Origin of the sequence: Phenylobacterium immobile (ATCC 35973) (assembly GCF_001375595.1) — a bacterium.
Taxonomy (GTDB): Bacteria; Pseudomonadota; Alphaproteobacteria; order Caulobacterales; family Caulobacteraceae; genus Phenylobacterium; species Phenylobacterium immobile.
Map to the genome: position 1 here is coordinate 2,470,267 of NZ_CVJQ01000001.1, position 224,392 is coordinate 2,694,658.

Annotated in this window: 217 protein-coding genes, 2 tRNA genes and 5 pseudogenes (2 of these 224 running past the window's edge); 115 read left to right on the forward strand and 109 right to left on the reverse strand. The window is 66.9% G+C overall.

Going from position 1 to position 224,392, the window contains the following annotated elements:
* Window positions 1-222: the 5' end (the start) of a TonB-dependent receptor gene (locus tag BN1313_RS12070; protein ID WP_141653135.1), read on the reverse strand. It extends 2,493 nt beyond the left edge of the window; 222 of the gene's 2,715 nt are visible here — the first part of the coding sequence; it begins with the start codon at window positions 220-222; its stop codon lies beyond the left edge, outside the window.
* Window positions 223-628: 406 nt separating this feature from the next.
* Here BN1313_RS12070 and BN1313_RS12075 point away from each other — a divergent pair, with 406 nt between their 5' ends.
* Window positions 629-1,525, forward strand: coding sequence for an MFS transporter (locus tag BN1313_RS12075; protein ID WP_176695991.1), 897 nt, complete (start codon window positions 629-631; stop codon window positions 1,523-1,525).
* Window positions 1,522-1,953: an MFS transporter gene (locus tag BN1313_RS12080; protein WP_091740943.1), complete on the forward strand. Its 432-nt coding sequence runs from the start codon at window positions 1,522-1,524 to the stop codon at window positions 1,951-1,953. The genes BN1313_RS12075 and BN1313_RS12080 overlap by 4 nt, the downstream gene beginning before the upstream one ends.
* 80 nt (window positions 1,954-2,033) lie before the next feature.
* Here BN1313_RS12080 and rsgA read toward each other — a convergent pair whose 3' ends face one another.
* The 6 genes from rsgA to BN1313_RS16605 form a co-directional block, all read right to left on the reverse strand.
* Entirely contained in the window at window positions 2,034-3,104 is a 1,071-nt protein-coding gene (gene rsgA, locus BN1313_RS12085; RefSeq protein ID WP_091740945.1) for a ribosome small subunit-dependent GTPase A, read from the reverse strand.
* Window positions 3,105-3,108: 4 nt separating this feature from the next.
* Window positions 3,109-3,438, reverse strand: coding sequence for a hypothetical protein (locus tag BN1313_RS12090; RefSeq protein ID WP_091740948.1), 330 nt, complete (start codon window positions 3,436-3,438; stop codon window positions 3,109-3,111).
* Window positions 3,439-3,447: 9 nt separating this feature from the next.
* The gene (locus tag BN1313_RS12095; protein ID WP_091740951.1) at window positions 3,448-3,696 is read right to left on the reverse strand and encodes a hypothetical protein; all 249 of its coding nucleotides are present in this window, start codon (window positions 3,694-3,696) and stop codon (window positions 3,448-3,450) included.
* A 219-nt stretch (window positions 3,697-3,915) separates the two neighbouring features.
* Complete coding sequence (locus tag BN1313_RS16340) at window positions 3,916-4,215, reverse strand: hypothetical protein (protein ID WP_176695992.1); 300 nt, start codon at window positions 4,213-4,215, stop codon at window positions 3,916-3,918.
* A 24-nt stretch (window positions 4,216-4,239) separates the two neighbouring features.
* Complete coding sequence (locus BN1313_RS16345; RefSeq protein ID WP_176695993.1) at window positions 4,240-6,900, reverse strand: type ISP restriction/modification enzyme; 2,661 nt, start codon at window positions 6,898-6,900, stop codon at window positions 4,240-4,242.
* A 13-nt stretch (window positions 6,901-6,913) separates the two neighbouring features.
* Window positions 6,914-7,573, reverse strand: a complete 660-nt coding sequence (locus BN1313_RS16605; protein WP_176695994.1) for a hypothetical protein — start codon at window positions 7,571-7,573, stop codon at window positions 6,914-6,916.
* A 130-nt stretch (window positions 7,574-7,703) separates the two neighbouring features.
* Here BN1313_RS16605 and BN1313_RS12105 point away from each other — a divergent pair, with 130 nt between their 5' ends.
* The gene (locus BN1313_RS12105) at window positions 7,704-8,267 is read left to right on the forward strand and encodes a hypothetical protein (RefSeq protein ID WP_091740954.1); all 564 of its coding nucleotides are present in this window, start codon (window positions 7,704-7,706) and stop codon (window positions 8,265-8,267) included.
* Window positions 8,268-8,475: 208 nt separating this feature from the next.
* Window positions 8,476-10,464, forward strand: a complete 1,989-nt coding sequence (locus tag BN1313_RS12110) for a S9 family peptidase (protein WP_091740957.1) — start codon at window positions 8,476-8,478, stop codon at window positions 10,462-10,464.
* Window positions 10,465-10,471: 7 nt separating this feature from the next.
* Here the strand turns inward: BN1313_RS12110 and BN1313_RS12115 are convergent, their stop codons facing one another.
* From BN1313_RS12115 to BN1313_RS12125, 3 genes are all read right to left on the reverse strand, one after another.
* Window positions 10,472-10,756, reverse strand: a complete 285-nt coding sequence (locus tag BN1313_RS12115; RefSeq protein ID WP_091740960.1) for a DUF1330 domain-containing protein — start codon at window positions 10,754-10,756, stop codon at window positions 10,472-10,474.
* A gap of 56 nt (window positions 10,757-10,812) precedes the next feature.
* Window positions 10,813-12,075: an MFS transporter gene (locus tag BN1313_RS12120; protein WP_091740963.1), complete on the reverse strand. Its 1,263-nt coding sequence runs from the start codon at window positions 12,073-12,075 to the stop codon at window positions 10,813-10,815.
* A gap of 127 nt (window positions 12,076-12,202) precedes the next feature.
* Window positions 12,203-12,278, reverse strand: a tRNA-Ile gene (locus tag BN1313_RS12125).
* Between the two features lie 101 nt (window positions 12,279-12,379).
* On the opposite strand from BN1313_RS12125, the gene BN1313_RS12130 reads away from it, so the two are divergent.
* Window positions 12,380-13,120: an SIMPL domain-containing protein gene (locus BN1313_RS12130; protein ID WP_176695995.1), complete on the forward strand. Its 741-nt coding sequence runs from the start codon at window positions 12,380-12,382 to the stop codon at window positions 13,118-13,120.
* Here BN1313_RS12130 and BN1313_RS12135 read toward each other — a convergent pair.
* The 5 genes from BN1313_RS12135 to BN1313_RS12155 are packed head-to-tail and all read right to left on the reverse strand — an operon-like array spanning window position 13,117 to window position 17,155.
* Window positions 13,117-13,566 (reverse strand): hypothetical protein, encoded by a 450-nt coding sequence (locus BN1313_RS12135; RefSeq protein ID WP_091740969.1) that lies wholly within the window; start codon window positions 13,564-13,566, stop codon window positions 13,117-13,119. The two genes, BN1313_RS12130 and BN1313_RS12135, sit on opposite strands and share 4 nt — an antisense overlap.
* Window positions 13,566-13,925, reverse strand: a complete 360-nt coding sequence (gene panD / locus BN1313_RS12140) for an aspartate 1-decarboxylase (RefSeq protein ID WP_091740972.1) — start codon at window positions 13,923-13,925, stop codon at window positions 13,566-13,568. The genes BN1313_RS12135 and panD overlap by 1 nt, the downstream gene beginning before the upstream one ends.
* Before the next feature lie 35 nt (window positions 13,926-13,960).
* On the reverse strand, window positions 13,961-14,830 hold the full coding sequence (locus BN1313_RS12145) for an alpha/beta hydrolase (protein ID WP_245620184.1): 870 nt from the start codon (window positions 14,828-14,830) through the stop codon (window positions 13,961-13,963).
* Between the two features lie 8 nt (window positions 14,831-14,838).
* A complete protein-coding gene (locus tag BN1313_RS12150; RefSeq protein WP_176695996.1) occupies window positions 14,839-15,768 on the reverse strand; it encodes a lysophospholipid acyltransferase family protein in 930 nt (309 codons plus the stop codon).
* A gap of 28 nt (window positions 15,769-15,796) precedes the next feature.
* The gene (locus BN1313_RS12155; RefSeq protein WP_218054362.1) at window positions 15,797-17,155 is read right to left on the reverse strand and encodes a cytochrome P450; all 1,359 of its coding nucleotides are present in this window, start codon (window positions 17,153-17,155) and stop codon (window positions 15,797-15,799) included.
* A 188-nt stretch (window positions 17,156-17,343) separates the two neighbouring features.
* Here BN1313_RS12155 and BN1313_RS12160 point away from each other — a divergent pair, with 188 nt between their 5' ends.
* Window positions 17,344-17,964, forward strand: a complete 621-nt coding sequence (locus BN1313_RS12160) for a TIGR02466 family protein (RefSeq protein WP_091740983.1) — start codon at window positions 17,344-17,346, stop codon at window positions 17,962-17,964.
* Between the two features lie 39 nt (window positions 17,965-18,003).
* Here the strand turns inward: BN1313_RS12160 and BN1313_RS12165 are convergent.
* A pseudogene (locus BN1313_RS12165) lies at window positions 18,004-20,541 on the reverse strand (TonB-dependent receptor); the annotation flags it as partial.
* A gap of 193 nt (window positions 20,542-20,734) precedes the next feature.
* Between BN1313_RS12165 and BN1313_RS12170 the strand changes: the two are divergent.
* Entirely contained in the window at window positions 20,735-21,544 is an 810-nt protein-coding gene (locus BN1313_RS12170; protein ID WP_091742668.1) for a Kelch repeat-containing protein, read from the forward strand.
* A gap of 50 nt (window positions 21,545-21,594) precedes the next feature.
* Here the strand turns inward: BN1313_RS12170 and rpoD are convergent, their stop codons facing one another.
* The 3 genes from rpoD to BN1313_RS12185 form a co-directional block, all read right to left on the reverse strand.
* Window positions 21,595-23,529 (reverse strand): RNA polymerase sigma factor RpoD, encoded by a 1,935-nt coding sequence (gene rpoD, locus BN1313_RS12175; RefSeq protein WP_091740988.1) that lies wholly within the window; start codon window positions 23,527-23,529, stop codon window positions 21,595-21,597.
* Window positions 23,530-23,950: 421 nt separating this feature from the next.
* On the reverse strand, window positions 23,951-25,864 hold the full coding sequence (gene dnaG / locus BN1313_RS12180; protein WP_091740991.1) for a DNA primase: 1,914 nt from the start codon (window positions 25,862-25,864) through the stop codon (window positions 23,951-23,953).
* Between the two features lie 173 nt (window positions 25,865-26,037).
* Window positions 26,038-26,370 (reverse strand): RcnB family protein, encoded by a 333-nt coding sequence (locus tag BN1313_RS12185; protein ID WP_091740994.1) that lies wholly within the window; start codon window positions 26,368-26,370, stop codon window positions 26,038-26,040.
* 172 nt (window positions 26,371-26,542) lie between these two features.
* Between BN1313_RS12185 and BN1313_RS12190 the strand changes: the two genes are divergently transcribed.
* The 4 genes from BN1313_RS12190 to BN1313_RS12205 all read left to right on the forward strand — a co-directional run bounded on the left by BN1313_RS12190 (window position 26,543) and on the right by BN1313_RS12205 (window position 29,632).
* Window positions 26,543-27,328, forward strand: a complete 786-nt coding sequence (locus tag BN1313_RS12190) for a 2-phosphosulfolactate phosphatase (RefSeq protein ID WP_176695997.1) — start codon at window positions 26,543-26,545, stop codon at window positions 27,326-27,328.
* Window positions 27,329-27,354: 26 nt separating this feature from the next.
* Window positions 27,355-27,759 (forward strand): GFA family protein, encoded by a 405-nt coding sequence (locus tag BN1313_RS12195; protein ID WP_091741000.1) that lies wholly within the window; start codon window positions 27,355-27,357, stop codon window positions 27,757-27,759.
* 107 nt (window positions 27,760-27,866) lie between these two features.
* Window positions 27,867-28,730, forward strand: coding sequence for a dienelactone hydrolase family protein (locus tag BN1313_RS12200; protein WP_091741002.1), 864 nt, complete (start codon window positions 27,867-27,869; stop codon window positions 28,728-28,730).
* 32 nt (window positions 28,731-28,762) lie between these two features.
* Entirely contained in the window at window positions 28,763-29,632 is an 870-nt protein-coding gene (locus BN1313_RS12205) for a dienelactone hydrolase family protein (RefSeq protein WP_091741005.1), read from the forward strand.
* 65 nt (window positions 29,633-29,697) lie between these two features.
* On the opposite strand, the gene BN1313_RS12210 is transcribed toward BN1313_RS12205, so the two are convergent.
* On the reverse strand, window positions 29,698-29,991 hold the full coding sequence (locus BN1313_RS12210; protein WP_091741008.1) for a GIY-YIG nuclease family protein: 294 nt from the start codon (window positions 29,989-29,991) through the stop codon (window positions 29,698-29,700).
* Between the two features lie 128 nt (window positions 29,992-30,119).
* Window positions 30,120-30,815, reverse strand: coding sequence for an HAD family hydrolase (locus BN1313_RS12215; protein ID WP_091741011.1), 696 nt, complete (start codon window positions 30,813-30,815; stop codon window positions 30,120-30,122).
* A gap of 146 nt (window positions 30,816-30,961) precedes the next feature.
* Here BN1313_RS12215 and carA point away from each other — a divergent pair, with 146 nt between their 5' ends.
* The 3 genes from carA to rpiB are packed head-to-tail and all read left to right on the forward strand — an operon-like array spanning window position 30,962 to window position 32,927.
* Complete coding sequence (gene carA / locus BN1313_RS12220; protein ID WP_091741013.1) at window positions 30,962-32,134, forward strand: glutamine-hydrolyzing carbamoyl-phosphate synthase small subunit; 1,173 nt, start codon at window positions 30,962-30,964, stop codon at window positions 32,132-32,134.
* 12 nt (window positions 32,135-32,146) lie between these two features.
* Window positions 32,147-32,485 carry a YciI family protein gene (locus BN1313_RS12225; protein WP_091741016.1) on the forward strand — a complete coding sequence of 113 codons (339 nt, stop codon included), beginning with the start codon at window positions 32,147-32,149 and terminating at the stop codon, window positions 32,483-32,485.
* 13 nt (window positions 32,486-32,498) lie between these two features.
* Window positions 32,499-32,927: a ribose 5-phosphate isomerase B gene (gene rpiB / locus BN1313_RS12230; protein WP_091741020.1), complete on the forward strand. Its 429-nt coding sequence runs from the start codon at window positions 32,499-32,501 to the stop codon at window positions 32,925-32,927.
* A gap of 12 nt (window positions 32,928-32,939) precedes the next feature.
* Here rpiB and BN1313_RS12235 read toward each other — a convergent pair whose 3' ends face one another.
* The gene (locus tag BN1313_RS12235; protein WP_091741040.1) at window positions 32,940-33,899 is read right to left on the reverse strand and encodes a phosphoribosylaminoimidazolesuccinocarboxamide synthase; all 960 of its coding nucleotides are present in this window, start codon (window positions 33,897-33,899) and stop codon (window positions 32,940-32,942) included.
* Window positions 33,900-33,936: 37 nt separating this feature from the next.
* Complete coding sequence (nhaA, locus tag BN1313_RS12240) at window positions 33,937-35,106, reverse strand: Na+/H+ antiporter NhaA (protein WP_091741043.1); 1,170 nt, start codon at window positions 35,104-35,106, stop codon at window positions 33,937-33,939.
* Between the two features lie 219 nt (window positions 35,107-35,325).
* Between nhaA and BN1313_RS12245 the strand changes: the two genes are divergently transcribed.
* Complete coding sequence (locus BN1313_RS12245) at window positions 35,326-35,934, forward strand: hemerythrin domain-containing protein (RefSeq protein ID WP_091741046.1); 609 nt, start codon at window positions 35,326-35,328, stop codon at window positions 35,932-35,934.
* A 52-nt stretch (window positions 35,935-35,986) separates the two neighbouring features.
* Here the strand turns inward: BN1313_RS12245 and BN1313_RS12250 are convergent.
* The 5 genes and pseudogenes from BN1313_RS12250 to BN1313_RS12270 all read right to left on the reverse strand — a co-directional run.
* Window positions 35,987-36,190: pseudogene (locus BN1313_RS12250) on the reverse strand (transposase); the annotation flags it as partial.
* A 387-nt stretch (window positions 36,191-36,577) separates the two neighbouring features.
* A complete protein-coding gene (locus BN1313_RS12255) occupies window positions 36,578-37,312 on the reverse strand; it encodes an anti-sigma factor (RefSeq protein ID WP_091741049.1) in 735 nt (244 codons plus the stop codon).
* The gene (locus BN1313_RS12260) at window positions 37,309-37,824 is read right to left on the reverse strand and encodes a sigma-70 family RNA polymerase sigma factor (protein ID WP_091741052.1); all 516 of its coding nucleotides are present in this window, start codon (window positions 37,822-37,824) and stop codon (window positions 37,309-37,311) included. The genes BN1313_RS12255 and BN1313_RS12260 overlap by 4 nt, the downstream gene beginning before the upstream one ends.
* Window positions 37,825-37,856: 32 nt before the next feature.
* The gene (locus tag BN1313_RS12265; protein ID WP_141653138.1) at window positions 37,857-38,315 is read right to left on the reverse strand and encodes a cupin domain-containing protein; all 459 of its coding nucleotides are present in this window, start codon (window positions 38,313-38,315) and stop codon (window positions 37,857-37,859) included.
* A 46-nt stretch (window positions 38,316-38,361) separates the two neighbouring features.
* The gene (locus tag BN1313_RS12270; protein ID WP_091741058.1) at window positions 38,362-38,598 is read right to left on the reverse strand and encodes a hypothetical protein; all 237 of its coding nucleotides are present in this window, start codon (window positions 38,596-38,598) and stop codon (window positions 38,362-38,364) included.
* A 219-nt stretch (window positions 38,599-38,817) separates the two neighbouring features.
* On the opposite strand from BN1313_RS12270, the gene carB reads away from it, so the two are divergent.
* The 3 genes from carB (at window position 38,818) to BN1313_RS12280 (ending at window position 43,167) form a co-directional block, all read left to right on the forward strand.
* Window positions 38,818-42,114, forward strand: coding sequence for a carbamoyl-phosphate synthase large subunit (carB, locus tag BN1313_RS12275; protein WP_091742670.1), 3,297 nt, complete (start codon window positions 38,818-38,820; stop codon window positions 42,112-42,114).
* Between the two features lie 269 nt (window positions 42,115-42,383).
* Window positions 42,384-42,554 (forward strand): hypothetical protein, encoded by a 171-nt coding sequence (locus BN1313_RS16610; protein WP_176695998.1) that lies wholly within the window; start codon window positions 42,384-42,386, stop codon window positions 42,552-42,554.
* 100 nt (window positions 42,555-42,654) lie between these two features.
* A complete protein-coding gene (locus BN1313_RS12280; protein ID WP_091741061.1) occupies window positions 42,655-43,167 on the forward strand; it encodes a P-loop nucleotide/nucleoside kinase family protein in 513 nt (170 codons plus the stop codon).
* A 244-nt stretch (window positions 43,168-43,411) separates the two neighbouring features.
* On the opposite strand, the gene BN1313_RS12285 is transcribed toward BN1313_RS12280, so the two are convergent.
* A complete protein-coding gene (locus BN1313_RS12285; RefSeq protein ID WP_091741064.1) occupies window positions 43,412-44,995 on the reverse strand; it encodes a cation:proton antiporter in 1,584 nt (527 codons plus the stop codon).
* A 221-nt stretch (window positions 44,996-45,216) separates the two neighbouring features.
* Entirely contained in the window at window positions 45,217-45,483 is a 267-nt protein-coding gene (locus tag BN1313_RS12290; RefSeq protein WP_091741067.1) for a DUF2171 domain-containing protein, read from the reverse strand.
* Between the two features lie 96 nt (window positions 45,484-45,579).
* Here BN1313_RS12290 and BN1313_RS12295 point away from each other — a divergent pair, with 96 nt between their 5' ends.
* Genes BN1313_RS12295 through greA (BN1313_RS12305) form a run of 3 tightly spaced genes read left to right on the forward strand, consistent with a single transcriptional unit; the run spans window position 45,580 to window position 47,364 of the window.
* Window positions 45,580-46,089: a hypothetical protein gene (locus tag BN1313_RS12295; protein ID WP_091741070.1), complete on the forward strand. Its 510-nt coding sequence runs from the start codon at window positions 45,580-45,582 to the stop codon at window positions 46,087-46,089.
* Between the two features lie 52 nt (window positions 46,090-46,141).
* A complete protein-coding gene (locus tag BN1313_RS12300; protein WP_091741073.1) occupies window positions 46,142-46,846 on the forward strand; it encodes an SOS response-associated peptidase in 705 nt (234 codons plus the stop codon).
* Window positions 46,847-46,890: 44 nt separating this feature from the next.
* Window positions 46,891-47,364, forward strand: a complete 474-nt coding sequence (gene greA, locus BN1313_RS12305) for a transcription elongation factor GreA (protein WP_091741076.1) — start codon at window positions 46,891-46,893, stop codon at window positions 47,362-47,364.
* A gap of 162 nt (window positions 47,365-47,526) precedes the next feature.
* Here the strand turns inward: greA (BN1313_RS12305) and BN1313_RS12310 are convergent, their stop codons facing one another.
* Window positions 47,527-50,046 carry a S8 family peptidase gene (locus BN1313_RS12310; protein ID WP_091741079.1) on the reverse strand — a complete coding sequence of 840 codons (2,520 nt, stop codon included), beginning with the start codon at window positions 50,044-50,046 and terminating at the stop codon, window positions 47,527-47,529.
* 9 nt (window positions 50,047-50,055) lie between these two features.
* On the reverse strand, window positions 50,056-51,021 hold the full coding sequence (locus tag BN1313_RS12315; protein WP_245620185.1) for an AAA family ATPase: 966 nt from the start codon (window positions 51,019-51,021) through the stop codon (window positions 50,056-50,058).
* Between the two features lie 441 nt (window positions 51,022-51,462).
* Between BN1313_RS12315 and BN1313_RS12325 the strand changes: the two genes are divergently transcribed.
* The 5 genes from BN1313_RS12325 to pseG all read left to right on the forward strand — a co-directional run bounded on the left by BN1313_RS12325 (window position 51,463) and on the right by pseG (window position 55,184).
* Window positions 51,463-51,969, forward strand: a complete 507-nt coding sequence (locus tag BN1313_RS12325) for a hypothetical protein (protein ID WP_091741088.1) — start codon at window positions 51,463-51,465, stop codon at window positions 51,967-51,969.
* Between the two features lie 48 nt (window positions 51,970-52,017).
* A complete protein-coding gene (locus BN1313_RS12330; RefSeq protein WP_091741091.1) occupies window positions 52,018-52,452 on the forward strand; it encodes an ion channel in 435 nt (144 codons plus the stop codon).
* A gap of 166 nt (window positions 52,453-52,618) precedes the next feature.
* On the forward strand, window positions 52,619-53,092 hold the full coding sequence (gene greA / locus BN1313_RS12335; protein ID WP_091741093.1) for a transcription elongation factor GreA: 474 nt from the start codon (window positions 52,619-52,621) through the stop codon (window positions 53,090-53,092).
* A complete protein-coding gene (locus BN1313_RS12340; protein ID WP_245620186.1) occupies window positions 53,083-54,153 on the forward strand; it encodes a mitochondrial fission ELM1 family protein in 1,071 nt (356 codons plus the stop codon). The genes greA (BN1313_RS12335) and BN1313_RS12340 overlap by 10 nt, the downstream gene beginning before the upstream one ends.
* Window positions 54,150-55,184: a UDP-2,4-diacetamido-2,4,6-trideoxy-beta-L-altropyranose hydrolase gene (gene pseG / locus BN1313_RS12345; protein ID WP_091741096.1), complete on the forward strand. Its 1,035-nt coding sequence runs from the start codon at window positions 54,150-54,152 to the stop codon at window positions 55,182-55,184. The genes BN1313_RS12340 and pseG overlap by 4 nt, the downstream gene beginning before the upstream one ends.
* Here the strand turns inward: pseG and BN1313_RS16355 are convergent.
* Window positions 55,181-55,375, reverse strand: coding sequence for a hypothetical protein (locus tag BN1313_RS16355; RefSeq protein ID WP_141653139.1), 195 nt, complete (start codon window positions 55,373-55,375; stop codon window positions 55,181-55,183). The two genes, pseG and BN1313_RS16355, sit on opposite strands and share 4 nt — an antisense overlap.
* Window positions 55,376-55,409: 34 nt before the next feature.
* On the opposite strand from BN1313_RS16355, the gene trxB reads away from it, so the two are divergent.
* Window positions 55,410-56,423: a thioredoxin-disulfide reductase gene (trxB, locus tag BN1313_RS12350; protein WP_091742678.1), complete on the forward strand. Its 1,014-nt coding sequence runs from the start codon at window positions 55,410-55,412 to the stop codon at window positions 56,421-56,423.
* Window positions 56,420-56,899: a GNAT family N-acetyltransferase gene (locus BN1313_RS12355; RefSeq protein WP_218054363.1), complete on the forward strand. Its 480-nt coding sequence runs from the start codon at window positions 56,420-56,422 to the stop codon at window positions 56,897-56,899. The genes trxB and BN1313_RS12355 overlap by 4 nt, the downstream gene beginning before the upstream one ends.
* Here BN1313_RS12355 and uvrB read toward each other — a convergent pair.
* On the reverse strand, window positions 56,877-59,135 hold the full coding sequence (gene uvrB, locus BN1313_RS12360; RefSeq protein WP_091742680.1) for an excinuclease ABC subunit UvrB: 2,259 nt from the start codon (window positions 59,133-59,135) through the stop codon (window positions 56,877-56,879). The genes BN1313_RS12355 and uvrB overlap by 23 nt on opposite strands.
* A gap of 253 nt (window positions 59,136-59,388) precedes the next feature.
* On the opposite strand from uvrB, the gene BN1313_RS12365 reads away from it, so the two are divergent.
* Complete coding sequence (locus BN1313_RS12365; protein ID WP_245620187.1) at window positions 59,389-60,204, forward strand: cell wall hydrolase; 816 nt, start codon at window positions 59,389-59,391, stop codon at window positions 60,202-60,204.
* Here the strand turns inward: BN1313_RS12365 and BN1313_RS12370 are convergent.
* The 4 genes from BN1313_RS12370 to nadA are packed head-to-tail and all read right to left on the reverse strand — an operon-like array spanning window position 60,201 to window position 63,914.
* Complete coding sequence (locus BN1313_RS12370; protein ID WP_091741103.1) at window positions 60,201-60,404, reverse strand: hypothetical protein; 204 nt, start codon at window positions 60,402-60,404, stop codon at window positions 60,201-60,203. The genes BN1313_RS12365 and BN1313_RS12370 overlap by 4 nt on opposite strands.
* Before the next feature lie 57 nt (window positions 60,405-60,461).
* Window positions 60,462-61,307 (reverse strand): carboxylating nicotinate-nucleotide diphosphorylase, encoded by an 846-nt coding sequence (gene nadC / locus BN1313_RS12375; RefSeq protein WP_091741106.1) that lies wholly within the window; start codon window positions 61,305-61,307, stop codon window positions 60,462-60,464.
* Window positions 61,304-62,827, reverse strand: coding sequence for an L-aspartate oxidase (locus BN1313_RS12380; protein ID WP_091741109.1), 1,524 nt, complete (start codon window positions 62,825-62,827; stop codon window positions 61,304-61,306). The genes nadC and BN1313_RS12380 overlap by 4 nt, the downstream gene beginning before the upstream one ends.
* A 1-nt stretch (window position 62,828) precedes the next feature.
* Window positions 62,829-63,914 carry a quinolinate synthase NadA gene (nadA, locus tag BN1313_RS12385; protein WP_091741112.1) on the reverse strand — a complete coding sequence of 362 codons (1,086 nt, stop codon included), beginning with the start codon at window positions 63,912-63,914 and terminating at the stop codon, window positions 62,829-62,831.
* A 252-nt stretch (window positions 63,915-64,166) separates the two neighbouring features.
* Here nadA and BN1313_RS12390 point away from each other — a divergent pair, with 252 nt between their 5' ends.
* Window positions 64,167-65,276 (forward strand): cell wall hydrolase, encoded by a 1,110-nt coding sequence (locus BN1313_RS12390; RefSeq protein ID WP_176696001.1) that lies wholly within the window; start codon window positions 64,167-64,169, stop codon window positions 65,274-65,276.
* 40 nt (window positions 65,277-65,316) lie between these two features.
* Here BN1313_RS12390 and BN1313_RS12395 read toward each other — a convergent pair whose 3' ends face one another.
* Window positions 65,317-65,583, reverse strand: coding sequence for a GNAT family N-acetyltransferase (locus tag BN1313_RS12395; RefSeq protein ID WP_091741118.1), 267 nt, complete (start codon window positions 65,581-65,583; stop codon window positions 65,317-65,319).
* 97 nt (window positions 65,584-65,680) lie between these two features.
* On the opposite strand from BN1313_RS12395, the gene BN1313_RS12400 reads away from it, so the two are divergent.
* The 5 genes from BN1313_RS12400 to BN1313_RS16990 all read left to right on the forward strand — a co-directional run bounded on the left by BN1313_RS12400 (window position 65,681) and on the right by BN1313_RS16990 (window position 68,113).
* Window positions 65,681-66,187, forward strand: coding sequence for a DUF3617 domain-containing protein (locus BN1313_RS12400; RefSeq protein WP_091741121.1), 507 nt, complete (start codon window positions 65,681-65,683; stop codon window positions 66,185-66,187).
* Between the two features lie 87 nt (window positions 66,188-66,274).
* Entirely contained in the window at window positions 66,275-66,781 is a 507-nt protein-coding gene (locus BN1313_RS12405; RefSeq protein ID WP_218054364.1) for an SRPBCC domain-containing protein, read from the forward strand.
* A 47-nt stretch (window positions 66,782-66,828) separates the two neighbouring features.
* Window positions 66,829-67,578: a hypothetical protein gene (locus BN1313_RS12410; protein ID WP_091741124.1), complete on the forward strand. Its 750-nt coding sequence runs from the start codon at window positions 66,829-66,831 to the stop codon at window positions 67,576-67,578.
* A 2-nt stretch (window positions 67,579-67,580) separates the two neighbouring features.
* Complete coding sequence (locus BN1313_RS16765) at window positions 67,581-67,769, forward strand: DUF899 family protein (protein WP_218054365.1); 189 nt, start codon at window positions 67,581-67,583, stop codon at window positions 67,767-67,769.
* A gap of 212 nt (window positions 67,770-67,981) precedes the next feature.
* Window positions 67,982-68,113 (forward strand): hypothetical protein, encoded by a 132-nt coding sequence (locus tag BN1313_RS16990; protein ID WP_281176480.1) that lies wholly within the window; start codon window positions 67,982-67,984, stop codon window positions 68,111-68,113.
* Here the strand turns inward: BN1313_RS16990 and BN1313_RS12420 are convergent.
* Window positions 68,110-69,270: a thiolase family protein gene (locus tag BN1313_RS12420; RefSeq protein ID WP_091741127.1), complete on the reverse strand. Its 1,161-nt coding sequence runs from the start codon at window positions 69,268-69,270 to the stop codon at window positions 68,110-68,112. The genes BN1313_RS16990 and BN1313_RS12420 overlap by 4 nt on opposite strands.
* Window positions 69,260-70,441 carry a tRNA 2-thiouridine(34) synthase MnmA gene (mnmA, locus tag BN1313_RS12425; protein WP_176696002.1) on the reverse strand — a complete coding sequence of 394 codons (1,182 nt, stop codon included), beginning with the start codon at window positions 70,439-70,441 and terminating at the stop codon, window positions 69,260-69,262. The genes BN1313_RS12420 and mnmA overlap by 11 nt, the downstream gene beginning before the upstream one ends.
* A 124-nt stretch (window positions 70,442-70,565) precedes the next feature.
* On the opposite strand from mnmA, the gene sciP reads away from it, so the two are divergent.
* Window positions 70,566-70,859, forward strand: a complete 294-nt coding sequence (gene sciP, locus BN1313_RS12430; protein ID WP_091741130.1) for a CtrA inhibitor SciP — start codon at window positions 70,566-70,568, stop codon at window positions 70,857-70,859.
* Between the two features lie 57 nt (window positions 70,860-70,916).
* On the opposite strand, the gene BN1313_RS12435 is transcribed toward sciP, so the two are convergent.
* Window positions 70,917-71,294, reverse strand: a complete 378-nt coding sequence (locus tag BN1313_RS12435) for a RusA family crossover junction endodeoxyribonuclease (RefSeq protein ID WP_091741133.1) — start codon at window positions 71,292-71,294, stop codon at window positions 70,917-70,919.
* 73 nt (window positions 71,295-71,367) lie between these two features.
* On the opposite strand from BN1313_RS12435, the gene fumC reads away from it, so the two are divergent.
* Window positions 71,368-72,759 carry a class II fumarate hydratase gene (fumC, locus tag BN1313_RS12440; protein ID WP_091741136.1) on the forward strand — a complete coding sequence of 464 codons (1,392 nt, stop codon included), beginning with the start codon at window positions 71,368-71,370 and terminating at the stop codon, window positions 72,757-72,759.
* A gap of 60 nt (window positions 72,760-72,819) precedes the next feature.
* Here fumC and BN1313_RS12445 read toward each other — a convergent pair whose 3' ends face one another.
* The 3 genes from BN1313_RS12445 to BN1313_RS12455 form a co-directional block, all read right to left on the reverse strand.
* Entirely contained in the window at window positions 72,820-73,752 is a 933-nt protein-coding gene (locus BN1313_RS12445; RefSeq protein ID WP_091741139.1) for an iron-containing redox enzyme family protein, read from the reverse strand.
* A 72-nt stretch (window positions 73,753-73,824) separates the two neighbouring features.
* Window positions 73,825-74,634, reverse strand: coding sequence for an aminoglycoside 3'-phosphotransferase (locus BN1313_RS12450; RefSeq protein WP_091741142.1), 810 nt, complete (start codon window positions 74,632-74,634; stop codon window positions 73,825-73,827).
* Window positions 74,635-74,636: 2 nt separating this feature from the next.
* Entirely contained in the window at window positions 74,637-75,572 is a 936-nt protein-coding gene (locus BN1313_RS12455) for a polyprenyl synthetase family protein (RefSeq protein WP_091742688.1), read from the reverse strand.
* 175 nt (window positions 75,573-75,747) lie between these two features.
* On the opposite strand from BN1313_RS12455, the gene BN1313_RS12460 reads away from it, so the two are divergent.
* Both BN1313_RS12460 and BN1313_RS12465 read left to right on the forward strand, forming a co-directional pair.
* Entirely contained in the window at window positions 75,748-76,491 is a 744-nt protein-coding gene (locus BN1313_RS12460) for a tRNA1(Val) (adenine(37)-N6)-methyltransferase (RefSeq protein ID WP_091741145.1), read from the forward strand.
* Between the two features lie 7 nt (window positions 76,492-76,498).
* Entirely contained in the window at window positions 76,499-76,687 is a 189-nt protein-coding gene (locus BN1313_RS12465) for a hypothetical protein (RefSeq protein ID WP_091741148.1), read from the forward strand.
* A 31-nt stretch (window positions 76,688-76,718) separates the two neighbouring features.
* Here BN1313_RS12465 and BN1313_RS12470 read toward each other — a convergent pair whose 3' ends face one another.
* Together BN1313_RS12470 and ilvC are read right to left on the reverse strand one after the other, a co-directional pair.
* Window positions 76,719-76,997, reverse strand: coding sequence for a GNAT family N-acetyltransferase (locus BN1313_RS12470; protein ID WP_091741151.1), 279 nt, complete (start codon window positions 76,995-76,997; stop codon window positions 76,719-76,721).
* Between the two features lie 72 nt (window positions 76,998-77,069).
* The gene (gene ilvC, locus BN1313_RS12475) at window positions 77,070-78,089 is read right to left on the reverse strand and encodes a ketol-acid reductoisomerase (protein ID WP_091741153.1); all 1,020 of its coding nucleotides are present in this window, start codon (window positions 78,087-78,089) and stop codon (window positions 77,070-77,072) included.
* 139 nt (window positions 78,090-78,228) lie between these two features.
* On the opposite strand from ilvC, the gene arfB reads away from it, so the two are divergent.
* The 6 genes from arfB to BN1313_RS12505 all read left to right on the forward strand — a co-directional run bounded on the left by arfB (window position 78,229) and on the right by BN1313_RS12505 (window position 81,166).
* On the forward strand, window positions 78,229-78,654 hold the full coding sequence (gene arfB, locus BN1313_RS12480) for an alternative ribosome rescue aminoacyl-tRNA hydrolase ArfB (protein ID WP_091741156.1): 426 nt from the start codon (window positions 78,229-78,231) through the stop codon (window positions 78,652-78,654).
* Window positions 78,655-78,665: 11 nt separating this feature from the next.
* Entirely contained in the window at window positions 78,666-79,115 is a 450-nt protein-coding gene (locus BN1313_RS12485) for a GNAT family N-acetyltransferase (RefSeq protein WP_091741159.1), read from the forward strand.
* Window positions 79,102-79,716, forward strand: a complete 615-nt coding sequence (locus BN1313_RS12490) for an FMN-binding negative transcriptional regulator (protein WP_091741162.1) — start codon at window positions 79,102-79,104, stop codon at window positions 79,714-79,716. Before BN1313_RS12485 ends, BN1313_RS12490 begins: the two co-directional genes overlap by 14 nt.
* 101 nt (window positions 79,717-79,817) lie before the next feature.
* Window positions 79,818-80,330, forward strand: a complete 513-nt coding sequence (locus tag BN1313_RS12495; protein ID WP_245620189.1) for a hypothetical protein — start codon at window positions 79,818-79,820, stop codon at window positions 80,328-80,330.
* A 91-nt stretch (window positions 80,331-80,421) separates the two neighbouring features.
* Window positions 80,422-80,679: a hypothetical protein gene (locus BN1313_RS12500; RefSeq protein WP_091741167.1), complete on the forward strand. Its 258-nt coding sequence runs from the start codon at window positions 80,422-80,424 to the stop codon at window positions 80,677-80,679.
* An 85-nt stretch (window positions 80,680-80,764) separates the two neighbouring features.
* Complete coding sequence (locus tag BN1313_RS12505; RefSeq protein ID WP_091741170.1) at window positions 80,765-81,166, forward strand: hypothetical protein; 402 nt, start codon at window positions 80,765-80,767, stop codon at window positions 81,164-81,166.
* 42 nt (window positions 81,167-81,208) lie between these two features.
* Here the strand turns inward: BN1313_RS12505 and clpB are convergent, their stop codons facing one another.
* The 7 genes from clpB to BN1313_RS12540 all read right to left on the reverse strand — a co-directional run bounded on the left by clpB (window position 81,209) and on the right by BN1313_RS12540 (window position 89,742).
* Window positions 81,209-83,791, reverse strand: coding sequence for an ATP-dependent chaperone ClpB (gene clpB, locus BN1313_RS12510; protein ID WP_091741173.1), 2,583 nt, complete (start codon window positions 83,789-83,791; stop codon window positions 81,209-81,211).
* 104 nt (window positions 83,792-83,895) lie between these two features.
* Complete coding sequence (locus BN1313_RS12515; RefSeq protein ID WP_245620190.1) at window positions 83,896-85,308, reverse strand: M20/M25/M40 family metallo-hydrolase; 1,413 nt, start codon at window positions 85,306-85,308, stop codon at window positions 83,896-83,898.
* Window positions 85,309-85,408: 100 nt separating this feature from the next.
* Window positions 85,409-87,319 carry an alpha/beta hydrolase family protein gene (locus BN1313_RS12520; protein WP_245620191.1) on the reverse strand — a complete coding sequence of 637 codons (1,911 nt, stop codon included), beginning with the start codon at window positions 87,317-87,319 and terminating at the stop codon, window positions 85,409-85,411.
* Between the two features lie 62 nt (window positions 87,320-87,381).
* Window positions 87,382-87,816, reverse strand: a complete 435-nt coding sequence (locus BN1313_RS12525) for a DUF1178 family protein (protein ID WP_091741176.1) — start codon at window positions 87,814-87,816, stop codon at window positions 87,382-87,384.
* Entirely contained in the window at window positions 87,813-88,640 is an 828-nt protein-coding gene (locus BN1313_RS12530) for a carbon-nitrogen hydrolase family protein (protein ID WP_091741179.1), read from the reverse strand. Before BN1313_RS12530 ends, BN1313_RS12525 begins: the two co-directional genes overlap by 4 nt.
* Window positions 88,641-88,657: 17 nt before the next feature.
* Window positions 88,658-88,918 (reverse strand): glutaredoxin 3, encoded by a 261-nt coding sequence (gene grxC / locus BN1313_RS12535; RefSeq protein WP_091741182.1) that lies wholly within the window; start codon window positions 88,916-88,918, stop codon window positions 88,658-88,660.
* Between the two features lie 47 nt (window positions 88,919-88,965).
* A complete protein-coding gene (locus BN1313_RS12540; protein WP_091741185.1) occupies window positions 88,966-89,742 on the reverse strand; it encodes a ComF family protein in 777 nt (258 codons plus the stop codon).
* Here BN1313_RS12540 and BN1313_RS12545 point away from each other — a divergent pair.
* Window positions 89,741-90,559, forward strand: coding sequence for a methyltransferase domain-containing protein (locus BN1313_RS12545; protein WP_091741188.1), 819 nt, complete (start codon window positions 89,741-89,743; stop codon window positions 90,557-90,559). The two genes, BN1313_RS12540 and BN1313_RS12545, sit on opposite strands and share 2 nt — an antisense overlap.
* Before the next feature lie 8 nt (window positions 90,560-90,567).
* Here the strand turns inward: BN1313_RS12545 and BN1313_RS12550 are convergent, their stop codons facing one another.
* Both BN1313_RS12550 and BN1313_RS12555 read right to left on the reverse strand, forming a co-directional pair.
* Window positions 90,568-91,350: a 3-hydroxybutyrate dehydrogenase gene (locus BN1313_RS12550; protein WP_091741191.1), complete on the reverse strand. Its 783-nt coding sequence runs from the start codon at window positions 91,348-91,350 to the stop codon at window positions 90,568-90,570.
* 2 nt (window positions 91,351-91,352) lie between these two features.
* Window positions 91,353-92,555 carry a patatin-like phospholipase family protein gene (locus tag BN1313_RS12555; protein WP_091741194.1) on the reverse strand — a complete coding sequence of 401 codons (1,203 nt, stop codon included), beginning with the start codon at window positions 92,553-92,555 and terminating at the stop codon, window positions 91,353-91,355.
* 164 nt (window positions 92,556-92,719) lie between these two features.
* Between BN1313_RS12555 and BN1313_RS12560 the strand changes: the two genes are divergently transcribed.
* Complete coding sequence (locus BN1313_RS12560; protein WP_091741197.1) at window positions 92,720-93,646, forward strand: alpha/beta fold hydrolase; 927 nt, start codon at window positions 92,720-92,722, stop codon at window positions 93,644-93,646.
* Window positions 93,647-93,714: 68 nt separating this feature from the next.
* Window positions 93,715-95,313 (forward strand): amidohydrolase, encoded by a 1,599-nt coding sequence (locus tag BN1313_RS12565; RefSeq protein ID WP_245620192.1) that lies wholly within the window; start codon window positions 93,715-93,717, stop codon window positions 95,311-95,313.
* Between the two features lie 3 nt (window positions 95,314-95,316).
* Here the strand turns inward: BN1313_RS12565 and mutT are convergent, their stop codons facing one another.
* Window positions 95,317-95,724 carry an 8-oxo-dGTP diphosphatase MutT gene (gene mutT, locus BN1313_RS12570; protein ID WP_176696003.1) on the reverse strand — a complete coding sequence of 136 codons (408 nt, stop codon included), beginning with the start codon at window positions 95,722-95,724 and terminating at the stop codon, window positions 95,317-95,319.
* A 270-nt stretch (window positions 95,725-95,994) separates the two neighbouring features.
* Here mutT and BN1313_RS12575 point away from each other — a divergent pair, with 270 nt between their 5' ends.
* Window positions 95,995-97,452: a DEAD/DEAH box helicase gene (locus tag BN1313_RS12575; protein ID WP_091741200.1), complete on the forward strand. Its 1,458-nt coding sequence runs from the start codon at window positions 95,995-95,997 to the stop codon at window positions 97,450-97,452.
* Between the two features lie 209 nt (window positions 97,453-97,661).
* Here BN1313_RS12575 and argJ read toward each other — a convergent pair whose 3' ends face one another.
* Window positions 97,662-99,107, reverse strand: coding sequence for a bifunctional glutamate N-acetyltransferase/amino-acid acetyltransferase ArgJ (gene argJ / locus BN1313_RS12580; protein WP_176696004.1), 1,446 nt, complete (start codon window positions 99,105-99,107; stop codon window positions 97,662-97,664).
* Entirely contained in the window at window positions 99,104-100,021 is a 918-nt protein-coding gene (locus tag BN1313_RS12585) for a peptidylprolyl isomerase (RefSeq protein ID WP_091741203.1), read from the reverse strand. Before BN1313_RS12585 ends, argJ begins: the two co-directional genes overlap by 4 nt.
* Before the next feature lie 258 nt (window positions 100,022-100,279).
* Between BN1313_RS12585 and secA the strand changes: the two genes are divergently transcribed.
* The 3 genes from secA to BN1313_RS12600 all read left to right on the forward strand — a co-directional run bounded on the left by secA (window position 100,280) and on the right by BN1313_RS12600 (window position 104,848).
* On the forward strand, window positions 100,280-103,033 hold the full coding sequence (secA, locus tag BN1313_RS12590) for a preprotein translocase subunit SecA (RefSeq protein WP_091741205.1): 2,754 nt from the start codon (window positions 100,280-100,282) through the stop codon (window positions 103,031-103,033).
* A 150-nt stretch (window positions 103,034-103,183) separates the two neighbouring features.
* The gene (locus BN1313_RS12595; RefSeq protein ID WP_091741208.1) at window positions 103,184-103,825 is read left to right on the forward strand and encodes a YceI family protein; all 642 of its coding nucleotides are present in this window, start codon (window positions 103,184-103,186) and stop codon (window positions 103,823-103,825) included.
* A gap of 15 nt (window positions 103,826-103,840) precedes the next feature.
* Window positions 103,841-104,848, forward strand: coding sequence for a threonine aldolase family protein (locus tag BN1313_RS12600; protein ID WP_091741211.1), 1,008 nt, complete (start codon window positions 103,841-103,843; stop codon window positions 104,846-104,848).
* Between the two features lie 75 nt (window positions 104,849-104,923).
* Here the strand turns inward: BN1313_RS12600 and BN1313_RS12605 are convergent, their stop codons facing one another.
* The gene (locus BN1313_RS12605) at window positions 104,924-105,886 is read right to left on the reverse strand and encodes an acetyl-CoA carboxylase carboxyltransferase subunit alpha (RefSeq protein ID WP_091741214.1); all 963 of its coding nucleotides are present in this window, start codon (window positions 105,884-105,886) and stop codon (window positions 104,924-104,926) included.
* A gap of 192 nt (window positions 105,887-106,078) precedes the next feature.
* Here BN1313_RS12605 and BN1313_RS12610 point away from each other — a divergent pair, with 192 nt between their 5' ends.
* Window positions 106,079-107,041 carry a glycine zipper domain-containing protein gene (locus BN1313_RS12610; RefSeq protein ID WP_091741217.1) on the forward strand — a complete coding sequence of 321 codons (963 nt, stop codon included), beginning with the start codon at window positions 106,079-106,081 and terminating at the stop codon, window positions 107,039-107,041.
* A 63-nt stretch (window positions 107,042-107,104) separates the two neighbouring features.
* On the opposite strand, the gene BN1313_RS12615 is transcribed toward BN1313_RS12610, so the two are convergent.
* Both BN1313_RS12615 and BN1313_RS12620 read right to left on the reverse strand, forming a co-directional pair.
* Window positions 107,105-107,581, reverse strand: a complete 477-nt coding sequence (locus BN1313_RS12615) for an SRPBCC family protein (protein ID WP_091741219.1) — start codon at window positions 107,579-107,581, stop codon at window positions 107,105-107,107.
* A complete protein-coding gene (locus BN1313_RS12620; protein WP_091741221.1) occupies window positions 107,565-107,918 on the reverse strand; it encodes an ArsR/SmtB family transcription factor in 354 nt (117 codons plus the stop codon). Before BN1313_RS12620 ends, BN1313_RS12615 begins: the two co-directional genes overlap by 17 nt.
* 172 nt (window positions 107,919-108,090) lie before the next feature.
* On the opposite strand from BN1313_RS12620, the gene BN1313_RS12625 reads away from it, so the two are divergent.
* The 6 genes from BN1313_RS12625 to BN1313_RS12650 all read left to right on the forward strand — a co-directional run bounded on the left by BN1313_RS12625 (window position 108,091) and on the right by BN1313_RS12650 (window position 114,965).
* Complete coding sequence (locus tag BN1313_RS12625) at window positions 108,091-108,417, forward strand: hypothetical protein (protein ID WP_091741223.1); 327 nt, start codon at window positions 108,091-108,093, stop codon at window positions 108,415-108,417.
* A gap of 56 nt (window positions 108,418-108,473) precedes the next feature.
* Complete coding sequence (locus BN1313_RS12630; RefSeq protein ID WP_091741225.1) at window positions 108,474-109,715, forward strand: TolC family protein; 1,242 nt, start codon at window positions 108,474-108,476, stop codon at window positions 109,713-109,715.
* 1 nt (window position 109,716) lies between these two features.
* The gene (locus BN1313_RS12635) at window positions 109,717-110,865 is read left to right on the forward strand and encodes an efflux RND transporter periplasmic adaptor subunit (protein ID WP_091741228.1); all 1,149 of its coding nucleotides are present in this window, start codon (window positions 109,717-109,719) and stop codon (window positions 110,863-110,865) included.
* A 4-nt stretch (window positions 110,866-110,869) separates the two neighbouring features.
* Entirely contained in the window at window positions 110,870-114,073 is a 3,204-nt protein-coding gene (locus tag BN1313_RS12640) for an efflux RND transporter permease subunit (RefSeq protein WP_091741231.1), read from the forward strand.
* Window positions 114,074-114,107: 34 nt separating this feature from the next.
* A complete protein-coding gene (locus BN1313_RS12645; protein WP_091741233.1) occupies window positions 114,108-114,458 on the forward strand; it encodes a DOPA 4,5-dioxygenase family protein in 351 nt (116 codons plus the stop codon).
* A 156-nt stretch (window positions 114,459-114,614) separates the two neighbouring features.
* A complete protein-coding gene (locus BN1313_RS12650) occupies window positions 114,615-114,965 on the forward strand; it encodes a DUF2322 family protein (RefSeq protein WP_245620194.1) in 351 nt (116 codons plus the stop codon).
* 75 nt (window positions 114,966-115,040) lie between these two features.
* Here the strand turns inward: BN1313_RS12650 and BN1313_RS12655 are convergent, their stop codons facing one another.
* The 3 genes from BN1313_RS12655 to BN1313_RS12665 form a co-directional block, all read right to left on the reverse strand.
* Window positions 115,041-115,751, reverse strand: coding sequence for a sensor histidine kinase (locus tag BN1313_RS12655; protein WP_091741236.1), 711 nt, complete (start codon window positions 115,749-115,751; stop codon window positions 115,041-115,043).
* A 113-nt stretch (window positions 115,752-115,864) separates the two neighbouring features.
* Window positions 115,865-116,773, reverse strand: coding sequence for a site-specific tyrosine recombinase XerD (locus tag BN1313_RS12660; RefSeq protein ID WP_091742702.1), 909 nt, complete (start codon window positions 116,771-116,773; stop codon window positions 115,865-115,867).
* Between the two features lie 13 nt (window positions 116,774-116,786).
* A complete protein-coding gene (locus BN1313_RS12665; RefSeq protein WP_091741239.1) occupies window positions 116,787-118,082 on the reverse strand; it encodes a hypothetical protein in 1,296 nt (431 codons plus the stop codon).
* A gap of 39 nt (window positions 118,083-118,121) precedes the next feature.
* On the opposite strand from BN1313_RS12665, the gene BN1313_RS12670 reads away from it, so the two are divergent.
* From BN1313_RS12670 to BN1313_RS12680, 3 genes are all read left to right on the forward strand, one after another.
* The gene (locus tag BN1313_RS12670; protein WP_091741242.1) at window positions 118,122-118,700 is read left to right on the forward strand and encodes a shikimate kinase; all 579 of its coding nucleotides are present in this window, start codon (window positions 118,122-118,124) and stop codon (window positions 118,698-118,700) included.
* A complete protein-coding gene (aroB, locus tag BN1313_RS12675) occupies window positions 118,697-119,806 on the forward strand; it encodes a 3-dehydroquinate synthase (RefSeq protein WP_091741245.1) in 1,110 nt (369 codons plus the stop codon). The genes BN1313_RS12670 and aroB overlap by 4 nt, the downstream gene beginning before the upstream one ends.
* Before the next feature lie 85 nt (window positions 119,807-119,891).
* Complete coding sequence (locus BN1313_RS12680) at window positions 119,892-120,272, forward strand: response regulator (RefSeq protein ID WP_091741248.1); 381 nt, start codon at window positions 119,892-119,894, stop codon at window positions 120,270-120,272.
* A 19-nt stretch (window positions 120,273-120,291) separates the two neighbouring features.
* On the opposite strand, the gene BN1313_RS12685 is transcribed toward BN1313_RS12680, so the two are convergent.
* Genes BN1313_RS12685 through BN1313_RS12695 form a run of 3 tightly spaced genes read right to left on the reverse strand, consistent with a single transcriptional unit; the run spans window position 120,292 to window position 123,982 of the window.
* Window positions 120,292-122,544 (reverse strand): xanthine dehydrogenase family protein molybdopterin-binding subunit, encoded by a 2,253-nt coding sequence (locus BN1313_RS12685; protein WP_091741250.1) that lies wholly within the window; start codon window positions 122,542-122,544, stop codon window positions 120,292-120,294.
* Window positions 122,541-123,488, reverse strand: coding sequence for an FAD binding domain-containing protein (locus BN1313_RS12690; RefSeq protein WP_091741253.1), 948 nt, complete (start codon window positions 123,486-123,488; stop codon window positions 122,541-122,543). The genes BN1313_RS12685 and BN1313_RS12690 overlap by 4 nt, the downstream gene beginning before the upstream one ends.
* Window positions 123,485-123,982, reverse strand: coding sequence for a 2Fe-2S iron-sulfur cluster-binding protein (locus BN1313_RS12695; RefSeq protein ID WP_245620237.1), 498 nt, complete (start codon window positions 123,980-123,982; stop codon window positions 123,485-123,487). Before BN1313_RS12695 ends, BN1313_RS12690 begins: the two co-directional genes overlap by 4 nt.
* A 257-nt stretch (window positions 123,983-124,239) precedes the next feature.
* Between BN1313_RS12695 and BN1313_RS12700 the strand changes: the two genes are divergently transcribed.
* Complete coding sequence (locus tag BN1313_RS12700) at window positions 124,240-124,890, forward strand: hypothetical protein (RefSeq protein ID WP_091741259.1); 651 nt, start codon at window positions 124,240-124,242, stop codon at window positions 124,888-124,890.
* Window positions 124,891-124,970: 80 nt separating this feature from the next.
* Here BN1313_RS12700 and BN1313_RS12705 read toward each other — a convergent pair whose 3' ends face one another.
* Window positions 124,971-125,240: a hypothetical protein gene (locus BN1313_RS12705; protein ID WP_091741262.1), complete on the reverse strand. Its 270-nt coding sequence runs from the start codon at window positions 125,238-125,240 to the stop codon at window positions 124,971-124,973.
* Between the two features lie 199 nt (window positions 125,241-125,439).
* On the opposite strand from BN1313_RS12705, the gene BN1313_RS12710 reads away from it, so the two are divergent.
* Both BN1313_RS12710 and BN1313_RS12715 read left to right on the forward strand, forming a co-directional pair.
* Window positions 125,440-125,661 carry a helix-turn-helix domain-containing protein gene (locus BN1313_RS12710; protein ID WP_091741265.1) on the forward strand — a complete coding sequence of 74 codons (222 nt, stop codon included), beginning with the start codon at window positions 125,440-125,442 and terminating at the stop codon, window positions 125,659-125,661.
* Window positions 125,662-125,902: 241 nt separating this feature from the next.
* Window positions 125,903-127,426: a phospholipase D-like domain-containing protein gene (locus BN1313_RS12715; protein ID WP_091741268.1), complete on the forward strand. Its 1,524-nt coding sequence runs from the start codon at window positions 125,903-125,905 to the stop codon at window positions 127,424-127,426.
* A 15-nt stretch (window positions 127,427-127,441) separates the two neighbouring features.
* On the opposite strand, the gene BN1313_RS12720 is transcribed toward BN1313_RS12715, so the two are convergent.
* Window positions 127,442-127,717, reverse strand: a complete 276-nt coding sequence (locus BN1313_RS12720; RefSeq protein ID WP_091742704.1) for a BolA family protein — start codon at window positions 127,715-127,717, stop codon at window positions 127,442-127,444.
* Between the two features lie 52 nt (window positions 127,718-127,769).
* Here BN1313_RS12720 and BN1313_RS12725 point away from each other — a divergent pair, with 52 nt between their 5' ends.
* The 4 genes from BN1313_RS12725 (at window position 127,770) to BN1313_RS12740 (ending at window position 132,674) form a co-directional block, all read left to right on the forward strand.
* A complete protein-coding gene (locus BN1313_RS12725; RefSeq protein WP_091741271.1) occupies window positions 127,770-128,426 on the forward strand; it encodes a J domain-containing protein in 657 nt (218 codons plus the stop codon).
* Window positions 128,427-128,491: 65 nt separating this feature from the next.
* Window positions 128,492-129,493 (forward strand): cobaltochelatase subunit CobS, encoded by a 1,002-nt coding sequence (gene cobS, locus BN1313_RS12730; RefSeq protein ID WP_091741274.1) that lies wholly within the window; start codon window positions 128,492-128,494, stop codon window positions 129,491-129,493.
* Between the two features lie 26 nt (window positions 129,494-129,519).
* Window positions 129,520-131,943, forward strand: a complete 2,424-nt coding sequence (locus BN1313_RS12735; protein ID WP_091741277.1) for a tetratricopeptide repeat protein — start codon at window positions 129,520-129,522, stop codon at window positions 131,941-131,943.
* A gap of 29 nt (window positions 131,944-131,972) precedes the next feature.
* Window positions 131,973-132,674 (forward strand): glutathione S-transferase, encoded by a 702-nt coding sequence (locus BN1313_RS12740; protein ID WP_091741280.1) that lies wholly within the window; start codon window positions 131,973-131,975, stop codon window positions 132,672-132,674.
* A 57-nt stretch (window positions 132,675-132,731) separates the two neighbouring features.
* Here BN1313_RS12740 and BN1313_RS12745 read toward each other — a convergent pair whose 3' ends face one another.
* A complete protein-coding gene (locus BN1313_RS12745) occupies window positions 132,732-132,911 on the reverse strand; it encodes a DUF1328 family protein (RefSeq protein WP_091741284.1) in 180 nt (59 codons plus the stop codon).
* Window positions 132,912-133,058: 147 nt separating this feature from the next.
* Between BN1313_RS12745 and cobT the strand changes: the two genes are divergently transcribed.
* Genes cobT through BN1313_RS12760 form a run of 3 tightly spaced genes read left to right on the forward strand, consistent with a single transcriptional unit; the run spans window position 133,059 to window position 137,844 of the window.
* On the forward strand, window positions 133,059-134,978 hold the full coding sequence (gene cobT, locus BN1313_RS12750; RefSeq protein WP_091741287.1) for a cobaltochelatase subunit CobT: 1,920 nt from the start codon (window positions 133,059-133,061) through the stop codon (window positions 134,976-134,978).
* Window positions 134,978-135,961, forward strand: a complete 984-nt coding sequence (locus BN1313_RS12755) for an esterase-like activity of phytase family protein (protein WP_091741290.1) — start codon at window positions 134,978-134,980, stop codon at window positions 135,959-135,961. Before cobT ends, BN1313_RS12755 begins: the two co-directional genes overlap by 1 nt.
* Before the next feature lie 17 nt (window positions 135,962-135,978).
* Window positions 135,979-137,844 (forward strand): alpha/beta hydrolase domain-containing protein, encoded by a 1,866-nt coding sequence (locus BN1313_RS12760; RefSeq protein WP_091741293.1) that lies wholly within the window; start codon window positions 135,979-135,981, stop codon window positions 137,842-137,844.
* Between the two features lie 55 nt (window positions 137,845-137,899).
* Here BN1313_RS12760 and rpmB read toward each other — a convergent pair whose 3' ends face one another.
* Window positions 137,900-138,196, reverse strand: coding sequence for a 50S ribosomal protein L28 (gene rpmB, locus BN1313_RS12765; protein ID WP_091742706.1), 297 nt, complete (start codon window positions 138,194-138,196; stop codon window positions 137,900-137,902).
* A gap of 226 nt (window positions 138,197-138,422) precedes the next feature.
* Here rpmB and cdd point away from each other — a divergent pair, with 226 nt between their 5' ends.
* The 7 genes from cdd (at window position 138,423) to BN1313_RS12800 (ending at window position 146,066) form a co-directional block, all read left to right on the forward strand.
* Complete coding sequence (cdd, locus tag BN1313_RS12770) at window positions 138,423-138,815, forward strand: cytidine deaminase (RefSeq protein ID WP_091741296.1); 393 nt, start codon at window positions 138,423-138,425, stop codon at window positions 138,813-138,815.
* Entirely contained in the window at window positions 138,812-139,555 is a 744-nt protein-coding gene (mtnN, locus tag BN1313_RS12775; RefSeq protein WP_176696005.1) for a 5'-methylthioadenosine/S-adenosylhomocysteine nucleosidase, read from the forward strand. The genes cdd and mtnN overlap by 4 nt, the downstream gene beginning before the upstream one ends.
* A 52-nt stretch (window positions 139,556-139,607) precedes the next feature.
* Window positions 139,608-142,166 carry a helicase-related protein gene (locus BN1313_RS12780; protein ID WP_091741302.1) on the forward strand — a complete coding sequence of 853 codons (2,559 nt, stop codon included), beginning with the start codon at window positions 139,608-139,610 and terminating at the stop codon, window positions 142,164-142,166.
* Entirely contained in the window at window positions 142,163-142,441 is a 279-nt protein-coding gene (locus tag BN1313_RS12785; protein ID WP_091741306.1) for an RNA-binding S4 domain-containing protein, read from the forward strand. The genes BN1313_RS12780 and BN1313_RS12785 overlap by 4 nt, the downstream gene beginning before the upstream one ends.
* Window positions 142,442-142,563: 122 nt before the next feature.
* On the forward strand, window positions 142,564-142,905 hold the full coding sequence (gene fdxA, locus BN1313_RS12790; protein ID WP_091741309.1) for a ferredoxin FdxA: 342 nt from the start codon (window positions 142,564-142,566) through the stop codon (window positions 142,903-142,905).
* 356 nt (window positions 142,906-143,261) lie between these two features.
* Window positions 143,262-143,771 (forward strand): CarD family transcriptional regulator, encoded by a 510-nt coding sequence (locus tag BN1313_RS12795; RefSeq protein WP_091741312.1) that lies wholly within the window; start codon window positions 143,262-143,264, stop codon window positions 143,769-143,771.
* A gap of 198 nt (window positions 143,772-143,969) precedes the next feature.
* A complete protein-coding gene (locus BN1313_RS12800; RefSeq protein ID WP_141653140.1) occupies window positions 143,970-146,066 on the forward strand; it encodes an ATP-binding protein in 2,097 nt (698 codons plus the stop codon).
* Here BN1313_RS12800 and BN1313_RS12805 read toward each other — a convergent pair whose 3' ends face one another.
* Entirely contained in the window at window positions 146,067-147,368 is a 1,302-nt protein-coding gene (locus BN1313_RS12805) for a dicarboxylate/amino acid:cation symporter (RefSeq protein WP_091741319.1), read from the reverse strand. It abuts the gene before it with no gap.
* Window positions 147,369-147,591: 223 nt separating this feature from the next.
* Between BN1313_RS12805 and BN1313_RS12810 the strand changes: the two genes are divergently transcribed.
* Together BN1313_RS12810 and BN1313_RS12815 are read left to right on the forward strand one after the other, a co-directional pair.
* On the forward strand, window positions 147,592-149,064 hold the full coding sequence (locus tag BN1313_RS12810) for an MFS transporter (RefSeq protein ID WP_176696006.1): 1,473 nt from the start codon (window positions 147,592-147,594) through the stop codon (window positions 149,062-149,064).
* A gap of 112 nt (window positions 149,065-149,176) precedes the next feature.
* Window positions 149,177-149,253, forward strand: a tRNA-Arg gene (locus BN1313_RS12815).
* Between the two features lie 396 nt (window positions 149,254-149,649).
* Here BN1313_RS12815 and BN1313_RS12820 read toward each other — a convergent pair.
* The gene (locus tag BN1313_RS12820; protein ID WP_176696007.1) at window positions 149,650-150,255 is read right to left on the reverse strand and encodes a hypothetical protein; all 606 of its coding nucleotides are present in this window, start codon (window positions 150,253-150,255) and stop codon (window positions 149,650-149,652) included.
* A 143-nt stretch (window positions 150,256-150,398) separates the two neighbouring features.
* On the opposite strand from BN1313_RS12820, the gene BN1313_RS12825 reads away from it, so the two are divergent.
* The 3 genes from BN1313_RS12825 to BN1313_RS12835 all read left to right on the forward strand — a co-directional run bounded on the left by BN1313_RS12825 (window position 150,399) and on the right by BN1313_RS12835 (window position 152,154).
* Entirely contained in the window at window positions 150,399-151,106 is a 708-nt protein-coding gene (locus BN1313_RS12825; protein WP_091741329.1) for an IS6 family transposase, read from the forward strand.
* 127 nt (window positions 151,107-151,233) lie between these two features.
* Window positions 151,234-151,689 (forward strand): HAD family hydrolase, encoded by a 456-nt coding sequence (locus tag BN1313_RS12830; RefSeq protein ID WP_091741332.1) that lies wholly within the window; start codon window positions 151,234-151,236, stop codon window positions 151,687-151,689.
* A gap of 87 nt (window positions 151,690-151,776) precedes the next feature.
* Window positions 151,777-152,154 carry a carbon-nitrogen hydrolase family protein gene (locus tag BN1313_RS12835; RefSeq protein WP_091741336.1) on the forward strand — a complete coding sequence of 126 codons (378 nt, stop codon included), beginning with the start codon at window positions 151,777-151,779 and terminating at the stop codon, window positions 152,152-152,154.
* Here the strand turns inward: BN1313_RS12835 and BN1313_RS12840 are convergent.
* From BN1313_RS12840 to BN1313_RS12860, 5 genes are all read right to left on the reverse strand, one after another.
* Entirely contained in the window at window positions 152,151-153,140 is a 990-nt protein-coding gene (locus BN1313_RS12840; protein WP_091741339.1) for an aldo/keto reductase, read from the reverse strand. The two genes, BN1313_RS12835 and BN1313_RS12840, sit on opposite strands and share 4 nt — an antisense overlap.
* Window positions 153,141-153,398: 258 nt before the next feature.
* Complete coding sequence (locus tag BN1313_RS12845) at window positions 153,399-154,490, reverse strand: NADH:flavin oxidoreductase (RefSeq protein ID WP_245620195.1); 1,092 nt, start codon at window positions 154,488-154,490, stop codon at window positions 153,399-153,401.
* A 368-nt stretch (window positions 154,491-154,858) separates the two neighbouring features.
* Window positions 154,859-155,698 (reverse strand): alpha/beta fold hydrolase, encoded by an 840-nt coding sequence (locus tag BN1313_RS12850; RefSeq protein WP_218054366.1) that lies wholly within the window; start codon window positions 155,696-155,698, stop codon window positions 154,859-154,861.
* A gap of 279 nt (window positions 155,699-155,977) precedes the next feature.
* Window positions 155,978-156,886 (reverse strand): SRPBCC family protein, encoded by a 909-nt coding sequence (locus BN1313_RS12855; RefSeq protein WP_091741348.1) that lies wholly within the window; start codon window positions 156,884-156,886, stop codon window positions 155,978-155,980.
* A 78-nt stretch (window positions 156,887-156,964) separates the two neighbouring features.
* Window positions 156,965-157,657, reverse strand: coding sequence for an IS6 family transposase (locus tag BN1313_RS12860; protein WP_091741351.1), 693 nt, complete (start codon window positions 157,655-157,657; stop codon window positions 156,965-156,967).
* 79 nt (window positions 157,658-157,736) lie between these two features.
* On the opposite strand from BN1313_RS12860, the pseudogene BN1313_RS16995 reads away from it, so the two are divergent.
* From BN1313_RS16995 to BN1313_RS12875, 4 genes and pseudogenes are all read left to right on the forward strand, one after another.
* Window positions 157,737-158,591: pseudogene (locus BN1313_RS16995) on the forward strand (SulP family inorganic anion transporter); the annotation flags it as partial.
* A 99-nt stretch (window positions 158,592-158,690) separates the two neighbouring features.
* Window positions 158,691-159,128, forward strand: a complete 438-nt coding sequence (locus tag BN1313_RS17000) for an STAS domain-containing protein (RefSeq protein ID WP_281176488.1) — start codon at window positions 158,691-158,693, stop codon at window positions 159,126-159,128.
* Window positions 159,125-159,757 carry a class I SAM-dependent methyltransferase gene (locus tag BN1313_RS12870; RefSeq protein ID WP_091741358.1) on the forward strand — a complete coding sequence of 211 codons (633 nt, stop codon included), beginning with the start codon at window positions 159,125-159,127 and terminating at the stop codon, window positions 159,755-159,757. Before BN1313_RS17000 ends, BN1313_RS12870 begins: the two co-directional genes overlap by 4 nt.
* Window positions 159,758-159,962: 205 nt before the next feature.
* Window positions 159,963-160,175, forward strand: coding sequence for a DDE-type integrase/transposase/recombinase (locus BN1313_RS12875; protein ID WP_218054367.1), 213 nt, complete (start codon window positions 159,963-159,965; stop codon window positions 160,173-160,175).
* 3 nt (window positions 160,176-160,178) lie between these two features.
* On the opposite strand, the gene BN1313_RS12880 is transcribed toward BN1313_RS12875, so the two are convergent.
* The 8 genes and pseudogenes from BN1313_RS12880 to BN1313_RS12910 form a co-directional block, all read right to left on the reverse strand.
* Window positions 160,179-161,204 carry a mechanosensitive ion channel family protein gene (locus tag BN1313_RS12880; protein WP_091742708.1) on the reverse strand — a complete coding sequence of 342 codons (1,026 nt, stop codon included), beginning with the start codon at window positions 161,202-161,204 and terminating at the stop codon, window positions 160,179-160,181.
* Between the two features lie 371 nt (window positions 161,205-161,575).
* Window positions 161,576-162,481, reverse strand: coding sequence for an SUMF1/EgtB/PvdO family nonheme iron enzyme (locus tag BN1313_RS12885; protein ID WP_218054368.1), 906 nt, complete (start codon window positions 162,479-162,481; stop codon window positions 161,576-161,578).
* A gap of 3 nt (window positions 162,482-162,484) precedes the next feature.
* Window positions 162,485-164,149: an arylsulfatase gene (locus BN1313_RS12890; protein WP_091741361.1), complete on the reverse strand. Its 1,665-nt coding sequence runs from the start codon at window positions 164,147-164,149 to the stop codon at window positions 162,485-162,487.
* Window positions 164,150-164,157: 8 nt separating this feature from the next.
* Window positions 164,158-166,488, reverse strand: a complete 2,331-nt coding sequence (locus tag BN1313_RS12895; RefSeq protein WP_176696008.1) for a TonB-dependent receptor — start codon at window positions 166,486-166,488, stop codon at window positions 164,158-164,160.
* A 57-nt stretch (window positions 166,489-166,545) separates the two neighbouring features.
* Window positions 166,546-166,863: pseudogene (locus BN1313_RS17125) on the reverse strand (STN domain-containing protein); the annotation flags it as partial.
* Window positions 166,864-166,958: 95 nt separating this feature from the next.
* The gene (locus BN1313_RS12900) at window positions 166,959-167,879 is read right to left on the reverse strand and encodes a FecR family protein (RefSeq protein ID WP_176696009.1); all 921 of its coding nucleotides are present in this window, start codon (window positions 167,877-167,879) and stop codon (window positions 166,959-166,961) included.
* Between the two features lie 11 nt (window positions 167,880-167,890).
* Complete coding sequence (locus BN1313_RS12905) at window positions 167,891-168,367, reverse strand: RNA polymerase sigma factor (protein WP_245620196.1); 477 nt, start codon at window positions 168,365-168,367, stop codon at window positions 167,891-167,893.
* Between the two features lie 331 nt (window positions 168,368-168,698).
* The gene (locus BN1313_RS12910; RefSeq protein WP_218054369.1) at window positions 168,699-169,304 is read right to left on the reverse strand and encodes a hypothetical protein; all 606 of its coding nucleotides are present in this window, start codon (window positions 169,302-169,304) and stop codon (window positions 168,699-168,701) included.
* A gap of 827 nt (window positions 169,305-170,131) precedes the next feature.
* On the opposite strand from BN1313_RS12910, the gene BN1313_RS12920 reads away from it, so the two are divergent.
* Complete coding sequence (locus tag BN1313_RS12920; RefSeq protein WP_091741377.1) at window positions 170,132-170,869, forward strand: hypothetical protein; 738 nt, start codon at window positions 170,132-170,134, stop codon at window positions 170,867-170,869.
* A 547-nt stretch (window positions 170,870-171,416) separates the two neighbouring features.
* Window positions 171,417-171,839 (forward strand): nucleoside diphosphate kinase regulator, encoded by a 423-nt coding sequence (gene rnk, locus BN1313_RS12925; protein ID WP_091741380.1) that lies wholly within the window; start codon window positions 171,417-171,419, stop codon window positions 171,837-171,839.
* Between the two features lie 307 nt (window positions 171,840-172,146).
* Here the strand turns inward: rnk and BN1313_RS12930 are convergent, their stop codons facing one another.
* From BN1313_RS12930 to BN1313_RS17130, 4 genes and pseudogenes are all read right to left on the reverse strand, one after another.
* The gene (locus BN1313_RS12930) at window positions 172,147-172,440 is read right to left on the reverse strand and encodes a TehB family protein (protein WP_091742714.1); all 294 of its coding nucleotides are present in this window, start codon (window positions 172,438-172,440) and stop codon (window positions 172,147-172,149) included.
* 109 nt (window positions 172,441-172,549) lie between these two features.
* Entirely contained in the window at window positions 172,550-172,993 is a 444-nt protein-coding gene (locus tag BN1313_RS12935) for a group III truncated hemoglobin (RefSeq protein WP_091741383.1), read from the reverse strand.
* Between the two features lie 438 nt (window positions 172,994-173,431).
* Window positions 173,432-175,879 (reverse strand): MHYT domain-containing protein, encoded by a 2,448-nt coding sequence (locus BN1313_RS12940; RefSeq protein WP_091741386.1) that lies wholly within the window; start codon window positions 175,877-175,879, stop codon window positions 173,432-173,434.
* Window positions 175,880-175,998: 119 nt separating this feature from the next.
* A pseudogene (locus BN1313_RS17130) lies at window positions 175,999-176,147 on the reverse strand (DDE-type integrase/transposase/recombinase); the annotation flags it as partial.
* Between the two features lie 378 nt (window positions 176,148-176,525).
* On the opposite strand from BN1313_RS17130, the gene BN1313_RS12950 reads away from it, so the two are divergent.
* The 6 genes from BN1313_RS12950 to BN1313_RS12980 all read left to right on the forward strand — a co-directional run bounded on the left by BN1313_RS12950 (window position 176,526) and on the right by BN1313_RS12980 (window position 185,585).
* Window positions 176,526-178,193: a ShlB/FhaC/HecB family hemolysin secretion/activation protein gene (locus BN1313_RS12950; RefSeq protein ID WP_091741410.1), complete on the forward strand. Its 1,668-nt coding sequence runs from the start codon at window positions 176,526-176,528 to the stop codon at window positions 178,191-178,193.
* A 52-nt stretch (window positions 178,194-178,245) separates the two neighbouring features.
* A complete protein-coding gene (locus BN1313_RS12955) occupies window positions 178,246-180,735 on the forward strand; it encodes a two-partner secretion domain-containing protein (RefSeq protein ID WP_091741413.1) in 2,490 nt (829 codons plus the stop codon).
* 53 nt (window positions 180,736-180,788) lie between these two features.
* Window positions 180,789-181,412, forward strand: a complete 624-nt coding sequence (locus BN1313_RS12960; RefSeq protein ID WP_245620197.1) for a L,D-transpeptidase — start codon at window positions 180,789-180,791, stop codon at window positions 181,410-181,412.
* 434 nt (window positions 181,413-181,846) lie between these two features.
* The gene (locus BN1313_RS12965; RefSeq protein WP_176696011.1) at window positions 181,847-183,157 is read left to right on the forward strand and encodes a hypothetical protein; all 1,311 of its coding nucleotides are present in this window, start codon (window positions 181,847-181,849) and stop codon (window positions 183,155-183,157) included.
* A 370-nt stretch (window positions 183,158-183,527) separates the two neighbouring features.
* The gene (locus BN1313_RS17135) at window positions 183,528-183,929 is read left to right on the forward strand and encodes a DDE-type integrase/transposase/recombinase (RefSeq protein ID WP_091741424.1); all 402 of its coding nucleotides are present in this window, start codon (window positions 183,528-183,530) and stop codon (window positions 183,927-183,929) included.
* 87 nt (window positions 183,930-184,016) lie between these two features.
* Window positions 184,017-185,585, forward strand: coding sequence for a putative bifunctional diguanylate cyclase/phosphodiesterase (locus BN1313_RS12980; RefSeq protein ID WP_176696012.1), 1,569 nt, complete (start codon window positions 184,017-184,019; stop codon window positions 185,583-185,585).
* 25 nt (window positions 185,586-185,610) lie between these two features.
* On the opposite strand, the gene BN1313_RS12985 is transcribed toward BN1313_RS12980, so the two are convergent.
* Window positions 185,611-186,057: a hypothetical protein gene (locus tag BN1313_RS12985; protein WP_091741429.1), complete on the reverse strand. Its 447-nt coding sequence runs from the start codon at window positions 186,055-186,057 to the stop codon at window positions 185,611-185,613.
* 754 nt (window positions 186,058-186,811) lie between these two features.
* On the opposite strand from BN1313_RS12985, the gene BN1313_RS12995 reads away from it, so the two are divergent.
* The 6 genes from BN1313_RS12995 (at window position 186,812) to BN1313_RS13025 (ending at window position 192,985) form a co-directional block, all read left to right on the forward strand.
* Entirely contained in the window at window positions 186,812-187,459 is a 648-nt protein-coding gene (locus BN1313_RS12995; RefSeq protein ID WP_091741434.1) for a BON domain-containing protein, read from the forward strand.
* A gap of 636 nt (window positions 187,460-188,095) precedes the next feature.
* A complete protein-coding gene (locus tag BN1313_RS13000) occupies window positions 188,096-188,671 on the forward strand; it encodes an NAD(P)H-dependent oxidoreductase (RefSeq protein WP_091741437.1) in 576 nt (191 codons plus the stop codon).
* On the forward strand, window positions 188,668-189,306 hold the full coding sequence (locus BN1313_RS13005; RefSeq protein ID WP_141653143.1) for a hypothetical protein: 639 nt from the start codon (window positions 188,668-188,670) through the stop codon (window positions 189,304-189,306). The genes BN1313_RS13000 and BN1313_RS13005 overlap by 4 nt, the downstream gene beginning before the upstream one ends.
* A gap of 656 nt (window positions 189,307-189,962) precedes the next feature.
* Entirely contained in the window at window positions 189,963-190,955 is a 993-nt protein-coding gene (locus BN1313_RS13015; protein WP_091741446.1) for a zinc-binding alcohol dehydrogenase family protein, read from the forward strand.
* 133 nt (window positions 190,956-191,088) lie between these two features.
* Window positions 191,089-192,474 (forward strand): L,D-transpeptidase family protein, encoded by a 1,386-nt coding sequence (locus BN1313_RS13020; RefSeq protein ID WP_091741449.1) that lies wholly within the window; start codon window positions 191,089-191,091, stop codon window positions 192,472-192,474.
* Window positions 192,475-192,532: 58 nt separating this feature from the next.
* Window positions 192,533-192,985, forward strand: a complete 453-nt coding sequence (locus BN1313_RS13025) for an Hsp20/alpha crystallin family protein (RefSeq protein WP_091741452.1) — start codon at window positions 192,533-192,535, stop codon at window positions 192,983-192,985.
* A gap of 18 nt (window positions 192,986-193,003) precedes the next feature.
* Here the strand turns inward: BN1313_RS13025 and BN1313_RS13030 are convergent, their stop codons facing one another.
* From BN1313_RS13030 to BN1313_RS13055, 6 genes are all read right to left on the reverse strand, one after another.
* Window positions 193,004-193,594 carry an NAD(P)H-dependent oxidoreductase gene (locus tag BN1313_RS13030; RefSeq protein WP_091741455.1) on the reverse strand — a complete coding sequence of 197 codons (591 nt, stop codon included), beginning with the start codon at window positions 193,592-193,594 and terminating at the stop codon, window positions 193,004-193,006.
* Between the two features lie 11 nt (window positions 193,595-193,605).
* Entirely contained in the window at window positions 193,606-194,157 is a 552-nt protein-coding gene (locus BN1313_RS13035) for a hypothetical protein (protein ID WP_091741458.1), read from the reverse strand.
* Window positions 194,157-195,182 carry an AI-2E family transporter gene (locus BN1313_RS13040; RefSeq protein ID WP_245620198.1) on the reverse strand — a complete coding sequence of 342 codons (1,026 nt, stop codon included), beginning with the start codon at window positions 195,180-195,182 and terminating at the stop codon, window positions 194,157-194,159. The genes BN1313_RS13035 and BN1313_RS13040 overlap by 1 nt, the downstream gene beginning before the upstream one ends.
* Window positions 195,183-195,217: 35 nt before the next feature.
* A complete protein-coding gene (locus BN1313_RS13045; RefSeq protein WP_091741464.1) occupies window positions 195,218-196,063 on the reverse strand; it encodes a universal stress protein in 846 nt (281 codons plus the stop codon).
* A gap of 31 nt (window positions 196,064-196,094) precedes the next feature.
* Window positions 196,095-196,961, reverse strand: a complete 867-nt coding sequence (locus BN1313_RS13050) for a universal stress protein (RefSeq protein ID WP_218054370.1) — start codon at window positions 196,959-196,961, stop codon at window positions 196,095-196,097.
* A 210-nt stretch (window positions 196,962-197,171) separates the two neighbouring features.
* On the reverse strand, window positions 197,172-198,446 hold the full coding sequence (locus BN1313_RS13055; RefSeq protein WP_091741470.1) for an MgtC/SapB family protein: 1,275 nt from the start codon (window positions 198,444-198,446) through the stop codon (window positions 197,172-197,174).
* A 174-nt stretch (window positions 198,447-198,620) separates the two neighbouring features.
* Between BN1313_RS13055 and BN1313_RS13060 the strand changes: the two genes are divergently transcribed.
* Window positions 198,621-199,259 (forward strand): c-type cytochrome, encoded by a 639-nt coding sequence (locus tag BN1313_RS13060; protein ID WP_091741473.1) that lies wholly within the window; start codon window positions 198,621-198,623, stop codon window positions 199,257-199,259.
* A 158-nt stretch (window positions 199,260-199,417) separates the two neighbouring features.
* Here the strand turns inward: BN1313_RS13060 and BN1313_RS13065 are convergent, their stop codons facing one another.
* From BN1313_RS13065 to BN1313_RS13080, 4 genes are all read right to left on the reverse strand, one after another.
* Window positions 199,418-200,233, reverse strand: a complete 816-nt coding sequence (locus tag BN1313_RS13065) for a CHAD domain-containing protein (RefSeq protein WP_176696013.1) — start codon at window positions 200,231-200,233, stop codon at window positions 199,418-199,420.
* 183 nt (window positions 200,234-200,416) lie between these two features.
* The gene (locus BN1313_RS13070; RefSeq protein ID WP_176696014.1) at window positions 200,417-201,283 is read right to left on the reverse strand and encodes a universal stress protein; all 867 of its coding nucleotides are present in this window, start codon (window positions 201,281-201,283) and stop codon (window positions 200,417-200,419) included.
* Window positions 201,284-201,941: 658 nt separating this feature from the next.
* On the reverse strand, window positions 201,942-204,410 hold the full coding sequence (locus tag BN1313_RS13075; RefSeq protein ID WP_091741482.1) for a TonB-dependent receptor: 2,469 nt from the start codon (window positions 204,408-204,410) through the stop codon (window positions 201,942-201,944).
* Between the two features lie 387 nt (window positions 204,411-204,797).
* The gene (locus BN1313_RS13080; RefSeq protein WP_091741505.1) at window positions 204,798-206,375 is read right to left on the reverse strand and encodes a 4-hydroxyphenylacetate 3-hydroxylase family protein; all 1,578 of its coding nucleotides are present in this window, start codon (window positions 206,373-206,375) and stop codon (window positions 204,798-204,800) included.
* A gap of 502 nt (window positions 206,376-206,877) precedes the next feature.
* On the opposite strand from BN1313_RS13080, the gene ribB reads away from it, so the two are divergent.
* A complete protein-coding gene (ribB, locus tag BN1313_RS13085; protein WP_091741508.1) occupies window positions 206,878-208,044 on the forward strand; it encodes a 3,4-dihydroxy-2-butanone-4-phosphate synthase in 1,167 nt (388 codons plus the stop codon).
* Here the strand turns inward: ribB and BN1313_RS13090 are convergent.
* Window positions 208,041-209,021 (reverse strand): quinone oxidoreductase family protein, encoded by a 981-nt coding sequence (locus BN1313_RS13090; RefSeq protein WP_091741511.1) that lies wholly within the window; start codon window positions 209,019-209,021, stop codon window positions 208,041-208,043. The two genes, ribB and BN1313_RS13090, sit on opposite strands and share 4 nt — an antisense overlap.
* A gap of 257 nt (window positions 209,022-209,278) precedes the next feature.
* On the opposite strand from BN1313_RS13090, the gene BN1313_RS13095 reads away from it, so the two are divergent.
* The 3 genes from BN1313_RS13095 (at window position 209,279) to BN1313_RS13105 (ending at window position 212,773) form a co-directional block, all read left to right on the forward strand.
* Entirely contained in the window at window positions 209,279-210,868 is a 1,590-nt protein-coding gene (locus BN1313_RS13095; RefSeq protein ID WP_091741514.1) for a 4-hydroxyphenylacetate 3-hydroxylase family protein, read from the forward strand.
* An 11-nt stretch (window positions 210,869-210,879) separates the two neighbouring features.
* Window positions 210,880-211,362 carry a flavin reductase family protein gene (locus BN1313_RS13100; RefSeq protein ID WP_091741517.1) on the forward strand — a complete coding sequence of 161 codons (483 nt, stop codon included), beginning with the start codon at window positions 210,880-210,882 and terminating at the stop codon, window positions 211,360-211,362.
* A 97-nt stretch (window positions 211,363-211,459) separates the two neighbouring features.
* On the forward strand, window positions 211,460-212,773 hold the full coding sequence (locus tag BN1313_RS13105) for a spinster family MFS transporter (RefSeq protein WP_091741520.1): 1,314 nt from the start codon (window positions 211,460-211,462) through the stop codon (window positions 212,771-212,773).
* A 4-nt stretch (window positions 212,774-212,777) separates the two neighbouring features.
* Here the strand turns inward: BN1313_RS13105 and BN1313_RS13110 are convergent, their stop codons facing one another.
* The 4 genes from BN1313_RS13110 to BN1313_RS13125 form a co-directional block, all read right to left on the reverse strand.
* Window positions 212,778-213,359 (reverse strand): TetR/AcrR family transcriptional regulator, encoded by a 582-nt coding sequence (locus BN1313_RS13110; RefSeq protein ID WP_091741522.1) that lies wholly within the window; start codon window positions 213,357-213,359, stop codon window positions 212,778-212,780.
* 148 nt (window positions 213,360-213,507) lie between these two features.
* Complete coding sequence (locus tag BN1313_RS13115; RefSeq protein ID WP_091741525.1) at window positions 213,508-213,720, reverse strand: dodecin; 213 nt, start codon at window positions 213,718-213,720, stop codon at window positions 213,508-213,510.
* A 192-nt stretch (window positions 213,721-213,912) separates the two neighbouring features.
* Window positions 213,913-214,116, reverse strand: a complete 204-nt coding sequence (locus tag BN1313_RS13120; protein WP_091741527.1) for a hypothetical protein — start codon at window positions 214,114-214,116, stop codon at window positions 213,913-213,915.
* 103 nt (window positions 214,117-214,219) lie between these two features.
* The gene (locus BN1313_RS13125) at window positions 214,220-215,386 is read right to left on the reverse strand and encodes a DUF819 family protein (RefSeq protein WP_091741530.1); all 1,167 of its coding nucleotides are present in this window, start codon (window positions 215,384-215,386) and stop codon (window positions 214,220-214,222) included.
* 65 nt (window positions 215,387-215,451) lie between these two features.
* Between BN1313_RS13125 and BN1313_RS16615 the strand changes: the two genes are divergently transcribed.
* From BN1313_RS16615 to BN1313_RS13135, 3 genes are all read left to right on the forward strand, one after another.
* The gene (locus BN1313_RS16615; RefSeq protein ID WP_176696016.1) at window positions 215,452-215,616 is read left to right on the forward strand and encodes a hypothetical protein; all 165 of its coding nucleotides are present in this window, start codon (window positions 215,452-215,454) and stop codon (window positions 215,614-215,616) included.
* 4 nt (window positions 215,617-215,620) lie between these two features.
* A complete protein-coding gene (locus BN1313_RS13130) occupies window positions 215,621-216,007 on the forward strand; it encodes a hypothetical protein (protein WP_091741533.1) in 387 nt (128 codons plus the stop codon).
* Between the two features lie 218 nt (window positions 216,008-216,225).
* Window positions 216,226-217,173 carry an aldo/keto reductase family protein gene (locus BN1313_RS13135; protein ID WP_091741536.1) on the forward strand — a complete coding sequence of 316 codons (948 nt, stop codon included), beginning with the start codon at window positions 216,226-216,228 and terminating at the stop codon, window positions 217,171-217,173.
* Between the two features lie 7 nt (window positions 217,174-217,180).
* Here the strand turns inward: BN1313_RS13135 and BN1313_RS13140 are convergent, their stop codons facing one another.
* Together BN1313_RS13140 and BN1313_RS13145 are read right to left on the reverse strand one after the other, a co-directional pair.
* Entirely contained in the window at window positions 217,181-218,185 is a 1,005-nt protein-coding gene (locus BN1313_RS13140; protein ID WP_091741539.1) for an MBL fold metallo-hydrolase, read from the reverse strand.
* Between the two features lie 75 nt (window positions 218,186-218,260).
* Window positions 218,261-219,268 carry an MBL fold metallo-hydrolase gene (locus BN1313_RS13145; protein WP_176696017.1) on the reverse strand — a complete coding sequence of 336 codons (1,008 nt, stop codon included), beginning with the start codon at window positions 219,266-219,268 and terminating at the stop codon, window positions 218,261-218,263.
* Between the two features lie 130 nt (window positions 219,269-219,398).
* On the opposite strand from BN1313_RS13145, the gene BN1313_RS13150 reads away from it, so the two are divergent.
* From BN1313_RS13150 to BN1313_RS13170, 5 genes are all read left to right on the forward strand, one after another.
* Window positions 219,399-220,154 (forward strand): FadR/GntR family transcriptional regulator, encoded by a 756-nt coding sequence (locus BN1313_RS13150; RefSeq protein ID WP_218054371.1) that lies wholly within the window; start codon window positions 219,399-219,401, stop codon window positions 220,152-220,154.
* A 96-nt stretch (window positions 220,155-220,250) separates the two neighbouring features.
* Window positions 220,251-221,732: an FAD-linked oxidase C-terminal domain-containing protein gene (locus tag BN1313_RS13155; protein ID WP_218054372.1), complete on the forward strand. Its 1,482-nt coding sequence runs from the start codon at window positions 220,251-220,253 to the stop codon at window positions 221,730-221,732.
* A complete protein-coding gene (locus BN1313_RS13160; protein ID WP_091741551.1) occupies window positions 221,733-222,896 on the forward strand; it encodes an FAD-binding protein in 1,164 nt (387 codons plus the stop codon). It begins immediately after the preceding gene.
* A 2-nt stretch (window positions 222,897-222,898) separates the two neighbouring features.
* Window positions 222,899-224,239, forward strand: a complete 1,341-nt coding sequence (gene glcF / locus BN1313_RS13165) for a glycolate oxidase subunit GlcF (RefSeq protein WP_091741554.1) — start codon at window positions 222,899-222,901, stop codon at window positions 224,237-224,239.
* Window positions 224,220-224,392: the 5' end (the start) of a GlcG/HbpS family heme-binding protein gene (locus BN1313_RS13170; protein ID WP_091741556.1), read on the forward strand. Its footprint extends 256 nt past the window's final position; only the first 173 of its 429 coding nucleotides appear in the window; it begins with the start codon at window positions 224,220-224,222; the stop codon falls past the right edge of the window. The genes glcF and BN1313_RS13170 overlap by 20 nt, the downstream gene beginning before the upstream one ends.

Consider the following 224,392-nt stretch of genomic DNA (forward strand, 5'->3'; position numbering starts at 1 on the left):
CGCGATATCGCCGACCACGGCGCCCCGCGGCTGGGCCCCCGTGACGACAAGGGCGTCGACCTCGAAGTCGTCCTCCAGCATGCCGCCGGCGCCCGTCGCGGGGCCCGATTGCGGCGGGGCGCTTTGCGCCAACGCCGGCGCGGCCGCGGACAACAGAAGCAGAACCACGGCCGATCGGGCGGCGGTGTCAAACAGGCGAACGGCGGCGCGGGATCGGGACATCATGCTCTCAAACTTTTGCGGCGGGGAGGCCGGCAGGCCTTAAGACAAGGCTCCGCTTGCAGGAAAATTGCAGGCCCCCTTCGGTTCCTTGCGGCGCTGAAAGATTCCGGCGGCCCGGCGCCGCGGCTGCAACATGTCTGCGACAAACCCATCGGCGCCTCTTGCCTGGGCGGCCATGAACCCAACCTGAAGCCGCCCGCCGCCGCATCTGACGCTTGCGCAGAAAATCACCAGTGTTTTCAACGTACAGTGTAAGTCAAAGATTTGGCCCGTCCGCACCCTCGCTTGCGTATTTGGGCCATCGACGAACGCCAAACCCTTGGTTAAATGGCGCCGCGCGGGCTGGGGTCCGCACATATGCGTCGGCCGCAGCCCTGCTGTGAGAACCGGCGTACCAGGGGGTATGATGTCTTCAGCAGCCGCGCCGGGTAAACCGACGTCACAGGCCTACGCCTATTACGTTCTGATCATTCTCACGCTCACCAATGTGTTGAGCGTCGCCGACCGCACCGTCATGGGCCTGCTTCTCCAGCCCATCAAGGAAGAGCTCGGCGCCAGCGACACCTCGATGAGCCTGCTCACGGGTCTCGCCTTCGTCCTGCTCTATGGCCTCCTGGGCGTGCCGATCGCGCGCTGGGCCGACCGGGGCAACCGCCGCAACATCCTGGCCATCGGCGTCGGGCTCTGGTCGCTGATGACCTCGCTCTGCGGTTTCGCCACCAATTTCGCGACGATGGCGCTCGCCCGCGCCGGCGTCGGCATCGGCGAGGCCACCGGCACGCCGACCTCGATGTCGCTGATCTCGGACTACTTCGACAGGAAAGCCCGGCCGAAGATGATCGCCATCTTCAACATGGGCCAACCCTTCAGCGCCGTCATGCTGACGCCGCTGATCGGCTTCGTCGCGGCGGAATACGGCTGGCGGATGTCGTTCATCCTGCTGGGCCTGCCCGGCATCGTCATCGGCCTGCTGACGTGGCTGACCATTCGCGAACCGGCCCGTGGCGGCAAGGACGACGCGCCCGTCGGCGGCGCGGCGGCCGCGCCCCTGCAGGCTGCGACCCTCGGCCAGGCCGTCAAGCTGATGGGCCGGTCGCGGCCCTTCATGCTGATCTTCATCGGCACCGCCATCACCGCGCTCGGCGGCTCGACGCTGGGCGCCTGGGGCCCGGCGCTCGCCATGCGCGCCTATGACCTGACCGCGGCCGACATCGCGCCACCCAGGCGCCGATCAGCGCGCTGGCCGGCATCCTCGGCGGCATCGGCGGCGGCTTCATCACCGGCTGGCTCGCCCGCAAGTTGAAGGATGAACGCTGGATCCTGCTCCTGCCGGCGCTGGTCAACATCATCACCATCCCGGCCGGCGTGCTCTACGCCCTCGCCCCGACCTTCCCCCTGATGATCCTCGGCGGCATCGGCGGCAGCTTCACCATCGCCTTCCGGGTCGCGCCATACCTCGCCCTGACGCTGGAGATGGTCCCGGCCAACTACCGCGGCATGGCGGCGGCGGCCACCGTCATCGCCTCCACCGTCGTCGGTCAGGCCCTCGGCCCGCTCGCCGTCGGCATGATCAGCGACTACTTCACCCCCAGCGTCGGACCGGTCCTGGCGCTGCGCTACGGCATGCTGTTCGCCCCGATCACACTCGCCCTGGGGATCATCCCCTTCTTCATGGCGATGCGCGACTTCGACAAGAACGGCCTCAAGGCCAGCTCGGCCGTCCACCCCTAGGCGAGACGGCGCCTGCCCCATGCGATGGCCGTCGACAGCCATGTCGGCGGCCATTTGCGTTCAAGCCGTGGCGTCCGCGATCAGGCCCCGCCGCGGTCGTTGCGCTTGGTCGTCCGGTAGGCCCGCTGCAGGGCGGCGGCGCGGCGGCGCTCGGCCTCGCGGCTGGCCCGGTCGGTCTTGGCCTCCACCGACGCCACCTCGACCCCCAGCTTCTGGAAACTCGCCCAGCGCGCCGCATCCAGCGTCCCGTCCGCCAGGGCCGCCTGCACCGCGCAGCCCGGCTCGCTCGCGTGCCCGCAATCGCTGAACCGGCAGCCTTCCGCCAGCCGCTCGATATCGTCGAACACGGCGCTGACGCCCTCTTCGGCGTCGATCAGCCCCACCTCGCGCACCCCGGGCGTATCCAGGATCAGCCGCCCGCCCGGCAGCAGGATCAGCTCTCGGTGGCTGGTGGTGTGCCGCCCCCGGTCGTCGCCGGCGCGAATGGCGTCGGTCGCCATCCGCTCGGTTCCGGCCAGCGCGTTCACCAGCGTCGACTTGCCCACCCCGGACGAGCCGATCAGCACGCAGGTCTCGCCCACCGCCACCTGGTCCAGCAGCCCGTCCAGCCCCACGCCCGCCCGCGCCGAGACCACCAGCACCGGGCAGCCGGCCGCCACCTCGGCGATCGCCGCGGCCTGGCCTTGCGGATCCTCTGAAAGGTCGGCCTTGGTCAGCACCACCACCGGCCGCGCCCCGCTCTGCCAGGCCGCCGCCAGGAACCGCTCGATCCGCCGCGGATTGAGGTCGGCGTTCAGCGAGGTCACCACGAAGGCCACGTCGATGTTGGCGGCGATCACCTGGGTGCGCTGCGTGCTGTCGGCCGCGCGGCGCACAAAGGCCGTGCGCCGCGGCAGGACCTCCTGGATCACCGCCGCGCCCTCGCCGCCCTCGAGCGACAGCGCCACCCAGTCGCCCACCGCCGGATAGCCGGCCTCCGCCGCGCCTTCGCGCAGCCGGCCGGAGATCTTCGCCCGCACCTCGCCGTGCTCGGTGACCACGTCATAGCTCTCGCGATGCTGGACGACGACGCGGCCGGGCGCATAGCCCGCCTGGGCGAAGGCCGCGAAGGCCTCGGCCAGGCTCGCGGACCATCCGTATGCGGTGATCAAAGGCTCAAGCGCCGGTCTCGTCGACGCTGAAGGTCACCGTCTTGCCCCGCGAGAACGGCGCCCAGCCCGCGGCGATGGCCGAGGCGATCGCCCGGGCCACCACGTCCACGGGGATGTTCGAGGCCTGCAGCTGCGGCGCGCCATAGCGCGGCTGGCGCCCCGGCGGAAACTCCAGCACCGCCTCGCGCTTGCCCTCGACATGGCGCACGGCCAGCGCCTTGCCGCGCCACCCGGCCACATCGCTCGACCACGCCGGCTGCCGCTGCAGGCGCCAGACATAGGCCTCGCCCTCCACCTCGATCGGAAACTCCTGGGCCTGTTTGCTCTTCGCCATGGCCGGCAGTTAGCTCTCGGAGAAGGGGTGCGGCAACTCTCCCGAGCGGAACAGGATCACCGGATTTTCGTCGTAGTCGCCCATCTCGGTGTCCGCCGTCGCCGAAAACGCCACCACGCCCACCCGCAACGGCCCCAGCCGCTCGGCCTTGCGCCGCGCCTCCTCGGCGGTCTTGCACCCCACCTGCTGCTCAGCCTTCAAGGCCTTGCCGCGCCCGCGGACATAGGCCTGCACGATATGGACGGTTTCCTTAGCCATGCCGCCACAGGCGCGCGTTCGCAGGTGCGGTCAACGGGGGACGAAGGCCTCGGCCTGTCTGAAGAGCGCTGATCCTCGGCGGTGGCCACGCTCGTCGCCAGTGGCGGCTCCGGGTTGCGTGAGAAGGCTCGTATCCGGCTTGCACTACTAGCGGAATTTCCAACTATTCTGAGAATACGACAACAACTCCACGCCTAGTTAGAGCACGGCTGTGCCCAATCAGGCCGCGCGACTTTCAAGACGAGCAAGCTCCGCCACAAAAGAAGCGCACATGGCATTGCGTTCGTCTTCCGGCAGCCAGCGAGACATCTGGGGGAACACCGTGCGCCAGAACCGTAAATCTTTGGGCGATAGCGGCATCGTTTCGCTGACGCGGAGGCGGGTAAGCAGTGCGGTCAATTCAGGGCGCACGCTATCTGCGGTAGGCAGCGTTTGTGCCGGCTTAGGCAGCGAACCGAACATATCTAACTGAGACATATAGCCTTGGTGGACGATTCGCTGCGGATCGGGAACTCCCACAACGCTTCATTCACGGCTTTGGCCTCAGGTATTCGTGGCCGGTCCGGCAGCGGACATAGCTGAGACGCGGGCAAGTGTAGCCGGCGGTCGGCGTTCTTGGGCTTTGGGCGTCGGCAGCATGCTGGCTTCGATGAGCGGCCCATCACAGATCCGTTCCAGCAGGCTCGCCAGCACCGGTTCGTCCTCAAGCGTCAGCGTGAGGACACGAATGAGGTCGAGCAATTCGTCATTCCAGGTGTCGTGCCAAACCCCGGATCGCACTCGATCAAGTTCATTATTAGATTTTGCCGCTCGCCCTGCACCTTTGGCCGTTCGGTAACCGAGCCATTTGCTAAGCACCGACATGCCACTGACCTTGAAAGCCCACACTTCGGGTCTCACCCCGACGACCTTGCCGTTTCCAATGGTAAGCGTCTCAGTCTCGGCATCGTAAACAATGTTGGAACTATCCATAGGGATGCGTGTCACCGCTTCATCCCAGGCTATCCCTTCGACAAGCGGCACATGAGAACCAAGGCCGGCGGAAGGATCTTGTAACCGCTCTGCGAAAGTTTGCAGCCACAACCTGTGGCGCCCCGCCTCGACGGCCTGCCCCCAAAGGCTAGCGTCTGCCGTCATGGGGATACGAAGCCCGGGAGTCCGCAGCGCATCAGCAAATCGGCTCTGATAAGCGGACGCGTTCAGTATTGCATAGGTATAGGCCGCCACCTCCTCGACAGTAGGCGGCGCAATCCCCAGCGCTTTACTGAGCAACTCGCTCACACCCGCCGTCAGATTTGGCTCCTCCGCCGCCCGATCACGCCACAGTGGGATAATATCTTTTCCACCGCGACCATGAAAGTAGTGAAGATCAGGAACGTATGCGGACGCCGTGAGCGCTGGCCCAACGCCGAGTTGACCGGTGAGCGTCGAACTCAGGAATATTTGCTTATCTGAGGCTGACTGCCAGAGCGAAGGGCTGTCGGTCTTCGCCAGACGAGGGTCGTCGAGAGCCCATTGGCGGTCGAAGCTTCGATAGCCATACCCCCGGATCGGTTCAGGCGAATCCCCACTCTCCGAGTCGCTAAGCCGCGCATAACCATCAACCTTCGTATCGACATTCCGCCCGGAGGTGGCGGTGTAGAAAAGTGCCGCTTTTCTTTCACGTGGCGCTGCCGCAATCGTCGCCCATCGCTGGGCCAACAATTCAGGAGAGGGAGCCACGGGCCAAGTGCGGCCGAACTTGCATCCAGGCTGCTGCCACGGGAAGATATCAGTTATCAGGGGCATGGTCGCCCACTCGGCGTCGCCGGTAGTCGGCGTGAGCGGAGCCATCCAATCCGCCGTCGCCTCGGTCCATTCACCGGCGAGGGGATCACCCGCCGCGGCGATGGCCGACATTGCAGCGAGCTTGCTTTCCCTGTCGCCACGAATACGGCGGTACCGGACGCGTGCCGGGTTCGCTCGATCCGAAACTCCGTCACGAACAAGGACAACGATCGCCACCGGCGTCTCGATGGCGAAGACATTATCCTCCGGATTCGCGCCGTGATTGTCGCCTCCGAGATCGAGCACCCAGATGTCGTCGGCCAGTTCCCTCGCCAACTGACGTAAGCCGACGAATCCTGGACCTGCGAGCCAGCTTGACCCGGTAATGAACGATACAATACCGGGCCCGCCACCCTGCGCCTCAAACGCTTTCCACAAGGCCCACCGCCAAAAGTAAACATACAGGTTATACAGACTAGCATGATGGCTGAATATTGTATTGGCACGAGCGACATCTAGAATATCATCAAAAATACTTTTGCCGCTGTTGCGCCCCGGAACCGCGCCGTTGAGCACCCAGCCGCCAGAGCCCCGACCGGCTATATCCCGCTCAACCCGACGATAGGGCGGGTTGCCGATGACAACGGTGACGGACTGCTCAAGTTTAATTCTTTGGGCGCGTTGCTGCTCAGCCGCAAGAACCTCTGCGTCGCCAAAAAACTCCGCCTGTTGGGGCGGTTGGAACGGCGACTCCAGCGTATCAGTCAAGACGACCTGAGCAGAGTGCGGGCCCCCATCCTCACCTGCAAGTTCTGTCAGGCGTCGGCCGAGCCTCAGGTGTGATACCGAATACGGACCGGGCAGCAGCTCGAAAGCAAAGAGATTGTTCGCTAAATTCCGAGCGGCCTGCCGCGCGCCGGCTCTGCCGCGGATAACGATCGCCTGCTCAACGGCCTTGTCGATGACGGCGAGTGGAAAAGCGCCCGAGCCCGCGGCTGGATCGAGTGTCACGACCGAGCCCTCGGCGAGGCCCAGACGCAAGCTGAAGCGCTCCACCAGCAAGTGGTTTGTAATATGGGTCATCGCCCGAACGACAGCTACGGGCGTGTAGTAAACGCCTGCTTGTCGCCGCTCATCGGGATCATAGGCGCTCAGGAAATCTTCGTAGAAATATAGCCATGGCTCCCCTCTGGAATCAGAGCTGGTGTTGACGCGACCGACGTCAATGGCGCTGATCAAGGTCTCCAGCGCGCCCAGTTCGACGGCCGCCGCGTTTCGCAGAACGGGTTTGTCCATCAACGGCGCGAACGCCGCCGCCAAAACTGGGTTGGATTGGCGGAGGGCGGCGCGCGCCTCCTCCACTGTGACCAAACCGTCCCCGTCAGCATCCGACCCTTCGGCGCCAAGCGCTGCGATAACCATGCCGTAGGCCAGCACCTGCGCGACTCCGTCAGCGAAGTCTCTGGTGGTGCCCGTCGGCTGGACGTGCTGTCTCCAAGCTCGATCCGCCCTGGGCCGCCACAGCCGCCGGGCCCGATTGATCCAACAGCCAAAGAAGCCGGTCTCGGAGGTCGGCCGTCCTGAGGGCGAGCCGTGCCGATAGGTCACGCACACTGACAATTGGAGTAGGATTGAGGTCGACAAAGAGGCGGAGCAGGCGAATGAGGCCCTCTGCGCGCCACACGTCCGGCGCCGCGAACGGCAGATCCACAGGGCCGTCGTAAGGCTCACCGTCGCGATAGATTTGAGCGTGAACGCCATTGCAGACGATCAGTATTTCCGCCTCATGCGCCATGTGTGACCACTGACGCGCGTTTCGGCCTGACCAGGTTGAGGCATCCACAGAAATACTTGGCGCCTTCAGTTCGATAAAACCCTTTTGCCGGGTTTGACCCGCTTGGGTGAGCAAGACAGCGAAGTCTGGCCGCGATCGATCAAGGCGCGTTTCTCGGATCATCCGAAAATCGCCCAGTCCAGCCTCTGCCGCAATTCCGGAGAACAGATTGCTTACCGGCGTCGTCAGTTGCGCTTCCTCCTCCGCTGATACGGCTGCGCCGGAGGCAGCGTGAACGGCTGAGTGGTAAGCTCGGGCAAGATCAAGGATCGACATCGCTTCAGCATATGGATTGCAGCTAGGCGGCGAAAGTCCGCGCTCGAGGCATGGACGTCGTCACAGCAGCGAAAGCCCCATGATTCAGGTGCCATTGCGTTTAGCGTGCTTTTGTTCTATAAATGTTCTCATGGAATCCACCGCCCACGCCCCCTTCAAAGCCCTGCTCGTCGAGTTGGTCGAGGCTGGCATGGAGGTCTCGCGCGAGATGATGGTCGGCGTCCGTAAGGCGACCGACCACGACCAGCGCATCGCCTACGCCGCCGCCCACGATCGCGCCGCGCGATCGGTGCGGTTGAGCATCAGCCTGCATGAGCGGTTGGAGCGCGCCGAGCGCGAGGCGGCGCGCGAGGACGCCGTTTCGGCGCAGCCCCTGCTTGAGGTTCTGGAGCGCCGGGTCCAGCCGAAGCTCGATCTGAAGAAGGCCCAGGTGCGCGCCGCCGTGCGCCGCTCCATCGAACAGGAGCATGAGGGCGAGGACGCCGCCATGCTGGACGAGGCGCTGGAGATCTGCCTGTCGGAGCAGGCGACGAACTACAGTTTCATGGACCGCTCGGTCTCCCAGAGCGTCGAGATCATCCGGAAATCCCTGCGCCTGCCGCCGACTCCGCGGATGTGGCTGCCCCCGTCGCAGGATGAGCAGAAGGCCGCAGGGCCACCGCCCGGCCGGCCCGCAAATCGCGCGCCATCCTGATCGCCCGTCCTGATCGCCCGTGCGCGGCACGGCTTTGCTTCCATCCCGGCCCCCAGCCCGCGCCCTTCGGCCGGGCTTGCGACCCATGGGCGTCGTTCTCGCCGCCGCGCCCTTCAGGGCTCGCAGGGCGAAGCTGCGTTGCCACCGCCCCGCGGCGATGGCTAGCTAGCGGGCTGCGGGCGGACCCGCCTCCCAGGAGCTGAACGGCATGGCCTCGACGTCCGACCCCACCCCCACGGTCAGCCCCTATGGCGCCTGGGCCTCGCCGATTTCGGCGGAGAGCCTGGCCAAGTCGGCCATCGGGGTCTCGGACCTGCGGGCGGCGGACGGCCGGCTCTACTGGCTGGAGAACCGGCCCGACGAGGGCGGGCGGCTGGTGGTCATGACCGGCGACGCAGGCAGCGACACTGGCGGCGACGCGGGCGACGCGCGGGCGCTGACGCCGGAAGGCTTCAACGTCCGCACCCGCGTGCATGAATATGGCGGGGCGTCCTACCTGGTCGTCGGCGACACCCTCTATTTCTCCAACTTCGCCGACCAGCGGCTGCACGCCCAGGCCCTGAGCGACCGCGACGCCGCCCCCGTTCCGCTGACGCCCGCCGGCTACCGCTACGCTGACTATGTCGCCGCCCCCACCCTCGCATTCGGCGGCGGGCTGATCGGCGTGCGCGAGGATCACACCGATCCGGCCGACGTCAGGAACGCCATCGTCGCGCTATCAGGGGCCGCCGGCGACGCCGGCCGCGTGCTGTTCGGCGACAGCGATTTCGTGGCCTATCCGCGCGTCAGCCGCGACGGCGCGCGCCTGGCCTGGATGGCCTGGGATCATCCCAACATGCCGTGGGACGACACCCGGCTCTATGTGGCCGACCTTGGCGCGGACGGCCTCGCCAATGTCCGGCTGGTCGCCGGCGGCGGGGCGGAGGCGGTGATGGAGCCGCAGTGGGGGCTGGACGGCGCCCTCTACTTCATCTCCGACCGCACCGGCTTCTGGAACCTCTATGTCCTGCGCAGCGAGACGGCCGAGCCGGTCCTGCCCATGGACGCCGAGTTCGCCCGCCCGCTCTGGGGCCTGGGGCAATCCAACTACGTCGTCCTCGATGACGGCCGGATCGCCTGCGTCTATGGCGCCGCCCACGGCGACCAGCTGGCGGTGATCGACCCCGCCGCGGGTTCCGTGCGCGAGATCGCCCTGCCCTTCACGGTCATCGGCGCGATCCATCTGCTGGACGCCCAGACCCTGGCGCTGACCGGCGCCTCCGGCGTCGAGACCTCGGCGGTGGCGACGGTCGAGCTGGAGACCGGCCAGGCCACCGTGGTCCGCCGCCCCTCGCCGGCCCAGCTGGCGCCGCGCCACGTCTCGGTCGCCCAGGCCATCACCTTCCCCGGCCCCGACGGCCGCGAGGTCCACGCCCTCTACTATCCCCCGGCCAACGCCGATTTCACGGCGCCTGAGGGCGAGGCGCCGCCCCTCATCGTCCAGGTCCACGGCGGCCCGACGGGCAAGGCCTCGGCCGCCTTCAGCCTGGCCAACCAGTACTGGACCAACCGCGGCTTCGCCGTCGTCGATGTCGATTACGGCGGCTCCTCCGGCTATGGACGCGCCTATCGCCAGCGCCTGAACGGCCAGTGGGGCGTCGTCGACGTCGAGGACGTGATCGCCGCCGTCCGCCACCTCACCGCCCAGGGCCTGGCCGATCCCGACCGCGTCGCCATCCACGGCGGCAGCGCCGGCGGCTTCACGGTGCTGGCCGCCCTGTCGCAGAGCGACGTCTTTTCGGCCGGCGCCAGCTTCTACGGCATCGCCGACCTCGAGGCCCTGGCCCACGACACCCACAAGTTCGAGAGCCGCTACCTCGACAACCTGATCGGCCCCTATCCGGCCGCCCAGGCCGTCTACAAGGCCCGCTCGCCGCTCAACCACCTGGAAGGCTTCCGCACGCCGCTGATCGTCTTCCAGGGCGCCGACGACCCCATCGTGCCGCCCAACCAGGCGCACATGATCCTGGGCGCCCTGCGCGAGCGCCAGCAGCCGATCGCCTACATGGAGTTCGCCGGCGAAAGCCACGGCTTCCGCCGCGCGGAGAACATCATCGCCGCCAAGGAGGCCGAGCTCTACTTCTACGGCCGGGTCTTCAAGTTCACCCCGGCCGACGACCTGCCCGAGGTGCGGATCGAGAACCTGCCGAAGCCGTGAGGGAAGGCTAGAGCCCCTGGATCAGCAGGAAGCGGAAGGTCGCCGCGCCCAGGCGGTGTTCGCGCGCCGCCTGGTAGGCGGGGCTGTCGTACCATGCCTTGGCGTCCTCGAAGGTCGGGAACTCGAGGAGGACGACGCCTTCGGCCGGCGCGCCTTCCAGCGCCTCGACGCGGCCGTTGGCGGCCAGCGCCTTCATGTCCGGGCGACGCGCGGCGCCGACGGCGGCGCTATAGGCGGCCATGCCCTCGGCGTCGGTGGTCTCGTCGCGGATGGCGATGATGTAGGCGCTCATGGCTGGTGGTCCTCTTGAGGGATGAGGACCGCTGGCGGCCCTCGAGTGGCGTCTCTCTAGCCGGCGGCGGGCGCCGACGCTGGACGCGGCGTCAATCCCGCGGTGCGAAGCGCCGGCTTGAACAGGCTGTAGACAAAGCCTGCCCCGATCAGGGCGGCGGTGACTGCGAAGGGCAGGTTATGGCTCAGCTGGTAGAGTCCGACGAACAGCGGCGACATGATGTTCAGCGCGCCGCCGACGGCGCCGGCGATCCCGGCGACCCGCCCCTGCTCGCCCAGGCTCACCGCCAGCGACATCCCCGCCGTATAGCCCGGCCGCACGAAGCTGAAGCCGACGCAGCAGATGGCGAAGCCCGCGACGATCATCGTAAACTGGCTGGCGGCCAGCAGCACCAGCGCGCCCAGGAGGGCGATCCCCCCGCCCCAGAGGATCAGGTGGTTGGGCTTCATCCGGAAGATGCGGATCAGCCCCCACTGCCCGGTCAGGCCGGCGACCGCGCCGATCATCAAGGCGATGGCGATGGAATGCTGCGCCTCCATCAGGTCGCCCTTCACCGTGTCGATGATCAGGAAGGGCAGCATCTGGCCCAGCGCGCCTTGGCCGACGCCGGTGGCGATGCCGACCACCACGAACGGCATGATCCGCCCGTCCTTCCAGAACGGCGTCTTCGCCAGGGCGGCCGCGCTCGCCCCGCCGGCGACGAACGCCGGCTCCTCCTCCAGCCTGGGCCCTTCGCGCAGGTTCGCCGCCACCAGCACCGCCGCCCCGGCCGACAGCACGGCGAAGATCAGCATCGGCCCGGAGAAGCCGACGAACGGCAGGATCAGGAAGGGCGCCAGCACCGGGCCGATGATCGTCCCCATGCTGCCGGCCCCGGCCAGGCCGGCGATCGCCTTGGCCCGGTCGTCCCGCGGCGTGCGCTCGGTGACGAAGGCCTGCGAGGATGGCATGATCGCGCTGCCCACCAGGCCGAACACCGACCTCGCCGCGATCAGGCAGGGCGCGATGATGAACCAGGGGGCGAGCTTGTGCGTCCCGGCCGCCACCACGGCCGCGCAGAGGACCATCGAGACGGTGAAGCCGCCCAGGCCCACCAGCATCACCGGCTTGCGCCCCAGCCGGTCGGAGGTCCGCGCCCAGAAGGCCGACATCAGGACGATGCACAGCGAGGAGGTCCCGAACGCCGCCGAAATCAGCGCATCGGGCAGGCCCATGGTCCGGCCCACGCCCGGAAGCACGGACATCAGACCCTGGTGGCCGATCGCCATGATGAAGTTACAGGCGAACACGGTCGCAAACGCCAGACGCGACAGCTTCACAGCGCCCTCGTCCGCATGCCGCTCGCGGCCTTCCTGATGACTTCCGCCACGGCTCCGTCCCCCGCCCTCCGCTTAGAGCGCCAGGCGGCGATCGTCCACCATCGGCAGCGCATACCGATCGACGCGCTGGTGGGCCCGGCAGGACTCGAACCTGCAACCAGACCGTTATGAGCGGTCGGCTCTAACCATTGAGCTACAGGCCCCTGCAGCGAACTTGCGCGTTACCATGGGCTGCACGGGCCATAAAGGCTGCGTTCAGGTAAGCTCAGCCACAACGACGGCTCATACGTTCGAGGAGACCTCCATGAAGACCCTGTTTCGCGCCGCCGCCCTGGCTGGCTTGATGGCCACGGCGGCGTTGCCCGCGACGACGGCCCTGGCGCAGACGGCGCCTGCCGCCGACACCATGTTCCGCGCCACCACCTTCAACCTCTCGGCCTACGGCGAGACCCGCGTCGCCCCCGACATGGCCACCATCAACCTGGGCGTCATGACCGAGGCGCCGACGGCGGCGGCGGCCATGCGCGCCAATGCGCAGAAGATGACCGCCGTGATGAGCGCGCTTGGCAAGGCCGGCATCGCCGCCAAGGACATCCAGACCTCGAACCTGAACCTCTCGGCCCAGTATCAATACGCCGAGAACCAGCCGCCGAAGCTGACCGGATACCAGGTCTCTAACCAGGTGACGGTCCGCGTGCTGGACCTGGCCAGGCTTGGCCCCGCCGTCGATGCGGTCGTGGCCTCGGGCGCCAACCAGGTGAACGGCATCGCCTTTGGCCTCGACGACCCCTCGGCCGCCGAGAACGCCGCGCGCGAAGACGCCGTCAAGGCGCTGGCGGCCAAGGCCGATCTCTACGCCAGGGCCACGGGCTACCGCGTCAGCCGGCTGGTGTCGCTGAGCGAAGGCGGCGGCTACACCCCGGCCCCGCCCATGCCGATGATGGCCATGGCCAAGCGCGAGTCCTTCGACGCCGGCACGCCGGTGGCCGGCGGCCAGCTCTCCGTGCGGATCGACGTGACGGGGCTCTACGAGCTGTCGCGCTAGAACCCAGCGCGCTTGAAGGCGCGTTCCAGCCGGTCGGCCATCATCAGGCCGGGGAAGGCGCGATCGCCCTCCATGACGGCGGCGTAGACCAGCGGTCGGCCCGGAACCGGGCCGGCCGCCCAGCCGACGCCGCGCGAGGCGTCTGCGACGGTGTTGCAGCTCAACCGGCGCGGCCGGCCGTCGCGGGCCACGGCCTCCAGCAAGGCGCCTGTGTCCCGGGTCTCCGGCGTCTCACAGGCTGGCAGCTTGGCGTCGCACGCGGCGTGGTCGTTGTAGCGATAGATCTGTCGGCCGGACTTGGCGTCCGCGATCAGCACGCAGGTGTTGGGATCGCCGATGGCCCGCGCGACGGCCCCGTCCAGGGTCTCCTTCGACACCCCGTCCGGCAGCCGGGGGCCGCACGCAGCGAGCATCAGCGCCAGCGCGGCGGCAAGGACGATACGCATCAGTCGGCAGCCTTCTTGATCGCGTTCCCCTCGCCTAGAAGCACGACGGTCGGCGCATAGTTCTGCGCCTCTTCGGCCGGCATCTGGCCGTAGGCGACGATGATCACCTTATCGCCTTTCTGCACCAGCCGCGCGGCCGCGCCGTTGACGCCGATCGTGCCGCCGCCGCGCGGCGCGGCGATCGCATAGGTGGTGAAGCGCGCGCCATTGGCGATGTTCAGCACATCCACCTGCTCGTTGGCGAGGATGCCCGAGGCCTCCAGCAGATCAGCGTCGATGGAGATCGAGCCCTCATAGTCGAGGTCCGACTGGGTCACCGTCGCGCGGTGAAGCTTGGCGCGCATCATCGTCAGTTGCATGGGGTGGATATACGGATCCCACGTCTGCGCTTCAATCAGCGTACGGTCTGCGCCCGCAGGAAGGCGGTCATATCCGCCAGCACCGGAGCGCGCTTGCGCAGCGGACGCGACAGGGCCAGCACCAGCCTGGGGTGGTCGAGCCCCTCATAGGTCTTTTCCTCCACGGGGACGCCGCGGGCCCTCAGCACGCCGGCCAGGGCGTGAGTGTTGCGCGGATAGACCACCTTGTCCTCCGATCCGGTGGCCAGGAACGCCGGCGGCAGGGAGGCGACCGCGCCCGTCCGCGCAAAAGTCATCGGCTGCGTCGCCTCCAGATCTGCGACGTGGCCGAAGGTGCGGCTGGTGATCGGGCCTTCCAGCGGCAGGAAGTCGTAGGGCCCAGCCAGGCCCGCCACGGCGCGGATGGCCCCGGGATCAACGCCGGCCGCCCTCAGGAAGCGCGGGTCCAGCGCCAGCATCACGGCGTTATAGGCGCCGGACGAGTGGCCGATGAGAACGATCCGCGTGGGGTCGCCACCGATCGCCGGACCATGATCGACGGCCCAGCGCACCGCCTGCGCGCCGTCCTCCAGAAAGCCCGGGTAGCGCACCTGCGGATAGACGCGATAGTCGGCGACGATCGTCACAAAGCCCTGGGCGGCGAGCGCGTGGCCGACCCAGCCATAGTCCTTGCGCCGCCCGCTATCCCAGCCGCCGCCATAGAAGAACACCGCCATGGGCGCGGCCTTCATGCGCCGCTTCGGGGCGTAGACATCAAGGCGCTGGCGCGGGTCTGAGCCATAGGCCGTCCCGCGCTCGACCACCGCGGCGGGGTCCTTGGGGGCCAGGGTGGCGAACAGCGTCAGGGGGGCGCAGGCCGCTGCAAGCGTGGCCGCGCAGGCGGCGAGGATCGGAGACAGACGCAAAACCAGGTTCAGCCTTCGCTCTCGCCATCCAGCAGCGGGCCGCTCATCGGCGCCGGCGCGTCGGCCTGATCTTCCCGAGCGCCGAACTGGGGCGCCCAGAACCATTGATCGAAGTGTTCGATCACCACAGCTTCGTAAACGGCGTTCAATCGATCCAGCTCCGCCTCGAATCCCGGCCCGCGGGTGTCCGACGTCGTCATGCGGAAGGGCTCGAGGAAGACCAGCCGGAAATGCGCGCCATGGGTGCGCAACATATAGGCCGGCACGATGGCGGCGCCGGTGGTCACCCCCAGTCGCGCCGCGATCCTGAGGTTTCCCGCCAACCGCCCAGGCCGATCAAGCCTCGGCGCATTCACGCGTCCGCCCAGGAAATCATCGACGAACAGCCAGGCCGCCCGCTCCCCACCCGTCAGGCATCGCTGCAAGCGCTTCATCCCCCCCGGCCACGCCGGGAAGGTGAGCGTGCCCGCCCGGTCCCGCGCGCCGCTGATCAGGGCGTAGTCCGCGGCGCTGCGCGGCGGCTGGTGCGGCCCAAGGGCGCGGCAGCCCAGCCGGGGCAGCATGGCCGGTAGCAGCTCCCAGTTCCCCATGTGCAGCGGCGCGACCAGCACCGGCGCGCCGCCAGCCTGCGCCGCCCGCAGGTGCGCTTCGCCTTCGACGCCCACCCGGTCGAGCAAGCGCTCCAGCAGGTAGATTTCCGTAAGCGTGCGCCCCATGCCGCGCCACATCCGTCTCATGGCGGCGTGGGTCTCCGCCGCGCCGGCGGCGTCGGGCCTGCAACGGCGCCAGTTGGCGCGGGCGCGGGCGTCGGCGCGGCGATAGTCGAAGCCCCGAACGACCACGGCGACCAGCACGCCGAGCCCTGCGCCCGCCGCCGAGGCGATGTCGACGCCGCCAAGCCGCGCCATGGCGCCAAACACCCGATTGGAGAGCCTCACCAACGCCTCTTGCAGGGCGGGACGCGCCTCAGCCATGCCCGAAGGGGCAGCGCGAAGGCGCCGACGCGGGCGCCACGGCCCCAACCGCAACAACCCCGTCGCGCGGATGCAGCGTCATCGGCAGCCGCTCGCCGGGCCGCAGGGTCATGTGGCAGACGGGCTCGACCACATGGCCAGCCTCGAGCCGCAGCTCGAACCGTTGAGCGATCACCGCGACGCAGAGGATCGCCTCGGTCAGGCCGAACGCCTGGCCGGGACAGACCCGCGGCCCCGCGCTGAACGGCACATAGGCGTATTTCGAGACTGGCCCCACGCCACCCGGCATGAAGCGTTCCGGATCGAATTCATTGGGCTGCGGCCACAGCTCTTCATGACGGTGCAGCAGCCAGGGCACCACAAGCATGGTGGAGTCCCTGGGGATCGCCTTGCCGTTGAATTCCTCATCGACGATCGCCTCGCGGGAGAGGTGCGGCACCGGCGGATAGAGCCGCAGGACCTCCTCGATCACAGCCTGGACGAATGGCAGCCTGGCCACGTCGTCGAGCGTCGGCGGGCGGCCGGCCAGACTGGCGTCGACCTCCGTCTGCAGGCGTTCGCGCGTCCCCTGATCCTGCGAAAGCACGAACCAGGTCCAGGCCAGCGTATTGGCCGTCGTCTCGTAGCCCGCCATGAACAGGACGGCGATCTCGTTGCGCAATTCCTCTCGGGTCAGCGGCTGGCCATCGGCCTCGCTGGCGGCGATCATCTGGGCGACCAGGCAGGTCGGCGCGTCGCGTTCGGCGTCCAGGTCATCGATGATGGTGTCGAGCACTCGGTTGATCTGGCGCACCGCCCGACCCACGCGAAGGTTGGGCGGCCGCGGAAACCATTCCGGCGCACCAGCCACGGTCAGCCAGTCGATCCCGGCGGTCGCCGCCTGGTAGCGGGCGAAGCCGCCGACGATAGCCCGGGCATGGTGGGCGCCCAGCGCCCGACCAAACAGGTTGCGACAGATGATGTCGGCGGTCAGCTCCCCCATATCGGCCAGCACATCGACCACCGCGCCAGCTGGGACGCGCGCCCACCGCTCGCAAAGCGCCTCGGCGGCCTCGACCATCACGGGCGCGAACTGCGCGAGCTTGGACGCATGGATGATCGGCGCCACCAGCGCACGGCGTCGACGCATGGTCGCGCCCTCGCTGATGAACAGCCCGTCGCCGATCAGAGGCCGCAACATCCGACGCATCTCGCGGCTCTTGCGCTCAAAGGCCTGGGCTTTTGTGTTGAAGACGTAGCGCGCCGACTCCGGACTGTTGCAGAGAAATATATTTCGATTCAGTACCTTCGTCGGGCTGAAACCCCAGACAAAGGCGTCGGCCTCCCAGACGCTGATCAGGTTCTTGCGCATCAGCTGTACACGCCGCCACGCGCTAAGGCGTCCAGCCGGCCTGGGCGGATAGGGAGGCGTATAGCCGGGCACGCGATCTCCCAGACCATTGCGGCCGCCACTCGGGGGAATCCCGGGCCGGCCATAGTCCATGTCCGCGGAACAACAGACCTTTGACAAGCCCTCAGCGCGCCGATAGCGCCAAACGCATGGCGCTGCGCACCCTTTTCGTCACCCGCCTCTATGAGGCCGAGCTCGCTGGCGAGCGCGGCTTTGCGCAGTTCAACGCCGATCTGGTCGACGCCTGCCAGATGCTGGCTGACGAAGACGCCGCCGGGCGCGCCTGGTGCCGGTCTAACGGCTATGGCGGCTACACCTCCTACGCGTCCCTGAGCGACCTGCCGCAGCGCGCCAGCGCCTTCGCAGCCCTCAAAACCAGGCTCGACAGGCACGCCCGCGCCTACGCTGAAGCCCTCTCGCTAAACCTGGGCGGCGGCCGCCTGCGGCTCGACGACCTCTGGATCAATGTGCTGAAGCCGGGCGCGGCCCATACCGGCCACATCCACCCGCACAGCGTCCTGTCGGGCACCTATTATGTCGACGTGCCTGCGGGCGCGAGCGCGCTCAAGCTCGAAGACCCCAGGCTGCCCCTGATGATGGCCGCCCCGCCCCGACTCAGCGAGGCGCCCGAGGAGGATCGGACCTTCGTCTACCTGCGACCTCAGGCTGGCACGCTGTACCTCTGGGAAAGCTTCCTGCGCCACGAGGTCCCCGCGAACGGCGCGCGCCGCCCGCGGGTCTCGATCAGCTTCAACTACGGCTGGCGCTGACGGCCTCTCCCTGCTTCGCAGGAGTGCAAGGATCGCGCCTTAGAAGTTCACCGTCGCGCCGACCCAGTAGGTGCGGCCATAGTTGGCCCACTCCTGCAGGTTGCGACGCGTCGGGCCGGTCACTTCCTGGCGGCCGGTGTTCGACAGGTTCTGGCCCTCGGCGAACAGGCTGATTCTGTCGGTCAGGCGGTACGAGACCGAGGCGTCGAACAGGTGCCGGCCCTTCCAGTACTGGTCAGAGTTCGGGTTGGCGTCGTTGATCGTTTCCAGCTGGCCGCCGATGTAGTTGTGGCTGACCCGGGCCTCGAACGGCCCGCGCTGATAGTAGACCGCCATGTTCGTGGTGATCTCGGGCTGCTGGAACAGGCCCGTCGTCCGAGGACCGGCCGCCGTCAGATAGGTGAACTTCGTGTCGAGCAGCGTGATGTTGCCGTTGAAGCCGAAGCCGTCGAACGGCGTGGGCAGGAAGGTGAAGGCCTGCTGGATAGCGAACTCCACGCCCTTGATCTTCGCGGCCTGCGCGTTGGTCGGCGTCGAGACCGTCACGGCCTCCACGCCCCGGCCGACGTCGATATTCTGCGTCGAGGTCAGCGTGAATATCTCGTTCTTGATGTCCTTCTGGAACACCGCCAGCGAGACCAGACCGTCGCGCGGGTAGAACTCGACCGACAGGTCAAAACCTTCGCTATCGCGGGGCTTCAGGTTCGGGTTGCCGCGGCTGACCGTCGGTTGGCTGCCGTCGAAGCTGACGTTCTCGTTGGCCGCCAGCGAGCCGAAGTCCGGCCGACCGATGGTGTTGGTCCAGGCGGCGCGGACGATGATGTTGGACGCCACATCCCAGGTCAGGTGCAGGCTGGGAAGCCAGTTTCCGTAGGCGCCCTCGTTGCTGACCGGGGTCAGGGTCGAACCCACGGTTCGCACCGCGTCGGAGGAGACCTTAGTCTTCTCATAACGCACGCCGCCCAGAACGGTCAGCGGGCCGGTCTTGTAGCTGGCCTGCGCATAGCCGGCGTAGATGTCTTCCTTGACTTGATAGTCGCCGGTTCGCGGCGAGGTGGTGGCGGTGAAACGGCCGATGTTGGCGCGGATGAAGGCTTCGGCCTTGTCGGCGTCGATACGCGGCGACAGCAGGTAGCGGTCAGCGATCAGCGCCTGCGGGCCCAGAGCCGAGACCTGGTCCAGGGTGTAGGCGAAGCGGTAGTTGGTCTGGGCGTTCAGGAAGTCACGTGTCGATGACCGCAGCAGGCCGCCGAACTTGGCCTGGAAACGGTTGTCCATCGCGCCCTGGTCGAAGGCGAAGTTCACGCGACCCTGCGTCACCTTCTCGTCGGTGGCGGTGATCGCGGCGCGGTGCTGCTGAAGGGTGAAGTTGGCCGGGTTGCGGATCGCCGCCTCATTGATCGGCGTGAACACCGGGAACAGCGGGTTCGTCGTGTCATAGGTGAACGCGTAGTTCGCCCCTTGCGCGTCGACCGTGCGGAACTCCACCGACTCGTTGGGCGTGCTCAACTCGGCCTTTGAATAGACGAGGTCGCCGTCGGCGACCCAGTGCTCGGCGAACTTCCACTCTGCGCCGGTGCGGGCCATGGCGATGTCGCGCTTGGTCACCGGCTGGTTCAGCTGGATCACGGCGCGACCGCGGGCGAAGGACCCGCTGGTCGGGGTCTGGTTGGCGACGGCGCCGAGCGGCTCGATGCGGAACTCGATCCGCTCTTCGTCGTCTTGCATGCTCGCAAAGAGGCCCGAAGCCTCCCACCGAAACGTGTCGGTCGGGCGATACTCGAGCTTGGCGTTCGCCCCGCGGCGCTGCTTGGTGTTGTTGTACCAGAAGAGGCGCTGATAGGTCGGCACCTGGATGCCGTTGCCAGTCGGCGCGCCCGACGCGACAGGCGCGCCAGCGGCGGTGTATTCGCGGACCGATGGGTCCTGCGATTCCACCTGCGGGATGTCGTAGTCCAGCTGCTCCAGCGAGCCGCCGACCACCACGCCCCATTCCTCCTGGGCGCCGAAGGTCGTGCCCGCCGCGAAGGAGGCCCGGTAGGATTGCTTGTCGTTGCGCACGTCGCCCGAGCGCTCATAGAAGCCGAGCGAGCCCATGGCGCTGACGAACGGACCAGCGTGGTCGAAGGCGCTGCGCGTCTCGACGTTGATCACCCCGCCGATGGCGTTGCCGTCGTTCTCCGGGGTCACCGTCTTGATGACTTCCAGCTTGCCGACCATCACCGAGGGCACGATGTCGAGCGGCACGGTCCGGCCGCTTTCGTCCACCGACGAGACGATGGCGCCGTCTATGGTGGTGCGGTTGTAGGTCGAGCGCAGGCCGCGGACGACCTGGAAGCGCGGCTCGCCCTGGTCTTCCATGACCGAGATGCCCGGGATGCGGCGCAAGGCGGCGGCGGTGTTGTGGTCGGGCATCTTGCCGATGTCGTCGGCCGAGATGACATCGGCGACCACGAACTCGGTGCGCTTGGCTTCGATGGCGGCCTGCTGCGCCTGGCGCTGGCCGGTGATGACGATCTCGTCGACCTCTTGGCCGAACGCCAGACCCGGCGCCGAAAGCGCGCTCGCGCCCAGCAGGATCGCCGTCAGGCTCCACGATTTGCTACGGTTGAACATGGCGCCACCCCTCAGTGTGCAGTTGCGAACTGGGGGTCGCTTAGGGGTGGTGTGTGACAGTCGCCGCAAAGCTCAATGTCGGTTCGATGACTTCGCAGAACCGTCACGGGCGCAGCCTATGGCCGAAGCCACGGTGTAAGGGATGGAGCGCGACATGATCCGGATATTGGCGCTGGCGACGACGCTCGCCGCCACGGCGGCCTCAGCTGAGCCACAGTTGCGCCCCGGGGCCGAGACCGTCCGCCGCTACCCCGCGCCGGAAGCGCGCCAGGGCGTGGCGGTCGACGCCCGCTTCGTCTACGCCGTCGCCAACTCGACCATCGCCAAATACGACAAGCAGACCGGCGCCAAGGTCGGTGAATGGAAGGGCGATCGCGCCCGCTTCCCGCACATCAACTCCTGCAGCCTGATCGCCAAAGAGCTGGTCTGCGCCAGCTCCAACTTCCCGGCCGCGCCGCACTGGAGCGCTGTTGAGATCTACGATCCCGCCACCATGACCCACAGACGCAGCGTGCCCCTGGGCCCAGGAACGGGTTCGGTCACCTGGGTCGAATGGAAGGACGGCGCCTGGTACACCGCCTTCGCCAACTACGACGGCAAGGGCGGCGAGGCCGGCCGCGATCACACCGCCACCGCGCTCATCCGCTATGACGCCAAGTGGCGGCGCACCGGCGGCTGGCTGTTCCCGGCCAGCGTCCTCGCGCGCATGGCGCCCATGAGCTCTTCCGGCGGCGGTTTCGGCCCTGACGGCCGGCTTTACGTCACCGGCCACGACAACGCCGAGCTCTATGTCCTGGAGCTGCCGAAGGACGGCGCGGTCCTCGACCACGTCGCCACCCTGCCCATCGAGGCCGAGGGCCAGGCGATCGACTGGGATGAAGGCCAGCCCTGGATGCTCTACGGCATCAGCCGCAAGGGCGGCGAGATCCTGGCGATGAAGGTCCCGCCGGCGCCTGTCAGATAGCCCTTATTTCGTCATCCCCGGGCTTGTCCCGGGGATGACGAACAGTTCGGTCAGCTGTCCAGGAAGCTCCGCAGCTTCCGCGACCGCGAGGGGTGCTTCAACTTGCGCAAGGCCTTGGCCTCGATCTGGCGGATCCGCTCGCGGGTCACGCTGAACTGCTGGCCCACTTCCTCAAGGGTGTGATCGGTGTTCATGCCGATGCCGAAGCGCATCCGCAGCACGCGTTCTTCCCGCGGCGTCAGGCTCGCCAGGACCCGCGTGGTGGTCTCGCGCAGGTTGGACTGGATCGCCGCGTCGATCGGCAAGATCGCGTTCTTGTCCTCGATGAAGTCGCCCAGGTGACTGTCTTCCTCGTCGCCGATCGGCGTCTCGAGGCTGATCGGCTCCTTGGCGATCTTCAGGACCTTGCGCACCTTCTCCAGCGGCATGGCCAGCTTTTCGGCCAACTCTTCCGGGGTCGGCTCGCGGCCAATCTCGTGCAGCATCTGGCGGCTCGTGCGGACGATCTTGTTGATCGTCTCGATCATGTGCACCGGGATGCGGATGGTCCGCGCCTGGTCGGCGATCGAACGGGTGATCGCCTGCCGGATCCACCACGTCGCATAGGTCGAGAACTTGTAGCCGCGGCGGTATTCGAACTTATCGACCGCCTTCATCAGGCCGATGTTGCCCTCCTGGATGAGGTCCAGGAACTGCAGGCCGCGGTTGGTGTATTTCTTGGCGATGGAGATCACGAGGCGCAGGTTGGCCTCGACCATTTCCTTCTTGGCCTGACGGGCTTCGCGCTCGCCCTTCTGCACGGTCTGGACGATGCGGCGGTAGTCGTCGATCGGCACACCGGTCTCGGTGGCGAGGGCCGCGATCTCGGCGCGGATGTCGCCGATCTGGCCGCCGTCGTTCTCTGAAAACTTGGTCCAGCGCACGCCCAGCGCCTTCACCTCTTCACCCCACGCCGGCCGCAGTTCAGCGCCGAAATAGGCCTTCAGGAACTCGGCGCGGCTGATGCCGTAGCTGTCGGCCAGCCGCAGCAAGCGGCCTTCCAGGCCCATCAGGCGCTTGTTGATCGCGTAAAGCTGCTCGACCAGCGCCTCGATGCGGTTGTTGTTGAGCTTCAGCGTCTTCAGATGCAGGACGATCGCGGCCGAGGCGGCGACATAGGCCTTGCGGTCCTTGTCCGTCAGGTCCTCGCCCTTCAGGCGCGCGCCGACCAGCTTGTCCTGCAGCAGGCGGAAACCTTCGAATTCGACGGCGATGGCGTCCAGCGTCGTCATGACGCCGTCGCGCAGTTCGGCCTCCATCGCACTGATGGTCGGGCCCGCGCCGTCGTCGAAATCATCGTCGTCGTCGCCCTTGGCTTCGGCCGAGCCCTCGGCGGCCTCCTCAGGCTCCTCCTCTTCCTCGGCGTTCTCAGCCGCCAGCGCCGCAGCCGCGGCGTTCTGGCCGCCGTAGGTCTGCTCGAGGTCGATCACTTCGCGCAGCAGGATACGGCCGCCGCCCAGTTCCTCGCGCCACACCATGATGGCCTCGAAGGTCAGCGCGCTTTCGCACAGACCGCGGATCATGGTGTCTCGGCCGGCTTCGATGCGCTTGGCGATGGCGATTTCGCCCTCGCGCGACAGCAGCTCCACAGAACCCATTTCGCGCAGATACATCCGCACCGGATCGTCCGTGCGGTCGTAGGCGCTTTCCTTGGCGGTCTCGACGACGGCGGTCTCTTCGCGCACCGAGACTTCGCCGCCCTCGCCGTCTTCCTCGGCCTCGACGACGTTGACGCCCATTTCCGAGAGCATGGCCAACGTGTCTTCAATGGCTTCGGAGGTCACTTCCTCCGACGGCAGCACCTTGTTCAGCTCGTCCATCGTGACGTAGCCGCGGGCCTTGGCCTGCTTGATGAACTTCTTGACCGCGGCGTCGGTAAGGTCGAGCAGCGGACCGTCGCCGCCCGTGGTTTCCGGCGCTTCCGTTTCGGCGGTGGTAGTGCTCATTCAGCTCTCCGAAGTCGACTTACGCGCCTGGACCAAAGGGCCTGACCCCGGGCGCGGGTCGAAAAATGGTGGTCCGGAACGAAGTACGAAGGTCCTGCGACCTTACGACCCGCCCGATGTCCAAAACGTTCCAAAAAAAGCATGCCTTCCAGCAAGCTCACGCGAATTTTGAACACAAGTCCGCTTCGCGCATTCACGGGTTTGAGCTGGAGCCCCGCCGCAAACGCTGTAGCCGACTCGCGCACCGCCGCGAGCGCTGGGGATTTCCGCGTATCGAGGAAGGTATCCGTTTGTGATTGGCGCGCCCGATGTCCGCGGCGGCCGGTGGATCCTGTCGAAAGCGCGCTAAACCCGCACAGGGCCAGATGGCGTGCGCACCTCTTAGAGTCAAGATGGATAGGCCGCCTAAGTACGCGGAAGCTTAGTGCAAACTGCCCATGGCCGGTTCTTCGGTCACGGTCCAGTCGCTGTTCAGCCGGCGGCGCAACACGTCGCGAAGGGTCTTCAGGCTGATCAGTTCGCCCATCATGTCCGGATCACGCTCCAGGTCGCGGATCGCGTCCTCCACGGCCAACTCCAGCGACTTGACCTCCATCAGGAGATCGTAGGCCTGCCGCCATAGGTCGCGCGCGCGCTCGCCAGTGGCCGCCAGGAACGGCGCGGCGACGCCTGCGCGGCTCGCGTCGCGCTCCAGCCTCGCCAACATCCCGGCGTCAAATCCGCGCTCAGCGAGCGCCCGGGTCGCTGTCTCCTGATCGAGGTGATCGGCCTCGAAGCGCAGGCTCACGAGGTCCTGTGCCAGGCGGTCCAGCCGAGCATCGCCAAAACCGCTGGCGCTGATCCGCTCGATGCTCGTCTCCATCACCGCCGGATCACGCACCGCCGCCAGAGCGAGGGCCGCCGCAAGCGGTAAAGGCGACTGGGCCAGCGCGCTGGCCGCCCGCTGGCCCTGCGGAGTCGCCCCGGCCAGAACCGTCCGGCGCTTGCCCCAGCCGTGCTGCGACAGCGCCCGGCCCGCGGCGCTGGCGTCATAGGGGCTTGGCGTCGCCCGCGGGAACAGGGCGTCGAAACGGGCCAGCAGGAATTCCTTGTAGGCGCCGGCCAGATCGGCGTCGGCGATGGTGGCCGCCAGCTTACGCAGCCGCACCTTCAGGTCGGTGCGCTGCTCCGGCGTGTCCAGGGGCGCGGCCTGCCGCTCGCGCAGGAAAAGCGCCTCGGCGAAGGGCGTTGTCTCGGCCAGCTGCTTCTTCAGCGCCGCCGCGCCTTGCTCGCGCAGCACCTCGTCGGGGTCTTTGCCGCCCTCGACCAAGGCGAAATTGAAGCTGCGCCCCGGCCTCAAGAGCGGCAGCGCCCGGTCCATGACCCGCCCCGCCGCCTGGCGTCCTGCCCGGTCCCCGTCGAAGCACAGGGTCGGATCGGGGTGGTGACGCCACAGGAGCTCCATCTGCTCCTCCCCCAGCGCCGTCCCCATGGCCGCCGCCGAAGGCAGCCCCGCACGCTGGCAGGCGATGACGTCCATATAGCCTTCGACCACCACTAGCGGCGGCGTCTCGCCGGAGGGGGCGGCGGCGATGATCTTGCGGGCCCCGGCCAGGCCATAGAGCACCTGGCCCTTGTGGAAGACCGACGTCTCCGGCCCGTTGAGGTATTTGGCGCGGGCTTCCGGGTCCATGGCCCGACCGCCGAAGGATACGATCCGGCCGCGAGCGTCAGCGATCGGGAAGATGATCCGGTCCCGGAAGCGGTCGTAGGGCGCAGCGCCATCCTCCGGGGCGATCAACAGTCCCGCCTCAACCAGCTCGCCGGGCTTGGCCCCCTTGGCGATCAGATAGTCCTTCAGCGCCGTGCGCCCATTGGGCGAAAAGCCCAGCCGGAAGCGCGACCATTCGCTCTCGGGCAGGCCGCGACGCTCCAGATAGGCCCGCGCCTCGCGACCCGCAGGTCGACGAAGTTCGCCCTCGAACCACTGGGCGGCCGTCTCCAGCCAGTCGCCCAGGCCCTGGCGCTTCTTCTCCTGCTCGGCCGCACGCGGATCGACCGCCGGCAACGGCACGCCCGCATCGGCCGCCAGCCGCTCGACGGCTTCCGAGAACGAGAGCCGCTCGGTCTCTTGCAGGAAGGTGATGATGTCGCCGGTCTTGCCCGACGAGAAGTCGAAGAACTGGCCCTTGTCGTCGTTCACGTAGAACGAGGGCGTCTTCTCCTTGGTGAAGGGGGAAAGCCCCACATACTCGCGGCCTTGCCGGCGAAGCTTCACCGTCTTGCCAATGACGTCGGACGGTCGCAGGCGAGACTTGATCTCGTCGAGAAAGCGTTCGTCGAACCGTCCAGCCATGGCGCCCTATGGGAACTCGTGTCTGAGCCCTTCGTAAACCGACTCAGTGGCGGCTGCGCGATCCTTCTGTCGAGGTCCTCAAAGCGCTGAGGCGCGGGACAACTGAAGACCCTCTGTGGATAAGTTGCGCCTGACCCCCCCGCCAAGGTCCTGGCGGGGGGAGCGTATCGGTCCTAGTGGTTCGCCAGGATGATCGAGACAATCACGCCGGTGGCCGCGGCGGCCAGGATGTAATTGCCGTCAACCTGGCGCCATTCATAGCCGCGGCGCGGCGCGGCCAGATGATGGCGGCGGTAATCGATCCGCTGGCCGCGGTTCCAGTCAGCGCGCTCGATGCGGCCGCCTTTGCGCCAGCCGTTGTGGCGGCCATTGTCGTGACGGCCGTTCATGCGCCTGTCGTCGCGCTGGTCGTAGCGCTGGTCGTCGTGGCGCGGCGCAGCGAAGGCGCTGGCGGCCGAACCGCTGAGGATCAGAACGGCGGCGGCGGCGGTCATTAAGCGCTTCATGGGTCTCTCCTGGGTTGCGAAACCACACTGGCGCCGCGGGGATGCACCTGTGCTGAACGCACCCGGTCCGTGACCGTTCATGTCGCCGCCCAGGAAGCACTTGCCTAAACCGCCCTTCCGTTGGACCGTGGCCCAAACCGGCGAAAAACAGCCGGACCTAGGGAGAACGAACATGGCGGACGTGGTCTGCGCCTGGGGCCTCAGCGCGGTTGAGGCGTGGCGTGATCGGGCTTCGGCCCTTGTGATTGTCGATACCCTGACCTTCTCGACGACGGTCAGCGTCGCCGCCGACCGCGGCGTGCGCGTCATTCCCTACGGCTGGGGCGAGGACTTCTGGGCCGCCGCCGCCGCGAAGAAGGCCGATGCTCAACTCGCCGGGCCGCGCGGCGGCGACACGCCCAACCTGTCGCCTGGCAGCGTCGCCGCGATGACCTCCGGATCTCGGCTGCTCCTGCCGTCGCGCAATGGCGGCGCGCTGTCTGTCGCCGCGGGCATGGGCTCGGCCGCTGTCTTCTGCGGCTCCCTGCGCAACGTCAGCCTGGTCGCGCAGGCCGCCAGCGAAGCGGCCGGCGGCGGGACCATCGCCATTATCGCCGCGGGTGAGATCGTGCCTGACGCCGGCTTCCGACCAGCCATCGAGGACTGGTTCGGCGCCGGCGCGATCATCGAGATTCTGCACGCCGAAGGGCGCGAGGAGGACGCCAAGGCCCAGCTCGCCCGCCTCGCCTATGAGGCGGCCGCCAACCAGCTTGAGGCGGTCATGCGCGACAGCCTGTCCGGTCGCGAAGTCACCGAGCGTGGCTTTGAGGGCGACGTCGATTTCGCACTGCAGGTCGATCAGGGATTGACCGCGCCGCGACTGGTCGATGGGGTGTTCGAACCGGGCGTCATCGCCCGCGCGCCCGTCGCCCGGAGAAATCCGACCGTCGCGGATGCAGGGTTCACCCTGGCGCAATAGACGCCAGGCTACAGGTGAGGACGGCGATGAAGCTTGAAGGCGGCTGCTATTGCGGCGAAGTGCGTTACGTCGCCGAAGGCGAGCCGGCGCTCCGCGCTCAGTGCCATTGTCGGGAATGCCAATACATGACGGGCGGCGGCCCGAATTTCTTCCTGGCCATGCCGGCTGATGGGTTCGTCTACAAGAAAGGCGAGCCCAGGCGCTTCACACGCAGCGACATCGAAAACCCCGTGACCCGCGAGTTTTGCCCCACCTGCGGGACGCACCTGGCCACCAAGATAACCGGCCGGCCGATCGTCATCGTCAAGGTCGGCACGTTGGACGACCCCGCCCAGTTCGGCGAGCCGCAGCTCGCGATGTTCACCATCGACAGGCAAGCCTTCCACCACATTCCCGACGACCTGCCGGCCTATGAGCGTCGCCGCACCTAGGGACGCCTTCTGATCGTCGGCGCGTTGGTCAGAAAATCTGCGGATGGCGGGTGGCGATCGTCGCCCTAAGCTGCGCCAACGCACACAAATGTAAGGAGACGCACGGCATGTGCGACGAGCGCGACGACGGCCCTGGCGCCTACACGGAACAGAACCGTCGCGGTTACCTGAGGATTGCTTCGGGCGGCGTCGCCGGCGCCGTCGGCGCGGGCGCGGCCTCCGCCGGCGTTGAGGAACGCGCGGTCAAGATCACGACTCCGGACGGCGAGGCCGACGCGGCCCTCTTCGTGCCCAAGGGCGCTGGCGCGAAGCCCGGCGTGATCTACTGGCCCGACATCTTCGGCCTGCGACCGGCGGCCAAGGATATGGGTCGCCGGCTGGCTGGCGACGGCTATGTCGTGCTGGTGGTGAATCCCTTCTACCGCGGCGGCGAAGCTGAGGAGCTTTCGGCGAAGGCGGCCGGCTTTGAAGGCTTCATGCAGAAGGTCGGCTTCTTCCGCGACTTCCGCATGGCCATGAGCGGCGAGGCGGTGGCTGCGGACGCCAAGGCCTATGTCGATTTCCTCGACGCCTTGCCCGAAACCTCGGACGCCAAGGTCGGCGTGCAAGGCTACAGCATGGGGGGCGCGCTGGCCTTCATGACGGCGGGCGCAGCGCCCGACCGGGTCGGCGGGGTCGCCAGCTTCCATGGGGGCGGGCTGACCACCGACCAGCCGAGCAGCCCTCACCTCATCATCGGCAAGACTGACGCCGCCTACCTGGTCTGCGTCGCCAAGAACGACGACGAGAAGGAGCCGCAGTCCAAAGACATCCTGAACGCGACCTTCGAGGAGACCGGCAAGACCGGCTCCGCCGAGGTCTATGCCGCTGACCACGGGTGGTGCGTGCCGGACATGCCCGCCTACGACCAGGCCGAGGCTGAACGCGCCTGGGCCAACCTGCTGGAAACCTACAAGGCCGCCCTCGTCTGAGGGCGCCGAAACCCCAATCCGGAGACCGACGCATGTGCGAAAAAGATGACTTGGGCCTGATCAGCTACAACGACGTCACCCGTCGCGGCTTCACGGCCATGGCCGCGGGCGGCATCGCCGCGGCGGCCGGCGCGGGCGCTGCTGTGGCGGCCGCGGCCGTCGAGGAACGCAACGTCATGGTGAAGACCCCCGATGGCGAATGCGACGCGGCGCTGTTCCTGCCGCAAGGCCTGGGCGCAAAGCCCGGCGTGGTCTTCTGGCCCGACATCTTCGGCCTGCGCCCGGCGATGCGCGACATGGGCCGCCGCCTGGCTGGCGAGGGCTACGTCGTCCTCGTGGTGAACCCCTTCTATCGCGGCGGCGACGCCGAGAGCATCGCCGCCAAGGCCGCCCCGCTCACCGATCGCATGGAAAAGATGAAGGTCTTCGGCGCCGAGCGCGCCAAGCACACTGACGACGCCATCGCCAGCGACGCCAAGACCTTCGTCGCCTACCTCGACGCGCTCGCTGAGACCTCTGACGCCAAGGTCGGCGTTCAGGGCTATTGCATGGGCGGTCCGCTATCCTTCCGCACGGCCGCGGCGGTCCCTGCCCGTATCGGCGCGGTGGGGAGCTTCCATGGGGCCGGCCTGACCACCGACCAACCCAACAGCCCGCACCTGCTGGTCGCCAGCACGGACGCGACCTACCTCGTCTGCATCGCCAAGAACGACGACGGGAAGGATCCCCAGTCCAAGGTCATCCTCACGGAGACCTTCGCCAAGACCGGCAAGTCCGGCACGGTCGAAGTCTACGGCGGCGACCACGGCTGGTGTGTTCCCGACAGCGCCGTCTACAACCAGGGCGAAGCCGAACGCGCCTGGGGCAACCTGCTCAAGACGTACAAGACCGCCTTGGTCTGAATTCGCCTTTGATCCCGGAAGCCGCGCAAGCGGCGTCCGGGATCCTGGGGCCGCCGCAGGGCGCTTCAGCTGTTGAACGTTTCATAGAGGTCCAGCCAGAGCGGGTTGGCTTCTTCAATGCGCCTGATCTTCCACGCGCGACGCCAGCGCTTGATCCGCTTCTCAGCGGTGATCGCCTCGTCCGCCGTTGGAAACTCTTCGTACCAGACCAGTCGGGTCACCCCATGGCGCGCCGCGAACCCATCGCCCTCGCGCTGCTGGTGTGTCCAGACCCGCCGCGACAGATCGCCCGTGACGCCCGTATAGAGCGTTCCGTTTCGCTGGCTGGCGAGGATGTAGACGTAGAAGCTGCGTTCCACCGCCCTGCAGAACCCTCCTGGGTCCCGGGCCTCCGCTTCGCTCCGCCCGGGATGACGGAGAAATATAGACTGTCATCCCGGAAGCCGCGCAAGCGGCTGTCCGGGACCCAGGGGCCGCCGCAGGGCGCCTAGCCCAACCCCCGCACCCAGGCTGGCAGTTCGCTGATCGCGCCCAGCTCGACGAACCGTGGATGACCCTCCGGCGCATCAGCGACTTCGTGGGCCCAGATCAGAGGATAGGGCACATAGGCCGCCGCGGCCCCGGCCCCGAGCGCGGGCAGGATGTCCGACTTCATCGAATTGCCGCACATCACTGCGGCCTCAGGCCCCGTCCCGTGCCGCGCGAAGATCCGCGCATAGGTGTCGACACGCTTTTCGCTGACGATCTCCACGCCGCTGAACAGGTCGCCCAGGCCGGAGGCCGCCAGCTTCTGCTCCTGGTGCAAAAGGTCGCCCTTGGTGATCAGCACGAGGCGGTAATCCTGGGACAGCTCATCCAGCGCTTCGGCCACGCCCGGCAGGGGCTCGGCCGGATGAGCCAGCATCTCGCGGCCGGCCGCCAGGATCTCGGCCACCACCCGCGGCGGCGCCTGGCCCTCCGTCAGCTCCATGGCCGTCTCGATCATCGACAGCGTGAAGCCCTTCACCCCATAGCCGTAGAGCGCCAGGTTCCGCCCCTCGATCTCCGCCAGCCGGGCTTCGATCACGGGCGTTTCAGCCACCTCGGTCAGCAGGCCGCAGAACCGATCGTGGGTCAGCCGGAAGATGGTTTCGTTGTGCCAGAGGGTGTCGTCGGCGTCCAAGCCGACCGTCAGGATGCGCATGGCCGCTAGATACCCGCATTGACCGGGCCGGACCTAGTCATTACCTACGCGACCGTTTGCGAAAAGGCGTCTCGGAGTCGAACCTCCTGGCCGCCTTTTTTTGAGCCTGTTACCTTCCCGCCCGCAGCCTTGATGAGGATCCGCCGATGAGCCGCGAACTGGCCCCCGGAACAACTGGCGTGCTCGTGCTGGCGGACGGAACTGTCCTGCAAGGGCTCGGCGTCGGCGCGGTCGGCGAGGCGGTCGGCGAGGTTTGCTTCAACACCGCCATGACCGGCTACCAGGAGATCCTCACCGATCCCTCCTACATGGCCCAGATCGTCGCCTTCACCTTCCCCCACATCGGCAATGTCGGCGTGAACACCGAAGACGTCGAGCAGATGTCGGGCGCTGCGGAGACATCGGCTCGGGGCGCGATCTTCCGCGACCTGCCGACGGATCCGGCCAACTGGCGCGCCGAGTCGACGCTCGCCTCCTGGATGACGCGGCGCGGCGTCGTCGGCCTCTCCGGCGTCGACACCCGCGCGCTGACCCGCAAGATCCGCGAGAACGGCATGCCCCACGCCGTCATCGCCCACAGCCCCGACGGCGTCTTCGACCTCGACGCGCTCGCCGCCAAGGCCCGCGCCTGGGCCGGCCTCGAAGGGCTTGACCTCGCCAAAGACGCCTCCTGCCTCCAGCCCTTCGTCTATGACGAGGGCCTCTGGGAATGGGGTGAAGGCTACGCCAAGCCCGGCGCCGTGAAATACGAAGTGGTCGTCCTCGACTACGGCGTGAAGCGCAACATCCTGCGCGCCCTGACGTCCGTCGGCGCCCGCGTCACCGTGGTGCCGGCCTCGACCACCGCCGAGGAGATCCTCGCCCGCAATCCCGACGGCGTCCTGCTGTCCAACGGTCCTGGAGATCCCGCCGCCACCGGCCTCTACGCCGTGCCGGAGATCCAGAAGCTGGTTGAGAGCGGTACGCCGGTCTTCGGCATCTGCCTCGGCCACCAGATGCTGTCGCTGGCGCTCGGCGCCAAGACCCGCAAGATGGACCAAGGCCACCACGGCGCGAACCACCCGGTGAAGGACCTCACCACCGGCAAGGTCGAGATCGTCTCGATGAACCACGGCTTCACCGTCGACCGCGACAGCCTGCCCGAACCCGTCACCGAGACCCACGTCTCGCTCTTCGACGGCACCAACGCCGGCATCGCGCTCAAGGGCAGGCCGGTCTTCTCGGTCCAGCATCACCCGGAGGCCTCGCCCGGCCCCACGGACTCCCTCTACATCTTCGAACGCTTCGCCCAGCACATGGACGCCAGGAAGGCCGGCTGAGGGCGAACGCCTATGACCAAATACCTCATCTCCTTCCCCAGCGAAGCCATGGCGCTGACCCGCGAAGAGTTCCCGATCGTCGCGGCCGAGGCGCGTGCGGTGATCGAAGAGGCTAAGTTCGCCGGGGTCTATGTGTTCGGCGGCGGGATCAACGAACAGGTCGAGCCCGTGCGGGTCGCCGCCGGCGGGACGGTGTCGCCGGATATCTATCCAGGCAGCCGTCTCAAGGGCGGCTTCACCGTGCTTGAGCTGGCGACACGCGAAGAAGCCATCGTCTGGGCTGGAAAGATCGCCGCCGCCTGCCGTTGCGCCCAGGAACTCCGCGAGTTCATGTACGACCCCGCAAGCTAGGCGCGCGCCTTCGATGAAGATCGCCATCGGCGCCGACCACGCGGGCTACGCCTACAAGCAGCGGATCATCGCCCACCTGCGCGCCGCCGGCCACGCAGTCACCGACTTCGGGACGCACGCCGAGGCCTCGGTCGACTATCCGCGGTTCATCCGGCCGGTGGCCGAGGCCGTGGCCCGGGGCGACCACGACCGGGGCATCGTCCTCGGGGGATCCGGCAACGGCGAGGCGATGGCCGCCAACCGGGTGAAGGGCGTTCGCTGCGGGCTCTGCTGGAACACAGAATCCGCCCGCCTCACGCGCCTGCGCAACGACGCCAACGTCCTGTCCCTCGGCCAGCGCATGATGACCGTGGAGATGGCGCTCGAGATCGTCGACGTCTTCCTCGCCACCGACTTCGAAGGCGGTCGGCACGTCGCGCGCATCGCGCAACTGGACGCCTGAGCGGCGAACCTTTCAGCCGCGATACGGCGCCAGATTGCGGCGGATGCGGTCCAGCACCGGTTCATCCGCCGGCGGCGCCTCGAAGGCCTGGCCGGTGATCGCCTCGAACGCCTGGATGTAGACCTGCGAGGTCGCCGCGATCATATCGGCCGGAATCTCCGGGATCGGATCGACGTAGGGATCGACCTGCCCCGCCACCCAGCTGCGCACGAAGTCCTTGTCGAAAGAGTCCGGTCGTTCGCCCGCGGCGAACTTCGCGGGGTAGGTCTCAGCCATCCAGTAGCGGCTGGAATCGGGCGTGTGGATCTCGTCGGCCAGCAGGATCTGGCCCGCCGCGTCCGTGCCGAACTCGTACTTGGTGTCCACCAGGATCAGCCCCCGCTCGGCGGCGAGCGCCTGGCCACGGGCGAACAGCGCCAGCGCATAGACCGAGACCGTCTCCCACTGACCCTCGGTCAGCAGCCCCTGCGCCAGAATCTCGTCCGGCGTCAGCGGCGCGTCGTGGCCGGCGTCGAAGGCCTTGCTCGTCGGCGTGATGATCGGCTGCGGCAGGCGCTGGTTGTCGCGCAGGCCGTCGGGAAAGACATGCCCGTACATGCTGCGCTGGCCCTGCTTGTAGAGGGTCAGGATCGACGTCCCCGTCGTCCCCGCCAGATAGTCGCGCACGACGATCTCGACCGGCAGGATCGTCAGCTTGCGCCCCACCACCACATTCGGGTCGGGATATTCCAGCACGTGGTTCGGGCAGATGTCGGCGGTCCGGTCGAACCAGTAGCGCGCCATCTGGGTCAGCACCTGGCCCTTGTGCGGAATGGCCGCCAGCACCCGGTCGAACGCGCTCAGGCGGTCTGAGGCGATGATGATCCTGCGCCCGTCCGGCAGGTCGTAATTGTCACGGACCTTGCCGCGATAGTGGTTCGGCAGGTCAGCGAAGGTGGCGTCGGCCAGGGCGGCTTGAGCGATAGGCGTCATGTCCCGGTATCGGCGCCACGCCGGGCGCCGTCAAGGTCTAGGCCTTCGCGGGCTTCGCCAGGCCCAGCAGCACCGCGCCGCAGAGGGCCGAAACCAGCGACCCGCACAGCACGCCGACCTTCACCTCGTCTTGCAGCTCCGGGTTCGGGAAGGCGAGCAGGCCGATGAACAGGCTCATGGTGAAGCCGATGCCGCACAGCAGGGCGACGCCATAGAGCTGCAACCAGGATGCGGCCGCGGGCAGCGTCGCCAGCCTCAGCCTGATCGCCAGGGCGGCCGCGCCGAACACACCCGCCTGCTTGCCGATGAAGAGGGCGAGCGCCACGCCCAGGGTCACAGGCTCGAGCAGCACGCCCGCGCTCATCCCCGCGAACGACACCCCGGCGTTGGCGAAGCCGAAGACGGGCACGATCAGGAACGCGACCCAACGGCTCAGGCCATGCTCCAGCCGATGCAACGGCGAAGCCATGTCATCGGGCGCCGCCTTGGACCGGCGCAGCGGGATCGTCAGGGCCAGCACCACCCCCGCCACCGTCGCGTGCACCCCCGAAAGCAGAACCAGCCACCACAGCACGCCGCCCAGGGCCAGATAGGGCGCCAACCTGGCGACTTTCAGCCGGTTCAGGCCGATCAGCAGCAGGGTGACGACACCCGCCCCGCCGAGCGCCAGCAGGTTCAGCTCGGCGGTGTAGAAGACGGCGATCACCGCCACCGCCGCCAGGTCGTCGACGATCGCCAGGGTGGCGAGGAACACCTTCAAGCTCGTCGGAACCCGCGAGCCCAGCAACGATAGCACGCCCAGGGCGAAGGCGATGTCCGTCGCCGTCGGGATCGCCCAGCCGCGCAGGGTCTCGGCCTGGCCTGCGTTGATCGCCGCATAGATCAGGCCGGGCACGACCACGCCGCCCGCCGCGGCGATCCCCGGCAGCGCGCGATTGGCCCAGGTCGATAGCTGCCCGTCCAGGAACTCCCGCTTGATCTCCAGGCCGACGAACAGGAAGAACAGGGCCATCAGCCCGTCGTTGATCCAATGCAGCACGTGGAGCGGGCCGAGCGACATATGGAGGAGTGCGAAGTAACCCTGCGCCAACGGCGAGTTGGCGACCACGAGCGCGAGCGCCGCCGCCCCCATCAGCAACAGCCCGCCCGCCGCCTCGCTTTCAAGCAAGGCGCGCAGGACCGAAGGACGACGACTGGACGGCCTCATGGCGCGGCTCCCCACGCTGGCGGCCCGACCAGCGCGAAACCTGACCGGCCAAGATGGCCGAGCACCCATTCTGGCTATCGCATCGGAAAGCGCGGGGCGGCAAGGGCGGCCGTGGTCGGCGCAGCGTTCACCGCGCTCGCGCGTTCCCTGATGCGGGCAAGCTTAGGCATACGGCCGCGCCAAAGCTGAACGGCCCGATAGCACACCTCAGGAGCATGCATGACCAGGGCAGCGAGCCAAACCAAGCAGACGGAAGCGAAGGCCACGGCGATTGCGCAGGCGCGCGCCGTGGCGCCGGGCGTGCCGGCTCGGATCGGCTCGACACCCGCCACGAAGTATCGCGGAAACCCCGCAATTTTCGGGCGCCTGGTCGAGGATCACGACAAGCACCGCGCGCTCCTGGCGATGATCGACGCCACCAGCCCCAAGGATCCTGCGCGAAAGGCCCTGTTCGAAGAATTCGTCCGCGACGTTCACGGCCATGCTGCGGCGGAAGAGCAGGCGCTGTGGTCCACCGTCATGCGCAACCCCGAGACCACCGAGTTCGCGCGCCACGCGGTCGGCGACCATCACAAGCTGGACAAGCTGATGGCGGATGCAGCAGCCCGCGACATCGAAGCGGCGGGCTGGCTCACTCACTTCGCCGTGCTCAAGGAAGAGTACCTTGAGCACATCCTCGAAGAAGAGACCGAGCAGTTCGTCGAGGCGGAGAAGACCCTGTCCGACGAGGACCAGCGCTACATGCACAAGGTGTTCAATCGCCGCAAGAAGGCCGAAAAGGCCGCCGCGGTGATCGAGCAGAAGATCGCCCTGAAGCCAATCGCGTAGCGTCGGCGATCCACCGATACCGTTGAAGAGGTCGCCGTTCGGCCGGCGTGTATTACGGCCGCAGTTTTCCTGGGAGCCCTTTGGTCCCGGCCAGGGCCGGCGGCGGGACCAGCTTGGCGAGCTTGCGTAGGTTCTGAGCGGTGGCGGCGAGGTGGAACTCGTCTCGGGCGCCTTGAGGACCGCGAAGCCGCAGGCGGTCGAGCCTGAGGATGCGCTTGAGGTGGGCGAACAGCATCTCGACCTTCTTCAGCCGACGATCAACATCCGGATCAACCGCTCAGGGTCGATCAAGGGGCGGCCAATCGAGCTGTAGAACGGCGCGACATGGGCCCCACGCCGTCCAGATCGACAGCTCGGAGCATGTGATCGCCAGGAACGTGGCGATCGAGCGAGAACGTGTAGAACAGCTCCGCCTGGTCGATCCGTCGTTCGCCCACCATCGCCAGCACTCCCGTCTGACAGGAGTGAATCAGCACCGAGTCAGCCGTTCAACCGACCTTTTTCAACGAAATCCACCCGTTGCGGCCATTCGCCCTCCCAGCAGCCGGCCCCCGCTCGCAACGGCCGAGGATTCCCCGCGCCCGCACCGCGTTAGGACGTCCTGGAACCGTATCGTTAGGCGGGCGAAAGACGCCCCCGCCCCCTAGACCGACGCCAGCTTGCCCACCGCCGCGATCGGGCCGGACGGGCCCTCCTGCTTCGAGCCCCCTAAAGGCTCCACCGACACGGCGATCGCCGAGCCGGCGGTCATCATCGGCTGCATGTCCTGCGCCATCGGCACCATGGCCGAGGCGCCGGGCGCAATGAAGCCGATGGGCCTGGGCTTGCCGTCGCCGGGGATCACCCACAGCTGGTGCACGTGATCCGGATCGGTTCCGGGGGGCACGAGCGAGGTGACCAAGAGGCCTTTGCGTTCCGGATCATAGGCGGCGACGAACAGCGCGCCACCGGCCGGCGCGGCCAGACTCGCGCTCATCAACGGGCCGGGCGTCGGCTGGCCCTGCACCATGACCACGGGCGGCCGGTTCACCACCTGCACCGTAAGCGCCAGGCTGGCGGCGGTCGCCATCAGGGCTCCGATCGTCGCCGTCCGCCAGAAGACCACAGCCCCCCGTCGCCGTCGATCGTCGCTTCGCCGGTCCTCGTTGGCCGGCAAGCGCCGCTCGACGGCCGGCCACAGGGTCTCCGGCGCCGCCAGAGACGGCACGGTCGCCAGGATCGGGGCCAGCCGTTTGCGCCAGGCCTCGATCAGGGCGGCGAAGGCCGGCTCCTGCACGGCGCGCGCCTCCACGGCGGCGCGTTCGGCGTCGGTCAGGACGCCGAGCGCGTGCTCGGCGGCCAGGGCTTCGTCGCCCGAAAGTTCAGGACCCTCGCTCATTGCTCCAGGCACCCCTTCAGACGGGCGAGGCCGCGCCTGATCCAACTCTTCACTGTGCCGAGCGGCGTATCCATGCGCAGCGCCAGGGCCTCATAGGTCACGCCCTCGAAAAAGGCCGTCCGGATCACCTCGCGGGTGCGCTCATCCAGCTGGTTCAGGCAGGCCTCCAGCTGGCGCGCGTCATCGGCTGCGCCGACCAGAGCCTCGGCCCCCGGCGCGTCATCGGCCAGCTCGAAATTATCGATCGGATCGCGTCGTGACGCCGGGCCGCGGGCGCGCAGCCGGTCGATGGCGCGGTTGCGGGCGATGGCGGAGATCCAGGCCATGACGCTCGCCCGGTTCGCATCGAAGCGGTCGGCGCGGCGCCAGATCGTGACATAGACATCCTGCAGCACGTCCTCCGCCTCCTCGCGGTCGGAGAGGATACGAAGGCACAATCCAAAAAGCTTCGAAGATGACGCCTCGTACAATTGTCGCAGGGCGGCGCGGTCGCCCTCGGCGACACGCGCCATCAGCGGCGCGAGCGCATCTGGGGGGCTGGGCGTCACGGTTTCACGGGTCGCATGACGGTGGCGGCCGCGCCCGGCGGGAGGATGTCGGTCACCCGCATGACGACCGGGCCCGCGGCGCTCGCCGTCGCCTCATGCCAATGGTCTGTGCTGTCCACGACCCATTGGCCGGCATGGAATTCAAGCGGCGCGCCCCCGTCCGGGAAGGTCACCTTCAGGTCGCCCGAGACGATCTGCACCACGCGCAGATAGTCGTGCTTGTGCGCCGGCAGCGTAGCGCCGGCCGGCACGGTGACTTCGCTCACCCGTACTTCAAGCGGGGCCGGCGTCGCGGTCAGCGGACCGCCGGTGAGGGTCGCCGTGATGGTCGCCAACGGCTTGGCAGGGGGAATGGCGACCGCCTGCGCGGGAGTGGACTGTGCCGGCGCCGGCTGGGCGAGCGCGGGCGCGGCGACCAGCGAGAGGGCGATCAGGGCGGGGACGTGACGCTTCATCATCCGCACACCATGGCGGAGGTTTGCGCCCGTGGCGAGATCGCTGTTAGGCGGCGGCCGGCGTCGCGGCGGCGCGCCGAGGCCGGGTCGCGGCGCGGCGAGCCTGGGTCTGGGCGTTCTTAGCCGCGCGGCGCTCGTTGTAGGCTTCTTCCAGCACCGGCACCATTTCGGCCGCCTCGGCGGCCCGCTTCGCGTCGCCTGAGTCGCGCAGTCTGACGGCGTTGGCCAGGAACGTCTTGATCTCGTCGTCGCTGAGGCCGGGGATGCGTTCGGCGAGGGTCATGGCCTGCGTCTTCCGTTGAAGCGGCCAGGGCGCCGCACCCCTTGGAAAGGGCCCAAGGCCCGGGTTTGTTGCATTGCATCTGCGGTTATTCACAGCCGATTGGGCCCTGGATTGCTTGCGAAGCCGGGTTTGGCGCACTAAACCGCGGCCTTAACCTGCATGGCTGACCGGATCGGGCGCGTCCCCAAGGCGCGGCCGCCCTTGCGCGCGAAAAGAACGATGCCCAAACGCACCGACATCTCCTCCATCCTGATCATCGGCGCCGGCCCCATCGTCATCGGCCAGGCCTGTGAGTTCGACTATTCCGGCGTCCAGGCCTGCAAGGCGCTTCGCGCCGAGGGCTACAGGATCGTCCTGGTCAATTCGAACCCGGCGACGATCATGACCGATCCGAATGTCGCCGACGCCACCTACATCGAGCCGATCACGCCGGAGATGGTCGCCAAGATCATCGAGAAGGAACGCCCCGACGCGCTCCTGCCCACCATGGGCGGCCAGACCGCGCTCAACACCGCCCTCGCCCTGGAAGCTAGCGGCGTGCTGGAAAAGTTCGGCGTCGAGATGATCGGCGCCAAGGCCGACGTCATCGACAAGGCTGAGGATCGCCAGAAATTCCGCGACGCCATGGACAAGCTGGGCCTCGAAAGCCCCAAGTCCAAGGCGGCCCACACCATGGAAGAAGCGCTTGAAGGCCTGGAGTTCGTGGGCCTGCCGGCGATCGTGCGCCCGTCCTTCACGCTCGCCGGCACCGGCGGGGGCATCGCCTACAACGCCCAGGAATTCCGCGAGATCGTCGAGCGCGGCCTGGACCTTTCTCCCACCACAGAGGTCCTGATCGAGGAAAGCGTGCTGGGCTGGAAGGAGTATGAGATGGAGGTCGTCCGCGACAAGGCGGACAACTGCATCATCGTCTGCTCCATCGAGAACATCGACCCGATGGGCGTCCACACCGGCGATTCCATCACCGTCGCCCCGGCGCTGACGCTGACCGACAAGGAATATCAGCGGATGCGGCACGCCTCGATCGCGGTGCTGCGCGAGATCGGCGTCGAGACCGGCGGCTCCAACGTCCAGTTCGCGGTCAATCCCGCCGACGGCCGGATGGTGGTCATCGAGATGAACCCGCGCGTGTCGCGCTCGTCAGCGCTGGCGTCCAAGGCCACGGGCTTCCCGATCGCCAAGGTCGCCGCCCGTCTGGCCGTCGGCTACACCCTCGACGAGCTTATGAACGACATCACGGGCGCGACGCCCGCCTCGTTCGAGCCCTCGATCGACTATGTCGTCACCAAGATCCCGCGTTTCGCCTTCGAGAAATATCCGGGCTCCGAGCCCTATCTCACCACCTCGATGAAGTCGGTGGGCGAGGTCATGGCCATCGGCCGCACCTTCGCCGAGAGCCTGCAGAAGGCGCTCCGCGGCCTGGAGACGGGCCTGACCGGCCTCAATGAAGTCGCCATCGAGAACGCCGACGATCCGGAGACGGGGCACGCCGCCATCGTCCGCGCGTTGGGCACGCCGACGCCCGACCGCCTGCTGGTCATCGCGCAAGCCTTCCGCCATGGCTTCAGCGTCGAGGACATCCATGCCGCCTGTTCCTACGAGCCCTGGTTCCTGCGCCAGCTGCAGGCCCTGGTGCATGAGGAACACCGTGTCCGCGCGGAGGGCCTGCCCGGTACGGCGCAAGGCTTCCGCGCGCTGAAGGCTCAGGGCTTCTCAGACGCCCGCCTGGCCCAGCTCACCGGCCTGAAGGAAGCCGAGGTCCGCGAGGCCCGCCGTTCGCTCGGCGTCCGTCCGGTCTACAAGCGCATCGACACCTGCGCCGGCGAATTCCGCGCCGACACGCCCTACATGTACTCCACCTACGAGACCGGTTCTCTGGGCCAGGAGCCCGACTGCGAGAGTGATCCCACCTCGGCGAAGAAGGCGATCATCCTTGGCGGCGGCCCCAACCGGATCGGCCAGGGCATCGAGTTCGACTACTGCTGCTGCCATGCCGCTTTCGCGCTGGCCGACATCGGCGTCGAGTCGATCATGGTCAACTGCAACCCGGAGACCGTGTCGACCGACTACGACACCTCCGACCGCCTCTACTTCGAGCCCCTGACGGCCGAAGACGTGCTCGAACTGATCGCCAAGGAGATGTCCAACGGCGCGCTTCTGGGCGTCATCGTCCAGTTCGGCGGCCAGACGCCGCTCAAGCTCGCCCAGGCGCTGGAAGACGCCGGCATCCCGATCCTCGGCACCAGCCCCGACGCGATCGACCTCGCAGAAGACCGCGAGCGTTTCCAGCAACTGCTGCACAAGCTGGAGATCGCCCAGCCGATCAACGGCATCGCCCGGTCCCGCGATGAGGCCTTCGCCGCAGCGCACAAGGTTGGCTACCCTGTCGTCATCCGCCCCTCCTACGTCCTGGGCGGACGGGCGATGGAGATCGTCCGCGATGACGAACAGCTCGACCGCTACATTCGCACCGCCGTGCAGGTGTCCGGCGACAACCCGGTGCTGATCGACCAGTATCTCTCGCGCGCCACCGAGGTGGATGTGGACGCCATCTGCGACGCCGACGGCGAGGTCTTCGTGGCCGGCGTGATGGAGCACATCGAGGAGGCCGGCGTGCATTCCGGCGACAGCGCCTGCTCGCTCCCGCCGTTCTCGCTGCGTCCCGAGACCATCGCCGAGCTGAAGGTCCAGACCATCGCCATGGCCCGCGCCCTGCAGGTCCGCGGCCTGATGAACGTCCAGTTCGCCATCGAGGAGCCGCACTCGGCCGCCCCGCGCATCTTCGTCCTCGAGGTGAACCCGCGCGCGAGCCGGACGGTGCCCTTCGTCGCCAAGACCATCGGCCAGCCGCTCGCCGCGATCGCCGCCAAGGTCATGGCCGGCCGCAAGCTCGCCGAGTTCAACCTCGTCGACCGCACCTATGACCACATCGCCGTCAAGGAAGCGGTCTTCCCCTTCGCCCGCTTCGCCGGCGTCGACACCATCCTGGGCCCCGAGATGCGTTCGACCGGCGAGGTCATGGGCCTGGACTGGATTCGCCCAGGCGAGACTCTGGCCCCAGCCTTCGCGCGCGCCTTCGCCAAGTCGCAGCTGGGCGGCGGCACGCTGCTCCCGGAAACCGGCTGCGTCTTCGTCTCGGTCAAGGACGCCGATAAGGTCTGGATCGAAGAGCCGGTCCGCCTCCTGGCCGACCACGGCTTCCGCATCCTCGCCACCGGCGGCACCGCCGACTACCTGGCCGCCAAGGGCGTGCCGGTCGTCGTGGTCAAGAAGGTGCTGGAGGGCCGTCCCCACATCGTCGACGCCATGAAGAACGGCGAGGTTCAGCTGGTCTTCAACACCACCGAGGGCAAACAATCGCTGGCGGACTCGTTCGAAATCAGACGGACGGCCCTGATGATGAAGACGCCCTACTTCACCACCACCGCCGGCGCCCTGGCCGCAGCCCAGGCCATCGTCCAGACGGCCAAGGCGCCGCTCGAAGTCCGCGCGTTACAGAGCTACGCCCACACCTAGTTTTGGGCTATGAAGTCAAAAATTACGCCCTGGCGCCGATCTGCGTCAAAAAATTCCGCCAAATACGGCAAAAGCGGGACCTTGCGGCGTTGACCGGCGTTTCCGGGAGGCGCAAGCTTGTCTCATCGCCTGGCTAGAAATCAGGTGCTAGGGCGCGCTCCGGCGGCCCATTCCGAGACGGCCGGAACGACGTTCAAGCAACGTCTGAGTTCTAAGCGAGACGACGGAAGAGCAACGCGCTCTTACGCCTGAGTTTTGCGAGGACACTGATGCAAACCGACCACGAAGTTTCGCACACCCACCATCGCAACCGCCACGTTCTGCAGAAGATGGAGGGCGCCGTCGGCATCGTCATGGTGATCGCCATCGCCGTTCTGGCGATCGGCCTGGTCTACGGGATCATGACGACCGGCAACGCCACCCCAGCCTACCTTCGCTAGGGGATCACACGCACTCTGACGCGGCCGGCGGCCCCCCGCCGGCGGCGGAAGAGGCGTTTGGGCTTTTGACCTTTACCGCCCGCTCGGCTAGCCGTCCGGGATGCCTGAACATGAGCCTGCAACCCTTCACGTGGTCTTCGGCCCCTCCGGCGCCGGCAAGACCAGCTATGCGCTGACCGTCGCACGCCGCGACCGCCTGGTTCCGTTCATCCTGGACGACTGGATGGCGACGTTGTTCGGTCCCGACATGCCGACGCCCATCGAATACGAATGGATGATCGAGCGCGTGGGCCGCTGCGAAGAGCAGATCTGGTCGTCCGCCGCCGGCGTTCTGACGGCCGGGACCTCGGTGATCTTCGACATCGGCCTGATGACCAAGGCCGACCGCGCCCGCGTCCGCCAGATCGCCGAGGCCGCGGGCGTGCCGGTGCAGTTCCATTTCGTCACCGCCCCGCAGGAGGTCCGCCGCCAGCGTGTCGAGAGCCGCAACGAGATCCGCGGCGAGACCTTCGCCATCGAGGTCCAGCCGCACATGTTCGACTTCATCGAAGGCGTCTACGAAGCCCCTGACACCGCCGAACTCGACGGCGCCATCATCAGCGAGAGCCAATAGGGGCGACCGCATGCGCAAGACCCGCCTCTTGGCCATCACCCTCGCGGCGCGCTTTCAGCCGGCGCAGCTTCGGCCCAGGTGACCCCGGCCGCCGACTGTCGCCCCGACAGGGTCAGCGGCCACCCCGCCTACGGCGCCTTACGCGAACACGTCGCCCTTGCCTGCTAGGGTTAAGGCGAGAAGCTCACCAACGCGCACCGCACCGGCTACGCATGGGGCCCACCCTGGCCATCGACCGCCGCTTCTAGGCCGTCGCGGAGATCGCCCCCAGTTCCTCCAGGTCGAGATCCCGCTCCAGCTCGTCCAGGGTCTCGTCGTCGATCTCCCCGGCGCGGTGCAGCCGCACCAGTTCCGCGCGGCCGGCCGCCACCGCCGCCAGCACCACGTCGAAGTGGGCCTCCAGCCTCGGCCGATGCGCCTCGGTCTCGGCGGCATAGTCGATGCTGGCCTTGGCCCGGCGCTGGTAGCGCTCGAGCAGTTGCGGATGGATCAGCGCGCCGGCCTTGTCATAGGCCAGGGCCTCGACCGTCCTCACCTGCATCTCGGCCATGGCCGCCTCGGCTTCGCTCATGCTCATCGCCGGCTTCTCGGCCTCCGGCTCGCGCAGCCGCGCCCAGCCGACCACGCGGCCGAGCGTCGTGCCCTGCCCCAGCACCGTGCCGACGATCACCGCAAAGGCGGTCACCAGGATCAGGTCGCGTCCGGGAAAGCCCGCCGGCGTCGACAGCGCCAGCGCCAGCGTCACCACGCCCCGCGCCCCGGCCCAGCTGATCACCGAGGCCGCGCCCCAGCTCATCGGTCGCGCGCCGCGCCACCCGGCCGCCTTGGCCCCGCGCACCACGACCTCCCAGCCGAACACCCAGACGAATCGCGCCGCGACCAGGGCGGCCAGCACCGCCAGGATCGGCCAGCCCATGGTCGCCGCCACCACGCCGAACCCGCCGCCACGGTCGACCACGTCGCGCAGCGACAGGCCGATCAGCACGAACACCGCCGCCTCCAGAAGGAAGACCAGCACGGTCCAGAACGCCGTCCCGCGGATCCGCGTCGAGGCCGACCACACCGTGTGCTGGTTCCAGCTGGCGATCAGGCCCGCCGTCACCACCGCGATCACCCCGGACACGTGGGCCATCTCGCCCGCCAGGTAGGCGACCCACGACATCAGCGCCGTCGCTGCGATGATCAGGTATTCGTCCCCCAGCCGGCGGACCAGCTTCGTCCAGCTCAGGCCGACCAGCGCCCCCACCACCGCCCCGCCCAGGGACAGCGCGACAAACCCGCCGCCCGCCTCCACCGCGCTGAACGTCCCCGTCGCCGCCGCGGCGACCGCGAACCGGAACAACACCAGGCCGGACGCGTCGTTCAGCAGGCTCTCGCCCTCCAGCAGCACCCGCAGACGTCCCGGCAGCTTCACCCGCGCCAGCGCCGCCCGCGCGGCGATCGCGTCCGGCGGCGCCACCACCGCCCCGAGGGCCGCGCACGCCGCCCACGGCAGGGATGGGACCAGCATGTGGGCGACCACCGCCACCACCGCACAGGTGAAGAACACCGATCCCACGGCCAGCGAGGCGATCCCCACCATATGCCGCCGCAGCCGCGCCACCGGGATCGTCCAGGCCCCATCCAGCAACAGCGGCGGCAGGAAGATCACCAGCACCAGGTCGGGATTGACCGCGATCGCAGGCGCCCCGGGCACGAACGCCAGCGCGCCGCCGCCCGCCAGCAGGGCGACCGACGGCGGCAGCCCCAGCTTCCGCGCCGCGAAATGCAGGGCGATGATCGCCACGAACATGGCGACGCCCAGCTCGAACAAATGCGTGGCGTCCATGCACGGCTCCTTCAGGCGACGAGACCCAGCCTAAGGCAGGAACGCGCGCCCGGCCTACCGGCTTTGCGCCGGACCAAAGCGAGCGGCCCCCAGGTCGCCCCGGTCGCCGCAGCATCGACGCCGGCATCTTGCCGACAAACAGCGCCCGTAGAGGAAAGCCGTCATCCGCCTGCCGCCTGCGCGCCTGCCGCCTGCGCGCCGTCCAGGTCGCGGCCGCGCAGTTAGCCGCGATGGTCCGCGATGGCCTCGCCGCCGCTTTCCTCCTCAAGCAGCACCGCCGAGTCCGCGTTCGCGGACAGGCGCACGCGGTCGCCCTCAACCTCGGCGACGAGCCCGCCCGAGATGTAGTGGTGGTGGTCGCTGTGCGAGCCGCTGTCCTTCTTGGTCAGCTTGATGCGGCCGCCATCGACGCTGTCGACGACGCCGATGTGGACGCCGTCGGCGCCGATGACTTCCATATGTTCCTTAACCGAACTGAGATCTGACATGGGGAATGCTCCAACGGGGTTGACGTCCTTACCCAACCGTTCGCTCCAAGGGCGGTTCCGGCCTGGCGAGGGCGTCGCTGAACAAGGGGGAGCGCCATGACCGCCAAGATGGCCTACGGGGCTGAGCGTCCCCTCACCGACGGAGAATGGGCCGCCCTGTCCGACGGACTGGCCGCCGCCCTCGCCAACGCCGGCGTTGAGCCGCGCATCGTCGCCAGGCCGGCCCTTGGCGCGCGCATCGCCGCCCTGTGGCGCGGCGGCGCAACGCCCACCCTCGCCTGGAAGCAGACCCTCTATTGGCCCGACGCCCTCCAAGACTTCGCCGCCCCTGACGCCTGGCGCGACATGGCCCTGCTCCAGCATGAACTGCATCATCTCTGGGAATACGCCGTGGGGGACCTGACCTGGTTCAGCTACGGCCTGGACCCGCGCAACTGGCGCTATCGCTACCGCCTGACGCCGCGCTCCCGCTGGTCCGATTTCGGCGCCGAGCAGCGCGCCTCCATCGCCGAGCACCTCTGGCTGATCGATCACGGCCACATGAGCGGCGCAGACGACGCCGACCTCCGTCGTCACCTGCTGCCGTGGCGGCATCTGATTTGGTGAGCGACCGGACCCGGGGCTTGCACCGCCCGCAACCGCCTTTCAGGATCGCGCGATGTGCAACGAATTCCAGAAGCGATATTCCCGCTTCCTGATCTCCGACCGGTTCGCTCAGATCAAGATACCCCTCCGCTGGGCTGATGCGGAGGCCAACACCCCGCTGGACACGCCGGTCAGGCCGACCGACCGGGCGACGATCATCAGGCCGATCGACGCCGATCATCCGACCGCCGGTCTCGAGGGTTTGGACATGCGCTGGTGGATGGTCCCGTCCTTCCACCGGGGCGCCATGAAGGACTGGCGCACAATGTGCACGAACGCCCGGGTAGAGACCGTGAACTCTGCGCCGACATTTCGTGAGGCCTATCGACGGAGACGCTGTCTCGTCCCGCTCACCAGCTTCATAGAATATTCCGAACCGCCCGGCTGGACGAAGGGGAAGCCCAAGCAGCGGAACGAGATCGAATGGGAAGACGGCGACGTCCGCTATTTCGCTGGGCTGTGGGAAAGATCCACTCCGTCGGACATGCCCGAGGGCGTCGAGACCTTCGCCTTTGTCACGGGTCCGGCGGGCCCGGATGTCACATCGATCCATGATCGCTGCCCGGCGGTCCTTACCATCGCGCAGGGCATGGAATGGCTGGGCCTCGATGGCCCTGGGAAGTCGGCGCTGGAGCAACCTGCTCCGCCTGGAACCTTCACGGTGAAACTCAGCCCGCGTGAAAGCTTGATGTCAGCAGAGATGCGGCGAGCGATCTGATAGGTAGGGGCGTCCCCTAGAGCGAACGCGAGTCCCCCATCGCCATGGAAAAAGTGCCTATGACGGCCCAGGGCTATCGCGCCCTGGACGAAGACCTGAAGCGGCTGAAGACGATCGATCGGCCCGCCGTCACCGTGGCGATCGGCGAGGCGCGCCTCCACGGCGACCTCAAGGAGAACGCCGAGTACCACGCCGCCAAGGATCGGCAGGGCTGGATCGAAGGCCAGATTGTCCAGATCGGCGACATGATCGCCCGCGCCCAGGTCATCGACGTCGCCAAGCTGTCCGGCGCCCAGATCAAGTTCGGCGCCACCATCACCCTGATCGACGAGAAGACCGAGGAAGAGACCCGCTACCAGATCGTCGGCGAGCACGAGGCCGACGTGAAGCAGGGCCGCCTGTCGATCACTTCCCCCATCGCCCGCGCCATGATCGGCAAGGAGACCGGCGATGTCGTCGAGGTGAGAAGTCCCGGCGGCTTGAAAGCGTACGAGATCGTGAAGGTGGAGTGGATCTGAGGCGGCCCGCAACAAAACGCCAAGCCCGCCAAGACTCCAGCGCCAGCCGCGCCCGGTCCGCGCCATTCTCTTCGACAAGACGCCGGAGACGAACTGGGCGCTCGCGTGGCACCAGGACCGCTTCATCGCCGTGCGCGAGCGGATCGAGCCATGGCTTCGGCCCTAAGCGAGAACTACCGCTGCTGTAGCGATTTCCGTCGCGACTGGGGTGTAGATATCCACGTTCGATCCCTGTGCGCGCAGAGTTACGACCAAGGCGTAGCGAACCGTCTCGTCATAGCGCTCCAACTGAGGCTTTTCCTTCCACCAGCCCCCGACTGGGAAGATCCCCACTGCGTCCCGGGCAGCGAGGTCTGCGGCCGTGCCGCGCCAGATGTCGGAATGGATGGAGCCCTTGTCGCGCAGCGGCCCGAGCATCCACTGTTCGTCCACCGCCGGACCCCGCGGTGCTGGCGCGGCCAGGAGATCAAGGTACGCGTCGTCGGCATCCTCGGCCCGCTCCTCCTCCCGGGCGGACTGGTTGATCCGCGCGCGAAATTCGTCGACGGTCTCGGTAGCAGTCTTCACCCGAAAGCGTAGGCCGTGGGAGGCATAGCGATGGCGGCGCGTCCAGCCGCGCTCCCCCGGATTCGGCTCGATGAAATATGAGAGGGTCGCGCGCATCTCGACTGGCGCGGCGCCCAGGCCCTCCAGCTCTGCCCGCGGCCAGGGTAGCCGGTGCAGCTTCATGTCCCGCGTCTTCGGCGGCCGACCCTGTTCGCGGATGAAGGGCTGGAGCCGATCCTCGACGATGAGGGTAAGGTCGTTGCGGGCCGAGCGCAGGGCCCGATCGAGATTCGGGACCCCATAGCCGTAGCGGCGAAGCAGGGCCTCAAGCTGCGCCTTTCGGCCGTGGCACCCATCGATCCGGGCCCACATAGCGGGCGTCCATTCGGCGGCGTGCACGATCAGCGCGCGGACGGTTTCGGGCCAGGCGTCCGGCTGGCTGGTGAGGATTTGCGCCGCCATGCGTGCACCGAGCGCTGCGGCCGCGCTGGTATCGCTGAGGGTGGTGAAATGGCGCCGCTCATGCCGGAAAAACGTGGTCAGGAGTTGCAGGTCATCGAGAGCAACGCCCGCCTGTGCGCCATCATGGGCGAGGTTGCCGCCTTCGAAGACTACCTCCGGCTTGATCGGCCACTGCCGGTCCCAGGTCACGGAGGTGCGGCTCCGGGGCGACAGCTCGCCGGCGGGGGCAACGGGCCGGTGCCCCGCATAAACTGGATCGACCACATCCACCCGCTCAGTGAAGGCACCCACTGTCAGCGCGTTCCACGCCTGAGCTGGGTCCTCAACCGGCTCGACGTCGTTGCGCACCAAGTGATCGGCAGGCGCTAGATCCTCGCGGATGTTCCCGGCGGCGACCACCAGAAGCCGCTGGGCGGCCTCCTCGCCGCAAAGCTGGTCTACCGCCGCCGACCAGGAGGACGGCCGGCCCCGGGCGACGCTGTTGCTGGTGATCGCAAGGGTCACCACACGGCGGCGCTCTGGCGCCTGAATCTCCACCCGGGCAATCGCCTCGGCGGTGATCGCCCCGAACAGGTCCGCACCGTTGTCATCGCCTTCGGGAGGAAGGATGCGCACGCTTTCCAGCCGATGGGTGGGCGCGACCTCGTCGCGGCCGATCAGCACCGGCGTCAGGTCGCCATAAATAGCGATACCGGCCATGCGGGTCCCGTGGCCGTCCCATCGGGGTGAGTCATCTGCGCCCCAGGCTGGGTTGATGGTGTGCTGATCCCCTGGCAGCAGTATCGGCGAGATCAGGGGATGTCCGCGGCCGACGCCGCTGTCCAGCAGACAGACGGCGACGGCCTCGCTTGCCGGTGGGCGAAGGCGCTCCAGAGTCTCATCCGTCCATGGGGTCTGCTCTGCGCCTCCCAAGCCCATGAAGAAGGCAGGGCTGTCCTTGGCGCGCCGCAGCTCGGCCACCACATCAGTGTGGGCTATTAGGCGATCGAGAGTAGCCGCTTCGGTGAGCGCCAGAACCACCTCGCGTTCTGGAAACCGCACGGCATGGGGCCGCAGGCCGATCCCGAGGGCGCGGGCGACCCGATCGAAATCCTCGCGTCGCCCATCCCTTAGCCAGACCTCCCACCAGACCCGCTCAGCTCGATCCTCGGGAAAGAGCCCTAAGGGGTCGGTGAAGAGAGAGTGGGCTGTGGCAAGGCGCACGGTGTCTATGCGCGAAATCAGCGGTTCATTGCTGGGCCGGCCGCGTTCGGTTTGGGTGGTGCGATATGCCTCCACCTTGTCAGCGAAATAGCTGCTCGCCCTCTCCGGCACGAACACCGCCGCTGTGAGCGCGCCATCCACCCCAGCGGAGGGGCGGACCGCCACCACCTCCATCTGTTTGCGCCGGTCGGCCAGCTGATCGATCACCCCGGCCGAGCCCTGGGGAATCTCGATGTCGAGATAGAAGCCCCGCGCCCCGGCCTCGAAGGCCGCATCGCGGGCCGCCATCTGCACCAGAGCCGCGCCCACCGCTTGGGCGATGGCCTCGCCGAGACGCGCGGCGTGCTCGGCGCGCTGGCGTCGCGGCAGGACTGGCGGGTCCATGGTCTGGTTTGGCCGCCGATAGGCTTCCGTCGCCCCGCCGCCGTTCAGATATAGATGCGGCCGGTCCCGCGGATACTCGTCAGCCATGCTGGACCGCTAGTCGATCGTCATGGCGCGCCTGCGTTCGGCAACAGCATCGAGCAGGGCCGCTGTAGTCACTTGAGGCGCGCTGGTGAGGATGGTGGTCTTCGCAGCGCTCTCGGCGGCGCGGACCACTTCCGCTTGGCTGAGCCCCGCCGCCGCTGCGCCAACCTTGGTCCAGGCCAGTCCCTTTGTGTCAAAAGTCGAGAGCCGGCGTTTCAGTATCTGGGCGATCAGAGCCGCATCAGGCAGGGCGTAGGTAATTACGTCATCGAAGCGTCGGAACAGGGCTTTGTCGAGGAGTTCAGGGTGGTTGGTGGCCGCCACAATGAGGCCCTGGCTATCGTCCTGCTCCAGGAACTGCAAGAATGAGTTTAGCACCCGGCGGATCTCGCCCACATCCTGGCGCGCGTTGCGCTTCGCACCGATCGCGTCGAACTCGTCGAAAAAGTATACCCCACGGCTGGTGTTCATGGCGTCGAAGACAAGCCGCAGCTTGCTGGCTGTTTCTCCCATGAACTTGGTAATCAGGCCGTCGAGGACGACAGTGAATAGCGGTTGGTGCAACTCGCCGGCCAAGGCCGCGGCGGTCATGGTTTTGCCGGCACCGGGCGGGCCGACTAGTAGCAGCTTGCGCCTCGGACGCAGCCCGTGCTCCCGCAGGCGTTGCTGCTGACGTTGCTCCAACAAGACACGCGAAAGGGGCTCGGCCAGGCTGGCGGGCAGTACCATGTCGCCGAGACGTACGTCCGGATAGCGCGCACTCAGTAGGCCTGCCAGGTCGCCCTTCGGTTGGGCCAGAGGGATGGCGGCGCTGCGGCGAGGCGAGGCGGGGCCGTGTCCCTTGGCGGCATCCACCAAATCACGGATCTCCTGGGCCAGCTTTCCGTGGCCCTGACGGGCCTCGTGCGCGGCGAGCTGCATTGCCGTGGACAGGAACCGCTCCTGGTCCTCGGCGAGATGGCTCTTCAGGAGCGTCATGATGTGGCGTGCAGTCGTCATGATACCGGTGGAAGGCGCACTGGAATTGGCCGAGTCGGGAGCCTGGGCACCTGCTGCCGAAGTTAGCGCCCAAGGCACCTTCTGTATCATTAATTCACGGCAGCGCGCGGTCGCGGCGCTTGGCAGTAAGCCCTGCGAAGTCCCTTACGCGGTGAGGGTTGGCGTATTGGTCTGGCTTGATCCAATGTGGGCGGACCTTCCCAAGTTGCCGTCGGATCAGGAATTTGCCTCCGCCGACTACTAATTTCGGACGCCATATAGTGGACCCTTCGCTGGGAGTTAGAGTGGCGTCTCAAGCGTCTTAAATCGAGCTCCCTGCCCCAGAGCGGACCCCGCCAATGGCTCTAGCTAGCCAAAAACGGACGCACCCGCCCGCAGACGACTTGTCGCGAGCCATTCTATTGTTCTATATTTGTTCTCATGTCGCTCCACGACCGCCACAAGGAATTCGCCGCCGAGCTCGCTGAAGCGGGGATGGCTTTGGCGCGGGACATCGCCGAGGCGGCGCTGAAGGCTGAGGCGGTGGCGGACAAGATCGCCCTGGCCGGCGCCCATGAGCGCTTGGCGCGGTCGGTGCGGTTGACGATCCAGCTCTGCGAACGGCTGGAGCGCAACGCAGCGCAGGCCGAACGGCCAAGCGACCAGCCGGATATCACCGCCCTGGAGCGGCGGCTCGCGCCGCAGCTGGACCTGCGCAAGGCGCAGGTGCGCGCGGCGGTGCGGCGCTCGATCGAGCAGGACTATGAGGGCGAGGACGCCGAGATCCTGGAGCGGTCGCTGGAGGGGCTCCTCGAGGAATGGGCGCTCACCCGGCGCTTCCTGGACGAGCCGCCCATGGCGATGGTGAGCGTGCTGCGCCGCAAGCTCAAGCTGCCCGACGACCTGCGGGTCGAGCTGCCGCAGGCCGCCCGCGCCGGGCCGTCCTGAGCCTTGATCCGGCTCGCCAGACACCCGGCTTGCCCCTAACCTCCGCCCATGCTTGCCGAACTGCTGGTCGCCACGGCCATGGTCTGCGCCACGGTCCTCATCCACGGGTGGGGGCTCGCGATCCTTGGGCGCTGGCTGGACGACGACAGCGACGCGCGCGAGATCCGCTGGGGCTCGACGCAGGCGATGGTCTTCACCATGGCCATGGCGATCGGCATCTTCGTCCTGCACGGGGTGGAGATCTGGCTCTATGCGGCGCTCTACCATGCGATCGGCGCCGTGCCCGACCTGCGCACCGCCGTCTATTTCTCGACCAGCACCTATGGCGCCATCGGCTTTGGCGACGCCGCCATCGCCGACGCCTGGCGCCTGCTCGGCTCCATCGAGGGCATCAACGGCATCCTGTTGATCGGCTGGTCGACGGCCTTCTTCGTCACCTTCATCACGAAGTTCCGCACAGAACACCGTAAACGTCATAAATAGAGCGCATGTGGAACGGGGGGTTGTTGAGGAACCAACGCGTCTCCCTTGCGCTTCGCAGCGCACAATCCTATCGTTTAGCCCCCCGACCGCTTGACCCCGCGGCCGGACGGTATCTCGTATAGTCCTCCCACCTCCCCTGGGGCCGAGCTCGAGTTCATCACCTAATATGGAAAAAGTCCCGATGACCGCCGGGGGCTATCAGACCCTCGACGACGAACTGAAGCGTTTGAAGACCATCGAACGGCCGTCGGTGATCGCCGCCATCGGCGAGGCGCGCGCCCATGGCGACCTCTCCGAGAACGCCGAGTACCACGCCGCCAAGGAGCGCCAGGGCTGGATCGAAGGCCAGATCGCCGAGATCGAGGACCGCATGGCCCGCGCCCAGGTGATCGATGTCTCCAAGCTCTCGGGCAGCCAGGTGAAATTCGGCGCGTCGGTCTCGGTGATCGACGAGGACACCGAGGAAGAGGCCCGCTACCAGATCGTCGGCGAGCACGAGGCCAATGTGAAGGACGGCAAGATCTCCATCATCTCGCCGCTCGCCCGCGCCATGATCGGCAAGGAGCCGGGCGACGTGGTCGAGGTGCCGACCCCCAGCGGCGGCAAGTCCTACGAGATCACCAAGGTCGAGTGGATCTGAGCGAGGCCGTCCAGCCTGCCCGCCGGCCTCTTTCAATCTGGGCCGTCTCCGACGGCCGCGCCGGCATAGAAGCCCAGACCCTGGCGCTCGCCGAGGCCGTCGCCCGCGCGCAGCCCGCCGGGATCGTCGTCAAGCGCGTCGCCTGGCGCGCTGGCCTCGGCCGCCTGCCCACCGCCCTGATGATGGCCCTGCCCCGCGCCGCGACGGCGGCGGACCTGGCGGCGCCCTGGCCGGACATCTGGATCGCCGCCGGCCGCGCCGCGCTGCCGCTCAGCGTCCACATGCGCCGCTGGTCGCCCGGGACCTTCGTGGTCCAGGCGCAGGATCCGCGCTGGCCGCCCGCGGCCTTCGACCTGGTCATTCCCCCGGTCCACGACGGCCTCTCCGGCCCGAACGTCTTTCCGATCATCGGCGCGCCCTCGCGCATGACCGCCGAACGCCTGGCCGAGGGGCGGGCCCGTTTCGCCGCGCCCCTGGCGCCCCTGCCGCGTCCCCATATCGCCGTCGCGGTCGGCGGCGCCTCGGCCGCCTACGACCTGCCCCGCGACCAGGCCGCGATCCTGGCCCTGGCCGTTCTGCAGACGGCGCAGGCGACCGGCGGCTCGATCCTGCTCACCTTCTCGCGCCGCACGCCGCAGGCCGCCAAGGCCGCCATGACCGAGGCCCTGGCCGGCGCCGTGCTGGAGGGGCGGGCCTGGATCTGGGACGGCGAAGGCGAGAACCCCTACGCCGCCTTCCTGGGCAGCGCCGACCATGTGCTGGTGACCGAGGATTCGGTGAACATGGCGCTGGATGCGGCGGCCACGAACGCGCCCGTGCAGATCCTGCCCTTGCGCCCGCGTTCCGACCGCGCCGCCGCCAAGTTCCGCGCCTTGCACGCCGACCTGCAGGCCTCCGGCCGGGTCCGGCCGTTCGGCGGCGGGCTGGAGCGCTGGCCCGTCGAGCCGATCCTCGAGGCCGATCGCGCGGCCGCAGAGATCCTGCGGCGGTTCGACGCCAAGGCTGGGGACCTCAAGGTTGGACTTGATCCCGCCACCGGCTCGCGCCAACGAACCTCATGAGCGACACTCGCGTCCTGTTCTTCGTCAACGCCGGCCCAGAGGTCGGCGGCGGCCACGTGCTCCGCGCCCTGGCGCTCGCCCAGGGGCTGGAGGCCCACGGCGCGTCCTGCGCCATCGTCGGCCCGGCGCCCGTGACCCAGATCGTCAACGCCTTCGCCCCCGACGCCGCCGTCCTGGAGTCGATCGGCGGCAGCGCCCGCGAGCTGCTGCACGCCGCCGGCGCCCGGCCCTTCGACGCCGTCGTCTTCGACCACTTCGGCCTGGCCGAGGTCGACCACAGCGCCATGGCCCAGGGCCGCCCGGCCCTGGTGGTCGACGAGCTGGCCGACCGGCCGCTGTTCGCCGACATGGTGCTGGACTGCGGGCCCCAGCGCCGGGCCAGCGACTATGATGGTCTGATCCCCACCGGCGCGCGCCTGCTGCTCGGACCGCAGTACGCCCCCGTTCGGCCGGAGTTTCCCGCCTTCCGCCAGGCCGCGCTCGGCTGGCGCGGCGAACCGGTGCAGCGCATCCTGGTGTCGCTGGGCCTCACCGACATCGACGGCGTCACCGGCCAGGTGGTCGAGCGCCTGCGGCCGCGCCTGACCACCGAGGGCATCGACGTGGTCCTGGGCGCCGGCGCGCCGAGCCTGGCCGGCGTCACCCGCCTCGCGCGCCGCGACACCCGCCTGGCCGTCCACGTCGACACCCCGCACATGGCGCGCCTGACCGCCGAGGCTGACCTCGCCATCGGCGCGGCCGGCTCCTCCACCTGGGAGCGCTGCACCCTGGGCCTGCCCAGCCTGATGCTGATCCTGGCCGACAACCAGCGGCCGGTGGCCCGCGCCATCGCCGAGGCGCAGGCCGGCCTGGTGGTCGATCCGGCGGAGCCTGATTTCCCCGATCGTTTCGACCGCGCGCTCATGCGCCTCCTGGCTGACGCCAACCTGCGGCGCGATCTGGCTCAGCGCAGCGCCGACCTCTGCGACGGCATGGGCGCGGCGCGCGCGGCAGACGCCTTCCTCGCCCTGATCGCGGCGAAGCGGCGCTAGTAGACGGTGGGCGGCCGGTGATCTTCCAGCTTCGGCGCATGGCCGGCGAGAAGGCCCAGGGCGACGCCGGCGCCCAGGCCCGCCACCACGCCCACCGAAATGATCCGGGCGCCCAGGCCCAGCGCCAGGCCGGCGCCGAGCGCCATTCCGGTCAGGGCGACGACGCCCATGGCTTTCGTCTTGTCGTCCATCGCATCACTCCAGAATCGCACCTACATTACGGTCATGGTTGAAACTCGTTCCGAACCCCGCTCCGTAAGGTGCCTGATCGTGGGCTCCGGCCCTGCAGGCTACACCGCCGCCGTCTATGCGGCGCGCGCCCTTTTGAACCCCGTGCTAATCCAGGGCATCCAGCCCGGCGGCCAGCTGACCATCACCACCGACGTGGAGAACTACCCGGGCTTCGCCGAGACCGTGCAGGGCCCGTGGCTGATGGAGCAGATGCAGGCCCAGGCCGAGCACGTCGGGACCGAGATCATCAACGACCTCGTCACCTCCGCCGACCTCTCCCACCGCCCCTTCCACCTGAAGACCGACAGCGGCCAGGAGTGGCTCGCCGAGACCCTGATCATCGCCACCGGCGCCCAGGCCAAGTGGCTGGGTCTCGACAGCGAGCAGGCCTTCCAGGGCTTCGGCGTCTCGGCCTGCGCCACCTGCGACGGCTTCTTCTACCGCGGCAAGGAGGTGGTCGTGGTCGGCGGCGGCAACACGGCGGTCGAAGAGGCCCTGTTCCTCACCAACTTCGCCTCCAAGGTCACCGTCGTGCACCGCAAGGGCGAGTTCCGCGCCGAGAAGATCCTCCAGGAACGCCTGTTCGCACGCCCCAAGGTCGAGGTGATCTGGGACAACGTCATCGACGAGGTTCTGGGCGACAAGGACCCCATGGGCGTCACCGGCGTGCGGCTGAAGAACGTCAACTCCGGCGAGACGCAGACCGTGGACTGCGCCGGCGTCTTCATCGCCATCGGCCACGCGCCCGCCTCGGCGCTGTTCGCCGGCCAGCTGACCATGGACGCCTCGGGCTATCTCAAGGTGAAGCCGGGCTCGGCCGCCACTGAGGTCAAGGGCGTCTTCGCCGCCGGCGACGTCACCGACGACGTCTACCGCCAGGCCGTCACCGCCGCCGGCATGGGCTGCATGGCCGCGCTCGAAGCCGTCCGCCTGCTGGCCGAGGAAGACCACGCCCGCGCCGGCCACCCGATCAGCCGCCACGAGGCCGAGCGGATCGGCGCCTGGTGACTTTTGAAGTCCGCATCGACGACCTTACGGATCCCAGGACCAAGGGCCTGCTTGCCGTCCACCTGATGGGCATGCAGGCCAACTCGCCGCCGGAGGCCGTCTTCGCCCTCGACCTCTCCGGCCTGCAGGATCCGGCGGTCACCGTCTGGAGCGCCTGGTCGGGCGAGCGCATCGCCGCCGTCGGCGCGCTGAAGATGCTGGGCGACGGGACGGCGGAGGTGAAGTCGATGCGCACCGACAAGAGCTTCCTGCGCCAGGGCGCGGCCGCCGAGATCCTTGAAATCATCATATCCGAGGCGAAGGCCCGTGGCCTCACGCGGCTCAGCCTGGAGACCGGCTCAGGCCCGGCCTTCGAGCCGGCGCTTTCGCTGTACCGCCGCCGCGGTTTCGTCGATGGCGGCGCGTTCTCGGACTACGCGAAGAGCGACTTCAACCAGTTCCTGCACCTGGACCTTACTTCAGCCGACCCTTCCTGAAGCGCTCCTGAGCCTCGGCTCGAGCCTCGGCGCGCACCCGCTTGAGCTCGCCCTTGTCGGCGGTTTCGCCCGGCGCGGCCATGGCGTCGGCGGCGAACTCCAGGTCCATCAGCTTCAGGCGCTTGATCTCGTCGCGCAGCCTGGCGGCTGTCTCGAACTCCAGGTTGGCGGCCGCCTCGCGCATGCGGCTCTCGAGATCGCGCAGCGTCGTCTTGAAGTTGTCGCCGACGAAGGGCTGCGACCCTTCGGCGACGCCGGCCGGGATGGTGACGTGGTCGCGCTCATAGGGGCTGGCGAGCAGATCCTTGATCTGGCTCTTCACGCTGGCCGGCGTGATGCCGTGGGCGGCGTTCCACTCCTCCTGCTTCTCGCGCCGACGCTTGGTCTCGGCCATGGCCCGTTCCATGGAGCCGGTGACGGTGTCGGCGTAGAGGATCACTCGGCCGTCGACGTTCCGCGCCGCCCGGCCGATGGTCTGGATCAGGCTGGTTTCGGAACGCAGGAAGCCTTCCTTGTCCGCATCGAGAATCGCCACCAGCCCGCACTCAGGGATGTCGAGCCCTTCGCGCAGCAGGTTGATGCCGATCAGGGCGTCGAAGGCGCCGAGCCTGAGGTCGCGGATGATCTCGATCCGCTCCAGGGTATCGACGTCGGAGTGCATGTAGCGGACCTTCAGGCCCTGCTCGTGCATGTATTCGGTCAGGTCCTCGGCCATCTTCTTGGTGAGGACGGTGATCAGCGAGCGGTAGCCCTTGGTGATCGTCTGGCGGACCTGGTCGATCACGTCGTCGACCTGGCTGAAGCCGTCTTTGGAGACCGGCTTGACCTCGACGGGCGGATCGATCAGGCCGGTGGGGCGGATCACCTGCTCGGTGAACACGCCGCCGGACCGTTCCATTTCCCACGACCCCGGCGTGGCCGACACATGCACCGTGTCCGGCCGCATGGCGTCCCACTCCTCGAACTTCATCGGCCGGTTGTCCATGGCCGACGGCAAACGGAACCCGTACTCGGCCAGGGTGAACTTGCGTCTGTAGTCGCCCCGGTACATGCCGCCGATCTGCGGCACGGTCTGGTGGCTCTCGTCGACGAACAGCAGGGCGTTGTCAGGAATATATTCGAAGAAGGTCGGCGGCGGCTCGCCCGGCCGGCGGCCTGTCAGGTAACGGCTGTAATTCTCGATGCCGGCGCAGGACCCCGTCGCCTCCATCATTTCGATATCGAACGTTGTCCGTTGCTCCAGCCGTTGGGCCTCAAGCAGCTTGCCGTTGGCGACCAACCAGTCGAGGCGTTCCTTGAGCTCCTCCTTGATGGAATTGATCGCCTGCCGCAGCGTCGGCCGCGGCGTCACATAGTGGCTGTTGGCGTAGATCTTGATGCCTTCGAGATCGGCGGTCTTGCGGCCGGTCAGGGGGTCGAACTCGGTGATCGTCTCGATCTCGTCGCCGAACAGGCTGATCCGCCAGGCCCGGTCCTCATAGTGGGCCGGGAAGATCTCGAGGGTGTCGCCGCGCCGGCGGAACGTCCCGCGCTCGAAGGCGGCGTCGTTGCGCTTGTATTGCTGGGCCACCAGGTCGGCCATCAGCTTCTTCTCGTCGATCTTGTCCCCCGGCGTCAGGGTGAAGGTCATGGCCGTGTAGGTCTCGACCGAGCCGATGCCGTAGATGCAGGAGACGGAGGCGACGACGATCACGTCGTCGCGCTCAAGGATCGCGCGGGTCGCCGAGTGGCGCATGCGGTCGATCTGCTCGTTAATCGAGGAGTCCTTCTCGATGTAGGTGTCGGTCCGCGGCACGTAGGCCTCGGGCTGGTAGTAGTCGTAGTAGGAGACGAAGAACTCGACGGCGTTGTCCGGGAAGAAGCTCTTGAACTCAGAATAGAGCTGGGCGGCGAGCGTCTTGTTCGGCGCCAGGATCAGCGCCGGGCGCTGGGTCTGCTCAATCACCTTGGCCATGGTGAAGGTCTTGCCGGAGCCGGTGACGCCTAGCAGCACCTGGTCGTGCTCGCGGCCCTCCAGGCCGGCGACAAGTTCGGGAATGGCGTTCAGCTGATCGCCGGCCGGTTCGTAGTCGCTGACCAGTTTGAAGGTCCGCCCGCCTTCCGACTTGGCGGGGCGCGCCGGCCGGTGCGGCTTCCACAGCATCGGCATGGTGTTTTCGTCATAGTCGAAAACAGCCGACATATCGGCGACGCCAGACGCTGGCGCTGCGGGGTCAGGACGCGGGGAACGAGGCATGAACGGAAGGTAGGACGCCCAACGCCGGAACGCCAGTCCGCGCGGCCATGGCGGGACCCTGCGACAAGCCGCCGCCATGGCTCCGCTTGCCAAGCCGTCGCCAGACCGTCATAAGCCGCCCCGTACTTTGCCGTCGCCTGTCCCACCGAGTCCCGGACAGGCCAGCCGGCGACCCGCCGCCAGCATGAGCAGGGGCGCGTCGCGGCGACAAGTTTCCGGGGGGCGCCTTGCCCTCGCCGCGCAGGACGCGATTTTGCAATTCTCCATAGCCGCATGCGCCAATCGGCGCGTGCTGACCGGCGTCATCGCCGGCGCAACCGCTGGCCTCATTCTGGGGGCGGGCCTTGTCCAGAACGGACGTATCGAGGCGCCGGCCCGCATGCCCGCACCGCTGCTCGGTACAAGTCTCGGCTTGAACGCGCCAAGTGGTCTGACGACCATCGCGGCGCCCGCCCGTGATCGCAGCCTGCAACTGGAAAGCGGCGCCAGCGAGCTCAACTGTCTGACCCAGGCGGTCTATTTCGAAGCCCGTGGCGAGACCCAGAAGGGTCAAGCCGCCGTCGCCGAAGTCATCCTGAACCGGGTCAAGCACCCGGCATTCCCTAAGACCGTGTGCGGGGTCGTCTACCAAGGCGCGGCGACAGGGCGGGGATGCCAGTTCAGCTTCGCCTGTGACGGCGCGGTCGAGCGGGTCAGCGAGGACGGCGCCTGGCGCCGCGCCCATCGCATCGCCGCCCAGGTGCTGGCCGGCGTGGTGCTGGCTGACATCGGCGGGGCCACCCACTTCCACACCACGGGGGTAAGCCCGGCCTGGGGCGACCGCATGAGGCTCGTCACTCGCGTCGGCACACATATCTTCTATCGCTTCGGCGCGCCGCGTCTCGCCCCTCCGCCGACGTTGATCGAAGCGGCCGAGCCGGAGGTGCAGTTCGTCAACGCACCATCCGCGCCACAGATCGTGGTGACGGCGACGCCTTTAGCGGAGGCTGCGCCCGCGCTCGCGGCGGACGCGCCGGCCCACGCCGTCGACACCGCCGCCAACGCCACGGAAGCGCCGCGCGCGTCCTAGCGGTTCTGGACGTTGCCTGAGCGGCTGGTGTTCTGCTTCAGATTGCCGAAGCGGCCCTGCTGGTCGAGGTTTGTGTCGCCATCGCCCGCCTGCTCTGACTGCAGGCCGGTCTCGCGATCGCGACGGCCGATGTCGGCGCCCTTGATATTCGGCTGACCGCCGCCCTGTTCCTTGGGGATCGGTGGGGCTTTGGAACCCATGGTCTTTCCTCCTCGGTTGAGGATGGAGAACCAGGGACAGACGGGGATAGTTCCCCCTCAGGCCTCGTCCAGGCCGATGTCCAGCACCGCCGCGGAGTGGGTGAGCGCGCCCACGCTGATGACGTCGACGCCGGTCTCGGCGATGGCGCGAACCGTTTCGAGGTTCACACCGCCGGACGCTTCGAGGACCACGGCGCCCGCCACGCGGGCCACGGCGACGCGCAGGTCTTCCAGGCTGAAGTTGTCCAGCATGATGACGTCGGGGCGTTCGGTCAGGGCCTCACCCAGCTGGTGCAGGCCGTCGACCTCGACCTCGACCTTGGTGAGGTGGCCGGCGAAGGCGCGGGCGCGGCGGATGGCTTCGCCTACCGAGCCGCAGGCGGCCACGTGGTTGTCCTTGATCAGGATCGCGTCATCCAGGCCATAGCGGTGATTGACCCCTCCGCCGCAGCGCACGGCGTACTTCTCCAGGGCCCGCAGGAGCGGCGTGGTCTTGCGGGTGTCGACGATGCGCGCCTTCGTGCCGGCCACCGCATCGGCGTAGAGGCGCGTCAGGCTGGCCACGCCGCTGAGGCGGCCCAGCAAGTTCAGGGCGACCCGCTCGGCCGAGAGCAGCGCGCGGGCGTTCGCCTGGACGGTGGCGAGCACCGTCCCCGGCGCCAGGGCGTCGCCGTCGGCGACAAGGGCGGTGAACTGCGCCGTGGAATCCAGTTCGAGGATCGCAAGCCTGGCGCAGTCCAGGCCGGCGACGACGCCCGGCTTGCGGGCGGCGAAGACCGCGGAAAACCGGGCGTCGGCGGGAATACAGGCTTCAGAGGTGATGTCGCCAGCGCGGCCCAGGTCTTCGGCCAGGGCCGCCTGCACCAGGGGTCGGATGAGGGTGTCAGGCAGCGGGCTGATCATTCGGCGGCGAACTTCAGGGCCGATCTGGCCTCGACCTCGTTCAAGGTGACGAAGGTTCGGCGCGGCGCACCGGGTCGAGGCGCATCGAGACGGAAATGGCCTCCACGGCTCTCGACGCGCGCGATGGCGCAGGCCGCAACGAGGCGGGCCGCGGTCAGGGACGCTGCTCGGCCGTGCACAGCCTCAAGCGCATCGATTTCCGCGAGCAGGTTGTCGAGGCCCCTTGCGTCGCGCAGGACGCCCGCGTCGCGGCTCATGGCGCGGCGCAGGGACTGCAGCGCCTCACGGGGCAGCAGCGGGGGGACGACCACCGATTGCAGCGCAGCACTGGATCCAACCGCCTGGGCGGCGGCGCAGCCGGCGCGGGCGCCGAAGACAGCGGCCTCCAGCAAGGAGTTCGAGGCCAGCCGGTTGGCGCCGTGTACGCCGGTAGAGGCGACCTCGCCAACGGCGAACAAGCCCGGAAGGGACGTCGCGCCGTCCGCGCCCGTGGCGATCCCGCCCATGTGATAGTGGCAGGCGGGCGTCACCGGGATGGGTTGGGCGCGCGGGTCGACGCCTGCGGCCATGCAAGCGGCGAAAACGGTCGGGAATTCCTCAGCGAAGTGCGCCCCGGCCGCCTCACGACAGTCGAGGAAGGCGCCCCGGCCGGCTGCGCGTTCGGCATGGATAGCGCGCGCCACCACGTCGCGCGGCGCGAGTTCGGCGTCAGGATGGTAGTCCGCCATGAAGCGGCGGCCGGCGCGGTCAACCAGAAAGGCCCCCTCCCCGCGCAGCGCCTCTGTGACGAGGGGCGCAGGATCGGCGCCGACGTCGAGCGCCGTCGGGTGGAACTGGACGAACTCCGGATCGGCGATCACGGCGCCCGCCTGGGCCGCCAGACCCAGGCCCTCGCCGATCAGTTCAGCCGGCGTGGTGGTGAGCGCATAGAGGCCGCCGATCCCGCCGGTGGCGAGGATGACGGCATGGCTGCGGATCTGGACCAGGGCGCCGTCGGCCTCCGCGACGACCCCGACGACGCGGCCTTCCACGTCCTTGAGCAGAGCCCGCAGGCGATAGCCGGCGCGAACCTCTATATGGGGCGCGGCGAGGACGCCGGCGATCACGGCGCCCATGATGGCTGCGCCCGCCTGATCGCCCTTCACCCGGGCGACGCGGGCGCGGGAGTGGGCGGCCTCCAGGCTCTGGTGGAAACTGCCGTCGGCGTTGCGATCGAAGGGCGCGCCCAGGGCGGCGAGCGCCCGCACCGCGGCAGGGCCTTCCTCGGTCAACACGGCGGCCATGGCGGCGTCGACCAGACCCGCGCCGGCGGCGATGGTGTCGGCGGCGTGCAGGGCCGGGGCGTCATCCTCAGCCAGGGCGGCGGCCAGGCCGCCCTGCGCCCAGGCCGACGACGCGCCGGACCCGAGGGCCGCGCCGGTCAGGACCAGCACAGGCGTCGGCGCGGCGGCCAAGGCGGCGCTCAGGCCGGCAAGGCCCGCGCCGACGACCAGCACGCCGTCGTGACGGAGTATGTTCACCTCAGATCAGCTCGACGTCGACGTGGTGACGCGCCTTGACCAGGTCGTAGCGGGCCGGGATCGCCGGCGGCGGCAGGTCGATCATGCGCTGGACCGCTAGGCGGGCGCGTTCAGCGATGTCCTCGTCCACGGTCACTTCATAGCGATCGTAGAGCAGGGCCTCGTAGATGTTCTCCAGGCTGATCCGCTTCATGTGCGGGCACAGGTTGCAGGGCCGGACGAATTCGGTGTCCGGCGCGTCGGCGGCGACGTTGTCGGCCATGGAGCATTCGGTGATCAGCACCACCTGCTTGGGCTTACGCTGGATCACATAGTCGTTCATGGCCGCGGTCGAGCCCGCGAAGTCGGCGACCTCCAGCACTTCGGCCGGGCATTCAGGATGCGCCAGGACCTCGGCGCCCGGATAGGCGGCCTTGAGGTCCAGGATGTCTTCTGCGGTGAAGCGCTCGTGCACTTCGCAGCGGCCCTGCCAGGCGATGATCTTGATATGGGTCTGGCGCGCGACGTTGCGGGCGAGAAATTCGTCGGGAATCAGGATGACCCGGTCGGTCCCCCACATCCGCGCGGCCTCCTCCACCACCTGGACGGCGTTGGCGCTGGTGCAGCAGATGTCGGTCTCGGCCTTTACGTCAGCCGTGGTGTTCACATAGGTGACCACAGGCACGCCAGGATAGCGCTGCTTGATCAGTCGCACGTCGGCGCCGGTGATGGAGCTCGCGAGCGAGCAGCCGGCAAGCAGATCCGGGATCAGGATGGTCTTGTCCGGCGACAGGATCTTCGAGGTCTCGGCCATGAAGTGCACGCCGGCCTGGACGATGATCTTGGCCTTGGACTTGGCCGCCTCCTTGGCCAGCGCAAGGCTGTCGCCAACGAAGTCACCGACGCCGTGGAAGATTTCTGGCGTCATGTAGTTGTGGGCCAGGATCACCGCGCCCTTCTCGGCCTTCAGGCGGTTGATCTCGGCGATCAGGGGGGCGTGCAGGCGCCATTCGATCGGCGTGACCTGGCGCTTTACCTTATCCCAGGTCCCGGCCGTCGCCGCTTCCACGGCGGGGGTGAAGTCGAACTGCGAACCGTCGGCGGGCATGAACCCCTCCTTATGCTCAAAATGAGCATTTCCCCGTCCTGAAAAAACGCCCGATGCGGGAGCGCCGGGCGTCGGCGGGCCAGTTATGCTCTTTCTGAGCAAAACTGGTGAAAGACATATAGCGCACTCAGATTAGGGCGCAAGCCAAAGCCACGGCCAAGCTTTCCCATCCTCCTGCGACCGAATATGGAGAAGTGCGGAAACCTTTCGTCTTTTCGACCACTTGAGGGCTTTCGGCGCAGATCGGATCGCGTGTCAAAAATCTTTCAAACGATCGCCGGAACAATTTCGCTCGCCGCCGCAGTCCTCTGCGCCGCCTGTGCGCCGGCGTCGCGACCCTTAACGCCCGATGAGACGAGTTTCGCGCGTTCGGGCCTAGCCGACCAGAAGATCAACGACCTGATAGGGAGCCTCGATCCGGCGACGCGGGCCTTGGCGGCGCGTCACGACCCGTACCGGCGCCAGGTCGACGGCTGGGGCCGGGCGGAGGGTTGGACCAGCCTGTCCGTGACGACGCCGCCCGATCTGGGCTTTGGTGAAGTCCAAGGCAGTTCAGCCATCGAGATCAATGCGATCCGTCCCTTCGCCGGCCTGCCCGTCCGGCCGATGAAGCCGTTCGTATTGAAGGGCGAAGCAGACGACCGCGCCCGCGCGCTGACCTGCCTGACCCAGGTGGTCTACTACGAGGCGGCGCGCGAACCCGGGGCGGGCCAGCAGGCGGTGGCCCAGGTCGTGCTGAACCGTCTGCGCCACCCGGCCTATCCGAAGTCGGTGTGCGCGGTGGTCTACCAGGGCTCTGCGCGGACCACCGGGTGCCAATTCACCTTCACCTGCGACGGCTCACTGCGGTTCACGCCGGAACCTGACCTGTGGCGACGCGCCCAGACCGTGGCGCGCCAGGCGCTCGCCGGCCACGTCGATCGCCAGGTCGGATCAGCGACGCATTATCATGCGATCTACGTCGCCCCCTATTGGGCGCCCACCCTGGTGAAGATGCGCCAGGTCGGCGCGCACATCTTCTACCGATGGACCGGACCCTGGGGCGAGCCGCCGGCGTTCACGGGCCAGTATGCCGGACGCGAGGCGATCCTGAGCCCAGCGGTGCTGGCCGGCGGCGACCCTCGGACCGAGGGACTGATCGCCCCGGAGCGACAAGGCATTCCCGCGGAGAAAACCATCACCCTGGGCGTCGCCGGCGAAGTGAAAACCTACCGGATGGTCGATGCGGAGGCTGCGGAGGGGGCCCGCACACGGGTCCGCGGCGTGCTCTACGCGCCCAGGCGTCAGCCGACGCCTGAGGAGGTGAAGGCGATCAACGAAAAGCTGGCGGGGGTGGAGCGGAAGATGGACCAGGAACCCTAGCCTTCACCCTGACTTCCCCCTTCGAATTGGAGAGGCAAGGCTAGGTCACGATGTCGTGGTACTCGGGCTTGCGGCTGAGCCAGGTGCGGGCGTAGCCGCAGATTGGGGTGATGGTCAGGCCGTGCGTCCTGGCCTCCTCCGCAACCAACGTCATCAGGCGGCCGGCCGTGCCCTTGCCTCGGAGCGCCGGCGGCGAGAAGACGTAGTCGATGTAAAGGCGGCCGGTTTCGCGCCGGTATTCGGCGTAGGCGGTCTGACCCTCCTCGTCGATTTCGTAGCGCGCGCCGTTATCCCGCAAATCGGTCATGAAATCCTCCCGTGGTGTGTGGCGAAACTCGCTCGCAGCCTGGATCGATCCACCCTAAGCTTCACATCAGGTCGGGGGAGCGGATGAGGTTTGCAACATGAAGAACGTCCTCGTGATCGGCCTCCTTGTGGGACTGGCGGCCGGCGCGGCCTCCGCCCAATCCTACCCGACCCGCAAGCCGGGCTTGTGGAAGCAGTCGATGAACGCCGGTGGTCAGACTGTGCAGAGCAGCCTTTGCCTGGACGCCGCCACCGATCGGCGGATGTCAGCCTTCGGCCAGAACGCCGGGACACGGTCCTGCACGAGGATGACCGTGACGCCAGCGGCGGGCGGCTGGAGCTTCGACAGCGTCTGCCCGATCGCGGGCGGGGGCCAGATCGTAACCAAGGGGACGGCGCGCGGCGATTTCAACAGCCGCTACCAGGTCAAGGCGACGTCGGTCACGACGGGCGCCAAGGTGGCGATGATGAACGGCACGCAGCAGATGGACATCACCTCGACCTGGGCTGGCGCGTGCCCGGCAGGCATGGTTCCGGGCGACATGACCATGCCCGGCGGGATCAAGGTGAATATCCTGAAGATGACCGGATCAGCGACGCGCTGAGAAAATTCATGAGGACCTTGTCGGGGACGCACTGACGCCCAGCGTCCTTGAGTAGACCGCCACGCTTGGCGGCTAAGGAGACTTCAGATGAGCGAAGACGCCCTGATCACCCCCGTCCGCGTCGAGCCGGCCCATGACCGTGAACTGGTCCTGGGCTTCCTGATCAAGGCTAGTCCCGAGGCGATCTACCGCTGCTGGACCGACCCGGCGCTCTTGGTGAAGTGGTTCGCGCCGCGGCCGCTCGAGACGACAGTGCTGAGCCAGGACTTCCGGGTTGGCGGCGTCCAGGCGATCGTCATGAAAGACCCGTCGTCAGGCGCCGAATATCCTGCCTCCGGCGTGTTCCTGGAGATCGTGCCGAACCGCAAGATCGTCTCGACCGACGCCTTCACCGCCGACTGGCAACCGGTCGTCGGCGCGCCCTTCATGGTCGCCCAGACGACATTCGAGCCGCAGGCCGACGGCCGCACGCTCTATATCGCCCGCGCCCGGCATTGGTCGCCAGAGACCGTCGAGCAGCATAAGCAGATGGGGTTCGAACCCGGCTGGACCCAGTGCGCCCACCAGCTGGCGGAATTGGCGGCCAGCCTTTAGCGGCGGCGTCGCGGATCAGCGTGCCTGTCCGAGGCGTTGATGGCCTCATGACCCACCGACAGATCGCAGTTCTTCTTGCCGCCGCCTGGGCGATCGGCTCGCCCATCGTCCAGGCCGCCGCCGGCTTTGGCCAGAGCCAGGCGGCGTTCTCCGCCGCCGGCGACGAGACCCTGAGAGCCGCCAGCTACGCGTTTTCCATCTGGGGGTTCATCTACGCCTGGCTGGCCGCCTATGCGATCTGGCAGGCTTTGCCGGCGCAGCGCGATAATCCGCGGCTGGCGCGCTTGGCGTGGCCGGCCGCAGCGGCGAACCTCGGTATCGGAGCCTGGATCTGGCTCGCCGCGGCGGACGTGCGCTGGGCCACGGTGATCGTGATCATCGCCTCGGCCAGCACGTTGGCGGCCGGCCTCGTCGCGGCCCGGGCGCGGGACGCCGCGGATCGTCGCGAACGCCTGCTGAGCTGGCAGCCCCTGGCCCTGTTGGCCGGCTGGCTGACGATCGCCGCCGCCCTCAACATTCTCATGGTGATGACGGCGGAAGGGCTGCTCTCGCCGAGCGCCGGCCGCGGCGCGGGGACCGCCGGGGTCATCGCCGTGGCGGGCTTGGCATTGGCCTTTGTCGACCGGACCCGGTTGATCGCCTTTCCGTTGGCCGTCGCGTGGGGCCTGATCGCCGTGTGGCTCGCCGAGCGGAGCGACCACGCCCTGGCGGCGTGGACGGCGCTCGCCGCGGCTGGACTGCTGGCGCTGGTGTCCGCCTGGATCAGCGTCACCAAGACCCAAGTCAGAAGGGCTTGAGCATGGATCACCTGAGCTATCCCAACGAAAGCGCGGACTATCGCGCCGCGCGCAAACGCCCTGCTCGACGCGGAAATCGCCCGGCGCAACAGACCGAGGCGGTGGCCGCCCTGCGGCGCGCCCTGCCGGCGGGCGGCCTGGTCGCGGAAGACTATGAGTTCGAGCGGATCGGCACGCCTCAGCGCGGCTGACGGCGTGGAAGGGGCCTGCGCGGCCGGGAACACCCGTCGCTGATCTCGACCGCGGGGAACAGCTATGACGCCGACTACTTCGGCGACACGTCGAAGTTCCCGTAAGGCATGCGCGACGACCGCGACCTGAAGGACGGCGAGAACTGGGACGAGACGATCTTCAACGTCTCCAAGCGCGACGCCGACGAATCCGCCACTTCTGGGGCTCTGACATGGCCTTAGCGCCCAGCGAGCCCGGCCAGCATCTCCGGGCCGGCGGCAGCGCCGACGCCGTCTGGGGCATCTTGGACATGACCCCGAAGGGGCGCGGCGGCGACTGGTTTCCGAAGGTCTGCCACCGCTAGGCGCGCTCGACGCAGATCGCGATCGCCTCGCCGCCGCCGATGCAGAGGCTGGCGACGCCGCGAGAGAGGCCGCGGGCTTCGAGGGCGGCCAGAAGCGTCGCCAGGATGCGCGCGCCGGACGCGCCGATAGGGTGGCCCAGCGCGCAGGCCCCGCCATTGACGTTCAGCTTTTCGGCATCGATGCCGAGGTCCTGAGCCGCCAGCATGGCGACAACGGCGAAGGCCTCGTTGATTTCCCAGAGGTCGACGTCAGCGGTTGTCCAGCCCGCCCGGGCCAGGGCCTTGCGGATGGCGGGCGCCGGCGCGGTGGCGAACAGGCCCGGTTCCTGGGCATGAGCGGCGTGGGCGACGATGCGCGCGGCGATCGGCGCGCCGGACGCACGGGCCCGGGATTCGCGCATGAGAACCAGGGCCGCGGCGCCGTCGGATATCGATGAAGCGTTGGCGGCGGTGATCGCGCCGCCCTCGGCGAAGGCGGGTTTCAGCGTCGGAATGCGGGCCGGGTCGGCCTTCAGCGGCTGTTCGTCGGCGGCGACGTCGCCGACGGTGGTGATCTCGGCGGCGAACGCGCCCGACTGCACGGCGGCCTTGGCGCGGGCCAGGCTTTCGATGGCGTAGGCGTCCATCGCCTCCCGGGTCACTTGGTGACTGCGTGCGACCTCCTCGGCGAAGGCCCCCATGGACTTACCGGGCGCGTAGGCGTCTTCGAGGCCGTCGAGGACCATGTGGTCGAATATCTGGTCGTGGCCGAAACGGGCGCCGCCGCGGTGCTTCTTCAGGAGGTAGGGCGCGTTCGACATGCTCTCCATGCCGCCGGCGGCGATCACCTCGGCGGAGCCTGCGACCAGCGCGTCGTGGGCGAGGATCACCGCCTGTAGGCCTGAGCCGCACATCTTATTGACGGTCGTGGCTTCGACACCGAGCGGGAGCCCGGCGGCCAGCGCGGCCTGACGGGCGGGCGCCTGGCCGAGCCCGGCCGACAGGACGCAGCCCATGATCGCCTGCTGGAGCGAGGCTGGGTCGATGCGAGAGCGCTCTACGGCGGCCTGCACCGCAGCGGCGCCCAGTTCGGTGGCGCTGCGCCTGGATAGAGCGCCCATGAACCCGCCCATGGGGGTGCGGGCGTAGCCGGCTATGACGACGGGGTCAGCGGACATCCTGGCGCACCGCGGAGGCGATGAAGCCGCCGCCGAGGACGCGCGTAGGCTCGGCGGGGTCGTAGAGCACGCAGGCCTGGCCGGGGGCGACGCCCTCCTCCGAGCCATCGAACGTGACGCTGGGATCGCCGTCGATCCAGGCCAGGCGGCCAGGCACAGGCTCGCGCGTCGAGCGGACGCGGGCGAGAACGGGCAGGCCCGCGTCGCAGGCGGCGTCGATGGTCGCAGCGTCGCCTAGCCAGTTGGTCTCCTTGAGAGTGAGCGCGGTCGTCAGCAGGGCCTCGCGCGGACCGACGATCACCTGGCGGGTGCGCGCGTCGATGCGGGTGACGAACAGCGGGTCGCCCACCGCGACGTTCAGGCCGCGGCGCTGGCCGATGGTGTAACGGGTGACTCCCTCGTGGGCGCCCAGCACGCGGCCGTCCATGTGGACGATCTCGCCCGGGACCGCGCCCTCGGGGCGCAGCTTGTCGATCACGTCGGTGTAACGGCCTTGCGGCACGAAACAGATGTCCTGGCTGTCCGGCTTGTCAGCGACCCCTAGCGAGAGCTCGGCGGCCGCCTGACGCACCAGCGGCTTGGGCAGGTCGCCCAGGGGGAACCGCAGGTCGGCGAGCTGCTGCGCCGTCGTGGCGAAGAGGAACCAGCTCTGGTCACGGTTGGCGTCAGTCGCGCGGTGCAGCTCAGGCCCGTTCGGGCCAAGGCGGCGACGGACATAGTGGCCGGTGGCCATGGCGGCGGCCGACAGGTCGCGCGAGACGTCCAGCAGGTCGCGGAACTTCACGGTCTGATTGCAGCGGATGCAGGGAATCGGCGTCTCGCCGCGCAGATAGGCGTCGGCGAACTCCTCGATCACCGCCTCGCGGAAACGGCTTTCGTAGTCGAGGACATAGTGCGGGATGCCGATGGCCTCGGCCGCCGTGCGCGCGTCGTGGATATCCTGGCCGGCGCAGCAGGCGCCCTTCTTCTGAAGGGCCGCGCCATGGTCGTAGAGCTGGAGCGTCACGCCCACGACGTCATATCCGGCGCGGGCCAGGAGGGCGGCGGTGACGGTGGAATCCACGCCGCCCGACATGGCGGCCACGACGCGCGCGCCAGCGGGCAGGCGCACCGCGTCCCGCACAGCGTCCAGCAGGCCTGAAGGCGCATCCAGGGTGAGAGCGTCGCTCATGGCCGCAATGTAGCGGGTGGGGCGGCGATTTGCGAGGTCGCCAAGTTAAGGCCTGCGATTCAGCGCTCGTTAGGAACAACGGCCTAGGTTGGGTTCCATCGGGACTGGGGAACTCTTCAAGACTATGTTTCATCAACCGTTGAAGCGGACCAACAGCCGCGGCGAGCCCTATGTGATCGGCCCGACCGGCGTTCCGCTGACTTTGAACGACCTGCCCGCGCCTACCACCGGCCGCTGGGTGATCCGCCGCAAGGCCGAGGTGGTGGCCGCGGTGCGCGGCGGCCTGATCGACATAGACGACGCCCTGGCCCGCTATGGCCTGACGGTCGAAGAGTTCGAAGCCTGGCAAGACTCCATCGAACGCCATGGCATGGCTGGCCTCAGGACCACGCGGATCCAGCAGTATCGCGGCGCTTAAGAGCGGCGAGACACCTTCCTTCTCCCCTTGCGGGAGAAGGACGAGCTTGCACCTTGCTTACGGGTGCCCGGCCTCAACGTCCGGCCGCTTGACCACCGTGACGGTGATGCGTTCGCGCTCGCCGGGCAGGCGTTCGACCAGGAGGCGGGCGACTTGGGCGTCGTCGTGGAAGGCGTAGCCCTTGATGGAATCGAGGATCGCCTTGGCCAGGTTGTCGAGGTCGAGCCAGGGCGGATCGCCCAGGTATTCCATCTGGATCGTGACCTCGAACTCGCCCCATGCGGGCCGGCCGCCGCGCCAAGCCTTGCGGAAGAACTCATAGATCAGCGGCTTGTAGTACTTGGCCTGGGTGGTCAGGCCATCCACGACCACGACCATCTCGGCGCCTTGCTGTCGCGCCCGAACCTTACCGTGATGGGTCCATTCCCCGTCCATGCGACCCTCTTAGCCTTGCAGTCTTGAACCGTCTCGGTAAACGGGCTGGGCAACATCTTGGAGAGCTAAAGCGATGGCTGGCGTGCGCACCGAATCCGACACCTTCGGCCCGATCGAGGTCGCCTCGGACGTCTACTGGGGCGCGCAGTCGCAACGCTCCATCGGCAACTTCAAGATCGGCTGGGAGAAGCAGCCGCGCCCGGTGATCCGCGCGCTGGGCATCGTCAAGCGCGCCGCGGCTGAGGCCAATATGGCGCTGGGCAAACTGGATCCGGCGATTGGGAACGCGATCGTCGCCGCCGCCCAGGAGGTCATCGACGGCAAGCTGGACGACCACTTCCCGCTGGTCGTCTGGCAGACGGGGTCCGGCACCCAGTCGAACATGAACGCCAATGAGGTGATCTCGAACCGCGCCATCGAGATGCTGGGCGGCGAGATGGGCTCGAAGAAGCCGGTCCACCCCAACGACCACGTCAACATGAGCCAGTCGTCGAACGACACCTATCCGACGGCCATGCACATCGCCTGCGCCGAACAGGTGGCGAAGGAAGTGATGCCGGCGCTGGAGCACCTGCACGCCGCCCTGAACGGCAAGGCCAAGGCCTTCGACCACATCATCAAGATCGGCCGCACCCACACCCAGGACGCCACGCCGCTGACGCTCGGCCAGGAGTTTTCGGGCTATTCGATGCAGATCGGCAACGGCGTGCGTCGGTTGAAGGAGACCCTTTATGGTCTCTATGAGCTGGCCCAGGGCGGCACCGCCGTCGGCACCGGCCTGAACGCGCCGGTGGGCTTCGCCGAGCTGGTGGCCGAGAAGATCGCCGGCATCACCCACCTGCCCTTCATCACCGCGCCGAACAAATTCGAGGCGCTCGCCGCCCACGACGCCATGGTCTTCAGCCACGGCGCGCTCAACACCGTGGCCGCTTCGCTGTTCAAGATCGCCAACGACCTGCGCTTCCTAGGATCGGGCCCGCGCTCGGGCCTGGGTGAGCTGTCGCTGCCGGAGAACGAGCCTGGCTCGTCGATCATGCCGGGCAAGGTGAACCCGACCCAGTGCGAGGCCCTGACCATGGTCTGCGCCCAGGTGTTCGGCAACCAGGCGACCATGACCTTCGCCGGCGCCAGCGGCCACTTCGAGCTGAACGTCTTCAACCCGGTGATGGCCTACAACTTCCTGCAGTCGTGCCGCCTGATCGCCGACGCATCGATCTCCTTCACCGACAACTGCGTCGTGGGAATCGAGGCCCGCGAGGACAACATCAAGGCCGCCCTGGAGCGCTCACTGATGCTGGTGACGGCGCTGAACGGCAAGCTCGGCTACGACAACTGCGCCAAGATCGCCAAGGCCGCGCACAAGAACGGCACGACGCTGCGCGAAGAGGCCGTCGGCGGCGGTTATCTGACGAACGAGGAGTTCGACGAATACGTCCGCCCGGAGAAGATGATCTCGCCGGGCTGAGGCGTCGAGGCCGCCGAGTGATGAGCGCCGCCTCTCCGGGCGGCGCTTTTCGTTTGCGCCCTACTCGGCCGCGTAGACCAGGGGATGGTGGTGGGCCCAGAGGTGGGCGCGGTAGGTTTCGAAGCACTGTTCGCCGCAGATCAGGCGCATCAGCGCGCCCTCGGCGATGAGGGGCGCGCAGGTCGGATCAGCTTGGACCAGGGGCGTGAGCGCCTCGGCGTTCCAGGCGCGGCTGTGCTCGACGTCGAGCTGGGCGTGCAGCTGGAAATACTTCCGGTGCGCGGGCGCGACGCCCAGGCGAGCCAGGCCTTCGGCGACGAGGGCGACGCGGGTCGGGGCGGTGAGTTCGACCACGCCTAATGCGCCGATCGACTGGTAGGCGTAGCGGCGGGTGGCGGCGAACGCCGTCAACAGATTGGCGAGGCAAAGCGACTGCCAGGCGGTGCCTTCGATGGACGGTTTCAGACCCAGGCCCTCGACGGTGCGGTCAAGCATAGGGCCGTGCATGCCGCCTTCGGCGCCGCGGCCCATCTCGTCCCAGTAGTTCCGCGCGAGTTCGAGTTTCGGGCGGGCCGGCAGCTTCACCTGGGTCATGGCGACGAGGTCGTCGAAGCCCGCCTCGCCGGCGGCTTCCTGAGTCAGGAACCACTTCATCTGCTCGAGGTCCGCGGAGGAGGCCAGCCAGTCGAACAGCGGGTCCCATTGGCCGGGGCCGGCGTCCTTCAGGGCCTCGAACCAGGCGATGAAGCCGGCGACGTCGGTCGGGACGTGGGCGATCTGATGGGCGATCCGGCCGCGGAAGGCTTCGACGAAGTCGCCTTCCAGACGGGCCATGCGGAAATTGTCGTAGAGCTCGGCGCGCCATGTGTCGTGCGGCGCGGAGACGGCCAGGCGCCGCCGATTCCAGCGCGCGAGACCGATGTGCAGGGATTCGGCGTCAGGGAATTCGGGCGTAAACTCACCGACACGCGCGAGATTTTGACCAGCTAGCATTGAGAAGTCCCTCCGGACCGCAAGAAGCGCGTCCGTAAGGGCTTGGTTCCTATGGCTAACCTTGTTTAGCGCTCACCCTTCCAGCGCCCATAGGAGCCGATAGTAGGCGATCCGATCCGGGTCCGGATCAACGCCATAGGCGGCGTAGAAGGCAGCGTCCCAGCCGGGGCCGAAGTTCCAGTCCAGACTCCAGGCGCAGATCGCTACGTCGGCCCAGCGATCGGCGAGGCCAAGGGCGCCGAAGTCGACGTGGCCGACCCACCCGCCGGTAGCGCCGATCAGGGTGTTGGGCGCGCAGGCGTCGCCGTGGCAAACGACAAGGCGATCGATCGGTGGGATGTCCTCGATGATCGCCAGCGCCTCATCGAGACTGAGGTGACGCAATTCGGGTCGCCAGTCGGCGGGGATGATCAAGCCAGCCGCCGCGCGATGGCGTACGGCCTCGCGGCGAGCCTCGGCCATCCAGCTGTACGGGCAGTCCGCGACAGGCAGAGCGTCGTGCAGGGCGCGCAGGCCACGCCCCACCGCAGCGATGACCGGAGCGAGATCCTGACGCCAGCGTTCGTCCACGGCGTTGAGGCCTGCCATCGCCGCGGTCTCCAGCCACTCGCCGGTCTCGTCGTGACCAAACGCGAGGACGCGAGGCGAAGGCGCATGGGGATTGGCCCAGGCGAGCTTGGCGGCCTCGGTCGCCAGGGACCCGCCGCTGTTCGCCGGGACGAACTTCACAAAGCTGGAGGGCTCGCCGAGGACTTCGAAGGTGAGGCCGCCCTGCCCGTTCAGCCAGACGGGGCGCAGCGCACGGTCGCCCGCGAGCCGGCGCACAGCGGCCGGGACGGCGACGTCGGCAGGCGGCGCGCCGGCAAGGGGCGGCGCGCTCATGATCAGGAACGTCGAGCGACCGCGAAGTCGGCGAGATCTTCCAGGGCCTGGCGCCAGCCGCCTGGGGCGAAGTCGGCCAGGGCGACCTTGGCGCTGTCAGCGTAGGCGCGGGCGTGGGCCAGGGTTCCCGCCAGGGCGCCGGTGCTGCGCATCAGGGCGACCGCATGCTCCAGATCACCGTCCACCTGCTCACGGCGGTCGACGGTGCGGTCCCAGAAGCCCTGTTCAGAGGGTCCGGAGGCCGCCATGGCCAACAGCAGCGGCAAGGTGACCTTGCCTTCGCGGAAATCGTCGCCGGTGTTCTTGCCCAGGGTCTGGGAGTCGCTGGAGTAGTCGAGCGCGTCATCGATCAGTTGGAAGGCCAGGCCCAGGTCCTGGCCATATTGGCGCAGCGCCTGGGCGCGGCTGGCTTCGGCGCCGGCGGAGACGGCGCCGGCCTCGGCGGAGGCGGCGAAGAGTTCGGCGGTCTTGGCGCGGATGATCTCGAGATAGACGTCGATGGTCAGGTGGATGTCGTGGGCGCGGGTGAGTTGCAGGACCTCGCCTTCGGCGATCACGCGGCTGGCGCGGGCGAGAATCTCGAGCGCCGCCATGGAACCCGCGTCGACCATCAGTTCGAAGGCGCGGGCGAACAGGAAATCGCCGACCAGGACACTGGAGGGCGCCCCCCAGATCAGGTGGGCGGCGACCCGGCCGCGGCGCAACTCTGAGGAATCGACCACGTCGTCGTGGAGCAGCGTAGCGGTGTGGATGAACTCGACTGCGGCGGCGAGCTTGAGGCAGGAATCATCGCTGGCGTCGGACAGCCGGGCGGCGGCCACGGTCAGCAGCGGGCGCAATCGCTTGGCCGAGCCGGCGATCAAATGGTCGGCCAGCGCCGGGATCACCGGGACTTCAGACCGCATATGGTGGCGGATCAGGGCGTCGACGCCAGCCATGTCCTTGGCGGCGAGGGTCTGCAGGTGGTCGAGGGACACCGGCTTTTCGGCGACGGTTGCTGTCTCGGTCACGCGGCGGCCCACTCCTGATCACTGCGGCGCGCGAGGCGCCGTGGTAGGGGAGCTTAGGGTGCCCCACCCGCGAGGGTTTTATAGGGGTCGGGCGGATACGGGAATGGACGACGTCACGGAAAACGGTCTGCTGGACGGACGGCTGCGTCTGCGGCAGCCTGCGCGTGGCTATCGGGCAGGACTGGACGCCGCCCTGCTGGCCGCAGCCTGCGACGCCAAGCCGATGCAAAGGGTGATCGAAGCCGGCTGCGGCGTCGGCGCAGCGTTGCTGACGGCGGCGGTACGGCGGCCGGAGGCGCACTTCCTGGGCGTCGAGCGCGATGCGGACGCCCTGGGCCTGGCGCAGGAGAATATCGCGCTGAACGGCCTGAGCGCGCGGGTAAGCGCGATCAGCGGCGATGTCGCCGCGCGATTCTCGGCCCTGCGGCTTCCGGCCTTCGACGCGGCGATGAGCAATCCGCCCTTCTTCGACGACCCGCAAGCCTTGCGCGGGCCCGCGCCGGAACGGCGCGGCGCCTGGATGGCGGACGCCGGTTTGGCCGCCTGGACGAGGTTCCTCACGAAGGCGGTGCGGGAGGGCGGAAGCGTGACGATCATCCACCGGGCTGACCGGTTGGCCGACCTCCTGGCGCTGCTCGCCGCGGACAAATGCGGGTCGTTTCAGATCCGCCCGATCCAGCCTTTCGCTGATGAGCCGGCCAAGCGGGTGCTGGTGCGGGCGATCAAGACCGGCAAGGCGCCGCTCGCGCTTCTGCCTGCGCTAGTCCTGCATGACCGCGGCGGTGCGAAACATCGGGCGGAGGTCGAAGCGATCCTGCGTGGCGAGGCCGGCGTCGGCTGGTTATGATCACGCCATGACCGTTCTCGACCTTCAGACCCTCGTCCAGCGCTACGAACAGATCGCGACGATCGACATCGACGGCGACGGCTTGGGCATCAATCGCGGCAAGCGGCGCTGCATCATGAGCTGGGCGCAGTTCGAAGACATGAGCGCGGCCGAGGGCGACGCCCATATCGTCAAGGTGCTGGGGCTCGAGGACTAGGCCCAGGCCTGCGAATGCCTCCGGAGAGGTTTCAAAAGCCCTCGGCCAGGAGGTCCTGATGTTCGGCGTGGCGCTTTATGTAGCCGGCGAAAAAGCTGCAGGTCGGCTTGACCGCCAGACCTTCGGCGCGGGCCCAGGCGAGCGCGCTCTCGGCCAGCTTGCCGGCGACACCCTGGCCTGAAAAGGCCTCAGGCACGACCGTGTGGGGAAAGACGACCGCGCCCGGCTCAAGCCTGTATTCGGCGAAGGCGACGTCGTCGCCGACAGCAACTTCAAAGCGGTTGGCGGCCTCGTTGCGGACGATGTCCATGGATGACTCCGGAAATGAAGAAGGCCCGGAGCTTGCGCGCCGGGCCTTCGGTAAGTCCAGACTAGCGCGCGATCAATTGCGCGCGGTGTCGACCAGCTTGCCCTTGGTGATCCAGGGCATCATGGCGCGCAGACGTTCGCCCACGGCTTCGATCTCGTGCTCGCCGGCGCGGCGGCGGGTGGCCTTGAAGGACGGGGCGCCGACGGCGTTCTCATTCATCCAGTCGCGGGTGAAGCGGCCCGACTGAATGTCGTCGAGCACCTTCTTCATCTCGGCCTTGGTCTCCGAGGTGACGATCCGCGGGCCGGTGACGTACTCGCCATACTCGGCCGTGTTCGAGATCGAGTAGTTCATGTTGGCGATGCCGCCTTCGTAGATCAGATCCACAATGAGCTTCACTTCATGCAGGCACTCGAAATAGGCCATTTCCGGCGCGTAACCGGCCTCGACCAGGGTTTCGAAGCCCGCGCGGATCAGCTCGACCAGGCCGCCGCAGAGGACCACCTGCTCGCCGAACAGGTCGGTTTCGCATTCCTCGCGGAAGGTGGTCTCGATGACGCCCGAGCGGCCGCCGCCGATGGCCGAGGCGTAGGCCAGGCCGAAGTCATGGGCGTTGCCCGTGGCGTTCTGGTGGATGGCGATCAGGCAGGGCACGCCGCCGCCCTTTTGATATTCACCGCGCACCGTGTGACCAGGGCCCTTGGGCGCGATCATCAGAACGTCGATGCCGGGCGCCGGCTCGATCAGGTTGAAGTGCACGTTCAGGCCGTGGGCGAACAGGACGGCCGTACCGTCGCGCAGGTTCGGGGCGATCTCGTTGTTGTAGATGCCGCGCTGCAGTTCGTCCGGCGCCAGGATCATGATGGCGTCGGCCCATTGGGCGGCCTCCGGCACGGTCATGACGGTCAGGCCGTCGGCTTCCACCTTCTTGGCGGTGGCCGAATCCGGACGAAGGGCGATGGCGACGTTCTGCACGCCGGAGTCGCGAAGGTTGAGCGCGTGGGCGCGGCCCTGGGAGCCGTAGCCTACGATGGCGATCTTCTTGTCCAGGATGCGGGAAATGTCAGCGTCGCGATCGTAATAGACGCGCATGATTGTTCTCCTGAACAGAAAGGGCCGCCGGGCCTTGCGCAAGGCGTGGCGGTGAAGCGGGCGCTTCACAGCGGTTTTTTGCCCAAAGGTCAAGGGAAGGCTCGAAGGCGGCGCCGATCCATGGCAGGCCGAACCCGCAATGATTGAGGTAACGCCCGCCATCACTCTGGCCGATGACGAGGTCCAGGCCCGGTTTGTCCGCGCCTCCGGCCCTGGCGGCCAGCATGTGAACAAGACCTCCACCGCCGTGGAGCTGCGCTTTGACGTGCGTGGATCGCCGGCTCTGCCGGAGCCGGTGCGGGCGAGACTCTACAAACTGGCGGGCTCGCGGCTGACGCAAGATGGGGTCCTGGTGTTGCTCGCCGAGAACCACCGATCGCAGATGCTCAACCGGGCCGACGCCTTGGACCGCCTGATCGCCCTGATCCGCGAGGCGGCCAAGCCCCCGCCCCCGCCGCGGAAAAAAACCAAGCCGACCTACGCCTCGAAGCTGAAGCGGCTCGACGGCAAGTCGAAGCGAGCCGGCGTGAAGTCGCTGCGCGGCCGGCCCGGACGAGAAGAGTAGGAGACGGTCGGATGCTGCGCGCACTCGCACTGGCGGACATGGACGCGGCTGCCCGAATCCATCGCGCTGCGCTCGCCAGCGCCGTGCCTCACATTGATAAATTCCACACGCCTGAAGAAGATCGTTGGTTCTACCGGCAGCGCATGTTCGTGGAATGCGACCTGATCGGCGTGTTCGAACATGGAGCGATGGTCGGGTTCATCGGGCTAAGACCTGGTTGGATAATGCAGCTGCATGTCGACCCAGGCCATCAGCGGCGCGGCTGTGGCTCCGCGCTCATCGAGATGGCTAAGGCGGCGCAGCCAGAGCTGAAGGCTTGGACCTTTCAAGCCAACGCGGGCGCGCGGGCCTTCTACGAAGCGATGGGCTTCGAAAATATCGAGATGACCGACGGCGCGGACAATGAAGAACGAGAGCCGGACGTCCTGTATCAATGGGGGGCCAGCAATGTACGTCCCTGATCATTTCGCCGTCGCAACCGAGGAAGTGGTCGCGTTGCTGCGCCACGCGCAGCTGGCGATCCTGACGACAGGGGGCCCCGCGGGCCTCTACGCCACCCATTTGCCGATGATCTACGACGCTGCGACGGGGACTCTGCGAGGGCATGTGGCGCGGGGCAATCCGCATACGCGGCTGGCCATCGAGGGCGAGGCGCTGGCGATCTTCCAGGGTCCGGACGGCTATGTCAGCCCGAGCTGGTATCCGAGCAAGGCGGCCGATCCGCGGGTTGTGCCGACCTGGAACTATGAAGCGGTCCACGTCTATGGCGCGCTGGCCTGGCGCGACGAGGCGGCGTGGATCATCGACAATGTCACCGAACTGACCGCGCGGTTCGAAGCGGAGCGCGCCGAACCCTGGCAGGTGAACGACGCGCCCGCGGACTATGTGCAGGCTTTGGTCCGTGGGGTGATCGGCGTCGAGATCCGGATCAGCCGCGTCGAGGCCAAGCGCAAGCTGTCACAGAACCGATCCGCGGCGGACCAGCGGGGCGTGATCGAGGGCCTGGAAGGCAGGGAGGGCGGCGCGGCGCTGGCGGCGGCGATGCGGCGTCTGGAATTCTAACCAAACATTTCTGGCGCACACAGAATTTGCGTCAGCGCCTGAGCGCCCTATGGTGACGCCCGGCGCGGAATGGCGCGCCTTCAGCCTCCACGTTGACGATGATGTTCCGCAAAACCGCCCTCATTCTGATCGCCCTCGCCGGGCTGGTTGGCTGCGCGCCGACGCTTGGCCCGCCCCCGCCCCCGCCGATGGGGACCGCCGAATTTAGCACCGAGGACTTCTCGTGGTCGGCGGTGCCTGGCCCCAACAGCATCGTCGGCCGGCTGGCGCCGCGTTCGGTCAGCTATACCTGCCATGGCGCGAGCGTGCTGCTGACGCCGGAGACGCCGTGGTCGCGGCGTCGGATGGTGGCGCTCTATGGTTCGGCCGATCGCTCCGCCCTGCCCGCCGACGAAGTCCGGGCGCGCACGCCGTCAGCGCCAGCCGGCGACTATTCGGCCTTCATCCGCCGCGCGACTTGCGAAGGCGATCGGTTCAGCTTCGCCGGCCTGCCAGACGGCGTCTGGTTCGTCATCACGCTCGCCAAGCCGGTGACGCCGGGCGCCGGGCCCAACCTGGCCCTAATGCGACGGGTCATGACCCGCGGCGGCCGGATCGCCACATCTGAACTTTAGCGGCGGCCGGCGAATTCATTAAGGAAGCGATAAGCTTCACTAGAACCACCGGGCGATGACGGCGTTGTCTCTTTCAACAGGAGCAACATCGATGCGCACGTTGATCATCGCCACCGCGATCGCCACCCTGGCCGGAGCCGCCATGGCCCACGCCGAGCCGCAACGCACGGCGCGCGCGCCGTCCGTGGAGCGCTTCGCCGTGCAGGCGAGCTACACCGCCCCTGCCGAAAGAATCGGCCAAGGCTATTCCCTCCAGGCGCGCCGCATCGCTGACTGCCTGGCCGATCAGGCCAACCGCACCGCCGCCGTGCGCAGCCCCGCCGTTTTGGAACGGCGCTGCGACATCTGATCCCAAGCTGCATTTTGGGAAACCCGGGGGTCCCGGCCCGCGTTAGGATGACCGAGAGGGACGCCCCGTTCTACGAGGCGAATAGATGAAGAAGTTTCTGACCGCCGCACTTGCCGGCATGACGCTCGCCGCCGGTATCGGCGCCGCCGAGGTCGCCCAGGCCCAGCCTGGCTACTACTATCGCGATGGCTATGGCGGCCGCGCCTGGAATGGCGGTCGCTGGGACAATGGTCGTTACCACAATCGCTATTATGGGCGTCGCAACAATGACGGCGCGCTCGCAGCCCTGGCCGCCGGCGCTCTGATCGGCTCAGCTGTGGCCCAGGGCAACCGCGGATACTATGGCGGCGGCTACGGATATGATGGCGGCTACGGCTACTACGATGGCGGCGGCTACTACGACCGTCCCTACCGCGTGCGCTGCTTCAACCAGCGGATCTGGGATCCCTACTGGGGCCGCACCGTGGTCCGGCGGGTCTGCCGCTAAGCAAAAAGAGAACGCCCGCCAGTCACCTGGCGGGCGTTTTCCTTAGTGCACCCGGGCGCGACCGATCTTCAGGCCCTCGTCAGAGGCGGTGACATCGATGACAGCGCCGTCTTCGAGATCGCCGGCGAGCAGCTTGCGGGCGATGGGATCGACGAGGTCCTTCTGGATCACGCGCTTGAGCGGACGGGCGCCATAGGCGGGGTCGTAGCCCTTGTCGCCCAGCCAGTGCAGGGCGGCGCTGTCCAGAGTGATCGACATGCGCCGATCAGCCAGGAGCTTCTCCACCCGCTCGAGCTGGATGCGGACCACGCCGTCCATCTCCGCCCGACCAAGACGCTTGAAGAGGATCACTTCGTCGATCCGGTTGAGGAACTCCGGCCGGAAATGATGACGAACGACGTCCATGACCAGCGGACGCGCGGCCTCAACATCCGCATCGTCCGGCAGGGCGGCGAGATGTTCGGAGCCGAGGTTGGAGGTCATGATGATCAAGGTGTTGCGGAAATCGACCGTGCGGCCCTGGCCATCGGTCAGGCGGCCATCGTCCAGCACCTGCAGCAGGATGTTGAAGACATCGGGGTGGGCCTTCTCCACCTCGTCGAACAGCAGGACCTGGTAGGGGCGGCGGCGCACCGCCTCGGTCAGCGCCCCGCCCTCGTCGTAGCCGACGTAGCCGGGAGGCGCGCCGATCATGCGGCTGACGGCGTGTTTCTCCATGTACTCGCTCATGTCGAGGCGCGTGATGGCGTGCTCGTCGGCGAACATGAATTCGGCTAGCGCCTTGGTGAGCTCGGTCTTGCCGACCCCGGTGGGCCCCAGGAACAGGAACGAACCGATCGGCCGGTTCGGATCCTGCAGGCCGGCGCGGGCGCGACGAACGGCGTCTGAGACGGCCAGGAGCGCCTCCTCCTGACCAACCACACGACCGCGGAGCGCGTCTTCCATGGCGAGGAGCTTCTCGCGTTCGCCTTCCAACATCTTTTCGACAGGCACGCCGGTCCAGCGGGAGACGACGGCGGCGATCTGCTCGGCGTCGACAGTCTCGGGGTTCTGGGCGTTCTCCGCGGCCAAGGCGTCGGCTTCCTCCAGGCGTTTCTCGAGGGACGGAATCTCGCCATAGGCGATCTCGGAAGCGCGCTGCAGATCACCGCGGCGCTGGGCGGCGACGAGTTCGGCGCGCAGTCGGTCGAGCGCTTCGCGCGCCTGGGCGGCGGAGGAGACTTTGTCCTTCTCGGACCGCCAGGTCGTGGTCATGTCCTCGGACTGGGCTTCCAGATCGATCAACTCGTCGTCGAGCTTTTCGAGGCGCGCCTTGGAAGCCTGGTCGGTTTCCCGCGTGAGGGCCTCGCGCTCGATCTTCAGCTGGACAATCCGGCGGTCGATCTCGTCGAGTTCTTCGGGCTTCGAATCGACCGCCATGCGCACGCGGCTGCCGGCCTCGTCGATCAGGTCGATGGCCTTGTCCGGCAGAAATCGGTCGGTGATGTAGCGGTTCGAGAGCGTGGCGGCGGCGACGATGGCGCTATCGGAGATACGCACGCCGTGGTGGACCTCATACTTCTCCTTCAGGCCCCGCAGGATGGAGATGGTGTCCTCCACTGTCGGTTCGGAGACGAAGACGGGCTGGAAGCGCCGCGCCAGCGCAGCGTCCTTCTCCACGTGCTTGCGGTATTCATCGAGCGTGGTCGCGCCAACGCAGTGCAGCTCGCCGCGGGCCAGCGCGGGCTTCAAGAGATTGGAGGCGTCCATCGCGCCATCCGACTTCCCGGCGCCGACCAGGGTGTGCATCTCGTCGATGAACAGGATGATCGAGCCTTCGGCGGCGGTGACCTCGTTGAGAACCGCCTTCAGCCGCTCTTCGAACTCACCGCGATACTTCGCGCCGGCGATGAGCGAGCCCATGTCGAGGGAGTGGAGCTGCTTGTCCTTCAGGCTCTCAGGCACGTCGCCGTTGACGATGCGCAACGCGAGGCCTTCGACGATGGCGGTCTTGCCGACGCCCGGTTCGCCGATGAGGACGGGGTTGTTCTTGGTGCGCCGACTCAGGACCTGGATGGTGCGGCGGATCTCCTCGTCGCGGCCGATGACCGGGTCGAGCTTGCCGTCGCGGGCGGCTTGAGTGAGGTCGCGGGCGTAACGCTTCAGCGCGTCATAGCCCTCCTCGGCCGAAGCTGAGTCGGCCGTGCGGCCCTTACGTAGGGCCTGGGCGGCGTCCTCGAGCGACTTCGGGTTCACGCCGGCGGTTTTCAGGGCCTGGGCGGCCTCGCCGCCGTCCTTGGCGAGCGCGATGAGCAGCCGCTCAGTCGTGACGAAGGCGTCGCCCGCGGCCTTTGCGGCGTTCTCGGCCTCAGCGAAAACGCGGGCGGCGTCAGGGTTCATATAGAGCTGGCCGGACCCGCCCTCGACGCGCGGCGTCTTGGCGAGCAGGGTCTCGGCGGCCTGGTCGGCGACGTCCGGTTTGCCACCGGCGCTCTGGATCAGGGCGCGGGACAGGCCGTCCTGCTCTTCCAACAGGACCTTGAGGATATGGGCGGGCGCGAGCTGCTGATGGCGGCGCGCCAAGGCCAGGCTTTGGGCCGACTGGATCGCCTGCTTGGCGCGGTCGGAATAGACATCGATGTTCATCGGTTCCCCTTCGTTAGGCGGAGCGTGGCCGGGACCTCCCATGAGCATCCCGGCCGACCGACCGGATGTAGTGTGGCAGATCAGCCACACAAGGCCGTGCGACCCTATCGCGCGTAGAGCTTGACCACCCGGTAGAGAAATTCGCGACCTTCGTAGAGCGTGTCGACGCGGATGCGTTCGTTCAATCCATGGACTCCGCCGCCGTCCGGCTCGCCGCCCATGCCTGACAACCCGTATCCGGGAACGCCTGCGGGCAGGAGAAAGCGGCTGTCGGTCGCACCGGTGGACATGGCCGGAATGATCGGCACGCCAGGATACATCTCCTCGGCGACGGCCGTGGCCGGCCCAAGGACGCGCGCCGTCAGGGCCGGCGGCGGCGAGACCGGGCTCAACTTGCCGCTGGGCGTGACCTTCACCTGTGGATCGGCGATCACGCCGGTGAGGGTCGCCAGGATTTGATCGACGCTTTCGCCCGGGAGGATGCGGCAGTTCACATTGGCGCCGGCGCGCTGCGGCAGGGCGTTGTCGGCGTGGCCGGCGGAGACAAGCGTCGCCACGCAAGTTGTGCGCATCATGGCGTTGTAGCTGGGATCGCTGGCCACCGCCTGGAGCGCAGCGTTCGGCGGCGCCGCCGGCGCGGCGGCGACCGCACGCATCGCTTCGCCCATGGGCCCGCCCTGCAGCGCGCCCATGCGATCGAAGTAGAGCTTGGTCGCCTCGTTGATGGCGACGGGGAAGTCGAAGGCGCCGATCTTCGTGAGGGCCGCGGCGAGCCGATAGATGGCGTTGTCCTTGACCGGCCGCGAAGAGTGGCCGCCCGGGTTGGTCACCTCCAATTGGTAGTTCTGGTAGACTTTCTCCCCGGCCTGCATGCCGACGAAGAGGCGCTTGCCGTTCTCGATCCGGCCACCGGCGCCCTCATTCAGGGCGAACTCGGCGTCGAGCACGCCGGGATGTTCCCTGAGGAGCCATTCAACGCCGTTGAACGTGTCGGGCGTCTCCTCGCCGCAGGTCAGCGCCAGCTTGATCGCCCGCTTAGGTTTGAAGCCCTCCTGACGGTAGCGGACAAGCGCGTCGGTGAAGGCCGCGGCCATGGCTTTGTCGTCAGCGGCGCCGCGGGCGTAGAAGTAGCCGCCCTCCTCCACCAGCTTGAAGGGATCGCGAACCCAATCCTCACGCTTGGCTTCGACCACGTCGAGGTGGGCCAGCAGAAGGATCGGCTTGGCGGCCTTGTTGGATCCCGGCAGGATCGCGACAAGATTGCCATCCCTGGGGCGGTCGGCGGGGACGTAGATCTTCACATCGACGTCGGGATAGCCGGCGGCCTTCAGGCGCGCGGCCATGGCCTCGGAGGCGGCGGTGCAGGAGCCGGCGCTGAGCGTCGTGTTGATCTCGACGAGCTCCTGGTAGAGCGCGCGGAACGCCGCCTGCCCCGGATAGGCCGGCTGCGCCGCGGCGGGGGCCGCGACCGCCAGCGCCGCAGTCAGGGCGAGCGCGCCCAGTCTCTTGTCAGCCACCTTCGTCCCTCGTTTCCGGTTCCGGTTCCGGACCCAAGGCTAGGTCCGAACCGGCCGCGCCGTCTACGGCTTCGCGACCTGGGCGGCGCACGCAGGTCCGTCAGTGGGGCGGATTGTGCTTCTCAAGGAAAGTCACGACCGAGGTGAGCATCGCCTGGCGCGTGGTCCCAGTGGTCAGCCAGTGGTCTTCGCCGGGGAGAACGACGAGTTCTGAGGGCTTGCCGGCCTTCTCAAGCGCGCGGGCCATGATCTGGCTCTGCTCAAGCGGCACCACCGTGTCGTCCCGACCGTGGATCATGAGCAGAGGGATTTCGACCTCGCCTGCGTGCTCGGAAGGCGAGATCTTGGAGAGGTCGGGGTCTTTCGCGTCATCGGCGCCCATGAACCTGGTCCAGTAGCGTTGCGCGCGACGGACGCGGTAGGCGCCGACCATCCGCTTAAGATCCGCAGGGCCTGCGACGGAGGCGGCGCAGCGATAGACCCCGCGGTCGAGGGTCGCGCCGGCCAGAGCCGCGTAGCCGCCGTAACTGGCGCCGACAATACAGACCCGCTTAGGATCGATGACGCCCTGCCCCGCCAAGTAGCGCACCCCGTCGGAGAGGTCGGTCTGCATTTTGCGGCCCCATTGGCCGTACCCCGCCTCGAGCAGGGACCGCGTCACGCCGTCAGACCCGCGATAGTTGACCTGCAGCACCGCGTAGCCGCGCGACGCCATGGCCTGAGCCCACCAGTCGAACCCCGGCATGTCGCGCACAGCCGGGCCCCCATGAGGAAAGACCACCAGCGGGAGCGCCTTCTCGGCGCGGCCGCGCGGCAGGGTGAGGTAGCCCGCTAAGGCCAGGCCGTCGGCCGCCTTGAAACTGACCGTCCGCTTCTCGGCCACGTCGCTGGGCGTCAGGTCGCGATACTCTGGACCGAGCCAGACCGCGGTGTGCTTGTTGCGATCGACCAGGGCGTAGGCCGGTCCATCCTTGGGCGAATCCACCCGCACCACGACCTGGGTGCGATCATTGCTCCAGGAGATCATGCGCACGAGGTCGCCGGGGAAAGCGGCGGCGACTCCGCGCCACAGCCTTTGATCGGCAGGATCGAAGAAGGTGTAGGCCGGCGCGCCATCGATCGTATGGACAAAGCCGATCAGCCGGCGTGACACCGGATCGTGGATAAAGCTGGTGGCGTCCTTCGCAAGCGCGGCGGACTGCGCGCCGTCCTTCAAGGCGACCTCGCGCACCTCGGCGCCGTCCTCGGTGTCGGTGCTGACCAGGACGCTCGCGCCGTCGCGGCCCATGCCGAGGAGGGAGGGACCATCGATCGGCGCATCGACGACCAGGACCTCGGTCCAGATGTCAGACGACTTGAGGCGAAGCCGCCAGCGCCCGGCGCGGTCGTCATAAACCGACTCAGCGACCGCTTCCCCGGCTTCATCCACCACGACATTGCGGGTCCCCAAGCTGCCCGCGAAGGTGACCCGGGTCTGACGCACATTGTTCAGGTCAATCCTGAAGACCGTCAGCACGCCCTGGCTGCCCGGAAAAGACACGCCGTTGACGAAGGCGTAGGGCTTGCCGTCGAGGACCCGGATGTCCGGTGAGCGGTAGATGACGTTCATCCCGTTGACGCCCTCCATCAGCGAGCGCGCGCGGTCGTTCTTGACGTCGACCACCAGAGCCATCGGCCATTCCTGCCGCGGGGCGATGACGCCGCCGGCCGTGCCCGTGCGGGACCAGGTGATGATCAGGTGGTTGGGACTGCCCCAGGTCAGATCGCGAAGCTTCGTCTCGCCGACGGGCATCCGCTTGACGATCTTCATGTCGGCGATCTGCTGAACGACGACCTCCCGGGCCTCGCCGTTGGTCACGGTCAGCGCCAGATGGGCGCCATCCGGGGCCATGGCGACGTCTTCGATCCGCGGGAGCCGTCCGTAGACCTCAAGCGGCGCGGCGGCGGCGGCGCATGAAAGGGCGACGGCGGCGCACAACCCGGCGAACAGGCGCCCAAAACAAAACCTCACGACCGCCCCCGCGTCTACCGAACAGCGGGCATATCAAACCCGGCGAAGCTTCGCCGATCAAGTTAGTTGAGGTCGTTCTTCTTCACCGGTTCGGGCGGCATCGGCGCGATGGGTACGCCGTCTTCAACGAGGTCGCGGACCTCCTCGCTCGTAGCCTGGCCATAGATGCCGCGCTGGTCGGCGCGACCCTCGTGGATGGCCCGGGCCTCGTCGGCGAAGCCGTCGCCGACGTCATCGAAGGTGTCGATGACGTGCTCGCGCAGCTTGCGCATGGTCTCCATCATCATGGCGCGCGTGAGCGGCTGGTCGGCGCCGACGCCGCGCTGTCGCTTAGTGCCAGCGACCGCGGGCGCCATGATCTGCTTGCGTACGGCGCGGCTGGCGCAGACCGGGCATTCGACCAGGCCGCGGGCCTGCTGGTCGTCGAAATCAGCGGACTTGCCGAACCAGCCTTCGAATTCGTGGTCGTGTTCGCAGACCAGGGCGTAGCGGATCATGCCAGGGCCGTGGGGGCGCTGAAGGCCCGCGCATTGACCAGAGCCGGGATCGCCGCGCGCGCCTTCGCCGAAGCCGACAGATCGAGATCGGCGAAGAGGACGCCAGGTTGGTCGTGGTCAAGCTCGCCCAGGATCTCGCCCCACGGCGAGACGACCAGCGAGTGACCATAGGTGCCGCGGCCGTCCTCATGGAAGCCGCCCTGGGCGGGGGCGAGGATGAAGCTGCCGGTCTCAATCGCGCGGGCGCGCAGCAGGATGTGCCAGTGGGCGGCGCCGGTGGTGCGGGTAAAGGCCGAGGGCACGGTCAGAACCTCCGCGCCCGCCAGCGCCAGGGCGCGGTAAAGCGCAGCGAAGCGAACGTCGTAGCAAACGGTGAGGCCAAGTCGGAGGTCATCCGCTACGATGGCGACAGCCTTCTCGCCGGCCTCGTAGGCGGCCGACTCCCGCGAGGTCTCGCCGCCGGGCAAGGTGACATCGAACATGTGCAACTTGTCGTAGGTCGCCGCGATGGCGCCCGCTGGCGTGACCAGGGTCGAGCGATTGGCGGCCTTGCCGTCCTCGCGTAGCACCAAGGCTGAACCGATCAACAGCCAGACGCCAAGCTCGCGGGCGAGGTCGCGCAGGCCCCCGACCACGGGATCGCGTTCCAGGGTTAGCAACTGCGGCTGCAGGACCTCGCGGTCCTTCTGCAAGATGTTGGTTCCCTCAGGCGTCGCGATGAAGACCGCGCCACCGGCGGCGGCCTCGCGCACCAGCGGCGTCACATGGGCGAGCGCCGCGGCGTGCGTCGCCGGCGTGCGGGTCTGGACGAGGGCGATCTTCATCGATGGCGGTGGCGAATTCAGGCCGCCTGCAGGATCGGATCGAGTTCGCCAGCGCGGTCGAGGGCCACGACATCGTCGCAACCGCCCAGGTGGCGATCGCCGACGAAGATTTGCGGGAAGGTCGTGCGACCGCCCGAACGCTGGACCATCTCGGCCTTCTTCTCAGGATCGGAGCCAGCTTCGATCTCGGTGTAGGCGACGCCCTTGCCCTCGAGCAGTTCCTTGGCGCGGCTGCAGTAGGGGCAATAGGGCCGAGTGTAGATAGTGACCTGGGGCATCGGGCTTTTCCGAGTGGTTGTCGTGGCCTGTCGATATAGGCGTACCGTCAGCGTTCTTTAACCCGCGCCACGACCGCGGCGTCAACCCGAGCCGCCCCGGCCGCCTTGAGCGCCCGCGCGCAGCCCTCGAGCGTCGCCCCTGTGGTCATGACGTCATCGATCAGCAGAACGCGACGGCCGGCCACCTGCCGCGCCCGGCGGGGCGGCACGGCGAAGGCGCCGGCGAGGTTGCGTTTGCGGGCCTCGCCCGACTTGCCTTGTTGGCTGTCGGTGGCCCGGCGGCGGATCAGCGCGTCAGGCGCCAGGCGCACGCCGGCGCGCGCGGCGAGCGGCCGGGCGAGTTCGCAGGCCTGGTTGTAGCGGCGCCGGAACAGGCGGCCTCGGTGAAGGGGCACAGGCACGATCAGGTCGGCCTCGGCGATCAACTCATGGGCGGCGCGGGCCAGCCACGCGGCGAGCATGGGCGCGAGATCCAGCCGGTCGCCGTGCTTCAGCTTGAGGATCGGCTCGCGCGACACCTCATCGTAGAGGCAGGCCGCGCGGGCGGCGTCGAAGGCGCGGGGGCGGGCGAGACAGGCGGCGCAGCGCACGCCGGGATCGAACTCGAAGGGCGTTCCACAGCCGTCGCAGACCGGTCCGTCAAGGAAGACGATACGGGTCCAGGCGTCCCCTGAAAGGCCGCCGCCCAGGGTCTGCCCGCCGTCGTCGAGGGCCTGGGTCGGAAAGATCAGGTCCAGCGCCCCGCGCCACAGACCGCGCAGCCGCAGGGCGGCCGCAGAGGGCTGTTTGATTTCGACGGCGAAACGGCCATCTTCCGCGCCCATGCCGACCCCCCCAAACCTTCCGCCCGCCCTCTTCGACCGACGCCTGCGCCGGCGCCGACTGGACCGGGCCGCCGCCCGCTTCGCGGACGCCGATTTCCTGCATCGCCGCGCGGCTGAGGACATCGCCGACCGGATCGCCGCGATCATGCGCGACTTCCCGGTGGGCGTCGATCTGTCGGCGCGGCGCGGCGCGCTGGCCGAGGCGCTGGAAGCCGCGGCGCCTGGAAAGGTGGCGCTGCTGATCGAGGCTGACGCCTCGCCCGCCATGCTGGCGGGCCGCGGCGGCGCCCGGGTCGTGCTGGACGACGAGGCCCTGCCCTTCGCGGCGGGGAGCCTCGACCTCGTGGTCTCGACGTTGGCGCTGCACTGGGCCAATGACGTGGTGGGCGCGCTGATCCAGGCGCGGCGCGCGCTGAGGCCTGGGGGCGTTTTCATCGGCGCCATTCTCGGCGGCGCCACCCTGACCGAGCTGCGCCAGGCCTTCACCGAGGCCGAGGTCGCCGCCTGGGGCGGGGCGGGGACCCGCATCTCGCCCTTCGCCAGCGCTCAGGACGGGGCCGAGCTGCTCCAACGGGCGGGCTTTTCGGATCCGGTCTGCGACATCGACCGGGTGAGCGTGCGCTACGAACATCCCTTACGGCTGTTCGCCGACCTGCGGGCGATGGGCGAGACCAATGCGCTCACCGAGCGGCACCCTCGCGGCCTGACCCGCGAACTGATCGGCGACGTAGCCGGGCGTTACGCCGAAGCCCACGCCGGACCCGACGGCCGCATTCCGGCGACCTTCGAGATCCTGACGCTGACGGGGTGGGCGTAAGGCCGGGCCTACTGCATGTACCAGCCGTGGCTGACGACGATGGACTGGCCGGTGAGGGCGTTGGTGGGGAAGCCAGCGAAGAAGACAGCGGTGCGGGCGACGTCGTCGACGGTCGTGAACTCGCCGTCCACCGTATCCTTCAGCATCACCTTGGAGATGACGTCGGCCTCGCTGATGCCCAGCGCCTGGGCCTGTTCGGGGATCTGCTTCTCAACCAAGGGCGTGCGGACAAAGCCCGGGCAGATGACGTTTGAGCGCACGCCGTGGGCGGCGCCTTCCTTGGCGACCACCTTGGCCAGGCCCTCCAGGCCATGTTTGGCGGTGACGTAGGGCGCCTTGAGGAGCGACGCCTCCTTGGAATGCACCGAACCCATGTAGATGATGCTGCCGCCACGGCCCTGGGCGTACATGTGCTTCAGGCAGGCCCGCGTCGTCAGGAAGGCGCCGTCGAGGTGGATGGCGAGCAGCTTCTTCCAGTCGGAGAATTTGTAGTCCTCCAGGGGGCCGACGATCTGGATGCCCGCGTTCGAGACCAGGATGTCGATTCCACCGAGCTTGGCGGCGACGGCCTCTACGCCCGCGTCGACCTGGCCCTCGTCGGTCACGTCCATCGCCACGGCCATGGCGCGCTCGCCGGAGGGATCGAATTCCCGGGCTGTAGCCTCGGCCGCCGTCAGGTTCAGGTCGGCGATGGCGACCTTGGCCCCTTCGGCCAGGAAGGCCTTGGCGATATCCTTGCCGATGCCGCTGGCCGCGCCCGTGACGAGGGCGACCTTGTCTTGCAGGGTCATGATCAGTCCTTTTCCAGGGGGTCTGGCGCGGGGTTGTGCGCCCCGGGCGTGGTGAAGTCATAGACGTTCACGGCGTGCGCCGCGCTGGGCAAAGTGAGCACCTCGGGATGGGACAAGGTGCGGCGCGCGTCGCGCAGCCCGGCGGCCCAGTGTTCCTCCATGGATCGACGGGAGAACTCATAATCCTTGGCTTGCCCTTCGTAGGTCGCCGAGCGGTAGACCAACTGGACGATGTTGTAGACCGCCGGGTCCGAGGCCCTGGCCAACAGCTGCGCCTGGGGTGTGGCCGCCAGCTCCGGCGGCATCTGGGCGAGCAGTTCGTTGAAGGCGGCCCGCAGGCGCTGGGTCCTGCGGAAGGCGTCGGTGGCCGCGCGGGTGCGACTGGAATACTGCACCTCTTTCATGCGGACGGCGACCTCAGCCAGGTCGCGGGGGCGCGCGCCGCGCGCGCTCCACAGGTCGAGCTGGAAGATCAGGGTGTCGAGGTCTGAGCGTGCCGACAGCACCCAATCGAGCGGCGTGTTCGAAACCAATCCCCCGTCCCAGTAGTGCTCGCCGTCCACCTCCACCGCGTCGAAGGCTGGCGGCAGGGCGCCGCTGGCCATCACGTGCTCGGGCCCGATGATGTCGGTCCTGTTGTCGAAGTAGGCGAAATTGCCGCTGGCGACGTTCACTGCGCCGATGCTGAAGCGCATCTGCCGGTCGTTGATACGATCGAAATCCACGAGCCGCTCCAGCGTCGGCCTGAGGGCGGCCGTGTCATACCAGCTGGCCGCTCCCGGGCTGCCGGCCATGCGCATCATCGGCGGCGGCACACGGGGCGTGAAGAACCCCGGCACGCCGCGGGCCAGAATCTCGCCAGCCGAGAGCTGCCCCAGCCAACCACGCGCCGCATCGCTGCGCGCCCAGCCGCTCCACAGACCCGCCCAGCCGGCGTCCTGCGGCGTCGTCACCAGCTCCCAGAAGTCGCGCAGACGTTCGAGGCGCTTGTGATGGGGATTGCCGGCGATGATCGCCGCATTCACCGCGCCGATGGAGATGCCGGCCACCCAGGTCGGCTCAACGTCAGCTTCCAGCAGAGCTTCGTAAACCCCCGCCTGATAGGCGCCCAGAGCACCGCCGCCCTGGAGCAGGAGCACGATGCTTTCGAAGGCGGTGTGGGTCGCCTTCGCCGGCTCCGGCGCAGCGGCCGGGCTGTTGGTCATGCTGCACTCTCCATCCGCGATGTTGCGGTGCATCATCTATAGGGCGACTTGATGTCAGATGCAGGCATTGCTGAGCTTGACGCGCCCGGTTACCAATTCTGCATTGGCGCCTGCGACCGGCGCGAACCGCAAAAACAACAAGTCGCATCCAGGGAAGGAACGCCATGGCCGAACATCTCAAGCTGAAGAACCCCGTGAACGAGCGGCCGCAGGCGGCGTGGGGCTCTATCGCCACCGAGCTGGCGGGCAGTCAGACCCGGTTCGTGAAGGGCGAGCGCTGGACTCACCGCGTCATCGAGAAGGGTGATCCCGAAGCCCCGCCCCTGTTCTTGTACCATGGCGTCGGCGGCTATGCGGAGCCCTACGCCCGGGTGCTGCCCGCTCTTTCCCGCGACTTCCGCGTGTTCGCGGTGGACGCGCTCTACCACGGCTATTCCTCGAAGGAACCGTGGGATCCGGCCAACCGCACCGCCCTGCAGGCGGCGGCCTACGTCGATCTGATCCACGCGCTCGGCTACGAAAAGGCGATCTACGAAGGTGAATCCATGGGGGCGTCGATCGGCTTCGAGATCGGCATGCTCTATCCGGAGAGCCTGGATAAGCTGATCCTCAATGGCTATGGCCGCGTCGCGACCAAGCGCACCGAATGGAAGAAGCAGCCGTTCAAGGGCGACCTCTATGAGCTCTCGCGCGCCGCAGTGCTCGATCCCTCCTATGAGAATGTTCAGAAGCGCCTGTGGTGGCTGGTCCACGACAACGACGACATGAACGACGAGATGATCCGCATGCGGATGAAGATCTGGTCCGAGCCGGAGGTCAACGCTTCGCTGCGCCGCGTCTTCGGGGTCGACGGCGCCGATCCGCGTGAAGCGGCCAAGCCGTGGACCGAGGAAGAGGTGAAGGCGAAGTGGAAGGTCAAGGACACCTTAGTTGTCTACGGCACCTACAATCCGCAGCGGGGTCCGGACTACGGGGAGTATGGCGCCGACCTGATCGGCGCGAAGTTCTACGAGTTCAAGGACTGCGGCCACTGGCCGATGTGGGAAAGCCCCGACGAATACGTCGAGGCGCTGCGTAGCTACCTGCTCTAGGGTTGGCTCCCGGTCCCGGATGTCTCTGCGAGGCATCCGGGATGACGCGGCCTTTGGGGGAGATGATGGTGACCTTGTCGAAATCGCTGCGCAGAAGCCTGCTCGCTTTCGCCGCCCTGAGCGTTATGGCGAGCGCTGCCGCAGCGCAGGCGCCCGAGGCGCAGAAGCAACAGACGGTCGATCTGGTGAAGAGCCGGGCGAAGCTGGCGCAGGTGATCACCGACCAGGTCTTCAGCTTTGGCGAGCTGGGCTACCAGGAGATCGAGACCTCCAAGTACCTCACGGCCCTCCTCGAAAAGAACGGCTTCAAGGTCGAGCGCGGGACGTCAGGCATGCCGACCGCCTGGGTTGCGCGGTGGGTGTCGCCGGCCGGGGCGGGCCCGGTGATCGCCTTCGGCAGCGACATCGACGGCATTCCGAAAGCCTCGCAGACCCCTGGGGTCGCCTACCGCAAGCCGATGATCGAGGGCGCGCCAGGGCACGGCGAGGGCCATAACTCCGGCCAGGCGGTGAACATCGTCGCCGCCCTGGCCCTGAAGGACATCATGGTCCGGGACAAGATCCCCGGGACCCTGGTGATGTGGCCGGGCGTGGCCGAGGAGCTCCTGGGCGCCAAGGCCTTCATGGTGCGCGACGGGGTCTTCAAGGGCGTGGACGCCGTGATCTTCACCCATGTCGGCGACAATCTGGACACCACCTGGGGCCTCGCCCGCGGCACCGGCGTGATCTCGGTGGAGTATAGCTTCTCAGGGGAATCCGCCCATTCGGCCGCCGCGCCGTGGCGTGGCAAGAGCGCCCTGGACGCGGTCGAGCTGATGAACATCGGCTGGAACATGCGCCGCGAGCACCTGCGCCCCGAGCAGCGGTCGCATTATGTGATCGTCGATGGCGGCGACCAGCCCAACGTCGTGCCGTCGAAGGCGTCGGTCTGGTACTATTTCCGCGAGATCGACTTCGCCAACATCCGCAAGAACTACGAGATCGGCAACAAGATCGCTGAGGCCGCGGCGATGATGACGGACACCACGGTGACTCGCCGGGTTCTGGGCGCCGCCGCCCCGCGCAACTTCAACCGACCGATGGCGGAAGCTGCCCAGGCCAATATGGACAAGGTCGGCCTGCCTATTTGGACGGCGGACGAACAGACTTTCGCCAAGGCTGTGCAGAAGCTGGTGGGCGCGAAGGAAGAGGGGCTGGCGACGAAGTTGAAGCCCATCGAGCCGCCGCCGTCCCCTCCCATCAGCGGTGGGTCGGACGACATCGGCGACATCTCCTGGATCGCGCCGACCATCGTCATCCGCTACCCGTCGAACATCCCGGGACTCCCCGGCCACAACTGGTCGAACGCCATCTCCATGGCGACGCCGATCGCGCACAAAGGCGTGGTGGCCGGCGCCGAAGCCGTGGCCATGACCGCCCTGGACCTGCTGACCGACGCGAAGCTCCTCGCACAGACCAAGGCCTACTTCGAGACTGAGACCCTGAAGGACGAAAAGTACCAGCCGCTGATCGGCCCGACCGACACGCCGAAGATCGAGCAGAACGCGGACATCATGGCCCTGTACCGGCCCGGGATGCGCAAGCTCTACTATGATCCCGCGAAGTATCCGACTTATCTCGACCAGCTGGGGGTGAAGTTCCCCGAACTCGGGCCGAAGGCGAAGTAGGCTTCAGAGCAGGTCACGCAGCCACGCGACGAGCGGCGCGTCGGCCGGAGGCATGGGGTAATCGTCAAGGCGGTTGGGCTTGACCCAGGCGAGGCCGGCGTGCTCGCGGGCGGTGACCTGCCCTTCCCACTTGCGGCAAAGGTAGAGCGGCATGAGCAGGTGGAAATCCTCGTAGGCGTGGCTGGCGAACACGAAAGGGGCGAGGCAGGCCTGGGCGACGCGGATGCCCAACTCCTCCTCCAGCTCGCGGATGATGCAGGCCTCGGGGCTTTCGCCCGGCTCGACCTTGCCGCCGGGAAATTCCCATAGGCCCGCCAGCGCCTTGCCCTCCGGCCGCTGGCAGATCAGCACGCGACCGTCGATGTCCACCAGGGCGGCCGCGGCCACCAGAAGCATTCGCTTTTCGCTCATACGCGCTCTTCGACCGAGCGTGGCCAAAAGGCAATATCCGCCCCTGCGGTTGACATTGCGGGCCAAAAGGTCGATCTGCCGTCTCGCGCTCGTTCATTCGGGCGATATCGGCGCTCCAGCCGCGTGGGGCCTCTTCATCGAGGCTCAGCCTGTCGAGCGCCCTGACCGCATAGATTCGCCCATCACGCGGGGCGCTTCCCCAAAGTCCCGCGACCTCGCGCCCCCGTCATGACGGCTGGGCGCGCTCGGCGCATATCGATGAGACGAGTTTTGACCCAGTTTACTGATCTTGGCCTCGCCAAGCCCCTGCTCAAGGCCCTGGCTGACGAAGGCTACACCACCCCTACCCCCATCCAGGCGCAAGCCATTCCCGGCGTCATGTCCGGCCGCGACCTGCTGGGCATCGCCCAGACGGGCACCGGCAAGACCGCCGCCTTCGCGCTTCCCATCCTGCATCGCCTGGCCGAGAACCGCGTCCCGGCGCCGCGCCGCGGGTGCCGCGTCCTGGTGCTGTCGCCCACCCGCGAACTCGCCACCCAGATCGGCGAAAGCTTCAAGTCCTATGGCAAGCAAATCGGCGTCAGCGTCGCCGTCGTTTTCGGCGGCGTGAAGTACGGCGGCCAGATGCGTGCGCTCGCCGGCGGCGTCGACGTGCTGGTGGCCACGCCTGGCCGCCTGCTCGACCACCTCGGCGAAAAGTCGATCACCCTGCAAGGCGTCGAGACCTTCGTCCTCGATGAGGCCGACCAGATGCTCGACATGGGCTTCATCCTGCCGATCCGGAAGATCGTGAAGTTCCTGCCGAAGATGCGCCAGAACCTGTTCTTCTCGGCCACCATGCCGAGCGAGATCGAGAAGCTGACCGTCGACATCCTGAACCCGAACCCGCTGAAGGTCTCGGTGACGCCGCAGGCCACCACGGTCGAGCGGATCAACCAGAAGGTCCTGTTTGTTGAAGGCGCCCGCAAGCGGGCCCTGCTGGCGGAACTGTTCGATGACGCCAGCTTCAAGCGCGTCATCGTCTTCACTCGCACCAAGCGCGGCGCCGACCGCGTGGCCAAGAGCCTGGAGCAGGTGGGCGTCGAGGCCGCCGCGATCCACGGCGACAAGAGCCAGGGCCAACGCGAACGGGCGCTCGCCGAGTTCAAGAAGGGCGCCGTGCGCGCCCTGGTCGCCACCGACATCGCCGCCCGCGGCATCGACATCGATGCGGTCAGCCACGTCGTCCAGTTCGAGTTGCCGAATGTGCCGGAGGCCTACGTCCACCGGATCGGCCGGACCGCGCGCGCCGGCGCCGACGGCTCGGCCGTGGCCTTCTGCGCCGATGATGAGCGCAACCTGCTGAAGGACATCGAGAAGGTGACGCGCCAGCGCATCCCCTCCTTCGATCGTCGCAACGACAAGCAGCTGGGCGCGGCCACCGCCGTCATGCCTGAGCCGGCTGGCGTCAAGGCCGAGCGGCCCGACACGCGCGGCCAGCGCAACGCCCGTCCGCCGCAGAACCGCAACCGCAATCACGGCGGCGGCGGCCAGAACGGCCATCGTCACGAGGGCGCGCCGGTGCGTGAAGCTTCGAGCAAGGGCTACACGCCCAAGACGGACGCCATCCGGAGCGAACCCGCCCGCCCCGCCGGCCTGCAAGCCGCCGCCAAGGCCGCCTTCAAGGGCCCAGGCCGCGGCGGCGCGGCGAAACCCGCGGGCCGCACGGGCGTCTGGTCGAACCGCTAGGCCTCACCGACCTTCGAGACAGTGGAAGAGCGCGGCGGCGACGCCGCGCTCTTCTGCGTTGGGGTGGAGATCATGGATCCTCGGGACAAGCCCGAGGATGACGACCTTATTGGGTAAGCGCCGTGGGCAGCTTGCTCGGCCAAGTGCGCGGCGCTGTCGCTGGGCTCGAGGGGGCTTGGCTTCGCCGGCTTCGCTGCGGACGTGGACGATCAGCTCCGGTAGTCGCCGTTGATTTCGACGTAGCGCTTGGTGAGATCACAGGTCCAGACGTCGGCCGAAGCGCGGCCCACGCCCACATCAACGCTGACCTCGAGCTCCAGGCGCTTCATATAGGCGCTCATCTTGGCCTCGGAGTAGGTCGGCGAGACGAGGCCGTCCTGGGCGGCGACGAGGTCGCCGAACTTCACCGAGAGCTGGCTGCGGTCCATGGGTTCGTCAGCCTTGCCCACCGCCATGACGATGCGGCCCCAGTTGGCGTCCTCACCGGCGAAGGCGGTCTTGACGAGCGGACTGTCAGCGATCGAGCGGGCGATCTTGCGGGCTGAGGCGTGGCTCTCGGCGCCATTGACGGTGATCTTGACGAACTTGGTGGCGCCCTCGCCATCGCGCACCAACTGGTGCGCGAGGTTCAGCAGCACCTGCTCCAGCTTCTCGCGGAAGTCCGCCAGGCGGCGGTCGCCGGCGCGGCTGATGCGCGGGGCGCCAGACTTGCCTGTGGCGAACAACAGCAGCGTGTCGTTGGTCGAACGATCGCCGTCGACCGTCACCGCGTTGAAGGTGTTGCGTGTGTAGAGGCTAACCAGCGTCTGCAGGGCGGCAGGCGCGATATCGGCGTCGGTGACGACAAAGGCCAGCATGGTCGCCATGTCCGGCGCGATCATGCCCGAGCCCTTGCAGACGCCGCCGATGCGCACGGTGACGCCGTCGATCACGGCCTCGGCGAACGCCCCCTTGGGGAAGGTGTCGGTGGTCATGATGGCGCGCGCCGCGCCCGGCCAGCCATCGGCCGTCAGGCGGGCCTCAACATCAGGCAGGCGGTGCACGATCTTGGCGTCGTCGAGCAGCACGCCGATCACGCCGGTGGAGGCGACCATCACGTCGCGCTGGCGGCAGTCCAGGCGCTTGCCGACGGCGGAGGCGACCCGCCGCACGGCGTCGGCGCCGGGTCTGCCGGTGAAGGAGTTGGCGCAGCCGGCGTTGACGACCAGAGCCCGGACGCCCGCGCCTTGCGTCGTCTCCAACTGCCGCTTGCACCAGTCGACCGGGGCCGAACCCACGCCGTGGCGGGTGAAAACGCCGGCGCACGACGCGCCGTCGGGGAAGCTCATCAGGAGCAGATCTTCGCGCTCATGCTTGTAGAATCCAGCCCGGCCGGTCGCGAGCTCGACGCCGGCGATCGGCGGCATGTGCGGGAAGGGGACGGCCAGCGGAGAAACCAGCAGAGCGTCCTTTTCGGCCTTGGTCTGGGGCGCGGCGGGATCCAGGGCCTTGGCGTGCTTGTCCGCGCGCTTCAGCGCCGCGCGCTTCATGGCGCTGGCCAGAGGGTCGAGGGCGCGCTCAATGGTCTGGCCGACGGCCTCCACCGGCTTGACCGCCGCTTCCAGGGCCTTGGCGCTGCGGCTCGGGGCTTTCGGGGTTTGCGGCTTGCGGCTCATGGGGCGGATCCCTCGGAAGGCGGCGGTGCGTCAGCGGGCGGCGGGGACAGGGTGGCGGGATCCTGCTTCACCAGGGTCTCGATCTTGGCCTGACTTCGGAGCTTTTCCAGCAGGTCACGTATCTGATCATAGGTCAGGAAGCGCACGATCTGCGGCCGCGCCGCATCGAGCGGCACCTGGGCCTCCAAGCGGCGATCTTCGACCTTCAGCACCACCCAGCCGTTTTCGACCTGGAAAGGTCCGACGATCGCGTCCTTGGCCGCGCCGTCCAGGGCCGTGGCATAGGCCTCAGGCATGACGTCGAGCGTGAAGTAGCCCAGATCGCCACCGTTGAACCGCGTGGCGGCGTCCTTGGAACGCTCCATGGCCAGGGCCTCGAAGGAGGCGCCGGAGGACAGCAGGGCCTTCACGGCTTGGGCGTCCTGCGCGCTGGTCAGCAGGATCTGGCGGGCGTGGATCTCCTCGGAGCGGCGAGCGAGCCGCTGTTGCTCGTCATAGAGGCCCTTGATGGCGCCGTCGGTGACGGCGTCGCTCACGGCGGCCTCGACCAGCAGGTCGCCCAGGACGCGGTCGCGGGCGGCGGCCAACCGGCGCTGGGCCACGGGGTCCTTGTCGATCTTGCGGCGGACGGCCTCCGACGACAGCAGTTTTTGGTCAATCACCTCGCCCAACACGCGATGGAAGAGGTCAGAGGTGATCTCCAGCGGCTCGCCCTCGCCGATCAGGCCCTGGGCCACGGCCTCGCGCTTGACGTCGGAGGACCAGACGGTCTTGCCGTCCACCTTGGCGACGGCGACATCGCCGCGCTCCGGCGCGGTTTCCGCCCGATCCGCGCCGCCGCAGCCCGCAATCGCCAGGGTCGCCGCGCAAAGACTGGCGAGAAGGGCGGATCGGAAGGCTGTTGCGGCCGCCATGAAGGGATCCCTGCGGGTGAGCCGTCCGGCTCTAGCGGTATCCGCGACGGCTTGCAAAGCGCCGGAGGGACATAAGGGGCGCCGCGTTGACACTGGCAGGGTCGCTGCTTAAGTCTCGCCCGCCTCAAAAGGATCGGATTTACGGCGCGACTATCCGAGGCGGGCGCCGTGTGCGGCCCATCTCTGATAGAGTGGTCTTGCTATAAGGCCCCCGCGCACCGACTTCCGTTTCGCCGCCTTGTCCGGACGCCCGCTTCGATGATCTTCCAGAAACTCTTCGGCTCTTCCAACGACCGCAAGGTCAAGGCCATGTCCGCGCGGGTCGCCAAGATCAACGCCTATGAGCCGACGTTCCAGGCGCTGAGCGACGAGGCGCTACGCGCCAAGACCCTGGAGTTCAAAGACCGCCTGGCCAAGGGCGCGACCCTGGACGACCTGATGGAGGAGGCCTTCGCCGTCGTTCGCGAGGCCTCGCGCCGCACGCTCGGCCAGCGCCACTATGACGTGCAGCTGGTCGGCGGCATGATCCTGCACAAGGGCGGGATCGCCGAGATGCGGACCGGCGAAGGCAAGACCCTGGTCGCCACCGCGCCGACCTATCTTAACGCGCTCGCCGGCAAGGGCGTCCACGTCATTACGGTCAACGATTACCTGGCGCAGCGCGACAGCGAGTGGATGGGCCAGGTCTACCGGTTCCTGGGCCTGAGCGTCGGCGTCATCGTCCATGGCCTCAGTCAGACCGAACGCCAGGACGCCTACAACAGCGACATCACCTACGGCACGAACAACGAGTTCGGCTTCGACTACCTGCGCGACAACCTGGTCTATGAGGCCGGGGAGATGGTCCAGCGCGGGCACAACTTCGTCATCGTCGACGAGGTGGACTCGATCCTGATCGATGAGGCGCGCACGCCCTTGATCATCTCGGGCCCCACCGAGGACCGGTCTGATCTCTACCGGACGGTCGATGCGGTGATCAAAGACCTGATCAAGGATCCGACGACCTTCGACTTTGACGAAAAGGCCCGCCAGGTGATCCTCACCGAGACCGGCTCGGAAACCGTTGAGGAGATGCTGAGCGCGACCGGCCACCTGGCCGAGGACACGACGGGCCTCTACGACGCCGCCAACGTCTCGATCGTCCACCATGTGAACCAAGCCCTGCGGGCCAACGTCATCTACAATCGAGACAAGGACTACATTGTCCGCGCCGGCGAGGTGATGCTGATCGACGAGTTCACCGGCCGCATGATGCAGGGCCGCAGGCTGTCGGAAGGCCTGCACCAGGCGATCGAGGCCAAGGAAGGGGTGGTGATCCAGCCGGAGAACCAGACTCTCGCCTCGGTGACGATCCAGAACTACTTCCGCCTCTATACGAAGCTGTCGGGCATGACCGGCACGGCCTCGACCGAGGCCCAGGAATTCCTCGACATCTACAAGATGGATGTCGCCGAAATCCCGACCAACCGCGGGATCGCGCGGATCGACGACGACGACGAGGTCTATCGGACCACAGCCGAGAAGAACGCCGCCATCGTCCTGCAGATCGAGGACTGCTACCGCCGCGGCCAGCCGATCCTGGTGGGCACGGTGTCGATCGAGAAGTCGGAACTGCTGTCCGAGCTCTTGAACGCCCATAAGTTCGAACTGAACGGCCAGACCATCTCGGGCATCCCGCACAACGTTCTGAACGCGCGCTATCACGAGCAGGAAGCCCTGATCGTCGCCGACGCCGGCATGCCGGGCGCGGTGACCATCGCGACCAACATGGCTGGCCGCGGCACAGACATCCAGCTGGGCGGCAACATCGACATGCGCCTGGCCAAATGGCGCGAGGAGCAGCGCGGCCTCGGCATTGAGCCCTCGGCCGAAGAGCAGATCGCCCGCAAGGCCGAGATCGAGGACGAGATCCGCGATCACAAGGAAAAGGCGCTGGCCGCCGGCGGCCTGTTCGTCCTGGGCACCGAGCGCCACGAAAGCCGGCGGATCGACAACCAGCTGCGCGGCCGGACGGGCCGCCAGGGCGACCCGGGCCACTCGAAGTTCTTCCTGTCCTGCGAAGACGACCTCCTGCGTATCTTCGCCGGCGATCGGCTGGACGCGATCATGCGCACCTTCGGCGTCCAGGAAGGCGAGGCGATCACCCACAAGTGGCTGAACGGCGCCATCGCCACGGCCCAGAAGCGCGTCGAGCAGCGCAACTACGAGATCCGCAAGAACCTGCTGAAGTACGACGACGTCGTGAACGACCAGCGCAAGGCGGTGTTCGAACAGCGCGCCGAGTTCATGCATGACGAGGACCTTTCGGACGTGGTCGTCGACATGCGCCGCGACACCATCGACGACATGGTCGCCCGCCACCTGCCGCCCAAGGCCTATGCCGAGCAGTGGGACGTGGAGGGCCTGCAGGCCCAGGCGCTGCACCTCCTGGGTCTCGACCTGCCGATCGCCGAATGGGCGGCCGAGGACGGCATCGCCAACGAGGAGATCGAAGAGCGCATCCGCGCCGCCGCCGACGCCCGCGCCGCCGAGCGCGAGGCCGATGTGGGGCCGCATATGCGCACGGTGGAACGCAGCTTCCTCCTGCAGACCATCGACCTGCAGTGGCGCGAGCACCTGATGCACCTCGACCACCTGCGCAACGTCATCGGCCTGCGCGGCTATGGTCAGCGCGACCCGCTGAACGAGTACAAGACCGAGGCCTTCAGCCTGTTCGAGAAGCTGCTGGTCGACCTGCGTCAGACCGTGACCCGCTGGCTGATGACGGTGCAGTTCGAGTTCGCTGAGCCGCCGCCCCTGGAGCCCGGCCAGTTCACCGAGATTCACATGGATCCGCTGACCGGCGAAAACGCGGCCGAGATGGGCGCCCTGCCCGACGGCCTGCCGACCGACCAGCGCGAAGCCCTGCCGGTGAGCGCCCTGCCCGTCGGCTGGGAAGACACCGGCCGCAACGCCGCATGCCCCTGCGGTTCGGGCAAGAAGTTCAAGCACTGCCACGGGGCGCTGGTTTAACCGACCGCCCCGCGGGCCCGTTCGGCCAAGCTTGACCCGTCACGCGATGGGAGCCCGGTCACCGCGGCTCTACGAGGGCGCCGCATGTGATTGGCGGTGGAATAAGAGGCGATCCGGCCTAAGGTCGGTGAAACAGAGGAACGCCCCCCAATGATCGTCAAAGCTCTTATCACCGCCGCCCTGCTGGCCGCCCCGATGGCCGCGCACGCCCAGGACCATTCCACCCACGCCGCGCCGGCCGCCGCCCCCGCCAAGCCCGGCCTGCCTGACGCCGCGCGCGTCACCGGCGGCGCTTACGAGGTCGATTCGCACCACACCCAGGTGGTCTGGTCGGTGGATCACCTGGGCATCTCGACCCTCTACGGCATGTTCGGCGAGATGACCGGCACGCTGGCCCTAGACCCGAAGACGCCGCAGAACGCCAAGCTCAGCATCGCTATCCCGCTGACCGGCCTGACGGTGACTTCGGCGGCCTTCGCCAAGCACCTCAGCTCGCCGGACTTCTTCGACGTGGCCAAATATCCGACGGCGAGCTTCGTCTCGACGGGCGTGAAGGTGATGGGAACCAAGGCCGAGATCACCGGCGACCTGACCCTGCACGGTGTGACTAAGCCCGTGACGCTTCAGGCCGCATTCCATGGCGCCGGCGCAAACCCGATGAACAAGGTCGAGAATATCGGCTTCTCGGCCACCACGTCGATCAAGCGCAGCGACTTCGGCCTGGGCATGGCTGTGCCGATGGTGTCCGACGAGGTGAAGCTGAAGATCGTCGCCGCCTTCGTGAAGAAGTAGGCTCAACGCTCAGCTGTGGCGCGCTACGACTTCGCCTCCGACAACACCGCGCCGGTCGCGCCGGAGGCGATGGCCGCGCTCGCCCGCGTTAATTCCGGCTTCTCCGCCGGCTATGGGGCGGACGAACACAGTCGCGCGGCGGCCGATCTCGTGCGGGCTTTCCTGGACGCGGATGCGGAGGTGCGGTTTGTCGCCTCCGGCACGGCGGCCAACGCCGTGGCGCTGGCGGCGCTCTGCCAGCCGTTCGAGGCGGTGTTGGCCCACGACCACGCGCATGTGCGGACCGACGAGACCGGCGCGCCGGGCCTGTTCGGCCATGGCCTGGGGCTAACGCCGCTCTCGGGCGCGAGCGGGCGCATTGATCCAGCTTCACTGGCCGATGCGATGGCCGCGGGCGAGGCGTCCAACCGCCAGCCGGCCGCGGCCTTGTCGCTGAGCAATGCGACGGAGTACGGCTCGGTCTATTCGACGGAAATCTTGTCCGCTTTGAGCGGCGCGGCGAAGGCTAAGGGCCTGGGCGTGCATCTGGACGGCGCCCGGCTGGCGAATGCGGCGGCCTCCGGCTTCGACGTCAAGGCGATCGCCGCGGCGGGCGTGGACATCTTGGTGCTGGGCGGCACCAAGGCCGGCATGCCGCCCAGCGAGGCTCTGGTCTTGTTCGACCGCGCGCTGGCGCGCCGCCTGGATCAGCGATTGAAACAGGCCGGGCAACTCCCCTCTAAGGGCCGGTATTACGCCGCGCCCTTCATCGGCATGCTGGAGGACGGCGCACTCCTGCGCCATGCGGCCCACGCCAACGCCATGGCGCGCCGGCTGGCCGAACATCAACCGTTCCGGGTGAACCACCCGGTCGAGGCCAATGCGGTCTTCGTTGAGATGGACAAGCCGAGGCTGGCCGCCCTGACTGCTAAGGGCTGGGCGGCCTACCGCTTTCTCGATGGCTCGGTGCGGTTCATGTGTTCGTGGGCGACCACGGCGGACAGCGTCGATACGCTTGTCGCGGACCTGCAGGCCCTGGCGTAAGAGGCGTGGCGTGAGCCGGCGGGCTATTCGCCGTCGTCTGGGCCGCCGGCACGGACGCGCCCGACGCGCTGGCTGTCAGTTCAGGCCGGCGCGGCCGATGGCGTAGAAACGCTCAGCGCGGTGCTTGCGCAGCGCCTCGGGATCCAGACCTTCGAGGGCGACCAGTTCCTGCTCCACAGCGTCACCCACAGCCTGGATGGCGGCGTGCGGGTCGGAATGCGCGCCCCCGGCCGGTTCCGGGATGATGCGGTCGACGACTTTCATGCCGAGCAGATCCTGGGCGGTGATCTTCATGGCCTTGGCCGCGTCGGCGGCGGTGCGCGCGCCACGCCACAGGATGGAGTTCGCTCCCTCCGGCGGGATCACCGAATAGATCGAGTGTTCGAGGATCAAGACGCGACTGCCGCAGGCGATGCCCAGCGCGCCGCCGGAGCCGCCCTCGCCGGTGACCACGGCGACCATGGGGACCCCCAGCATCAGGCTTTTTTCGGTGGAGCGGGCGATGGCCTCGGCGACGCCGCGCTCCTCGGAGGCGACGCCAGGATAGGCGGCGGGCGTGTCGACGAAGCTCAGGACCGGCAGGTTGAAGCGCTCGGCCAATTCCATCAGGCGGATCGCTTTGCGATAGCCCTCAGGCCGGGCGTAGCCGAAGTTGTGCTTCACGCGGGTGACCGTGTCGCGGCCCTTCTCATGGCCCATGACCACGACGCCGCGGCCGCGGAACCGCCCAAGGCCGCCCATGATCGCCTGGTCGTCGGCGAACTTGCGGTCGCCGCGCAACTCCTGGAAGTCCTCGATCAACGCGGCGGCGTAGTCGATGAAGTGCGGGCGTTCGGGATGGCGCGCGACTTGCGTCTTCTGCCAGGGATCGAGCTTGGCGTAGGCTTCGCGGCGCAGATCCTGGGCGCGGGCGCGCAAGGCGTCGATCTCCGGGTCGAAGGCGCCGTCTCCGGCGGTGTCCGACAGCTTCGACAGCTCTTCGATCTTGGCTTCGAGATCAGCGATGGGCCGCTCGAACTCAAGGTAGTGCGCGGGCATTGGGCGGGGGCGTCCGGGTTGGCGAAGCGGCGGAAAGTAGGGCCGAAGGCGCAGGGGAACAACCCTTGGCCGGCGGGCGCGCTGCAACCCCCTGGGCAGGGGCACGTTACGGGGTCAGGTCAATGGACGACTACGCCTGATCGGGGGACCGGGCGCAGCCGTAATCGGCCAGAACAGAAACGGAGAGATCCCATGAACGCCCCCGTAAAGACCGGACTCAGAATCGGTCTCGCTTCCGCCCTCGCGCTGGCGACCGCTGTCCCAGCCCTGGCGCAAAGCCCGTACCAGCCGACCGACCAGTATCGTCGCGATGTTGAGACCTATCAGCGCGAGCAAGATCGCTACCAAGACCGTCGCGAAGACTACGCCGAGAGCCGCGCCGACTATCGCGCCGCGCGCGCTGAGTATGATCGCAAGCTCGCCCAGTGGGACCGCGACCAGGTCCGCTATGATCGCCGCTACGGCCGCGGAGCCTATGTCCGCGTCTATGGCGTGCGTCCGGTTTGGGACGAAGGCCGTTGGACCACCGCCTCGAGCAACGGAGACTATCGCGCCGCGCGCGCTGAATATGATCGCAAGCTCGCCCAGTGGGAACGCGATCAGATCCGCTATGACCGCCGCTACGGCCGCGGGGCCTATGTCCGCGTCTATGGCGCGCGCCCGGTGTGGGACGAAAGCCGCTGGACCACCGCCTATCGCGACCCGCGCCATGACTCCTCGCCGGTCTACGCCGATCGTTACGCCATCGACAGCTCCTACATCGAGCGTCGGTGCGGCAACAAGTCGACGGTGACCGCCGGCGTCGTCGGCGCCCTCCTGGGCGCGGCGCTGGGCTCCAACGTCGCCGCTAATGGCCGCGGCACGGAGGGCGCTGTCTTGGGCGCTGTTGTGGGCGGCGGCATCGGCGCCGCGGTCGGCAACGCCAATGACCGTTCGCGTTGCGACAACGCTGGTCTCTACTACAGCTACAATGACACGATCCCGTACCGCGAGGCCGAGTACGACCGCGCCCGAAACAGCGGGCGCTACAACTACAGCTACTATGAGCAGCAAGGCTGCCGCCTGGCCTCGGCGCCGGCCGACCGTGATGGCCGCGACTATCGCTACGTCCGGGTCTGTCCTGACCGCGAAGGCCGCTACCGCGTCACCGGCTGACCTGAGCCGCGAGGCTTAGATCGCCAAGGAAAAGGCCGCCTGCGAGGGCGGCCTTTTTCGTGCCTAGGCGAGATGCCGGGCGAGCTTGTCGAGGGTGGTGAAACCGATCTCCACCGCGCCGAAGCCGATGCCGGCTGCGCGCTGCGCCGCGGTCGGGTGCAGCTGGCGGAGCGTCACTACGGTCTTGCCATTGCTCTGCGCATCGAAGGTGACGGTTACGCGGAAGCGCTGGGGATCATCGTCGATGTCAGACCCATGGTCGATCTCGATCAAGCGCGGCGCATCGATGCGCAGGAAGACCATGCGGTTCTCGTAGCGAACGCCGTCCGGCGAGACGTAGATGAAGCGCCAGCGGCCGCCCGGGCGGATATCGATCTCCAGGGTCTCGTTCTCAAAGCCCTCCGGCGAGAACCATTGGACGATCTGCTCAGGGTCGCTCCAGGCCCGGAACACGCGCTCCAGCGGCGCGTCGATCACGCGGGTCAGCACGATCTCACGGTCCAGCGCCCAGGTTGTGCGCGGATCACTCTCCTGGGTCATCGTTCAGGCCTTTCAGATCGGACAGTTGCAGAAAGCGTTCGAGGCGGTCGAACCGCGCCTCCCAGGCCCGGCGGGTGAAGTTCAGCCAAGCCATGGCCTCGTTCAGGCGCTCCGGACGGATCTGACAGGGGCGGCGCTGGCCGTCGCGGCGGCGCGTGATGAGGCCGGCGTGCTCCAGCACCTTCAAGTGCTGCGACACCGCCGGAAGGCTGATGGAGAAAGGTTGAGCGAGCTCCCGCACGGTCAACTCGCCCTCGCCAGCGAGTCGACTGAGGATCGCCAGCCGTGTCGGGTCGCCAAGCGCGGCGAAGGCGTGACTTACATCTGGGCGCGCCACAGCAGCTCCTTATTTAAGGATTTACTTAAATAAGGTTTATGAAGCGTCAAGGATAGGCCGCTTCGCTGACGCGCCCATCTCAGACGTAAACTTGTAACGCATTCCCGGCGCCAGCCGCCGCCGGTATAGAAGCACGATGGCGAGAGGCTCTTCATGGTTGCGGCGGTTCGGGATGGCGCTGACGGCGCTCGTCCTGACGGCGATCCTGTTCGGCCCGAGCCTCGATCGTCTGATTTGCCGCAATGACGCAGCTTTCAGCGCAGCGGCCGGTGAGCACATGGCTTCAGCCGAAGCGGCGCAGGACGTGACGGATCATGCCGACGACGGGTTTGGGGTCTGCATGCATGGCCACTGCCATCATGGCGTCTCCGCCACGCCCCTCATCCCAGCGTCCGCAGTGACGACAGTACAGAGGACCGGCGACGACCACCCTGTGTTGCGCACGCGCGTGCGCACGGCCGATGCGAAGTTCGACTTCCTGAGGCCCCCGCGAGCCTGACCTCTCTCGCGCTGTTCAGGCGCGTCGACCTGGTCAAGTTCACGAGGGATCTCTCCATGCTTCCTGACATTCGCAGGCCGCCCTGGGCGGTCCTGCTCGCCATCGCCGGGGTCTGGGCGGCGGACGCCGCCATGGCCGGTCCGGCCCCGCCCTACGCCACGCTCCTCGCCCAGTCGCGGGCGACAGGGCCGCAGATGGCCGAGAGCGCGGCGAGCGTCGCCCAGGCGGAGGGCCTGGCTCTCCAGGCGAGGTCGCGACCCAATCCGGTGATCTCGGTGCAGCGCGAGAACTTTTCCGGCTCTGGACCCTATCGGGGCGCGGACCTCGCCGAGACGACCGCGACGATCCAGCAAACCCTGGAGCTGGGCGGCAAGCGCGCGGCCCGTGTCGCGGCCGGACGCGCCGCCGTCCTTGCCGCCCAGGCGCGCAACAGGGCGAGCGGCGCCGACTTCGCCGCCCTGTTGGCGATCGGCTATGCCGAGGCCGAGGCCGCCGACGCGAGGCTCGGCCAGTCCGCTGAGACCTTGGCCGCGGCCGAGAGCGACGCGAAGGTCGCCCGGCAGCTGGTGACCGCCGGCCGCGAAGCCGCCTTGCGCGGCCTGCAGGCCGAGGCGGAACGCCAGGCCGCCGCCGCAGACCGCGAGGAGGCGCAAGCCCTTCGCGACATCGCCTTCGCCAGACTGTCGGCGCTAGCGGGCTCGGCCATCAGCTTCGACAGCCTATCAGAAAGCCTGCTAGCGCGGACTGGCGCGTCGACTGTCGCGGTCGAGGTCGAAACGCCGGCGATCACCGCGGCGCGGGCCGAGCGGGAGGCCGCCGCTGCGCGGGTTCGGGCTGAAGCCCGCCGCGCTGTGCCTGACGTCACCGTCTCCGCCGGCGTCCGCCGGCTCGCGGGTGATGACGCGACCGCATTCGTGGCCGGGGTCTCGGCGCCCTTCCCGCTATTTGATCGCAATCGCGGCGCGACCCAGGCGGCGCGCGCCGAGTTGAACGGGGCGGAAGCGCGCTTGCGGCAGGCTGAGTTCGACGCCGCGGCGGACGCCCTGGCCGCGCTGTCGCAAGCCCGCAGCGCCCAAGCGCGGGTGGAAGCCTCCGCCGCCAGCGAGGCCGCGGCGGTCGAGGCCTATCGGCTCGCGCGCCTCGGCTATGAGGCTGGCCGGCTGCCGCTCCTTGAATTGTCGAGCGCGAGGCGCGCCCAGGCCGCGGCCAGGGTTCGCACGCTGGACGCCCGACTGGCGCAGGTTCGCGCCCAGGCCGAGATCGCGCGCCTCAGTGGCCGCATCCCTTTCGGAGGCTGAGATGCCTGCAAACAAGACCACCCTGCTGGCCGCTGCGACGGTGATCGTGGCTCTCGGCGCCGGCTACGGCCTGGCCCGGCTGACGGATCGCACACCGGCCCCGGCGGCGGAGGCTGACCATGGCGACGAGCATGCCGGGGGCGGCGGAACGGTCGTCCGCCTCACTCCGCAGCAGGCCCGCGCCGCCGGCGTCGCCGTGGTGACGGTCGCCCTCGGCGGGGCCGGCGACCTCCGGCTGACAGGCCGTGTGGAAGCGGCGCCCAGCGCCCGTGCGGCGGTGGCGGCGCCGGTGTCCGGCGTCGTCGTCCGCGTGCTTGTCGCCCCTGGGACAAGCCTGGCCGCCGGCGGCGGCCTGGCCGTGATCCGCAGCGCCGAGGGGGCGACGCTTCACGCCGAAGCGATCGCCGCCGGCGCCGAGGCGGAAGCCGCGCGGGCTGCGCTAGCGCGAGAAGACCGGCTCTTCACCGCCGGCGTAACAGCGCGGCAAGACTGGGAGGCCGCCCGGGCTTCATCGGCGCGGGCCGGGGCCCAGGCTGTCGCGGCCCGCGCCAGGGCCGCCGCGGCCGGTGGGCCAAGCGCGGGTGGCGAGACGATGGTCCGCAGCCCCATCGGCGGGCTGGTGACGAACGTCCAGGTCGCGGCCGGCGGTTTCGTAGCCCAGGGCGGCGCAGTCGCTGACATCGCCGATCCCTCTCGCGTCGAGGTGCTGTTCAGCGCGCCAGCGGAGGCGGCCTCCCGGTTGCGGACCGGCGCCGCGTTGAAGGTCATCGGCCCGGACGGAGCGGAGGCTGACGCCGTGATCGTCGGCGTCGCGCCCCTCGCGCAAGGCGCCACAGGCGCGGCGATCGTCCGCGCGCGTCCGCTGGGCGCCGGCCTGACCCCTGGCGCCGCGGTCAGCGCGGCGATCGCCACCGACAGCGCCGGCTATCCCATGGTCCCGGCGGAGGCGGTCCAGACGCTCAAGGGCGCATCGGTCGTCTTCCTGGCGGAGACGAACGGCTTTCGGGCGCACCAGGTCACCCCCGGGCGCTCGGGCGCAGGCATGACCCAGATCGTCGCAGGCCTGAAGGGCGGCGACCGCATCGCCGGCCGCGGAGCCTTCCTGCTCAAGGCGGAACTCGCCAAGGGCGAAGCCGGGCACGAGGACTGACGCCATGTTGAGCAAGCTCGTGGCGATGTCCGTGCGACATCGCATCGCCGTCGTGGTGATCACGCTCCTGGTAGCGGCCCTGGGCGTCTCCGAACTCTTCCGGTTGCCGATCGACGCGGTGCCGGACATCACCAACAAGCAGGTGCAGGTGACGACCATCGCGCCCGCACTATCGCCGGAGGAGATCGAACAGCGTGTGACTTTTCCGGTTGAAACGGCGCTGAGCGGGATTCCGGGCCTGCTCGAGACAAGGTCCATTTCGCGCAACGGGTTCAGCCAGATCACGGCGGTGTTCGAGGAGCGGACAGACCTCTATTTCGCCCGCCAACAGGTCAATGAACGGATTGAGGCGGTTCGCGACGCGTTGCCCGCCGACGCCAAACCAACGATGGCCCCGGTCACCACCGGCCTTGGCGAAGTGCTGATGTGGACGGTGGAGTTTCGCGCCGTGAAAGGCGTCTTGGCCGGAACGCCTGGGCCACAGCCCGACGGAAGCTACCTGACGCCCGAAGGCGAGCGCCTGGCCACACCGGCGCAGAAGGCGACATATCTTCGGACCGTCGAGGACTGGATCGTTTCCCCGCAGTTGCGCTCGACGCGCGGCGTCGCCGGCATCGATACGACCGGCGGCTACGTGAAGGAGTACGCCATCCGGCCTGACCCGGCGCGCCTAGCCGCCTACGGGGTGGGTCTGAACGAGTTGGTCGAGGCGGTGGAGCACGCCAATACGGTAGCCGGGGCCGGCGTCATTCGCCGCGGCGGCGAGGCCTTTGTCGTACGGGCCGACGCCCGCGTCAGTTCGCTGGCCGATCTCGCCGCGGCCCCGGTGACGAACCGGGGCGGCCTGGTCGTGCGGGTTTCAGACGTCGCCCAGGTCGAGCTTGGCCAGGCGGTGCGACTGGGGGCGGCGCAGGAGAACGGCGAGGAGGTGGTGATCGGCACCGCCCTGATGCTCGCCGGAGAGAACAGCCGCACGGTCGCGCGCGCCGTGAGCGAGCGTCTGACCGCCATCACGCCCTCGCTCCCGCGGGGCGTGGCGGTCAGGACCGTGCTGAACCGCACCGACCTGGTCGATCGGACGATCGCCACCGTCCAACGCAACCTGGCCGAGGGCGCGCTGCTGGTCATCGCCGTGCTGTTCTTCCTGTTGGGCAACGCCCGGGCCGCGGTCATCACCGCGCTGGTCATCCCACTCGCCTTCCTGATGGGCGTGATCGGGATGAACCGGTTCGGCGTCAGCGGGAATCTGATGAGTCTGGGCGCCCTGGACTTCGGCCTGCTGGTCGACGGCGCGGTTGTGGTGGTGGAAAACACCCTGACGCGCATGGGCGTGCGGCGCGCCGCCGCCGGGCGTGATCTGACGACCAGTGAACGGCTGGAGGCGGCGGTCGACGCCGCCCAGCAGATGGTGCGGCCCGCCGCCTTCGGTCAGGCGATCATCCTCCTGGTCTATGCCCCGCTGCTGGCGCTGGAAGGCATCGAGGGCAAGATGTTCCAACCTATGGCCGCCACGGTCATGTTGGCCCTGGGCGGCGCGTTCATCCTGACCTTCACCTTCGTGCCCGCGATGACCGCCCTGCTGGTGAAGCCACCGGCCCACGCGCATGAGACCCGGGCGGAGCAGGCGGCGCGAGGTTGGTTCGAACCCGCCACGCGCTGGGCGGCGGCCCGGCCAGGCAAGATCGCGGTCGGCGCACTGGTCGCGGTCGCGGTCGGCCTCGCGGCCTTCTCCACACTGGGACGGGAGTTCATCCCGACCCTTGATGAGAAGGACGTGCTTGTGCAGGCGCTGCGCGTGCCTAGCACGTCGCTGGAGCAATCCACCGAGATGCAGGGCCGGCTCGAGAGGGCTTTGAAGGGCGTGCCGGAGGTGGCCTTCGTCTTCTCCAAGACCGGGACAGCGGAGATCTCCACCGACCCCATGCCGCCCAGCATCAGCGACACCTTCGTCGTCCTGAAGTCGGAGAAGGCCTGGCCAGATCGCGGGGTCTCGAAGGCCGACGTGGTGGAAAAACTGGAGGCCGCGGCGGCGACCCAGATCGGCAACACCTACGAGATCACCCAGCCCATCCAAATGCGTTTCAATGAGTTGATCTCCGGCGTGCGTTCGGATGTCGCCGTAAAGGTCTATGGCGACGACTTCGCCGCCATGGAGCGGACGGCGAACCAAATCGCCGGCGTGCTCGGGCGGGTGCGCGGCGCCGCCGACGTCAAGGTTGAGCAGGTCTCCGGCCTGCCCATGGTGACCGCCGAGGTCGATCGAGCAGCGGCCGCGCTCTATGGACTACATGCCGCCGACGCCGCCGACGCCGTGCAGATCGCCCTCGCCGGCCGCGAAGCGGGGCGGGTCTTCGAAGGCGATCGACGGTTCGACGTCGTGGTGCGTCTGCCTGAAGCGGCGCGTAATGACCTCGCGGTCGTGGCTCAAACGCCGCTGGCCGTAAACAATGGAGCGACCTTCGTGCCGCTGGGCTCAGTCGTGCGGTTCCGCGAGGGGGAAGGCCCGAACCAGATCAGCCGCGAGAACGGGAAGCGGCGGATCGTCGTGCAGGCCAATGTGCGCGGCCGCGACCTCGGCGGCTTCGTCAGGGACGCACGGGCAGCGGTGGCCAAGGACGTAAGCCTGCCAGCCGGCGCCTGGCTCGACTGGGGCGGTCAGTTCGAGAACCTGCAGCGGGCCGAGGCGCGGCTGGGGCTGGTGGTCCCGGTGGTGTTCGCCCTGATCGCCGTGTTGCTGTTCTTCGCCCTGGGCTCAGTCGGCCAGGCGGCGCTGGTGTTCGCCTGCGTGCCGCTGGCCCTGGTCGGCGGGGCGCTGGCGCTGCTGCTGCGCGGCCTGCCCTTCTCGGTTTCGGCCGCAGTCGGATTCATCGCCGTCTCCGGCGTCGCAACGCTCAATGGCCTGGTGCTGATGCAGGCGATTCGCGAACGGCTCGACGCCGGCATGGCGCCAACCGATGCCGCCGTCGAAGGCGCGATGGACCGGCTCCGGGCGGTCTTGACCACCGCCCTGGTCGCCATCCTGGGGTTCATGCCGATGGCCCTGGCTCACGGCGCCGGCGCCGAGGTGCAGAAGCCCCTGGCGACAGTGGTGATCGGCGGCCTCTTGACTGCGACCTTGTTGACCCTGGTGGTGCTGCCCACCTTCGCCGGCCGGGTCCTGGCCTGGCGGCGTCCGCTCAGCGGAGACGCAGACGCCGCAGCGCGCTAAGCTGACGCTTCAATGGCGACTGACCAAGGTGACCATGCAAACCCTCCCGGAAGAGTTCACGAGCTTTCACGCCCACATCTACTTCGACCCCGCAGAAGTCGATGAGGCGCGCGCCATCGGCGATGCGGCGGCCTTGTTGTTCGGCGCGGACGTCGGCCGCTACCATGTCGCGCCGGTTGGACCCCACCCGCGCGGCAGCTGCCAGCTCACGGTAGCCAAGGACCGGTTCGGCGAGCTCGCGCAATGGTTGGCGTTCAATCGCGGCGGCCTGACCATCTTCGCCCACGCCCTGACGCGGCAGGCCCTGGCCGATCATACCGAGCACGTGATCTGGTTCGGACCGAGCGAGACCCTCAACCTGGAGTTCTTCAACAGGGCGCCGTGAGGGCGCCGTGATCGAAGATCTGTCGTCGCCGACGCGCCTGATCGGCCGGTGGGCGACGACTCTGCCTTGGAAACGGCCGCCGCGGCGTAAAGTCGGGGATCGGCATATGGGCGGCGGCGGGCGCCGGTGCTAAACGCCCTGCGTTCAATCGAGAACATGAGCAGGCTGGCGATGATCGAACCCGGGGCGACCTTCAAAGAAAACCTGGCGCAACTGCCGCCAGTCGACGGTGTTCGCCGCATCGACCTCTTCGACGACACCGGCTCAGTGGTCGCCAGCATCGAGAACCAGCCGGGCAAGCAAGGCTCTCTGGCGGTCTACCAACACCTGACGCAGGCCTTTGATCGTCTCGATGAAACGGCGGCGACCTATGGCCTGGCGCTCTTCGCCGAACACACGGCCGACGCCCGCAACCGACCAGGCGCGCACCCCAACATCGACCGCCTCATTGAGATCATCGCCGGCGCCGCCCCGTTGCGCCTTGCAATCGTCACAGCCAACGACTGATTCAAAGGGTGCGGATCCGCCCTTGTGTGTCCGCGTGCCCATGGTCGGTCGGCGCACTTTGCGCCTCGCAGGCGGCTATTCGGCGATCAGTTCCGGCTCCGGCTCGCCGAAGTTGAAGGTGATCGTCGCCTCAAGGCCGCCCGGGCGCAGGTCGATCTGCGCGGCGCCGCCCAGCGAACGCGCCAAACGGCTGATCAACAGCGAGCCGCTGCCAGACCGGGAGGCTTCCTTGAGGGGCGCCGCCACCGACTCTCGCCAATGGATGGCGCCGAGGTTGCTGTCGCCGTGGCATTCCACGACCAAGCGGCCCGTGGGTTTCGCCAGCGCGCCGTACTTCGCCGCGTTGGTGGCCAGCTCATGAAAGATCAGGCTGAGGCTGAGGGCGGCGTCTGGCGACACATAGAGGTCATCACCAAGCAGGGTGACTTGCCCGTTATCGTCGAGAAAGGGCTGAAGCTCGGCCTCGAGCGCGGTCTGCACGCTGACGGCCTGCACCTGACCCTGGAGCAGCAGGGCGTTGGTCCGCGCCATCGCCGCTATGCGTTGTCCAAAGGCGACCTGAAACTCCTCCACCGTATTAACCGTGCGAGCCGTGAGCCGTGAGAGCGCCAGGACGATGGCCAGCGTGTTCTGCAGCCTGTGGTGCAGCTCGCCTACGAGGATCGTGCTTTGCGCCGCGGTCTTCGTCATCGCATTGACGCGGTCCAGCAGGGCGTCGCTGCCCACAGGCGGACGGAAGCCATAGGAACCCACGGTGGGAAGCGTGTCTGATGTCTTGTCGCTCACGCGGTACTCCGCCGCCGCCTCGGCGGGAGCGCACGCGGCGCTCAGTCGGCCGGTTCAGGTGAACGACCGATGGGGAGGATCATAGCAGACCTTCACCATAGCCCTAAGCGCCCTCAGCGCTTCCTGGCGAGCGGGTGCTTTTCCTCGACCACGGCGCGCAGGCGATCACCCGCGACATGGGTGTAGATCTGGGTGGTGGCGATGTCAGCGTGGCCCAGCAGGGTCTGGACGACGCGGAGGTCGGCGCCGCCCTCCAGCAGGTGGGTGGCGAAGGCGTGGCGAAGGACGTGGGGGCTGACGCGGGCGGGGTCGACGCCAGCGTCGGCGGCGGCCTGGTCCAATAGCTGCGCGACCCGACGTGGAGTCAGGCGGCGGTCCTTGCCGCTGGACGGGAAGAGCCAAGGATTGGCCTTGTCGCCCGGCGGCAGGAAGGCCGGCCGCGCAGCGATATAGGCCTTCACCGCCGTGCGGGCGCGGTCGTTCAGGGGGGCGAGCCTCTCCTTGCCGCCCTTGCCCTTGACGATGAGGTAGGCGGGATCGCGGGCGACGGCGGCCAGCGTCAGGCTGGTCAGCTCGGAAATCCGCATGCCTGAAGCGTAAGCGAGCTCGACGAGGCAGCCCAGCCGCAGGCCCTGCGCGCCGTCGCGGGCGGCGGCGGCGGCGATGATGCGGTCAACCTCGTCGCGACTGAGCACCTTGGGTAACGGCCGACCCATACGCGGCGCCTCGACCCGGCGTGAGGGATCGTCGGCGCGCCAGCCCTCGCCGGCGGCGAAGCGGTAGAACTGGCGCAGCGCCGAGCGGCGGCGGGCGGCGGTGGCCGGGGCGACGCCGCGAGCGCCCAGGCTTTCGAAGTAGGCCTCGATGTCCGAGGCGCCGGCCTCACCCAGGACGATACGGCGCGCGGCCAGGAACTGGGCGGCGTCGGCCAGATCCTTCTCGTAGGCGATGAGGGTGTTGCGGGCGGCCGAGCGCTCGACCGCCATCATCTCCAGGAAGGCCTCCACCCAACCCTCGGTCATCAGGGGGTTTCCGTCATTTGAGCGCCAGCAGGCCTTCGGCGGCATAGGCGCGAGCCTCAGCCTCCAGGCCCGCAAGGTGCAGAGCGCGGACGATGCGGACCCGGTCGCCCATGGCGGGGCTGGCCGGGCTGGCGTCGAGGCTGGTCCACAGCGCCAGCAGCGCTGTCTCGCCCATCATCCGTTGCTGGGCGGCCCATTCCATGGCGAGCGTACGCGCCTGGGAGGCCTTGCCCTCGGCGCCGCCTAGCGCCGCGATGCGGCCACGCAAGGCCGGCTCCGCGTCGGGCTGCAGGGCGAAGAGCAGAAGGACGGCGCTGGCCAGGCGCGGGCGGGCGGTCTTGGCGTCCGCCGCCTCGGCGGCGGCGACCAGGCGCTCCAGCGCGCCGGGCGGCGGCGAGACGTTGGACACAAGCGCCGTCGTCACGTCAGCGAATTCGTTCTGGAGGATCGACCACTCGGGGCCGCCTGCGTCCTGGCCCGAGAGCGCAGCGGCCACAGCTGGGGCGCGAGCCACGCCGGTGAGGTCAAGGCCCAGACTGCGGGAAAGCGCATAGTCCAGGCCGTTACGGAGGGAGGCCGGGCCGGCGTCGCCGCCGCCAAGCCTGGCGCCCATCAGGCGGGCGAAGACAACGTCGCGCGCCTGGCTCTGGGCGATCTCGAAGGTGAGCTGAGCCTGGGCGACGCGGTCGGTGGTCGCCAGGCAGAAGGCGCGCAGGCGCAGCCAGTACACCTCATCGCGACCGACTCCCAAGGCGTCGGCGATGGCGCAGGCCCGCGCATCATCGCCGGACAGCAGGGCCGCCTCGGCCGCGGCGTGAGACAGGTCGGAATTACGGTCGAGGCCAGGAGTGTTGGCGAGCACGGCCTTCGCCGCGGTGACATCGCCCAGCGCCAGGAGGCCCGCCGCGCGGTCGCCAGCAAGGCCGGGTGAGTCGTGCGAACCTTGCGGCCCCGGTGCGCCTGTGGCGAGCACATGACGCGCCAACTGCCGGGCGGCCTGGGAGACCGGCTTGGCGGCGATCAACGGCAGGACGGCCTTGGCCGTCTCGATGGAGGCGCCGCGCCAGAGGTCCTGCGGCAGGCCGGTGGTGCGGCCAGGTGTGCTGAACGCGTCCGGAGCGGCCAGGACCGTGGTCTCGACCGGCTGAAGGCTGACGGTGTCGACGGTTGGTGGAACCGGCTCGGCCGGCGGCGACTCGCCGACAGGCAGCGGGGCGTCGATGACGACAACAGTGTCATCAGGGGACTGGGCCAGGGCCGTCGCCAGGGGGAGCAGGGCGAACGCGGCGATAAGAGCGAGGCGTTTCATGAGATCACCCTAGGTGAGCCCGGCTGTTGGCGCGAGGGCATGGGCTCGTGTAAAGGCCAAGTCCTCATGGATCGCTATGCACCGTTGCGCCGCCGCACCATCACCCTCGTGGGCTTGATGGGCGTGGGCAAGTCGAGCGTCGGCCGCCGGCTGGCGCAGACGCTGGAGATGCCGTTCCGCGACGCCGACAATGAGGTCGAAAGCGCTGCAGGGCGTTCCATCCCGGAAATCTTCGCCGAACTGGGCGAGCCGGCTTTCCGCGAAGGCGAGCGCCGGGTGATCGCCCGCCTGCTCGACGAGCCGCCGCACATTCTCGCCACCGGCGGCGGCGCTTTCATGAGCCCGGAGACGCGCGCCCTCGTGAAGGAAAAGGCGATATCGGTCTGGCTAAAGACGGATCTGGCCGTCCTGGCTCGTCGGGTGGGCCGCAAGGATAGCCGCCCTCTCTTGCGCGACGCCGATCCGTTGGAAGTCCTCAAGGCCCAAGCCGAGGTCAGATATCCCGTCTACGCCGAGGCGGACATCATGGTGGAGACCGGCGACGCCGCGCACAACGTCAGCGTCGAACAGGTGATCGCGGCGCTCACCGCCCACATCGAAGGAAAGAGCGCGGCATGATCCGCACCATCCCCGTCGGCCTGGGCGACCGCGCCTATGAAGTGCTGGTCGGCCCGGGCCTGCTCGGCGAGGCGGGGCTGCGCATCGCGCCCTTCCTGAAGCGCAAGCGCGTGGCCATCGTCAGCGACACCACCGTCTTCGCCCTGCATGGCCCGCGCCTGGTCGCCTCCCTGGCGGGAGCGGGCATCGAAACCCATCCGGTGCTGGTTGCGCCGGGCGAGCAGACCAAGAGCTTCGAAGGCCTGGCCGACGTCACCGACCGCCTGCTGGCGCTGAACCTCGACCGAGGCGATCTGATCGTGGCGTTTGGCGGCGGGGTGGTGGGCGACCTCGCCGGATTTGCGGCTTCGATCTTCAAGCGCGGGATTGGCTTCGTGCAGATTCCGACGACGCTGCTTGCGCAGGTGGATTCGTCTGTCGGCGGAAAGACGGCGATCGACACGCCGCGGGGCAAGAATCTCGTCGGCGCCTTCCATCAGCCGCGGCTGGTGCTGGCCGACCTTGACGTGCTGGGCACCCTGCCCGCCCGCGAGATGCGGGCAGGCTACGCCGAGGTGATCAAGTACGGCCTGCTGGGCGACTTCGCCTTCTTCGAGTGGCTGGAGGCCCATGGGCGTGAAGTTCTGGCGCTGGAGCCAAACGCTCTCGCCCACGCCGTTGCGCGGTCGGTCGCCATGAAGGCCGAGATCGTCGCCGAGGACGAGACGGAGCAGGGCCGTCGGGCGCTGCTTAACCTCGGACACACCTTCGCCCACGCCTTGGAGTCCGAAACCGGGTTCGGCGACGCCTTGCTGCATGGCGAGGCCGTCGGCGCGGGCATGGCGCTCGCGTTCCGCTTTTCGGCGGCGCAAGGGCTCTGCCCGACGCAAGACGCGGCCCGCGCGGTCGCCGGCATCGCAGCCGCGGGGCTACCGACACAGCTCGACGCTCTGGTTGGCCACCCCTTCAAGACCGACGAACTCATCAGCCACATGGCGCAGGACAAGAAGGCGGAAGACGGACGCCTGACGTTCATTTTGGCGCGAAACATCGGCGACGCTTACGTCGCGCGTAACGTACCTGCCGCGGAGGTGCGCGAGTTCCTGGCGGCCGAAGGCGCGCAATAGTTACGCCGGTGCGGAACCCGACGGGCTCCCAGGCGTTGATCACCGTTCGCGTCGAGTCCGACGCCGATCGGGGGAGCTTGCAGGCATGAGCGAAGTTGCGGACCTTTCTGGCCTGCGCGTTCTAGTGGTCGAAGACGAAATGATGGTCTCGATGCTGATCGAGGACATGTTGAGCGATCTCGGCTGCACCGTGGTGGGCCCCGCCTCGCGCCTCGATGAAGCCATTGAGCTGACACGCACCGCCGAGATCGATTGCGCCGTGCTGGACGTGAACCTGGGCGGCCAGCCGATCTTCCCGCTGGCGGACATTCTCCGCGAGAAGGGTGCGCCCTTCGCTTTCGCCACCGGTTACGGCGACGCCGGCCTGCGCGAGGTGGATCGCGGCTCGCCGGTTCTGCAAAAGCCCTTCCGCGAGGGCGATCTGGCGCGGATTCTTGGCGAACTCCGCGCGAAGGTCGCCGGCTAATCGGCCGTCGCGACCTACGCTATTGCGGCAAGGCCGCGATCAGCTTCTCAGGCGTTATCGGGTAGCTGCGAACCCGCGCGCCGCAGGCGTTGTAAACGGCGTTGGCCACCGCCGCGCCGGAGCCGGCCATACCCAATTCGCCGACGCCCTTGATGCCGAGCGGATTAGCGATGTCGTCGACCTCATCCAGCATGATCGCGTCAAGCTCGCCGATGTCGGCCTGGACCGGCACCAGGTAGCTGGCGAGATCCTGGCCGAGGAACGAGCCGAACCGGACGTCCACCTCATTGCCCTCGTGCAGCGCTGAGCTCACGCCCCAGATCATGCCGCCCGTCAGCTGGCTGCGGGCGGTCTTGGCGTTGAGGATTCGGCCACAGGCGAAGACGCCCAGCATGCGGCGCAGGCGGGTCTCACCGGTGATCGGATCGACTCCGACCTCGGCGAAGTGCGCGCCGAAGGTATGCTGGCTCCAGTTGCCGCCGTCGGTGGCCTGGGCGCTTTCACCCAGGGCGTCGAGACCCTGGGGCGCCGCGCGCGAGATCAGCGCCTTGAGGCTTTCGGTGCGATTGCCGATGGCCACGCCGCCGTCGCGGAATTGGACATCGTCGATCGCGCCTTCGTGCAACGGCGAGTTGGGATCGGCGATGGCGAGGGCGGCGATGGCCCGGCGCAGGTTCATACCCGCGGCGAGCGCCGCGGAACCGGCCGTCGCGGCGCCGAACTGACCGCCGGAACCCGGCGTGGGCGGCGCCTCGGCCTCGCCGATGATCACGCGGACGTCGGCCATGGCGACGCCCATGGTTTCCGCCGCGATCTGGGCCAGGACCGTGTAGGTGCCAGTGCCGATGTCGGTCATGCCTTGCCGCACAGTGACGATTCCGTCGGGGTCGACGGCGATGGAGCACTTGGCGGGCAGCAGCATGTTGCCGCGGATGGCGCCAGCCATGCCCATGCCGACCAACCAGCGCCCGTCACGGACGAGGCCCGGCGTCGCCTGACGCTTGTCCCAGCCGAACATCTGCGCGCCCTCGCGCATGCAGCGGACCAGCTGGCGGATGGAGAAGGGCTTTCCGCTGGTGGGATCGACCTCGGGCTCGTTGATGACGCGGAACTCGATCGGGTCGAGGCCGAGCTTCTCGGCCATCTCGTCCATGGCGACTTCCAGGCTGAGCGTGCCGGAGGCCTCGCCCGGTGCGCGCAGGGGCCCGCCCGGCGGCAGACCACTGGAGACGCCGCGATCCGCAAAGAAACGATTAGGGCTGGCGTAGAGGCTCTTGGCGAAGCCGGAGGTGCGCTCGAAGAACGGGCTCATCTCCGAAGCGTGGCTGACACCGACCAGCGACAGGGCGGTGAGCTTGCCATCGGGCGTGGCGCCCAGGCGCACGCGCTGTTCGGTGGCCGGGCGGTGGATCGTCCCGTGCATCATGTGCTGGCGGGTGAAGGCGACCTTCACGGGGCAGCCGAGTTCCCGCGAGGCGAGCGCGGCCAGGATCAGGTCGGCGTAGGTGAACATCTTGCCGCCGAAGCCGCCGCCGATATAGCGCGAGCGAAGGAGAATATCCTCCTTCTCCATCTCCAGCGTCATGGCCAGGATGCCGCGCGAGCGGACGACGCCCTGGCAGGAGGTGTGAGCCTCGCAGATCCCGTCGGTCCACCAGGCGATGGAGGCGTGCGGCTCCATCTGGCAGTGGTTCTGGACGGGCGTGGTCCAGACATCGTCGAGCTGGACGGGGGCCTCGGCGAAAGCGCTCTCGAAGGCGCCAAGCCGGACATCGCCCTCGGCGGCGACGATGTCGAGCACATGGGCCTTGGCATGGAAGTCGGCGTTGGGTTCGTCCGCCGCATAGCCGATAGCGATCAGCTGGGCCGCAGCGGTCGCGTTCTCCAGGGTGTCGGCGCAGACGAAGGCCACCGGCTCGCCAAAGTAGTGGACGCGGTCGCTGGCGAAGACGGGTTCTGGCCCGCCGGTCCAGAAGTCAATCGGCGGCGCCGGCGCGGCGTGCTTGGGCACGTTGAGATAGGTCCAGACGGCCTTGACCCCCGGCGAGGCCTCGGCGGCGGCCGTGTCGATGGAGATGATCCGGCCCTGAGCGATGCCGGACGGCACCATGACGCCGTAGGACGGCGGCGACGGCGGCTGAACTTCATAGGCGTAGGGCGCCTTGCCCGCGACCTTCAGGGGGCCGTCGTAGCGGTCGACCGGTTTGCCGATCAGACCTTGCCGGTTTTCCTTGATCGGGTTCGGCTTCTGGAAATCCTCGACGGTGCTCATGCGGCGGCTCCGGTCATGGCGCCGACCACAGCCGGGCCGAGGCGCGAGACGAGGGTGATTTTGGTGGCGTTCAGGCCCTGCTCCCGGGGCTCCGCGAGCTGGACATCGAAGGCTTCCTTGGGCGTGGCGCCGGCGGCGAGGGCGGCCTCCGCCAAGTCGGCGCGCCAAGGCTTCGGCGCCACGGCGCCCAAGGCGATGCGGGCGCCGGCGACGGCGATGCTGGTCAGACCGTGGGCGTATGAGGCCCGGTCGCGGACCTTCTGGTAAGTTTGGCGGCCCTCCGGCGGCGGCGGGAGGATGACGGCGGTGATCATCTCACCGGCGACGAGGTTCGTCTCATGCTCCGGCGTGTCGCCCGGCAGGCGGTGCAGTTCGCCGAGCGGCAGAGTGCGGAGCGCACCGCCAGGGCTGAGGGTCTCGATCATCGCGTCCAGGGCGGTGAGCGCCACGGCCATGTCAGAGGTGTGGGTGGCGACGCAGGCGTCTGAGCCGCCGAAGATGGCGGCGTGACGGTCCGGCCCGCCCAGCGCAGAGCAGCCCGAGCCGGCCGCGCGCTTATTGCAGGGTTTGGTGACGTCGTAGAACCATGGGCAGCGGGTGCGCTGCAGCAGGTTGCCGCCGACGGTGGCCTTGTTGCGCAGCTGCGGCGAGGCGCCGGAGACCAGAGCGCGGGCCAGCACCGGATATTTGGCGCGGACGCGGGTGTCGCCAGAGACGCGCGCGTTGATCGCCAAGCCGCCGATCCGCAAGCCGCCCTCGGTGGTTTCCTCGATCTGGGTCAGCGGAAGGCGGCTGACGTCGACCAGACGGGTCGGCTGCTCGATGTCGAGCTTCATCAGGTCGAGCAGGTTGGTGCCGCCGGCGATGAACCTGGCGCCGGGCGCGGCCGCAAGCTCCACGGCCTCGGCCGCGGTGGATGGCCGTTCGTAGACGAAGGGCCTCATGCCCGATCCCCGGCGTAGCTCTTGATGGCCGCGACGATCTGCGGATAGGCGGTGCAACGGCAGATGTTGCCGCTCATCCGCTCGCGGATCTCAGCGTCGGTCAGTGCAATCGGAAGCTGACCGTCGGCCGTCTCCTGGCTCGGATAGTCCAGGGCGACCTCCTCCAGCATGCCCATGATCGAGCAAAGCTGACCGGGGGTGCAGTAGCCGCATTGGAAGGCGTCTTCATGGACGAAGGCCTGCTGCAGAGGATGCAGGCTGTCCGGCGCACCGAGGCCCTCGACGGTCATGACGGCGTCGCCATCGTGCATCACGGCAAGGGTCAGGCAACTGTTGATGCGCACGCCGTTGACCAGAACCGTGCAGGCGCCGCACTGGCCATGGTCGCAGCCCTTTTTCGGGCCCGTCAGCTTGAGGCCTTCGCGCAGGGCGTCGAGCAGAGTGGTGCGAACGTCGAGGTCCAGCGCGCGCGCCTCGCCGTTGACCGTGATCACCGTCGGCAAAATGAAGCTCCTCCAAGCGAGGCAACGCCGCTTTCCGCGGGCTTTAGCCTAGCGCGATTGTGGGATTTCCGGCCGCCGCCGGGCAAGCTCTAAAGTCGCATCGCGAACATAACGTTGGTCCCTGCCCGGACCTGAAGGCGCCGGCAGCCAAGGAACGGCCGCGAAAGTCAGCGGTTATGGCGAAGGTTCGGCGAGTCCGGGCCTGGCGCGCCGCCAGTTCAAACTCGGCGCCGGAGTGTTTGGGCGCAATGAAGAATTGGTTTGGTCGAAGATATTTCGATCTCCTGGGCTCGATCTATATCTACAACGAGCACCGGGGATACACGGCCATCGACCGCGTTCTTGAGGCGGTTCGCACACGTTGGCCGGAGGATCACGCTCTAATTGCGCGGATCGAAAGCCATCGGGCCGACGAATACAAACACTACCTGATGTTTCGTCGCTGGTTCGAGCGGCGCGGCGTCATGCCGCTGGCGATTGACCGGGCCTGCGGCCATATCGATCGGTTCGTCAGCATCATGTTCGGGCGCACGATCGACGATCTCGACCCTGCTCTGGTCGTCGGTCGCGAAGACCAATTTGAGCGCCTCTGCCGGGTCATTTCTTTGACGGAGAAACGGGGCCACCGGCAGGTCAAACTCCTGCTGCGCAGCCCACGAATCCGCGCTGATCAAAGCCTCACACGGATCTTCCGCATCATTGAGCGCGATGAACCCGGCCATTGGGCGCCGTACGACCAATGGCTCGCCGTTCACGGCAAACGCCAAGCCAGCTGGTGGGAACGCTCGATCGACAGCTACATCCACAGCGAACTGCTGTTTCTGAAACTCCCGCTTCTGTTCCTGGCGCCCAGCCTGCGACGGCGACGGCTCTGGCCGGATGACATTCCGGCCGGTTAAGGCCCGGCCGACTTCGGAGTATCGGAGCAGTCGAGATATGAAACAGTCCCGCGTCCGCCCAAGGGCGCGGGACTGAAATCCTACTTCTGCCGCGCGGCGGCGTCAGCGGCGGCGTCGGCTTTGCGGCCGGCAACGGCGGCGGCGTCTGCACTGTCGTCCGCGACAGCCGAGGCGGCGGCGGCGGTCTGGTCCGCTGCGGCCTGCGTGTTAGCGGCGGTGTCGCTGGCGGCGGACGCGGCGGCGTTTCCGGCATGGTCGGCGGCGGCGGACGTTTCGCTTTCCGTCTTCTGCGAGCAGGCGACGAGCGCAAGGCTGGAGACGGCCGCCAGGGCGATCAGGGTCAATTTCATAGGTAGCTCCAGGTCGAGATGACGCCCACTGGCGCCCAGCGACCAAACGCACGGTGGCGCTTCTGGCTCCGCGGCGGCTAAAACCATCAGTAGCGATGACCGTCGACCGCCGATCGCATTCAGCCCTCGCTCATCTTCAGTCCGTCAAACCGCCGCGCCCTGCCGCACGCAGAGACGGTGGCGGACAGAAGGAAGCGGAATGGATCGGACCTTGGTTTCAGCGCACGTGGCCAAGCGGCTCTCAATGCGGCGCAATGAACTGCGACTGTCCCTCGCCCAGGTGGCCGCCCGATGCGGCGTGTCGCTGCAGCAGGTCCACCGCTACGAGACCGGCGACAACGCTGTGTCTGTGGCGATGCTCTGGCAGCTGTCGAAGTGCCTCGACACCAACATTGTCTATTTTTTCGAAGGACTGGACTAGCCAAGACCACCGTGGGTCTTGGGGTGGTCTTGGCTAGTCATGGCGCCGGATCGCCGGGGGACGTGAGGCTTTTCGAACGCCGATATCTGAACTGTTCAAACGTCGCCCGGTTGCAGGCCGACTGAACTTTCACGCGGCGCGTGATTGAGGCCAGCCAACCCCACGGCGCTGCGGAACCTTAACCACATCTCAGCACTCAATCGCCGACAGGCGCTCCGCCGCCGCTCAACCGAGAACGCCGATGTTGTTGAAACGTGGCGCCACCTGCTGGCGAGCCGAACGAACCCCGCGCGCCGCTGTCTTTATTGATGTCGAGGACTACTTCACGGCGGTGATGTCAGCGATCTCCAAGGCGAGACGCTCGGTGCACATCCTCGGTTGGGCGTTCCATCCGCTGACCCACTTCGCGCCGCAGGTCGATTGCGCCGATCCGCAGGAGGCGCGCATTGCGGCCTTCCTCAAGGCGGTGTCCTCCACGCGGCCCGAACTCGACATCAGGGTTCTGTGCTGGAAGGCGGCTCTGCCCATCGCCATCACTCAGGACTTCTACCCGCAGCGGGCGGCCAGGGAGTTTCGCCACACCTCGGTGCGCTTTGAACTGGACGACCAGACCCCGCTGGGCGCGAGCCACCACCAGAAGGTCGTAGTGATCGACGATGCGGTCGCCTTCTGCGGCGGCTGCGACTTCGGGCCCGACCGATGGGACACCTGCGATCACGAGGATGAAAACCTGCTCAGGGCCGCCGAACCCGGAGCTCCCCCGTGCTTTGACCCCCGCCACGAGGTGATGAGCCTTGTCGATGGACACGCCGCTGAGGCCCTGGGCGAACTGTTCCGCGCCCGATGGCTGCGCGCCACTGGCGAGACGATGACCGCGCCGAATGCGCCGGCGCCGTCGGACCCTTGGCCCGACGCCGTCACGCCCCAGTTCGAAGACGTGCGTGTCGGCCTTTCGCGCACCGCGGCCGCGTGGGCCGGCGAGGATCAGATCCGGGAGAACGAAGCGCTCTATCTCGCCGCAATCGCCGCCGCAAAATCCTGTATCTATATGGAAAATCAGTATTTCACCTCGCCGGTCATCGCCGAAGCGCTCGCCCAGCGGCTCGGCGAAACCAAGGGTCCGGAGGTCATCCTTGTCTCGACGGGCCATGCGCCCAGCTACTTTGATCAATTGACGATGGACCGGACCCGATCGTTCTTCATCCGCCGGCTCGAGGACGCTGACAAGCATGGCCGGTTCCGCATCTACAGCCCCGTCACCGCCCTCGGCCATACGATCATCGTCCACGCCAAGCTGGCGATCATCGACGACGTGCTGCTGCGCGTCGGATCCGCCAACATCAACAACCGCTCCCTCGGCCTCGACACCGAGTGCGACCTCTCCATCGAACCCATGAGCCCGACGCGAGCGGAGACCAGACTGGCGATCGGCCGCGTGCGTACGCGCCTGGTCGCGCACTGGCTGGGCTGTGAGGATGTGATCGTCAGTGAAGCTGTCGAGAAGACGGGCGGCCTGGGCGCCGCCATCGAGTGGCTTCGTGCTCAGGGCCGGTGCCGCCTACGTCCGATTCCCGCCGTGGCGCTCAAGCCCATGGCGTCGCTGGTCGCTACCTTTCACCTCGGCGATCCCGTAGGCCCCAAGGACTCATGGAAGCCGTGGCGGCGCCGGCGCAGCGTGGCGACCGAACTCAAGGCGGTTGTGGCGAGCCTTAAACAGGCCAACCTGGACAGCGTGCCTGCGCGGCTTAGCGCAAAGGCCATATAGCCGCAGGCTTGGCCCTTAAGCCTCTTCCCCTGGCGCAAGCGCGCGCACCGAAAGCGCGTGCACCTGGCCCGCCAGCTCCTCAGCGAGCGTGCGATAGACCAGGCGCTGGCGGGCGACCTTGGAGAGGCCGACGAACGCTTTCGCCTGGATCAGCAGGTTGAAATGGCTTTCGCCGCCTTCTCGGGCGCCAGCGTGACCATGATGGCGTGCGGAGTCATCGACGACCTCAAGCCGGTCTGGGCTGAACGCGTCGACTAATTTTCGCTGGATCGTTTCAGATATGGCGCCCATGGGTCGCAGCTTCAATTCTTGCCAGAGATTCTTTGAGCCCCATACTTGGACCATGCCCCGCGCGTTTCAATACAGGCCCCGTTTCGTCGACATCCGCGTACGCCCGCCGTCCGTGGAGGAAGAGGAAAAGGCCAAGGCTGACGCCGTCGGCTTGAAGCCGGGGGAGCGCGCCTGCGACCATCCCGGCTGCCGCAAGCCCGCGACCGCCAAAGCGCCCAAGTCGCGCGAGATGTTGAACGAGCACTACTGGTTCTGCCAACCGCACGCCGCCGAGTACAATCGCCACTGGGACTTCTTCGCCGGCATGAGCGAGGGCGAGATCCGCAAGCGCCAGCAGGAAGAGCTCTTCACCGGCGGGCGTCCGACGTGGGAGATGAAGGCCGGGCGCAACAGCCGCGAAGCCGCCAGCTTCTCGGCGAAATTCGGTAAGGGCGAGGGTTACCGTGACCCCTACGGCATGTTCGGCGGCCAGGGCGTCAAGCGCGAGGCCCCACAGGCCGAGGCGCGACAACTGGGCAAGATCGAGCGCGCGGCTCTGGCCGATCTGGACTTGGAAGTCGATGCCGAAGGCCCGCAGATCCGCCAGCGTTACACCGAGCTGGTGCGCCGGCTTCACCCCGACGCGAACGGTGGCGACCGCTCCGGCGAGCACAAGCTGCAACGCGTGATCAAGGCCTACCAGTCGCTTCGCAAGGCGGGGATGGTCTAGGCAGATCGCTTGCCGGGGAAACTCCCTTTGCCAGCCTTCGCCTGACGCGCTAACCAACCGGTATCATGACCGCCTATGACACCACCGAAGACCGGTTGATCACGCTTGCCCCGGACCACAAGGTCTCCGCCCGCGAGACCTTTGGGGTGGACTTCGACCTGCAGGTCCCGGCCTTCTCCGAACGTGATAGCCACGTGCCGGAGATCGACCCCGCCTATAAGTTCGATCCGGAGACGACCCGGGCGATCCTGGCGGGCTTCGCCTTTGACCGTCGCGTGATGGTCCAGGGCTATCACGGCACCGGCAAGTCAACGCACATCGAGCAGGTGGCGGCGCGCCTCAATTGGCCGACCGTGCGGGTGAACCTGGACAGCCACGTCAGCCGGATCGATCTGGTCGGCAAGGACGCCATCGTCCTGAAGGACGGCAAGCAGGTCACCGAATTCCGCGAAGGCATGCTGCCCTGGGCGATCCAGCGGCCGATCGCCCTGGTGTTCGACGAATATGACGCCGGCCGTCCGGACGTGATGTTCGTGATCCAGCGCGTGCTGGAAGCGCAGGGCCGCCTGACCCTGCTCGACCAGAACCGCGTGATCCGCCCGAACCCCTATTTCCGGCTGTTCTCGACGACCAACACCATCGGCCTGGGCGACACCACGGGCCTCTACCACGGCACCCAGCAGATCAACCAAGGCCAGATGGACCGCTGGTCGATCGTCACGACTCTGAACTACCTGGCCCACGACGTGGAAGCCGAGATCGTCCTGGCCAAGTCGCCGAATTACCAGAACACCGAGGGTCGCCGGACCATCGCAGCGATGGTGCGCGTGGCCGATATGACCCGCAACGCCTTCATGAACGGCGATATCTCCACCGTCATGAGTCCACGGACCGTGATCGCCTGGGCCCAGAACGCCGAGATCTTCGACGGCGACCTGGCGCTGGCTTTCCGCATGACGTTCCTGAACAAGTGCGACGAACTGGAACGCGGCACCGTCGCCGAATTCTTCCAGCGCGCCTTCGGCCAGGACCTGCCGGAATCCACGGCGCGGGTGCGGGTGGCCTGAGCCACCGCTCCGGATAAGGTCCGGCCATGTCGCCGAGCCCGGTCCAGGCCCTTTTTCAGCAGGCCATGGGCCTGCATCGCGCCGGCCGGCTGGCCGAGGCTGAGCAGGCCTATCGGCAGATCATGCGGGTCGATGCGCGGGACTATCCGTCGCGCTGCATGTTGGGGCGGCTCTACCTCGACCTTGGGCGCAACGCCGAGGCCGAGAAGGTCCTTGAAGCCGCCGTCAAGCTGGACGGGCGGGCCCCGCCTGGGTTGAGCGGCTATGGGCTGGCGCTATTGCGGGTAGGCAAATTCAAGCCGGCCGCAGCGATCCTTGAGCGGGCCATCGCCGCCGAGCCGAACGATTGGTCTTTGCGCTGTAATCTGGGCGACGCCCTGCTGGGCCTTGGCCGTCCGCAGGATGCGGTAGCCGCCTATGATCACGCCTTGGGCCTGGCACCTGACGCCGCGCCCGCCTGGGCCCGGCGGGCGACGGCGCTGCTTGATCTGGAGCGACCGGACGCCGCGCTCGCCGATGCTGAGCGGGCCTTGGGATGGGCGCCGCGCGACGCCCAGGCCTTGGCGGCGCGCGCGGCCGCGCTGACAGCCCTTGACCGCGTCGACGAGGCGATCGTGGCGGTCGGCCAGGCAATGGCCGCCGCCCCGGACGACCATGGGCTGGCGGTCGACCGGGCGCGGCTGTTGTTCAAAGCTGGCCGCTTCGCCGAAGCGGCCAGCGACTGCACGAGGGCGCTCACGCAAGACTCGCAAAACGTCGAGGCGTTGATCGTGCGCGGCGCAGCGCTGGCGAAACTGCATCAGCCACAGGCCGCCCTGGCCGACGCCGAGGCCGCGACAGCGCTCACGCCCCGCGACGCCGAGGCGCAATTCATCCGGGGCCTGCGGCTGGATGCCTTGGGCCGCGGCGAGGCGGCGATCGAGGCCTACAAGCGCGCCCTGGCCCTTGGCGATCGAAAGCGACCTGACCTGAGAGCGCTGAACAACCTCGGCGCCAGCCTGATTGAACTGAAGCGCTATGGCGAGGCGATCGCCGCCTTGAGGCAGGTGTTGGCCGTTGAGCCGCGCCACCGCCACGCCTTGGGCGCCTACGCCCACGCCCAGCGGATGACCTGCGACTGGACCGACGCCGCAGCGGTGGAGGCGGCGCTGAGGACGATCGTGGAGACGGGCGAGGCGGAAGTTCCGCCTGGCGTCGTGCTGGCCTATTTCGACGACCCGGACCTGCAGCTGAAGGCGGCGCGCAACCACGCCGCGGCGAACATGGTCGCGGTCGCTCCGCGGCCCGCCCCCCACGCGCGCGGCGAGCGGCTGCGCATCGCCTATCTCTCCGCCGACTTCCATGACCACGCGACCATGCGGCTGGCGATCGGGGTGTTCGAGCGCCACGACCGCGCGCGATTCGATGTGTGCGCCATCTCCTTCGGACCGGACGACGGCAGCGCCCTGCGCGCCCGCACGGTGGCGGCCTTCGAGACCTTCCTGGACGCCCAGGCTATGAGCGACGAGGCGATCGTGGCGTGGATGCGCGAGCGCAGGATCGATGTCGCCGTTGACCTAAAGGGCTTCACGGCCGGATCGCGCAAGCGGGTCTTCGCCGCCCGTCCGGCGGCGGTTCAGGTGAACTACCTGGGCTTTCCCGGGACCCTCGGCTCGGAAGCCTACGACTACGTTCTGGCCGATGCGATCACCGCGCCGTCGGCGATGTGGCCGTTCTTCAGCGAGAAGATCGTGCACCTGCCAGACAGCTATCAACCGAACGATTCCCATCGCGAGACGCCGATCGGCGGGCCCTCGCGCGCCGACGCCGGCTTGCCGCCCGCGGGGTTCGTCTTCTGCTGCTTCAACAACAGCTACAAGATCACGCCCTCAGTCTTTGGCGTCTGGATGCGCCTGCTGGCGGCTGTCGAGGGATCGGTCATATGGCTGCTGGGCGACAACGAGCTGGCCATGGCCAACCTGCGGAAGGAAGCAGCCGTGCGCGGCGTCGACCCGGCGCGACTGGTGTTCGCCCCGCGGGTGACCCTGAACGATCACCTCGCCCGCCACCGACTGGCGGACCTGTGCCTCGACACCCTGCCCTACGGCGCCCACACCACCGCCAGCGACGCCCTGTGGATGGGTCTGCCGATCGTCACCTGCCTGGGCGCCGCCTTCGCCGGGCGCGTGGGCGCGAGCCTGTGCGCCGCGGCCGGCCTGGACGCCCTGATCGCGCCAGATCTGACGGCCTACGAGGCTTTGGCGCTGAGCCTGGCGCGCGATCCTGAGCGACTGGATACGATCAAGGCGCACCTCGCGGCCGCGCGGACCACGGCGCCGCTGTTCGACGATGAGCGCTATCGACGGGGGCTTGAGGCGGCCTATGAGGTCATGTGGACCCGTCGCGAAGCTGATGAACCTCCGGCGGCTTTCGCCGTCGGATCCGTCGACGACAGGCGGGATCGAGGTTAGGTCTGTTCGCCTTCAGTTGGAGCGGGGCGATGAGCGACTACGATCTCTACTACTGGCCCATTCCCTTCCGCGGCCAGTTTGTCCGCGCGATCCTGGCCTTCGCCGGCAAGACCTGGACCGAGGCGGGCCGGGAAGCGATCCTGAAGCTGAAGGAAGGTCCGATCGCCGACATGCCGGCGCCCTTCATGGGCCCGCCCGTGCTGGTCGATCGCGCGACGGGGTTCGCGCTCTCGCAGATGCCGGCGATCGTGCTTTATTTGGGGGAAACCCTGGACCTTCTGCCGGCCACCCCCGCGGGACGCGCCATGACCCAGAAGGTCGTCGGCGACGCCAACGATCTGATCGATGACCTGACCCTGGATGGGGGCCGGGAGATGTGGACTGAGGCGCGCTGGGAGGCGTTCACGCCACGGCTGCGGAAATGGATGTCACTGTGGGAGGAGACCGGGCGCCGTCACGGATTAACGCAGGATGACGGATTCCTGCTGGGCGGCGACAGGCCGGCCGTCGCCGACATCGTGAGCGCGGTGCTTTGGTCGACCATGACAGAACGGTTCCTCGTGATCGCCGAACTTCTCGATGACGTCGCGCCGATGACCGCCGCGCTAAGCCGACGCGTTATGGCCGTCCCGTCGCTGGCGGCCTTGGCGGCCAAGGCCCGAGCGGACTATGGCCAGACTTGGTGCGGCGGACAGATCGAGGCGTCGCTTCGCAAGGTGTTGGACACTTGAACGCAAAACGCCCGCGCCTTGCGGCGCGGGCGTTGCAGGCCTTGCTAAGCGAGTCGGCTATCGACCGGTCAGCTTGCGCCCGGCCATGAGGCCCAGCACCAGGAACACCGCGAAGACGATCAGGAACAGAACGAACAGGAACTTGGCGACGCCGGCGGCAGCGCCAGCGATGCCGCCAAAGCCCAGGGCGCCAGCGATCAGGGCGACCACGGCGAAAATCAGGGCCCACTTGAGCATTTCACTTCTCCTATCGAAGCGTCACCTGCGCTTCGTCAAAGCGAGTAACGCCGGCTTGACCACAGCGTTCCGGCGAAGCGTCGCCTCAGTGCTCGACCTTTGCGGTTTGCGGTTCTTTCCGTCGCGGCGCTGATCTAGAACTGCGCCATGGCCAAACCCGCCGAAAGTCCCCAGGAGCCCTTCAAGCGCGCGCTCGCACAGGCGGCGCGATCGCTGGCGGAGACTCCGGACCTGGAGGTTGTCTATTCGGCCGAGGGCCCGTCGCTGCACGGCAACCGCGCGATTCTGCCGCATCCGCCCCGTGACCTGACCCCAGCCGACGCGGCGGCGCTCCGCGGGATGGCCGACCAGATCGCGCTTCGGCTCGCCCACCACGACATCGAGGCCCACGCCCGCCTGCGCCCCTCCGGCCAGGCCAGCGGGGTTTATGACGCCATCGAACAGGCCCGCATCGAGGCGATCGGCGCCAATGCGCTGGGCGGCGTTCGCAAGAACCTGCGCACCGTGTTGGAGCAGGCCTGGGCGAAGAAGAATTTCACCGAGTTGGACGCCCTGTCGAACCCGCCGTGGAGCGAGGTCGTCTCGCTGATGGTGCGCGAGCGCCTGACCGGCGAGCCGCCGCCGCCGCAGGCGCGCAGTCTGGTCGATCTGTTCCGCGCCAAGGTGGAGGAGAAAGCCGGCCCTGATCTCGACCGACTGAGCGAGGCCCTGGACGACCAGGCGGCCTTCGCCCGGATCGCCCGGTCGATCATCCATGACCTGGAACTCGCCGCCGACATCGCCGACGAGCGCGACGGAGAGGACGAAGAAGGCGACGACCAGGACAACAACGAAGACCTGGACGAGCCTGACGACGACGACGGCGAAAGCGAGGGCGAGCAGACGGGCCGCCAGCAGGCGCAAGAGAGCGCTGAGCCGCAGGAGGCCGACGCCACCCAGCAGGCCGCCGAAAGCGACATTGAAGAGGTCGAGGAAGACGAGCAGCCTCCCGAGGTCGACGAGGGCGATCAGCCTGCGCGACCCGATCCGAAGCCTGAGGCGCGAACGCCGACCTATAATGTGTTCACCACCGCCCATGACGAGGTGGTCGATGCCGACGACCTGTCCGATCCGGCCGAGCTGAGTCGGCTGCGGGGCTACCTCGACCAGCAGTTGGCCAGCCTCTCGAACGTTGTCGGCCGCCTGGCGAACAAGCTCCAGCGCAAGCTGCTGGCGCAGCAGAATCGCTCTTGGAGCTTTGACCTGGAGGAAGGCGTGCTGGACGTGGCGCGCCTGACGCGGGTGATTATCGACCCGACCGCGCCGCTGTCGTTCAAGGAAGAGAAGGACACCGAGTTCCGCGACACGGTGGTCTCGATCCTGATCGACAATTCCGGCTCCATGCGCGGACGGCCGATCATGGTGGCGGCGGTCTGCGCCGACATCCTGGCGCGAACTTTGGAGCGCTGCGGGGTGAAGACCGAGATCCTCGGCTTCACCACCCGGGCCTGGAAGGGCGGCCAGGCGCGAGAAGACTGGCTGAAGGCCGGCAAGCCGGCCCAGCCTGGCCGGCTGAATGACCTGCGCCACATTATCTATAAGGCCGCCGACGCGCCGTGGCGTCGGGCGAGGCGCAACCTCGGCCTGATGATGCGCGAGGGACTGCTGAAGGAGAATATCGACGGCGAGGCCCTGCTGTGGGCGCACCACAGGCTGATCGGCCGGCCCGAGGCACGCCGCATCCTGATGGTGATCAGCGACGGCGCGCCGGTGGACGATTCGACGCTCTCAGTGAACTCGGGCGCCTATCTGGAGAAGCACCTGCGCGAGGTGATCGGCGAGATCGAGGCCAAGAGCCCGGTGCAATTGATCGCCATCGGCATCGGCCACGACGTGACGCGCTATTACCGGCGGGCGGTGACCATCGTCGACGTGGAACAACTGGCCGGCGCCATCGTCGACAAGCTCGCCGAGCTGTTCGACGAGGACGTGCGCCAGGTGCGGCGCGGCGATCTTTCCGCGCTCGCGCCCACGGGCGGCGGCGAGAAGCGCAGGACGCCGATGCAGGCGGCAGGCGGCGCGGCCTGATGCGCGCCGCGGTCGGCGCCCTTCTGCTGGCGGCGCTCGCCGCCTGTGCGCCGATCGCCGAACTGCCCTCGGCCCCGGTCCCCTACGGCCCGGCCATCGCCATCAGGGGCGCACCTGTGCCCATGGAACCGGCGGATCCAACCCGGGAGCGGCTGGGGAATTTCACCTACGCCGGCGGGCTGCATATCACCTCCGACCAGACCAGCCGGCTGCACGGCCTTTCAGACCTGAAGGTCTGGCCGGATGGGCGCTTCCTGGCCCAGGGCGATCAGTCCGACGTCGTCGAGGGCCGCCTTGTGCTGGACGTGCGCGGCCGTCTGGCCGGCGTGACCGACGCCCACATGCACGCCCTGAAGGACGCCGATGGCCTGGAGCTCTATGCCAAGGGCCAGAAGGAATTCGACGCGGAGGGCGTGGCGGAGTTGCCCAACGGCGACCGTCTGGTCTCGTTCGAACAGCACGACCGCATACTGCTCTATCCGCGCGACGGCTCGATCCCGCGGCAGGCGGCCATGCCGACCGTCCGCTTCAAGAACAACGACGCCATGGAGGCGTTGGCGACCGACCCTGCCACGGGGCCTGACGCCTACCGCGTCGGCGTCGAAGAGACCGGCGAGGTCTACGCCTGCCGGCTGTCAGCCAGCTGCGTGCTGGCAGGCAAGGTCGCGTTGGACTCCGGAGCGGGACTGGTCGCCATGGAGCGTATGCCGGGCGGGCGCTGGGCCTATCTTTTGCGGTCGTATTCGGCGGTGCGCGGCAACGTCGTGCGACTGCGGATCACCGACTCCGATGGGACCGTGGTCGACGAGGTAGAATTGGCCAAGCCCCTGACCGTCGACAATCTCGAGGGCCTGGGCGTGGTCGCCGGGCCGGGCCGGCGGGTCCGCTTCTATCTGGTCTCGGACGACAATTTCGGGATGTACAACGGCCTGCCGACCGATCAGCGCACCCTGCTGCTCGCCTTTGACTGGTCCCCGCCCTAACTGCTGGAAGGCTGATCATGGCTGTCGAACGACTTGAATTGCAAACGACCGCCTGCCGCGATGGCGAGGCGTTCGGCGCGGCAGGCCCCTATGATCTGCTGAAAGGCTTGGCCTTTCTCGCCCTCGATCCCAACGACCCCGCTGATGCGTTGGTGACGGACCTGGGGCTGGCGCCGCGCGACGCCGATGGGCGCGTGCGGTTCGAAGCCGACGTAGAAATCCTGCGACCGATCGATCCGGCGAGGCGCAACGGCCGATTGCTGCTGGATGCGGTGAACCGCGGCGCGTCGGTCCTGCGCTCGCTGGATGAGGCCTGGGTGTTGGGCCAGGGGTTCACGGTCGTTCGCTGCGGCTGGCAACACGATGCCGATCGCGCGCGGGGCCTAGGGCTCCAGACCGTCCTACCGACGCTGGACGGCCGGCCGATCACCGGACGTATGGCCCGCGTGTTCGAACCCGACGCGGCGGCCGACCGCTTTGCCTTGGGCGAACCGGGCGTCATTCCCTATCGCGCCGACCCGGACAGGGCCGACGAGGCGAGCCTGAGCGAGCGGACCTTCGTCGGCGGCCCGGCGCGCATCCTGGCGCGGGAGGCGTGGAGCTTCTCCGAGGATTTCACCGGCGTCATCTATCCCACCGGGTTCACCCCGGGGTACGCCTATGAGCTGATCTTCACCGCCGCAGAGGCCCCCTTGACCGGCCATGGCCTGGCGGCGACCCGCGACCTGATCGCCTTCCTGCGCGATGCGTCCGCCAGCGATGGCAATCCGTTGGCTGGCGAGGTCGAACATGTGCTGGCCTTCGGCGTATCTCAGTCCGGGCGGTTCCTGCGCCAGATGGTCTACGACGGGTTTTGCCAGGATTTTGAAGGCCGCAACCTTTTCGACGGCCTGCTGATCCACACCGGCGGGGCCCGGTTGCTGGAGAGCAACTGGCGTCTTGGCCAAGCGGTCTACAACGGCTGGGACGCGGTCAGCGCGACCTTCCCGTTCACGGACGTGACGCAGACCGACCCGGTGACCGGCATCACCGACGGCCTGCTGGCGCGGGTCTCGGCCAAGGGCGCGCCGCCGCGGATCGTTCACACTGATACCGCCGCCGAGTACTGGGGCGGCCAGGTGGGCAGCCTGGCTCACGTGAGCGCTGACGGCTTGAACGACGCCGCCGTGCCCGAGACCTCGCGACTCTACTATCTGGCCGGCACGCAGCACGGGGTCACGCCCCTGGACGGACCGCCCGGCCGCGGCGCCTATCCAGCCAACACCATCGACTACCGCCCGCTGCTGCGGGCGGCCTTGCGCAACCTGGATTGCTGGGTCGCGCTGGACGTGGAGCCGCCGCCGAGCCGCTATCCACGCCTCGACGACGGCACCCTGGTCGATCGCGAGACAGCGCGGGACGGCCTGGCCGGCCTGCCCGGTCCGGGCGCGCCGGAGAAGCTGGCGGTCCTGCACCGGCTGGAATTCGGACCGACGGCGCGCCAGACCCGGCGCTTCGAGCAAATCCCGCCAGAGCGGGGACCGGCCTATGCGCTGCACGTTTCGGCGGTGGACGCCGATGGCAACGAGACGGCCGGGGTGCGCCATCCTGAGATCACCGCGCCCTTGGCGACCTACACCGGCTGGAATCCCCGTTCCGCGAAGATTGGCGGGACCGACCAGAACCTGCGCACGGCGGGCGCCGTGATCCGCTTCGCCCTCACGCCAGGCGGCGAAGACCGGCGCCCCAGCGTCGCTGAACGGTACGCTGACCGTGAAGCGTACGTGGCGGCCGTGCGCGTGGCGGCCGAGGCGCTTATCGCTGAGCGCTATATGCTGGCGGAAGACATGGATGGAGTCCTCGCCGAAGCTGGGCGGCGCTACGACCTCTACACCACCAGCTAGAACGAAAAAGGGCCGCTCCTCGGAGCGGCCCTTGATATTCGAAGCGGCTGTCGCCCTAGGCGGCGGCTTGCTCGGAGAGCTTGGCCTTCAGCTGGCGCTTGATCTTCAGCGCGCGCGGCGAGAGATCTTCATCACGCGCCTTGACCAGGAAAGTGTCGAGCCCGCCGCGGAAGTCCAGGGTGCGCAGCGCGGCGTTGGTGACGCGCAGGCGGAACGACTGGCCCAGCGCATCGGACTGCAGGGTGGCTGGCGACAGAGCCGGCAGGAAGCGGCGCTTGGTCTTGATGTTCGAGTGGCTCACATTGTGGCCGATCATCGGACCGACACCCGTAAGCTCGCAACGACGCGACATGGCGAAACCTTCGCAGAAATAGAGATCGGCGAGCCGGGGCCCGCGCAAGAGCGGGCGATATAGGGGAAAGCCTGGGCTCCCGTCAAGGCGAGGCTGCTCACGGAGGCAGTGCGCGCGCCCTTACCTCATGCCGTCTGTGCGGATACGGTAGGTTCATGGCGTCTGGAACAAACATTGAATTGCGAGGGTCGCTGATTCGGACCCCGTTCGTTTCACAAGCGTTCTCGTGACCGACAAACCCGCGTTATGGACGTTGCTCGAAGGGCTGCTTCCCCGGTCGCATTCGCCCTACTCGGGTGTGCGCGTGGCGGCGGCGGTCGAGGATGAAACCGGCGCCCTGCACTTTGGCGTCAACGTCGAGAACGCCAGCTATCCGGAAGGCGTCTGCGCCGAGGGCGGGGCGATATCGGCCTTGGTCGCCGCGGGCGGGCGGTCGATTCGGCGGGTCTATGTGGCTTCCTCGCTAAACGAAGCGATCTGGCCGTGCGGCGGATGCCGCCAAAAGATCCTCGAGTTCGCCGCGCCAGGCTGCGAAATCATCAGCCTGACCGCCGACGGCGCGCAGACCCATACGATCGAGGAACTGGCGCCGCTGGGCTTTCGGTTGGCGCGGCCGTGAATGCGATTCTATGCGCCACGCCGGAGGAGGAAGAGGCCTTGCGCGCAGCCTTCGATCTCGCGCCAGCGCCCCGCACCCATGGTCCCTTCCAGGTATGGATCGGCCGTGACGCCCACGAAGGGGTGGCGCTCAGCCGCAGCGGCATCGGCAAGGTCAACGCCGCGGCGGCGACCAGCCTGTTGCTGGAGGCCTATGGCGCGCGCCGGGTGATCCTGGCGGGCGTGGCCGGCGGCCTTGCGCCGGATCTCCCGGTGGGCGCGGTGGTGCTCGCCGCGCGCCTGTCGATCTGCGACTACGGGGTGGTCAGCGCCGGCCGTTTCATCCCGACCGCCTCCGGCATGATCCCGATCGGCGCACCGGAATTGACCGAGCTCGCCCCCGCCGCGCCCGACGCCATCGCCGCCTACGAGCAGCTGATCGCCGAAGTGGGCCCGGCGCTCGGCCATCCGATCCGGCTGGGCGGCCTCCTGACCGGCGACTATTTCCTGAACTGCGCCGAAACCCGGGAGGCGCTCAGGGCCCGCTACGGCGCCGACGCCATTGATATGGAGTCCGGCGCGGTGAGGCAGGTCTGCGAGGCGTGGGGCGCGGACTTCTATGCGGTCCGAACCCTCTCGGACCTAGCCGGCGCCGACAGTGCGGTGACCTATGGCGAGATGGCGGCCATGGCGGCGGCCAACTCGGCGGCCTGCGCGCCCGCGCTTCTGTCGCTTCTGGAGGCGTCTGCGAAGGTTGCGTGAAGGTTGAGCGGTCACGCTTGCTCGACTCCGAAAGCCGTCCCATCTTCGAGTCATGAGCGACCGACCGTCCGGCGCGGGGCCCTCCAGGCTCGTCGCGGTTCTGGGGCCCACCAACACCGGCAAGACCCATTTGGCGGTCGAGCGGATGCTGGGCCACGCCTCTGGCATGATCGGCCTGCCCCTCAGGCTGCTGGCGCGCGAAATCTACGATCGGGTGGTGAAAGCGCGCGGCGCTCGCTCGGTGGCCCTGATCACCGGTGAAGAGAAGATTGTCCCGCCGCGCGCCGACTATTTCATCTGCACGGTCGAGGCCATGCCGCTTTCGCGCGATGTCGACTTCCTGGCGGTGGACGAGATCCAGCTGTGCGCCGATCCTGAGCGCGGCCATGTCTTCACCCACCGCCTGCTGCATGCCCGCGGCCGGCAGGAGACGATGTTGCTCGGCGCCCAGACCATGGCGCCCCTCGTCCGCCGGCTGCTGCCCAACGCCGAGATCGTCACCCGCGACCGCTTCTCGAAGCTCACCTATTCGGGCCCGAAGAAGCTGACCCGCCTGCCCGCCCGGACCGCCGTCGTCGCCTTCTCGGCCGACCAAGTCTATGCGATCGCCGAACTGATCCGACGCCAGCGCGGCGGGGCGGCTGTGGTCATGGGCTCGCTATCCCCCCGCACCCGCAACGCCCAGGTCGCGCTCTATCAGTCCGGCGAGGTCGATTTTCTGGTGGCCACCGACGCCATCGGCATGGGCCTGAATATGGATGTCGACCATGTCGCCTTCGCCGGCTTGCGCAAATTCGACGGCAAGCGAATGCGCTACCTGCACGCCCAGGAGGTCGGCCAGATCGCCGGGCGCGCCGGCCGCTACAGGCGCGACGGCACCTTCGGTGTCACCGGCGAGGCCGAGGACATGGACCCCGACCTCGTGGCCGCTGTCGAGGACCATGAATTCCAGCCGGTCCCGTCGGCGGAGTGGCGCAACGCGCGCCTCGACTTCGGCTCGCTGAACGGGCTGATCCGCTCGCTGGCTCAGCCACCGGATCGCCCCGGCCTGTCGCTGTCCGCCGAGGCCCTGGACGAGACCACCCTGCGCAAGTTGGCGACCGATCCGGAGATCGCCGATCGCTGCCGCAACCGCGAGGCGCTCTTCAAGCTGTGGGATGTCTGTCAAACACCGGATTTCCGTAAGGTGGCGCCGGACGAGCACATCGGACTGGCCAAGGTGTTCTTCGACCACCTCACCACCGGCCGACGCCGGATCGATCCGGACTGGATGGCCCGCCAGTACGCCCATCTGGACCGCATCGACGGCGACATCGACGCCCTGGCGGCCCGGTTGGCCAATGTGCGGACCCTGGCCTATGTCGCCAACCGGCCGGATTGGCTGCACGACCAGGCCGGCTGGCAAGGCCAGACCAAGGGGCTGGAGGAGCGGCTCTCCGACACCCTTCATGAAAAGCTGATGGCGCGGTTCGTCGACCGGCGAACCAGCGCCCTGATGCGGGGCCTGCGCATCCGCGAGGAGATGCTGGCCGGGGTCGCCGCCGATGGCGCGGTGACCGTCGAGGGTCATTATGTCGGACGCCTCTCCGGCGTCCGCTTCGAGGTCGCCAAGGGCGCAACCTTGCTGGAGGACAAGGCCTTACGGGCCGCGGCCACCCATGCGGTCGGTCCGGAGATCGCGCGCCGCCTCGGCCGGCTCGCGGCCGAGCCGGATGCGGCGTTTGCGTTGGCGCCCGACGGCGCAGTGCTATGGCGCGGCGAGGCCGTGGCGGCGCTGGCTGGCGGCAAGGCGTCCTCGCCGCGGGTGCGCCTTTTGGGCGAACTCGGGCCGGAGCCCGCGCGGCAGCGGGCAGCGCGGCGGCTGGAGGCCTTCATCGCCGGTGAAGCAGGTCGCAGGCTAACCGGCCTGCGCCGCCTGGAAGCCGCGGTGGCTGAGGGCAGGATCACGGGCCTCGCCCGGGGCATCGCCTACCAGCTGATCGAAGAAGGCGGGGTTCTAGACCGCGCCAGCGTGCGCGACGAGGCCCGCGCGCTCAGTCAGGTTGAGCGTCGCGCTCTACGCGGCCTCGGCGTCAGGCTGGGCGCCTTCTCCATCTACATGCCGGCCCTTCTGAAGCCACAGGCGCGGATACTGAGCGAAGCCCTGGTCGCCAACCTCGTTCGCGACTGGCGACCGCCGACGGATGCGCCCTCGCCGCTGCCCGCTCAGGCGCTTGGCCGGTCGTTGGCCGCCTTCGGCCTGCGCGCGGTCGGCGACCTGGCCGTCCCGGTGGAGCAGCTGGAGCAGCTCGACGAATTGATGCGCAACGCGCCGCAAGCCGGCGGAGGATCCGTTGTCGACGAGGCCTTGGCCGCCAAGCTCGGCTGGAGCTCTGAACAGATGCGCCGGATTCTGCGTGGTCTGGGGTTCGCGCCCAGTCAAAGAGGCCTCGATGGCCTGCCGGTGGCTTGGCGGCGGCGGATCGATCGCCCCGCGGCCGCGCCAGCGCCAGCGCCCGCCGGCAGGCCTGACTCGCCCTTCGCGGCCCTGGCGAGCCTCAAGGCCGCCGAACCCTCGCCGCCCCGACGACGGCGCCGGCCGCGACGCCGGATCAAGGCGGTCGGCGCGTGAGCGACGACGCTTGCCGCGTGGACGTCTGGCTGTGGCGCGCGCGCTTCTTCAAGACGCGGACCGCTGCTGCGAAGTTTGTCGAGGAAGGCCGCGTGCGCCTGTCGCGCGGCGGACAGGAGACGCGACTGGACAAGCCATCGCGGGCCGTGAAGCCCGGCGATCTGCTGGTCTTCGCCGCAGCTGGCCGTTTGACCGCGGTTAGCGTCGCTCAACTGGGCGCGCGGCGGGGCCCGCCGGATGAGGCGCGCAGCCTTTATGCAGCGCTGCCCGAATAGACCTCAACTCAACGCCTGCAGAGAATGTGGTTTGGACGGACGGCCTGGCTGATTGACATTATTGGCCTTCGACCCGAAAAACCGCGCGCCCTCGTGGGGGCCAAGCCGGAGTATCGTACGCCATGAGCTACATCGTGATGGATCCTTGCATCAAATGTAAGTTCATGGACTGCGTTGAGGTGTGCCCCGTCGACTGCTTCTACGAGGGCGAAAATTTCCTGGCGATCAATCCCGACGAATGCATCGACTGCGGCGTCTGCGAGCCGGAGTGCCCGGTGGATGCGATCAAGCCGGACATGGAAGACGACGCCGACGGCAAGTGGCTCAAGCTCAACGCCGACTATTCGAAGGTCTGGCCGAACATTACGGTGAAAGGCACACCGCCCGCCGACCGTGCGGAGTTTGAAACGGAGACCGGGAAGCTTGAGAAGTACTTCAGCGAAAAGCCTGGCCGCGGCTCCTGAGACTTAGATCGCCAAGGTGAAGCCTGTCGTCGCAGCCATCGCGGCGCGCGCCTCACCCTGCGGCAACCCTTTCATTCATCTATATTTTATGCTATTGCTACCGCCGACTTAGCGCGGATGCGTCTGCGCACGTCTGAATACCGTAGGTCGTTGAATACCGTTGGCCAGGGCGTCGCAGGTTCGTTTCACCGGACGCCGGCCGATGTCGTCGAAGCGCCGCCCCGCGGCGAGAGGTGTGTTTAGAATCTAAGTCTCCGCCAGCATCGACCTGACCCGCCGCGGCTCTATTCGCGGAGAGGGTTCTCGTCACTCTGCTGCAGCCCGAGGCTTGGTCGTCAGAACTGAGAGGATTTCCTATGAGCAAGACCGGTCACGATTTCCAGGTTGGCGATCACGTCGTCTATCCCGCCCACGGCGTCGGTCAGGTGCAAGGGATCGAGAGCCAGGAAGTCGCCGGGATCAAGCTTGAACTCTACGTCATCACCTTCGACCACGAAAAGATGACCCTGCGGGTGCCGACGGCGAAGGCGCGCACCGCCGGCCTGCGCCCACTGGCTGAAGGGAATGTCGTTTCGCAAGCCCTGACCACGCTGAAGGGCCGCGCTCGCGTGAAGCGCACCATGTGGTCGCGTCGCGCCCAGGAATACGAAGCCAAGATCAACTCCGGCGATCTGATCTCGATCGCCGAAGTTGTGCGCGACCTCCACCGCGCCGAAAACCAGCCCGAGCAATCCTATTCCGAGCGTCAGCTCTATGAATCGGCTCTGGACCGCATGGCCCGCGAAGTCGCCGCCATCGAGCGCATCGATCGCGACGCCGCCATCGGCCTCCTGAACAAGTCTCTGGTGAAGGCCGTCGCAGCCTGACGAACGGCTGGTTCGCTTGAACCAAAGGCAAGACTGACGCTGAACGCCCGGCCCACCCGTCGGGCGTTTTGCTGTCTGGGCTGATCGTTTCGCCATCTGTCGACCGCCCGTTCGGCGCGGGATGATCTGAACTTCAGATTATCGCTCGCAACTGTCATCCCGCGTGAATATGAGGGGAAGCAGCAGAGGTCTAAACATTTGAGCGAAGCGCCCGCCCCCCCGTCGGAAAGCCCTATCGCCCAGACGACGACCACTTTGGCGCGCGCGTTGGCCGCCGCGGGGATCCTCGTCGGACTTGCAGGCTTCGCCGGCTCTTTCTTCGAGAACGTCGCTCTTTTCAAGATCCACTTCGGGCTCTGGGGCATGTCAGCCTCCGCCGCAGGCGGCGTGTTGATCTGCGGGCTCACCCTGTTCGCGGAAGGATTCCGCAATCGCGTGTCCGTCCAGCGGCTTGCGGCCATTGGCGGTTGGGCGCTCCTGGCGATCGCGGTGTTCATGGCGACCCTCCATGTCGTCGCCGCCACTGGTGGCGCGAGCCCCTGGGTCGCCGGGCGCCCCTCTGGGCATCCTGAAGGCGCAGCGGCGCCGGAGTCGCTGTCGTCGGCCGCCTGTCTCGCCTTTCTGGGCCTAAGTCTGGTGACGCGGCGTCGCGCCGTCTTTTCCGAAATCTCTGGCGCCGCAGCCCTGATGATCTCCAGCCTGTCGTTATTGGCCGCTCTATACGGCCTCGACGATCCGGCGGCCGCACCGGCGGTACGTTCACTGGCGCTGACGGGGGCGTTGGCCCTGGTCATGCTCTCGGCCGCGACCCTGCTCGCCCACCCTGGGCAGGGCTGGGGCGCGGTGTTGATCTCTTCCGGCGCTGGCGGCGCCTCGGCGCGGCGCCAGCTCGCCTTCCTGCCCTTGCCCTTGATCGGCGGCTGGGTGCTGCTGGCGGCCAGCCAAGCTGGTCTGTTACGGATCGAGGCGGCCATGGCCCTCCTTGTGGTGCTCGCGATCGCGCCGATGGTGATCCTGGTCCTGCGTGACGGTCGCTCGATCAATGCATTGGACGACGAGCGCGCCAGCAAGGCGGCGGTTCAGTTCGAGTTGCAGACCAGCCTCGAGCAGCGTCTTCGCGACCAGGCGGCGGAACTTGCGGCGGCGAGCGACGAGCGCGCCAAGGCCGAGGAGGAGCTCTACCGCACGCACCACATGGAAGCGGTGGGACAGTTGACTGGAGGCATCGCGCACGAGTTCAACAACCTGCTGATGGCGGTGAGCGGCAACCTGCAACTGATGCTGCGTCGGCTCGAAGATGACAGTCCCGCGCGCAAGTACGCGGTGAACGCACTGACGGCTGTCGACCGCGGCGCCAAGCTGACGGCGCAGTTGCTGGCTTTTTCGCGGACGCAGAAGCTGGAGACGCGTCCGGTTGAACTGGACAAGGCGCTCAGCCACGCCCGCGATCTGGTTGGCAACGCGCTGGGCCCTAGCATCGAAGTGCGCATGGCGCTGGGCGCCGCAGGATCTTGGGCCATGCTGGATCCGACCCAGCTGGAGTTGGCGATCCTGAACCTAGCGCTGAACGCACGCGAGGCTATGCCGACCGGCGGGACGCTCACGATCGGCAGCGAGGTCGTGCGTCGCCGCCTGGATGGGGCCGCTGAGCCGGTAAACCTGCTGGCGGTGTCCGTGACCGACACCGGCCGCGGCATGACGCCAGCGGTGGCGCAGAGGGCGACCGAGCCCTTCTTCACCACCAAGGAACGCGGCAAGGGCACGGGGCTCGGCCTCGCCCAGGTCTATGGGTTCGTACGCCAGTCCGGCGGCGACCTGACGATCCGCAGCGCGCCTGGCGACGGCTCGACCATCGAGTTGCTGTTCCAGCCGGCTGCTGCCGACGAGTCACGCGGGGCCGCGACGGTCGCTGAGGCGTCCAGAGCGAAGGCCGCCGGCAAGAGTCGCCGCAGTATGATTCTGGTGATTGACGACGATGTCGACGTCCGCGCGGTGATCGCTGACGCCCTGCGCGGCGCAGGCTACGAGGTTACAGAGGCTGAGGATGGGCCCAGCGGACTGGCGGCGCTCGCAAACATCGCGCCGGCTGCGGCGATCATCGATTTCGTCATGCCAGGGATGGACGGCGCCGAGGTCGGCCGTCGCGCCCGCGTCCTGCACCCGAACCTACCGTTGATCTTCGTCAGCGGCTATTTTGACACCGCCGCGTTGGACGCGGTGCCGGGCGCGACGGTCCTGCACAAGCCGGTCAACCTGGACGGCCTGCAGCGCGCCGTCTCATCGGTCCTCGCCTGATCAGTCGGCCTCGCCGCCGGCGAGGTCGGCGGTGATCGGCTTGGGGCCTGCGTCGAGCTCCGCCTTCAGCTTGTCGCGGTCGAGATCCTTCTCCCAACGCGAGATCACCAGAGTCGCGACGCCGTTGCCGACCAGATTGGTCAGGGCGCGGCACTCGCTCATAAAGCGGTCGACGCCGACCAGCAGTGCGAGCGCGGCGATCGGCAGGTCCGGGATGACGGCGAGAGTCGCGGCCAGGGTGATGAAGCCAGCGCCGGTCACGCCGCTGGCGCCTTTGGACGTCAGCATGGCCACGCCCAGCAGCGTCAGCTCCTGACCGAGGCTGAGCGGCGTGTTCGTCGCCTGGGCGAGGAACAAGGTCGCCAGCGTCATGTAAATGTTGGTGCCGTCGAGGTTGAAACTGTAGCCGGTCGGGATGACCAGGCCGACGGTCGACTTGCCGGCGCCGAGGCGCTGCAGCTTGAGCATCATCTGCGGCAGGACGGACTCCGACGAGGAGGTGCCCAGCACGATCAGAAGTTCCTCGCGGATGTAGCGGATGAACTTGAAGATCGAGAAACCGGCCAGGGCGGCGATCGTCCCCAGGACGCCGATCACGAAGATCAGTGACGTGCCGTAGAAGGTGGCCACCAAGGCGCCGAGGTTCAGGAGGGAGCCCAGGCCGTACTTGCCGATGGTGAAGGCCATGGCTCCGAAGGCGCCGAGCGGGGCGAGCTTCACTACGACGCCAATGATGCCGAAGAACACCTTAGAGATGTCGTCGAGGGTGTGCGCGACCTTTTCGCCGAAGGCGCCGAGCCGCGTGCAGGCGAAGCCGGTGAACAGGGCCACGACCAGGACCTGCAGAAGATTACCCTCGGCGAACGCGCCGACGAAGGTGTCTGGGATCAGGTGCAAAAGATAGTCAGCGAAGCCTTCCCCATGGGCGGCCTTCTCGGCGTAGCCGGCGGCGACCGACGGGTCGAGGGTGGCGACATCGACGTTGAAACCGCGCCCAGGCTGCACGATCCGGCCGACGATCAGGCCAACCACCAGGGCGAAGGTCGAGACGACCTCGAAGTAGATCAGCGTCTTGGCGCCCAGCCGGCCGAAGGCCTTCATATCGCTCATGTGCGCGACGCCGGCGGCGACGGTGCAGAAAATGACCGGGGCCACCGCCATCTTGATCAGCTTGACGAAGGCGTCGCCCAGCGGCTTCAGAGACGCGCCGAAGTCCGGCCAGATGGCGCCGACGGCGATGCCGAGCGCCACAGCGCAGAGCACCTGCACATAGAGCAGACGGAAAATCCCAAGCCCGCGCATTCGTCCGCCCTCCCCTGCATTCGGCGCCCGCCTTCGCCTTACACGGCGCCCGCCGCACGGCAAGAGGCGCTGCAAGCCCCCGAGGGCGGTGCGCCGACGCGTGCGATAAGACGTTGCGAACCGTCGAAGACTACGATCAATGTATCAGACTGCCTGGTCGATGCGCTCGCCTCCCCAAGACAACGAACGGCAGCATAAAATTGATGAATTAGGTGAGGCGACAATGTCTGTTGAAACGGGATCGCTTGGTCCCAGGCCCGCGATCGGCTGGCTGACCAAAAATCTCTATGCTTTGGGCGCCGCAGCCAACCAGATCAAGGCGGCAAGCCTGTCGATGCTGCTGCTGCTGTTCTACAATCAGGTGGTCGGCCTGGACCCACGCGTGGTTTCATCGGCAGTGCTGATCACCATGTTCGTCGACAGCTTCGTCGATCCGATGATCGGCCAGATCTCGGACAACTTCCGGTCGCGACTCGGGCGCCGCCACCCGTTCATGTACTTCGCCGCCTTCCCGGTCTCGATCACCTTCTTCCTGCTCTGGAACCCGCCCATGCACTGGGAGCAAAGCGCGATCTTCGCCTGGATGTTGACCTGCCTGCTGATTTTGCGGGCCTTCGACACCTTCTTTGAACTGCCCTCGACCGCTCTGGCTCCGGAACTGGCGTCCGACTATGACGAGCGGACCAAGCTCCTGGCGCGGCGCTCGATGTTCGGCGCGATCGGCACGCTCTCGGTCTCCCTGCTTGTCTATCAGGTCTTCATGAAGGCCGGCCCCGATGGCGCGGGCGGCGTGACCGACCGCGAGGGCTATGTCGGCTATTCGATCTGCGCCGCCCTGATGGTCTTTACGATCATCCTCATCTCGGCGGCCGGCACCCACCGGCAGATTCCCTGGCTGACCAAGCCGCCTGAACGCAAGAAATTCAGCTTCTTCGGCATCCTGCGCGAAGTCTTTCAGACGATGAACAACCGCAACTTCGCCATCGTCTCGGTCGCCGGGATGGTGCTGGCGATCGGTGGCGGCATCACCCAAAGTCTGCAGATCTATCTCGGCCTGTTCTACTGGCGCCTCAGCCAGGACCAGCTGACGGTCCTGGCCATCGCCACGGTCTGCGCCAACTTTGTCGGCGTGTGGCTGGCGCCGCGGGTCGTCAGGCGACTGGGCAAGCGCATCGGCGCCATGGTCACCGGCTGGACCAGCATCGTGTTCTGGATCGGCCCGATCGTATTGGATCAGTTCGGCCTGATGCCGGCGCGCTATACTGAACCCCTGTTCTTCCTGCTGATCGGCTTTGCGCTGTGCACCCAGGTGTTCACCATCTCCACGGGCGTGCAGATTCAGGCGATGATCGCCGATGTGGTCGAGGATTCCGCGACGCGGACGGGCCGCCGCTCAGAAGGGCTCCTGTTCTCGGCGGACAACCTTTTCAAGAAGGCGGTGTCCGGCGTCGGCGTGCTGATGGCCGGCCAGATGCTGCATTTCGTCCATTTCCCCGACAATGCGCGCAAGATCGGTGTGAGCCAGGAGATCGCCAACAACCTGGGCCTGATGATGATCGGCGCGGTGCTGCTCTTCAATGGCGGCTGCCTGCTGACCCTCAGCTTCTACGGCATCACCCGCGAGAAGCATGAAGCCAACCTGCGCGAACTCGCCCGCAAGCGCGACGAGGCGGCCGCCATCGCCGCCGCCGAATAGGCTGGGCTGCGGGCTGGGCTCTCGACCCGGCCCGCAGGTCAGAGTTTCGACCGCAGCTTCACGCCAAGACGCCTTGTCCGAAACCGGCGCCCATGGCATCGACGCCAAGCGTGGCCCGGTAGCTCAGCCGGATAGAGCAGGGCTTTCCTAAAGCCAAGGTCGGGGGTTCGAGTCCCTCCCGGGCCGCCACGCAGTCTGGGCCATTCGTCTCCACGTAGAGACTGAAGCCTGAATCCCCCGACTTTCCGGGGGTTACGCCCTCCCAATCCGTCACTCCCGGGCGTCTCCAGGGGCCAAAATCCAGCCCAAAACAGCCCCTTTTCGCCCCCTGTCTCCGGGCCCGAAAAGTCGTGACGGTTTGCCTGTTATTTCCCTGCTAACAGGGAATTTCTGTTGTTTTTGGGGTTTCGGGGCCTGAGGCAAATTGGCTGCCTCTCAACAAACGCCTGATTAGACGCATGAATTTCGGCGCAAAGAGCGAAATTCCCTACGCAACTTAACAGGGAAACAAATGTGCGCATGCAGGGAGTTCAACGCGCGGAACAGGGCACATTTTTCGCCGGAACAGTGATCGAAAATGCGCCGCTACGCGCCGCGCGAAATCGCCTCGATCCAGGCCTTCTGATCGGCCCACGCCAGCGGCATTTCGCTCTTCAACATGGCCCGCAGCGTCAGCCCGCGCGGCTGGGCGCCGGTCAGGATCTGGCGCTGCAGCGCGGGCGCCAGGAACGCCAGGCGGCTGAGTTGCCGCTCGTATTGGGTGGCCGGAGCGACGGCGTCGCGATGCTCCTCCGGCGGTGACAGTGGCGAGGCTTTCAGTACGATCAGATCGGCATGGGCTCGCCTCAGCGCAACCACGACGCCTTGGTTGATGGCCGCCCGGTCGTCAGGGTCTCGTCCGACGATGTGTGTGCGTCCACCACGCAGTTGGAGCCGCCGCGGCAGCACGATCCGCAAGGCGGCGGGCGCGCCACGCTCCCGCACCACCTGTTCTCCATCGCCGATGCGGCGCATCAGAGAGCTGAGCACCAGGTCCGGGTGCTCGTCGGGCATGAGTTCCGCGGCTTGAGCGACGAGATGAACCTGCTCCGCCCGTATCTCGACGCGACGCAGGATGCGCCCCAGGTCAGAGACCTCGATCGATGGTCGACCCGCCAACCGGCGGAGTTCCTCGAGCAGGAACGCCTCCACCGCCGGCGCTGACACCCGACGAATAGCCCCCTCAGTTGGCGGGGTCAGCGAGCCCACCTGCAGCGCCATGGCGATGTAGTAGCGATAGGGCTTTGTCAGAGCAAATTAGCCTGCGGGTAAGGGCGACGCGGTAGCCCGGGCAGATGGCCGAGCCAAAGAACCCCTTCCGCTATTTCAACTCCTCGCCCGAGGTCATTCGCCTCGTGGTGATGATGTACGTGAAGTACCCACTCTCGCTGCGGAACGTGGAGGACCTGCTCTTCGAGCGCGGCATCGACGTCTGCCACGAGACGGTGCGGTTCTGGTGGAACCGGTTCGGGCCAATCTTCGCCGCTGAGATCAAGCGCAAACGGTCTGCACAACTACGCCAACACACCCAGTGGCGATGGCACCTCGACGAGGTCTACGTGAAGATCAACGGCGAGATGCACTACCTCTGGCGGGCCGTAGATCACGAGGGCGAAGTGCTGGAATCCTTCGCCAGCAAGACCCGCGACAAGGCGGCCGCCCTCAAGATCATCAAGCGGCTCATGAAACGGTACGGAAAGCCGCAGGCGATCGTCACAGACGGCCTGAGATCCTACGGGGCGGCGCTGAAGGAGATTGGCAACGTCGATCGCCAGGAGATCGGCCGCTGGCTCAACAACAGAGCTGAGAACTCACACCAGCCATTCCGACGACGAGAGCGCGCCATGGAGCGGTTTCGAAGGATGAAGACCCTTCAGAAATTCGCCGCCGTCCACGGCACCGTCCACAATCATTTCAACCAGGAACGCCACCTCATCAGCAGAGACCTCTACCGAGAACGACGCTCAGCCGCCCTCGCTGAGTGGCGCGAGGTTATGGCCTAAGCGACCTGCGTCCACTGCCCGGAGTCCGTCCGACCGGAGACAAGTAGCGTTAAACTGACAGCACCAGCTAGCCGCCACCCTTCGGCGCCAAGACCCCAAGTTTGCCTTCGCCGCTGAGTATGGCCACATGATGGGCTACGAGCCCAAGTACCCGCAGAACCCCGGGTACATTCATCTTCACACGCCGGCGACGGGCACCCTCGAACAGCTCTGTGCCGACGAGATCACCAAGCTCCTGATCCACCATCCCCGCCTACCCGTGGACGAAGTCGCCGAGCTTGCCAGTCTGCATCTCGGTGCGCGCGCGAGCGTGACCCACTCCGGAGCGCCTTACGTCGAAGTGTTTGGCGAAAGTGTCTCCAAAGCGGCTGCGCTCGACGCCTTGTGCGAGGAGCTTGGATGTCTGCCGGAGGATGTCGTCGCGTTCGGCGATATGCCGAACGATCTACCGATGCTGGCCTTTGCAGGTCACGCCGTCGCCGTACGAAACGCTCACCATGCAGTCCTTGAGGCGGCGCACGAGATCACAGGATCTAACGACGATGACGGCGTAGCCGCGACAATCGAGCGGCTACTTCGGTAAGATTAGCCCGCGCCGCGGCACTCGTCGGGATCCGACCTCCCCCGATCCCACCGCACGTCGAAGATGCGCACTGTACGGACACCACCGATGCTCCTCGCCGCCGCCCAATTGCCAGTTCGCATGGATGTCACAGCCAACTTGCGCGACCTCAGCGCGGCGATTGTCGGCCTGCCACCGCACACCTTTGTCGTTGCTCCGGAAGGCGCGCTTTCCGGCTACCTGCCCGAGGCCGGCCTGACGGGCCGGCTTGACGACACGAGGACTTGGCGAGCCATCGAAGAAGCTTGCCGCCTTGTGGCCGAGGCACAGCTGCACCTCGTCGTCGGTGCGTGCGTCAAGGTCGACTCCGTCTGGCGCAACTCGGCCTTCTACATGGGCCCTGCTGGCGAGCTGCAGCGGTACGACAAGATCAATCTCGCGATGAGCCCGCGTGGAGGTCCAAGGATGACGTTTCCTCAGGACTAGAACCAGCCCTGGGCGGGCGGCGGCGTATAGATGGCGTCGATCGCGGCGAGCGTCTCAGGCGTGAGCTCAAGGTCGGCCGCGGCGATGTTGGCTTCCAGTTCGGCGACGCTTTCCGGGCCGATGATCGCCGAGGCGACCGCCGGGCGGCTGAGCAGCCAGGCGAGCGCCAGTTGGGGGCGCGGGTGGCCGGTTTCCTCGGAAATCGCCTTCAACGCCGCGGCGTAGCCGAGCTGGGCCTCGCTGAAGCCTGAACCGAAGCCCCAGCGCGCGTTGCCAGTATGGGTGCGGACCTCATCGACGGCCGGGGTGAACAGCCCGCCGGCCAGAGGGCTGAACACCGTCAGCGACAGGCCGTGCTTGAGGCAGATCTGGCTGATCTCGCGCTCCGCAAGGCGCTGCTGGATGTTGTAGGAGACCTGGTTGGCGACGGGGCTATCCAGGCCGTGCTTATCGGCCGCCCACAGGGCCTCCATCATCTGTACGCCGCTGTAGGTAGAGAGCGCGATGTAGCGGACCTTGCCCTGGCGGACGAGGTCGTCGAAGGCGCGGAGCGTCTGCTCGATCGGCGTCTCTGGGTCAGGGTGGTGGGCGTAGTAGAGATCGATGTGGTCTGTGCCCAGGCGCTTCAGGCTGCGCTCCACCTGATTGAAGATGTGGTAGCGCGACAGGCCCTTGTCATTGGGACCAACCCCGGTGTCTTCCTGCACCTTGGATGAGATGAAGACGTCGTTGCGGCGGCCCTTGAGTGCGCGGCCAAGGGTTTCTTCGGCGGATTCCCGCTCGTAGTACGGCGGGACGCCTGGGCGATCGAAGGACGCGCGGTTGCCGTAGGTGTTGGCGCAGTCGAAATAGTTGATTCCGAGATCAAGGGCAGCGTGGACCAACCGATCGCAGTCGGCCGACAGGGGCGCGACACCAAAGGTTGCGGTGCCCAGGGCTAGCGTGGAGACCTTGACGCCGGTCTTGCCCAGCGGAGCGTATTTCATCAGTGTTTTCCATCTGCGGAGCCCGCAGTCGAGAGTGGTCGACCAGACCACTCACTGTTCAGAGCGTCCGATCCGCGAATATTCTACGTTCTTCAGTGAAGCGCTATCAGGTTACGGACGTAATCGATCTAAAGCGGGGCCGTCACCTAGCCCCTAGAGTTTGGCCTAACAAAGCCCCCGCCCCCCATCCGCGCGAGGGTTGTTCGACCCTTGGGCGATTCCAATCTGGTCGACCTTCGCATCCCGCACTTAGCTAGTTCAGGCAGGTTCGGGCGCAGGTTCCGCAATGAATTCCTTCCAGCCTCGCAAATAGGTCAAGAATGCCGGTCCCAGTCGTTCACGGCGCAAATGTTCTGCGGTCACCGGCAGGCTGACAGGTTCGAAAGCGGGATCGGCCGCCAGCTTCGCGGGAAAATCATGATGTATGATTGCCCCGCGCCCGATCAGGACGAAATCCATGCCCTCATCCAAGCAGTACCGCACGTCGTCCATTGTCATCACCTTGCCGGCGCAGCCTAGGCGTACCGTTCCGCGGTCCAAGTCGGTGAACCAACTCATCAGCGTGCGGCCCTTGAAGGCCTCTTCATTCGGTTGCTTGCGGCAGTCAAACAGCGACAAATCGAGGAAGTCGATCTTGCCGGCGCCCATTAGTTGTTGGGCCAAGGTCCGGGCCTCAGCTAGCTTCATGCCGAGCTCCGGCGACAGCCGCAGCCCGAGTATAAAGTCTGGCCGGCAGCGCTCGCGGATGCCGTCAATGATCGCGTTGAGTGCGCGGGCGCGGTTTTCCAGCGAACCGCCATAGCAGTCCTCGCGATGATTAATTTCGGTGTTTAGGAACTGGGCCAAGAGGTACCCGTGCGCGCCGTGCAGTTCGACGCCGTGGAAGCCCGCTCGTTCACATCGCTCAGCGCTGGCAATGAAGGCTTCGATCATAGTCTCGACCTCGGCCGTGCTCATTGCCCGAGCCCCGCACTCCGCGTTGTCGGAGGGCCCGACTGGAGCCACGCCGATTAACGCCTTGGGGCTGCGCATTCCAGCGTGGTGCAGTTGTACGATCGCGACACTCTCAAACTTACGGATGCCCGCCGCCAGCTGCGCTAAACCCTCGAGATGCTCCTCGCCGAACACGCCCAGCTGGCCGGAAAATCCTTGGCCGACGCGCTGCACGTGTGCGGCGCAGGTCATTGTCAGCCCGAACCCGCCTTCTGCGCGATAGGTAAGCCAGTTGAAATCGTCCTCAGACATCACGCCGTCGGGGTGGCTCTGCGTGGTGGTAAGCGGTGAGAGGGCGAAGCGGTTCTTCATCATCGGGCCACGGAAAAACTTCATCGGTCCGAACTGGTCTAGCAAGGCGGATTTCCTTCCAACGGCGTGGCCAGATGCAATGCTGAGCAAGCCCTGATACGCGTGCGTTATGGGCAAGCATATTTTCAATTTGTCAGTAATGGATAGACAGTCTGCATGCCGCTGCTTGGGAATCCATCATCGGCTGAGGTTGCGCGGTATGTGTTCATCATCCCAGCTTCAGCAGAGCTAAGGCACGGCGCTGCGAAGGCGACGAAGTAGAGGTATTATTTGGCACAAACTCGGCGCGTAGGATCCCTTTGCCTCCGCCCCCGCAAACGGCTTCTGATTACCGTAAGGAGGACGGAGGTCGGACTTACTTCTGCTCGAACGGCCCTAGCTCAGTAATGGGGCCTACCCGTTTGGGAGCAGGTCTAGCCGCCCCAGGCTTTCGCCTTCTCACCCGTAGGTGGGGCGCCCAAGGCAGTACCGCCGCTTGCTGGCGTCACACCGTTCGCCTGTAGGAAGCCGTCCAGAAGCGCGTTGAATGCGGCGGCATGTTCGATCTGAGCCCAATGTCCGCAGCGATTGAAGATGTGCGCGGCGGAATTCTGAACCATCGACACGAGCTGCAAGGTGCCCTCCATGGGGACAACCCGGTCATCGCGGCCATGAATGAAGAGCGAAGGTCCCTGGTACGTCGCGACCTTAGACTGGATCTCCGCCACCGACATTCCTGGCTTGGCATCAGGGCTAAACCCTTTGAGCCAGTTCGCTAAATTAGCCGGGCTCTTCAGCGAACTCCGGGACCGCATTTCACAGAGTTCGTCTGTGACGAAGCTGGAATCATAAACCATGATCGAGACAAGACGCTTGAAGTTCTCAGGCGTCGGGTTGCGGTAAGTTTCGACAATGATCCGAATACCCTCGGACATCCCGCCAGGCGAGAATATCAGCGGGTTACCGAAAAGGCCCGATCCCATAGTGATGAGATGCGAAAGGCGCTCCGGGTACATAGCGCAGAATTGCAGAGCCGTGGCGCCGCCCATTGAGTTGCCAACGAGCGCCGCCTTTTCAATCCCGAGCTCATCCATCAACAGCTTCACAGCTTCGGCGTTGACGAAACCGCGGTTTTCGACCGTTGGATCAATCGTGTCAGAACCGCCCCAGCCTGGGCTATCCAACGCGATCATACGGTATTTTCCGGCCAGGCCCTCAATATTACGACTGAAGTTCGCCCATCCCGTCGCCCCAGGCCCCGTGCCATGAAGCATAATTACAGGGTATCCCTCTCCCGCCTCGTTGTAGTGCAATTTCCATCGCGAAGTCTGAACGTCACGTGCTGAGTTATCTTCGGTTATTGTCATATTTTCTCTCCCTAACGTCATATTGTTGTACCCGGATAAACCGCCGCGTAGGCGATCTGACCTTTCCGTTCGACGGGTCAGCCTGAGACACAGCCCGTCAATACTTTTCGATTTTGACCGCACTTTTGCAATCGGCTAAGATCCGGAGACGCGTGCGCAGGCTGCACCAATAAACTGGCGCGAAGCTTAGACGGCTTGGTCCGGGTTTGATGGACGTGACACCTTAAGCGCGGCCCAGCTTTCAGCATCCATCCATTCGGCCCATGAACGATAGGTCCAGAACTGTGCGTGCTCATTCACGTGCGTGTCGATGTAGTTCGGTCCTGTGGCTGGTTTGGTGGGCGTTCCGAGCCCCTTGCCCATTTGGAAGTTGAGCGGATATCTCCGCGCGACGACACCGGAAGTCGCCCGCGTCGACTGATCCCAATTCTCGCCATCGTCTTGTTCAAGCATGCCTGCCGGCCCGAAGGTGTGGTTGGCGTTCGTGATCCGTATGTGCTGCTGCTCGACTGGCAAATTCTTGTCGATGATAGTGAACCACCAAATCTCACAGTGGCCGGGCCCTCGGGGAAGGCGGAGCGAGAGTTGCGTGCCGGCAGAGGCGATCCAGAGATTAGGGAAGATATTGGGATGGCCGCGCGTGTCTCGCCCAGCCTCACCTAGGGCCTCCCTTGCCGACGGGGTTTCACGCCAGCGCTCATCAATGAACAGCGGGACATTGTCGCCCATGGCTTCCATGTCTTCGCGTTGAGGACCGGTGATCCGTGGCCCGCTGATCGCATGACCATATTCGCCGAGGAGCACCCGGTGGGCGTAGCTATCCATAGGATTAGAGCGCGGCATGTAGGGGTTGCCGTCTTTATCCAAAGGCGGCGATTGCGGGCCGCCATAGCCCGACATCATCGCAGAAGCATGGCTGATTTGGACGTGGTACCAGTCGAACAGGTTGTCGACGGCGAGCTTCCAGTTGCAGCCGATGATATTTTTTTGGACGCCTTCGACGGCGATCACTTCCCCCTTCTCCGCAATGAGGTCGATACCGATCCGACCCACTTCGCCGAGATACTCTTCCAAATCCGGGGCTTCCGGATCCATGGTCGCGAAGACGAAGCCCTTGTAGCAGGGCTGTCAGGTTAACCGAGCGAGGTTATGACGCTCCCTTCCCTCTTCACGTTAGGCGGTCGCAAGTTGCCACGACCGCTCAGCTCCGGCGAGGAACTGCCGGAGGGTTGGTCTGCTGATGAGATGCCGCTGAACGTAGTAGGTGTTGTAGATTGCTGCATGGGTGGTGAGGAAGCGCTGGGCTGAAGCCTGGCTCTTGAAGAGCTGCATCTGCCGCTCCCGTCGACGGATCGGCAGGTGGGAGTTCTCCGCCCGATTGTTCTCCCGTAAGCGGCCGGGGCGGTGTCGATCCTGGATGCCGAGCTCCCTCAGCGCGGATGCGTAGGAGGCAAGACCGTCGGTGACGATGACCTCAGGCTCGACGGGCTGGTTCCGCAGCAGGCGCGTAAGGAGCCGGAGCGCTGCTTCGTTGTCCCTGCGCTTCTGGACCACGAGGTCCAGGACCTCACCCTCGTCATCCACCGCGCGCCAGATGTACATGCGCTTGCCGCCGATGTTGCAGACGACCTCGTCGAGGTGCCAGCGAGGCGAAGGCGGCGGCCGTCTGCGCTTCAGATTGCGGGCGATTTGTGGGCCGAACTTGATGGTCCAACAGCGGATGGTCTCGTAGCTGACCTCCACCCCCCGCTTGGCGAGGAGTTCCTCAACGTCGCGAAAGCTTAGGCTGAAACGGAAGTAGAGCCACACAGCATGGCGGATGACATCCGCTGGAAATCGGTGTCGCTTGAATGAAAGCGGACGCATCTAACCCATTGCTCAGGCAGCCCTTCGGGCCAGTGAGCGGAGACATTTAGCGTTAAACTGACAGCACCCCAGGCACGGCTACGACGGCCTGCTGATCGCCACCACGATCGCCGGCGTTATCCTCATCTTCGCGGGGCTCCTGCGCGTCGGGACCCTGATCAAATACATCCCCGACCCGGTGACGACCGGGTTCACCACGGGCATCGCGACCATCATCCTGGCGAGCCAGTTGAAGGATATCTTCGGCCTCACCACCGATCATGTCCCGGCCGACTTCATCCCAAAGCTGCAGGCCCTGTGGGCGGCTCGGGCGACACTGAGCCTGCCGACGCTGGCGATGGCGGTCAGCTGCTTCGCCGCGATCATGCTGTTGCGGCGCTACGCCCCCAAGCTTCCTGGCTTTCTCATCGTGACCATCGCGGCGTCGGCCGCCGCCTTCTTCCTGACAATGCCAGTGGAAACCATCGGGTCGAAGTTCGGCGGCGTCCCGTCGAGCATTCCGATGCCGAGTTTCGCCTTCTGGTCCTGGGCCAAGGTGCGTGACGTCCTGCCAAGCGCCTTAACCATCGCCTTGCTGGCCGGCGTGGAATCCCTGCTCTCGGCTGTCGTCGCCGACCAGATGACCGGTCGGCGTCATCGTTCGAACATCGAGCTCGTCGCCCAGGGGATCGCCAATATCGCGTCCGCCGCCGTCGGCGGCCTGCCGGCGACAGGCGCCATCGCCCGCACAGCCACGAGCATTCGGTCAGGCGCGCGGTCGCCCCTGGCGGGCATGCTGCACGCGGTCTTCTTGCTGTTGTTCATGCTGGTCCTGGCGCCGTTGGCCAAATTCGTGCCCCTGGCGGCCCTGGCCGCGATCCTGGTGGTTGTCGCCCTCAACATGGCCGAGTTGCACCGATTCAAGACGCTGATGGGGGCCGCCAACGGCGATCGCGCCGTCCTGCTGTTGACCTTCGCCCTGACCGTGATCGTCGACCTGACGCTGGCGATCGAGGTCGGCATGGTGCTGGCCGCCTTCGTCTTCATGCATCGGATGAGCCAGCTCTCAACCGTGCAGAACGGCGGGTCTCCGCTGATCGACGAGGACCAGGACGACCTCGGCCGTCAGGGCGAACTCGCCTATCAGCCCTACGAGGGGCTACCGCACGACACCTCGGTCATCACCTTCCGCGGTCCGCTGTTCTTCGGCAGCACCAGCATCCTCAAGGACTCGCTCGATCAGATCGGCGCGCGCAGCACGCGCTACATCCTGCGGTTCGAGGAGGTCCCCTTGATCGACCATACCGGGGCGGCCGCTCTGGCGTCATTCCTGACGCGGGCGGCGGACGATCATGCCAGCGTCACCTTATGCGGCGTGCGCGACAGCGTCCGCGCCAACCTGAGCCGTTCCGTCGCGCCCGGCGTGCTCGCGAAAGTCACCTTCGTGCCCAGCTTCGCCGACGCACGGCGGGCGATCGAGGCTGCGGGATGATCTGCCTCCATCGCATCACGACCCCGCGTGGCGAGGTGACCGTCTCCCTCGACCGCGCCACCAGCGTCGTCAGCTATCGCAAGGCCGGGGTAGTGCAGTCCCAAGTCGACGGCAAGGGCCGCAACCTGTCGCCGTTCGTGGACAAGGCGGTGAAGATCTTGAAGCAGGAGACCGTCCGCCGCGTCCTGGTCCTTGGGCACGGCGGGGGCACGGCCTCAAGCTTGCTCCACAAGCGCGGGCTGGACGTCGTGTCGGTCGATTGCGACCCCTGCGCCGAAGGTCTCGCGCGGCTGTTCTTCCGGGCCCCGCCCAATCTGTCGGTTGTCGTCGATGACGCGGCGAACTACGTGGCCAGGGCGACGCCCGCATCCTTCGACGCCGTGCTCGTCGACTTCCAGGACGCAGCGGCCACCCCCGCACCCTACCTCACTGAACTGTTCTGGAAGGAAGTCGTCACCCTATTGCGACCGCCCGCGGTCACCGTGATCCACCTCACCAGAGCCTTGCACCTGGGACCGGACTGGGAAGGTTTCCGCCGTGCGCGCGCGGCTGCGGGTCTCGATTCCGTGGCCCTGAGCGACCCGTTCCCGGGCGGCGACCGCCTGCTTTTCTCCTTGCGTAGCGAGTGACGGCCTTGCCAGAGCAAAATTAGCTGACAGGCAAACCCGGGCCGCTAGGCACGGCGGGTGGCAGGCCTCGCAGCCCGTTCCGCAATTTCAACTCCTCGCCCGAGGTCATCCGTTTCGTGGTGATGATGCATGTGAAATGCCCGCTGTCGCTGCCGAACGTGGAAGACCTGCTTTTCGAACGCGGGGTCGACGTCGCCACGAGACGGTGCGGTTCTGGTTTAACAGGTTCGGCCCGATGTTCGCCGCGGAGATCAAGCGCAAGCGGTCATCCCACCTTCGCCAACACACCCAGTGGCGGTGGCGCCTCGACGAGGTCTACGTGAAGATCAACGGCGAGATGCACTACCCCTGGCAGGCGGTGGATCATGAGGGCGAAGTGCTCGGGTCCTCCGCCAGCAAGACCCGCGCCAACGGATGAATCTCAGGCATCGCGAGCGCGGATTGCAGCCTCATCTTGTGGCTCAGCGGCGGCGCGGGCGATGAGGTCATCGGCCGCGTCATTCGGCGCCTTGACCTGCGAACGCGCTGGGCCATCTGCCTCGTGGCCGTCAAGCTTGAGGGTCTTACGAGCGGCTTCGCCCTCTTCACCAAAGAGCGCGCGCACTCGGAGATCCCGCTGCGGAACTGGGATCTCAAATCTCTCCTCCCGCAAGGCCTCCTCCACAGCCCAGGTATAGGCGGCCTGCGCCGCATTCGGCCGTTTCACGGCCTCCAAGGTCGGCCAAACTACGAGCTCAAACTTGAGTCCGTTGTCTCCGAACCCAACAAGCCAGACCTGAGTGCGCCGTTCGGCGGTGTCCGGCAACGTAAACGGAACGGCATGCGCCGCCTTGAGAACCGCGGTCCGCACCCGCTCCTTATCCACTCCGAACATAACCGGGAATGGCACGTGAAGCCGTCTGGTCTGGCCGCCATGGGTCCAGTTAGTGACCGGCGCTTCGATCAATCTCGAGTTCGGTATGAGAACGTCGATATCGTCGTTGTTTCTGATGCGAGTGGCTCTGGGGCCGATCTCTTGGACGACGCCGCGCTCGCCCGTTTGAATCTCGATGTAGTCGCCTATCCTCACAAGTCGGTCGAACACCAGGACCAGGCCGGACACGAACTCCTTTACAACACCTTGCAGGCCGAGACCGACACCTACGCCGAGCGCGCCAGCGAAGACAGCTACAGAGGAAAGATCCAAGCCGACTGTCGAGAGGCCCGCGATGAACCCAAAGATCACGAGACCATAAGTCACGAGCTTTTCGACGATGTAGATCGCCGCAGCTTGGCCATCAGCTCGCCTTCGCAAGCGGTGCAAGCCCGCGCCGGCGAGGCGAGAAGCCAGTAGGGCGAAGGCGAGCACGAGCAACCCGGAGACCACCCCCCCCAAGGTCACGATGGACTTGCCCATCCGCCACAAAGGAACGCGATCGAACAGCAAGAGGTCTGGCGATAGATCCATGGACAACTCCGCCCTTTCGTACGACTGGGTTTGCGAGCGTGAAGGAGCCTGCATCCAAAGAGTAGGCGAAGCGCTAAAGGATCCCCAGCCTCTCTTCGATACCAACGACCGCTCAGCTCCGGCGCGGAATTGCCGAAGTGTCGGTCTGCTGATGGAATGCCGCTGAGCCTAGTAGGTGTTGTAGATTATTGCGCGCGGGGTGAGGAAGCGCTGGGCGGAGGCTCAGCTCCTAACGAGCTGCATTTGGCCTTTAGCTTCCGGACAACGGCTGCGGTCAATCAGAGGCTGACTAGCTCCAGATCTTGCACTGCCCTTCAACCCAGGAGGCACGGAAGCACCCGCCCAGGATCAGGACATCGCGCAGCTCGTGGCTAGGCGCCCGCTTGGGCCACCGTCCTAAAGCCGATGTGTGATGTTGAGAGGTCGCGTTCCTGAGCTTGCCGCCCCGCAGGTCGGAAGTTTGCGCAATAGTTACTCGCGCAAAGAAAAGACCCGCCGCGCACGATTAATCGACCATTGGCCAAGGGCTCGCTCGTCCACTCCCACACATTGCCGATCATGTCCTGGACGCCAAAGTCATTTGGCTCGAAGCACCCGACTGGCGCTAGGCCACGATGCCCGTCGTCGCCCATGTCGCGCACAGGAAAGACGCCCTGCCATGTGTTCGCGCTCGGCGATCCGTCGGCGGCGTAGGCCCAATCAGCAGGAGCTCTGCGTTCCGTCTGAAGACCGCGGGCGGCGCGCTCCCACTGCTCGCGGCTGGGCAGCGCCCGTCCGGCCCACGCCGCATAGGCGCTCGCATCGGCCCAAGTGACTTGGACGACGGGGTGCTCCATCGCTCTGCTGATGTTGCTGGATGGGCCAGTCGGGTGACGCCACTCGGCGCCGGCCACAAGCCGCCACCACTGGACAGCGTCGGGCCCCTCGACACGCTCAGGAGCGACGAATACCGCGCCTGCGCCGGTGCGCTCAGCCTCTGTGCGGTATCCGGTCGCCGCCACGAAGGACGCGAACTGCCGGTTGGTCACCTCGTGGCGGTCGATACGAAACGCCGGGACCGTGACCTGACGACCCGCATCAGCGTCCCCGTCTTCGCCGAGCAGGACAACGCCGGCAGGGATCGACACCAAGCCATCGACTGAGGCGCAGTGAACGGCGGCGGACTTCGAACGCTCTGCAGCACGATGGATTGTCAGGCTTGCTGCAATCCCCGCCCCCACCGGCAACGCCATGGCCATCAATATGATAATCGCGCTGCGACGAGAGAAGATCGCCATCGCTCAGGGTCGCGCGGCGCTGACAGGCGGCAGAATGACACCTTTGCTGGCGGCGTAGCGCTCCCATTGGGCGATGAGTTGCGTCAACACCTCAGGATGCATGTGCGCCAAGTCGGTCGTCTCGCCGGGATCAGCAACAACATCATAGAGCGCCCAGCTATCCTGACCCAAGGGGGCGACCTCGTCTGTCTTTCGGCGCAGCATGTTCACCGCCTTGAACCGGCCTTTGCGCGCCGCGCGCGAATAGCCCATCTCCCAGTTTAACTCGGCCTGATCGTCGCGCACCGCAGGTCCGCCGGCCAGCAGGGAAGCCCAAGACGCCCCGAGTGGCTCCAGTGAGGGCCGCCCGTCGATGGTCGCCGGCTGGATAGCGCCTGTCATTTCCATAACAGTGGGCGTGATATCCATGACGTGCAGGACGGAATCCTCGACCCGACCACCTCTGACGCCAGCGCCAGCCGCGAAGGCCACTGTCCGGATGCCCCCCTCCGTCGTCATGCCCTTGCGCCCGCGGAACAAGGGGTCGCCAGCGTCGCTCCATGCGCGCCCATAGGCGAACACCGAGGTGGCCGCGCCCAAGTTCTCCAAGCTATTGTCGAAGGGTACATCGATCGGGTTCCACGGCGCCCGCATGGACATTGGGTGCTCATAGCCGCCGCCATCCGGTCCATTGTCGGACATGAAGATCACTAAGGTGTTCTCCAGCTCGCCACGGCGGCGAAGCGCATCCAGGACCCGCCCGACGTTCTGGTCGAGGCGGTCCACCATGGCCGCATACACTTCCATCTTCCTGGCCTCTACGGCGCGCTCATCCGGGCTGAGTGAGGTCCAGTCTTCCACCGGATCTGTGGAGACTTGTGCGTTCGCAGGGGCGACGCCCAGAACCTTCATCCTTTCGAGCCGCTCAGCGCGCAGCGCCGCAGGCCCAGCGTCATAGCGGCCACTATACTTGGCGATGGTCTCCGGCGGCGCCTGCACAGGCCAGTGCGGTTCGGTGAAGGTCAGATAGGCGAAGAATGGCTGGCCGACGGGCTCCTCTTCGAGGAAGCCGATCATTCGATCTGTGAAATAGTCCGCCGAGTAGCGGCCGGTGGGATAGGTCACCTTGCGACCGTTTTCGCGGTACTCTGATTGCTCGCCGATCCGCGTGTAGATCTCATCCTGATCAGCGCCGAAGTGGTTCGCTGCGCCGTCCAACATGGCGTAGGAGCGCTGAAAGCCACGCGCCGACGGCAGCATCGAGTCTTCACGACCCAGATGCCATTTGCCCGCCATCAGCGTGCGGTAGCCCACCGCTGAGAGACGCTCCGCCAGGGTGACGGCGCGCCGATTGAGCACGCCTTCGTAACCGGGACGGCTCCGAAACGACGGCGCCATGCCCTCGGCCATAGCGCCGAGGCCCACTTCGTGGTTGTCACGACCGGTCAGCAGCATCGACCGGGTCGGCGAGCAGACTGGCGCGGTATAGAAACTCGTAAATTTCACGCCTTTTTTGGCGAGAGCATCCAGGTTGGGCGTCGCGATCTCACCGCCGAAGGCGCCAATGTCAGCAAAGCCCATGTCGTCGGCGACGATGATAAGAACGTTTGGCTGCGCCGGCGCCGCATGAACCACTGACCCCCAACCCAAGGCGGCGGCGATCAGGAAGGGCGCAATATGGTTGATCATCTTAGGCCCTAGCGCTTGAAGGAAAGTTGCACGCCCACCGTACGCGGCGGATCAGCCATAGTTTGGATGCTGCCAAGCGATCCGCCGCCGAGCTGCTGGCGGAACCCGCCTGTCAGGCGATTGGTGATGTTGCGACCGATCACCGCCACCTCCCACATACCGCTCTCCGGCCCGACCCCCAGCCGGAGGTCGAACTTTGTTGACCCGTCTTGGGACAAATAATCGTCCGCCGTGGCCTGCTGGAAGAATTTCGTCGTGAAATAGGCCGTGAGGTCAAGGTTCGCCCGCCACCGCTCGGCGAACACGCGCTGGTAGTTCGCATTGAAATTGCCGCTCCACCTCGGCGCATAGGCGCGCGGCCTGCCTGACATATCCTGCACGCAGGCGCCGCCGGCGATAAGCTGGACGATGGTGCAGGGAGCATTGGGATAAGCGTCGTACTTCGAAGACAGATAAGAGATGTCAGTGCTGAGGTTGAGGCCGCGTGCAGCGCGCCAGACACCGCTGACCTCCACACCTTTGGCCGTCGACGCCGCCACGTTTGCGACTGCGCCGATCGTTGCGCCGCTTGGAAGGAATAGCGTCGTCGTTTCTTGTAGGTCTTTGAACTTGTTGTGGAACGCTGCAACATTCAGGGTCAACCGACGTTCGAACAAGGTCGACTTCAAGCCGATTTCAAAGGCGTCGACCGTTTCGGGCCCGAAGGTCGACTTCGCGCCCACGGAGAAGCCGCCCGCCTTGAAGCCCTTATTGTAGGAGCCGTAGACCATGGCGGCCGGATTAAGGTCGTACTGGACGCTGGCGGTCGGCATGAACTTGGCGTCCTTGCGATCGGGATCGGCCCAGTTGCCAAGGGCGCCGCCTGTCAGAGGAAGGAGCGCAGCCTGTTGCGCCGCCGATCCAGGGATGAAGGCCGACACCGACGGCGTTGTTACGCTGTCGGCGTAGCTGCCGGGCATCGAGAGGCGCGCCGCCTGCTTCTTCACCTCCGAATACCGGAAGCCCAGGTTGACGCGGAAGTCGCTCGTCACCTTGTATGTCGCAGCAGCGAACACCGAAGCAGTGTCGCTTTCTTCCCGGTTGGCGTTCAGTACCCCGATCCGCGCGTTCGCGGGGTAGAGACCGCCGGATTGAGCGCCGAACTGCGAGAAGAAGTAGGCGTTCGCGGAGTCGGTCTTCAGCTTGCTGCTGGCGACATAGACGCCCGCGAGATAGCTCAGCCGCCATTCGGCCGGCGAAGTGATGCGGACTTCCTGGCTGACCTGCCGGTACCATTCTCCCGACGCGCTCGGGAAGGTGTTCGGCGTGTTGAACAGGCTGCCGATCGCGCGGCCATTCAAGGCAGCGGGAATCGCCATGAGTTCCGACAGCTGGTCGAAGTCGTGCTCGAAGTATCCGGTGTTCAGGATCAGTGCGTGGTCGCCAAGAGCGATGCGTGTCGACCAGGCCGACTCCACGAACTTGTAGTCTGCGCTTGTGGGATTGGTGGCCGCGTTACGGTCCAGGGCGTCGTCGACGTCTCCGCCAAGCGCGTTCAGATAACGAAGACAGGCGCCGAGCGGTCCGCGAAACGGCGGCGCGTCCGGCGCGCAGTGCTCAAGCTCCCACAACTGGGTGTTCTTGCCCTTCATTGAACCCAGGTCGACCCGACCGCTGATCTCCACGGAGTCCGTCGGATCCCAGCGGACCGATGCACGCCCGATGCGGTCGGTGGAATCGGGCCCATCCTCGTTCAGGCGCGTGTTTCGGACATAGCCGCCCGTGGCCGTCTCGCGGCCGGACAGCCTGACGGAAAGCTTGTCATTAATCGGAGCCGTCACGCCGAGCTCGAGGGTGTAGTCGTCGAAGGCAGGCGCCCAGTAGGCCGTTCCATTAGCCGCGAAGGTCGCGCCAGGCTTGCGAGTGGTGATGTTGAGGGCGCCAGCAATGGCGTTACTGCCGAAAAACGTCGTCTGCGGCCCCTTAAGCACCTCGACCCGCTCAAGATCGAATAGCGCGGCCCGTGTCGACCGAGCACGCGCGCGGTAGACTCCATCGACGAAGGTGGCGACGGACTGCTCAAAGCCCGCATTGAGAGACGAACCGACGCCGCGAACATTGATGACGTCAGCGGCGGGGCCTCGGGCGATCCGCACTGCCGGCAGGCGGGCGGAGAGCTCTTCCAGGTTCCGGATATTGGCCTGCTCCAGGGTCGCGCCGCTCGTAATGCTGGCGGAGATCGGCACATCCTGAAGACGTTGAACTCGCCCCTGCGCGGTAACCAGCACCTCAGTCACGTCGGCCTCAGGGACGCCTTCTGATGCGCGGCTTTCAGCGGCGGGCGGCGGCGCAGAAATCATCTGGGTCGACGCCTTAATCAGCTTCGGCGCAGCGCTTTGGGGAGCGCGTGCGAGAACAAATGCGCCGTCCGATGTCCTCTTGATGGTCATGCCTGCGGAGCGCGCTAGAATTGCGAGCGCAGTCTCGGCAGTGTAGGCGCCACGAAGCGCCGGAGCGCGACGCCCCCCAATGTCCGCGGGATCAAAGGCGACGCTGACGCCAGCACTCGCCCCAACGGCAAGCATCGAGTCGGACAACAGTTGCTCTGGAATATTGTAAGGACGAGCAAAGTCCGGTCTTAGGCCGGCTCTGGCCTGCCCCGGAAGGGCGAAGGACATTGCGATAACAATCGCGGTTCCGGACGCCAAGGCGACGCGCTTGTGGAGTTTGGACATGTTTCCCCCGGATCAGGCGGCCCATCGTTCGCGGGCTTTGCCTGTCAGTAGTTAGACGGGGACGGCGTCCGATCCCGACATCGCGGAAAAGAGTTTCATTGTCGGTCCAGTCTTACTAGTGCGCCTGTGTCTGTCACCCTCGCATCATGCAGTAGGGCTACTGAGCGCGCGAATCCTGCAGGATCGGCTGTGTTGAACACCCCGGACACTTTGAGCCCCGCAAGGTCAGGGTCCGCCACCTGCAAGGGCCTGCGGTTGTAACGGTTGAACTCGCTCGCCGCTTCTAGCAACGTCGCGTTGTCGAGCACCAGCAATCCCCGCCGCCAAGCGGTCACTGTTTCGAGACTTGGGCGATCGATCATTGAACCGGCAGGCCCGATGGTCAGCCTCTCTTGTGGATCGAGGATGGCCAACCGCTTAACGCCGCCCGCGCCAGCCTGGGTGACCTCAACTCGGCCTGAAACCAGTGTGACCGCCGTCTCGGTCGCCTCTTGCCGGACGACGAATATTGTCCCAAGCGCCCTAACCTCCTCCGAACCGGCCTGCGCGATGAACGGGCGGTTCGGGTTCTTGGCCACCTCAAACATCGCCTCGCCGCGTCGGAGAACCACGCGCCGCCGCAGCCGACCGTAGTCGACCATAACTTCAGAGCCGGTGTTCAAGGCGACGCGACTGCCGTCATCCAGAGTTAGCACCCTCTGCTCGCCGATGGCGGTCCGATAGACGGGGCGCTTGGCGGTCCATGACAACGAAAGCCCGATGCCCGCCAAGACGCACGCAGCAATGGCAAGTCCAGCCGCCAGACGCCGCGGTTGTCTTTCGCGAGCTGGTGAGGAGGCCACCGCTCCCGGCAACAGTTCCCAGGTTTCGGTAACCTGCGCGAACGCGCGGGCATGGCCTTCATCAGCAAGCCAGGCTCTAAACCCCTCCTCAAGACCTGCTGAACGTTCCGGTTGCCGCATACGGCCGAGCCAGGCTGCAGCCTCGGCGAGCGCGACGTCGTCAATCAGTTCCACCCGTCGCCCCATCACCAGCCATCCAGCCAATTGGTGGGGAAGACGAGAGCGCGGGCCACCCGCTTCTCTGCCGCAGCGACGCTGATCCCCTCCGCCTTAGCGAGCTCTGCATAGGTCGCGCCCTCCAGCCGCTGGGCCAGCAGACAGCGCCTCGTGACAGGATCCAATTGAGCTACGCCGGCTTTGGCGCGCCTGAGGCGCTCGCGCCCCCGCAGCACCTCCTCAGGGGTTGGCGCGCCGTCCGCAATCTCCGTGACCTGGGAAGCATCGAAGACGAATGGAGCATTGCGGCGCCGGCGTGCCTCGTCCTTGCTGATATTCACCGCCGCGCGAACAAGAAACGCTTCTTTGGACCGCACGCTATGGATGCGTTCGTAGGCCTCAAGACGCGCGAAAGCTTCCTGAACGACATCATCGATGTCGTCGCGGGCGACGCCACGTCGGGCGACGACATTGCGCGCCTTTTTCAGCATCTGGCCAAGCGCCATGCCACCCGTCCCTAACCACAGTGCTCGTCAATTAGACGTTCGGGACCGACGATTCAGATGACTTGAGCGAAAAAAATCGCGCGCCCCCGTCCGTCGGGCTCAGGCCGTCGCTTTGTCAGAGCAAATAGCCTGGGGTGATCGCGGCCTGCTAGCGCAAACGTAGGGCCGACCCGAAGAAGCCCTTCCGCCTCTTCAACCCTTCGCCCGAGGTCATTCGCCTCGTCGGAACCGGTTGGCCCGCCGGCTGCCCTCAAGATCGTCAAGCGGCTCATGAAGCAGTCTTGAGGCCTGCAGGGCTGCGAACGTCGCGGGGCCGAGAAGAGGTGGTCAGCTACGCGCCGGGCGGCGTCTCCGCTGCGGCCGACGCGTCTTTGCGCAACGCGTCTCGGAACCTGGCCAAGCGGGCCCGATAGTTCTCAGCGTCGCCATAGTCGAGGAAGGCGTTGTACCTCTGGTGCGGGTCGACCACCCTCAGGGCGTGTTTGATCGGACACCAATATTGCTCCGTCCGGCTGCCGATCTCGCGGACATAGGCGAACACACCGTTGGCGTAGGCGCAGTAAAGGCAGTTTAGCGCCTCGATGACGTTCAGATAGGCTAGGCGCCGCCGGTCGAAGAGGACGTAGCCGGCCCGGGGAACCTGCGGCACGCCGTAAACGCGAAAGCAGATCGCCTGGAAGAGGCTCGCCCAGCCGTCCAGCAAGAGGATGGGCAAGGCCAGGGAATAGATCACCGGCGCGCTGAGGACGGTGGCGAGGGAGGCGCGGGACAGATATTCCGGGACACTCTGACGCAGGCGGCGGTGCTCCAAGGCGATGCCGTGCTCAAATTCTGCGAGCCCGTTCTTCAGGCTCCAGCCGAGCACTTTGCGGCGCGCGTGGATCTCCCGATCGAGGGCGGCCTGGAGTTCGACGATCTGGCTTGCCAGATCCTGCATGCGTTGTGTCACCAGGAGGGGTTCCGGCCGCTTAGGAGGGCCCGCGCTGTGCAGGAGCACTGAAGAGCTTACAGGCGCGCGCCATGAAGCCGAAGCGCATTCCCGGTGGCGGATTTCCAACGGCGGCGCCTGGTATGCGCGCGCTCCCTTGCTCGGACGGGAGCGCAGCGGGGGCACGGAAACCGTACCGGCGACCGCCCGGACACACCTGCGCCGCATTGCCACGACGCCCCTCGCAATTGGACGGCAGCCACCAAATGCGATTGCGTGAGGGACTTCGTCCATGGCGGCGTCAGCTTCTGGGGGATTGGAGATCGCCTGATGACACCGACCGCACGCCCACGATTTGCCGCCCTCACGACTCTCGCCCTGTTGTCCGTAATCACGACCGCGGTGCGCGCACAGTCCTCTGGGCTGGGCAACGCAGCTTCAGGCCCATCGAGGAGCGGGTTCAGCGATGTGGAGCACACGACTGAAAACATAATCACTCAACCCAACCGCGACGCCGGATTGATGAGCGTTGACATTCCCGCCCCTCTGATGCGGGCGAGCGCCGCTCCTTATGCCCTGCCAAACGAGCCAAGCTGCGAGGAAATCGAGACCGAGCTCGGCGAGTTGAACGCGCTTTTGGGGCCGGAGTCCGTCACACCCCCCGACTCTATGAGTATGCGGGTGGCCAAGGTCGCCGAAGCTGGCGGCAGAGCGGCCGTCAACTCGATAGTCCCTTTTAGAACCTTCGTGCGCGAAGTGTCCGGCGCCGCGCTCGCACAGCGGCCATCCGTCTGTTTGATCACGTACTGGTCTCAGGCCCAAAGCTCCGCGACCGCATGATCCGTGATACCGGCGTCGACCCAAACCGAATTAGCATCATTGGCTATCCGAAGTTCGACATGGCGCCCCGCGCTGCGGCCTCGCGCCCGGCGGGCGATGCCCGGCGCCCCGTAGTACTCTACAATCCCCACGTTTCGCCGCACCTGTCCTCCTGGTATCGGCATGGCCGCAAGGTGCTCGACTGGTTCGCTGGCCAAGACGAATACGACCTGATTTTCGCGCCGCACGTCATGCTGTTCCAGCGGCCCTACGTGCTGACGATCGACCGCCTGCGGATCGACCGCGTTGGCGTAGTCGCCCCGAATCACTGGCAGGCGGCGAACATCCATATCGACCTCGGCGGCCCGCGCTCGACCGACATGACCTACACCACCCGGGCCGACATCTACCTCGGCGACGCCAGCAGCCAGGTGTATGAGTTCCTGCTGCGCCCCCGACCCTGCGTCTTCATCAACAGCCACCGAGTCGCCTGGCGCGACGACGTCAACTTTAGCCACTGGCGCCACGGCCCGGTCATCGATGATGTCGCCAACCTGGGCGACGCCCTGCTGGCTGCGCGTCGTGATCACGAAGCCGTCTACCGATCCATTCAGCAGGCGCTCTTTGACTACACCTTTGATCTTTCGGCCGAGCCTTCCGCCCGACGCGCGGCGGCCGTGATCGCCGAATTGGCTGGCCTGACATGGACAGTACGATTTGAACGCCCCCGCCAGCGTCGGCGGGCTGGCGTTTGACCGATGACACACAAGGTGCGTAGCGCAGGCAGCAATGTCCCCCAAATCACGCGGGGCTGACGGGTGACAAGGCTTTCGCCACCACTCTGGACGAGAACGTTAGCTACTGGAGCGCTTGATGGTCTTGCCGCTTCACCGCTTTCCCGTCGCTGCAGCCGCCGTCGCAGCGGCCGGCGCCATTCTGGTGATGGGTTTGGATGCCTGCATCCTCCTGGCGGCGCTGTCGTCCTGGGGGCGGCGCTGTCGTCCTGGGGGCGGCGCTGCCGCCCTCGCCAACAGGATCGGCGGCGCCTGCCCGCACACTCGCCTTTCCACGTGCGCGCGGTTTCGCCTCCGTTTGACTTTCTTCCGGGTTGGGAGGCCAATGGACTCATGACGCTGCGATCGACATTCCGGCGCTTCTGCCATTACGGCGGCAGCCTCCTCGCAGTCCAGTAGCCCCGGACTTTCCGCGCACCGCGCTGGTCCGGGGGCTCTCCCCTTCCATAAAATTATGCGTCGCCATTCCAAGGCGGCGCATTCCAATTCCACGGTTTGGAGTATCGCCATGGCCCATCAGGCTAAATCAGAGTTTCGTCCTGCCATCGTCCTGCGGGAGACCGATGCCGAGCGGCTATCGAATCTCGCGAGCCAGATGGAGGCCAGCGCCTCTTTGGCCGCCAACCTGCTGCTTGACGAAATCGATCGCGCTGAGGTTCGGGCGGACCACTTGGTTGCGGACACCACGGTCGGTATGCATTCCGTCGTGGAGTTTATCGATGGCGCGCACGAACGGGCACGGACCGTCACGCTCGTCTATCCGAGCGAAGCTGATATCTCAGCTAATCGGATCTCCATTCTCACACCAGTGGGGGCGGGATTAATCGGCCTGTCGCCCGGCCAGAGCATTAACTGGCCCGATCGCGACGGCAACGAGCGGGCCCTGCGCATCCTCAAGGTCTCCCGGAGTGAGGCCGCCGGGGGAACCTGAAGGCCGTCATGATCGCCAAGAGCGGCGTCTGGCACGGGCAATCCAGGCTTCCAGTGAAGAAGCCCGATGGGAGGCGTTCAACCTTCTGTCGAGGCGCGGACCAGAGGCGGCGCCGGCTCTGCTGCGAGGTCACTCAGGGAAGCTGGCCGTTTCGCCGACGAGTCGTGATCAACTACTGAGCTTAGCCTTGGATCAGACGGCGGCATCAATCCAACGGGGCGGGAAGACGCCGGAAGCGGCCCCGGCAAGACCAGGCGTCGGCCGCAGGCGTTGGTCAGAAATCGCGCGCGCTACAACGGCGACACCGCTAAGGCGATGGCGGCGCGCGCAGGAACTCGACGTAAAAACGCACCGGCCCCAGGGGCTGCACCTCGTGCAGTATGGTCGGTTCGACCAACCCCGGCGCGCCCTCTGGCGAGAGAATGGTTTCCAGCGGCGCGCGCCGAGGGTCGGTAATCCGGTAGGCCAGGCGACCCTTGAGCACATGGATCAGGCCCCAAGCGCCCGCCTTGGTGGTGTGCGAGCGCAGCAGGCCCGCGGGGACCGTCGTTTCCGTGAACTCGGCGGTTCGGGCGTAAGGCGTGACGTCAGCAGGGAGCATGTCCGCCTCCATTAGGATGACGACGCCGGCACGGGCCCGACAGCCGCAGATTTAGCGCCTCGAAAGTGACGATCACCGTCGCGAGCGTGACGACTTCCAATCTCTCCGATCAGGGAGGACTCGCGATGGCCGCCTGGAATCCGCCCTCTGGGAGCTGAAGGCCCATCTGAAGGCTGCGGCCGATCATCTGGGACTTCTCAACGAAGATCGCCGTAGCCTCTGGCGGACAGGTTTCCTCAGCGGTTTTTTGAAAGAGCTCAAGCCAGCGGGCGAAGTGCGCCGGCCCAATACCCCCAACCCTCAGGTGCGCCTGCATCGGCGTGCCTTTGAACCGCCCGGTCATCAAGGTGACCGAGGACCAAAAGTCGCAAAGCTTGGCGAGGTGGGCCGGCCAGGCGTTTTCCATGATCGCCCGGTTGAAGATCGGTCCCAGCATTGGGTCGCGGCGAACCTTCTCGTAGAAGGCATGAACCAGAGTTTGGATCATCGCCTCGGTCACCGGAGAGGCGGCGGCATAGGCTTGGCGGCGGGTTGGAGCGGCGGGGCTAGTCATGTCGGACTCTGGTGTCGCCCTTTCATATAGGGCGCCGGCGTGCGGTCACCTAACGACATCCTGAAGCTGGCCGCCGGGTTGGGGCGCTAGGTGTCAGGAATACCGTTCAGCGCACATGATCACACATGCACACGATCACGTCTGAATTTGCGCTCAGGGGAGGCCCATTCGCTAGAGCGCTTCTCCGCCCGATTTTTCTCCCGCAAGCGGCCGGGACGGTGGCGGTCCTGAAGGCCGAGCTCCCTCAAAGCGGATGCGTAGGAGGCCAGGGACAGTGGAGCGGAGACAGTTAGCGTTAGACGGACAGCACCGTTCGATCTGCTTCAAAAGCATGTAGGCTGTGCAAACGCGAAAAATCACCAAGCGATGCACGATCGCAAGGTCGGAGGCCTCGCCTGGGTAGCCCGTCAATAACACCACGGGAGATTCTGGATTAAGCTAATCCCGGCCCTCGCGCGGTTCGAGCGCCTGTCTTATGGTCCGCTGGAGTGCGTTCAATCGGAAGGGCTTACGCAAAAAGCTGACGCTTTCACCCTCCAGCGCATGGATCGCGTCTGTATCGGCCAGCCCGCTCGTGAAGATGATCGGCAGCGACGCCCAGCGGCGGCGCACTTCGCGCGCCATCTCCGCGCCGTTCATGCCGGGCATGGCGTAGTCCAACAGCAAAACGTCGGGTGTTGCGATCTCCAGCGCCGAGAGGGCCGAAGGGCCGTCCTGCGCCTCGGAGGCGATATGTCCTAGGGCTTCAACCCCTTTGAGGAGCATGCTCCTGTGGTCTTGGTCGTCATCCACGATCAACACCTTGAGCGGCGCCATCGGCGCGTCATTGATGTCGGCGCGGTCACCGTCGGCTCGCGCCGGACTCAGGTGCGTGCAGGGAAGGAAAACGTGAACGGTCGTACCCGCACCGGGCGCGCTTTCTATTCGCACGGCGCCGCCGGACTGGCGGGCGCTGCCGTAGATTTGCGCGAGGCCAAGGCCTGTTCCCTTGCCCACGGGCTTGGTGGTGAAAAAGGGCTCCATTGCGCGGCGCAGCGTCACCTCGTCCATCCCCACGCCCGTGTCACGCACGCTAACGATCACATAGTCGCCATCGGCTAGCTCCCCGTCTCCAGCCACATGTCGCACCCTCGTGGAGATTGTCAGAGAACCGCCGCTCGGCATGGCGTCGCGCGCGTTGATGGCCAGGTTCAGGATCATCATCTCCACCTGCGTCGGGTCGGCAAGAACTGCGGCGGGCGTAGGATTGAGGTCGAGATCTAGGACAATCATCGGCCCAAGGGTGCGGGCCAGCATGTCGCGGATGTCATCAATGACATCGCAGACGAGAAGGGGCCGCAGCTCGATGCTCTGGGAGCGTGAAAAGGCGAGCAATTGGGACGTCAGCTTGGATCCGCGCTCGGCGGCCTGAAGACCGGCGCCGGCGAGGCGCCGGACACGCTCGGGATCTTCGGCGCGTCGTTCAATCAGGTCGAAAGAACCTACAACCGCCCCGAGCACATTGTTGAAATCATGCGCTAAACCCGACACCAGCTGCCCGATGGCCTCCATCTTCTGGCTTTGCAGGAGCGCCTCCTGCGCCAGCCGCAGTTCGGCGGTGCGCACCTCGACACGCGCCTCTAGGGTCGCATTCAATTCGCGAAGCGCGGCTTCCACGGTCTCTCGCTCGATCACCAGGCGCGTGCGTTCGGCGAGTTCCTCCATGAAGCTGATGTCATCGGCGTGCCACTGGCGGGGCGATCTGTCGTTCAGGTAGACGATGGTCTGAAGCCGGCCATTGCGCACAAAGGGCACGACCAGGATTGAGCGGGTGTCAACTTCTCGCGCGGTTTCGCGGGTGCGCGCCTCATCGCTTAGGTCGGCTGCAAGGAGATCCTCGACCGCGACAGTGTCGCCGGCCTTCAGCGCCGCGACGATCTTCACCCCAAACGCCGCCGCCGGGAAGCGGCCGAGCAAAGGGGGCGTCTGACCCTCAGTCCAGCAGACGTCATAAGTGAAGATGTCTTCTACCGGGTCGAGTTGGCCATAGCCTGTGCGGGTCACCTTGAAATGCTCACCCATGAGGGCGGCGATTTCGTGCAGGGATTCGAGGGAACTGCCGTTTCGCAGGATATCAGCCACCCTCAGGCGCATTTCGATCCGGGCTTCGCGCCTGGCGAGGTCATGGAAAAGACGCTCGAGACGTGCGCTGGCGAGCGCCAGCAGCAGGATCAGCGCTGTGATGGCGCTAATGGCGATGGCCAGATAGGTCTGGCCGACCGTCGCCAACCCGCCCGGCGCATCGTTTGGCGCGACGTGTTCGAAAATTGCCGCCCGCATGCCAGCGTAGTGCATGCCGGAGATCGCCCCGCCCATGAGGATCGCCGCGACAACCTTCTGGGCCATCTGTTGATCTCGCGACGCCAGCCAGACCGCCGTTGTGGCCGCACCGATCGCAATCAGAACGGAGGCTGCGACCCAGATCCGATCGTAGCTGACGGTTGCGCCCAACTGCATGGCGGACATACCGAGGTAGTGCATGGCCAGCACACCGCAGCCCATCAGAAGGCCCGCCGCCACGGTCCGTGTCCGGAAGGGGCGCCGCCACCCCATGATCGTGAAGCCGCCGCCGGTGAAGATGATGGCGAGAACCAGCGACAGGAGCGTCAGCCAAAGGTTGTAGCCCATCCGAACGGATGGGAGGCTGAAGGCGAGCATGGCCACGAAGTGCATCGACCAAATGCCTCCGCCCAAGGCGACAGAGGCGGCGCACGTCCAGATCCAGCGAGTCCGCCCCGCGGAGACTCGGATCCGGCCGGCTATATCGAGCGCGGTAAACGACGCGAAGATCGCAATGAGGATCGACAGCGCCACCAGAAAGGAATTGTAGGCGCCCGTTATGACCATGCGCTGCAGTTTTCACAGGCTCGCGCCGGCTTCAAGCCGTTTGATCCCGGGTTGCCGACCGCTTTGCGATCCTCCAGGCGTGCGACATCACGCTCGCTGACCGCGCCTGCGACGCGACCGGCCGCCTTGTTCCGGCGCTTCTGGACCAGCACATCCGGCACCTCGCCTCCGTCGTCGACGGCCCGCCACAGGTGCATTCGACGACGCCGCTCTTCACCACCATCTCATCCAGACACCAGCGGCACGTCGGAGCGGATCGGCGCCGGCGGAAAGCAAGTGGCGCTTGAACGACGCATGGCCTTCCCCCGAGGGAGACTGCAGTCGGCCAGCCTGGAGATAGGTTAGCGTGAGACTGCCGGCGCCCTAGTGCAGTCCGGTCGGTCCTTGAGCCTTCAGCGGCTTCGGCGCGCATAGCTGGGCTCGCCGCTTCAATTACCCATCACGCCCACCTACAAACAAATTTTATGATAATTCCCGCCGATTAAAACATGACACCTGCTTTAACATCCATCCCGCTATTATATTTTCGTCTATCGCCAAATATATTTGGCGATACGGAACATAAATATTTAGGATGCATTTAATATAAACGTCATGAGGTTGAGCGTCTTCTTGACGTTTACAGGCTCCCGACGGGAGTTTCTCCATGAACAAATACTCTTTTTTGACCGCCGCCCTGTGGGCGGCGGCCGCCGGTGCGCAAGCGCAGCCCGCGCCGGCGAACGTTCGGGGACAACTGCAGCAGATTCCACCGGCGCCAACGCAGCCTAGGGCCATCCCGGACCTTCGCATCGAGCGCGGTCAGGCGCCGGCCGCGCAGGGTCCAGCCGGCGCGCGGTTCGCGGTGGGAGAGCTGCGCATCACCGGCGCGACCCTGTTCACCGAGAGCGAGTTGGTCGAAGCGGCGCAATTCCACCCAGGCGCCGATACCGACCTGGCAGGCCTTCGCGCCATGGCGGCGCGGATTACCGAATTCTATGCGCGCCGGGGATACTTTGTGGCCCAGGCCTATGTGCCAGCCCAGGATGTCGCCGGCGGCGCGGTGACGATCGCGGTCATCGAGGGGCGCTACGGCAAGGTCGCGCTGAGGAACGAGTCCCGGGTGTCCGACCGACTGGCGCGAAGCATCCTGGCAGGCCTGGACAGTGGCGATCCAGTCGCCACGGTCCCGCTGGAGCGACGGCTGCTGCTGCTGTCGGACCTGCCTGGCGTGAAGGTGCAGTCGACCCTGGCCCCCGGCGAGGCGGTGGGCGCGTCGGACCTGCTGGTCGATCTCCAACCCGGCCGGCGCATCAGCGGCAGCCTGGAAGCCGACAACGGCGGGAACCGCTACACCGGCGCCTACCGCGCGGGCGGTACGATCAATTTCAACGAGTTGATTGGTCAGGGCGACGTGGCGAGCCTGCGGGCTCTGAGCGCCGGGTCGGGCCTGACTTATCTACGGGGCGCCTACCAGGCCCAGGTGGGGAGCCTGACCGTGGGGGCGGCCTACACCCACCTCGACTATGAACTGGGCAAGGAATTCAAGCCTCTGGGGGCGCATGGCACGGCCCGGATCGCTAGCCTCTACGGCAGCTATCCCGTGGTCCGGTCTCGCGACGCCAATCTCTACGCCCTCGCCGGCTTCGATGCGAAGGCCTTCAAGGACGAGGTCGACACGACCGGGACGGCGACCAAGCGCACTGCGCGGGTCGCCAGTCTCGGTCTGGCCGGCGATCTCCACGATCGCCTGGGCGGCGGCGGGTGGAGCAGCTATTCCCTCAGCTGGTCCCAGGGCGACCTTGACATCAAGACGCCGACGGCGCGGGCGATCGACGCCGTCACAGCCCGGACCAGCGGCGCCTATGGCAAGCTGTCATTTCAAGCCGCCCGCCTGCAACAGCTCACCGACACGCTATCGCTGAACGCCCAGGTGCGTGGGCAACTCGCGTCGAAGAACCTTGATTCCTCTGAGAAAATGGAGTTGGGCGGCCCCTTCGGGGTGCGCGCTTACCCGGAAGGGGAGGCCTACGGGGACGAGGGATACATCGCCACGGCGGAGGCGAGATTAAGCCTCGCCGCGATTTCCGAGGGTCTGCATCAACTTCAGGCCGTCGCATTCGCTGACTACGGCTCGATAACCCTCAACAAGACCCCCTGGATGGCGGGTCGTAATCACCGAAACCTGTCAGCCGTCGGCGTGGGCCTTACCTGGTCTGACCGGCGCAACTTGGTGGCCAAGATTTCCTACGCTTTCAAGCTTGGCGACCAGCCGGCGCAGTCGGCGCCGGATCGCTCTGGCCGACTCTGGGTCCAGGTCTCGAAATTCTTCTGATGGCGGCGTCAGCACGCACCGCAGGCTCGCCTTCAGTTACAGGAACACGACCATGAACAGATCTATCACGGCGGCCGACGCTCCCGTCATGAGCGGCCGGCGCACGCGGCGCGGATGGCTAATCGGCTCCTCATGCCTCGCCGGAACGTTGGTATTGGCGCTGGCAGGCGCCGCCTACGCCCTCCCGACAGGAGGCGCAGCGGCGGCCGGGGCGTCGACGATCACCGGTGCTGCCGGCGCGTTGACCATCACCCAGACCAGCCAGAATGCCGTCATCAACTGGCAGGGTTTCAGCATCGGTCAGGCCGAGTCTGTGCAGTTCGTCCAGCCCAACGCCCAGTCAGTGTCCCTGAACCGCGTCCTCGGCGCCGATCCCTCGGTCATCCTTGGGCGACTGTCCGCCAATGGACAGGTCTTTCTGACCAATCCCAACGGCGTGCTATTCGGGGGCGGCTCACAGGTGAACGTCGGCGGCCTCGTCGCCTCGACGCTGTCGATCACCGACGCCGATTTCATGGCGCGGGACTATCGGTTCACCGCGGCCGGGCCCGGTTCGGTGGTCAACGAAGGCCGGATCTCCGCCGACGCCGGCTCGGTGGCCTTGCTCGGCGCTCATGTGAGCAACCAGGGCGTGATCTCCGCCCGGCTCGGGGCGGTGACTCTGGCCGCTGGCGCCGCCATGACGCTGGATGTCGCCGGGGACGGTCTGCTGAACGTCACCATTGATGAGGGCGCGATGAACGCCCTGGCTGAGAACGGCGGCCTGATCCGCGCCGATGGCGGCCGGGTGATGATGGGCGCGCGTTCAGCCAGCGCCCTGATCCGCACCGCGGTCAACAACACCGGAGTGATCGAGGCGCGCAACGTCGAGAACCGCAGCGGCGTGATCATGCTGATGGGCGACATGTCCAACGGCGTGGTGAACGTCGGCGGCGCCCTGGACGCCAGCGCGCCTAGCGGCGGCGAGGGCGGGTTCATCGAGACTTCCGCGGCGACGGTCAACATCGCTGATGACGCGAAGGTCAACACCCTGGCGGATGGCGGGGCTGGCACTTGGCTGATCGATCCCCAGGACTTCACCATCGAAGCGGGAAAGAACATTTCCGGCGCTCAGCTCTCTACCCTGCTGGTGACCACCAGCGTGGTGATCTCCACCTTGCCAGGCAATGACGTCACCGTGGCGGGCGCACCGCCGGTGAGAGACCTCTTCACCTCGTCGCCCGGCAACGGCGACATCTTCATCAATGAGCCGATCGCCTGGACGGCCGCCCCCAACACGACGACGCTGACCTTGAACGCCGCCCGGGACGTGATCCAGCGGCTGGGCGCCGACATCACCGCCACCAACGGCAACTTCAAAGTCTGCTGCGGCCGCGACATCACCCTTGGCGGCGCCATCTCGACGACCAACGGTAGCATCCTGCTGGCAGCCGGCCGCGACATCACCATGGCGGCCACCGCCGCGATCACGACCACCGACGGGAACATAACGTTCTGCGCCGATGAAGATCTGACGCTGTCCGGCGCCCTCGTCCTAACGCGAGGCGCCAGTCCGTTCAGCGCGCAAGGCCTGGGCCTGACCCGCGGCCTGGTGTTGACCGCCGGAAACGGCGCGCTGCAGCCAGGCGTCGGCGGCGGAACGCTCTCCTTCGGGCTCGCCGCGCCGCTCGTGGCAGTCACCGGGCCGAACGCGCCGGTGTTCATCAACTACAACCCAGTCTCCTATGCGGCGCCGACGGACTTTTCGACCAAGTTCACTCTGGTCACATCAACCCTGACCCAGCGCATGTTGGTCTACGCGACGGCGACTAAGGTCAGCGACGGCTCCACGGCCGTATTGCTCAACGCCTTCAAGAGCGGATCCGCCGGTCGGCCGAACGGCGTAATCCTCGTCGCCGGCCCGGGCGCGACCGCCAACTTTGCTTCACCCGCGGCCGGGACGAACATCGGGATCACCTACGCCGGCTACACCTTGGCCGGAGCGAACGCCGCCCTTTACTCCCTGCCCGTATCCTGCTGCGCGACGACCTTCAGCACCACCGGCACAATTACGGCAGCCCCGCCGCCGCCTCCGCCTCCGCCTCCACCTCCGCCGCCGCCTCCGCCGCCGCCGCCTCCGCCGCCGCCGCCGCCTCCGCCTCCGCCTCCGCCGACACCGACGCCAGTGCCCATACCGACACCAGCGCCCACACCGACGCCAGTGCCCACACCGACGCCAGTGCCCACACCGATCCCAACCCCCGCGCCTATTCCCACACCCACGCCCACCCCACCGCCCCCGCTGACCCCGGTGGCGCTTCCCGCAGCCCGCGACGCCGAGTTCGCGCGGGCGCAGGCGCAGGCCCAGGGCTTTCCGCTGCGGGCGATGGCCCCGACTGGGCTGAGCCTTGCGGTCGTTGAGGCCGGCGTTCGAATGCCGGATCGGCAGGTGGCCGAGTTGGCGCCCGAACTCCAGCCGAGCCCGACGGCAGCTCCGGCCGCTATCCCGGCCCCAGCACCCTACGTAGCGCCGGTCTATGCGCCCAAGCAGGGCCGCAACTGAGCCGGCGGCTTAAAGGGGTGAGGGCCGCCTTGGGCCATTGGACGGGAGCGGCATTGACCGCCCTCGCCCTCTTGTTTGGCGCGGTCGCTCCAGTGGCGGCGCAGCCGGGAGCCCCGCCGGCGGGCTCCGCCGCCATGCGGCAGGTGGTCAGTTGGGTCATTGCGTCGGGCGACAACCAGCAGCTCCCCTTCGTGATCGTCGACAAGGGGGCGGCCACGGCCTACGTATTCCATCCTGACGGGCGCCTTCGCGGGGCCTCGCCCGCCTTGCTCGGGTCGGCGCTGGGCGACGATTCGGCGCCTGGGGTCGGCGACCGCAAGCTGTCTGACATCCGACCTGCGGAGAGGACGACCCCGGCGGGTCGCTTCTTCTCATCACTGGGGCTGGATCTTGCGGAGAAGGAGCTGGTCTGGGTGGACTACGGTGCGGCCGTATCGCTCCACGCGGTGGTCACCGGCAACCGGAAGGAACGCCGACTGGAACGGTTGGCCACGGCCTCCGCGCTCGACAACCGCATATCCTACGGCTGCATCAACGTCCCAGCGGTGTTCTTCGACACCGTCGTTCGGCCCGCATTCACGGGGACCAGCGGGATCGTCTATATCCTGCCCGAGGTCCGCTCGCTCGGTGAGGTCTTCCCGGGATATCCCGGCGGTGTTCCGCCCCGCGTCCCCTGACGGCGCGACCTTGGAGCGGAGATAGTCGCGTCAAATTGACAGCACCGCAAAAATTTCTCTGACAGCGTCCTCAGAAAATGACACTGAGCATCGCGATCCAAGAGCGCGACTCAAGCTTCAAGGGGCATTTCAAGGCCTCCATGGCCTAAGCGGGCAGCGCCTTACCGTCGGCCACGCCGGAACCAGGGAAATGAGGAGCTGACAGGATCCGACGAAATGCCGGCAAGCGTCCGTTGGGTGATGAAGCTTAGCAATTTAGGTTGCTTGGGACGTAGTTCCTTCCCTACGGTCCTTTTTGTTGAACGGGCGGGGCGTCGGCAATCAGGAAATTCCCGATATGCAGGGGCCATGACCGGCTGTTCTCTCAGGGGATCCGTGAGTGGCGTTGAGTTCAAGTTCCTTTCTCTTAATCTGAACCGAAGAGGATAACTTTGATGTCTCCCTCTATGCTCGCGGCCACATGCTCGGCCGTCTCGAAGGCGCTCGCCCTGGCGGGAGCAGTTTTCCTTCTTCCAGCCCTCGCTCAGGCCCAGACGCAACAAGTGCTCGTCAATGGCGGGTTCGAAGCCGTCACGCAGCCGGCGTTCGGCAACAACTTCTACATCCCCAACGCCGTCCCTGCGCCGGTCATCACGCCCTGGGTGCTGGACACTGGGGCCGGAGCCAACGTTGTCCGGGTAGACGGCCCCGGGGGCACGGTATACGCGGGCGGCGGTCCCCAAATCGACGCCACCGGCCTAAACGCCACGCGGCACTATCTGGACATCAACCAGGGCGGCAACAAGATCCGCCAGGCTTTCACCGCGCCCTGCAACGGAACAGTGACCTTCCGCGGGTTCTTCTCCTCTCGGCTTCAGGGGCAGATGGCGCTGTCCGGCAACGGCAGCATCGCGATCCTGAACGGCGATGGCTTCAACGGAACTCAGGTCGCCACGACGCCGGTGGCCAACTACGCGAGCGCCAACTGGGCCGCATCACAGGCTACGGCGACCGTCACGGGAGGGCAGACCTATTCCTTTGTCGTGACAATGGACAACAACCTAAACTTCGACGAGGGAACGGTCACCTATACTCAGAACTGCCCGCTCGGCCCGATCGACACAAGCGTCACCTACGGTGAGGGCCAGATCAATCAGAACCTGCACGCGATCATGGTGACTCCGCCCGATCCCTGCTGCCCGCCGTGGAACGAGCAGATCCTGCAGAGCAGCCTGTCCTACTCGGGGACAACTGTCGGTGGCAGCTACACCCTGCGCTGGCAGCCACCCTCCTCGCTGAACGCGCAGATGCAGGCCTACATCAACTATCTGCATGCGGTGGATCCCTCGATCAACACGATCAACATCGCGTTCGGCCTGTTCCCAGCGGGTAACGGAGCGGCTCCCGGAACTGCAGGACCACAGGTAGGCGGAACCGGCGGCACGGCTATCGTCACCTGGACGGCAGGGCAAAACGCACCGAGCGGAAACACCAACTTCTTCCCGGCCAATGCGATGAGCCCCGGTCTCTGGTACACGGTGGGCACGACCATCTTCCTGGGCGACGGGGCCGTATTCTTCGGCGTGGACTGCGCTCAGAACGCGATGTCCGTCCGCTTCCAAGTCGCCCCGGGCATGGCGCCGCAAGCCGGCGGCGGTCGAGGAGATGTCCGTTCCACCCGCTCCCCGCTTGAGGTGCGCGCTGCGCCCGGGCCGGTTGGGCCTGCGGCGCCCCCGCGCCGCGCGTCGCCGATGCGTCGGCGATAGGGCGCAAACTTGGGGCGGCGGCGCGATCCGCCGCCCCTTTGCCGGGCCCGGTCTTTGTCGGCGCAAATTAGGCGGCCGGTCGCCAGCGTCCGGGCGCTGGCAAGTTACGCGGGAGGAGCTCAAGTTGAGCCCTCCCAGAGCTTTGTCAGAACAAATTAGCCGGCAGGTAATCTCACCCGCTAGCGCAGGCGGATGGCTCATCCGAAGAACCCTTTCCGCTATTCACTCCTCGCCCGAGGTCATCCGCCTCGTGGTGATGATGTATGTGAAGTACACGCTCTCTGTGCGGAACGTTGAGGACCTGCGCCTTGAATCCGGCATCGATGTCTACCCCGAGACGGTGCGGATCTGATGGAATCGGCTTGGGCCGGTGTTTGCCTCCGAGATCAAACGGAAACGCTCGTCGTCGCTGCGGCGGCGCACACTGTGGCGGTGGCGCCTCGGCGAGGTCTACGTGAAGATCAATGGCGAGACGCACTACCCATGGCGGGCCGTGGATCACGAGGGTGAGGTGCTCGAATCCTTGGCCAGCAAAACCCGCTCCGCCCTCCGAAAGCGGCCGTGGCGAATCCGACGCCACTTCCTTCTGCGTTGTCTCGGGATGAAACGCGGTGCTGTTGCGCCTTCGACATACGAGGCCCCGCCGGCCAGCCGAATACTGGCGGACATCACGATGCGGGACACCGCACCCGCCAGTTCTCCAATGTCGAAGCCGCCGCCCGCGCAATGTCGCCCGGAAAGCTTGCAAGATTTTCCCGGGCTTGATGCATAACAGCGTTGCTGTACGACAGCGCATCAAGGTGCGGCGCCAAGAATGTCGAGGTATCCCGCTGTGGCCCGGAGCGAAGAGAGCGCACACATGCCCTCCGGCATGGGCCGAAGCCTCCGCGATTTGGCATGGATAGCTGCGGCGACTGGCTCAGTGCTGACGATGTCGATCACATTCGACGTCGGAGACCGTCTCGCTCGACTGAGCGCCCGGCATGAGAGCTGGGAGCTGGATGAAATTCTCACCACTATTCTAGCGCTGGCATTCGCCGGCTTCGTCTTTGCCGCCCGTCGGACGCTCGACCTCCGTAGCGAACTGCACGCTCGCAAGAACGCGGAGGCGCGGGCGCTGTTGCTCGCGATGCACGATCCCCTTACCGGCCTCCCCAATCGCCGGCGGCTCGTCGCGGCGCTCGCCGATGCTGCAGAGGCGCATAGGGCGGAGGGCGCTGTTACGGCGCTTTTGATGATCGACCTGGACCGTTTCAAGCCCGTCAATGACTTGTACGGCCATTTCCTCGGCGACGAACTCCTGAAGATGGTCGCCGGACGCATCGGCGCAGTCGTGCGAGACGATGAGATCGTCGCGCGCGTGGGCGGCGACGAGTTTGCCGTCCTGTCGCCCAGGGTGCAAACTGAGCAGAGCGTGGCTGGTTCGGCGAACCGCATACTGAAGGCGCTGGAAGCGCCGTTTGAAATCAGCGGCGTCGTCTGCCAGGTCAGCGCCAGCGTCGGCATCAGCGTGACGAATTTGGCCGCGTTTGACTCGGAGCTGCTCATGCAGCGGGCCGACCATGCTCTCTATCGCGCCAAACGCGAAGGCGGTGGCCAATACCGCTTCTTTCATGAAGAGGTGGACGGCCAGATGCGCGCTCGCGCCAGCCTTGAACTCCACCTGCGTCAGGCCATTAACGACGAGGACATTCGACCCCATTATCAGCCTCTGGTCAGGCTATCGACCGGAGAGGTGACGGGCTTTGAGGCTCTAGCCCGTTGGACCCAACCCAACCTCGGCGAGGTCCCGCCGATGGCGTTCATTCCCGTCGCAGAGAACGCCGGGCTGATTGGACGTCTCACTTTTGATCTGCTTCGCCGAGCCTGTCTCGACGCGCTTAGCTGGCCCGCAGAAATGATCTTGGCCGTGAACATTTCGCCGCTGCTTCTGCGCGACCAACTGCTGGCCCGCCAGATCATCGACATCCTGCGAGAGACAGGCTTGCCGAGCAGTCGGCTTGAAATCGAGATCACCGAGAACGCCTTGGTGGACGACCCGCCTGTGGCCAGGGCGACGCTGCTGCAACTGAAGGCGGAGGGCGTCAATATCGCGCTGGACGACTTTGGCACCGGCTATTCCAGCTTGAACCATCTCCGTGAATTGCCGTTCGAGAGGCTTAAGATCGATAGTTCATTCATCCAGTCGATGAATGAGAGCGACGAAGGCCGAAAAATCGTCGGCGCCATCATCGGCCTTGGACAGAGCCTGGGCCTAGCGACTACGGCGGAGGGCGTTGAGACCATCGAACAAGCCCGCCAGTTGTCCGAGCTTGGCTGCGATCTCGGACAGGGGTACCTCTTCGGCCATGCCGAGGCCGAGGCCGTCACCGGACAGCGTCAGCTTAGCGGCGGGAGGTTTCACGGCACCCTTCCCGACCCCCCGTAGGCCATAGTTCGACCCGGCCGACAGCTTAATCCTCCGGCAGCTCCACCAGGACGCCGCTGGCCGCAACGTTGAGCTGCAGGCCGCGGTCCACAGTGTGCAAGCGGATCACGACGCCTTTGCTATTTCGCAGCACCGCCGTTCCCCCACCGAACTCCGCTGCTGAGCCCCCGGCGCCCGCAGCGACGTAGAGGCCCGGGAAGTCAGACAATGACTGCAGGTGGTAAATCTCCGCCACGCCGCGCGACTTTGCGGCGCCGATGCCGATGACTGAAAGCCCCTTGGCTCGAAAGGGATGGATACGCCCTTTGAACCTGAGAGCGCCTTTGCCCCAGCCATATCCGATCCCGATCGCAAGGGAAGTCCCGGAGAAGTTTGCTGTCGCCGACGGAATATCCGCAGCAGCAGCGGTCGAACCGAGCCCTCCCGCCCCAGCCAGTACAAGGGATAGCGCGCCGAACATCGCCGCTTTCATTCGCATGTCTCGTCCTCATCAAAGACGCGAATTTGGGGGATAGCGGGCGAGTTGCCTTGATACAGCGCAAGATGGTCAAAGAGAGAATTCGAAGGCGCAGATGATCTGCGACTCTAGGCCGCCGACGGGCCCATCCCCTCCGAACCGACGGCGGCAGGCCGGCCGCCTCAGGGGCGTTGACACGCCGGGGGCCGTACCGCCGCGGATCGCCAAAGTCGCGGTAAGGCGCCGCTCGCCGCTAGGCGTCGTTGAGAAGAGGCTCGGACAAACCACACGCGCGCAGGTGCGCCCCCTCCATCCAGCGAAAGACTTCAGGCGCCGCCCACGGGAAAGCCCAAGCGGCGGCCACAGCTGGTCTTGCGGACCCGGTCTGAGCCAAGGGCCACGGTTCGGCCAGCCAAGCCTGGGTGGCCTCGCCGGCGACCCGGCAGGTTTCCAACGCCATATTTCCCCAAGCATGCGTCCACGCGAGCGCAAGCGTGGACGGCAATGCAGCCATCTCGCTCCAAGAGCCATTGCCCATGATCAGGTCCCCAAAATGGGCGCTGTGCGCCGTTCGTGGGGCCCACGCCTTGACCTGCGTCAAGGCCGCAGCGGCCAGCGACCGCAAGCCTTAAGCCCGAGGTCCGCGGGCATCCCTCGGAATCCGCGCGGTCTGAGGATCGAGATATCCCTTGATCTGGCGCAATGCTGCTTCCTGCATCTTGAGCCTTCTGGGGGCTGGCCAATCACCGGCCGCCAAGGAGTCACCCTGATGGACGACAAGGTTCTCAAGACGCTCGTGGAAGATGAGCTGGAGTATCAGCCAGATATCGACACCGCCGACATTGGCGTCAGCGTGGAGCATGGGATTGTGCACCTTAACGGGCATGTCCCGACCTTCGCTCAGAAGAAGGCGGTGGAGGCGGCGGTGAAACGCGTCAAAGGCGTGCGCGGCTACGTCGAAGACTTGGCTGTCCGTAGCTATCCTGATCCTGAAAGCGACGACGCGATCGCCAACCGCGTCGCCAACGTCCTGGAGTGGGATGTCACGCTGCCCAAGGGCGTGATTAAGGTGAATGTTGAGGGAGGCTGGGTCACCTTATCTGGAGAGGTCGAATGGGCGTTCCAACGCCACACGGCCGAGAACATCGCCGGCCGGCTCGCAGGCATTCGCGGGGTGATCAACACCATCACCATGAAGTCGCGGATTGAAGCCCGGGACATCAAGCACCGCATCGAGTCCGCCCTGGATCGGCATGCCGACATCCAGGCCCACGCGATCTCGGTTTCCGTCGATGGCTCCAAGGTGAAATTGTCCGGCAAGGTGCGCGCTTGGTATGAGCGTGATCTGGCCGAACGCGCGGCCTGGGCGGCCCCTGGCGTCGAGGCCGTGGAAGACGGCCTAACCGTCACCGGTTGAGCTTGGGGGCGTCGAACCTGATCCAGCGCCCCCAGGATCCGGGCGTCCGCCCTCTCGACGGTCGGGGTCCTGGCGCAGGAGAACTTCCAGACGTAGGCGTTCCGCTGCGAGAATCTCGCTTAGGATCGCGTGTCGGCCTGGGTCGGTTTCGCGCTGCAAATCGCGCTCAAACCGCTCGATGTTTTTGCGATGAGCGTACTCTTCCATGCGCAATCTCCTGTAGACAGGAGATTAGAACTATTCTGTGGAAACACCACAGTTCTCCCAAATCTTAACTTGCCGCCTTCAAGTTCAATGTATTCCAATGAATTCCTGCTGGTTGGCGGGCCAGCCTCGCGTGGATGCTGTCAACCCAGGCGAATACGTCTCCAGGTCCGTCCAGATTCTTCGTCGTCTGCGGGTGGTTGTGGCTAGGTTCGGCGGGGCGCCGCGCGCGGTCGTCAGGTCGCCGGGGATGGCCGCGACCCAACAATCTCGGCGCCCTGTGTCGCCTGGATGAGACCAATTTCAGAGATCGTGAGGGATGCCCGGTTCGACAAACACGCCGCACCGGCGCCCGGATTTGACCCAACGCAACGCGCGCTGATCCGACAAGCCTAGCCTGACGCCATCCACGGTTCGACCTGTGAAGGCGCGATGACCCGCATCCTGATCCTCGATGGCCACCCCGACCCCAGACCGGAGCGCCTGGGCAGGGCGCTGGTCGCCGCCTATGCCGCCGGCGCAACCAAGGCTGGGCATGACGTTCGGATCATCAAAGTCGCCGATCTTGGCCTGCCTGTCCTGCGGACCGCCGAGGCGTTCGCCAGCCCCCATCCGCCGGAGGAAGTGCGGCGCGCTCAGGACGACATTCGCTGGGCCCAACACCTGGCGATCTTCCACCCGCTGTGGCTCGGGGCCGCCCCAGCGCTTCTGAAGGGCTTCTTCGAGCAGGTCTTCCGGTATGGGTTCGCCCTCTCGCCCGACAATCCGCTGGCGCGCCCGCTGAAAGGAAGGACCGCCAGGACCGTGGTCACCATGGGTATGCCGGCGCCGCTCTATGGCCTGGCGTTCGGCGCCTTCGGCGTAAAGGCGCTGGAGCGCAGCGTTCTGGCGCTGGCCGGCTTCTGGCCGGTGAGGCGCACTTTGCTGGGCGGCGTCGGCGCGATTTCGACAGCGACCTATGGCAAATGGCTCGCCAGAATGCGGGCCCTGGGCGCGGATGCGCGGTGAGCAGGGCCCATCCCCAGTCCTTGCTCAGTTCGCACGATCCTGCGGCGCGCGATCGGATCGAACTGAAGGTCGATGACCTTCGGCTTCTGTTCCACGCTCTGGATCCTCTGCCTTATCGAGAACGAGACCTCGACCCCGAGGTGGAGGCCTTCGTTGTGGACTGGGCCAGCGAACTCGGACCAGGACGCGTGACGGAGATCCGTATTCATGCGCCTGGACAGGCAACTGAGCCAGGCCCGCGACAGGTCGAGGCCGCGATACAAGCCTATTTCGCGGGGCGCGCGGCGGTCACGGCCCGACAGCACCGCAACCTGCTACGTCGGGGGCGAACCTCCTTGTTGGTCGGCATGGCTGTGCTGGCGGCAAGCAACCTGGCTGGCCGCTTGGCCATGCATTTCGCCCCAGGCCCCTTCGGCGCTTTTGTCGCGGAGGGTCTCGTGATTTTCGGTTGGGTCGCCAACTGGCGGCCGATCGAAATATTTCTCTACGATTGGTGGCCGCTGCTGCGGCTACGGCGACTGTACAGGCGCCTATCCCAGTGCCGCGTGACCGTGGTGACAGACGAGGCGAAAGAGAAAGGCGGCCGGGGCGCGGACGACCTTCCGTCAGGACTTGCCCGCAAAGAAGGCCGCTAGGGCCACCAAGCCAGCGCGAAAGAAGGCGGCGATTTCGCGCGTGCCCCTCCACCACCGGCGCAAGCCAGCAAGGGGTTTGAACCCTCGGCCATTCGGCGTGGCGGGAGCTTCGATCGGCTGCGGCTTGGGAGATATCGGTGTCATGGCGGCCCTCGATCATGCACACCATGGAGCTTCGACGGCGGTCCGCTTTGATCTCGCACAAGCGGCCAAGCATCGGGCAGCCGCGCTTGAGGCGCGTAGTTGAGCCCGATCAAGGCCCCGCACGGTCGTCGATGGGAGGCTTGCATAAGGCCCAGAGACGCGAGCCCCAGAGACGCGAGCCAAAGCCATGACGACTCGAAGATCAGGACACTGGACTTGGATTTTTCCGCCCCCTCTTGCGACGCTGGGCGGGGACCAACCGTGAATCCTCGGCGCCCGGAGGCGCGCGAACACTGGCGATCCAGGCTGGCTGGCGCGATCCTGTCCTTGGCCGGAGCCGGCGGCTTGATCGCCCTGGTCGCCCTGATTTCCGACTCTTCGAGAACAAGCTCCGTCCTGGCTCTTCGTTTGGGGATGCCCGGCCTGTTGATCATCTCCGCCGCGGCCCAGATCCTCACCGTGACCGGCGCCTGGATGGTCTGGCGAACCTTCCCGCATCGATCGAGGCGCAGATGATCGCGCTACGACTCTTCAAGACCCGCAAGCCGCTCATCGCCACCTGGAACGAAGACCCAGCTCCGGGTCCGGGCGAAGTCCGTCTGCGCGTCAGATGCTGCGGGGTCTGCCGGACAGATTTGCATCTGGTCGACGGTGATCTCGCGTCACATCGCCCGGGAGTGATTCCCGGTCACCAGGTCGTGGGCGTCATCGACGCCCTCGGCGACGGCGTTACGGACAGGGTTGTCGGCGAGCGGGTCGGCGTTCCGTGGTTAGGGGGCGCTTGCGGGACTTGCCCCTACTGCCAGGTTGGGCGCGAGAACCTTTGCGACAATCCGACCTTCACCGGCTGGACTCGCGACGGCGGGTTCGCTGATACGATGATCGCCCGTGCGGCCTTTTGCGTTTCGCTGCCCGCCGGACTGCCCGACCAACTCGCCGCGCCCCTGCTTTGCGCGGGCCTCATCGGTTTCCGGACTTGGCGTCTCGCTTGCCGCGAGGGCGAGGTCCGGCGCCTGGGGCTATATGGTTTCGGTGCGGCCGCGCACCTGCTCGCCCAGCTCGCCGTGCGCGAAGGCCAAATGGTCCATGCATTCACCAAGCCGGGCGACGCCGCCGCACAGGCGCTCGCGCTGGAGGTAGGTTGCGTGTGGGCCGGAGGCTCCGATGTTGCGCCAGAGACGCCTCTCGACGCCGCGATCATCTTCGCCCCGGACGGGGCGCTGGCGCCCACGGCGCTCGCCGCAGTGAAGAAAGGCGGGACCGTTGTCTGCGGCGGAATCCACATGAGCGACATTCCAAGCTTTCCCCACGCTCTCCTGTGGGACGAACGCCGGCTGCTCTCCGTCGCCAATCTGACGCGGGCTGACGCGGCGGAATACTTTCCCCTGGCCATCGCGGCGGGCGTGAGGCCGCATGTGCGGCCCTATCCCTTGCGGGAAGCGAACGACGCGCTGGATGACCTACGCCGCGGCGCCTTCACTGGGGCCGCAGTGCTCATCGTCTAGGTCGCCCCGGAGTTCAGGCGAGCGAGACAAACCATCGCTGCGCGGGCGATCTCAGCCTTGATCTGCATCAGCGCAGCGAGCGCGGTGACAGTTCAGGGTCGAGACAAGAAAGCCTTCCTTGCCCAGAGCCCTCATGAGCATTCATCCCCACGATCCAGGCGATCTGGCTTCACTCACCCCGGCACCGCGCCGTGGCCGCGAGATGGACAGGCGGCTTTTCATTGTCGGCGCCGCAGGCTCCGGGCTTTGCCTCGCCGCTGGAAGCGTCGCCCCCCTGTCCATCGCCGAGCGTCGCCTCGTCGCGGCGACGCTCGGCGCAGACGGCCGGACCGCGCCGGACCTGTTGGAAGCGCTGATGACGTATGCGCGCCGCGAAGCCGGTCAGCGCTTACGCCCGTCGTCCATCGACCGCGCCTGGACCCTGGAAGCGGCCCGTCGCGACCTGGGCCGAGAACTCGCCGCCGCGCGGCAAGACGGACGACTCGCCGAGTGGATCGCTGGCTTGTCGCCCCGCGCGCCAGACTACGCCGCGCTGCAAGGTCTGAAGACTCGCTACGCCAGCTTCGCGCAAGCTGGCGACTGGTCCGCCTGGGATGGCCCAGCGCGCCTGCTTCCGGACGCCCGCGACCCCCAGGTCGCAAGGCTTCGAGCCCGGCTGAGCGCTGAGGGCTACAGTGCGCCCGCCGCAGAGCCGGAACTGTTCGACCGGGGATTGGCGGACGCCTTGCGGGTCTTCCAGGCCAACCACGGTCTTACCGTCGATGGCGTCCCCGGCCCGGCCACGCGCCGCGAATTGAACGTCGCCCCTGCGGCGCGCCTCGCCGCGATCGAAGCGAACTTGGAACGCGCGCGCTGGTCACCCCGCCTTCGCGCCCCCGACCGCGTCGAGGTCGATACAGGCCTGCAAGTGGCCCGCCTGATCGTGGGCGGCCAAGAACATTTGCGGATGCCCGTCGTCGTCGGCGCGCCAGCCCATCCGACGCCAATGTTCGCGGCGCAGATCGAGGCGGTGGTGGCCAACCCCTTCTGGAACGTCCCTGACTCGATTGCGCGCAACGAGCTCCTGCCCGCCGAGCGGCGGCGGCCCGGTCATCTCGCCGCAATGGGCATAGGCTGGGTCAACGGGCGTTTGCGCCAAAGGCCTGGACCGCAAAACGCGCTAGGCCTCACAAAGCTGGAAGTTCGGAGCCCCTTCGACGTGCATTTGCATGACACGCCCGCCAAGGCGTTGTTTTCTAAACCTGTGCGGGCCTTCAGCCATGGCTGCATTCGCCTGGAGCAGGCCGAGGCCATGGCGACCGCCCTCTTGGGAACCCTAAACATGCCGTTGGATCCCTATCGCCAGGCCCTGCATACGGGCGCGACGACGCGTTGGCCCCTGGTGCGGCCCTTGCCCCTGATCGTGACCCATACGACGGTCGCAACCGACGACTACGGCAGGGCGCTCTTCAGACCGGACATCTACGGCTGGGACCGCAAGCTGACGCTGGCGTTGGCGCAATCCGCCCGCCAAGGTTGACTTCGCGCAAGGCGCAGACCGGCGACGAGCGCTTCGATGGCGCAAACCGGAGGCTCATGTGAACGCGGCATTGCAGGACGAGACGTCCGAACCGACCCTCGACCCCCAACAGGGCGTCGCCTTGCGAGGCCTTGAGGAGAGGCTCGACGCGCTCGGCTCAGGTTTCGGGGCCTTTGCGGAGCCCAGCTTTACGCCTCGGATGGATGTTGTTGAGACGCCGGGGTCGATGCGCCTTCATATCGACCTTCCCGGCGTCAGCCGGGACGATATCACCATCGATGCGGAAGATCAGGTGTTGGTCATTTGCGGCGTGCGGCGTCACGAAGATATCGATGACGCTCATGTAAGGCTCCAGGAACGCGCCACGGGGACGTTCTCACGCTCTCTTTACGTGCCGGGTGGCTTCGACCCAGACACCGTGAAGGCCGTCCTGCGCGATGGCGTGCTGACCATCGTCGTTCCCCGGCGGACGGACACCGAGAAGAAGCGGATTCCAGTCTCGGTCCGTTGAAATAGCTGCATGGTCGGCTCAGCAGGCGAAGTGCGATGCGACAGCCTGTCTGACGCTTGCGACAACACGATCGACAACATCCTGCCGGACGCCGGTAGTCATTCCGCCAAAGTGCAGGTGGTCCAAGACGGTCAACCCGCAGACGGCGCCGATGTGATGGTCGAACCCGAGCTGCAGCGGCTCCAGTGCGGAGGTCTCGCTCAGCCAATCGTCCGGCGCGCCCGATGTGGTGATGCTGATCAGGCGGCGACCATTGAGCTGCGGCTCCATGCCCCCGACCACAGGCTCAAAGCCGAAGCCCATGCCGAACACGCGGTCGATATAGCCCTTCAATATCGCAGGCGGACCGTTAAACCAGAGCGGATAGACGAACGCGAATACGCGCGCTTCGGCGAGCCTGTGTCTCTCACGCTCGACGTCGGCGCCGAAACGCGGAAGGTTCGGCCCCGGAATCTCGGCGGCCTTAAGGCAAGGATCGAAACCGATGGCGTACAGGTCAATGAGGTCCGCAGCCTGACCCAGGCCGCGTGCGGCCTCGACGTAGGTCGTAGCGATCAGCCGATTCAGACTTTCCGGCGCGGGATGGGCAAGGATGACGGCGTGCCGCATGAAACGTCCTCCTAGCTGTCGCGCGGCGACGCGCTCACCGCGATGAGGGCCGCCCCAGAGGCCGCAAAGGCGACCGCCAACACCTCGCCAAGCCCGACCGCTGAGTTCGGGCGCGCGAAGGCTATGAGAGCGGCCATGCACAGGGTGGTCGCCGAGGAGGCGAGCAGCCAACGCCAGGCCGGCAGGGGGCGCAGCTGAAGCGCGGCCGCCAGGGCGGAGCTGCCGTCGATAACCAGCACCGCCGTCATCAAGCCGAGCGCGGTCATCGCGCCGGCGTGGGGATTGAAGGTCATCCAGGCCCCAGCGCCGACGGCGCAAGTCGAGGCGATCGCCCCGATGACTCGGAGACGCCCGGACAGGGTTATGATTGCAAACCCCAACATCAGCGCGCCGAACAGCCAGAGCAGCCAGCCCGCCAGTGCGCCCATCGCCATGAAGGCCAGGCGCGGGGTGAATGCGGCCGCAGCGGCCAGGGCGATCATCATGACGCCGATCAGCAATGCAGGCCGCCGCCGCCGAGGGTGAAGGCTCGCCGCCGTCCGATCGATATAGGCCGACGTCATCAGGACATTCCTTCTTGTGCGGATGGCCGGTCGCCCAGCACGTCTTCGACGTAAAGGCGGCGGACCAGAACGTGCGCGACGATGGCCAGAGGGGTGGCGAAGAAGACGCCCAGTGGTCCAAGAAGAACCCCCATGGCCAGCACGGCGAAAAGGGTAAGGGCCATCGGCAGCTCCACCATCTGACGAAGGACCAGCGGTGTGAGGACGTTTGCTTCAGCTTGCGATGCGCAGAGGTAGACGATGGCCGTCCAGATCAGGGTGTTCGGACCAGCCCCGCTCGCGACCAGAAGCCCGGGCAAAGTCGCCGCCATTGGTCCGACGACCGGCACGAACTGCCCCAAGCCCGCCAGCACGCCAAGCGCCAGGGGGGACGGTGTTCCGGCCGCCCACAGACCCAGGCCGACCGACGCCCCGACGACGATCATCGAGATCATCTGGCCGACCAGCCAGCGGTTCAACGCCTCGCCGCAGTGGCGGACAACGGCGGCCGCTCTTGGTCGGGAGGTTGGGGGGACCAGCCGCAACGCGCCGCTGAGATAGGTCGCCGGGTGGAAGGCCAGGTAGAGCCCGGCGAACATGACGATGACGGCGCCGACGCCGCTTTCCGCCACGGCGCCGAAGACCTTGGGCAACGCGCCGACGACGAGCCCATCGACATGACCCAGAGTCTCGAGATCGCGAAGGAGAAAGGCGCCCGCCGTGCTCGTCGACAAATCGCGCCTCAAGGCCTCCCATGCCCTGGGAAGGAGATCCCCTAGCGCGGCGGCCTGCACCGTCGCCTGGCTGCCGAAAAGCCACAGGGCGGCGGCGGCGGCGGCGGCCAGGAAGCAGATCGACAGCGACAGGGCGATCTTACGAGGTATGTGAAGCCGCTGGACGAGGGGCCGCGACAAGGCGTCGAGCAGGATTGCGACGAGCACGGCGCCGAAGGCCATGAGCAGAACGTCCGCTAGGCGCCAGGCGAGCACGAGGCCAATCGCCAGCCAGGCCCACCGCCACGGGCGCAAGCGACCCTCGGCGGACACCCGCCGCGGTCCGGGCCCTCGCCTCAAGGCTGGCGCTAGTGCGACAGCAAGACCGGGCATGGCGGCGCGTCCAGAATGGCGCGGGTCGCGCCTCCGAGGATGAATTCGCGAAAGCGCGCGTGACCGAAGGCGCCCATCACCAGAAAGTCGGGCGACGTTTCAGAGACCCGGTCCGCCAGCAGCGCGCCTATTCGTTCACCGGAGGCCGGACGCTCCTCGAGGGTCGCCCGGACACCGTGCGTCTCGAGCCGACGCAACAGGTCCTCAGCCCCCCCACGCTTCACCGCGGGCTTCTCGTCGAGGGCCGCAAAGACCTCGACCTTGGCCGCCCGCTTCAAGATTGGGAGCGAGTCGCTGACCGCCCGCGCGGCCGAGGCGCCGCCGTCCCAGGCGACCAGAACCGAGCCGACGCCATCGCCTTCCCGCGGCGCCATCTCCTCAGGATAGACCAGGACCGGACGCCCAGACCCGAACAGCACGGCCTCGGCCATTTCCCGGCTCGCAATCACCGAGGGCCCCACCGGCGACAGGACGATGTCATGGGTGCGCGCGGCCACGGCGACAACCTCGGCCTGGAGTTGCATGGAGGCCGTCACCGTAACGCACCGCATGGGCTCGCCGAACTGCTCGGCGGCAAGCCGCGCGGCGTTCGCCTCAGCCTGGGCGCGGGCGGCGCTGCGCGCCTCCTCATGCTGAGCCAGTTTCTCGAAGCCGAAGACGGCGTCGGCGAAGGCGTTCCCAAGGGCCGGGATGTCCACCTTCACCGTCAGCAGCGTCATGAGGCCGCCCAACTGCCGCGCAAGAGCCACCCCGTTACGGATCGCCGGGTCCGGCGTCGCATCGGGATAGGTCAAGGCGGCGAGCATCAGGTCGCGATACATCCTAGCCTCCAGGCTGGTTCGTGGCGGTCTCTCAATGACTCATCATCACGAACTCGCGCCCGCCCCTCAGAAAATGCTCCGTGACGCCACCGAACGCCCACTCGCGCAGACGATTGTGTCCGTAGGCGCCGCAGACGATGAGATCGGCCCCCTCGACACGCGCCACGCGCTCAAGCTCCTCGGCCGTTCCGTTCGCCGCCACCGTCACCATTTGGCGCGCGGCCACGCCATGGCGGCGCAGGTAGGACGCCACATCCTCGACCTCCGCTTTTACTGGGCCCTTTTCGCCGCGCGGCGCGACCCCGTGCACCAACACGGTTTTAGCGGCCTGCAGGAACGGCATGGCGTCGGCGATGGCCCGCCGGCACTCGCGGGTGTCCTTCCAGGCGACCACGATCGCCTCGGCGCGCAGGTGGTTCCGGCCCCGTGGGGCCACAAGGACCGGGCGGCCCGCGGCCATGACCACCTCTGCCGGGTCGGGATACCGCGTCCCGTTTTCAGGCGCCTTCTGACCGACGATGATCAGGTCCGCCGCCCGGGCGGCGCGGACGAGCGCACGCGCCGGATAATCCTTCACAGCGCGCCACTCGATATCCGCCCCGGCGGCGTCACGCCGAAACGCGGTCTCCGCCGCCTTAAGATCCTTCGTCACGCGTTCCTGCATGGCCGCGTACCAGTCGGCCATCGCCAGTGCTGAGATCGGGTCGGCCGCCGGCGGGGCATCAAAGGTTTCAGCAGCCAGCCCGATCAGGTGCGCGTCGAAAGCGCGGGCGAGACGGGCGCCGAGTTCTGCGCGATGACCGGGCTCTAGCCCCGCCTCTGCGTGAACAAGCAGTGTCCGATAAGTGCGGCGGCCCGATGCGGCGTCGGTGGCGACGCGTTCCTTGACCTGGTCCAATGTAGAGCTCCCCTGAGCGCTGCTGATCGAGTGAACCCCGCTCTCGGGCTTCCTGGAGAACCAACCATCGACCAGGTCAGGCGAACATTCGTGTGCGACTCCTACGTAGCGATACGGAGCCGGCCACGGCGCCGCGTGACCCATCGCGGAGACCCTGTCGGCGCGCCGGCTTGGCGAACGCGCCGGGCGTTCCGAGGCCGGGTTCCGTCCTCAGCCCCAAAAGCGGATGCCGCGCCATTGGAGCGCGAGCACGCTCGCCGCCGCAATCAGGGCGCCAAGCGTAGAGGCGGAGAACCATGAGGCGAACCGCCCCCCGCCCTGGAAGAAGCCGAGCGCCATCTTTGTCGACGAATCCATCGCCACGGCCAGAACCACCGCTCCAGCGGACGTTCCAAGCGCGCAGGGGCTCAGGATGACCGCCTGCGCCGCCGCGATCGTCACCGTGTCGACATCGACCAGACCGCCGAGAGCCGCGACCGCCAGCAACCCTGACGCGCCAAACGTCGCCGAAAGCGTTCTGGCCAGGGCAAGCACCGCCCCCAGCACGGCGGCGAATTTGAAGACGACGACCAAGTCGAATGGGCTGCGCACGGTGGGAGCCGCCAGGGGTGGTCCCATATCACCGCGCCTGAGCAAGAGGAGTCCAAACAGCACGGAAGCCATCGCGAAGACTGCGAGCGGGGCCGCAAGCCTTAGCGCCAGGGGCGGCGAGAACGCGGCGGAGATCAGCCCGATCCTGACGGCCATGACCCCGTTCGCCAAGGCGGCCGCGCCCGCCGCGGTCTTAGCCAGACTGGGTGTAACCTTGGCCGTCCGCGCGAGATTAAAGGTCACCGCCGTCGAGGAGACGACGGCGCCGACCAGGCTGCCGACGACCAGACCACGGCCTTCGCCGAGCGACCTGCCCGCCGCGTAGCCCATGAAAGAGGCTGCTGTCAGCATGATCGTCAGCAGCCAAAGCTCATGAGGGTTGACGGCGCCGCTCGGTCCAAAAGCGCGATCCGGGATCAGCGGCAATACGACGAGCGTCATCGCCAGCAGCACGATCGCGCTTCTCAATTCCTCCAAGGTGATCCGGGTGACCCACCGATGAATGGGCGTCTTGAACGCCAGAAGGCCGGTGACAACCACGCCGGCGCCGGCCACGACGGTCTGGTCGGTCAGCACCGCGCCGGCGCCCAAGCAGAAGACCGCCAGGCCCGCCACCACACCCGTCATCGAAAGGTCACGGCTCGTCGCCTGCTCCCGGCTCTTCCAGGAAACCAGCGCAAGGGAGAAGCAAATGAGAACCGCAGCGAAAGCGGTCCCGCCCAGGGCCTGGCCTAGGAGGCCCGCCAGGCCGCCGAGCAACCCGATCAGTGCGAAGGTGCGCACGCCCGCCACGCGACGCCCTTCCTGGGCGTCGCGTCGGCGCCAGCCTCTTTCAATACCGACAAGGAGACCGATCGCGAGGGCGAGGGCTAGGCTTTGGGCTGCTTGGGGCATGGCACCTCCGCATGCCTATTGCAGCAGGTCCAGACGCAGCGACTTGCGCTGCATCAAGGCGACCTTGCGTCCCAAGCCCGCGGGCGACTCCGTAGCGCTACTTAGAGGAGCGACCGAAATACAGCCCTTCCGCCCCTTCGCTTAACCATCGGAGCTTGAAAACGAGGTTCCGCGATGTCCGACTCCCTCACCCACGCGCCGAAACCCGAAGGCCTTGGCGCCGCGGCGGCTCGCCTGGGCGCCCGGCTCAATGTCCTCCGCGAGTGCGATGTCCGCACTTTTGAGTATCCCGCCGACCGGCTCTATTTCATTGCGAGAAGCGTCACCGCTTGCCCGACAGCCGACGGTCGCGCATCAAGGGCGCCTGCCCCTTTCCCTTGGACTTCCAAAGCGACGCCGTTCACCGCGCAAGGCGCTCGAAGCCATGGCCGCCTGATGCAGCGCCTCGTCTCGCTTAACGTCCGTGCCTCTGCGGCGCTCGCTCTGGCGGCCGCGCTTGCCGGCGCCGACCCCGCATGTTCCGCCGAGGCCATAGCCGCCGTCGACAGCGGTCAACGCGCGGTCGCTCGCGGAGAGCGCTTCGCGCGCGCCAATTGCAGCGGTTGCCACAACATCGGCTCGGACGATGGAGCGCCCTACAAGGCGCCTCCCTTCCGGGGGCTGGCGCAGGTCGTTGAGGGCCGTTTGCTGCTCGACCGCTTCGCGACGATCTCCGCCCATGGCGTGAGACAGATGCCGCCTGTCACGATCCCCAATCAGGATGTCGACGACCTGGCGGCGTACTTTGATCACCTGCGCGACCGACCCCGTTAATCGAGGCTGCGGGCGGCGGCGGCCTGCGCGAGCGCAAGGTTGTCAAGCGGCCGGCCTGGTTGGCGCGCGGAGCCGTAAGCGTCGAGAAGCGCCTGCCGATCGCCCGTCTCAATCCTGGCCAGACGAGGGTGGCCGTCGATGAGCCCCGTTCGGAAGGGTCACGCCAGGGCGTCGGGAAGCTTGGGCAACCGGTCGCCGAGGACGCGAAGCTGAGCGGCGTCCATCGTGGCGTGAAAATCCAGGCTCGATATCTCTCCCTCGGGCAACAACCGCCTCACGATGCGCTTCTGCACGTGCCGGTCATGCGCATCGCCCAAGGTGGAATGAAGCTCTGCAAGACGATCCATGTAGGCGTGTGAGGCGGCGTCGCCCGCCAGCAATTCAACAGCGTAACGAAGGCGACGGGCGCGCCGCCGCAGACGATGTTGCGCCCTGGGTCCCATCGGCGTGTTCGCGCGCAAAGCCCGGCGCAGTTTTCGATCCTGCCTGACCACGATATCGCGCAGCACGGCCTCGAGGCGCCCAACGTCAACACTGCAGAGGGTATCCTCCAGCAGGGCGCCTGCGAGATACGGGCCCAGGGGCGGCGCGCCAAGGGCGTGGGTCGCCTTGATCACCAGATCCTGACGCCTGTGGAAGAGGCGGGCCGCCAGCAGGTCATCGGCGTTCGTCGCCAGGGTGTAGGGGCGCTCCTCTTCGAGCCGCAGCCTCAGCACATCAAGGTCGCGCACGCGCCCGAGCAAGCGGTTCGCCCGCTTAACGGGGGGCGTGGGTTTGCGTCCCGCCTTCGCACAGGCGGCCTCGAGCGCCTGCGCGAAGGCGAGACGCCGCAGCGCTCGGCGCAAGGCATGCACCCGTTGCGGATCCGGGCTTTGCAGAAAGGCGCGATGAATCTGGGGGAGGGCCGCCAGTTGATCACGAATCCGTCGTTCCAGGCGGTCGTGCTCGACCACCAGGGGAGCGCCGTCAGCCATGTCATCCTCCGCAACCGCCGCGCCTGCATGCTGCGCAGCCGCGCCAAGCCCGCCTTGCGATCGATCAAGCCTATTGCGATCCCCACCGCTATCCATCGCCATGCGTCGGGACACGACTGTGCGGCGTTGAGGGCGAACAGGCCCGGCGCCGCGCGCCGGGCTCTTCCAACACGGCGCCTGTCGTCAGTGGCTCAGCAACACGTAGCAAGTGGGCTCGTGAAGCAGCGCGCGCGTCACCCCGCCAAACACCCACTCCCGCGCGCGGCTGTGACCGTAGGCCCCAGCGACGATCAGGTCGGCGCTGTTCAGCTCCGCCGCGCTACGCAGCAGGTCCGCGGCGTCCTGATCGTTACCGTGAGTGATCGCAGTACGCGCCGCCACGCCATGGCGACGCAGGGCCGTGGCGACATCGTTCGTCACGAATACGGCGTTCGCGTCTTCATCCTTGCCACAGACCACCTGGACGATGACGTCGTCCGCCCGGCGAAGGAAGGGCATTGCGTCCGCCACTGCCCGCCGCGCCTCGCGCGTGTCCTTCCATGCCACAATCACCGTGCGGCCGTGAAAATGATGGGCGGACCTTGGCGCGATCAATACTGGTCGGCCCGCCTGAACAACCAGCTCCGCAGGGTCGACAGAGCGAACCGATCCGCCCCGACCTTTTGGACTGGCGATGATCAGGTCCGCTGCGCGGGCGGTCTTGGCCATGGCTTGGACCGGATAGTCCTGAACAGCGCGCCACTCGAGATCGGCGCCGGCGGCGTCTCGCTCGAAAGCGCGCTGCGCCTCGACCAGATCGGCCTCAACCTGTTCCTGCAGAAGCGACGTCCAATCCGCAGCAGGGCCCATCATCGGATCAACCATGGCGATCGGCTCGATCGTCTGGGCGCCAAGACCGATGAGGCGGGCGCCCATCGACCTGGCGAGGTTGGCCGCCACCTCAACGCGTTGGCTGCTGGCTAGCCCCGCCTCCACATGGGTGAGGATCGCCGCGTATCCATCCGTCACTGCGCGTGCAGGGATCGACCTTAAGGGCTCGCTGGTGATCATGACTATGCTCCTCGACATCAAGTCTGTTGACGCGATGGTGCTAAGCTTCTTGTCGAAGCACCGACATTCCGGAGCGTGCTCTACGTAGCGTTACGGAGCCGCGGCCCGGGGCCAATTCGACATCGCACAGGGGGCGCCGACACGCGGTCGGCGTTCGCGGGCGACCGCGCTGGACACAGCGGCCCATAGCTTCAGCTGAATTGAGGCTGCGGTCCCAGGAGATGCACTCAGGCCTCAAACGGGCCGACGGGCGCACATTTCCCGACCCCGCAGAGAGATCATTAGGCGGATCGGCATCCGCGTCTGCGCCTCAAGGACGCGTCGATCGCATCACCGCGCTAACGGCGTTGCGCGGGGCTCGCGCATTGCTCTCTCGACTCCGTCGACGCGCAAGGCGCTCGGATCGAAACCGTGGAGTGCAGGTCATGAAGGTCGTGCGTTATCATGAGAAGCGTCCCGCGGACGTTCTGAGGATGGAGGACCTGCCGGCGCCGACGCCGGGCGATCCGAAGCTTACCCCCTTCAACCGACACTCCCCCACGTGTCGGGCAATTTCGCCGTGTCGGTGGTAACTGTCGAAGCTCCGTCAACGCCGTCTTCGAACGAAAACGGCCGCGCCCTGGTGGGCGCGGCCGCAGTCGTCAGCTGTGTTGGAGGCTTAGAACTGGGCCTCGAGCCGCACGCCGAAGGTGCGCGGCGAGCTGATGTTGGCCACGACCATGCCCGCGTAGTTCGGGTTGGAGTCGGTGCCGGTGTAGACGAGCTCGTCCGAGAGGTTGCGGACGAAGGCGCCCACAGACCACTTGGCCGGATCGCGATAGGTCACGTTGACGTCCTGGGTGAAGTAGCCCTTGAGCTTCATCGCATCCAGGTAGGCCACGCCGCCCCAACGCAGGGTGGCGAACTGGGTGTTGATGCCCGCATCGATGGTCGCGCCGTTCTCCAGGAAGAAGGTGTGCGTATAGCCCACCGTGCCGGCCCAACGCGGGGTGCGGATCAACTGACGGCCCGAGCAGTCGACGTTCTGGAACGTCAGGCCGGGGACCGGCTGGACAGTCTGAGGGCTGACCGCGCAGGTGGAAGCTGCGGAGTTCACATTCACGCCGGTGTAGACGAACTTGCCGAAGTTGGCGTGGTTGTACTCCACGCCCGCATGGAAGACGTCGTTGGGCGTGAAGCGCCAGGTCACGTCGATGTCGCCGCCGTACATCTTGGCTTCACCGGCGTTGGTGTAGCCGTTGGTCGGCAGGCCAGCGCCCGACAGGAAGTTGAAGTTCTGCTGGCTGTCCTTGTAGGTCCAGTGGAACAGTTCCAGGTTCACCTGCAGGGCGTTGTCCAGGAAGCGGTTGCGCGAACCGATTTCCAGGGCGTTCAGCTTCTCAGGCCGGTAGAACGAGGCCTCGCCAGGCGCGCCGCCGAGGACGGAGGTGGCGTTGAAGCCGCCCGCCTTCTGGCCAAGCGCATAGGTGACGAACAGCATGTTGCGCTCGGTCAGGTCGTACTCCAGGCCGACCTTGCCGGTCGTCGCCGTGAAGTCCTTCTTGCCGATGAACACGTCGCGCGTGCACGGATCCGGCTTCAGGTAGCAGAGACCCGAGTTCGGGCCGTTGCCAGCCGGGAACCAGGGCTGGCCGCCCAGCAGGCTGTACTGCAAGATCTTGCCGTCCACCGCCCGGTGATCCTTCGTATAGCGAAGGCCGCCGATCAGGCGCAGTTGGTCGGTGACGCTGAACGTCGCCTGGCCGAACAGGGCTTCGGCCTGGTTGCGGAAGATGTAGTAGGTCTCCGCGTTGCCGTTACGGATCGTGTAGGACATCACGCCGCCGGTGATGGCGCTCTGACGTTCGTCGAAGATGTAGAGACCGGCGACCCAGGTCAGGCGCTCCGACGAGTTGCCCAGGCGGGCTTCGAAGGACCGCATGTCGGACTTCTCAGGCCGACGGGCCGCGGAGTTGAACACGCCGCCCGGGAAGGTGACGTAGTCGTTGCGCACTTCGCGATAGGCCGGCAGCACGGTCAGGGTCGCAAAACCCAGGTCGTAGTCGAACTGCGCGGTCAGGTTGCTGAACTTGTTGTTCACGTGCGGAATGACGGTCCGGACACCCGGCTCGGTGGGGGTCAGGATCTGGCTGTTGCCGGGTCCGCACAGGCCTTGCGAGCCGATCGGGGTATAGACCGGGCCGTTGGCGCTGGCGCCGAGGGTGAAGCGGGTGTTGGGCGCGCAGTTGTTGTTGGCGACCGCCACCGCGTAATAGATCCGGCGGTATTCCGGATCGAAGAAGTCCGCCCGCGGGTCGCTCGGATAGGGCACATTGCCCAGACGGGCGTTAACGAGATTTTGCGTCACCGCCTGCAGCGGGCCCTTGAAGACCTGGGCCGGGCCGACGCCGCCGACGTGGGTGTACTGGGCGATCAGCAGGGCTGAGAAGCGGTCATTGGGCTTCCACAGGCCGCTGACCCGGAAGCTCTCGTGCTTGTCGTCGTCGAAGCCGCTGGTCGAATAGCCGTTGCGGGTGACGAACTGGGTCGAGGCCCGGATCGCGGCGTTCTCGCCGATCGGCACGTTGATGGCGGCTTCGCCGTTCACCAGCTTGTAGTTGCCGACTTCGAGACTGGCGCGGCCACCGTAAGAGCCCAGGGTCGGCTTGCGGCTGATGATGTTCAGCACGCCGCCCGAGGAGTTACGGCCGTAGAGGGTCCCTTGCGGTCCCTTCAGCACTTCAATCCGTTCGAGATCGAAGAAGTTGCCTTCGATCGACTGAGACCGGGCGACGTAGACGCCGTCGACGTTGGTGGCCACGGCCGGGTTGGTCAACGGCGTCGAGCCGAAGTCGCCGACGCCGCGGACGTAGATCTGGGTCGCCGGGCCGCCTTGGCCGATCTGGACGCCCGGATCGAGCTTGACCAGGTCGCGGGCCTGGGTGACGCCGGCCTGGGCCAGGGCCTCGGGCGACAGCACCGAGATGGCCAGTGACGACTTCTGGATAGATTGCGTGCGGCGTTCGGCGGTGACGATGACTTCGCCGACGGCGACGCTGCTAGCGTCCTGCGCTGCAGCCGAGGCGGCGATCGCCGTCGCAGACGCGACGACGCTCGCTCCCAACAACAGGAGTGTTCGTAGATTCATGGCGCTTCCCCCATATTTGTTTTAAGGCCGTGGATTTCCCTGTGAGAAATCCAAACTGGTTCTGGATGAACTCAATATTTTCTTGGATCCAATTTGCGAATTCAAAATTCGCAAAAGCATTACTAACTACTGTCACACTCCAGGACGACGGATATATTGATCCGTTACAATGAAAAATCTACTCGACCTTTCACGTACACGCACCTCTATCTTCGCAGAGGTTGATGTGGATTTCCCAATATACACGATCTCCAGTACCATCCTTACGGGGTAAGGACATTAAGTCAATGTGATTCCCGAACAATGACCTCGTGTTCGAGTGACTAATATTGAAGGTGTGGCGATAATGTCTCCACCAATACTTGCAACCTCAAGAACTATCTTTTGTTAGGTCACTGAAGCTTTAGGTGTCGTGGGGTGTGACGCCGCCGGATAGCTCAGGGTGAGATCCGCATTTCGCTCGCGGCGCGCGGGCGGCGTGTAGCCGACGGCCGGCACGGGTTGATCAGCGCCAGGCCCGACCAAGGCCCGCTCCACGGTCGCAAAGAAGGGCGACTTGTCGTAGCCGAGGTAGAAGCCCGCCGAGTTACGCACTGGGTCGCCGCTGTAGAACTTGACGTACTGGCGGATCCGCTGACCGAAGGCGTCGCCCGTCAAGTCCCACGCCAGCTTGAAGAGCTTGACCCGTTCCTCGGCGCTGACACCGGGGCGACCGCGCACATACTTGTCGATATACGGCCGCAGCTCGGCGTTATCGAAATCGCCCTTCGATGGCGCATAGAAGAAACCGCCGCCTGCGAGGGTATGGATGATGTCGACGTACTGCTGGTGGATCGAACCAGCCAGGCGGTGGCCCGCCCCGATGCCGTCGGAATAGGCGACCCAGTAGCCGTCGGGCCGCTCGAAGGCCATGGCGTCGGCCGCCAGATAACTCGTCTTTACCTGGTCGTAGGTCTGCAGCATCTGGCCAAGCTTTTCCTGGATATGCAGGAAACCGGTGATGCCGATCGCGTCGGCGAGCTTGGTGGCCACGCCGATGAGGAGTTCCAGCGACGCCATCTGGCGCGAGGAGGTCTGGATCATCATGCCGGACCGCGGGTCCATGGGCGCGGAGTTCACCACGAGGCCGCTGCCGGGCGAGCCGTCGACGATGACCCGGTCCCAGGGCACAAGGACGTCATCGAAGATGGCCACGCAGTCCATCTCCTCGAAGCGGCTGCTCAGCGGGTGATCGAAGAACGTCTTGTCGCCCGGCGAATAGCTTTCGCGACACAAGAACTTCACGCCCTTGGTGTTCGTCGGAATGGCGAAGACCAAGGCGTAGGCGTCGTCGCCCGGGGCCACGCCGCCGAAGGGGCTGACGACCAGTTCTTCAGTAAGCGGCGCCATAGTGCCCAGCATCTTGGCGCCGCGAACGATGATGCCTTCTTCCGTCTCGCCGACGCGGCCGAGATGCAGGAAGGGATCTTCCTGGTTGGCGGATGTCCTGTTGCGATCGATCTGCGGATTGACCAGCACGTGGGTCATGAACAGATCATTTTCCCGAACATGCTCAAGGTAGGCGAGCGCGTTTTGGCCGTACTTGGGATTGACCTTGCCGTAGTGCTCGGCCGAAAAATTCCAGCTCGACACCCAGGCGTTCATGAAGTCCGGAGCCCGGCCCATGGTGCCGAAGTTCTGATCGGCGCGGGCTTTGAAATGCCGGCGGCGCTTGACGATCTCTTCGCGTGAACGCGGAATCAGAAACGAGGTCGAAACCGGTTCGCCCGTTGTCGGCGACGGGAAGAGGCAAATGTCACGGAACTTCGGATCATGCTGCAGATCGTACTGCTCCATGATCGACTGAATCGGGCCGGTAAAAGCCGGATGCGTCGTCACATCCTCAAGGCGAACCCCGTTCAGCCACACTTCCGGCTGAGCATTCCGCAAGGAGTCGAGATAGTTCTGGCCTGTACGTGCGCCCATAGTTTCCGTCCCAAGTTCGCGTCCGACGACGCAATGGCGCTTGAGCGCCTTTGTGGGCGGAAGAAACTTACACCGTAGGGCTTCTGTCAAGCCTGACGTTGTAAGGCTGGGAGGTGAAAGCTAAGGCGGATGGTCCGTCATCGGTCGCAAGTCTGCGACGGGCCCGCTGTGCGGGTCGGGATTATCCTATTGTTTCCATACGAATTATTGTCGGATTATGGGACTGCCGCCAGGGTTTGGCGCGAAGGCTGACGGCTGGAAATTATGCGGACGATTTCACACGCGAGGCGGAGTGCGGATCACGGGTTCGTGATCTTACGGCGTAAATCAATTCACGAGCCGGATTGACGCGGGAGAAACTTACGTCGTAAGTTTTATTGGCGCTGAGGTTTTAAGCATTATCTCAGCGGCTGTTGTTTTACCTCCAATTGAACTTCCCACCCTTAGCAATGAGGGTGGGAATTTTTTTGACTACTTAACAACGCTAGCTTGTGAGGAAGATATGATAAGATCACAGGCGTCAGATAGCCTTGATGCCGTGGCCTCGCATTTTGAACGAGCGATTTCTCCGATTGAGGAGATCATTGAGGAGGCGCGCAACGGCCGGCCCTATATCCTGGTTGACGCTGAGGACCGGGAGAACGAGGGCGACATCATCATCCCCGCCCAGTTCGCCACGCCCGAGCAGGTCAACTTCATGGCCCGCTACGCCCGCGGCCTGATCTGCCTGTCGATCACGGCGGAACGCGCCAAGGCTTTGCGCCTGCCGCCCATGGCCGTCGACAACCAGTCCGGCCACGGCACAGCCTTCACCGTCTCCATCGAGGCCCGGGAAGGCGTCACCACCGGCATCTCCGCCCAGGACCGCGCCCACACCATCGCCGTCGCCGTCGATCCCTCCAAAGGCCCCGACGACATCGTCTCGCCGGGCCACGTCTTTCCCCTGGTCGCCAAGGACGGCGGCGTCCTCGTCCGCGCCGGACACACCGAAGCCGCCGTCGACATCTCGCGCATGGCCGGCCTCAACCCCGCCGGCGTCATCTGCGAGATCATGAAGGACGACGGCTCCATGGCCCGCCTGCCGGACCTCGTCGCCTTCGCCCAGCTGCACGGCCTCAAGATCGGCGCCATCGCCGACCTCATCGCCTACCGCCGCCGCACCGAGCGCCAGGTCGAGCGCGTGCTGGAACGCCCCTTCGACTCCGCCTACGGCGGCCGCTTCCGCATGCTCGTCTACCGCAACGTGCTCGACCGGACCGAGCACCTGGTCCTCGCCAAGGGCCGCATCGATCCAGACAGGCCCACCCTAGTGCGCATGCATCGCGTCGACATCGCCGCCGACATGCTCGGCCACGTCGAAAAGCGCCGCGACTACGTCCCCGCGGCCCTCAAGGCCATCGCCGACCACGACGGCGCAGGCGTCGCCGTCTTCATCCGCGATCCCAATCCCGCGTGGCTCTCCGAGCGATATGGCGCCGACGACGACAACCAGAGCGACCACACCTTGAGAGACTACGGCATCGGAGCCCAGATCCTCCTCGACATGGGCGTCGGCGAACTCATCCTCCTCAGCTCCTCACAGACCGTCCTCCCCGCCGCAATGGGCTTCGGACTCAAAATCGTCGGGCGAAAAGAACTCGCCGAAACCACCCACCACCGATCGGTCTAGCCAGGGACGAGAATGACCCGCCCCTTAACGCCGCCCGTTTCCAGAAGACGGTGCGCCGCGGCGGCCTCTGCGAGCGGCGCCGTCTGCGACTCCGGCAGGACCATGCCGTCGCCTTTCAAGACGGCAAGCGCCTTGACGACACGGTCCAGAGCGACGCCATCTAAATCCTCCGAACTGTAGCCCGTCAGGGTGAGCGGGCGGATCAGGGTCCAAGCGTCAAAGGCGACGTCGCCGCCCGCCATGGCGCCTACAAGAGACAGGACGCCGCCGGGCCGCAGAGCGCGGACGGCCGCACTGAAGACGACCCCCGCGACTGAATCGAGCACCCCGTCGATCGACTCCGGTGGGATTTGCGGTGCGGTCCCTCTCGCGGCGACGATCACCTCATCGGCGCCCAGGCTGCGCGCATAGTCCCCATGGGCGTCCCGCGAGACCATGGCGATCACCGTCGCGCCTTGGGCCTTGGCGATGCTGACGCCTGATGAGCCGACGCCGCCGGCGGCGCCGGTGATCAGGATTCTTTTGCCGGCGACCGCGCCGATCCGGCCAAGACCTTCATAAGCGGTGACACCACCGAGGCCGATGGTCGCCATCTCAAGCGGCGTCAGGCCATCGGGCAAGGCTGCGATGGCATCGGCGCCCACCGTCACATAGTCCGCATAGCCCCCGGCCCGCCGCGCCAGTACGCCACCCAGGCCCTGCATCATGGTGACCACCGCCTGACCCGGCGACCAATCTGACACCGCGACGCCCACTTCAGTGAGCACGCCCACGACCTCGACACCGGGCGTGTATGGAAAGGGCGCGGCCTTGGCGATCGGCCAGACGCCCGCGCGAATCTCGAGATCGGTGTGGTTGATCCCCGCTGCGGTCATGCGGATCCTGACGTCGCCAGGCGCGGGAGGTTCGACCTCAACAGTCTCGTAAACCATGACGTCAGGGTCGCCGTAGCGTCGGATCCGGATCGCCTTGGGCATCGATTCTGCGGCCCTGGTTATGAGTGCGGAATTTGGCACGGTAGGCGCCAGGCGAGCCGATCGTAAGGCCGAGCCCAAAAAAACTTGGCGGAACCTGGTACTTCACCGCGCGAGGCGGCGCTTGTTATTCATTAAAATTAGTCACTTAGGTGGAAGAGAAGCTGAGCTACGGTTCTTCTTGACTCCTAAGCCTTACGGCGTAAGTTTGCAGTCAGGCGCCATTAAGGCGTGCCAACAGAGAGAAGAGGGTCGAGGCCATGGGCGCCCGGACAGGTCAACAGTATTTGGAATCTATGCGGGTGAACCAGCCCGAGGTGTGGCTCAACGGCGAACGCGTCGAAGACATCACCACCCACCCGGTTTTCGTGGGCCCGATCAAGTCGATCATGGAGCAGTACGACCTCCAGCATCATCCCGACTTCCGCGACATCTGCCTTTATGAATCGCCCACGACCGGCGACCTGGTCTCGACCGGCTTCATGACACCGAAGTCGCGCGAAGACATCATCAAGCGCCGCCGCCACTTCAAGGCCCGCGCCGACCTGAACTTCGGCACCATGGGCCGCGCGCCTGACTTCATGAACGCCCTGGTCACCATGTGGCAGTTCTCGGACGAGCACTACAGCGCCGCACAACCGAAGTACGCCGGCAACGCCAAGCGCTACTATGAAAAGTGCCGTGAAGAAGATCTGTACCTCACCCACGTGCTGGTGAACCCGCAGATCGACCGCAGCCGCACCTCGGCCAACCAGGAAGATCCCTTCCTGCACCTGGGCCGCGTCGGTGAAACCGAAGAAGGCATCATCGTCCGCGGCGCCAAGATGCTCGGCACCATGGCCGCCCTCACCGAGGAAATGCTGGTCCAGCCCTTCGGCGGCGTCGCCCCCGGCGATGACGCCTACGCCCTGGTCTTCTCGATCCCCTCCAACGCCCCGGGCATGAAGTTCATCTGCCGCGAGAGCTTCTCGCCGGGCGGCCGGACCCTGTTCGACCACCCGTTGTCGAGCCGCTTCGAGGAAATGGACTGCGTCGCGATCTTTGACGACGTCCTGATCCCCTGGGACCGCATCGTCGTCGACGGCTCGCCGGGTTCGGGCGATATCGTCAATGGCGCCGGCATGGATCCCCGTGCAGCCGTCAACATCCAGACCGCTTCGCGCAACCTGGCTTGCATGGAGCTGCTCTGCGGCACCGCCGTGCGCGTCGCTGACGCGGTTGGCATCACCGGCTTCCTGCACATCCAGGAAAAGCTGGGCTTTATGCTCCAGCACCTCGAAATGGTGAAAGCGCAGTTCTACGGTTCCGACGCCATGGCCGTGGAACGTCCCGATGGCTATTGGGTCTCTTACGGCGCTGGCCTTGCCGCGGTTCACATGCAAGCCGGCGCGCTGCACGCCCAGTTCGTCGAGATCATCAACACCCTGGCCGGCGGCGGTTACTTCTACGCCCCGTCGAAGGGCGACTTCGACAACCCCGAACTGCGCGGCTACATCGACAAGTACGTCCGTGGCCGTCCGGGTGTGACGGCTGAAGACCGCGTGAAGCTGTTCAAGCTGGCCTGGGACCTGTCGGGCGAGGCCTTCGGCCAACGTCTGCGCCAGTACATCAAGTTCTTCTCGGGCGACCCGGTGCGCAACACCGCCGGCTTCTATCTCAACTACGACAAGACCGAGTTGTACGCGACGATCGACCGCGTCCTGGCCGGCCCCGGCGCCGACATGCCGGTGCCCCCCGCCACGCCGCAACCGCCGGCTCGTCGGGAACGGAACAAGGCGATGACGCTGTCCTACCCGGCCGCGTCGCACCCTGTGCAGAACGCCAAGGCCCCCGCGCCGGCGACGGCCTAAGGGTTACCGAGATGGTGAGGATCCAGCCTGAACTTTTCCGCGACGCGCTTTCGGGTCTCCCGGCGGGCGTCACGGTGATCACCAGTGTGGATAGCGCCGGCGTGTTTGTCGGGGCCACAGTCAGCGCCTTCATGTCGCTGTCGCTGGATCCTCCGCTGGTTCTGGCCAGTGTGGCGGCGAGTGCGAGAACCGCGCTCGCCGCCCAGTCCTCCGGCGCCTATGCCGCCCACATCGTGGGCGCCAAGCACCAGGATCTGGCCATGCGCTTCGCCTCGTCGAATCCCGACAAGTTCGAAGGCCTGCGGTATCACCTGAGCGCCCGTGGCGTGCCGGTGCTGGAAGACTTCGATATCAGCCTGGAATGCTCGCTCTACGCCGAGCATCCCGGGGGAGACCACACAATCCTGGTGGGGCTCGTAGAGGCCGTCAACATGGTCGAGCGAGGACCGCCGGCCGTCTGGTACGATCGAAGTTTCCATAATCTGAAGCGTTAAGCGCCAAAAAATCGAAACTTAGCCCGCCGCAAACACGGCGGGCTAAGCCCGTTCTGGGCATCAATGCGGACCGACAAAGGTCCTGTTAGGGGGAAATATGTCCGACCTTACCGGCGGACGTCAGCGTACGACCACGAGGGCCTATGCCTATTACGTCATGGCGATCCTCACGCTGACGAACGCGCTGAGCATCGCCGACCGTACGGTGATGAGTCTGCTGCTCGAGCCCATCAAGATGGACCTCGGCGCCAGCGACACCTCGATGAGCTTGCTGACCGGCGCAGCCTTCGTCCTGTTCTACACTCTGTTCGGCATTCCGATCGCCCGTTGGGCCGACCGCGGCAATCGCCGCAGCATCCTCTCCTTGGGGGTCGCGCTCTGGTCCGTCGCCACAGGCCTCTGCGGCGTGGCTGGCAACTTCGCCACCATGGCCTTGGCCCGCGCCGGCGTCGGCGTCGGCGAATCGACCAGCACGCCCACCTCGATGTCGCTGATCGCCGACTATTTCGAACGCAAGACGCGGCCGAAGATGATCGCCATCTTCAACATGGCCCAGCCGTTCAGCGCTGTTCTGATCACCCCGTTCATCGGCATCGTCGCCGACCAGTACGGCTGGCGCTCGGCCTTCTACTTCCTGGCGATCCCCGGGATCCTCATCGCCCTGCTGGTGCAATTCACGGTCCGGGAGCCGATCCGAGGCGCCACCGACGAGAAGCCGATCAACGTCGGTCTCGACACCACGACGATCAATGACGCGCTCAAGGCCATGTGGCGCTCGAAGCCCTTCATGCTGATTCTGCTAGGCACGGCGATCACCGGTCTCGGCAACGGCACCCTGGGCGCCTGGGGCCCTGCTCTGATGATGCGCGGCTTCGGCCTCAGCATGACCGAGGTCGGCGCTATCAACGCGCCAATCGGCGCGATCGGCGGCATCCTCGGCGGCATCGGCGGCGGCTTCCTGACCGGATGGATCGCCAGCAAGCGCAAATCCGAGCGCTGGAACGTGCTGCTGCCGGCGATCGCCGGCATCGTCACCGTTCCGGCCGCCTTCCTCTACGCCTGGGCGCCCAGCTGGCAATGGATGGTGTTCGGCGGCTTCTGGGGGGCGCTGACCATTGCTTTCCGCGTCGCACCGTACCTCGCGCTATCGATGGAGCTGGTCCCGGCGAACTTCCGGGGCATGGTCGCCGCGGCGACGCTTATCGCCACCAATGTCGTCGGCCAAGCCGGCGGCCCGCTCGTGGTTGGCATGATCAGCGACGCGCTCGCGCCGACAATGGGACCGGTCCTGGCGCTCCGCTGGGCCATGACCTTCGCACCCTTCACCCTGGCGTTGGGCGTGATCCCATTCTTTATCGCGCTGAAGTACTTCGATAACCAAGGGGTCAAGACGGCTGACCGTCTGACCTGAAGACCTAGACCGGCGCGTCGGACTTTCCGGCGCGCCGATGGGCCTCCTGACGCAGGCCGCTCAGCATCATGTCCAGCCCGTATTCGAATGCGATCTGCCGCCCCTCCGCGGTCGCCTGACGTCGTTGCCGCACCGCGCCAATCGTGAAAGCGACCAGGCCGCCTAGCGCAAGGTGGGCGTCATCCACGAAGCCCGCGGAGACGAGCGCCGCGCGATCTCGTTCTCCCCGGGCGACAAGCTCCTGGACGGAAGGACCTGACGACATCAGGTCGACCATGCTGGGGTGGGCCTCCACCAGGCTGTGGAAGGCGATCATGACATCGCGAAGACCATCGATAGGGTCTTTCGCCGCCGGCGGATTCTGAATGGTGGCGAAGAGAGTGCTGCTGGCCGCAGCCAGCAGGGCTTCCTTGCTGGGGAAGTAGTTGTACAGCGACATCGCCTGCACCGAGAGCCTGGATCCCAAGCGCCGCATTGAAAGCGCAGCGACGCCGTCTTGGTCCATCATCTCGATCGCTGCGGCGATAATCCGCTCAGGCGTTAGAGGATCACGCGCTACCGCGGCCTTGATTGTTGTCTTAACCATAGCCGTTCGTTGCAGATCGTTGCATTCGCATCAAGCTTCATGCGCGCTACGGCCTGGGCAGGGACGAAGATGGCCTCAACAAAGCACCGTGGTCCGCCGAAGCGTGACTGCGCGTGAGCCCTATCGAGAATGCGCCTGACGACCGGCGTTAATCCTCGATCGTATAGCCAAGCTTCACGGTCACTTGGAAGTGAGCCACGCGTTGGTCGACGACGTGACCGCGGGTCTCGATAACCTCGAACCAACGAATAGAGCGGCGGTTCTGGGCCCCATGCTCAATGGCATTGCGGATCGCATCTTCAATCGAAGTCTCTGACGATCCGACGATCTCGCTGATACCGTAGTTGTGGCTCTCACTCATGGTTTGCTCCCCGGCGTTTCCCCTCGAAGGGGATTGTACTTACATTGTACGCCCGGTGAAAACGTCGGCTGAGAAGCCCGGTTCCGCGCCTAGGCGCTTAAAGTTAAGCTTTGCGCCTGTGGACAAGGCTCCCCGGGACACTTTCTGGGGGAGGTCAGGTGTCCCGGAGAGCAACCCGTCTGGCGCAGATGCTCACGGGTGAGCCAGACGGCCTTCGATACACCAGGCGAAAAAGGCGCCCAGTTGAGCTTCGGTTTCGCCGGCGAGACCTGCGGAGCCGTAGCTGTTGGCCCAGTCGTAGGTGCGCGTCACAGCTTGGCGGCCCGCCACGTTGGTGTCGGGACGGCTGGTCAGAACGGCGTTGGCGGCGGCGGCGGTGGGGGGAACATGGATCATTTGCGCTCTCCTTACAGTGTAAGGTTGATGTAACCCATCCCCTGCGGGCGCGCAAGACTTACGGTGTAAGTTTTTTTGGTCCGCGGTTTGTTCGCGAGGCTCCCTAGGCTAGCGCGCGACAGACGGCGGCCACCGCCAAGGCCACGAAGGTGCCATAGGCCAGACCCAGCGGGACAAGCAGCACCGCGACCCCAGGCAACGCGGGCTGATAGACCGAGGCCACAATAGGGGCCGTGGCCATTCCGCCCACATTGGCCTGGCTGGCGGTCACCAGCAGAAAGGCGGGCGCGCGCAACAGCCGCGCGACCAGCAACATAACCGCGGCGTGGAAGACCAGGATCAGCACGCCGGCCAGCAGGAACAGCGGCGCCGACGCGACGCCTCGCAAGTCGGCCCGGGCGCCGATGGCGGCATAGACCACATAGAGCAGGAAGGTCCCCACCGGCGTGGCGCCGGCGTACTGGAGACGGGAGATCGGCGTCAGCGAACAGGCGATCCCGGCCGCGCTGGCCAGAATGACCGTCCAGGTGAAGGCGCTCATCACGCCTCCGGCTGAAGGCAGAACGCCCCCTGCGGCCGCGGCGATGAATGCGACGCCAAAGGCGAGACCGATCATGATGGCCAGGTCGCCGACCTTCGCCGGCCGGTCGTGCGCCGCGTGCATCTCACTGAGTCGCTGGTTGAGGTCGTCGAGCACGGTTCGGTCCGCGCCGATCCAACGATCCAGCCGGCCCTGCATCCCCGCCATGGTGATCAGGAGACTCATCCAGCCGTAGCCGATGATGGTGTCGGTGATGATCACGTTGGCGACCATCCCCGCCGAGGCGTTCACGCTGGTGGAGACCGCCAGCATGTTGCCGTAGCCACCGGTCCAGACACCCGTCAGCGCGCCGAAGGCCGTCCAGGCGTCGGCGGGAAGCCAGAGGCGCAAAGCCACGAAGGCGGTCACCGCCCCCACCGCCAGACTGAGCGAAGCCGTCAGCATCATGATCAGAGCCGGGGCGCCCAGTCGGGCGATGCTCTTCAGGTTGGTCGCCGTCAACAGGAGGAAGAGCGCCGCCACCATGACGTAGTCCTGCAGCCAATCGTAGAGCGCGTGCTCCTTCGGGATTAGACCGAAGGTCGTCGATAGCGTCGGGATCAGCAGGATCCAGAGCACCGGCGGGACGAAGTGAAACAGCCGCTCCAGCGCCGGGAGGCGCGCCAGGGCGAACAGGCCGGCGATCACCGCCAGCAGATAGCTCAGCAGGGCGAATGGCTCTTGGATCATTGGACGCGCTCCCGTTCGCGAGCTTAGCGCGTCCCGCCGCGCCCTGTCCGTGCTAGAGTCGCGTCATGGATGACCAAGCGCCCGCCGACGAAACCCCGATGCAGCGCGCCCTGCGCTTGAAGAAGGCCGCTCTGGACGCGAAGTCGGCAGGCCGGCCGACCGGCAAAGGCCCGCCCAAGCCGACCGCCGGCGTCGCAGCCGGCGCGTCACGGCCTTGGATGAAGAAGTAGGCCCTTGCCCGTCGACGATCTTGAGAGCGATGGCGGCGGATTCGACGTCGATGATTGGCGTCGGCTCACGTCGTTCACCGGCGCCGCGGCGACACTGGATGACGTCCAGGCTGGCCGCGCGATCTTCGCCTTGGCCGACTCGATTGATCCGCGGCCCCTGCCGATGGAGCTGCCGCAGCCCGTGATCTGGTGGGATGACGACAGCGCGCAGGCCGCCGTAGTCGTCCAGGCCGAAATCCACGACCGCCTCGAAGAAGAGGCGATGGAAGTCCTGGGAATCATCCTGCCGGATGGCGGCTCGGCGGTGGCCTTGCTTGAGGATGTCGATCTGGTGGACGATTCCGATCCCACCTGGCGCGAACTGGTCGAACGCGCGGTTGACGACGCCTAGGTCGTCTTAATCATCAACCGCCACAGCGGCCGCCAGATCCGCGGTGAGCCTCCGCGCCGCCAGCATCATCGCCAGCCCAACGAAGGCGAAGGGGCAAGGTTATGCTATTATGCCAAATTAATAGACGGTCGCGTTCCACCGCGGCGCGCGGCGCGGCGGACGGTTGAACGCATCCACGCGTCATCCCAAGGGTGCGCCGCGACAATCAGGAGCCTCCCATGAAGTATCGTAAGCTTGGCGCCAGCGACCTGAACGTCTCCGTCATCTCCCTCGGCTCATGGCTCACCTTCGGGGTCGGCGTCGAGGCCGACAAGACCCGCGATTCGATCGACAGGGCCTTTGATCTGGGCGTGAACTTCATCGACACCGCCAACGTCTACGGCCAGGGCGCGGCCGAAGCCGTGCTGGGCGAGATGCTCGCGGGCCGGCCGCGCGACAGCTACATCATGGCCACCAAGGTGTTCGGCGTTATGAGCCCCGAGGACAAGGGCCTCTCGCGCGCCCAGATCATCAAGCAGATGGACGCTTCCCTGCAGCGCCTGAAGACCGACTACGTCGATCTCTACCAGTGCCACCGCTACGACCCGGAAACCCCGCTGGAAGAGACGATGGAGGCCCTGACCGAAGTCGTGAAGGCCGGCAAGGCCCGCTACATCGGCTTCAGCGAGTGGACCCCGGCCCAGATCGAGGCCGCCGCCGCCATCCCGGGCGTCGAGCGCTTCGTCTCCAGCCAGCCGCAGTATTCGATGCTCTATCGCAAGCCTGAGGCCGAGGTGATCCCGCTCAGCGCCAAGACCGGCATTTCCCAGATCGTCTGGTCGCCGCTCGCCCAGGGCGTGCTGTCCGGCAAGTACCTGCCGGGCGCCCAGCCGCCGGTCGACTCCCGCGCCGCCAGCGACGACATGGGGACCTACATGGCCAGCTGGCTGAAGGACGACATCCTGACCGCCGTCCAGCAGCTGAAGCCGATCGCCGCTGAAGCCGGCTGCACCGTCGCCCAGTTCGCCCTGGCCTGGGTGCTGCGCGAACCCAACGTCGCCTCGGCCATCGTCGGCGCCAGCCGTCCGCAGCAGATGGACGACAACGCCGCCGCCGCCGACCTGGTCATCGACCCGGCGCTGTTCGCCAGGGCCGAAGCCGCACTGGCCGGCGTGCAGCAGGGCTAGGCTGGTCTCAGGGCGCCAGGTCCAGCTTCTGGGCTTCGGCGCACTCTGAGCTGACGGTGAAGTACCGGCCGACGGCGTCGGACCCGACCTCGAAGGGGCTGAGCTGGCCGGGCTTGCGCGGCAGTTGCGAGATGCGTGCATAGTCGTAGGCGTGGTCAAACTGCGAGTGGTTCGACAGCAGGATCGTCGCGCCGGCGTCCGCCGCCGCCTTCGCAAGCTTCTTCTGCGAAGCGATGTAGGTGTCGTAGCGCTCGACGGACTTTGGGAAGTTGAAGGCCGTGCCGCCGGAATAGGCGACGGTGATCGGCCGGCCCTTGTCCTTCACCTGAAAGACCAGCGAGATCGTGCCAAGCGTGTGACCCGGCGTCAGGTAGGTTGTGACGCTTGTATCGCCGAGCGTGACCTTGTCGCCGTCCGCCACCACCACGTCGCGAGTCGGCCGCCCGCCCGGGATATCCGGCTGGGCGTCCATCAGCGTCCAGTCCTCGGCGCTCATCACCACCTTGGTCCCATAGCGCTGCTGCAGCATGCGCGCGCCTTCGTCGTGATCGCCGTGGGCGTGTGTGATGATCACAAATTTCACCTGGGCCGGATCAAGGCCCAGGGTCTTCAGGCCGGCGACGATCTCGTCCTCGTTGGCGTAGTGCCACAGGGTGTCGATCAGGATGATCCCCTCGCTGGTCGTCAGCGCCCAGGAGGAGTGCACCTTCGTGCCCACCCAATAGAGGTTGTCGAACACCTTGTAGGGCTCGGCGTACCAGGTCTCGCGGGCGGGGATGGCCTGGGTGAAGGCGCCTGTCGACTTGCGCAGCGCATTGTCGGGCACGGTGCAGAGGCGGCCCAGCGTGCCGTCCCAGTTCTGGCCGACCGCCGCCTTGGCCGTCGTCTTGTGGGCGAAGATCTGCTCGGCCTTGGTCGGCGCGGGCTGGACCGCTTCCGACTGCGCATAGGCGCCCGCCGCCGTTCCAAGGCCGGCGACCAGGGCCAGCGCCATTCCCAATTGAGCCTTCATGTTCCGCTCCCGCCTCGCCGCGTGTCGAGGGATCACCCCGCGGCCTTTGATTGATGTTCTTTGGGCCGTTCAGCCTTAGCGGCTGCTCATTTCGAGCTTCGCGGCTTCAGCGCATTCCGAACTGACGACGAAGTAGTCCGCCACCGCGCCCGCGCCGATCTCGAAGGGGTTCGGTTCGCCCGCCTTGCGCGGCAGCTGCGCGATGCGCGCCAGGTCATAGGCGTTATCGAACTGCGCATGATTGGAGAGCAGGACCGTGGCGCCCGCGTCGGCCGCCGCCTTGGCCAGCTTCTTCTGCGAGGCGACATAGAGATCGAAGGTCGCCGCGGCCGGCGGGAAGACGAAAGCCGTGCCACCGGAATAGGCTACCGTCACCGGCCTTCCATGATCCTTTACCTGGAAGATCGCCGAGACCGTGCCGGGGGTATGGCCGGGCGTCAGGATGGTGGTGACCGTCGTGTCGCCGAGCGTGATCTTCTCGCCATCCTGAGCGACCAGGTCGCGCTTCGGCTGGCCGCCCGCCATGGCCGTCTGCTTGGCGACCAAGTCCCAGTCCTCGGCGCCCATGACCACCTTGGCGCCGTAGCGCTCCTGCAGAAGGCGCGCGCCCTCATCGTGGTCGCCGTGGCCGTGGCTGATGATCACATATTTCACGTCGGCGGGGTTAAGACCGAGCGCCTTCAGACCGTCAACGATCTCGGCTTCGGCGGCGTAGTTGTAGAGGGTGTCGATCAGGATGATGCCGTCGCTGGTGGTCAGGGCCCAGGACGAGTGGATCTTGGTGCCCACCCAGTAGAGGTTGTCAAAGACCTTGTAGGGTTGGGCGTACCAGGTCTCCCGCGGCGGCGTGGAGGCCGGGACGGCGCTGCGCACCCGCGGCACGGCGTTATCGGCGACCGAACAGAGCCTGGCCACCGTCCCGTCGAAGATCCCAGCCCCCACCGCCTTGGCCTTGGCCTTGTGCTGCAGGATCAGTTCGGCTGTCGTCGGCGCGGGCTTTGCCGGCTCGGTCTGGGCGGAAGCTCCGGCGCTGGCGGCCAGGCCGGCGACCAGGGCCAGCACGATTGTCGTCCGAACCTTCATGTTCCGCTCCCGCCTCGCCGCTCTGTCCGTGGTCCGCCCGAGGCGGCTGCGCTGGCGGCTGTGGTTAGTATGATTAATGACGCGCGGAATTAGGCTGGCAAGCTGGATTCGGACGTCGCAGAAAGCGATGATGAGCGACGCCATCAGCCATCTCGGACGCTTCGGCGCGGACCGCGGCCGGTCGAGCCACGCGCGCGTGGTGCGTGAACTGGGCGGTGAGATCGTTTCGGGCCGCCTGCCCCCCGGCGTGAACCTCCCGGCCGAGGCCGAGTTGTTGGAACGGTTCGGGGTCTCGCGCACCTGCCTGCGCGAGGCGTTGAAGACGCTCTCCGCCAAGGGCCTGGTCAGCTCCAAGACCCGCGTCGGCACGCGCGTCCTGCCGGAGTCCGAGTGGAACTTCTTTGACGCCGCCATGCTCGGCTGGAAAGCTGGCGAAGGCTTCGACGAGCATTTCCGCAGCAGCCTGACTGAGATCCGCCAGGCGGTGGAGGGCAAGGCCGCCGAGCTCTGCGCCGTCCGACGTACGCCCGAGCAGCTGGCCATGCTGCGCCAGTGCATCGCCGACATGCGCCGCTCTGGCCACACCGCCCAGAGCTTCGCCGAGGCCGACCTCGCCTTCCACATCGCCATTGGCGTGGCCTCGGGCAATCCCTTCATCCGCTCGGTCGCCGCCGTGATCGAGGCGGCCCTGGTCGCCTCCTTCGCCATCGGCTCGCCCGCCGATGACCCGGCGCTGCAGGAAGAGGCGGTGATCCAGCACGAAGTGATCGTCGACGCCATCGAGGCCCACGACGCCGACGCCGCCCGCGCGGGCATGCTGGGCGCGATCCACGGCGGCGTCACGCGGATGGAGACCAACCTAGCGCTGCGGGCCGCCAAGGCCTGAGCGAACTGGGCCGGTTCCACTATCGGCCATTCCGTATATAGTATGATTATTGTGTCGAACCGTCCTCAAGCCTGGGCCTGAATCATGCCCCTCGTCATGCCCCAGCCGAACGCGGCGATCCTGGCGCGCCGCGATGAGGTCATCGCCGCCCTGCGCGCGATCGTGCCGGGCGAAGGCGTGATCGACCACGAGGATGCGCTGCGCGCCTATGAGACCGATGCGCTGACCGCCTACCGCCAACCGCCAATGGTCGCAGTTCTGCCGGAGACCGTCGCGCAGGTCTCGGCGATCCTCGCCTGGTGCAGCGCCAATGGTGTGAACGTCGTCCCGCGCGGCTCAGGCACCTCTCTGTCAGGCGGGTCCTTGCCCGTGGCCGACGGCGTCCTGTTGGGCCTATCCAAGTTCAACCGTGTGCTGGAGATCGACTACGACGACCGCATCGCCGTGGTGCAGCCCGGCGTCACCAACCTGGCCATCACCCGCGCCGTCGAGGGCGAGGGCTTCTATTACGCCCCCGACCCCTCCAGCCAGATCGCCTGCTCCATCGGCGGCAATGTCGCGGAGAACTCCGGCGGCGTGCACTGCCTGAAGTACGGCCTGACAACGAACAACGTCCTGGGCGTCGAGCTGGTGCTGATCGATGGCGAGGTCGTGCGTATCGGCGGCAAGTCGCTGGACGCCGCCGACATGGACCTGCTGGGCGTCATCGTCGGCTCTGAGGGCCTGCTGGGCGTCGTGACCGAGGTCACCGTCCGCATTCTGCCCAAGCCCGAGATCGCCCGCGCCGTCCTGATCGGCTTTCCCACGGTCGAGAGCGCCGCCAAGTGCGTCGGCGACGTCATCGCCGCCGGCGTCATCCCTGCCGGCATGGAGATGATGGACGCCAACGCCATCGCCGCCACCGAGGACTTCATCCACGCGGGCTACCCGCTGGACGCCGCGGCCCTGCTGATCGTCGAGCTTGATGGCCCGGGCGCGGAATGCGACCACCTGATCGAGACCGTGGTGGCGATCGCCCGCGAGAACCTGGCGACCACCGTCCGCGTCTCCGCCGACGACGCCGAACGTCTGAAGTTCTGGGCCGGCCGCAAGGCCGCCTTCCCGGCGGTCAGCCGGCTGGCGCCCGACTACTACTGCATGGACGGCACCATCCCGCGCCGGCGGCTGCCGGAAGTCCTGACCAAGATCAGCGAATTCGCCGCGCACCACCGGCTGGGGGTCGCCAATGTCTTCCACGCCGGCGACGGCAACCTGCACCCCCTGATCCTCTATGACGCCACCATTGACGACCAGCTGCACCGCGCCGAGCTGTTCGGCGAGGATATCCTGCGCCTGTGCGTCCAAGTGGGCGGCGTGCTGACCGGCGAGCACGGGGTCGGCGTCGAAAAGCGCGACCTCATGCCCGAGATGTTCAGCGAGATCGACCTCACCCAGCAGCGGCTGTTGAAGCGGGCCTTCGATCCGGACCAGCTCTTGAACCCAGGCAAGGTCTTCCCGCTGCTTTGCCGCTGCGCAGACCACGGGGCGATGCACGTCCACAATGGCCAGACGGCCTTCCCTGACCTGCCGCGCTTCTAGATGCAGGCCGGATCCATCCTGAAGGCGAGCGCCGAGGGCGACGTGGTCGAGGCCGTTGCGGCGGCCAAGGCCGCAGGCCTGCGCCTGGCGATCCGCGGCGGCGGCAGCAAGGCGGGCGTCGGCGCGCCGACGCCCGACGCCGTGACGCTGGACCTGTCGGCCCTGAGCGGGGTGATCGACTACGACCCGGCCGAACTGCTGCTGACCGTGCGGCCGGCGACGCCGCTCGCCGACGTGCTGGCCCTGGTGGCGGCGCAAGGTCAGATGCTGGCCTTCGACCCCTTCGACCACGGCCCGATCTTCGGCGAAGTTGCGGGAGCGGCGACGATAGGCGGCGCGGTCTGCGCTGGCGTCTCCGGTTCGCGACGGCTTTCGCGGGGCGCAGCGCGCGACCATCTGCTGGGCTTCCGGGCGGTCTCCGGCCGTGGCGAGACCCTGATCGGCGGCTCCAGCGTCGTGAAGAACGTCACCGGCTACGACCTGCCCAAGCTGGTCGCCGGCAGCTGGGGCCGCCTGGCGGCGGTGACCCAGATGCACCTCAAGGTCGTCCCCCATGGACCCGAGCGCGTAACCCTGGCGGTGGACGGCCTTGACCCGGCGGCCGCCTACACCCTGATGGCGCGGGCCATGGGCTCGCAGGCCGACGTCGCCGCCGCCGCCCACCTGCCGACGGGCCTCGCTGGCGGCCGGGCGCTGACGGCGATGCGGTTGGAGGGTTTCGGCCCCTCGGTGCGCGCGCGCAGTGAGATGCTGGCTGGCTTCGGCGCAGCCGTACTGCCCGCAGCGGACGCCGAGGCCGTCTGGGAAGAGACCCGCTCGCTCTCAACCCTGGACCCCTCCGCGCCGCTCTGGCGCGTCAACACCGCGCCCCGGGGCGGCCCCGCGGTGGTGGCCGCACTCGCGCCGCTCGGCGCACGTTGGCTGTTCGACTGGGCCGGCGGCCTGACATGGCTGACCTTCGATGGCGACGTCGAGCTTGTGCGTCAGGCGGCGGCCGGGGCCGGCGGCCACGCCACACTGATCCGTGGTCCAGAAGCCCAGCGCCGCGTCACGCCCACCTTCCAGCCCGCGACCGCCGGGGTCCGCGCCCTTGAACAGCGCGTCCGCCAGGCCTTCGACCCCGACGGCGTCTTTGACACCGGCCGCTTCACGGCGGGAGCCTGATCATGCTGACCAAGTTCCGCCCGGACCTTCTGGCCGACCCCGCGATGGCGGTCTCGGAATCGGTGATCCGCAAGTGCGTGCACTGCGGCTTCTGTACGGCCACCTGCCCGACCTACCTGCTGCTGGGCGACGAGCTCGATAGCCCGCGCGGGCGCATCTATCTGATGAAGGAGATGCTTGAGAACGAGCGCGAACCGACCGCCGAGGTCGTCAAGCACATCGACCGCTGCCTCTCTTGCCTGTCATGCATGACGACCTGCCCGTCCGACGTGAACTACATGCACCTGGTCGACCACGCCCGGTCCTACATCCAGGAACGCTACAAGCGCCCCTTGATGGAGCGGCTGTTCCGCGACCTGCTCGCCGGCGTTCTGCCCCATCCCAAGCGGTTCCGAGTCGCCCTGGCCCTGGCCCGTCTGGCGCGGCCGCTGCGTCGCCCGATCGATCGCCTGGTCGAGGGCGCGCCGGGTCTGAAACCGCTCGCCGCCATGCTGTCCATGGCGCCGGCCCAGGGCGCGCACACCGCCACCGCCCGCGACGCCCGGGTGGCCAACCCAAAGGGCCGCATCGCCCTGCTGCAGGGCTGCGCGGAGCCGGTCCTGAAGCCTGAGATCCGCGAGGCGACAGTCCGCCTGCTGAACCGCGCCGGCTACGACGTAATCTTCGCCAGCGGCGAGGTCTGCTGCGGCGCCCTGGTCCACCACATGGGCCGCGAGGCCCAGGCCCTGGAGAGCGCCCGGCGCAATGTCGACGCCTGGAGCCGGCTGGCCGCCGATGGCCTCGACGCCGTCGTCATCACCGCCTCCGGCTGCGGGACGACCATCAAGGACTACGGCTTCATGCTGCGCGACGACCCGGCCTACGCCGAGAAGGCCGCGACGGTCTCGGCCCTGGCCGTGGATGTCAGCGAGCTGCTCGCCCGGATCGACCTGCCACCGGTGCTCAATCCCCACCGCCTCGTGGTGGCCTATCACGCCGCCTGCTCGCTGCAGCACGGCCAGCGGGTCGTTGATGCGCCCAAGGCCCTGCTCACCGCCGCCGGCTTCACTGTCCGCACGCCGGTGGACGCCCATCTCTGCTGCGGTTCGGCGGGCACCTACAACATCCTGCAGCCGCAGATCGCCGGACAATTGGGTGACCGCAAGGCCCAGACTCTGACCCAGCTCAAACCCGATATCGTCGCCACCGGCAATATCGGCTGCGCCATGCAGCTCGGTCAGCGGCTGGATGCGCCAATGGCGCACACCGTCGAACTCCTCGACTGGGCCACCGGCGGGCCGGTTCCCCCATCCCTCGCTCAACGCCTTAGCTCTGGAGCTTCCCATGTCGCGCATCACGCTTGATCAGGCCCGCGCCGTCATCGCCGCCGCCTTCGCCGAGGGCGCGACCCTGGGCCTCGCGCCCCTGACCGTCGCCGTGCTGGATCCGGGCGGCCACCTGATCGCGCTCGACCGGCAGGACGGCTCGGGCACGCTCCGTCCGCAGCTGGCCGTCTC

Coding starts and splice junctions, on each gene's coding strand:
- BN1313_RS12105 (WP_091740954.1), top strand. CDS start 7,704: ATGGAATCCACCGCCCACGCCCCCTTCAAAGCCCTGCTCGTCGAGTTG.
- BN1313_RS12130 (WP_176695995.1), top strand. CDS start 12,380: ATGAAGACCCTGTTTCGCGCCGCCGCCCTGGCTGGCTTGATGGCCACG.
- BN1313_RS12490 (WP_091741162.1), top strand. CDS start 79,102: ATGTACGTCCCTGATCATTTCGCCGTCGCAACCGAGGAAGTGGTCGCG.
- BN1313_RS12235 (WP_091741040.1), bottom strand. CDS start 33,899: ATGACGCCTATCGCTCAAGCCGCCCTGGCCGACGCCACCTTCGCTGAC.
- BN1313_RS12215 (WP_091741011.1), bottom strand. CDS start 30,815: ATGCGCATCCTGACGGTCGGCTTGGACGCCGACGACACCCTCTGGCAC.
- BN1313_RS12155 (WP_218054362.1), bottom strand. CDS start 17,155: ATGCGCAAGAACCTGATCAGCGTCTGGGAGGCCGACGCCTTTGTCTGG.
- grxC (WP_091741182.1), bottom strand. CDS start 88,918: ATGCCCCAGGTCACTATCTACACTCGGCCCTATTGCCCCTACTGCAGC.
- BN1313_RS12920 (WP_091741377.1), top strand. CDS start 170,132: ATGATCCGTGATACCGGCGTCGACCCAAACCGAATTAGCATCATTGGC.
- BN1313_RS13080 (WP_091741505.1), bottom strand. CDS start 206,375: ATGGGCGCACGTACAGGCCAGAACTATCTCGACTCCTTGCGGAATGCT.
- BN1313_RS13015 (WP_091741446.1), top strand. CDS start 189,963: ATGATCGCGCTACGACTCTTCAAGACCCGCAAGCCGCTCATCGCCACC.
- BN1313_RS12595 (WP_091741208.1), top strand. CDS start 103,184: ATGATCGTCAAAGCTCTTATCACCGCCGCCCTGCTGGCCGCCCCGATG.
- BN1313_RS13120 (WP_091741527.1), bottom strand. CDS start 214,116: ATGATCCATGTTCCCCCCACCGCCGCCGCCGCCAACGCCGTTCTGACC.
- BN1313_RS12680 (WP_091741248.1), top strand. CDS start 119,892: ATGAGCGAAGTTGCGGACCTTTCTGGCCTGCGCGTTCTAGTGGTCGAA.
- BN1313_RS12115 (WP_091740960.1), bottom strand. CDS start 10,756: ATGAGCGCCTACATCATCGCCATCCGCGACGAGACCACCGACGCCGAG.
- BN1313_RS12095 (WP_091740951.1), bottom strand. CDS start 3,696: ATGGCTAAGGAAACCGTCCATATCGTGCAGGCCTATGTCCGCGGGCGC.
- sciP (WP_091741130.1), top strand. CDS start 70,566: ATGTTTCATCAACCGTTGAAGCGGACCAACAGCCGCGGCGAGCCCTAT.
- pseG (WP_091741096.1), top strand. CDS start 54,150: ATGAGCGACACTCGCGTCCTGTTCTTCGTCAACGCCGGCCCAGAGGTC.
- rpiB (WP_091741020.1), top strand. CDS start 32,499: ATGAAGATCGCCATCGGCGCCGACCACGCGGGCTACGCCTACAAGCAG.
- greA (WP_091741093.1), top strand. CDS start 52,619: ATGGAAAAAGTCCCGATGACCGCCGGGGGCTATCAGACCCTCGACGAC.
- BN1313_RS12550 (WP_091741191.1), bottom strand. CDS start 91,350: ATGACCCTGCAAGACAAGGTCGCCCTCGTCACGGGCGCGGCCAGCGGC.
- greA (WP_091741076.1), top strand. CDS start 46,891: ATGGAAAAAGTGCCTATGACGGCCCAGGGCTATCGCGCCCTGGACGAA.
- aroB (WP_091741245.1), top strand. CDS start 118,697: ATGATCCGCACCATCCCCGTCGGCCTGGGCGACCGCGCCTATGAAGTG.
- BN1313_RS12545 (WP_091741188.1), top strand. CDS start 89,741: ATGCCGACCCCCCCAAACCTTCCGCCCGCCCTCTTCGACCGACGCCTG.
- dnaG (WP_091740991.1), bottom strand. CDS start 25,864: ATGGCTGGACGGTTCGACGAACGCTTTCTCGACGAGATCAAGTCTCGC.
- BN1313_RS12110 (WP_091740957.1), top strand. CDS start 8,476: ATGGCCTCGACGTCCGACCCCACCCCCACGGTCAGCCCCTATGGCGCC.
- BN1313_RS16355 (WP_141653139.1), bottom strand. CDS start 55,375: ATGGACGACAAGACGAAAGCCATGGGCGTCGTCGCCCTGACCGGAATG.
- BN1313_RS12630 (WP_091741225.1), top strand. CDS start 108,474: ATGCTTCCTGACATTCGCAGGCCGCCCTGGGCGGTCCTGCTCGCCATC.
- BN1313_RS12905 (WP_245620196.1), bottom strand. CDS start 168,367: ATGGCGCTTGGCCAGATGCTGAAAAAGGCGCGCAATGTCGTCGCCCGA.
- BN1313_RS13100 (WP_091741517.1), top strand. CDS start 210,880: ATGGTGAGGATCCAGCCTGAACTTTTCCGCGACGCGCTTTCGGGTCTC.
- BN1313_RS12505 (WP_091741170.1), top strand. CDS start 80,765: ATGAAGAAGTTTCTGACCGCCGCACTTGCCGGCATGACGCTCGCCGCC.
- BN1313_RS12245 (WP_091741046.1), top strand. CDS start 35,326: ATGACCAGGGCAGCGAGCCAAACCAAGCAGACGGAAGCGAAGGCCACG.
- BN1313_RS12735 (WP_091741277.1), top strand. CDS start 129,520: ATGTCGCCGAGCCCGGTCCAGGCCCTTTTTCAGCAGGCCATGGGCCTG.
- BN1313_RS12745 (WP_091741284.1), bottom strand. CDS start 132,911: ATGCTCAAGTGGGCCCTGATTTTCGCCGTGGTCGCCCTGATCGCTGGC.
- BN1313_RS12890 (WP_091741361.1), bottom strand. CDS start 164,149: ATGATCAACCATATTGCGCCCTTCCTGATCGCCGCCGCCTTGGGTTGG.
- BN1313_RS12660 (WP_091742702.1), bottom strand. CDS start 116,773: ATGACCGAGGGTTGGGTGGAGGCCTTCCTGGAGATGATGGCGGTCGAG.
- BN1313_RS12190 (WP_176695997.1), top strand. CDS start 26,543: ATGGCGGACGTGGTCTGCGCCTGGGGCCTCAGCGCGGTTGAGGCGTGG.
- cobS (WP_091741274.1), top strand. CDS start 128,492: ATGACCGCCTATGACACCACCGAAGACCGGTTGATCACGCTTGCCCCG.
- BN1313_RS12955 (WP_091741413.1), top strand. CDS start 178,246: ATGAACAGATCTATCACGGCGGCCGACGCTCCCGTCATGAGCGGCCGG.
- nadC (WP_091741106.1), bottom strand. CDS start 61,307: ATGATCAGCCCGCTGCCTGACACCCTCATCCGACCCCTGGTGCAGGCG.
- BN1313_RS13110 (WP_091741522.1), bottom strand. CDS start 213,359: ATGGTTAAGACAACAATCAAGGCCGCGGTAGCGCGTGATCCTCTAACG.
- BN1313_RS12495 (WP_245620189.1), top strand. CDS start 79,818: ATGTTCCGCAAAACCGCCCTCATTCTGATCGCCCTCGCCGGGCTGGTT.
- BN1313_RS13095 (WP_091741514.1), top strand. CDS start 209,279: ATGGGCGCCCGGACAGGTCAACAGTATTTGGAATCTATGCGGGTGAAC.
- BN1313_RS13140 (WP_091741539.1), bottom strand. CDS start 218,185: ATGAAGGCTCAATTGGGAATGGCGCTGGCCCTGGTCGCCGGCCTTGGA.
- secA (WP_091741205.1), top strand. CDS start 100,280: ATGATCTTCCAGAAACTCTTCGGCTCTTCCAACGACCGCAAGGTCAAG.
- BN1313_RS13150 (WP_218054371.1), top strand. CDS start 219,399: ATGAGCGACGCCATCAGCCATCTCGGACGCTTCGGCGCGGACCGCGGC.
- BN1313_RS13160 (WP_091741551.1), top strand. CDS start 221,733: ATGCAGGCCGGATCCATCCTGAAGGCGAGCGCCGAGGGCGACGTGGTC.
- BN1313_RS12270 (WP_091741058.1), bottom strand. CDS start 38,598: ATGACCCTCGCCGAACGCATCCCCGGCCTCAGCGACGACGAGATCAAG.
- BN1313_RS12265 (WP_141653138.1), bottom strand. CDS start 38,315: ATGAAGCGTCACGTCCCCGCCCTGATCGCCCTCTCGCTGGTCGCCGCG.
- BN1313_RS12940 (WP_091741386.1), bottom strand. CDS start 175,879: ATGGTCATAACGGGCGCCTACAATTCCTTTCTGGTGGCGCTGTCGATC.
- BN1313_RS13060 (WP_091741473.1), top strand. CDS start 198,621: ATGTCCGACTCCCTCACCCACGCGCCGAAACCCGAAGGCCTTGGCGCC.
- BN1313_RS12300 (WP_091741073.1), top strand. CDS start 46,142: ATGTGCAACGAATTCCAGAAGCGATATTCCCGCTTCCTGATCTCCGAC.
- BN1313_RS13045 (WP_091741464.1), bottom strand. CDS start 196,063: ATGTATCGCGACCTGATGCTCGCCGCCTTGACCTATCCCGATGCGACG.
- BN1313_RS16765 (WP_218054365.1), top strand. CDS start 67,581: ATGGATCACCTGAGCTATCCCAACGAAAGCGCGGACTATCGCGCCGCG.
- BN1313_RS12700 (WP_091741259.1), top strand. CDS start 124,240: ATGAAGAATTGGTTTGGTCGAAGATATTTCGATCTCCTGGGCTCGATC.
- BN1313_RS12830 (WP_091741332.1), top strand. CDS start 151,234: ATGATGGGCTACGAGCCCAAGTACCCGCAGAACCCCGGGTACATTCAT.
- cobT (WP_091741287.1), top strand. CDS start 133,059: ATGGCCAAACCCGCCGAAAGTCCCCAGGAGCCCTTCAAGCGCGCGCTC.
- BN1313_RS13065 (WP_176696013.1), bottom strand. CDS start 200,233: ATGGCTGACGGCGCTCCCCTGGTGGTCGAGCACGACCGCCTGGAACGA.
- BN1313_RS12205 (WP_091741005.1), top strand. CDS start 28,763: ATGTGCGAAAAAGATGACTTGGGCCTGATCAGCTACAACGACGTCACC.
- BN1313_RS12870 (WP_091741358.1), top strand. CDS start 159,125: ATGATCTGCCTCCATCGCATCACGACCCCGCGTGGCGAGGTGACCGTC.
- fdxA (WP_091741309.1), top strand. CDS start 142,564: ATGAGCTACATCGTGATGGATCCTTGCATCAAATGTAAGTTCATGGAC.
- BN1313_RS12555 (WP_091741194.1), bottom strand. CDS start 92,555: ATGACCAACAGCCCGGCCGCTGCGCCGGAGCCGGCGAAGGCGACCCAC.
- BN1313_RS12295 (WP_091741070.1), top strand. CDS start 45,580: ATGACCGCCAAGATGGCCTACGGGGCTGAGCGTCCCCTCACCGACGGA.
- BN1313_RS13135 (WP_091741536.1), top strand. CDS start 216,226: ATGAAGTATCGTAAGCTTGGCGCCAGCGACCTGAACGTCTCCGTCATC.
- BN1313_RS13055 (WP_091741470.1), bottom strand. CDS start 198,446: ATGCCCCAAGCAGCCCAAAGCCTAGCCCTCGCCCTCGCGATCGGTCTC.
- BN1313_RS12370 (WP_091741103.1), bottom strand. CDS start 60,404: ATGGGTTCCAAAGCCCCACCGATCCCCAAGGAACAGGGCGGCGGTCAG.
- BN1313_RS12670 (WP_091741242.1), top strand. CDS start 118,122: ATGGGCTCGTGTAAAGGCCAAGTCCTCATGGATCGCTATGCACCGTTG.
- BN1313_RS12980 (WP_176696012.1), top strand. CDS start 184,017: ATGCCCTCCGGCATGGGCCGAAGCCTCCGCGATTTGGCATGGATAGCT.
- BN1313_RS12225 (WP_091741016.1), top strand. CDS start 32,147: ATGACCAAATACCTCATCTCCTTCCCCAGCGAAGCCATGGCGCTGACC.
- BN1313_RS12540 (WP_091741185.1), bottom strand. CDS start 89,742: ATGGGCGCGGAAGATGGCCGTTTCGCCGTCGAAATCAAACAGCCCTCT.
- BN1313_RS12470 (WP_091741151.1), bottom strand. CDS start 76,997: ATGGACATCGTCCGCAACGAGGCCGCCAACCGCTTTGAAGTTGCTGTC.
- BN1313_RS13075 (WP_091741482.1), bottom strand. CDS start 204,410: ATGAATCTACGAACACTCCTGTTGTTGGGAGCGAGCGTCGTCGCGTCT.
- BN1313_RS12760 (WP_091741293.1), top strand. CDS start 135,979: ATGGCTGTCGAACGACTTGAATTGCAAACGACCGCCTGCCGCGATGGC.
- uvrB (WP_091742680.1), bottom strand. CDS start 59,135: ATGCCTCGTTCCCCGCGTCCTGACCCCGCAGCGCCAGCGTCTGGCGTC.
- BN1313_RS12450 (WP_091741142.1), bottom strand. CDS start 74,634: ATGAGCGCGCCGCCCCTTGCCGGCGCGCCGCCTGCCGACGTCGCCGTC.
- BN1313_RS12075 (WP_176695991.1), top strand. CDS start 629: ATGTCTTCAGCAGCCGCGCCGGGTAAACCGACGTCACAGGCCTACGCC.
- BN1313_RS12935 (WP_091741383.1), bottom strand. CDS start 172,993: ATGACTAGCCCCGCCGCTCCAACCCGCCGCCAAGCCTATGCCGCCGCC.
- BN1313_RS12420 (WP_091741127.1), bottom strand. CDS start 69,270: ATGTCCGCTGACCCCGTCGTCATAGCCGGCTACGCCCGCACCCCCATG.
- BN1313_RS12965 (WP_176696011.1), top strand. CDS start 181,847: ATGTCTCCCTCTATGCTCGCGGCCACATGCTCGGCCGTCTCGAAGGCG.
- BN1313_RS12665 (WP_091741239.1), bottom strand. CDS start 118,082: ATGAAACGCCTCGCTCTTATCGCCGCGTTCGCCCTGCTCCCCCTGGCG.
- BN1313_RS16615 (WP_176696016.1), top strand. CDS start 215,452: ATGGATGACCAAGCGCCCGCCGACGAAACCCCGATGCAGCGCGCCCTG.
- BN1313_RS12640 (WP_091741231.1), top strand. CDS start 110,870: ATGTTGAGCAAGCTCGTGGCGATGTCCGTGCGACATCGCATCGCCGTC.
- argJ (WP_176696004.1), bottom strand. CDS start 99,107: ATGAGCCGCAAGCCGCAAACCCCGAAAGCCCCGAGCCGCAGCGCCAAG.
- BN1313_RS12710 (WP_091741265.1), top strand. CDS start 125,440: ATGGATCGGACCTTGGTTTCAGCGCACGTGGCCAAGCGGCTCTCAATG.
- BN1313_RS12685 (WP_091741250.1), bottom strand. CDS start 122,544: ATGAGCACCGTCGAGGATTTCCAGAAGCCGAACCCGATCAAGGAAAAC.
- BN1313_RS12485 (WP_091741159.1), top strand. CDS start 78,666: ATGCTGCGCGCACTCGCACTGGCGGACATGGACGCGGCTGCCCGAATC.
- BN1313_RS12825 (WP_091741329.1), top strand. CDS start 150,399: ATGGCCGAGCCAAAGAACCCCTTCCGCTATTTCAACTCCTCGCCCGAG.
- BN1313_RS12720 (WP_091742704.1), bottom strand. CDS start 127,717: ATGGGCGCCATATCTGAAACGATCCAGCGAAAATTAGTCGACGCGTTC.
- BN1313_RS12740 (WP_091741280.1), top strand. CDS start 131,973: ATGAGCGACTACGATCTCTACTACTGGCCCATTCCCTTCCGCGGCCAG.
- BN1313_RS12315 (WP_245620185.1), bottom strand. CDS start 51,021: ATGACGCTCCTGAAGAGCCATCTCGCCGAGGACCAGGAGCGGTTCCTG.
- BN1313_RS12195 (WP_091741000.1), top strand. CDS start 27,355: ATGAAGCTTGAAGGCGGCTGCTATTGCGGCGAAGTGCGTTACGTCGCC.
- ribB (WP_091741508.1), top strand. CDS start 206,878: ATGATAAGATCACAGGCGTCAGATAGCCTTGATGCCGTGGCCTCGCAT.
- BN1313_RS12605 (WP_091741214.1), bottom strand. CDS start 105,886: ATGCCCGCGCACTACCTTGAGTTCGAGCGGCCCATCGCTGATCTCGAA.
- nadA (WP_091741112.1), bottom strand. CDS start 63,914: ATGCCCGCCGACGGTTCGCAGTTCGACTTCACCCCCGCCGTGGAAGCG.
- BN1313_RS12500 (WP_091741167.1), top strand. CDS start 80,422: ATGCGCACGTTGATCATCGCCACCGCGATCGCCACCCTGGCCGGAGCC.
- BN1313_RS12200 (WP_091741002.1), top strand. CDS start 27,867: ATGTGCGACGAGCGCGACGACGGCCCTGGCGCCTACACGGAACAGAAC.
- BN1313_RS12780 (WP_091741302.1), top strand. CDS start 139,608: ATGAGCGACCGACCGTCCGGCGCGGGGCCCTCCAGGCTCGTCGCGGTT.
- BN1313_RS12530 (WP_091741179.1), bottom strand. CDS start 88,640: ATGAAGATCGCCCTCGTCCAGACCCGCACGCCGGCGACGCACGCCGCG.
- BN1313_RS12290 (WP_091741067.1), bottom strand. CDS start 45,483: ATGTCAGATCTCAGTTCGGTTAAGGAACATATGGAAGTCATCGGCGCC.
- BN1313_RS12090 (WP_091740948.1), bottom strand. CDS start 3,438: ATGGCGAAGAGCAAACAGGCCCAGGAGTTTCCGATCGAGGTGGAGGGC.
- BN1313_RS12560 (WP_091741197.1), top strand. CDS start 92,720: ATGGCCGAACATCTCAAGCTGAAGAACCCCGTGAACGAGCGGCCGCAG.
- BN1313_RS12460 (WP_091741145.1), top strand. CDS start 75,748: ATGGACGACGTCACGGAAAACGGTCTGCTGGACGGACGGCTGCGTCTG.
- BN1313_RS12805 (WP_091741319.1), bottom strand. CDS start 147,368: ATGCGCGGGCTTGGGATTTTCCGTCTGCTCTATGTGCAGGTGCTCTGC.
- BN1313_RS12995 (WP_091741434.1), top strand. CDS start 186,812: ATGGACGACAAGGTTCTCAAGACGCTCGTGGAAGATGAGCTGGAGTAT.
- BN1313_RS12855 (WP_091741348.1), bottom strand. CDS start 156,886: ATGGATCCGGAAGCCCCGGATTTGGAAGAGTATCTCGGCGAAGTGGGT.
- BN1313_RS12910 (WP_218054369.1), bottom strand. CDS start 169,304: ATGCAGGATCTGGCAAGCCAGATCGTCGAACTCCAGGCCGCCCTCGAT.
- BN1313_RS12260 (WP_091741052.1), bottom strand. CDS start 37,824: ATGGCGCGTGTCGCCGAGGGCGACCGCGCCGCCCTGCGACAATTGTAC.
- BN1313_RS12585 (WP_091741203.1), bottom strand. CDS start 100,021: ATGGCGGCCGCAACAGCCTTCCGATCCGCCCTTCTCGCCAGTCTTTGC.
- carB (WP_091742670.1), top strand. CDS start 38,818: ATGCCCAAACGCACCGACATCTCCTCCATCCTGATCATCGGCGCCGGC.
- BN1313_RS12810 (WP_176696006.1), top strand. CDS start 147,592: ATGTCTGTTGAAACGGGATCGCTTGGTCCCAGGCCCGCGATCGGCTGG.
- rnk (WP_091741380.1), top strand. CDS start 171,417: ATGGCCCATCAGGCTAAATCAGAGTTTCGTCCTGCCATCGTCCTGCGG.
- BN1313_RS13145 (WP_176696017.1), bottom strand. CDS start 219,268: ATGAAGGTTCGGACGACAATCGTGCTGGCCCTGGTCGCCGGCCTGGCC.
- rpmB (WP_091742706.1), bottom strand. CDS start 138,196: ATGTCGCGTCGTTGCGAGCTTACGGGTGTCGGTCCGATGATCGGCCAC.
- BN1313_RS13070 (WP_176696014.1), bottom strand. CDS start 201,283: ATGATCACCAGCGAGCCCTTAAGGTCGATCCCTGCACGCGCAGTGACG.
- BN1313_RS12635 (WP_091741228.1), top strand. CDS start 109,717: ATGCCTGCAAACAAGACCACCCTGCTGGCCGCTGCGACGGTGATCGTG.
- BN1313_RS12705 (WP_091741262.1), bottom strand. CDS start 125,240: ATGAAATTGACCCTGATCGCCCTGGCGGCCGTCTCCAGCCTTGCGCTC.
- clpB (WP_091741173.1), bottom strand. CDS start 83,791: ATGAACATCGATGTCTATTCCGACCGCGCCAAGCAGGCGATCCAGTCG.
- BN1313_RS13000 (WP_091741437.1), top strand. CDS start 188,096: ATGACCCGCATCCTGATCCTCGATGGCCACCCCGACCCCAGACCGGAG.
- nhaA (WP_091741043.1), bottom strand. CDS start 35,106: ATGAGGCCGTCCAGTCGTCGTCCTTCGGTCCTGCGCGCCTTGCTTGAA.
- BN1313_RS12325 (WP_091741088.1), top strand. CDS start 51,463: ATGTCGCTCCACGACCGCCACAAGGAATTCGCCGCCGAGCTCGCTGAA.
- BN1313_RS13115 (WP_091741525.1), bottom strand. CDS start 213,720: ATGAGTGAGAGCCACAACTACGGTATCAGCGAGATCGTCGGATCGTCA.
- BN1313_RS12725 (WP_091741271.1), top strand. CDS start 127,770: ATGCCCCGCGCGTTTCAATACAGGCCCCGTTTCGTCGACATCCGCGTA.
- BN1313_RS12615 (WP_091741219.1), bottom strand. CDS start 107,581: ATGACCCAGGAGAGTGATCCGCGCACAACCTGGGCGCTGGACCGTGAG.
- BN1313_RS12950 (WP_091741410.1), top strand. CDS start 176,526: ATGAACAAATACTCTTTTTTGACCGCCGCCCTGTGGGCGGCGGCCGCC.
- BN1313_RS12525 (WP_091741176.1), bottom strand. CDS start 87,816: ATGATCCGCTACGCCCTGGTCTGCGAACACGACCACGAATTCGAAGGC.
- BN1313_RS12255 (WP_091741049.1), bottom strand. CDS start 37,312: ATGAGCGAGGGTCCTGAACTTTCGGGCGACGAAGCCCTGGCCGCCGAG.
- mutT (WP_176696003.1), bottom strand. CDS start 95,724: ATGAGCGAAAAGCGAATGCTTCTGGTGGCCGCGGCCGCCCTGGTGGAC.
- BN1313_RS12650 (WP_245620194.1), top strand. CDS start 114,615: ATGAGCAGGCTGGCGATGATCGAACCCGGGGCGACCTTCAAAGAAAAC.
- BN1313_RS12625 (WP_091741223.1), top strand. CDS start 108,091: ATGGCGCTGACGGCGCTCGTCCTGACGGCGATCCTGTTCGGCCCGAGC.
- BN1313_RS12895 (WP_176696008.1), bottom strand. CDS start 166,488: ATGATTTCTGCGCCGCCGCCCGCCGCTGAAAGCCGCGCATCAGAAGGC.
- BN1313_RS12310 (WP_091741079.1), bottom strand. CDS start 50,046: ATGGCTGACGAGTATCCGCGGGACCGGCCGCATCTATATCTGAACGGC.
- BN1313_RS12755 (WP_091741290.1), top strand. CDS start 134,978: ATGCGCGCCGCGGTCGGCGCCCTTCTGCTGGCGGCGCTCGCCGCCTGT.
- glcF (WP_091741554.1), top strand. CDS start 222,899: ATGCTGACCAAGTTCCGCCCGGACCTTCTGGCCGACCCCGCGATGGCG.
- BN1313_RS12445 (WP_091741139.1), bottom strand. CDS start 73,752: ATGCTAGCTGGTCAAAATCTCGCGCGTGTCGGTGAGTTTACGCCCGAA.
- BN1313_RS12610 (WP_091741217.1), top strand. CDS start 106,079: ATGAACGCCCCCGTAAAGACCGGACTCAGAATCGGTCTCGCTTCCGCC.
- BN1313_RS12280 (WP_091741061.1), top strand. CDS start 42,655: ATGCCTGAACATGAGCCTGCAACCCTTCACGTGGTCTTCGGCCCCTCC.
- BN1313_RS12395 (WP_091741118.1), bottom strand. CDS start 65,583: ATGACCGATTTGCGGGATAACGGCGCGCGCTACGAAATCGACGAGGAG.
- arfB (WP_091741156.1), top strand. CDS start 78,229: ATGATTGAGGTAACGCCCGCCATCACTCTGGCCGATGACGAGGTCCAG.
- BN1313_RS12410 (WP_091741124.1), top strand. CDS start 66,829: ATGACCCACCGACAGATCGCAGTTCTTCTTGCCGCCGCCTGGGCGATC.
- BN1313_RS12840 (WP_091741339.1), bottom strand. CDS start 153,140: ATGAAATACGCTCCGCTGGGCAAGACCGGCGTCAAGGTCTCCACGCTA.
- BN1313_RS17000 (WP_281176488.1), top strand. CDS start 158,691: ATGAGCCAGCTCTCAACCGTGCAGAACGGCGGGTCTCCGCTGATCGAC.
- BN1313_RS13155 (WP_218054372.1), top strand. CDS start 220,251: ATGCCCCAGCCGAACGCGGCGATCCTGGCGCGCCGCGATGAGGTCATC.
- ilvC (WP_091741153.1), bottom strand. CDS start 78,089: ATGCGCGTCTATTACGATCGCGACGCTGACATTTCCCGCATCCTGGAC.
- BN1313_RS12850 (WP_218054366.1), bottom strand. CDS start 155,698: ATGCTTCATGGCACGGGGCCTGGGGCGACGGGATGGGCGAACTTCAGT.
- BN1313_RS12435 (WP_091741133.1), bottom strand. CDS start 71,294: ATGGACGGGGAATGGACCCATCACGGTAAGGTTCGGGCGCGACAGCAA.
- BN1313_RS13030 (WP_091741455.1), bottom strand. CDS start 193,594: ATGCGGCACGCCGTCATCCTTGCCCATCCCGCGCCGGAAAGTCTGAAT.
- BN1313_RS12285 (WP_091741064.1), bottom strand. CDS start 44,995: ATGGACGCCACGCATTTGTTCGAGCTGGGCGTCGCCATGTTCGTGGCG.
- BN1313_RS13125 (WP_091741530.1), bottom strand. CDS start 215,386: ATGATCCAAGAGCCATTCGCCCTGCTGAGCTATCTGCTGGCGGTGATC.
- BN1313_RS13020 (WP_091741449.1), top strand. CDS start 191,089: ATGAGCATTCATCCCCACGATCCAGGCGATCTGGCTTCACTCACCCCG.
- fumC (WP_091741136.1), top strand. CDS start 71,368: ATGGCTGGCGTGCGCACCGAATCCGACACCTTCGGCCCGATCGAGGTC.
- BN1313_RS12985 (WP_091741429.1), bottom strand. CDS start 186,057: ATGAAAGCGGCGATGTTCGGCGCGCTATCCCTTGTACTGGCTGGGGCG.
- BN1313_RS12135 (WP_091740969.1), bottom strand. CDS start 13,566: ATGCGTATCGTCCTTGCCGCCGCGCTGGCGCTGATGCTCGCTGCGTGC.
- BN1313_RS12795 (WP_091741312.1), top strand. CDS start 143,262: ATGAGCAAGACCGGTCACGATTTCCAGGTTGGCGATCACGTCGTCTAT.
- carA (WP_091741013.1), top strand. CDS start 30,962: ATGAGCCGCGAACTGGCCCCCGGAACAACTGGCGTGCTCGTGCTGGCG.
- BN1313_RS12645 (WP_091741233.1), top strand. CDS start 114,108: ATGCAAACCCTCCCGGAAGAGTTCACGAGCTTTCACGCCCACATCTAC.
- BN1313_RS12405 (WP_218054364.1), top strand. CDS start 66,275: ATGAGCGAAGACGCCCTGATCACCCCCGTCCGCGTCGAGCCGGCCCAT.
- BN1313_RS16990 (WP_281176480.1), top strand. CDS start 67,982: ATGGCCTTAGCGCCCAGCGAGCCCGGCCAGCATCTCCGGGCCGGCGGC.
- BN1313_RS13090 (WP_091741511.1), bottom strand. CDS start 209,021: ATGCCCAAGGCGATCCGGATCCGACGCTACGGCGACCCTGACGTCATG.
- BN1313_RS12400 (WP_091741121.1), top strand. CDS start 65,681: ATGAAGAACGTCCTCGTGATCGGCCTCCTTGTGGGACTGGCGGCCGGC.
- panD (WP_091740972.1), bottom strand. CDS start 13,925: ATGCAACTGACGATGATGCGCGCCAAGCTTCACCGCGCGACGGTGACC.
- BN1313_RS12715 (WP_091741268.1), top strand. CDS start 125,903: ATGTTGTTGAAACGTGGCGCCACCTGCTGGCGAGCCGAACGAACCCCG.
- BN1313_RS12690 (WP_091741253.1), bottom strand. CDS start 123,488: ATGAGGCCCTTCGTCTACGAACGGCCATCCACCGCGGCCGAGGCCGTG.
- BN1313_RS12160 (WP_091740983.1), top strand. CDS start 17,344: ATGGCGCTGCGCACCCTTTTCGTCACCCGCCTCTATGAGGCCGAGCTC.
- BN1313_RS12835 (WP_091741336.1), top strand. CDS start 151,777: ATGCTCCTCGCCGCCGCCCAATTGCCAGTTCGCATGGATGTCACAGCC.
- BN1313_RS12185 (WP_091740994.1), bottom strand. CDS start 26,370: ATGAAGCGCTTAATGACCGCCGCCGCCGCCGTTCTGATCCTCAGCGGT.
- mnmA (WP_176696002.1), bottom strand. CDS start 70,441: ATGAGCGACGCTCTCACCCTGGATGCGCCTTCAGGCCTGCTGGACGCT.
- BN1313_RS13105 (WP_091741520.1), top strand. CDS start 211,460: ATGTCCGACCTTACCGGCGGACGTCAGCGTACGACCACGAGGGCCTAT.
- BN1313_RS16610 (WP_176695998.1), top strand. CDS start 42,384: ATGCAAACCGACCACGAAGTTTCGCACACCCACCATCGCAACCGCCAC.
- BN1313_RS12465 (WP_091741148.1), top strand. CDS start 76,499: ATGACCGTTCTCGACCTTCAGACCCTCGTCCAGCGCTACGAACAGATC.
- BN1313_RS16605 (WP_176695994.1), bottom strand. CDS start 7,573: ATGTCGATCCTTGATCTTGCCCGAGCTTACCACTCAGCCGTTCACGCT.
- BN1313_RS13035 (WP_091741458.1), bottom strand. CDS start 194,157: ATGACGTCGGCCTATATCGATCGGACGGCGGCGAGCCTTCACCCTCGG.
- BN1313_RS12330 (WP_091741091.1), top strand. CDS start 52,018: ATGCTTGCCGAACTGCTGGTCGCCACGGCCATGGTCTGCGCCACGGTC.
- BN1313_RS12170 (WP_091742668.1), top strand. CDS start 20,735: ATGATCCGGATATTGGCGCTGGCGACGACGCTCGCCGCCACGGCGGCC.
- BN1313_RS12885 (WP_218054368.1), bottom strand. CDS start 162,481: ATGGCGATCTTCTCTCGTCGCAGCGCGATTATCATATTGATGGCCATG.
- BN1313_RS12860 (WP_091741351.1), bottom strand. CDS start 157,657: ATGCGTCCGCTTTCATTCAAGCGACACCGATTTCCAGCGGATGTCATC.
- BN1313_RS12930 (WP_091742714.1), bottom strand. CDS start 172,440: ATGCTCCCTGCTGACGTCACGCCTTACGCCCGAACCGCCGAGTTCACG.
- rpoD (WP_091740988.1), bottom strand. CDS start 23,529: ATGAGCACTACCACCGCCGAAACGGAAGCGCCGGAAACCACGGGCGGC.
- BN1313_RS12880 (WP_091742708.1), bottom strand. CDS start 161,204: ATGGATCTATCGCCAGACCTCTTGCTGTTCGATCGCGTTCCTTTGTGG.
- trxB (WP_091742678.1), top strand. CDS start 55,410: ATGGTTGAAACTCGTTCCGAACCCCGCTCCGTAAGGTGCCTGATCGTG.
- BN1313_RS12455 (WP_091742688.1), bottom strand. CDS start 75,572: ATGGCTGGCGTCGACGCCCTGATCCGCCACCATATGCGGTCTGAAGTC.